The sequence below is a fragment of the Actinacidiphila yanglinensis genome, from assembly GCF_900107965.1.
Classification (GTDB): domain Bacteria; phylum Actinomycetota; class Actinomycetes; order Streptomycetales; family Streptomycetaceae; genus Actinacidiphila; species Actinacidiphila yanglinensis.
Window position 1 is genome coordinate 112,748 of the sequence record NZ_FNVU01000005.1, and the last position, 230,686, is coordinate 343,433.

General features: G+C 72.2%; 194 protein-coding genes, 7 tRNA genes and 1 pseudogene (2 of these 202 cut by a window edge). 85 read left to right on the plus strand and 117 right to left on the minus strand.

The annotated features are described in order from the left end of the window. Positions 1–975, minus strand: partial view of an FdhF/YdeP family oxidoreductase gene (locus C4U44_RS13110; RefSeq protein WP_103885940.1) — the 5' portion only. Its footprint begins 1,341 nt before the window's first position; the window shows 975 of its 2,316 coding nt (coding positions 1–975); its start codon is at positions 973–975; the stop codon falls past the left edge of the window. Between the two features lie 107 nt (positions 976–1,082). Beyond that, positions 1,083–1,595, minus strand: a complete 513-nt coding sequence (locus C4U44_RS13115; RefSeq protein ID WP_103885941.1) for an SRPBCC family protein — start codon at positions 1,593–1,595, stop codon at positions 1,083–1,085. 198 nt (positions 1,596–1,793) lie between these two features. Here C4U44_RS13115 and C4U44_RS13120 point away from each other — a divergent pair, with 198 nt between their 5' ends. Beyond that, on the plus strand, positions 1,794–2,378 hold the full coding sequence (locus C4U44_RS13120; RefSeq protein WP_103885942.1) for a hypothetical protein: 585 nt from the start codon (positions 1,794–1,796) through the stop codon (positions 2,376–2,378). Positions 2,379–2,482: 104 nt separating this feature from the next. Next, positions 2,483–2,722 (plus strand): DUF6458 family protein, encoded by a 240-nt coding sequence (locus C4U44_RS13125; protein WP_103885943.1) that lies wholly within the window; start codon positions 2,483–2,485, stop codon positions 2,720–2,722. Here the strand turns inward: C4U44_RS13125 and C4U44_RS13130 are convergent. Next, positions 2,716–4,590, minus strand: a complete 1,875-nt coding sequence (locus C4U44_RS13130) for an NHL domain-containing thioredoxin family protein (RefSeq protein WP_103885944.1) — start codon at positions 4,588–4,590, stop codon at positions 2,716–2,718. The genes C4U44_RS13125 and C4U44_RS13130 overlap by 7 nt on opposite strands. Positions 4,591–4,763: 173 nt before the next feature. Here C4U44_RS13130 and C4U44_RS13135 point away from each other — a divergent pair, with 173 nt between their 5' ends. Together C4U44_RS13135 and C4U44_RS13140 are read left to right on the plus strand one after the other, a co-directional pair. Next, positions 4,764–5,666, plus strand: coding sequence for a helix-turn-helix domain-containing protein (locus tag C4U44_RS13135; protein WP_103885945.1), 903 nt, complete (start codon positions 4,764–4,766; stop codon positions 5,664–5,666). A gap of 171 nt (positions 5,667–5,837) precedes the next feature. After that, entirely contained in the window at positions 5,838–6,665 is an 828-nt protein-coding gene (locus tag C4U44_RS13140) for an SDR family NAD(P)-dependent oxidoreductase (protein ID WP_103885946.1), read from the plus strand. Between the two features lie 74 nt (positions 6,666–6,739). Here C4U44_RS13140 and C4U44_RS13145 read toward each other — a convergent pair whose 3' ends face one another. Beyond that, the gene (locus tag C4U44_RS13145; RefSeq protein WP_103885947.1) at positions 6,740–7,138 is read right to left on the minus strand and encodes an ArsR/SmtB family transcription factor; all 399 of its coding nucleotides are present in this window, start codon (positions 7,136–7,138) and stop codon (positions 6,740–6,742) included. An 88-nt stretch (positions 7,139–7,226) separates the two neighbouring features. On the opposite strand from C4U44_RS13145, the gene C4U44_RS13150 reads away from it, so the two are divergent. Beyond that, entirely contained in the window at positions 7,227–8,729 is a 1,503-nt protein-coding gene (locus tag C4U44_RS13150; RefSeq protein WP_146088262.1) for an MFS transporter, read from the plus strand. A gap of 94 nt (positions 8,730–8,823) precedes the next feature. Beyond that, entirely contained in the window at positions 8,824–9,318 is a 495-nt protein-coding gene (locus C4U44_RS13155) for an LURP-one-related/scramblase family protein (protein ID WP_103885949.1), read from the plus strand. Between the two features lie 205 nt (positions 9,319–9,523). Here the strand turns inward: C4U44_RS13155 and C4U44_RS13160 are convergent, their stop codons facing one another. Then, a complete protein-coding gene (locus tag C4U44_RS13160; RefSeq protein ID WP_103885950.1) occupies positions 9,524–10,330 on the minus strand; it encodes a carbon-nitrogen family hydrolase in 807 nt (268 codons plus the stop codon). Between the two features lie 135 nt (positions 10,331–10,465). On the opposite strand from C4U44_RS13160, the gene C4U44_RS13165 reads away from it, so the two are divergent. The 5 genes from C4U44_RS13165 to C4U44_RS13185 all read left to right on the plus strand — a co-directional run bounded on the left by C4U44_RS13165 (position 10,466) and on the right by C4U44_RS13185 (position 15,710). After that, positions 10,466–11,293, plus strand: a complete 828-nt coding sequence (locus C4U44_RS13165; protein WP_103885951.1) for a maleylpyruvate isomerase family mycothiol-dependent enzyme — start codon at positions 10,466–10,468, stop codon at positions 11,291–11,293. 378 nt (positions 11,294–11,671) lie between these two features. Next, complete coding sequence (locus C4U44_RS13170; RefSeq protein ID WP_235032046.1) at positions 11,672–13,324, plus strand: ATP-binding protein; 1,653 nt, start codon at positions 11,672–11,674, stop codon at positions 13,322–13,324. Next, complete coding sequence (locus tag C4U44_RS13175) at positions 13,321–13,779, plus strand: roadblock/LC7 domain-containing protein (protein WP_103885953.1); 459 nt, start codon at positions 13,321–13,323, stop codon at positions 13,777–13,779. The genes C4U44_RS13170 and C4U44_RS13175 overlap by 4 nt, the downstream gene beginning before the upstream one ends. Further along, complete coding sequence (locus C4U44_RS13180; protein ID WP_103885954.1) at positions 13,776–14,129, plus strand: DUF742 domain-containing protein; 354 nt, start codon at positions 13,776–13,778, stop codon at positions 14,127–14,129. The genes C4U44_RS13175 and C4U44_RS13180 overlap by 4 nt, the downstream gene beginning before the upstream one ends. Positions 14,130–14,183: 54 nt before the next feature. Then, complete coding sequence (locus C4U44_RS13185; RefSeq protein ID WP_103885955.1) at positions 14,184–15,710, plus strand: cytochrome P450; 1,527 nt, start codon at positions 14,184–14,186, stop codon at positions 15,708–15,710. A 260-nt stretch (positions 15,711–15,970) separates the two neighbouring features. On the opposite strand, the gene C4U44_RS13190 is transcribed toward C4U44_RS13185, so the two are convergent. The 6 genes from C4U44_RS13190 to pdhA (C4U44_RS13215) all read right to left on the minus strand — a co-directional run bounded on the left by C4U44_RS13190 (position 15,971) and on the right by pdhA (C4U44_RS13215) (position 21,952). Next, a complete protein-coding gene (locus C4U44_RS13190) occupies positions 15,971–17,284 on the minus strand; it encodes an MFS transporter (protein WP_103885956.1) in 1,314 nt (437 codons plus the stop codon). Continuing rightward, on the minus strand, positions 17,281–17,925 hold the full coding sequence (locus C4U44_RS13195; protein WP_103885957.1) for a GntR family transcriptional regulator: 645 nt from the start codon (positions 17,923–17,925) through the stop codon (positions 17,281–17,283). Before C4U44_RS13195 ends, C4U44_RS13190 begins: the two co-directional genes overlap by 4 nt. A 129-nt stretch (positions 17,926–18,054) precedes the next feature. Further along, positions 18,055–18,249, minus strand: a complete 195-nt coding sequence (locus tag C4U44_RS13200; protein ID WP_103885958.1) for a hypothetical protein — start codon at positions 18,247–18,249, stop codon at positions 18,055–18,057. A gap of 119 nt (positions 18,250–18,368) precedes the next feature. Continuing rightward, on the minus strand, positions 18,369–19,790 hold the full coding sequence (locus C4U44_RS13205; RefSeq protein WP_103886267.1) for a dihydrolipoamide acetyltransferase family protein: 1,422 nt from the start codon (positions 19,788–19,790) through the stop codon (positions 18,369–18,371). A 19-nt stretch (positions 19,791–19,809) separates the two neighbouring features. After that, positions 19,810–20,784 carry an alpha-ketoacid dehydrogenase subunit beta gene (locus C4U44_RS13210; protein ID WP_103885959.1) on the minus strand — a complete coding sequence of 325 codons (975 nt, stop codon included), beginning with the start codon at positions 20,782–20,784 and terminating at the stop codon, positions 19,810–19,812. A gap of 1 nt (position 20,785) precedes the next feature. After that, positions 20,786–21,952 (minus strand): pyruvate dehydrogenase (acetyl-transferring) E1 component subunit alpha, encoded by a 1,167-nt coding sequence (pdhA, locus tag C4U44_RS13215; protein ID WP_103885960.1) that lies wholly within the window; start codon positions 21,950–21,952, stop codon positions 20,786–20,788. Between the two features lie 418 nt (positions 21,953–22,370). Here pdhA (C4U44_RS13215) and C4U44_RS13220 point away from each other — a divergent pair, with 418 nt between their 5' ends. Next, positions 22,371–23,387, plus strand: a complete 1,017-nt coding sequence (locus C4U44_RS13220; RefSeq protein WP_103885961.1) for a phosphotransferase — start codon at positions 22,371–22,373, stop codon at positions 23,385–23,387. Between the two features lie 43 nt (positions 23,388–23,430). On the opposite strand, the gene C4U44_RS13225 is transcribed toward C4U44_RS13220, so the two are convergent. Then, entirely contained in the window at positions 23,431–24,999 is a 1,569-nt protein-coding gene (locus tag C4U44_RS13225) for a protein kinase domain-containing protein (RefSeq protein ID WP_103885962.1), read from the minus strand. A 239-nt stretch (positions 25,000–25,238) separates the two neighbouring features. Here C4U44_RS13225 and C4U44_RS13230 point away from each other — a divergent pair, with 239 nt between their 5' ends. Continuing rightward, positions 25,239–26,918 carry a Stk1 family PASTA domain-containing Ser/Thr kinase gene (locus C4U44_RS13230; RefSeq protein WP_103885963.1) on the plus strand — a complete coding sequence of 560 codons (1,680 nt, stop codon included), beginning with the start codon at positions 25,239–25,241 and terminating at the stop codon, positions 26,916–26,918. A 106-nt stretch (positions 26,919–27,024) separates the two neighbouring features. On the opposite strand, the gene C4U44_RS13235 is transcribed toward C4U44_RS13230, so the two are convergent. The 3 genes from C4U44_RS13235 to C4U44_RS13240 all read right to left on the minus strand — a co-directional run bounded on the left by C4U44_RS13235 (position 27,025) and on the right by C4U44_RS13240 (position 29,763). Then, positions 27,025–27,582 (minus strand): bacterial proteasome activator family protein, encoded by a 558-nt coding sequence (locus tag C4U44_RS13235; RefSeq protein WP_103885964.1) that lies wholly within the window; start codon positions 27,580–27,582, stop codon positions 27,025–27,027. Between the two features lie 66 nt (positions 27,583–27,648). Beyond that, positions 27,649–28,569, minus strand: coding sequence for a hypothetical protein (locus C4U44_RS41510; protein ID WP_160145026.1), 921 nt, complete (start codon positions 28,567–28,569; stop codon positions 27,649–27,651). A 228-nt stretch (positions 28,570–28,797) separates the two neighbouring features. After that, complete coding sequence (locus C4U44_RS13240; protein ID WP_103885965.1) at positions 28,798–29,763, minus strand: NAD(P)H-quinone oxidoreductase; 966 nt, start codon at positions 29,761–29,763, stop codon at positions 28,798–28,800. 250 nt (positions 29,764–30,013) lie between these two features. Between C4U44_RS13240 and C4U44_RS13245 the strand changes: the two genes are divergently transcribed. After that, a complete protein-coding gene (locus tag C4U44_RS13245) occupies positions 30,014–31,582 on the plus strand; it encodes an MFS transporter (protein ID WP_200823236.1) in 1,569 nt (522 codons plus the stop codon). An 89-nt stretch (positions 31,583–31,671) separates the two neighbouring features. On the opposite strand, the gene C4U44_RS13250 is transcribed toward C4U44_RS13245, so the two are convergent. The 6 genes and pseudogenes from C4U44_RS13250 to pdhA (C4U44_RS13275) form a co-directional block, all read right to left on the minus strand. Further along, positions 31,672–32,658 (minus strand): potassium channel family protein, encoded by a 987-nt coding sequence (locus C4U44_RS13250; RefSeq protein WP_103885966.1) that lies wholly within the window; start codon positions 32,656–32,658, stop codon positions 31,672–31,674. Positions 32,659–32,682: 24 nt separating this feature from the next. After that, the gene (locus tag C4U44_RS13255; RefSeq protein WP_103885967.1) at positions 32,683–34,410 is read right to left on the minus strand and encodes a molybdopterin molybdotransferase MoeA; all 1,728 of its coding nucleotides are present in this window, start codon (positions 34,408–34,410) and stop codon (positions 32,683–32,685) included. Then, a pseudogene (locus C4U44_RS13260) lies at positions 34,407–35,401 on the minus strand (DUF6457 domain-containing protein). Before C4U44_RS13260 ends, C4U44_RS13255 begins: the two are co-directional and overlap by 4 nt. Before the next feature lie 17 nt (positions 35,402–35,418). Next, positions 35,419–36,786: a dihydrolipoamide acetyltransferase family protein gene (locus C4U44_RS13265; protein WP_103885968.1), complete on the minus strand. Its 1,368-nt coding sequence runs from the start codon at positions 36,784–36,786 to the stop codon at positions 35,419–35,421. Continuing rightward, a complete protein-coding gene (locus tag C4U44_RS13270; RefSeq protein ID WP_103885969.1) occupies positions 36,786–37,823 on the minus strand; it encodes an alpha-ketoacid dehydrogenase subunit beta in 1,038 nt (345 codons plus the stop codon). Before C4U44_RS13270 ends, C4U44_RS13265 begins: the two co-directional genes overlap by 1 nt. Then, positions 37,820–38,920: a pyruvate dehydrogenase (acetyl-transferring) E1 component subunit alpha gene (gene pdhA / locus C4U44_RS13275; RefSeq protein ID WP_103885970.1), complete on the minus strand. Its 1,101-nt coding sequence runs from the start codon at positions 38,918–38,920 to the stop codon at positions 37,820–37,822. Before pdhA (C4U44_RS13275) ends, C4U44_RS13270 begins: the two co-directional genes overlap by 4 nt. Positions 38,921–39,103: 183 nt before the next feature. Between pdhA (C4U44_RS13275) and C4U44_RS13280 the strand changes: the two genes are divergently transcribed. Continuing rightward, positions 39,104–39,628 (plus strand): Lrp/AsnC family transcriptional regulator, encoded by a 525-nt coding sequence (locus tag C4U44_RS13280; protein ID WP_322973608.1) that lies wholly within the window; start codon positions 39,104–39,106, stop codon positions 39,626–39,628. Between the two features lie 30 nt (positions 39,629–39,658). Here C4U44_RS13280 and C4U44_RS13285 read toward each other — a convergent pair whose 3' ends face one another. Then, entirely contained in the window at positions 39,659–40,264 is a 606-nt protein-coding gene (locus C4U44_RS13285) for a TetR/AcrR family transcriptional regulator (RefSeq protein ID WP_103885972.1), read from the minus strand. Next, a complete protein-coding gene (locus C4U44_RS13290; RefSeq protein ID WP_103885973.1) occupies positions 40,261–41,790 on the minus strand; it encodes a 3-hydroxyacyl-CoA dehydrogenase in 1,530 nt (509 codons plus the stop codon). The genes C4U44_RS13285 and C4U44_RS13290 overlap by 4 nt, the downstream gene beginning before the upstream one ends. 143 nt (positions 41,791–41,933) lie before the next feature. On the opposite strand from C4U44_RS13290, the gene paaN reads away from it, so the two are divergent. Further along, entirely contained in the window at positions 41,934–43,610 is a 1,677-nt protein-coding gene (paaN, locus tag C4U44_RS13295; protein ID WP_103885974.1) for a phenylacetic acid degradation protein PaaN, read from the plus strand. Positions 43,611–43,662: 52 nt separating this feature from the next. Here paaN and C4U44_RS13300 read toward each other — a convergent pair whose 3' ends face one another. The 5 genes from C4U44_RS13300 to C4U44_RS13330 form a co-directional block, all read right to left on the minus strand. Beyond that, the gene (locus C4U44_RS13300) at positions 43,663–44,463 is read right to left on the minus strand and encodes a TrmH family RNA methyltransferase (RefSeq protein ID WP_103885975.1); all 801 of its coding nucleotides are present in this window, start codon (positions 44,461–44,463) and stop codon (positions 43,663–43,665) included. 64 nt (positions 44,464–44,527) lie between these two features. Then, positions 44,528–45,979, minus strand: a complete 1,452-nt coding sequence (locus tag C4U44_RS42440) for an HTTM domain-containing protein (RefSeq protein WP_235032047.1) — start codon at positions 45,977–45,979, stop codon at positions 44,528–44,530. Next, positions 45,976–46,740 (minus strand): DUF5819 family protein, encoded by a 765-nt coding sequence (locus tag C4U44_RS13320; protein WP_146088263.1) that lies wholly within the window; start codon positions 46,738–46,740, stop codon positions 45,976–45,978. The genes C4U44_RS42440 and C4U44_RS13320 overlap by 4 nt, the downstream gene beginning before the upstream one ends. 145 nt (positions 46,741–46,885) lie before the next feature. Then, positions 46,886–47,218, minus strand: a complete 333-nt coding sequence (locus C4U44_RS13325) for a rhodanese-like domain-containing protein (protein WP_103885978.1) — start codon at positions 47,216–47,218, stop codon at positions 46,886–46,888. 135 nt (positions 47,219–47,353) lie between these two features. After that, positions 47,354–48,217 (minus strand): J domain-containing protein, encoded by an 864-nt coding sequence (locus C4U44_RS13330; RefSeq protein ID WP_235032048.1) that lies wholly within the window; start codon positions 48,215–48,217, stop codon positions 47,354–47,356. Positions 48,218–48,572: 355 nt separating this feature from the next. Between C4U44_RS13330 and C4U44_RS13335 the strand changes: the two genes are divergently transcribed. Further along, on the plus strand, positions 48,573–51,725 hold the full coding sequence (locus C4U44_RS13335; protein WP_235032049.1) for a SpoIIE family protein phosphatase: 3,153 nt from the start codon (positions 48,573–48,575) through the stop codon (positions 51,723–51,725). A gap of 66 nt (positions 51,726–51,791) precedes the next feature. Then, on the plus strand, positions 51,792–52,253 hold the full coding sequence (locus C4U44_RS13340; protein WP_103885979.1) for a MarR family winged helix-turn-helix transcriptional regulator: 462 nt from the start codon (positions 51,792–51,794) through the stop codon (positions 52,251–52,253). Between the two features lie 158 nt (positions 52,254–52,411). On the opposite strand, the gene C4U44_RS13345 is transcribed toward C4U44_RS13340, so the two are convergent. Both C4U44_RS13345 and C4U44_RS13350 read right to left on the minus strand, forming a co-directional pair. Further along, positions 52,412–52,987, minus strand: a complete 576-nt coding sequence (locus C4U44_RS13345) for a TerD family protein (RefSeq protein ID WP_103885980.1) — start codon at positions 52,985–52,987, stop codon at positions 52,412–52,414. 330 nt (positions 52,988–53,317) lie between these two features. Next, positions 53,318–53,401 (minus strand) — tRNA-Leu (locus tag C4U44_RS13350). Positions 53,402–53,806: 405 nt separating this feature from the next. Between C4U44_RS13350 and C4U44_RS13355 the strand changes: the two genes are divergently transcribed. From C4U44_RS13355 to pknB, 6 genes are all read left to right on the plus strand, one after another. Next, entirely contained in the window at positions 53,807–54,709 is a 903-nt protein-coding gene (locus tag C4U44_RS13355) for an FhaA domain-containing protein (RefSeq protein ID WP_103885981.1), read from the plus strand. A gap of 10 nt (positions 54,710–54,719) precedes the next feature. Further along, positions 54,720–55,238 carry an FHA domain-containing protein FhaB/FipA gene (locus C4U44_RS13360; protein ID WP_103885982.1) on the plus strand — a complete coding sequence of 173 codons (519 nt, stop codon included), beginning with the start codon at positions 54,720–54,722 and terminating at the stop codon, positions 55,236–55,238. Positions 55,239–55,325: 87 nt separating this feature from the next. Further along, on the plus strand, positions 55,326–56,837 hold the full coding sequence (locus C4U44_RS13365; RefSeq protein WP_235032050.1) for a PP2C family protein-serine/threonine phosphatase: 1,512 nt from the start codon (positions 55,326–55,328) through the stop codon (positions 56,835–56,837). A 16-nt stretch (positions 56,838–56,853) separates the two neighbouring features. Beyond that, positions 56,854–58,236 (plus strand): FtsW/RodA/SpoVE family cell cycle protein, encoded by a 1,383-nt coding sequence (locus C4U44_RS13370; RefSeq protein WP_103885984.1) that lies wholly within the window; start codon positions 56,854–56,856, stop codon positions 58,234–58,236. After that, complete coding sequence (locus C4U44_RS13375) at positions 58,233–59,696, plus strand: peptidoglycan D,D-transpeptidase FtsI family protein (RefSeq protein ID WP_103885985.1); 1,464 nt, start codon at positions 58,233–58,235, stop codon at positions 59,694–59,696. Before C4U44_RS13370 ends, C4U44_RS13375 begins: the two co-directional genes overlap by 4 nt. A gap of 182 nt (positions 59,697–59,878) precedes the next feature. Next, a complete protein-coding gene (pknB, locus tag C4U44_RS13380; RefSeq protein ID WP_103885986.1) occupies positions 59,879–61,876 on the plus strand; it encodes a Stk1 family PASTA domain-containing Ser/Thr kinase in 1,998 nt (665 codons plus the stop codon). 99 nt (positions 61,877–61,975) lie between these two features. On the opposite strand, the gene C4U44_RS13385 is transcribed toward pknB, so the two are convergent. The 5 genes from C4U44_RS13385 to C4U44_RS13405 form a co-directional block, all read right to left on the minus strand. Beyond that, positions 61,976–62,722 carry a class E sortase gene (locus C4U44_RS13385; protein ID WP_103885987.1) on the minus strand — a complete coding sequence of 249 codons (747 nt, stop codon included), beginning with the start codon at positions 62,720–62,722 and terminating at the stop codon, positions 61,976–61,978. Beyond that, positions 62,715–64,079 carry a class E sortase gene (locus C4U44_RS13390; RefSeq protein WP_322973609.1) on the minus strand — a complete coding sequence of 455 codons (1,365 nt, stop codon included), beginning with the start codon at positions 64,077–64,079 and terminating at the stop codon, positions 62,715–62,717. The genes C4U44_RS13385 and C4U44_RS13390 overlap by 8 nt, the downstream gene beginning before the upstream one ends. After that, positions 64,076–64,732 (minus strand): aminodeoxychorismate/anthranilate synthase component II, encoded by a 657-nt coding sequence (locus C4U44_RS13395; protein ID WP_103885988.1) that lies wholly within the window; start codon positions 64,730–64,732, stop codon positions 64,076–64,078. The genes C4U44_RS13390 and C4U44_RS13395 overlap by 4 nt, the downstream gene beginning before the upstream one ends. Beyond that, positions 64,729–64,926 (minus strand): hypothetical protein, encoded by a 198-nt coding sequence (locus C4U44_RS13400; RefSeq protein WP_103885989.1) that lies wholly within the window; start codon positions 64,924–64,926, stop codon positions 64,729–64,731. Before C4U44_RS13400 ends, C4U44_RS13395 begins: the two co-directional genes overlap by 4 nt. A gap of 130 nt (positions 64,927–65,056) precedes the next feature. Beyond that, the gene (locus C4U44_RS13405; RefSeq protein WP_200823237.1) at positions 65,057–65,839 is read right to left on the minus strand and encodes a DUF881 domain-containing protein; all 783 of its coding nucleotides are present in this window, start codon (positions 65,837–65,839) and stop codon (positions 65,057–65,059) included. A 141-nt stretch (positions 65,840–65,980) separates the two neighbouring features. Here C4U44_RS13405 and crgA point away from each other — a divergent pair, with 141 nt between their 5' ends. Continuing rightward, positions 65,981–66,235: a cell division protein CrgA gene (crgA, locus tag C4U44_RS13410; protein WP_103885991.1), complete on the plus strand. Its 255-nt coding sequence runs from the start codon at positions 65,981–65,983 to the stop codon at positions 66,233–66,235. A gap of 291 nt (positions 66,236–66,526) precedes the next feature. Here crgA and C4U44_RS13415 read toward each other — a convergent pair whose 3' ends face one another. Together C4U44_RS13415 and C4U44_RS13420 are read right to left on the minus strand one after the other, a co-directional pair. Next, the gene (locus tag C4U44_RS13415) at positions 66,527–67,405 is read right to left on the minus strand and encodes a rhomboid family intramembrane serine protease (RefSeq protein WP_103885992.1); all 879 of its coding nucleotides are present in this window, start codon (positions 67,403–67,405) and stop codon (positions 66,527–66,529) included. A 130-nt stretch (positions 67,406–67,535) separates the two neighbouring features. Further along, on the minus strand, positions 67,536–68,069 hold the full coding sequence (locus tag C4U44_RS13420; protein ID WP_103885993.1) for a peptidylprolyl isomerase: 534 nt from the start codon (positions 68,067–68,069) through the stop codon (positions 67,536–67,538). 223 nt (positions 68,070–68,292) lie between these two features. On the opposite strand from C4U44_RS13420, the gene C4U44_RS13425 reads away from it, so the two are divergent. Beyond that, positions 68,293–69,096, plus strand: coding sequence for a DUF5324 family protein (locus C4U44_RS13425; RefSeq protein WP_103885994.1), 804 nt, complete (start codon positions 68,293–68,295; stop codon positions 69,094–69,096). Between the two features lie 93 nt (positions 69,097–69,189). Here C4U44_RS13425 and C4U44_RS13430 read toward each other — a convergent pair whose 3' ends face one another. The 4 genes from C4U44_RS13430 to C4U44_RS13445 form a co-directional block, all read right to left on the minus strand. Beyond that, positions 69,190–70,869 (minus strand): MFS transporter, encoded by a 1,680-nt coding sequence (locus tag C4U44_RS13430; RefSeq protein ID WP_103885995.1) that lies wholly within the window; start codon positions 70,867–70,869, stop codon positions 69,190–69,192. A gap of 168 nt (positions 70,870–71,037) precedes the next feature. Next, positions 71,038–74,580 (minus strand): AfsR/SARP family transcriptional regulator, encoded by a 3,543-nt coding sequence (locus tag C4U44_RS41515; protein ID WP_235032087.1) that lies wholly within the window; start codon positions 74,578–74,580, stop codon positions 71,038–71,040. A gap of 86 nt (positions 74,581–74,666) precedes the next feature. Further along, positions 74,667–75,317, minus strand: a complete 651-nt coding sequence (locus tag C4U44_RS41115; protein WP_146088264.1) for a hypothetical protein — start codon at positions 75,315–75,317, stop codon at positions 74,667–74,669. A 356-nt stretch (positions 75,318–75,673) separates the two neighbouring features. Continuing rightward, positions 75,674–75,746, minus strand: a tRNA-Ala gene (locus C4U44_RS13445). 158 nt (positions 75,747–75,904) lie between these two features. Here C4U44_RS13445 and C4U44_RS13450 point away from each other — a divergent pair. Continuing rightward, positions 75,905–77,302: a serine/threonine-protein kinase gene (locus tag C4U44_RS13450; RefSeq protein WP_103885996.1), complete on the plus strand. Its 1,398-nt coding sequence runs from the start codon at positions 75,905–75,907 to the stop codon at positions 77,300–77,302. A gap of 79 nt (positions 77,303–77,381) precedes the next feature. Here the strand turns inward: C4U44_RS13450 and C4U44_RS13455 are convergent, their stop codons facing one another. The 11 genes from C4U44_RS13455 to dnaA form a co-directional block, all read right to left on the minus strand. Continuing rightward, positions 77,382–78,668, minus strand: coding sequence for a hypothetical protein (locus tag C4U44_RS13455; RefSeq protein ID WP_103885997.1), 1,287 nt, complete (start codon positions 78,666–78,668; stop codon positions 77,382–77,384). A 142-nt stretch (positions 78,669–78,810) separates the two neighbouring features. Then, complete coding sequence (locus C4U44_RS42445; protein ID WP_235032051.1) at positions 78,811–78,951, minus strand: DLW-39 family protein; 141 nt, start codon at positions 78,949–78,951, stop codon at positions 78,811–78,813. Positions 78,952–79,201: 250 nt separating this feature from the next. Then, a tRNA-Ile gene (locus C4U44_RS13465) sits at positions 79,202–79,275 on the minus strand. Between the two features lie 48 nt (positions 79,276–79,323). After that, positions 79,324–80,001, minus strand: a complete 678-nt coding sequence (locus tag C4U44_RS13470) for a DUF3566 domain-containing protein (protein ID WP_200823256.1) — start codon at positions 79,999–80,001, stop codon at positions 79,324–79,326. 15 nt (positions 80,002–80,016) lie between these two features. Beyond that, positions 80,017–82,671, minus strand: coding sequence for a DNA gyrase subunit A (gene gyrA, locus C4U44_RS13475; RefSeq protein WP_103885999.1), 2,655 nt, complete (start codon positions 82,669–82,671; stop codon positions 80,017–80,019). Positions 82,672–82,715: 44 nt separating this feature from the next. Then, positions 82,716–84,716, minus strand: coding sequence for a DNA topoisomerase (ATP-hydrolyzing) subunit B (gene gyrB, locus C4U44_RS13480; RefSeq protein ID WP_103886000.1), 2,001 nt, complete (start codon positions 84,714–84,716; stop codon positions 82,716–82,718). 301 nt (positions 84,717–85,017) lie between these two features. After that, entirely contained in the window at positions 85,018–85,620 is a 603-nt protein-coding gene (locus C4U44_RS13485) for a DUF721 domain-containing protein (protein ID WP_235032052.1), read from the minus strand. Further along, the gene (recF, locus tag C4U44_RS13490) at positions 85,617–86,780 is read right to left on the minus strand and encodes a DNA replication/repair protein RecF (RefSeq protein WP_103886001.1); all 1,164 of its coding nucleotides are present in this window, start codon (positions 86,778–86,780) and stop codon (positions 85,617–85,619) included. The genes C4U44_RS13485 and recF overlap by 4 nt, the downstream gene beginning before the upstream one ends. 67 nt (positions 86,781–86,847) lie before the next feature. Further along, positions 86,848–87,765: a phosphogluconate dehydrogenase (NAD(+)-dependent, decarboxylating) gene (gene gnd, locus C4U44_RS13495; RefSeq protein WP_107503986.1), complete on the minus strand. Its 918-nt coding sequence runs from the start codon at positions 87,763–87,765 to the stop codon at positions 86,848–86,850. Between the two features lie 82 nt (positions 87,766–87,847). After that, on the minus strand, positions 87,848–88,978 hold the full coding sequence (gene dnaN / locus C4U44_RS13500; RefSeq protein ID WP_103886003.1) for a DNA polymerase III subunit beta: 1,131 nt from the start codon (positions 88,976–88,978) through the stop codon (positions 87,848–87,850). Between the two features lie 792 nt (positions 88,979–89,770). Continuing rightward, complete coding sequence (gene dnaA / locus C4U44_RS13505; RefSeq protein ID WP_103886004.1) at positions 89,771–91,678, minus strand: chromosomal replication initiator protein DnaA; 1,908 nt, start codon at positions 91,676–91,678, stop codon at positions 89,771–89,773. 402 nt (positions 91,679–92,080) lie between these two features. Between dnaA and rpmH the strand changes: the two genes are divergently transcribed. From rpmH to C4U44_RS13550, 9 genes are all read left to right on the plus strand, one after another. Continuing rightward, positions 92,081–92,218, plus strand: a complete 138-nt coding sequence (rpmH, locus tag C4U44_RS13510) for a 50S ribosomal protein L34 (protein ID WP_103886005.1) — start codon at positions 92,081–92,083, stop codon at positions 92,216–92,218. 17 nt (positions 92,219–92,235) lie between these two features. Then, entirely contained in the window at positions 92,236–92,634 is a 399-nt protein-coding gene (gene rnpA, locus C4U44_RS13515; RefSeq protein ID WP_103886006.1) for a ribonuclease P protein component, read from the plus strand. Continuing rightward, a complete protein-coding gene (gene yidD / locus C4U44_RS13520; RefSeq protein WP_103886007.1) occupies positions 92,631–92,948 on the plus strand; it encodes a membrane protein insertion efficiency factor YidD in 318 nt (105 codons plus the stop codon). The genes rnpA and yidD overlap by 4 nt, the downstream gene beginning before the upstream one ends. A gap of 2 nt (positions 92,949–92,950) precedes the next feature. Next, positions 92,951–94,174 carry a membrane protein insertase YidC gene (yidC, locus tag C4U44_RS13525; RefSeq protein WP_235032053.1) on the plus strand — a complete coding sequence of 408 codons (1,224 nt, stop codon included), beginning with the start codon at positions 92,951–92,953 and terminating at the stop codon, positions 94,172–94,174. 15 nt (positions 94,175–94,189) lie between these two features. Next, positions 94,190–94,708, plus strand: coding sequence for a Jag family protein (locus C4U44_RS13530; protein ID WP_103886008.1), 519 nt, complete (start codon positions 94,190–94,192; stop codon positions 94,706–94,708). 157 nt (positions 94,709–94,865) lie between these two features. Next, a complete protein-coding gene (rsmG, locus tag C4U44_RS13535; protein ID WP_103886009.1) occupies positions 94,866–95,606 on the plus strand; it encodes a 16S rRNA (guanine(527)-N(7))-methyltransferase RsmG in 741 nt (246 codons plus the stop codon). A gap of 276 nt (positions 95,607–95,882) precedes the next feature. After that, positions 95,883–97,004 carry a ParA family protein gene (locus C4U44_RS13540; protein WP_103886010.1) on the plus strand — a complete coding sequence of 374 codons (1,122 nt, stop codon included), beginning with the start codon at positions 95,883–95,885 and terminating at the stop codon, positions 97,002–97,004. Next, positions 97,001–98,113 (plus strand): ParB/RepB/Spo0J family partition protein, encoded by a 1,113-nt coding sequence (locus C4U44_RS13545; protein WP_103886011.1) that lies wholly within the window; start codon positions 97,001–97,003, stop codon positions 98,111–98,113. Before C4U44_RS13540 ends, C4U44_RS13545 begins: the two co-directional genes overlap by 4 nt. Positions 98,114–98,191: 78 nt before the next feature. Continuing rightward, positions 98,192–98,809 carry a GNAT family N-acetyltransferase gene (locus tag C4U44_RS13550; protein WP_103886012.1) on the plus strand — a complete coding sequence of 206 codons (618 nt, stop codon included), beginning with the start codon at positions 98,192–98,194 and terminating at the stop codon, positions 98,807–98,809. A gap of 150 nt (positions 98,810–98,959) precedes the next feature. Here C4U44_RS13550 and trxA read toward each other — a convergent pair whose 3' ends face one another. The 7 genes from trxA to C4U44_RS13585 form a co-directional block, all read right to left on the minus strand. Then, a complete protein-coding gene (gene trxA / locus C4U44_RS13555) occupies positions 98,960–99,307 on the minus strand; it encodes a thioredoxin (RefSeq protein WP_235032054.1) in 348 nt (115 codons plus the stop codon). A 52-nt stretch (positions 99,308–99,359) separates the two neighbouring features. Next, positions 99,360–100,310 (minus strand): thioredoxin-disulfide reductase, encoded by a 951-nt coding sequence (trxB, locus tag C4U44_RS13560; protein ID WP_103886013.1) that lies wholly within the window; start codon positions 100,308–100,310, stop codon positions 99,360–99,362. A gap of 123 nt (positions 100,311–100,433) precedes the next feature. Continuing rightward, entirely contained in the window at positions 100,434–101,375 is a 942-nt protein-coding gene (locus C4U44_RS13565) for an anti-sigma factor family protein (protein ID WP_103886014.1), read from the minus strand. After that, positions 101,372–102,091 carry an RNA polymerase sigma factor SigM gene (gene sigM, locus C4U44_RS13570; protein ID WP_103886015.1) on the minus strand — a complete coding sequence of 240 codons (720 nt, stop codon included), beginning with the start codon at positions 102,089–102,091 and terminating at the stop codon, positions 101,372–101,374. Before sigM ends, C4U44_RS13565 begins: the two co-directional genes overlap by 4 nt. Before the next feature lie 42 nt (positions 102,092–102,133). After that, the gene (locus C4U44_RS13575; RefSeq protein ID WP_407642836.1) at positions 102,134–103,783 is read right to left on the minus strand and encodes a protein kinase family protein; all 1,650 of its coding nucleotides are present in this window, start codon (positions 103,781–103,783) and stop codon (positions 102,134–102,136) included. 406 nt (positions 103,784–104,189) lie between these two features. Next, a complete protein-coding gene (gene murJ / locus C4U44_RS13580; protein ID WP_103886017.1) occupies positions 104,190–106,697 on the minus strand; it encodes a murein biosynthesis integral membrane protein MurJ in 2,508 nt (835 codons plus the stop codon). 26 nt (positions 106,698–106,723) lie between these two features. Then, positions 106,724–109,069, minus strand: coding sequence for a DUF6049 family protein (locus tag C4U44_RS13585; protein WP_322973611.1), 2,346 nt, complete (start codon positions 109,067–109,069; stop codon positions 106,724–106,726). A 203-nt stretch (positions 109,070–109,272) separates the two neighbouring features. On the opposite strand from C4U44_RS13585, the gene C4U44_RS13590 reads away from it, so the two are divergent. Further along, positions 109,273–110,718 carry a CCA tRNA nucleotidyltransferase gene (locus tag C4U44_RS13590; protein ID WP_235032055.1) on the plus strand — a complete coding sequence of 482 codons (1,446 nt, stop codon included), beginning with the start codon at positions 109,273–109,275 and terminating at the stop codon, positions 110,716–110,718. Positions 110,719–110,770: 52 nt separating this feature from the next. Here C4U44_RS13590 and C4U44_RS13595 read toward each other — a convergent pair whose 3' ends face one another. The 3 genes from C4U44_RS13595 to C4U44_RS13605 all read right to left on the minus strand — a co-directional run bounded on the left by C4U44_RS13595 (position 110,771) and on the right by C4U44_RS13605 (position 113,989). Beyond that, a complete protein-coding gene (locus tag C4U44_RS13595; protein ID WP_107503987.1) occupies positions 110,771–112,102 on the minus strand; it encodes an MFS transporter in 1,332 nt (443 codons plus the stop codon). A gap of 141 nt (positions 112,103–112,243) precedes the next feature. Beyond that, complete coding sequence (locus C4U44_RS13600) at positions 112,244–113,326, minus strand: inositol-3-phosphate synthase (protein WP_103886019.1); 1,083 nt, start codon at positions 113,324–113,326, stop codon at positions 112,244–112,246. Between the two features lie 72 nt (positions 113,327–113,398). Beyond that, entirely contained in the window at positions 113,399–113,989 is a 591-nt protein-coding gene (locus C4U44_RS13605; RefSeq protein ID WP_103886020.1) for a PadR family transcriptional regulator, read from the minus strand. Positions 113,990–114,347: 358 nt separating this feature from the next. Between C4U44_RS13605 and C4U44_RS13610 the strand changes: the two genes are divergently transcribed. Beyond that, positions 114,348–117,140 carry a transglycosylase domain-containing protein gene (locus tag C4U44_RS13610; protein ID WP_103886021.1) on the plus strand — a complete coding sequence of 931 codons (2,793 nt, stop codon included), beginning with the start codon at positions 114,348–114,350 and terminating at the stop codon, positions 117,138–117,140. Between the two features lie 110 nt (positions 117,141–117,250). Further along, positions 117,251–118,729 carry a glycosyltransferase family 87 protein gene (locus C4U44_RS13615; protein WP_103886022.1) on the plus strand — a complete coding sequence of 493 codons (1,479 nt, stop codon included), beginning with the start codon at positions 117,251–117,253 and terminating at the stop codon, positions 118,727–118,729. On the opposite strand, the gene C4U44_RS13620 is transcribed toward C4U44_RS13615, so the two are convergent. From C4U44_RS13620 to C4U44_RS13630, 3 genes are all read right to left on the minus strand, one after another. Continuing rightward, the gene (locus C4U44_RS13620) at positions 118,717–119,796 is read right to left on the minus strand and encodes an alanine racemase (RefSeq protein ID WP_103886023.1); all 1,080 of its coding nucleotides are present in this window, start codon (positions 119,794–119,796) and stop codon (positions 118,717–118,719) included. The two genes, C4U44_RS13615 and C4U44_RS13620, sit on opposite strands and share 13 nt — an antisense overlap. 63 nt (positions 119,797–119,859) lie before the next feature. Beyond that, the gene (locus C4U44_RS13625) at positions 119,860–120,981 is read right to left on the minus strand and encodes a lipid II:glycine glycyltransferase FemX (protein ID WP_103886024.1); all 1,122 of its coding nucleotides are present in this window, start codon (positions 120,979–120,981) and stop codon (positions 119,860–119,862) included. Between the two features lie 129 nt (positions 120,982–121,110). Beyond that, the gene (locus tag C4U44_RS13630; protein WP_103886025.1) at positions 121,111–121,425 is read right to left on the minus strand and encodes a hypothetical protein; all 315 of its coding nucleotides are present in this window, start codon (positions 121,423–121,425) and stop codon (positions 121,111–121,113) included. A gap of 257 nt (positions 121,426–121,682) precedes the next feature. Between C4U44_RS13630 and rpsF the strand changes: the two genes are divergently transcribed. The 4 genes from rpsF to rplI all read left to right on the plus strand — a co-directional run bounded on the left by rpsF (position 121,683) and on the right by rplI (position 123,415). Further along, positions 121,683–121,973 carry a 30S ribosomal protein S6 gene (rpsF, locus tag C4U44_RS13635; protein WP_103886026.1) on the plus strand — a complete coding sequence of 97 codons (291 nt, stop codon included), beginning with the start codon at positions 121,683–121,685 and terminating at the stop codon, positions 121,971–121,973. 98 nt (positions 121,974–122,071) lie between these two features. Continuing rightward, positions 122,072–122,668 (plus strand): single-stranded DNA-binding protein, encoded by a 597-nt coding sequence (locus C4U44_RS13640; protein WP_103886027.1) that lies wholly within the window; start codon positions 122,072–122,074, stop codon positions 122,666–122,668. A gap of 43 nt (positions 122,669–122,711) precedes the next feature. After that, positions 122,712–122,948, plus strand: a complete 237-nt coding sequence (gene rpsR, locus C4U44_RS13645) for a 30S ribosomal protein S18 (RefSeq protein WP_031512678.1) — start codon at positions 122,712–122,714, stop codon at positions 122,946–122,948. Between the two features lie 17 nt (positions 122,949–122,965). Continuing rightward, positions 122,966–123,415: a 50S ribosomal protein L9 gene (rplI, locus tag C4U44_RS13650; RefSeq protein ID WP_103886028.1), complete on the plus strand. Its 450-nt coding sequence runs from the start codon at positions 122,966–122,968 to the stop codon at positions 123,413–123,415. A 90-nt stretch (positions 123,416–123,505) separates the two neighbouring features. Here the strand turns inward: rplI and C4U44_RS13655 are convergent, their stop codons facing one another. Beyond that, positions 123,506–124,894, minus strand: a complete 1,389-nt coding sequence (locus tag C4U44_RS13655; protein WP_407642831.1) for an MATE family efflux transporter — start codon at positions 124,892–124,894, stop codon at positions 123,506–123,508. Positions 124,895–125,349: 455 nt separating this feature from the next. Here C4U44_RS13655 and dnaB point away from each other — a divergent pair, with 455 nt between their 5' ends. Then, positions 125,350–126,804, plus strand: a complete 1,455-nt coding sequence (dnaB, locus tag C4U44_RS13660; protein ID WP_103886029.1) for a replicative DNA helicase — start codon at positions 125,350–125,352, stop codon at positions 126,802–126,804. A 21-nt stretch (positions 126,805–126,825) separates the two neighbouring features. On the opposite strand, the gene C4U44_RS13665 is transcribed toward dnaB, so the two are convergent. Continuing rightward, complete coding sequence (locus tag C4U44_RS13665; RefSeq protein WP_235032056.1) at positions 126,826–127,242, minus strand: ester cyclase; 417 nt, start codon at positions 127,240–127,242, stop codon at positions 126,826–126,828. A 235-nt stretch (positions 127,243–127,477) separates the two neighbouring features. Between C4U44_RS13665 and C4U44_RS13670 the strand changes: the two genes are divergently transcribed. Continuing rightward, the gene (locus C4U44_RS13670) at positions 127,478–128,314 is read left to right on the plus strand and encodes a helix-turn-helix transcriptional regulator (RefSeq protein ID WP_235032057.1); all 837 of its coding nucleotides are present in this window, start codon (positions 127,478–127,480) and stop codon (positions 128,312–128,314) included. Between the two features lie 137 nt (positions 128,315–128,451). On the opposite strand, the gene C4U44_RS13675 is transcribed toward C4U44_RS13670, so the two are convergent. Together C4U44_RS13675 and C4U44_RS13680 are read right to left on the minus strand one after the other, a co-directional pair. Continuing rightward, a complete protein-coding gene (locus tag C4U44_RS13675; protein ID WP_103886032.1) occupies positions 128,452–129,018 on the minus strand; it encodes a dihydrofolate reductase family protein in 567 nt (188 codons plus the stop codon). Positions 129,019–129,133: 115 nt separating this feature from the next. Further along, on the minus strand, positions 129,134–129,925 hold the full coding sequence (locus C4U44_RS13680; RefSeq protein WP_103886033.1) for an SAM-dependent methyltransferase: 792 nt from the start codon (positions 129,923–129,925) through the stop codon (positions 129,134–129,136). A 156-nt stretch (positions 129,926–130,081) separates the two neighbouring features. Between C4U44_RS13680 and C4U44_RS13685 the strand changes: the two genes are divergently transcribed. From C4U44_RS13685 to C4U44_RS13700, 4 genes are all read left to right on the plus strand, one after another. Beyond that, positions 130,082–130,720, plus strand: coding sequence for a winged helix-turn-helix transcriptional regulator (locus C4U44_RS13685; protein ID WP_103886034.1), 639 nt, complete (start codon positions 130,082–130,084; stop codon positions 130,718–130,720). A 159-nt stretch (positions 130,721–130,879) separates the two neighbouring features. After that, positions 130,880–131,290, plus strand: a complete 411-nt coding sequence (locus tag C4U44_RS13690) for a VOC family protein (protein ID WP_103886035.1) — start codon at positions 130,880–130,882, stop codon at positions 131,288–131,290. Positions 131,291–131,466: 176 nt separating this feature from the next. Next, positions 131,467–131,931 (plus strand): helix-turn-helix transcriptional regulator, encoded by a 465-nt coding sequence (locus C4U44_RS13695; RefSeq protein ID WP_103886036.1) that lies wholly within the window; start codon positions 131,467–131,469, stop codon positions 131,929–131,931. A 115-nt stretch (positions 131,932–132,046) separates the two neighbouring features. Further along, on the plus strand, positions 132,047–132,703 hold the full coding sequence (locus C4U44_RS13700) for a M15 family metallopeptidase (RefSeq protein ID WP_103886037.1): 657 nt from the start codon (positions 132,047–132,049) through the stop codon (positions 132,701–132,703). A 33-nt stretch (positions 132,704–132,736) separates the two neighbouring features. Here the strand turns inward: C4U44_RS13700 and C4U44_RS13705 are convergent, their stop codons facing one another. After that, positions 132,737–133,453: an SDR family NAD(P)-dependent oxidoreductase gene (locus C4U44_RS13705; protein WP_103886038.1), complete on the minus strand. Its 717-nt coding sequence runs from the start codon at positions 133,451–133,453 to the stop codon at positions 132,737–132,739. A 92-nt stretch (positions 133,454–133,545) separates the two neighbouring features. On the opposite strand from C4U44_RS13705, the gene C4U44_RS13710 reads away from it, so the two are divergent. Then, the gene (locus tag C4U44_RS13710; protein ID WP_103886039.1) at positions 133,546–134,154 is read left to right on the plus strand and encodes a MarR family winged helix-turn-helix transcriptional regulator; all 609 of its coding nucleotides are present in this window, start codon (positions 133,546–133,548) and stop codon (positions 134,152–134,154) included. A gap of 27 nt (positions 134,155–134,181) precedes the next feature. Here the strand turns inward: C4U44_RS13710 and C4U44_RS13715 are convergent, their stop codons facing one another. Both C4U44_RS13715 and C4U44_RS13720 read right to left on the minus strand, forming a co-directional pair. Further along, positions 134,182–134,937 carry a nucleotidyltransferase domain-containing protein gene (locus tag C4U44_RS13715; RefSeq protein ID WP_103886040.1) on the minus strand — a complete coding sequence of 252 codons (756 nt, stop codon included), beginning with the start codon at positions 134,935–134,937 and terminating at the stop codon, positions 134,182–134,184. Positions 134,938–135,035: 98 nt separating this feature from the next. After that, complete coding sequence (locus C4U44_RS13720) at positions 135,036–138,344, minus strand: discoidin domain-containing protein (protein WP_103886041.1); 3,309 nt, start codon at positions 138,342–138,344, stop codon at positions 135,036–135,038. A 221-nt stretch (positions 138,345–138,565) separates the two neighbouring features. Here C4U44_RS13720 and C4U44_RS13725 point away from each other — a divergent pair, with 221 nt between their 5' ends. Both C4U44_RS13725 and C4U44_RS13730 read left to right on the plus strand, forming a co-directional pair. Further along, positions 138,566–139,501, plus strand: coding sequence for a class I SAM-dependent methyltransferase (locus tag C4U44_RS13725; RefSeq protein WP_103886042.1), 936 nt, complete (start codon positions 138,566–138,568; stop codon positions 139,499–139,501). A 172-nt stretch (positions 139,502–139,673) separates the two neighbouring features. Next, positions 139,674–140,990 (plus strand): serine hydrolase domain-containing protein, encoded by a 1,317-nt coding sequence (locus C4U44_RS13730; RefSeq protein ID WP_103886276.1) that lies wholly within the window; start codon positions 139,674–139,676, stop codon positions 140,988–140,990. Here the strand turns inward: C4U44_RS13730 and C4U44_RS13735 are convergent. Beyond that, entirely contained in the window at positions 140,929–142,533 is a 1,605-nt protein-coding gene (locus C4U44_RS13735) for a DHA2 family efflux MFS transporter permease subunit (RefSeq protein WP_103886043.1), read from the minus strand. The genes C4U44_RS13730 and C4U44_RS13735 overlap by 62 nt on opposite strands. Positions 142,534–142,693: 160 nt before the next feature. Further along, a complete protein-coding gene (locus C4U44_RS13740) occupies positions 142,694–143,197 on the minus strand; it encodes a MarR family winged helix-turn-helix transcriptional regulator (protein WP_103886044.1) in 504 nt (167 codons plus the stop codon). 210 nt (positions 143,198–143,407) lie between these two features. On the opposite strand from C4U44_RS13740, the gene C4U44_RS13745 reads away from it, so the two are divergent. Continuing rightward, the gene (locus tag C4U44_RS13745) at positions 143,408–144,043 is read left to right on the plus strand and encodes an HAD family hydrolase (protein ID WP_103886045.1); all 636 of its coding nucleotides are present in this window, start codon (positions 143,408–143,410) and stop codon (positions 144,041–144,043) included. 27 nt (positions 144,044–144,070) lie between these two features. On the opposite strand, the gene C4U44_RS13750 is transcribed toward C4U44_RS13745, so the two are convergent. From C4U44_RS13750 to C4U44_RS13765, 4 genes are all read right to left on the minus strand, one after another. Further along, positions 144,071–144,574 (minus strand): NUDIX domain-containing protein, encoded by a 504-nt coding sequence (locus tag C4U44_RS13750; protein ID WP_103886046.1) that lies wholly within the window; start codon positions 144,572–144,574, stop codon positions 144,071–144,073. Between the two features lie 218 nt (positions 144,575–144,792). Then, positions 144,793–145,974, minus strand: coding sequence for a serine hydrolase domain-containing protein (locus tag C4U44_RS13755; protein ID WP_103886047.1), 1,182 nt, complete (start codon positions 145,972–145,974; stop codon positions 144,793–144,795). A 31-nt stretch (positions 145,975–146,005) separates the two neighbouring features. Then, positions 146,006–147,160, minus strand: coding sequence for a cystathionine gamma-lyase (locus C4U44_RS13760; RefSeq protein ID WP_103886277.1), 1,155 nt, complete (start codon positions 147,158–147,160; stop codon positions 146,006–146,008). A gap of 54 nt (positions 147,161–147,214) precedes the next feature. Next, complete coding sequence (locus C4U44_RS13765; protein WP_103886048.1) at positions 147,215–147,595, minus strand: phage holin family protein; 381 nt, start codon at positions 147,593–147,595, stop codon at positions 147,215–147,217. A 79-nt stretch (positions 147,596–147,674) separates the two neighbouring features. Between C4U44_RS13765 and C4U44_RS13770 the strand changes: the two genes are divergently transcribed. Then, positions 147,675–147,992, plus strand: coding sequence for a cupin domain-containing protein (locus C4U44_RS13770; RefSeq protein WP_103886049.1), 318 nt, complete (start codon positions 147,675–147,677; stop codon positions 147,990–147,992). 124 nt (positions 147,993–148,116) lie between these two features. After that, complete coding sequence (locus tag C4U44_RS13775; protein WP_103886050.1) at positions 148,117–148,332, plus strand: DUF5326 family protein; 216 nt, start codon at positions 148,117–148,119, stop codon at positions 148,330–148,332. A 106-nt stretch (positions 148,333–148,438) separates the two neighbouring features. On the opposite strand, the gene C4U44_RS13780 is transcribed toward C4U44_RS13775, so the two are convergent. Continuing rightward, a complete protein-coding gene (locus C4U44_RS13780) occupies positions 148,439–149,881 on the minus strand; it encodes a YibE/F family protein (protein WP_235032058.1) in 1,443 nt (480 codons plus the stop codon). Between the two features lie 182 nt (positions 149,882–150,063). On the opposite strand from C4U44_RS13780, the gene thiC reads away from it, so the two are divergent. Beyond that, positions 150,064–151,869 (plus strand): phosphomethylpyrimidine synthase ThiC, encoded by a 1,806-nt coding sequence (thiC, locus tag C4U44_RS13785; RefSeq protein ID WP_103886052.1) that lies wholly within the window; start codon positions 150,064–150,066, stop codon positions 151,867–151,869. 91 nt (positions 151,870–151,960) lie between these two features. Here thiC and C4U44_RS13790 read toward each other — a convergent pair whose 3' ends face one another. From C4U44_RS13790 to C4U44_RS13805, 4 genes are all read right to left on the minus strand, one after another. Beyond that, positions 151,961–152,347: a hypothetical protein gene (locus C4U44_RS13790; protein ID WP_103886053.1), complete on the minus strand. Its 387-nt coding sequence runs from the start codon at positions 152,345–152,347 to the stop codon at positions 151,961–151,963. 88 nt (positions 152,348–152,435) lie between these two features. Next, complete coding sequence (locus tag C4U44_RS13795) at positions 152,436–153,326, minus strand: hypothetical protein (protein ID WP_103886054.1); 891 nt, start codon at positions 153,324–153,326, stop codon at positions 152,436–152,438. A 151-nt stretch (positions 153,327–153,477) separates the two neighbouring features. Next, positions 153,478–154,578: a metallophosphoesterase gene (locus C4U44_RS13800; protein WP_103886055.1), complete on the minus strand. Its 1,101-nt coding sequence runs from the start codon at positions 154,576–154,578 to the stop codon at positions 153,478–153,480. A 271-nt stretch (positions 154,579–154,849) separates the two neighbouring features. Further along, positions 154,850–155,956 (minus strand): LacI family DNA-binding transcriptional regulator, encoded by a 1,107-nt coding sequence (locus tag C4U44_RS13805; RefSeq protein WP_103886056.1) that lies wholly within the window; start codon positions 155,954–155,956, stop codon positions 154,850–154,852. A gap of 286 nt (positions 155,957–156,242) precedes the next feature. Between C4U44_RS13805 and hisC the strand changes: the two genes are divergently transcribed. The 4 genes from hisC to cydD all read left to right on the plus strand — a co-directional run bounded on the left by hisC (position 156,243) and on the right by cydD (position 163,764). Beyond that, a complete protein-coding gene (hisC, locus tag C4U44_RS13810; RefSeq protein WP_103886057.1) occupies positions 156,243–157,334 on the plus strand; it encodes a histidinol-phosphate transaminase in 1,092 nt (363 codons plus the stop codon). Between the two features lie 234 nt (positions 157,335–157,568). Further along, positions 157,569–159,116 carry a cytochrome ubiquinol oxidase subunit I gene (locus C4U44_RS13815; protein ID WP_103886058.1) on the plus strand — a complete coding sequence of 516 codons (1,548 nt, stop codon included), beginning with the start codon at positions 157,569–157,571 and terminating at the stop codon, positions 159,114–159,116. 30 nt (positions 159,117–159,146) lie between these two features. Beyond that, positions 159,147–160,151, plus strand: a complete 1,005-nt coding sequence (gene cydB / locus C4U44_RS13820; RefSeq protein WP_103886059.1) for a cytochrome d ubiquinol oxidase subunit II — start codon at positions 159,147–159,149, stop codon at positions 160,149–160,151. 67 nt (positions 160,152–160,218) lie between these two features. Then, positions 160,219–163,764 (plus strand): thiol reductant ABC exporter subunit CydD, encoded by a 3,546-nt coding sequence (gene cydD, locus C4U44_RS13825; RefSeq protein ID WP_103886278.1) that lies wholly within the window; start codon positions 160,219–160,221, stop codon positions 163,762–163,764. 48 nt (positions 163,765–163,812) lie between these two features. Here the strand turns inward: cydD and C4U44_RS13830 are convergent, their stop codons facing one another. The 3 genes from C4U44_RS13830 to C4U44_RS13840 all read right to left on the minus strand — a co-directional run bounded on the left by C4U44_RS13830 (position 163,813) and on the right by C4U44_RS13840 (position 167,004). Then, positions 163,813–164,634, minus strand: a complete 822-nt coding sequence (locus tag C4U44_RS13830) for a Cof-type HAD-IIB family hydrolase (protein ID WP_103886279.1) — start codon at positions 164,632–164,634, stop codon at positions 163,813–163,815. A gap of 566 nt (positions 164,635–165,200) precedes the next feature. Further along, positions 165,201–165,773: a DUF6344 domain-containing protein gene (locus C4U44_RS13835; protein ID WP_200823239.1), complete on the minus strand. Its 573-nt coding sequence runs from the start codon at positions 165,771–165,773 to the stop codon at positions 165,201–165,203. 346 nt (positions 165,774–166,119) lie between these two features. Further along, positions 166,120–167,004, minus strand: coding sequence for an SLAC1 family transporter (locus C4U44_RS13840; RefSeq protein WP_407642832.1), 885 nt, complete (start codon positions 167,002–167,004; stop codon positions 166,120–166,122). Positions 167,005–167,240: 236 nt separating this feature from the next. On the opposite strand from C4U44_RS13840, the gene C4U44_RS13845 reads away from it, so the two are divergent. Genes C4U44_RS13845 through C4U44_RS13865 form a run of 5 tightly spaced genes read left to right on the plus strand, consistent with a single transcriptional unit; the run spans position 167,241 to position 175,046 of the window. Next, a complete protein-coding gene (locus C4U44_RS13845) occupies positions 167,241–171,047 on the plus strand; it encodes a nitrate reductase subunit alpha (protein ID WP_103886061.1) in 3,807 nt (1,268 codons plus the stop codon). Further along, positions 171,047–172,681 (plus strand): nitrate reductase subunit beta, encoded by a 1,635-nt coding sequence (narH, locus tag C4U44_RS13850; protein WP_103886062.1) that lies wholly within the window; start codon positions 171,047–171,049, stop codon positions 172,679–172,681. The genes C4U44_RS13845 and narH overlap by 1 nt, the downstream gene beginning before the upstream one ends. Further along, a complete protein-coding gene (narJ, locus tag C4U44_RS13855; protein WP_235032059.1) occupies positions 172,678–173,334 on the plus strand; it encodes a nitrate reductase molybdenum cofactor assembly chaperone in 657 nt (218 codons plus the stop codon). The genes narH and narJ overlap by 4 nt, the downstream gene beginning before the upstream one ends. A gap of 55 nt (positions 173,335–173,389) precedes the next feature. After that, positions 173,390–174,109, plus strand: a complete 720-nt coding sequence (gene narI / locus C4U44_RS13860) for a respiratory nitrate reductase subunit gamma (RefSeq protein WP_103886063.1) — start codon at positions 173,390–173,392, stop codon at positions 174,107–174,109. A 43-nt stretch (positions 174,110–174,152) separates the two neighbouring features. Beyond that, positions 174,153–175,046 carry an LLM class flavin-dependent oxidoreductase gene (locus C4U44_RS13865; protein ID WP_103886064.1) on the plus strand — a complete coding sequence of 298 codons (894 nt, stop codon included), beginning with the start codon at positions 174,153–174,155 and terminating at the stop codon, positions 175,044–175,046. Between the two features lie 86 nt (positions 175,047–175,132). Here C4U44_RS13865 and C4U44_RS13870 read toward each other — a convergent pair whose 3' ends face one another. The 3 genes from C4U44_RS13870 to C4U44_RS13880 form a co-directional block, all read right to left on the minus strand. After that, positions 175,133–176,179 carry a MerR family transcriptional regulator gene (locus tag C4U44_RS13870; RefSeq protein ID WP_103886065.1) on the minus strand — a complete coding sequence of 349 codons (1,047 nt, stop codon included), beginning with the start codon at positions 176,177–176,179 and terminating at the stop codon, positions 175,133–175,135. Between the two features lie 43 nt (positions 176,180–176,222). Next, positions 176,223–177,143: a metal-dependent hydrolase gene (locus C4U44_RS13875; protein ID WP_103886066.1), complete on the minus strand. Its 921-nt coding sequence runs from the start codon at positions 177,141–177,143 to the stop codon at positions 176,223–176,225. Positions 177,144–177,215: 72 nt separating this feature from the next. Then, entirely contained in the window at positions 177,216–179,168 is a 1,953-nt protein-coding gene (locus C4U44_RS13880; protein ID WP_103886067.1) for an SDR family oxidoreductase, read from the minus strand. Positions 179,169–179,379: 211 nt separating this feature from the next. Here C4U44_RS13880 and C4U44_RS13885 point away from each other — a divergent pair, with 211 nt between their 5' ends. The 4 genes from C4U44_RS13885 to C4U44_RS13900 are packed head-to-tail and all read left to right on the plus strand — an operon-like array spanning position 179,380 to position 182,986. Continuing rightward, entirely contained in the window at positions 179,380–180,372 is a 993-nt protein-coding gene (locus C4U44_RS13885; protein WP_103886068.1) for an ABC transporter ATP-binding protein, read from the plus strand. After that, a complete protein-coding gene (locus C4U44_RS13890; RefSeq protein ID WP_235032060.1) occupies positions 180,369–181,268 on the plus strand; it encodes an ABC transporter permease in 900 nt (299 codons plus the stop codon). Before C4U44_RS13885 ends, C4U44_RS13890 begins: the two co-directional genes overlap by 4 nt. Next, complete coding sequence (locus C4U44_RS13895; RefSeq protein ID WP_103886069.1) at positions 181,265–182,182, plus strand: ABC transporter ATP-binding protein; 918 nt, start codon at positions 181,265–181,267, stop codon at positions 182,180–182,182. Before C4U44_RS13890 ends, C4U44_RS13895 begins: the two co-directional genes overlap by 4 nt. Positions 182,183–182,194: 12 nt before the next feature. Beyond that, positions 182,195–182,986: an ABC transporter permease gene (locus C4U44_RS13900; protein ID WP_103886070.1), complete on the plus strand. Its 792-nt coding sequence runs from the start codon at positions 182,195–182,197 to the stop codon at positions 182,984–182,986. A 69-nt stretch (positions 182,987–183,055) separates the two neighbouring features. Here the strand turns inward: C4U44_RS13900 and C4U44_RS13905 are convergent, their stop codons facing one another. The 8 genes from C4U44_RS13905 to C4U44_RS13940 form a co-directional block, all read right to left on the minus strand. Beyond that, positions 183,056–183,901, minus strand: coding sequence for an HAD family hydrolase (locus tag C4U44_RS13905; protein ID WP_200823240.1), 846 nt, complete (start codon positions 183,899–183,901; stop codon positions 183,056–183,058). Then, a complete protein-coding gene (gene serS / locus C4U44_RS13910) occupies positions 183,898–185,196 on the minus strand; it encodes a serine--tRNA ligase (RefSeq protein WP_103886071.1) in 1,299 nt (432 codons plus the stop codon). Before serS ends, C4U44_RS13905 begins: the two co-directional genes overlap by 4 nt. Positions 185,197–185,887: 691 nt before the next feature. Next, positions 185,888–187,195, minus strand: coding sequence for an iron uptake transporter deferrochelatase/peroxidase subunit (gene efeB / locus C4U44_RS13915; RefSeq protein WP_103886072.1), 1,308 nt, complete (start codon positions 187,193–187,195; stop codon positions 185,888–185,890). Beyond that, positions 187,192–189,312 (minus strand): copper resistance protein CopC, encoded by a 2,121-nt coding sequence (locus C4U44_RS13920; RefSeq protein ID WP_103886073.1) that lies wholly within the window; start codon positions 189,310–189,312, stop codon positions 187,192–187,194. Before C4U44_RS13920 ends, efeB begins: the two co-directional genes overlap by 4 nt. Positions 189,313–189,319: 7 nt before the next feature. After that, positions 189,320–189,904 carry a copper chaperone PCu(A)C gene (locus C4U44_RS13925; RefSeq protein WP_235032061.1) on the minus strand — a complete coding sequence of 195 codons (585 nt, stop codon included), beginning with the start codon at positions 189,902–189,904 and terminating at the stop codon, positions 189,320–189,322. Further along, the gene (locus C4U44_RS13930; RefSeq protein WP_103886074.1) at positions 189,901–190,560 is read right to left on the minus strand and encodes an SCO family protein; all 660 of its coding nucleotides are present in this window, start codon (positions 190,558–190,560) and stop codon (positions 189,901–189,903) included. Before C4U44_RS13930 ends, C4U44_RS13925 begins: the two co-directional genes overlap by 4 nt. Before the next feature lie 86 nt (positions 190,561–190,646). Next, positions 190,647–191,465: a YcnI family copper-binding membrane protein gene (locus C4U44_RS13935; RefSeq protein ID WP_103886075.1), complete on the minus strand. Its 819-nt coding sequence runs from the start codon at positions 191,463–191,465 to the stop codon at positions 190,647–190,649. Between the two features lie 228 nt (positions 191,466–191,693). After that, a complete protein-coding gene (locus tag C4U44_RS13940; protein ID WP_235032062.1) occupies positions 191,694–192,605 on the minus strand; it encodes a hypothetical protein in 912 nt (303 codons plus the stop codon). Between the two features lie 226 nt (positions 192,606–192,831). Here C4U44_RS13940 and C4U44_RS13945 point away from each other — a divergent pair, with 226 nt between their 5' ends. After that, positions 192,832–193,275 carry an ATP-binding protein gene (locus C4U44_RS13945; RefSeq protein WP_103886077.1) on the plus strand — a complete coding sequence of 148 codons (444 nt, stop codon included), beginning with the start codon at positions 192,832–192,834 and terminating at the stop codon, positions 193,273–193,275. An 18-nt stretch (positions 193,276–193,293) separates the two neighbouring features. On the opposite strand, the gene C4U44_RS13950 is transcribed toward C4U44_RS13945, so the two are convergent. Both C4U44_RS13950 and C4U44_RS13955 read right to left on the minus strand, forming a co-directional pair. Next, positions 193,294–194,769, minus strand: a complete 1,476-nt coding sequence (locus C4U44_RS13950; RefSeq protein ID WP_235032091.1) for an aminopeptidase P family protein — start codon at positions 194,767–194,769, stop codon at positions 193,294–193,296. Positions 194,770–194,909: 140 nt separating this feature from the next. Next, on the minus strand, positions 194,910–196,616 hold the full coding sequence (locus C4U44_RS13955; protein WP_407642833.1) for a PP2C family protein-serine/threonine phosphatase: 1,707 nt from the start codon (positions 196,614–196,616) through the stop codon (positions 194,910–194,912). A 433-nt stretch (positions 196,617–197,049) separates the two neighbouring features. On the opposite strand from C4U44_RS13955, the gene C4U44_RS13960 reads away from it, so the two are divergent. Together C4U44_RS13960 and C4U44_RS13965 are read left to right on the plus strand one after the other, a co-directional pair. Next, complete coding sequence (locus tag C4U44_RS13960; RefSeq protein ID WP_103886079.1) at positions 197,050–197,736, plus strand: bifunctional DNA primase/polymerase; 687 nt, start codon at positions 197,050–197,052, stop codon at positions 197,734–197,736. A gap of 102 nt (positions 197,737–197,838) precedes the next feature. Next, on the plus strand, positions 197,839–198,075 hold the full coding sequence (locus tag C4U44_RS13965; protein WP_103886080.1) for a hypothetical protein: 237 nt from the start codon (positions 197,839–197,841) through the stop codon (positions 198,073–198,075). Positions 198,076–198,449: 374 nt separating this feature from the next. Here C4U44_RS13965 and C4U44_RS13970 read toward each other — a convergent pair whose 3' ends face one another. The 3 genes from C4U44_RS13970 to C4U44_RS13980 form a co-directional block, all read right to left on the minus strand. After that, positions 198,450–199,421, minus strand: a complete 972-nt coding sequence (locus C4U44_RS13970; RefSeq protein WP_103886081.1) for a DUF5926 family protein — start codon at positions 199,419–199,421, stop codon at positions 198,450–198,452. A 226-nt stretch (positions 199,422–199,647) separates the two neighbouring features. After that, positions 199,648–200,325: an ATP-binding protein gene (locus C4U44_RS13975; protein ID WP_103886082.1), complete on the minus strand. Its 678-nt coding sequence runs from the start codon at positions 200,323–200,325 to the stop codon at positions 199,648–199,650. Positions 200,326–200,748: 423 nt separating this feature from the next. After that, the gene (locus C4U44_RS13980; protein ID WP_103886083.1) at positions 200,749–201,657 is read right to left on the minus strand and encodes a glycerophosphodiester phosphodiesterase; all 909 of its coding nucleotides are present in this window, start codon (positions 201,655–201,657) and stop codon (positions 200,749–200,751) included. Positions 201,658–201,870: 213 nt separating this feature from the next. Between C4U44_RS13980 and C4U44_RS13985 the strand changes: the two genes are divergently transcribed. After that, complete coding sequence (locus tag C4U44_RS13985) at positions 201,871–203,703, plus strand: S1C family serine protease (protein WP_235032063.1); 1,833 nt, start codon at positions 201,871–201,873, stop codon at positions 203,701–203,703. A gap of 70 nt (positions 203,704–203,773) precedes the next feature. Then, positions 203,774–203,860 (plus strand) — tRNA-Ser (locus C4U44_RS13990). Positions 203,861–204,218: 358 nt separating this feature from the next. On the opposite strand, the gene C4U44_RS13995 is transcribed toward C4U44_RS13990, so the two are convergent. The 4 genes from C4U44_RS13995 to C4U44_RS14010 form a co-directional block, all read right to left on the minus strand. Continuing rightward, on the minus strand, positions 204,219–205,241 hold the full coding sequence (locus C4U44_RS13995) for an LLM class flavin-dependent oxidoreductase (protein WP_103886085.1): 1,023 nt from the start codon (positions 205,239–205,241) through the stop codon (positions 204,219–204,221). Between the two features lie 107 nt (positions 205,242–205,348). Next, on the minus strand, positions 205,349–206,056 hold the full coding sequence (locus C4U44_RS14000) for a hypothetical protein (protein WP_103886086.1): 708 nt from the start codon (positions 206,054–206,056) through the stop codon (positions 205,349–205,351). A gap of 139 nt (positions 206,057–206,195) precedes the next feature. Continuing rightward, entirely contained in the window at positions 206,196–207,749 is a 1,554-nt protein-coding gene (locus C4U44_RS14005) for a substrate-binding domain-containing protein (protein ID WP_235032064.1), read from the minus strand. Positions 207,750–207,835: 86 nt separating this feature from the next. Further along, entirely contained in the window at positions 207,836–208,048 is a 213-nt protein-coding gene (locus C4U44_RS14010) for a hypothetical protein (protein ID WP_103886087.1), read from the minus strand. A gap of 666 nt (positions 208,049–208,714) precedes the next feature. Between C4U44_RS14010 and C4U44_RS14015 the strand changes: the two genes are divergently transcribed. Both C4U44_RS14015 and C4U44_RS14020 read left to right on the plus strand, forming a co-directional pair. Then, a tRNA-OTHER gene (locus tag C4U44_RS14015) sits at positions 208,715–208,786 on the plus strand. 107 nt (positions 208,787–208,893) lie between these two features. Then, complete coding sequence (locus C4U44_RS14020; protein ID WP_146088265.1) at positions 208,894–209,841, plus strand: hypothetical protein; 948 nt, start codon at positions 208,894–208,896, stop codon at positions 209,839–209,841. 144 nt (positions 209,842–209,985) lie between these two features. On the opposite strand, the gene C4U44_RS14025 is transcribed toward C4U44_RS14020, so the two are convergent. Then, complete coding sequence (locus C4U44_RS14025) at positions 209,986–211,422, minus strand: hypothetical protein (protein ID WP_103886089.1); 1,437 nt, start codon at positions 211,420–211,422, stop codon at positions 209,986–209,988. 219 nt (positions 211,423–211,641) lie between these two features. Between C4U44_RS14025 and C4U44_RS14030 the strand changes: the two genes are divergently transcribed. The 7 genes from C4U44_RS14030 (at position 211,642) to C4U44_RS14060 (ending at position 218,009) form a co-directional block, all read left to right on the plus strand. After that, positions 211,642–212,184 carry an isochorismatase family protein gene (locus C4U44_RS14030; protein WP_235032065.1) on the plus strand — a complete coding sequence of 181 codons (543 nt, stop codon included), beginning with the start codon at positions 211,642–211,644 and terminating at the stop codon, positions 212,182–212,184. A 324-nt stretch (positions 212,185–212,508) separates the two neighbouring features. Beyond that, positions 212,509–212,817: a hypothetical protein gene (locus C4U44_RS14035; protein ID WP_103886091.1), complete on the plus strand. Its 309-nt coding sequence runs from the start codon at positions 212,509–212,511 to the stop codon at positions 212,815–212,817. Positions 212,818–212,877: 60 nt separating this feature from the next. Continuing rightward, positions 212,878–213,600 (plus strand): histidine phosphatase family protein, encoded by a 723-nt coding sequence (locus C4U44_RS14040; RefSeq protein WP_103886286.1) that lies wholly within the window; start codon positions 212,878–212,880, stop codon positions 213,598–213,600. Positions 213,601–213,813: 213 nt separating this feature from the next. Next, positions 213,814–214,119, plus strand: coding sequence for a hypothetical protein (locus C4U44_RS14045; protein ID WP_103886092.1), 306 nt, complete (start codon positions 213,814–213,816; stop codon positions 214,117–214,119). A gap of 570 nt (positions 214,120–214,689) precedes the next feature. Then, entirely contained in the window at positions 214,690–215,517 is an 828-nt protein-coding gene (locus C4U44_RS14050; RefSeq protein WP_103886093.1) for a DUF1906 domain-containing protein, read from the plus strand. 188 nt (positions 215,518–215,705) lie between these two features. Next, positions 215,706–216,227, plus strand: coding sequence for a SigE family RNA polymerase sigma factor (locus C4U44_RS14055; RefSeq protein ID WP_103886094.1), 522 nt, complete (start codon positions 215,706–215,708; stop codon positions 216,225–216,227). A 132-nt stretch (positions 216,228–216,359) separates the two neighbouring features. Beyond that, a complete protein-coding gene (locus tag C4U44_RS14060) occupies positions 216,360–218,009 on the plus strand; it encodes a long-chain fatty acid--CoA ligase (protein WP_103886095.1) in 1,650 nt (549 codons plus the stop codon). Between the two features lie 113 nt (positions 218,010–218,122). On the opposite strand, the gene metG is transcribed toward C4U44_RS14060, so the two are convergent. From metG to C4U44_RS41905, 3 genes are all read right to left on the minus strand, one after another. Further along, positions 218,123–219,685 (minus strand): methionine--tRNA ligase, encoded by a 1,563-nt coding sequence (metG, locus tag C4U44_RS14065; RefSeq protein ID WP_103886096.1) that lies wholly within the window; start codon positions 219,683–219,685, stop codon positions 218,123–218,125. 233 nt (positions 219,686–219,918) lie between these two features. Continuing rightward, complete coding sequence (locus C4U44_RS14070; RefSeq protein WP_103886097.1) at positions 219,919–223,833, minus strand: hybrid sensor histidine kinase/response regulator; 3,915 nt, start codon at positions 223,831–223,833, stop codon at positions 219,919–219,921. 392 nt (positions 223,834–224,225) lie between these two features. Continuing rightward, positions 224,226–224,843 (minus strand): SSI family serine proteinase inhibitor, encoded by a 618-nt coding sequence (locus C4U44_RS41905; RefSeq protein ID WP_200823242.1) that lies wholly within the window; start codon positions 224,841–224,843, stop codon positions 224,226–224,228. 194 nt (positions 224,844–225,037) lie between these two features. On the opposite strand from C4U44_RS41905, the gene C4U44_RS14080 reads away from it, so the two are divergent. Together C4U44_RS14080 and C4U44_RS14085 are read left to right on the plus strand one after the other, a co-directional pair. Further along, a tRNA-Ser gene (locus tag C4U44_RS14080) sits at positions 225,038–225,131 on the plus strand. Between the two features lie 191 nt (positions 225,132–225,322). After that, positions 225,323–225,395: transfer RNA gene (locus C4U44_RS14085), tRNA-Arg, on the plus strand. An 80-nt stretch (positions 225,396–225,475) separates the two neighbouring features. On the opposite strand, the gene C4U44_RS14090 is transcribed toward C4U44_RS14085, so the two are convergent. The 7 genes from C4U44_RS14090 to C4U44_RS14120 all read right to left on the minus strand — a co-directional run. Continuing rightward, entirely contained in the window at positions 225,476–226,759 is a 1,284-nt protein-coding gene (locus C4U44_RS14090; RefSeq protein ID WP_103886098.1) for a tyrosine-type recombinase/integrase, read from the minus strand. Positions 226,760–226,761: 2 nt separating this feature from the next. Beyond that, positions 226,762–226,950 carry a helix-turn-helix domain-containing protein gene (locus C4U44_RS14095; RefSeq protein ID WP_103886099.1) on the minus strand — a complete coding sequence of 63 codons (189 nt, stop codon included), beginning with the start codon at positions 226,948–226,950 and terminating at the stop codon, positions 226,762–226,764. 242 nt (positions 226,951–227,192) lie between these two features. Further along, a complete protein-coding gene (locus C4U44_RS14100) occupies positions 227,193–228,371 on the minus strand; it encodes a DUF3631 domain-containing protein (protein ID WP_103886100.1) in 1,179 nt (392 codons plus the stop codon). Continuing rightward, positions 228,368–228,727, minus strand: a complete 360-nt coding sequence (locus C4U44_RS42450) for a hypothetical protein (protein WP_103886101.1) — start codon at positions 228,725–228,727, stop codon at positions 228,368–228,370. The genes C4U44_RS14100 and C4U44_RS42450 overlap by 4 nt, the downstream gene beginning before the upstream one ends. After that, on the minus strand, positions 228,724–229,614 hold the full coding sequence (locus C4U44_RS14110; RefSeq protein ID WP_103886102.1) for a bifunctional DNA primase/polymerase: 891 nt from the start codon (positions 229,612–229,614) through the stop codon (positions 228,724–228,726). The genes C4U44_RS42450 and C4U44_RS14110 overlap by 4 nt, the downstream gene beginning before the upstream one ends. Next, positions 229,611–230,333, minus strand: coding sequence for a DNA cytosine methyltransferase (locus C4U44_RS14115; protein WP_103886103.1), 723 nt, complete (start codon positions 230,331–230,333; stop codon positions 229,611–229,613). The genes C4U44_RS14110 and C4U44_RS14115 overlap by 4 nt, the downstream gene beginning before the upstream one ends. Positions 230,334–230,416: 83 nt before the next feature. Then, positions 230,417–230,686, minus strand: partial view of an RRQRL motif-containing zinc-binding protein gene (locus tag C4U44_RS14120; protein ID WP_322973616.1) — the 3' portion only. Its footprint extends 60 nt past the window's final position; only the last 270 of its 330 coding nucleotides appear in the window; the start codon falls outside the window, past its right edge; it ends in the stop codon at positions 230,417–230,419.

Genomic DNA, 230,686 nt, shown 5'->3' on the forward strand with positions numbered 1-230,686 from the left:
CTCGCGGTCCAGCACGGTGCCGGGCGCGGTGTCCTCGGCCTCCAGCAGCAGCACGTTGAGCGCCTGGAAAAGGGCGAGATCGCCGCCGAGCCGGATCTGCAGGAAGTCGTCGGCGATCTGGACGCCCTGCCCGATCACCCCGCGCGGCTTCTGCGGGTTCTTGAACCGCAGCAGGCCGGCCTCGGGCAGCGGGTTGACCGCGACGATCCGCCCGCCCCTGCGCTTGTTCTCCTCCAGCGCCGACAGCATCCGCGGGTGGTTGGTGCCCGGGTTCTGCCCCAGGGTGATGATCAGGTCGGCGTGGTGGAGGTCGGCCAGGCTGACGTTGCCCTTGCCGGTGCCCAGCGACGCGTGCAGGGCCGCGCCGCTCGACTCGTGGCACATGTTGGAGCAGTCGGGGAGGTTGTTCGTGCCGAAGGCCCGCGCGAAGAGCTGGAGCACGAAGGCGGCCTCGTTCGACGCCCGGCCCGAGGTGTAGAAGGCGGCCTCGTCGGGCGTGTCCAGCGCCTGGAGCTCGGTGGCGATCAGGCCGAGGGCGTCGTGCCAGCTGATCGGCTCGTAGTGGTCGGCCCCGGGGCGCTTGACCATGGGCTCGGTCAGCCGGCCCTGCTGGTTGAGCCACTGGTCCGAGGCGGCGGCCAACTGGGCGACGGAGTGCCGCCGGAAGAAGTCGGCGGTGATCCGCCGCCCGGTCGCCTCGTCGTTGACGTGCTTGGCGCCGTTCTCGCAGTACTCGTTCTTCGTCCGGTGCCCGGGGTCGGGGTCCGGCCACGCGCAGCCGGGGCAGTCGATGCCACCGACCTGGTTCAGGTGGAGCAGCGTCTTCCCGGTGGTCTGCGGGGACGCCTCGGCCAGCGCGTAGGACAGCGCGTGGGTGACGGCGGGCACGCCCGCGGCCCAGGTCTTGGGCGGGGTCACCTCCGCACGGTCGCCGGTCGGCTCCTCGGCCAGGTCGTCGGTCGGTGGCCTCTTCACCCGTATCCGCCTCTTCCCGTAGGTCCGTCCGTGCACGCGCCCCCACCATATCTACGCATAGCAGGCATTCCGCCGCATCCATCCGGACGGGGCGCGGCCGTCCGGGGTCAGCCGCTCGGCCAGCTGGGAACGCGCGGGCATTCCTGGCCCGAGTCGGGGCGCACCCGGCTCTCGGTGATCTCGCCGCGCCATTCGCCGGTCTCCCTGCCGTGGCCCTCGATGAACTGCTTGAAGCACTCCAGGTTCCCGTGCACGCGGCGGCGCAGGACACCGGAGGAGGCGCCGGCCCAGTCCACGAGCCCGGCCGGCGAGAACTCCAGCCGCAGCGTCACCCGGGTCTCGCCTTCCCCCCGCGGGTGGAAGCGCACCTCACCCGAATGGGTAGGGCTGTCCAGGCTGCGCCAGGCGATGCGCTCGTCCGGCCGCTGCTCCACCACCTCGGCGTCGAACTCCCTGGTCACGCCGCCATGCCGGGTGACCCAGTGGATCAGCGTCGCCTGCGAGCGCTCCACGCGCACCACGCCGTGCATGAACCGGGGGAAACTCTCGAACTGCGTCCACTGGTTGTAGGCGGTCCGGACCGGAACCCGGACGTCGACGTAATCCTCGATCGTGCTCATGACTGACCTGTCTCTCCGCACCCGTAGCGCCGCTCAGGACTGTCCGACCCCCGAATTCCAGCCTAGTGACATCGGGAACGATCCGCCCATTCCCACCCACAAGATCAGATATAGGTACCATGCGGGCACATCTCACAGGAGGTGGCGGGTCCCGGGAGAGGACCGGGGGTCACGACGCACCAGAGGAGACATGACGGCATGCAGGTGACCTTCGCCCCCTCGGACTTCCCCCCACTGGCACTCGGCTTCTTCGGCCTCGGCACGGGCTATCTCATCTGGGGCCCGCAGGAGTTGGTGGGCTGGCCGAAACGTGACGAGCGGGTCGACCGGTCACTGGGCGTATGGGGGGTCTGGCTGCCCGGGTTCTGCCAGTTCGTCACCGGCGTCATCCTGTTCGTCGGGCTGACCTGGTTCCAGGTGTTCCAGGACCGCGCCCTCTACATGGCCGCGTTCGCCTTCTCGGCCTACGGCATCCACTGGTTCAGCATCGGCTGGAACCGCTACCGCGGAAACGATCCACGGCCCAACGCGGGCATGTCGGTGGCCTTCATGCTCATCTCCGCGATGGGCGCGACCGTGTTCTTCCGGGTCGGCGACTGGCCCGTGGGCCTGGTCTTCCTCGGCCTGTTCGCCGTCTACTTCTTCGAGTTCTTCGTCTCGGTCGGCCTCTCCGTGGCCGAACGCGCCCTCGGCCTGTTCCGGCTGGCCACGGGAATGTGGCTGATGTACGTGGCCTACGCGGTCGCCGTCGACTTCGCCCTCGGCTGGACCTGGCGCACCTGAGGAACCGCGCCGCGCCCACGGCGGCGGCAGATTGCGGCCAAGGCCGCCGGGTAGGCGACAGCCGTCACCACTCACCGTCAACTCGACAGATGGAGGCGGGTCCTGTGGGCATCGGAGGCTGCATCATCCTGATCGCGGTGGGCGCGATCGTCACGTTCGCGACCGACTGGCACATGAAGGGCGTCAACCTCGACCTGGTCGGCGTGATCATGATGGCCGTCGGGATCATCGGGCTCGCCGCGTACGTCAGCATCTTCAAACGCCGGCGCATCCCGCCCACCGCGGACGGCGACCTGCCGCCCGTCACGGAGGAGCGCTACTACCCGTCCGACCGGCGCTACTGAACCCCCGGGGCTCGCTCGGACGGCCCCTCCGCGACCTCCGGCTCGCCCTCGTCCATCCCCGCCAGGACGAGGGCGAGCCGGGCATCGCCACCCGGCACCAGCCGCACCGGGACGCCCCAGTCCTGCTGGTGCACATGGCAGGCCGGATACGGGTTGTCCGCGTCGTCGTCGCAGGACGCCGCCATCGCCGAGACGTGCAGGACACCCTCGGGCACCGACGGGTCCAGCTCCAGGTCCCGGAAGAGGTCGGTGCCCTTGCCGGTGCCCGCCTTCAGCAGCTCCGGCGGGGTCGCCTCGACCAGCAGCCGGGTGGACGGCCCGTAGCGGTCGTCCAGCTTCTGCCCGGGCGGCGCGCTGAACACCACGTCCAGCCGCAGCGGCCCCGGCGCCACGTCGGTCGCCGCCCGCTGGGTGCGGTGCGCGGCGCCCTCCACGCGGGTGGCCTCCTCCGGCAGCCGCATCCGGGTCAGCCGGTGCCCGGCCGACTCCACGACCACCACGTCACCGTCGACCACCGCCGCGTCCGACGGCTCGCGCAGCTCGGTCGCGAGCGTGGTCACCTCGCCGCTCACCGGGTCGTAGCGGCGCAGCGCGTTGTTGTACGTGTCGCTCACGGCGACCGAGCCGTCCGGCAGCCCGGTCACGCCCAGCGGGTGCTGGAGCAGCGCCTGCCCGGCCGGGCCGTCGCGGTGCCCGAAGTCGAACAGGCCGGTGCCGACCGCCGTACGGATCACGTACCCGTCGCCGTCGGCCGCCGGCTCCGCCCAGCGCAGCGCGGAGGTCTCGGAGTCGGCGATCCACAGCCGGTCGCCGGCCGCCGACAGCCCGGACGGCTGCGCGAACCAGGCGTCGCCCGCGTGGCCGTCGACCAGGCCCTCGTTGGTGGTGCCCGCCGCGACCTCGATCCGCTCGGCCGCGGGGTCGTAGGTCCACAGCTGGTGCACGCCGGCCATCGCGATCCACACCCGGTCCTGGTACCAGGCCACGTCCCACGGCGAGGACAGGTCGACCTCCCGGGCCGGCCCGGACGTGGGCGAGCCCTGCCACCACTGCCGGCCGGTGCCCGCGATCGTGGTGACCCGGCCGCTGTCGAGGTCGAGCCGGCGCAGCGCGTGGTTCACGGTGTCGGCCACGACCACGGAACCGTCCGGGAGCAGCGCCAGGCCCTGCGGCTCGCTGAAGCGCGCCGTGCCCGGGTCGCCGTCGGTCAGGCCGCGCTCGCCGGTGCCGATCCGCCGCACCACGGTCTCGCCGTCGGCGGCCAGCTCCACCAGCGCGTGCCGGGTCGAGTCCGACACCAGGTAGTGGCCGCTGCCGGGCAGCGCCAGCATCTTGCCGGGGAAGCGCAGGTCCGTCGAGACCGGCTCCGGCGGGACGTACGGCCCGTCACCCCGGCGCAGCGTCCCCTTGGCCGCGTGCTCCAGCTCCAGCCGGTTCACCAGCTTCTCCAGCGCGTGCGCGTGGCCCTCGCCCGCGTGCTGCGCCACCACGTACCCCTCGGGGTCGATCACCACCAGGGTCGGCCAGGCCCGCACCGCGTACTGCCGCCACGTGGACAGCTCGGGGTCGTCCAGCACCGGGTGGTGGACGCCGTACCGCTCCACCGCGTCGACCACGGCCTGGTGCTCCGCCTCGTGCACGAACTTGGGCGAGTGCACGCCCACGATGACCACGGTGTCGCGGTGCTGCTCCTCCAGCGCCCGCAGCTCGTCCAGGACGTGCAGGCAGTTCACGCAGCAGAACGTCCAGAAGTCGAGGATCACGATCGATCCGCGCAGGTCGGCGAGGGTGGGTCGGCGGTCACCTGTGTTCAGCCAGCCGCCCTTGCCGATCAGCTCGGGCGCCCTGACACGTGCACGTGCAGTCATATCCCCATCAAACAGCATCATGCGAGAAGACACCCAGCGCGGCCGATCCCCCGCCCCGGCGGAACCCGCCCGCCCCCTGCCGCACGGGCCCCGGACCCCGCACTCCTCGGCCTGGGACGCACAGGGCCACCTTCGCCCCGGCCCGCCGCCCCGGCCGGGAGGACCATGGAGCCATGGACCGCAACGAAGGGCTCAGCGAGTTCCTGCGGGCCCGGCGCGCGGCGATGGACCCGGAGCGCGCCGGTCTGCACGCCCTCGCGCCGCGCCGGGTCCCCGGGCTGCGCCGGGAGGAGCTGGCCGCGCTGGCCGGCGTCAGCGTGGACTACTACACGCGCCTGGAGCAGGGCCGGCCCATCACCCCTTCCGACTCCGTCCTGGACGCCCTGGCGAACGCGCTGGGACTCGACCCGGCGGAGCGCAGCTACCTGCACGCCGTGGCACGTCCCCCGGCCGCCGGGCGCCGCCGCCGCACCCCGCGTGCGGCGCAGAAGGTGCGCCCGGGAATCCACGCGCTGCTCGCCCGGCTGGAGGACACGCCGGCCGTGGTGCTCGGGCGCCGCAGCGACATCCTGGTGACCAACCGGATGGCCCGCGCCCTGCTGGCCGACTTCGACGCGATACCCGTCCGGGACCGCAACGCCACCCGCTGGATCGTCCTCGACGAGGCGGCGCGGTCGCTGTTCGGCGACGGCTGGGAGAACGTCGCCTCCGAGTTCGTGGGGACCCTGCGGATGGACGCCGCACGCCACCCCGACGACACCCGCACCGCCGAGCTGGTCGGCGAGCTGGCCATGAAGAGCGAACCCTTCCGCCGCTGGTGGGCCGGGCAGAAAGTGGTGCAGTTCAGCCACCACACCAAGCACCTCCACCACCCCGTCGTCGGCCGCCTCACCCTGCGTACCGAGACGCTGGCCTTCCCCGGCGACCCGGACCAGACGCTGCTGGCCTTCCTCGCCGACCCCGGCTCGCCCTCCGACGAGGCGCTGACCCTGCTGTCCGCGTGGGCGGCGGGGCACGAGGGCCAGGGCGCGGGCGGGGACGGCGGGAACCCGGCGCGGACCGCGCCCCGCCCGTGAGCGCCGTGCCGTAGCGGGGGGTGGCCCTCCCGATCCCAGGAAGCGGCGGGCCTGTTCCCCCACCCGCACCGGCGGTGCCCGGCGGTTGGCTGGAAGAGCGGGCGCCACCCGGATCCCGCGGTTACCCCTCCTCCGTGCGCTTGCCGCACCCCTGCCCCAGGGAGCTTCGCCATGCCCTCCACCTGGCTCGTCACCGGCGCGACCTCAGGCTTCGGCCGCCTCGTCGCCGAACGCGCGCTCGCCACCGGCGCCCACGTCATCGCGGTGGGCCGCCGCCGCGCCCTGCTCGACGCACTCGCCGCCACCGCCGCCCCCGGCCGCGTCACCGCGGTCCCGCTGGACGTGACCGCTCCCGACGCCGAGGAGGTGCTGGCCGCCGCCGTGCGGACGGCCGGCGGACTCGACGTCCTGGTGAACAACGCGGGCCACGGCCTGTTCGGCTCGGTCGAGGAGACCGGCGCCGCCGAGGCCCGCGCGCTCCTGGACACCCACGTGCTGGCCCACCTCGCCGTGCTGCGCGCGGCCCTCCCTGCGCTGCGCGCGTCCGGCGGCCGCATCGTGCAGATGTCCTCGCTCTTCGGGCAGTTCGCACCGCCGTCCGCGGGCCTGTACGCGGCCGCCAAGGGCGCGGTGGAACTGATCGGCGAGGCCCTCGCACACGAGCTGGCGCCCACGGGGGCGAAGGTCACCGTCGTCGAACCGGGCGTCTTCGCCACCGAGTTCGCCACCAGCCTCCGCGTGGTCCCGCCGGGTGCGGCCTACGCGCCCACGGTCGGGGCGTTCCTGAACGACTTCGCCGCGCGGCCGCCGGAGTCCTTCGGCTCACCCCGGGACGTCGCGGACGCGATCATGGCGGTCGTGGCGATGGCCGAACCCCCCTTGCGCCTGGCCGTCGGCCACGACGCCGTCGAGGGGATCCGGGCGTCGCTCCGCTCCCGGCTGGCCGAGCTGGACCGCTGGGAGTCCTTCTCGCGCGCCCCGCACCGCGCGGCGGTCTGAGAGCCGACCGGTCCGGGCCCGGCGGTCGCCAGGCGGTCGGACGGGCCGGACCGCCGGTCAGGCGGATCGGATGGTCAGGCGGAGCCCGCCTCCGGGTCCGCGTCGCGCGCGGGCGGCACGGAACGGTGCACCGGCTCCGGCAGCGACTCGGGGGCCTGCGCGGCGACCAGATCGAGCAGCCCCGGGAAGCGGGCGTCGAGGTCATCCCGCCGCAGGCGGTTCAGCCGCCGGGTCCCCTCGTCCCGCTGCCGGATCAGGCCCGCCTCGCGGAGCACCCGGAAGTGGCCGCTCTGGGTGGACTTGCTCACCGGGAGGGCGAAGCTCACGCACGCGGGCTCGCCGTTCCGCCCGAGTTCGGCGAGGCGGGCGACGATCGCCAGCCGGACGGGATCGCCGAGCGCGGCGAGCACGGTGGTGAAGTCCAGCTCGTCGCGCCCGGGGTGGACGAGTGCGTTCGCTCTGCGGCTGGCCATGCCTCCACCCTAAACCGACATGTTCGATATTCACGAACATCTGTTATGTTCGGGAAATCCGAACATAACTCCCGGGAGATGACCGATCGTGTCCCTGAAACCACGTACCGCCCCGCCCTGGGCACTCCTGGTGGCCTGCTGCACCGCGCAGTTCATGGTCATCCTGGACGTGACGATCGTGAACGTCGCGCTGCCCCAGATGCGGGACGCCCTGGGGCTGAGCACCAACGGGCTGCAATGGGTGGTCAACGCCTACACGCTGACCTTCGCCGGATTCCTGATGCTGGGCGGCCGGGCCGCCGACCTGTGGGGGCGCCGGCGGACCTTCCTGGCCGGCCTGGCCCTGTTCACCGCCTGCAGCCTGATGGGCGGACTGGCGCAGAGCGGGGCCTGGCTCGTCACGGCCCGCGCGGCCCAAGGCGTCGGCGGCGCCGTCCTCGCGCCGGCCACCCTCTCCCTCCTGACGAGCCGCTACACCGACCCGCACGAACGGCGCAGGGCGCTCGGCGCCTGGTCCGTCACCTCCGCCAGCGGCGCCGCCGTCGGCGTCCTGGCGGGCGGCGTGCTCACCGACCTGCTGGACTGGCGCTGGGTGCTGTTCGTCAACGTCCCGATCGGAGCCGCCGTGGCGGCCCTGATGCTGCTGACACCGGCCGACGCCCGACGGAAGGGGGCCGGGCCGCGACTCGACGTCGTGGGCGCCCTGACCGTCACCTCGGGCCTGGCCGTCCTCGTCTACGGGATCGTCGGCACCAACGGCCACCCCTGGGGCTCGGCACGGACGCTCGCCACCCTGGGCGCCGGGGTGGTCCTGCTCGCCGTGTTCGCGGTCACCGAGACCCGCTTCGCGACGAACCCGCTCGTCCCCTTCTCGGTCTTCCGGCGCCGCTCGCTCAGCGTCGCGAACGCGGTGACGGTCACCATCGGCGCGGCCAACTTCGGCGCCTACTACTTCCTCTCGCTCTACCTCCAGCAGGTGGAGCGGAACTCGCCGCTGCGCGCCGGACTGGACTTCCTGCCGATCGGCCTCAGCGCCTTCGCCGGCGCGCTGCTGGGCACCCGCCTGGTGACCCGCATCGGGGTCCGCAACCAGCTCGTCCTCGGCCCCGGCGTGGCCGCCGCCGGTCTCCTCTGGATGGCCACGACGCTCGCGCCGGGACAGTCCTACCCGGCGCACCTGCTCGTCCCGCTGATCCTGTTCGGCGGCGGGATCGGCCTGTCGTTCACCCCGATGGCCATGGGCGCGACGCACGGCGTACCGCCGGACCAGGCCGGCCTGGCCTCCGGACTGGTCAACGCCACCCGGCAGGTCGGCGGGGCGGTGGGCCTGGCGGTCATGGCCACCGCCGCGACGAGCCTGACGACCCGGCACGTACGCGCCGACGGCCTGCCGCGCGCGCTCACCGACGGATACGCGCTGGCCTTCCTCATCGCCGGCCTCGGGCTGGCCGCGGGGATGCTCCTCGCCCTCGCGCTCCCCTCCGCGACGGGACGGCCGCAGGAGACCGGCGCGACCGGGGGCAGCACCTCCCCGGCCTCCGCCTCCTCAGCGGCCGACGCGCCCGCACCGCTCGGCTCCTCCCGGGACTGAGCCGTTCGGGCCGTACGGCAGGACATCCGGCCGAATACGCCCCGCACCGCGTGGACATGCGGCTCCGCCGGCCGATGCGGGGTACACATCCCCCATGAAATACGTGGTGCGAGAGAAGATGTTCGCGATCGGCGACGACTACTGGGTGGAGGACGAGCACGGGCGCCGTGCCTTCTACGTCGACGGCAAGGTGATGCGGATCCGGGACACCCTCGAGATCCAGGACGCCGACGGCAACGAGGTCGCGGTCATCCACCAGAAGCTGCTCAGCCTGCGCGACGCGATGACGATCGAACGCGACGGCCGGACCCTGGTCACCGTCAAGAAGAAGCGGCTCGCCCTCCTGCGGGACGTCTTCCGCGCGGAACTCGCCTCCGGCGAGGAGCTGGAGATCCGCGGCGACCTCATCGACAAGGAGTACGACATCGAGTACGACGGGGAGCGGCTCGCCCGCATCTCCCGCCGCTGGTTCTCGCTGCGGGATTCCTATGCGATCGACGTGGAACGGGAGGACGCCGACGCGGGGATGCTCCTCGCGATCGCGGTCTGCGTCGACCACATCGTCGACAAGGAGCACGAATCGGATTGAGGGGACCCCCCGGGGTGGGTGGTGCCGCCGGTCGAGGGACCACCTTCCGGTGGGGGTTCGCCGCGCAGTTCTCCCCCAGCCTGGCGGCTGGGTGGTGCCCCCACGCGCCCCTGGATATGTGCGGCTCCTTCCGCGAAAAGAGCGTCACCACCAAGGGGCGCGGGGAACCGCGCGAGCGGCCACCGCGGACCGCGAGGTCCGCGCGCTACCGGGCGGGGCCGGAGGGGCGGGGGAGCCCGAGAAGACGATCGCGCAGAACCGGGAACTCCGCTCGGGTCGAGGCGACGAGCGACGGCTGGAGGTCCACCGTCAGGACCTCCTCCCCCGTCCCGCCCTCGCAGAGAATCGTCCCCCACGGGTCCACCACCATGCTGTGCCCCGCCTGCTCCACCCCCGCGTGGGTCCCCGCGGTCCCGCAGGCGAGAACGTACGCCTGGGACTCCACCGCCCGTGCCTGCACGAGCACGCGCCAGTGCGCGAGCCGCCGCGCGGGCCAGCCCGCGGGAACCACGAGGATCTCCGCGCCGTCGTCGACGAGCAGCCGGAACAACTCGGGGAAGCGAAGGTCGTAACACGTCGCGAGGCCGAGCACGGCCTCGGGATGCCGCACGCCGACGACCCGTTCACCGGGCGCCATCAGCGCCGCCTCACCCTGGTCGAAGCCGAACCGGTGGATCTTGCGGTAGGCGCCGCGGAGTTCGCCGTCGGGCCCGAAGACGAGCGAGGTGTTGAACAGCGACCCCTCGGGGTCGCGCTCGACCACGGAACCCGCGTGCAGCCACACCCCGGCGTCGCGCGCGGCGGCCGCCATCGCCTCGGCGGTGGGCCCGCCCTCGACCGGCTCCGCCTCGGCCGCGAACCGCTCCGCGGCGAACGCGCCGACCGGCCACAATTCGGGCAGGACGACAAGATCCGCACCGGCCTGCGCCCGTACCGTCGCGGCCACCCGGACCCGCCGTTCGGCGGGCTCCTCGGCAGGGTCCACGTCGATCTGGAGAAGCGTTGCGCGCATTCGGACACCGCCCCTACGTCGGGTCGTCAAAGTCGGGCCTACCATCGTCACTCGAAAGCACTGCGTGGGCGACCGCGCGAAGACTAACTTAGGCGCCAAACCACCACGACCGCGCACCGACCGTCGAGGGGTCCCGTGACCGTCCACAGCAAGATCCAGCCGTACATCGACGCCTGGACCCACTCCATAGAGTCCATCAACGAACTGGTCTCACCACTCACCGAGGGTGAGTGGAACCGCCCCACCGAGTGCCCGTACTGGTCCGTCCGCGACGTGGTCTCCCACGTCATAGGCTTCGAATGCGAACTCCTCGGCGACCCGCGGCCGATCCACAGCCTGCCCAGCGACCTGCGGCACATCACCAGCGAGACCGCCCGCTACACCGAGGTACCGGTCGACATCCGCCGCCACCACACCGCGCCGGAGATGACGTCCGAGCTGGAGTACACCATCATCCGCCGCTCGCGGCAGCTGCGGAACGAGTCGCGGGAGCCCGACTACGACGTGCGCGCGATCGGCGGCGGCGAGACCACCCTCGAAGAGCAGTTGTGGTCACGGGTGTTCGACGTGTGGGCGCACGAACAGGACCTGCGCCGGGCCCTGGACAAGCCCGGCAACCTCGCCTCCGCCGCGGCCGTGCTGGCCCGCGAGTACATCCTGCGGGCGCTGCCGAAGGTGGTCGCCCACGACGCGGGCGCCAAGCCCGGCTCCGCGGTCGTCTTCGACGTGCACGGCCCCCTGGAGTTCATGCGCACCGTCCGGGTCAACACCGAAGGCCGCGGCACCATCGACTCCGCCGTCTCGCTCGGCCCGGCCGTCACCTTCGTGGTCGACTGGGAGACCTTCCTGCGCCTGCTCACCGGCCGGGTGAAGGCGACGGCGGTGCCCGAGGACCGGCTGAAGATCGAGGGCGACCGCGATCTGGCCGACACGATCCTGGGGCAGATCGCGGTCACGCCGTAGCACCTTCCGGGACGGAGACGGGTGGCGGTCCGGGGACGGGAACGGGCCGCGATCCGGGGCGAGTTGCGCCAGATCACGCGGATCGGGGCGAATCGGTGACCGAAAGGGCCTCCTTGCACGGGCGGTGATGATCCAGTAACGGTCCGGCGACCAATCCCTGGCGTTTCGGGCGTTGAAGGGGAGTTTGGCGAGTAGGGTGAGGCGCACTCATCCTGTTGCCCGCCCGTACGTCGGCGTGACCCGGCACGGCGGTCGGCTTCCGGCTTGGCCATGGGGTATCGATTGATGTCAACTCAAGGCTCACCGTTACCGTTTCAGCCGCCGCGACGCTCCGGCGGTCTCCGTGCCGTCGCCCGGGCCGCCCCCATCCCTCTCGCGGTGACCGTCGCCGCCGCGGTCGCCTGCGCCGCGGCGGTGCGCCGCGTGAGCGGGCACCAGGACCGGCTGCTGGTGGCCGCGGCCGGCGGGCTGGCCGCGGTCCTGCTCGGCACCGTCGCCGCCCTCGCCGCCTCCCGCCGCCGGGCGCTCCGCCAGGTGCGGTCCGAGGCCGCGGAGTTACGGGAGGACACCGCCCGCACCCTCGCGCTGCACGCGGAGGCAACCCGGCAGGCCGCCGCCGAACTCGACGCGGCCCGGCGGTCGGCGCGCGAGGCGGAGGTGCGGCGGCGCGCCTGGGCCGAGACCGAGACCTCCCTGCGGGCCGCGCTGCGCGCCCAGACCGCACGCGCGGCCGAACTCGAGGACGAAGCGGCGCAGTTGGCCGAGGCAACGATTCCCCTCGCGGTCGAGCGGATGCGGGAGGGGGAGTCCACCGGCACCGTACTGGCCGAACTCCCCCGCCCGGCCGGGCAGGTGCTCCGGAAACTGCTCGACGTTACGGTCCGCGAGCTGGGTTCGAGCGAGCGCAACAGGGCCGCCGGGATGGCCGCCTGCGCCAGCGCCGCCGCCCGGGTGCAGGCCCTGACCACCACCATGCTCGCCGACCTGCGCGAGTTGGAGCAGCGGCACGACGAGAGCGTGCTGGACGACCTGCTGCGGCTGGACCACTGCGCGGCGCAGACCGGGCGGCTGGCCGACAGTGTCGCGGTGCTCAGCGGCTCCCGCTCCGGCCGCCGCTGGACCCGGCCGATCGCGATGGAGAGCGTGCTGCGCGGCGCGATGGGCCGGATCCACGCCTACCGCCGGGTGCGGCTGCACACCACCGGCGGTGCGGCCGTCGCCGGGCACGCCGCCGAGGGCGTGATGCACGTGCTGGCCGAACTCATGGACAACGCCTGCAATTTCTCGCCGCCCTCGGAGGAAGTCCACGTCTACGTCCAGGAATCGCACTCCGGCGTCGTCGTCACTATCGAGGACGCCGGGCACGCGATGCCCGAGGCCGACCTCACCCGGGCCGAACGCCTCGTGGCGGGCGACCCGTCGGAGGCGGCGGCCGACCTGCTGCCGGGCCTGTCCGGGACCCGGATCGGCCTCACCGTGGTCGGCCGGCTGGCCCGCAAGCACGGCCTGCGGATCTCCTTCCGCCCGTCCTCGCGCGGCGGCACCGGCGTGGTCGTCCTGATCCCGCCGAAGCTCGTCACCCGCGCCGCCGTGGAGTACGCACCCGGGTCCTACACGACGCCGCCCGCGGTCGGCGGGCGGTACGCCGGCCCGGCCGACACCGGCGCCGGGTACGACGGCTTCCCCGAACCCGCCCGGCCCGAGGAGATCGGGCACGCCGGCCCGGCCGACACCGGGCCGGGGCACGGCCCCGGCAGCGGGGTCCGGCCGCGGACGGCGGGACCCGGTACGACCCCGGGGGACCCGGCGTCCCCGGGAGCGGGCACGCCCGTCCCCGTACCGCTGCCACGGCGGACCCGGGGGCGCGGCATACCGGACACCCTGTCCGGGTACGACCCTTCTCCGGGGGCTCCGGCACGGGAGGTGCCCCCAGGCGGCGCGGACGCGGGCGACAGGTTCGGCGCCTTCCGCGACGCCGCGACGGGGCGGGACCGAGGCAGCGCCGACAGCGAAGGGGAGGGTGGCCGATGACGACGAACGGAAGCGGCGGAATCGGGGGCGGGGGCCCCAGCGGGAACCCGGGCGGGGTGGAGGTACTGCTGGAGCGGTTCGTCGCGGTGACGCCCGGCGCGCAGCACGCGCTGGTGCTCTCCGCCGACGGCCTGAAGGTGAGCTGGTCGCCCGGGCTGTCCGCGGACCGCGCCGACCAGCTCGCCGCGATCGCCTCCGGCATCCAGAGCCTCGTGCACGGCGCGTCCCTGGAGTTCGGCGACGGGAGCGGCGGCGTCCGCCAGTCGATGACCGACTTCCACGGCGGCGTGCTGTTCATCGTCGCCGCCGGCGCGGGGGCCCATCTGGCCGTGGTGGGGGAGGAGTCGGCCGACGCCAGGGCGATCGGCCGCGGCATGAACGACGTCGTCGAGGCGGTCCACGGCCGCCTCGGGGTCCGGCCCGCGACGGGCGCGCTCGGGAAGCTCCCGGCATGATACGCAGGCCGGTCGACAGCGGCTCCCCGGACCGGTTCTACACGCTCATCGGCGGCCGGAGCAGCACCGCGACCAAGGGCTTCGACCTCGCCACGGTCATCACCGCCCACGGCGAGCCGCTGCCGGGCATGCCGTCGGAGCACGTCCGCATCCTGCGGATGTGCCGCCGCCCCGTCGCCGTCCTCGAACTCGCCTCCCGCCTGGCCCTGCCGGTCGGCGTGCTCCGGGTGCTGCTCGCCGACCTGCTCTCCGCCCAGCGCATCACCGCCCACGCGCCCACCACGGCAGCGGAGCTCCTGCCTCCCTCCGACATGCTGAGGAAGGTCCTCCGTGCGCTGCACAACCTCTGACACCGGCCGCCGACGCCGCACTCCCGCACGGCCCTTCGCCGGGGAGCCGCGGAGATGACATCGCCTCAGGAACGGCAGCAGGAGCAGGCACAGGAACAGGAACGGGAGCAGGAACCCGAGGCGAGGCGCGCCCGCACGGACGCGGTCGTGCCGCCGCACGGGCTCGCTCCGGAGCGCCGGATGCCGCAGGTGGGAACGGCGGCGCGGACGTCGCTCACGGAGATACCCGGGCCGCAGCCGGTGCCGCCATGGGGCCCGGCCGCGGCGCAGGTACAGGCCCGCGGACCGGCCGGCGAGACAGGTCCGAGCGGTCAGAGCGGTCAGGGAACGGGAGTTCACGCCCCCGGGGGCCGGCCGGCGGCACCCCCCGCGTTCGACCACGCCGACCCGGGGGCCTACTACCGGGCGCTGCGGGAGACGTACGGACCGGTGGCGCCGGTGCTGCTGGACGGCGGGATGCCCGCGTGGCTGGTCCTCGGCTACCACGAGGTGCACTTCGTCGCGGGGAACCCGGAGTTGTTCGGTCGGGACCCGCGCCGCTGGCACGCCTGGGACCGGGTCCCGGCGGGCTGGCCGCTGCTGCCGCACGTGGCGCACACCCCGTCGGTGCGGTTCACCGAGGGGGAGGAGCACCTGCGGCGCGGCGGCGCGGTCGCCGATGTCCTTGCCGGGGTCGACCCGTTCGAGCTGCGGCAGCGCGCCGAGCGGGCCGCCGACGCGGCCGTGGACACCTTCGCCGGCGCGGGGCGGGCGGAGCTGGTGGCGCAGTACGCCGAGCAGGTGCCGCTGCACGTGATGGCCGGGCTGTTCGGGCTGCGCCCGGACGAGACGGCGGCGCTGGAGCGGGACCTGGCAGGGCAGTACGGGTACGGCACCGCGGCGCCCGGGCGGACCACCGACCCCCTCCACCCGTCCCGGCCCGCCGCGTCCGCCGCGCGGCTGCGGGACACGCTCGAGACGGTCCTCGCCCGGGCGCGGAGGTCACCCGCCCCCGGCGCCGACATCCCCTCCCGGCTGCTGGCCCATCCGGCCGGCCTCACCGACGAGGAGGTCGTGCAGGACCTGCTCACGATCATGGCCGCGGGGCGCCGCCCCACCGCGGACTGGATCGGCAACACCCTGCGGCTGATGCTCACCGACGAGCGCTTCGCGCTCACCCTCTCCGGTGGGCGGCGCAGCATCTCCCAGGCGCTGGCGGAGGTGCTGTGGGCCGACCCGCCCGTCCAGAACGTCATCGGGCGGTGGGCCACCCGCGACACGCAGCTCGGGGGGCGGCACATCCGGCGCGGGGACTGCCTCGTCCTCGGGCTCGCCGCGGCCAACGCGGATCCTCAGGTGTGCCCGGTGCAGCCCGGCTCCGCCGTGGGGAACCATGCGCATCTTGCGTTCAGTCACGGGGCGCACCGGTGTCCGTCGCCCGCGCCGCAGCTCGCGGAGGTGGTCGCGACGACCGCGGTGGAGATTCTGCTGGACCGGTTGCCCGATCTCACTCCCACCCTCCAGCCCTCCGAACTCCCCTGGCGGCCCTCCCTCTGGCAACGCGGCCCCGCCGCCCTCCCCGTCACCTTCACCCCCCTCTGATCCCGAATCCGCCCCCGGACCACCCGCCTGCCCGGTGCCGTGAGTACCCGGACCTTGCGGTCCGTGGGTGGCTTGTCGCGCAGTTCCCCGCGCCCCTGGACATGCGCGGGTCCTCCCGGGTCGAGCCAGGTGCAAGCTGCACTGACAAGGGCCGCGTGGGGGCACCTCCCGGCCGCCAGGCCGGGGGAGAACCGCGCGAGCAACCCGGGCGGACCGCAAGGTCCGGGTACGGACGCGAACGGGCAACCCGGGCGGACCGGTCAGTCCCGCACCGCGGTCTCCCGTCCCCGGTGCACGCTCTCCACCCGGCTCACCGCGATCCGCTCCCGCTCGAGCCGCTCCGTACGCCGCCGCAACCGCAGAATCTGCACGGTCCCCACCACCTGAAGCACGAACACGCTGCTCCACGCGACGCGGTAGTCCTGGTCGGTCGCGTCGAGCAGCACCCCGATCGCGAGCAGCATGATCATCGACGCGGTGAACCCGCCGATGTTGACGATCCCGGACGCCGTGCCGAACCGTTCCGGCGGATTGGCCGGGCGGGCGAAGTCGAACCCGATCATGGAGCCCGGGCCGCAGGCCCCCAGCACCACGCACAGCACGACCAGCAGCCAGAGCGGATCGTGCCCGCCCGGCCAGCCGAGGACCGCCGCCCACGCACCGGCGGTCGCCGCGATGACGCCGAGCGTCAACGGCATCCGGGCACCGCGGTGCCGCGCGATCAACTGCCCGAAGAGCATGCCGAACACCATGTTCGCGACGACCACGAGGGTGAGCAGCCCGCCCGCGCCGCCCCGCGACATCCCCTGGTCCTCGACGAGGAACGGCATCCCCCACAGCAGGAGGAACACCATCCCGGAGAACTGCGTGGTGAAGTGCGTCCACATGCCCAGCCGGGTGCCCGGTTCCCGCCAGGCATCGGTGATCTGCCGCCGTACGTAGGCGAGTCCGGCGTGCTCGGCCGGCGCGGGGACGTACCCGTCGGGGTGGTCCTTGAGGAAGAGGGCGACCAGGACGAGGACGAAGGCACCGCCGATCGCGGTGCCGAGGAAGGTGGGCGTCCAGCCGGCGGAGTGCAGCAGCCGGGAGAGCGCCACCGTGGACACGAGGTTGCCCGCGACGCCGAACAGGGCCGCGCCCTGCGCCACCATCGGCCCGCGCCGGGCGGGGAACCAGCGCGAGCCGAGCCGCAGCACGCTCACGAACGTCATCGCGTCGCCGCACCCGAGCACCGCGCGGGCGCCGAGCGCCATCCCGTAGGAGTGCGACAGCGCGAAGGCGCCCTGCCCGACGGTGAACAGCACCGCGCCGAGCATCAGCACCCTCTTCGTGCCGAGCGAGTCCACCATCAGGCCGACGGGTATCTGCATGCCCGCGTAGACCAGCACCTGGAGGATGGAGAACGACGAGAGCGCGGAGGCGCCGATGTGGAAGCGTGCCGCGGCGTCGATCCCGGCGACGCCGAGGCTGGTGCGATGGATGACGGCGACGAGGTAGACGAGGGTGCCCACGCCCCAGACGAGCGCGGCGCGCCGGCCGCCCGGTGGGTCCCCCGGCAGTGCCTTCGCGGTCACGACTCGCCCCGGGCCAGGGTGTTGACCCAGGACAGGTGTCGGCCCACGACCTCGGCGGCGGTCCGCTCGGCGCCGTCCCGCAGCGCCTGGAGGATCTCGGTGTGCTCGGCGATGTTCTTCGCGACCCGGCTCGGCTCGGCGTGCATCGTCGCCACGCCCATCCGCAACTGCCGGTCCCGGAGCTGGTCGTAGAGGTGCGCCAGGATGCGGTTGCCGGCCGCGCGGACGATCTCGGCGTGGAAGGTGCGGTCGGCGGCCGCGAACGCGGCCAGGTCACCGGCAGCCGCGTGCCGGTGCTGCTCGGCCAGCGACTCCTCCAGCCGCTCGATCAGCCGCACGGGCACCGCGTGCACCACCTTCGCGACCGCGTGCTGCTCCACCAGCAGCCGGGTCTCGACCACGTCGGCGATCTCCTGTGCGGAGACCGGCAGGACCAGCGCGCCCTTCTTCGGGTAGAGCTTGAGCAGCCCTTCCGCCTCCAGCTTCAGCAGCGCCTCCCGGACCGGGGTGCGCGAGACGCCGACCGCCTCGGCGAGGTCGCCCTCGGTGAGCAGCGTGCCGCCCTCGTAGCTGCGGTCCAGGACCCCGCTCTTCACGTGCAGGTAGACCCGCTCCGCGGCGGGGGGCGACTTGGTATCCATAATGTGCACATCATAGATACAACATATCGTCGGACGACAGACCGCCCAGGAGTTGCCGCGCTCACACCCCGGCGCCGGCCCCGGACGAGGCGCGGCCCGTCGGCGCGTTCGGCGAACGGACCTCGTCCGCTACGGGTGGATGGTGCTGACCAGGGACGCCGTGGAGGTGAGGGTGGACTGGATGGTGGGTGCCAGGCTGGAGGACGCCAGGCAGAAGCCGAGCAGCACGCAGGTGACGGCATGGCTCGGCTTGAGGGAGCGGTTGCGCATCTGCATCCCGGCAAGGACGATCAGCAGCAGGACGACGGAGACAGAGACGGCCATACGGTCGATGGCAGCATAAATCGGACGCGAAGTGCGGGAGACACGCACGACGGCGGGCCCGGGCGAACATCCGCCCGGGCCCGCCGTCTTCACCTCATCAGCGGGCGGTCAGCCGGTTGTCACGACCAGGTGAGCAGCCGCTTCGGCTCCGACAGGATCGCGGCCACGTCGCCGAGCACCTTGGAGCCGAGCTCGCCGTCGACCAGCCGGTGGTCGAAGGAGAGCGCCAGCGTGGTGACATGACGCGCCTTCACCTTGCCCTTGTGCACCCACGGCTGGAGCTTGACCGCGCCGAACGCGAGGATCGCGGACTCGCCCGGGTTGAGGATCGGGGTGCCGGTGTCGACGCCGAAGACGCCGACGTTGGTGATGGTGACGGTGCCGCCCTGCATCGCCGCCGGAGAGGTCTTCCCCTCCCGCGCGGTGCCGACCAACTCACCCAGTGCGGACGCCAGTTCGGGCAAGGTCTTGTCGTGGGCGTCCTTGATGTTGGGCACCACCAGGCCGCGCGGGGTGGCGGCGGCGATGCCCAGGTTGACGTACGACTTCCGCACGATCTGCTGGTTCGCCTCGTCCCAGGCCGAGTTGACCTCCGGATTGCGGCGGATCGCCACCAGCAGCGCCTTGGCCACCAGCAGCAGCGGGCTGACCCTGACGCCCGCGAACGCCGGGTCGGTCTTCAGCTCCTGCACCAGCTTCATCGACTTCGTGATGTCGAAGGTCACGAACTCCGTGACGTGCGGCGCGGTGAAGGCGCTGGTGACCATCGCCTGCGCGGTGGCCTTGCGGACGCCCTTGATCGGCACCCGCGTCTCGCGCTCGCCCGCCGAGGAGAAGCCCGCGGCCGGTACCGCCTCCTCGCCCTCCGGCAGCGGCAGCCGGGCCGGCGGCGCGGCGGCGGCCCGGATGTCCTCGCGGGTCACCTCGCCGTGCGACCCGGTCGGCACGACCGTGGCCAGATCGATGCCCAGTTCCTTGGCGAGCTTGCGCACCGGCGGCTTGGCCAGCGGCCGCTGCCCGCCCGGTTCGGGCGCCTCCGGGGGAGCGGCCGGCGCCGCGGGCGCCTCCGTGGCCTGCGCCTGCGGGGCCCTCGGCGCCGCGTGCCCGTTCAGCTGCCCGGCCTGCTGCTTGCGCGGCCGCCTGGTCGTCGACGAGGGCGCGACGCCGTACCCGACCAGGACCGCGGTCCGCTTCGCCGCGGCCTCCGGCGCGGGCTGCGCCGCCGGCTCGGCTCCGGCCGGCTCCGCGACCGCCGCGTCCGGGGCGTCGCCGCCCGCGTCGTCACCGCCCGCGTCCACCACGATGATCGGGGTGCCCACGTCCACGGTGCTGCCCTCGTCGAAGCGGATCTCGCTGACCACCCCGTCGAACGGGATCGGCAGCTCGACGGCCGCCTTCGCCGTCTCCACCTCGCAGATCACCTGCCCGTCGGTGACCGCGTCGCCCACACCCACGTACCACTTGAGGATCTCCGCCTCGGTCAGGCCCTCGCCGACATCCGGCATCCTGAACTCGCGAAAGCGCTGTGCCTGCACGGCCATGATCGTCACAACCCTCTCCTCAGTACGCCAGCACGCGGTCGACGGCGTCGAGCACGCGGTCCAGGCCGGGAAGGTACTCCTCCTCGAGCCTGGCCGGCGGGTACGGCGCGTGGAAACCGCCCACCCGCAGCACCGGGGCCTCCAGAGCGTAGAAGCTGCGCTCGGTGATCCGCGCGGCGATCTCCGCACCGGTACCGAAGAACACCGGGGCCTCGTGCACCACGACCAGCCGGCCGGTCTTCTCCACCGACGCCTGCACGGTGTCGAAGTCGAGCGGCGAGATCGAGCGCAGGTCCACCACCTCGATGCTGCGGCCCTCGTTCGCGGCCGCGGCCGCCACCTCCAGGCACACCTTCACCATCGGTCCGAAGGCCGCCAGCGTGACGTCGGTGCCGGCCTGGGCCACCACCGCCTTGTGCAGGTCGGCCGGCACGGACGAGACGGCCACCTCGCCCTTGTCCCAGTAGCGGCGCTTCGGCTCGAAGAAGATCACCGGGTCGTCGCACTCGATGGCCTGCTGCATCATCCAGTACGCGTCGGAGGCGTTCGACGGCGAGACCACCTTCAGCCCCGCGACGTGCGCGAAGAGCGTCTCCGGGGACTCGCTGTGGTGCTCGACCGCGCCGATGCCACCGCCGTAGGGGATGCGGATGACGATCGGCAGCTTGATCTTGCCGAGCGCCCGGGCGTGCATCTTCGCCAGCTGCGTGACGATCTGGTCGTAGGCGGGGAAGACGAAGCCGTCGAACTGGATCTCCACCACCGGGCGGTAGCCGCGCAGGGCCAGCCCGATCGCGGTGCCCACGATGCCGGACTCGGCGAGCGGGGTGTCGATCACCCGGCCCTCGCCGAAGTCCTTGAACAGGCCGTCGGTGATCCGGAAGACACCCCCGAGCCGGCCGACGTCCTCCCCCATCACCAGGACCTTCGGGTCGTTCTCCAGCGACGTGCGCAGCGACTCGTTGAGCGCCTTCGCGATGGCCATCTGCGTCATGTCAGTGCCCCTTTCCGGAGCCGGCCGCCCCATGGGATGCGGCGGGAGCGTCCTCGAAGGAGGCCAGGTACTCGGCGAACTGGGCGCGCTCCTCGTCGACCAGCGCGTGCCCGTCGGCGTAGACGTTCTCGAACATCGCCATCGGGTCGGGGTTGGGCATGCCGCGCACCCCGTCCCGGACCCGCTTCGCCAGCGCGTCGCTCTCGGCGTCCAGGCCCGCGTAGAAACCCTCGTCGGCCAGGCCCTGCTTGTCGAGGTGGGCGCGCAGCCGGGCGATCGGGTCCTTCGACGCCCACTCCTCGCGCTCCTCGTCGCTGCGGTAGCGGGTCGGGTCGTCGGTGGTGGTGTGCGCGCCCATCCGGTAGGTGAACGCCTCCACCAGCATCGGGCCCTGCCCGCTGCGGGCGTGCTCCAGGGCCGCCCGGGTGACCGCGAGCACCGCCAGCACGTCGTTGCCGTCCACCCGGACGCCCGGGAAGCCGTAGCCGGCCGCGCGCTGGTAGATCGGCACCCGGGACTGCTTCTCGGTCGGCTCGGAGATCGCCCACTGGTTGTTCTGGCAGAAGAACACCACGGGCGCGTTGTAGACCGCCGCGAAGGTGAAGGACTCCGCCACGTCGCCCTGGCTGGAGGCGCCGTCGCCGAAGTACGCGATCACCGCGGCGTCCGCGCCGTCCTTGGCCACCCCCATCGCGTAGCCGGTCGCGTGCAGCGTCTGCGAGCCGATGACGATCGTGTAGAGGTGGAAGTTGTTCTCGTTCGGGTCCCAGCCGCCGTTGTTGACCCCGCGGAACATGCCCAGCAGGTTCAGCGGGTCCACGTCGCGGGTCCAGGCCACCCCGTGCTCGCGGTAGGTCGGGAAGATGTAGTCGTCCGGGCGGGTGGCCCGCCCGGAACCGATCTGGGCGGCCTCCTGGCCGAGCAGCGAGGCCCACAGTCCCAGCTCGCCCTGCCGCTGCAAGGTGATCGCCTCGGCGTCGAAGCGGCGGGTCAGCACCATGTCCCGGTACAGGCCACGCAGCTCATCCGGGGTCACGTCGATGGAGTACTCACTGTGCTCGACGCGGTCGCCCTCGGGGGTCAGTAGCTGCACGAGCTCGGGCTCGCCCCCACGGCGCTTCGCGCCGCCGCGGGTGGTCCTCCGCGCGGCAGTGCTCTTCACGCTCACGTTCGCTCCTCCGTCTGTCCGGCCCCCGGGATCTGCCGGAGAGCCAGTGCGGCTCACCTGGTCCGGCATCGACGCACGGGGTATGTGCGGCATGGCCGGGCCAGGCGTGACAACGCCCCGGCGAATGGCCTGCAACGCAGACGTTACCTACAACCGGAAGCCTTCGCGTACACCGAGGGCACACTTTCTGACCTGCGGTTTTGCTTGGATTTCCTAGTAGTCCGCGTTACCGCAGGCCATGACCGGGACACGGGCACCGTATCCCGATCCGGAAAAGTCCGTAAGGGGTGAACGGCTCGGAGCGCCGCCCGGTTCCGGCGACTCGCCCGAACACGACCAGCCGGACATAGCAGACGTAGCCTCCCTTGCGCCACTCGGGCGAACCCCCGCCTCCAGTTGATCTACGCTGAAGCGCGTGATGGGCACGGCACCGCGGCCGCCCGCGCTGACCGCCCTGCTCCGCCGCTACGACTCCGTGGCGGCCCCGCTGAGCTGCGAACCCGTTGCGCGCGGGTTACTGAACCGGGGATGGCGGATCAGCACGGACAGCGGCCGCTACTTCCTCAAGCAGTACGTCGCCGCGGACACCGCGGAGCCGGCGGTGATCGCCCGGCAGCACCACGCCACGCGGCGGCTGGCCCGGCTGGGCCTGCCCGCCGCCGCGCCGCTGCCCGACCGGCGCGGCGGCACCGTCACCGTCCTCGGCGGCCGCCGCTACGCCCTGTTCCCGTGGATCGACGGCCGGCACCGGGAGGGCACCGAACTGTCCCGCGGCCAGTCCGGCCGGCTCGGCGCCCTGCTCGGCAGGGTGCACACCGCGCTGGCCGTCAGCCAGCCGCCGCCGCCCGCCGTGCCGCATCCCAGCGCCGATCCCGACCGCACCCACGAGCAGATCGACCACCTGCTCACCCTCGTACGCCGGCAGCGGCCCTTCGACTCCTTCGACGCACTCGCCGAGCACCGCCTGCTCGAACGCCGCGACCTGCTGCGCCGGCACGCGCACCGCCGGCCGCCCGCCGCCGACGACCGCGCCAGCGGCTGGGTGCACGGCGACTTCCACCCGCTCAACCTGCTCTACCGCGGCCAGGAGCCGGCCGCGATCATCGACTGGGACCGGCTGGGCGTCCACCCGCGCGCCGAGGAGGCGGTCCGTGCCGCCGCCATCTTCTTCGTGCACCCCGCCGACGGCCGCCTCGACCTCGGCAAGATCCGCGGCTACGCCCGCGCGTACCGGCGGGCCGCCGGCGTCGCGGCGTCCGAGGTGGGCGATGCCGTCCACCGCGTCTGGTGGGAGCGGCTCAACGACTTCTGGATGCTGAACTGGCGCTACCAGCACCGCGATCCGCGGTCCGATCCGCTGTTCCCGGCCGCGTCGGCGCTGGCGGTGTGGTGGACCGAGGAGTACGCGCGGGTGCTGGACGCCTTCACGACCTGAGCGCGCCCCGCCCCGGCGTCCGGGGCGGGGGGGACGGACTCCGTCAGCCGAGGCTGACGGGCCCGCCCGTGGAGCCGTCGGTGGACCCCTGGTCCCCGCCGTCGGGGGTCGTGGGCGGCGGCGTCGTCGGCTTCGTGGGCGGCGTCGTCGTGGGCGGCGGCTTCGTGGTGTGGGTCGCGGTCGTGGTCGGGGCGGTCGTGGGCGGCGTGGTGGCGGTCGTGGTGGACGGCGCCGTGGTCGGGGTGTCCGTGGGCGTGTCGGTGTCGCTGGAGTCGTCCGACGGCTGGTCGGACGAGTCGTCCGTCGGCTGGTCGGACGTCTCGTCGGTCGGCTGGCCCGTGGACTGCGTGCTGGCCGGGGGCGTCGTGTGGTCGTCGGTGTGGCCGCCGTTGCTGCCGCCGCTGTGGGTGGCGAGGTAGACGCCGAGCGCGATGGCGAGCACCGCCGCGATCACGAAGAGCACCGGCTTGAGCCAGGAGCTGCCGCCGGACGGCGGCTTCTCGCCGTAGCCGTGCACGTCGTCGTTGCCGCCGACCCCGGAGATCCCGCCGAGCAGCGGGCCGATCTCCGCGGTGTGGCCGCTCTGTCCGCCCTGCGCCACCACGGTGGGCGCCGTGCGGTTCGCGGGGGGCATGGCCGTAGGGACCGCCCCGGTGTTCCACATCCCCCCGGTCCAGCCGCCCTGCTGGGTGAGGGCGTGGTGGGCGTACCCGACCAGCGCCCGCATCTCCTCGGCGTTCTGGAACCGGTCGTCCGGCTGCTTGGCCAGCGAGCGCAGCACCAGGCCGTCCAGCTCGGGCGGCACCCGGTCGCTGACCTGCGACGGCACCCGCGGCTCGTCCTGCACGTGCTGGTAGACCACCGACAGCGGGGTCTCTCCGACGAAGGGCGGCCGCAGCGCCAGCAGTTCGTACAGCAGGCACCCGGTGGCGTACAGGTCGCTGCGGTGGTCGACGGTCTTGCCGAGCGCCTGCTCGGGCGAGAGGTACTGCGGCGTGCCCATCACCATGCCGGTCTGCGTCATGGTGCTGGCCGCGCCGTGCAGTGCGCGGGCGATGCCGAAGTCCATCACCTTGACCGCGCCCGTGGTGGTGATGATGACGTTCGCGGGCTTGATGTCGCGGTGCACGATGCCGTGCTGGTGGCTGTAGGCCAGCGCGTCCAGCACGCCCGAGACGATCAGCAGCGCCTGGTCGACCGGCGGCGGGGTCGGCCCGGTGAGCAGGTCCTTGATGGTGTGGCCCTCGACCAGCTCCATCACGATGTAGGGGACGGTGCCGCCGGGCGTCACGTCCTCGCCGGAGTCGTACACCGCGACCACCGCGTGGTGGTTCAGGCCGGCCACCGACTGTGCCTCGCGGGTGAAGCGGGCACGGGCCACCTGGTCCTCGGCGAGGTCGGTGCGCAGCAGCTTGACGGCGACGATCCGGCCGAGCCGGACGTCCTCCGCGGCGAAGACCTCGGCCATGCCGCCGCGGCCGAGCCGTCCGGTCAGCCGGTAGCGGCCGTCGCCGACCACGCCCCCGGGGCCCCACGGGCCGGCGGCCTCCGACGCTCCGGTGCCGGCGGCCGTCTCGTTCGGGTCGACCATCAGTCCTCGTCGTCCGTCCATGTCGTGCGAGCCATGAGGTCCCTCGCATCGCGTCTTGGTGCGCCACCGTACCGCTTTTCGGGTGGCGCGATCGGCCGCCGTCCGCCTGCCGTACGAAGGTCACCGCTTTGTGCGCGGACGATGCGTATCAGGTGACGAGATGGTCAACGAACTTGACGTGCACGTGCGATAAGCCAGACTTGGCGGGCAAGCTCGGGGACGGGTCTGTCCCGGTTCACCTTATGGGGGTAGCGGTACTGATGAGCGGGGACGCACCACAGGGCGGATTCACGGGGCGCTCGGTCGGCGGCGGACGGTACGTGCTGCGCGACCTGCTCGGTCAGGGCGGTATGGCATCGGTGCATCTGGCACATGACAACGTGCTGGACCGGCCGGTCGCCGTCAAGACCCTTCACACCAACCTGGGCAACGAAGCGTCGTTCCGGGAGCGTTTCCGCCGCGAGGCGCAGTCCGTGGCCAAACTCAACCACACCAACATCGTCTCGGTCTTCGACTCCGGCGAGGACATGATCGACGGCCAGATGGTGCCGTACATCGTGATGGAGTACGTCGAGGGCAAGCCGCTCGGCGACGTGCTGGCCGCGGACATCGCCCAGTTCGGCGCCATGCCGACCGACAAGGCGCTGAAGATCACCAATGACGTGCTGGCCGCGCTGGCCGTCAGCCACGAAATGGGCCTGGTGCACCGGGACATCAAGCCCGGCAACGTGATGATCACCCGGCGCGGCGTGGTCAAGGTGATGGACTTCGGCATCGCGCGGGCCATGCAGTCCGGCGTGACGTCGATGACGCAGACCGGCATGGTGGTCGGCACCCCGCAGTACCTCTCCCCCGAGCAGGCACTCGGCCGCGGTGTGGACGAGCGCTCCGACCTGTACTCGGTCGGCTGCATGCTCTTCGAACTCCTCACCGGGCGGCTGCCGTTCGACGCGGACTCGCCGCTGGCGATGGCCTACCAGCACGTGCAGGAGACCCCGCCGGCCCCGTCCTCGGTGAACCAGGCGCTCGGCCCCGCCGTCGACGCGCTGGTGGCCCGCGCGCTGCGCAAGAACCCGGCCGAGCGGTTCCCGACCGCCGACGCGATGCACGACGAGACCGAGCGGGTGCTCGCCGCCACGCAGAGCGGCGCGATGCCGTCGATCTCCGGCACCGGCGTCACCGGCAGCCGCGGCGAGGGGGTCGCGCAGTCGGTCTTCCCGTCCCAGCCCGCGCAGATGCAGACCCCGGCGCCGCAGATACAGACCCCGTACGCGCCGAACCAGCAGGGTTACGGCCCGTCCACCCCGCCGCCGTCGGCCTACGGCTACCCGCAGCAGGGCGCGCAGACCCCGCCGCCGACCCCGGCATACAACCTCGCGCCGTCCCAGGTGCCGCAGCAGCACCCGATGGGCCCGGGCGGGCCCGGCGGCACCGGCGGGCCGAACGGCTCGCGCGGCGGCAGGTCCAACACCCCGCTGGTCGTGGGGGTGGTGGTCGCCGTGGTCGCGATCGCGGTCATCGTCGGGGTGATCGTCGCCATGAGCAGCAGCGGTGGCGGCAGCCCCAGCGCGGACGACACCAAGTCGCCGACCGGCACCCCGACCAGCTCGGTGACGACCACCGCGTCCTCGAGCGGCATCGTGCAGGGCGACCAGACCCGCACCATCGAGACCAGCGAGTGCACGGACGCCCACAACGACTTCATCAACCCCGACAAGCCCGACGTCGCCACGATGCCGAACTTCCAGACGGACTACGTCGACTCGGTGGTCGCCTGCGTGAAGGCCGCCGGCTGGAAGTACACGATCAAGTACACCGACGAGCAGCTGTGGGGCAAGGGCTCGGTGACGAGCCAGTCGCCGTCCGCGGACGAGGACTACGACCCGAAGGCCGACGGGCCGATCACGATCTGGGTGTCGACGGGCAAGAGCGCGAGCTGACCCGTCCCGGCCGGCCCGCCACGCGCGGAAAAAGAGAAGGGGCCGGACCCCGCGGCGACCGCCGCCGGGTCCGGCCCCTTCCGCGTCGCCGCGGGCGCCGACTGCTCTACAGGTAGGGACCGCCCGAGCGGCCCGCCGGGCCCTGCTGCTCGTCGTCGTGGCCGGCCACGCCGGGCGGGAGCGCGCGCCGCATCTGCTCCAACTGGGCGCGCGCGGCCATCTGCTGGGCGAACAGCGCGGTCTGGATCCCGTGGAAGAGCCCTTCGAGCCAGCCCACCAGCTGGGCCTGGGCGATCCGCAGCTCGGCGTCGCTCGGCACGCTGTCATCGGTGAACGGCAGCGACAGCCGGTCCAGCTCCTCGACCAGCTCCGGGGCGAGCCCGGCCTCCAGCTCCTTGACGGAACTCGCGTGGATCTCCTTCAGCCGCACCCGGCTGGCCTCGTCGAGAGGAGCCGCCCGCACTTCCTCCAGGAGCTGCTTGATCATGCTGCCGATCCGCATCACCTTCGCCGGCTGCTCGACCATCTCCGTCACCGGGATCTCGCGGGACTCCTCGCCCTCGCCCGTCGTCCCGCCGCCGAGGGCCATTCCGTCCGGCCCGACGACCAGGACCTGCGGGTTCTGCGCGTTCTCCGGCGACCGTTCGTTCATCGGCATCTCCATGACCCCCATTGTCCCGCAGCGGCCCGGCGAGCCACGACACCGGGCGGCCGCCCCGCGCCGGACCGTTCATGACCGCCGCATCCGCAGCGCCAGGAACCCCAGCCCCAGCCCGACCAGCACCAGCCCGGCCCCCAGCGGCACCATCCGCGCCACCGGAAAGGACGGCGTGAACGGCGCCGACGCGCCCTGCTGCTCCTTCGTCCGGGTCGGGGCGTGCGAGGCGTCCGCCTCCAGCGACGGTCCGGCGGTCGGGACGTCCTGATCACCGTCGCCGTCGCCGTCGGGGAGCAGCGGAGCCGACCTGCCCGGCCGGTCGCCCCGGTGCCGGGACGGCGGGTACGGGTGCAGGGGCGCGTGCGGGCCACCGGCCGGAGCCTGCGCGGTGGGCGCGGTCGGGCGGGCGGGTCCGGCGCTGTGCTGCGGTCCGGTGCCGAGCTGGGGCTCGTCGCCGGCTTCGGGCCGCGGGCGGCCGGGCCCCGTCGCCGTCGGTGCGGGCGACGGGCGGGCGGAGGGCGCCGGACGTGCCGACGGCCCGGAGTGCGCGGGCGGCCCGGGTGCGGCGGGCGTGGGGGTCGGGCGGGACGGCCCGGCCGGACCGGGGCGGTCCGGCCCCGTGGGCCGGGGCGTCGCGGTGGGCGCCGCCGGGCGGCCCGGCTTCGCCGTACCCGGCGGCGGTACGACCGGCGGGAACCCCGGCAGCGCCAGACCGGGGTCGAGACCGGGCAGCGGCGGCAGCGGGGCGGGCGAGGGGGCGGTCGGCGACAGGCGCGTGCCCGGCGCCGCGACGGACGGCGCCGCGGTCTGCCGGGGCGCCTCGGGCACGGGTCCCTCTGCCGCCCGCGCTGGGGCGGCTGCCGCGAGCAGCGCCGCCGCGAGCAGTGCGGTACCGGTGGCCACGCCGGCCGCCGTCGCGAGGGCCGCGGCCGGTGTTCCGGAGGTGCTCCCGGGTGTTCCGGAGGTGCTCCCGGCCACGGCTCGTCGCGTCACGCCCTGCCTGCCCGCCGAAGCCCACCGCACGTCCGCGCCTCCCGCACCACCGTGTGTGGTTCAAGCGTCACATGAGGCGACAACTCCGGCATCCCGGACGCCCCAGGGCGATCATGACGCAGGGTGCGGACCGAACCGGTGCGCCGCGCCCAGGTGCGTGCGCCGGCGCGATGCGCGGGGGCGATCGGGAGCGCCCGGCACCGTGTCCGGACCGCCGGGCGCTGCGGGTCAGACGGTGAGCAGGATCTTGCCGATGTGGGTGCTGGACTCCATCAGCCGGTGGGCCTCGGCCGCCTCGGTCATCGGAAGCGGGCGGTCGACCACGGGCTTGACGCTTCCCGCCTCGATCAGCGGCCAGACGTGCTCGCGGACCGCGCCGACGATCGCCGCCTTCTCGGCCGGCGGGCGGGCGCGGAGCGTGGTGGCGGCGATGGCGCCGCGCTTGGCCATCAGCTTGGCGAGGTTGAGCTCCGCCTTCACCCCGCCCTGCATGCCGATCACCACGAGCCGCCCGTTGAGGGCGAGCGCGTCGACGTTGCGCGCCAGGTACTTCGCGCCGACGAGGTCGAGGATGACGTCCGCCCCGTCCGCCCCCAACTCCGCGACGAAGTCCTGCTCGCGGTAGTTGATCAGCACGTCCGCGCCCAGCTCCCGGCAGGCGGCGAGCTTCTCCGCGCTGCCCGCGGTGACCGCGACCCGGGCCCCGACCGCCTTGCCCAGCTGGACCGCCATGGTGCCGATCCCGCTGGACCCGCCGTGCACCAGCAGCGTCTCCGCGGGCCGCAGATGGGCGACCATGAAGACGTTCGACCAGACGGTGGCGGTGACTTCGGGCAGCGCGGCCGCCGTGACGAGGTCGACGCCCTTGGGCACGGGCAGGAGTTGGCCGGCCGGCACCGCCACCTTCTCCGCGTAGCCGCCGCCCGCCAGCAGCGCGCACACCTCGTCGCCGACGGCCCAGTCGGGCACCCCGGGCCCGACCTCCGTGATCCGGCCGGAGCACTCCAGGCCGGGGTACGGAACGGCGCCGGGTGGCGGGTTGTAGTTGCCCTGCCGCTGGAGGATGTCCGCGCGGTTGACCGCGCTGGCGGCGACCTCGACCACGACCTCGCCGTCACCGGCCACCGGATCGGGTACCTCCGCCCAGGTCAGCGTCTCCGGGCCGCCGGGCTGGGGAATCGTCATCGCGTACATGCGAAGGGAGGCTACTCCGCGGGCGTCGGTGGGCGTCGGGTACCGCGCCGTTCCGTGGGCGCCACCGCGGTGTTCGGCGGCCACGGCCGGGCGGAGTCGGGCGGGAGGGGCGCCTCACGGGTGCGTCGGTGCCGCGCCTTCCCGGCTGCCTCGGAGGTGGGTCGTGCGCGCCTCGCGGGCGGCTCGCGGCGGCGGTCATGTGATCACCCCGACCTTGTGATCAATCGTGGCCGGATTGCAGGCTGTTCACATGATCGACGCTCCGCAGCCCGGATCCGAGGGGCGGCCCCCGCGGTGGCCGGCGGCCGTACCCGCGCCCGCGGCCGCCACCGCGCCCGTGTCCGTCCACGGACCGGCTGACGAACACCTCGGTGGCGCACCCCCTCCCGTCCCCGCGCCCGGGGACCTCGGCCCGCGGCACGGGATCAGCTCCCGGCAGCGCGCCGTCGCCTTCCTCATGGCGGGCTGCCTGTTCATGGAGAACCTCGACGGCACCATCGTGTCCACCGCCGCCCCCCGGATCGGCGCGTCCCTCGGCGTCTCCGCCACCGCGATCGGCCTGGTCGTCACCGCGTACGTCCTCACCCTCGCGGTCCTGGTCCCGCTGAGCGGCTGGCTGACCGCCCGCTTCGGCGCCCGGCGGATCTTCCTCTCGGCGATCGTGCTGTTCACCCTCGCCTCGCTGGCCTGCGCCGGAGCGACCAGCCTCGGTGAACTCGTCGCGCTGCGTGTCCTGCAGGGCGCGGGCGGGGCGATGATGGTGCCCGTCGGACGGCTGCTCGCGCTCTCCGGGATCGCCAAGCCCGACATCCCGCGCCTCGTGGCGTACATCGTCTGGCCCGCCCTGATCGCCCCGGTCGCCGCGCCGCTGCTGGGCGGGGTGATCACCACCTACGCGAGCTGGCACTGGCTGTTCCTGATCAACATCCCGCTCGGGCTGGTCGCGTTCGCCGTCGCCTGGCGGCTCGTCGAGGGCGGCCCGGTAGCCGGAGTGGGCGCGCTGGACTGGCGCGGGCTGGCCTGGACCTCGCTGGGACTGGGCGCGCTCGCCTCCACCGGGCACCTGCTCTCCCAACCCGGCGCGTCATGGCCGCGGGCCGGCGCGCTCGGCGCGGTCTCCCTCGTGCTGCTCGCGCTCGCGCTGCGGCACCTGCGCCGGACCGACCACCCGCTGATCGACCTCGGCAGCCTGCGCACCCCCTCCTTCCGCGCCACCGTGTACGGCGGCTCGGTGTTCTGGATATCCGTCTCCGCGGTGCCCTTCCTGCTCCCGCTGCTCTTCCAGGAGGTCTTCGGCTGGAGCGCCGTACGCTCCGGCTCCCTGGTGCTCTTCGTCTTCGTCGGCAACATCGGCATCAAGCCCGCGACCGGCTTCCTCTTCGGCCGCTTCGGGTACCGCGCGGTGCTGGCCGGCGCGGGCGCCGTCCTCGCGGGGACCATGGTGGGCTGCGCGTTCCTCACCGCCGCCACCCCGCTGTGGGTGATCGGCATCCTCGTCACCATCAGCGGCGCCGCCCGCTCCACCGGGCTGACCGGCTACAACACCCTCGCGTTCGCCGACGTCCCGCCCGACCGGATGCGCGACGCGAACACCCTCAACTCGACCGCCACGCAGACCGCCGCCGGCCTCGGTGTGGCCGCCGCGCCCGTCGCCCTCCGCCTCGGCCACCCCCTCACCCAGCACCTGCTCGGCCACGCCTCCCCCGCGCTCTCCTACGCCGCGGCCTTCACCCTGCTGTCCCTGCCCGCCCTCGCCGCGACCACCGCGGCCAGCCGCCTCCCCCCGGGCACCGGCGACATCCTCCGCTCCCGGCGGTAGGCGGCGGACCGTGCGCGGTTCCTCCCGGACCACCCGGACGACGGGCCCGCGGAGGACGTGGAGCCCCGGACGACATGAATTGCCCGGGACTACGTGGCCCGGTGGATCGCGATCAGGCGGTCACCGTCGCGGAGCGCCCCCAACTCGCGGTCGTCGTGGTCGAGAAGCCGCTCCTCCCGCTTGACCGCCACCACCAGATCGCCCAGTTCCCTCGGCGTCCGCCCGACCTCCGAGGGCCCGACCGCGCGCTCGACCAGGTCCAGCCCGCTGCCGTACGTGAGGAGGTCGTCCATCACCTTCCCGGCGCTGGGACTGAGCATGGACATCCCGAGCATCCTGCCCGCCGCGCCGGAACTGGTGATCACCGCGTTCGCGCCGGACTGCCGCAGGAGCGGTACGTTCTCCGCCTCGCGCACGGACGCCACGATGCCGGCCGTGCTGTTGAGCTGGCGCGCGGTGAGGGTGACCAGCACCGCCGTGTCGTCGCGCTGCGCGGCGATCACGATCTGCCGGGCCCGGCCGACCTCGGCCCGCAGCAGCACGTCATTGCGGGTGGCGTCGCCGTCCACCGCCACGAACCCCTCGTCGGCCGCCGCCCGGACCACCGCCGGGTCCGGGTCGACCACCACGATCCGCTCGCGCGCCATGCCGTGCCCGATCAGCGTCTGCGCGGCCGACCGCCCCTTCGTCCCGAACCCGACGATCACCACGTGGTCGTGCAAGGAACTCCTCCAGCGCTTGATCCGGTACTGCTCGCGGGTGCGCTCGGCCAGCACCTCCAGGGTGGTGCCGATCAGGATGATCAGGAAGATCACCCGCAACGGCGTGACCAGCAGCGTATTCACCAGCCGCTCGGCGTTGCTGTACGGGACGATGTCGCCGTAGCCGGTGGTGGAGAGCGTCACCGTCGAGTAGTAGACCGCGTCGAGGAACGACAGCTTGCCGCCGGCGTTGTCGTGGTAGCCGTCGCGTCCGGCGTAGACGACGGCCACGGTGAGCGCGAGCACCAGCAGCGCGGCGGCCAGCCGGCGGGCCACCTGCCGGAGCGGTCCGGCCGCCGGGTGCGGGAAGAGCACCCGGTGGGCGGTGCCGGGGGAGCCTCACCCCGCACGTCCCGGCACCGGACCGGCCGGCCCAGCGGTCGGCCCGGTCATCGCGATCGGCCCGGCCATCGCCAGGTCCAGCACCTGCACTTCCTGGCCCGCCTTGACGCCGCCGGGCGGGATGACCGCCATCGCGTCGGCGGCGGCCAGCCCGCGCAGCATCGCCGAGCCGGTGTGCGGCAGCGGCCGGGCCGTCGCGCCCGCGTCGAGCACCACCGGCACCAGCCGGGTGTCCTCCCGGTGACCGCCGACGTCCTCGCCCAGCGGCACGCAGGACGGTGGAGCGGCGGGATGCCCGCCGAGCGTCCGCAGCAGGGGCGCGACGAGGGTCAGCACACCGGCGGCCGCGGCCAGCGGGTTGCCCGGAAGCCCGACGAAGTAGCTCCTCCTGGGCGGCCGTTCGGCCTCCGGTTGCGGCGGGCCGACGGGCTGTCCCGGGCGCGGGCGGCCGTCCGGCGTCACCGGCTCCGCCGGCCGCGGCACCTCGTACGGCCCGCAGCGGAACTCCGCCATCAGCATCGGGTGCCCGGGGCGCACCGCTACCCCGTCGACGCGCAGCCGTGCCCCGACGCGGACCAGCGCCCCGTGCACGTGGTCGCGCGGACCGCTGGCCGTCCCCCCGGTGGTGACCACCAGGTCGGCGCCACCGGTCGCGACAGCCGCCACGATCGCCGCCCGCAGGTCCTCCGCGTCGTCCGGCAGCGCCCGCACGGCCGTCACCTCGGCGCCCAGCGCCCGCAGCCACGGCGGGAGCATCGGCCCCAGCGCGTCCCTGGTCCGGCCCGGCCCCGGCCGCCCCGACGCCTGCAACTCGTCCCCCAGCACCAGCACTTCGACCCTCGGCCGGGCCACGACCGCCAGCTCGTCGTACCCGGACGCCGCCGCCAGGCCCAGCACCGCGGGGGTCACCGTCGAGCCGGCCGGCAGCAACTCCTCCCCGGCCCTGCACTCCTGGCCGCGCCTGCGGACCTCCTGACCGGGCACGGGAGCGGGGTAGGGCGCGGACACCCGCAACCACTCGCCGTCCGACCGTAGTTCGGCCGCACCGTGCTCGCTGCGCAGCACCGCCGTCGCACCCGGGGGCAGTTCGGCTCCCGTCGCGACCCGTACCGCGTGCCCGTCGGCCAGTTCGCGGACCGTCTGCTGCCCGGCGAGCACCTGACCCGCCACCCGCCACGGCCCGGCCCCGGCCAGCGCCCAGCCGTCCATGGCCGAACTGTCGAACGGCGGCAGGTCCGTCAGCGCCACCAGCCCGCGCGCGAGCACCGTGCCCAGCGCCTCCTCGCCCAACGGGACGTCCCGCGCCTCCAGTTGCCGGGCCGCGGTCATGGCCGTGCGGTGCGCTCCGAGCCAGGGGGTGTCCCGCCGGTGGAAGACGGGGCGGCCGGGGTCGTAGGGGAGCCGGTCGCTGCCGCCGGCCCCTGCGGTATCTCCGGGCGCTCCGGGCCCACCGTGTCCACCGCGCTCCCCGGTCCTCGCGTCCTCGGGAACGGCCGGGGCGGGGAGGGCGCGGCGGCGCGGCTGTTCCGCGAAGTCGAGGCCGAGGCCGTCGAGGTACGCCTTCGCGAACGGGTCGGCAGGCGGCGCGGCGAGGGCGCGGCCGGCCGGATCGGGAGCCGTGCGGCCGGTGTCCGCGGGATCGGTGTCCGCGAGGTCGAGGTCCGCGGCGCCGGGGGCGACCGATCCGCCCACGCCGGGATCGGGTTCGGGGCCCGGCTCGCTCATGGCGCGGTGCCCGCGGGGGCGGCGTCACCGTCGCCGTCCTTGCCCGCCACCGCGGCCTGCTCGGCCCAACGCCGCGCCAGCGCCGCGGCCTTCTCCGCCGCCGCGCGCACCGCGTCCGGTCCGCCGCCCGCCCGCCCCGCCGCGTACCCGACGAGGAACGTGGTCAGCGGAGCCGCCGGCCGCGCCACCCCGTGTGCCGCGTCGCGGGCGAGGTCGAGCAGGACGCGGGTGTCCACGTCCAGGTCGATGCCCAGTTCGGTCTTGGCTGCTGCGATCCATTCGTCCACCACAGGCCCATCGTCCCCGATCCCGGCCCGGTCGACACGCAGGCTCACCCCTCGGACCGGCGCTCCAGCCGGGCCCGGGCCACCGCCACGTCCTCCCAGGTGTCGCAGTCGAACGACGCATCGCCGGTCGGGTCGGCCATCCCGCGCAGCGCGAGCTCGCCGGTGAGCAGGCGCAACGGCAGCCCGCCCAGGCCGCCGTGCTCCCCCGCGAGCAGGGCGAGTTCGCGGCGCAGCGGCTCCACCAGGTACGCGGCGGCGAGCGGCTGGTCGCGCCCGTCCGGGTCGGTGAGCACCACCCCTTCGGGCACCCCGGCCGCGCCGGGGGCGCACGCGTCGGCCGCCTCCGCGAGGGCTCCGACCGTCGCCGCCGTCAGGAAGGGCAGATCGGCGGCGAGCACCACGACCACCCGCGGGGCACCCTGTCCCAGGGGTCCCCGCGCGCCCGGTCCGCCGGCCAGCGCGGCGAGTCCCGCGGCGAGCGCGGGCACCGGTCCGCCGCCGGCCGGCTCCTCCCGGGCCCAGCGCACCGGCCGTGCCGTCGGCCGGCGCGGCCCGACCACCACCGTCGTGCCCGCCGCCTCGCACGCCGCGAGCACCCGGTCCAGCAGCATCAGCCCGCCGACCGGCAGCGCGGGCTTGTCGGTGCCGCCGAGCCGCCGGGCCGCGCCGCCCGCCAGCACCACCGCGTCGTAGCGCGTCGTCATGCCCGCGAGTATGCCGCTCACACCGCGGCGAGCAGCACCGCCGGGTCCTGCACGCAGTCGGCCACGAACCGGAGGAAGCCGCCCGCCGTCCCGCCGTCGCACACCCGGTGGTCGAAGGTGAACGACAGCTGCACCACCTGCCGCACCGCCAACTCCCCCTGGCGCACCCACGGCTTGGCCGCGATCCGGCCCACCCCGAGCATGCCCGCCTCCGGGTGGTTGAGGATGGGCGTCGAGCCGTCCACCCCGAACACGCCGTAGTTGTTGAGCGTGAAGGTCCCGCCGGTCAGCTCGGCGGGCGTCAGCGTCCCGGTCCTGGCCGCCTCGGTCAGCCGGGCCATCTCCGCCGAGAGCTGGGCGGTGGTCCTGGCCTGCGCGTCCCGCACCACCGGTACGACAAGGCCGCGCTCGGTCTGCGCGGCGAAGCCGAGATGCACCGCGGGCAGCCGGACGATCTCGCCGCGGGCGGTGTCCACCGACGCGTTCAGCTCGGGGTGCCGGGCCAGCGCCGCGGTCACGATCCGGGCCATGAGCGCCAGGACCGAGATCCGGGTGCCGCCGTCTCCCGCCGCCGCGTTCATCGCCGCGCGGGCCGCGAGCAGTTCGGTGGCGTCCGCGTCGACCCAGCAGGTGGCGTCGGGGATCTCCCGCCGGCTGCGCGACAGCTTCTCCGCGACCGCGCCGAGGATCCCGCGCAACGGGACGCGCACCTCGCCCTCGGCGGCCGGCCGTGCCTCCGTCGTCGCGACTGCCGCGCGGGTGGTGCCCGCACCGGCACCCGCCGCGCGGTCCACGTCGGCCCGCATGATCAACCCGTCCGGGCCGCTGCCGGTCAGCGCCCGCAGATCCAGGCCCTTCTCCCGGGCCAGCCGGCGCACCAGCGGCGAGATGACCGCGACCGGTCCGCCGTCCGGGTGAGTGCCGCCGCGGACCGCGGCGGCTTCGCGCTCCGGCGGCACCGGCGGTGCGTGGTCGACCGCCGCGCTCACCGCCTTGATCCGGCTGCGCCGACGGGCGGTCGCCGCCCCGGTGCCGTAACCGACCAGTACGTTCCCCGAGCCCTCGGCCGAGCCGTCACCCTGGACGCTCTCCGCGCCCTCAGCGCTCCCGGCCGTGGCGGCGGCCGCCACGCCCGCGTCCGCACCCACCGCGACCGTCACCAGCGGGCGGCCGACCGAAAGGGTGTCGCCCTGCGCGCCGAAGCGGGCGGTGACCACCCCGCCGTAGGGACAGGGCACTTCCACCACGGCCTTGGCCGTCTCCACCTCGACCAACGGCTGGTCGACGGTGACGACCTCGCCGACCTCGACCAGCCAGCGCACGATCTCGGCCTCGGTCAGCCCCTCGCCGAGGTCGGGCAGCGTGAACTCCTTGACGGCGGCCATCACCCCTCCTCCCACTGCAGGCGCCCCACGGCGTCGAGGATGCGGTCGACTCCCGGCAGGTGATGCCGCTCCAGCATCGGCGGCGGGTAGGGGATGTCGAACCCGGCCACCCGCAGCACCGGCGCCTGGAGGTGGTGGAAGCAGCGCTCGGTGATCCGGGCGGCGATCTCCGCGCCCGCGCCGCCGAACCCGGCCGACTCGTGCACCACCACGGCCCGCCCGGTCCCCCGGACGACCGCCGCCACCGTCTCCTCGTCGAAGGGCACCAGGCTGCGCAGGTCCACCACGCCCAGGTCCCAGCCCTCTTCCTTCGCCGCTTCCGCGGCCTCCAGGCACACCGGCAGCGACGGACCGTAGGTGATCAGGGTGGCGCTGCGCCCGCTGCGCCGCACCACCGCGCGGCCGATCGGCGGGACCTCGCGCGGCTCCTGCGGCGACCAGTCGGCCTTCGACCAGTACAGCCGCTTGGGCTCCAGGAACACCACCGGGTCGTCGGAGGCGATGGACGCGCGCAGCAGCCCGTAGGCGTCCTCGACGGTCGCGGGCGTCACCACATGGAGCCCCGGGGTGTGCAGGTAGTACGCCTCGGAGGAGTCGCTGTGGTGCTCGACCCCGCCGATGCCGCCGCCGTAGGGGATGCGGATGGTGATCGGCAGCGGCAGCGCGCCCCGGGTGCGGTTGCGCATCCGGGACACGTGGCTGACCAGCTGCTCGAAGGACGGGTAGGCGAACGCGTCGAACTGCATCTCGACCACCGGCCGCAGCCCGTACATCGCCATGCCCACCGCGGTGCCGAGGATGCCCGCCTCGGCGAGCGGGGTGTCGGTGCAGCGGTCGTCGCCGAAGTCGCGGGCCAGGCCGTCGGTGATCCGGAAGACGCCGCCGAGGGTGCCGACGTCCTCGCCGAGCACGTGGACGGCCGGGTCGGCGACGAGCGCGTCGCGCAGCGCCTGGTTGAGGGCCTGCGCCATCGTCGCCGGCTTCTGCGCGACGGGCGCGGCCGCCGGGGCGGGCGCCGTGGAGGAGCTGGGGCTCATGACTGCTGCTCCGCTTCCAGCTCGGCCCGGAGCATGGCTTCCTGGTCGCGCAGTTGCTGGGTGGGTTCGGCGTAGACGTGCGCGAACAGCTCCATCGGGTCCAGCCGCGGTTCGTCGTGCATGCGCTCGCGCAGGGCGGCGGCCAGGGCCTCGGCCTCGTCGGCGGTGCGCTGCCGCAGCGCGTCGTCGAGCAGGCCGCGGCCGGTCAGCTCGCGCTCCATCAGGTCGACCGGGTCGTGGGCGCGCCAGGCCGCCACCTCGTCGTCGTCGCGGTAGCGGGTCGCGTCGTCGGCGTTGGTGTGCGCGTCGATCCGGTAGGTGACCGCCTCGACCAGGGTGGGGCCGCGGCCCGCGCGGGCCCGGTCCACCGCCTCGGTGAGCACCTGGTGGACGGCCGCCGCGTCGTTGCCGTCCACGAGGCGGCCGGGCATGCCGTAGCCGACGGCCTTGTGGGCGAAGCTCGGCGCGGCGCTCTGCTTGGCCAGCGGCACGGAGATCGCGAAGCCGTTGTTCTGCACCAGGAAGACCACCGGGGCCTGCCAGACCGCCGCGAAGTTCAGCGCCTCGTGGAAGTCGCCCTCGCTGGTGCCGCCGTCGCCGACCATCGCCAGCGCCGCCACGTCGTCACCGCTGAGCCGGGCGGCGTGCGCGAGGCCGACCGCATGGGGCAGCTGGGTGGCCAGCGGGGTGCTGAGCGGGGCCACCCGGGTCTCGCGCGGGTCGTAGCCGGTGTGCCAGTCGCCGCGCAGGAGCGTCAGGGCCTCGACCGGGTCCACCCCGCGCGCGACCACCGCGAGGGTGTCGCGGTAGCTGGGGAAGAGCCAGTCGCGCGGGCCGAGCGCGAGGGCGGCGGCGATCTCGCACGCCTCCTGACCGGTGCTCGACGGGTACACCGCGAGCCGGCCCTGCTTGGTCAGGGCGGTCGCCTGCCGGTTGAACCGGCGGCCCCGCACCAGCTGTCCGTACAGCTCCGTGAGCAGCGCGGGCGCCAGCCGGGCGGCCTCGGGGGTGCCGAGCAGCCGGAACGGCGCCGCGTCGGGCAGCAGGGGCCCGGCTTCGGTGCGCGGGCGCCAGGCGGGGGTGTCGAGGACGGTCATCGCGAGCACCTCCTTGCGAATCGGTGACCGGTGGCGGTCGGGGTGGCGAGCGGGTCCCGCTCTCCCAACCGATTGTTCGGTCGCCGGAGGCATTTTGGCTACGGGGTCGTTCGGCCTGTGGACAAACGGTTCTGCACAGCCTGAGATGGAGCCAGTACGTCCATGCTAGGGAGTCCCGGGGGGATGGCGAGAGAACAGATGGCCGAAGAAGATCAGGGGGTGCGACCTCTGGACCCGATCGACCGCGCGATCCTGCGCCTGTTGCAGGAGGACGGTCGGGCCTCGATACGCTCCGTGGCCGAACGCGTACACGTCTCCCGGGCCAACGCCTACGCCCGGATCAACCGTCTCGTCGAGGACGGAGTGATCCGGGGATTCAGCGCCCGGGTCGATCATGAGCGGGCCGGGCACGGCGCATCCGCGTACATCACGCTCAAGATCGTCCAGAACTCGTGGCGGACGGTACGGAAGGAACTCGTCACTCTTCCGGGTGTCGTCCACATCGCGCTGGTGAGCGGGGACTTCGACGTCCTGCTGCTGGTGCACACCGTCGACAACCGCAGCCTGCGCGAGCTGGTGCTGACCCGGATCCAGGCGATCAAGGAGGTCCTCAGCAGCCGCACCCTGCTGGTCTTCGAGGAGACCGACCTCGTGGTCGGGGACTGGCCCCTGGGGGAGGGCGGCGCCGACGAGGCCCCGACGCCCTGAGGAGCGGCGCCCCCGGCGTACGGGGCGGTCCTACGGGCGCGCGCCCGGCGGTATGCGCAGCCCGTCGAAGGCCAGCCGCACCACCGCGTCCGCGACCTGCTCGCCCTGAGCGGCGCCGCGGCCGTCGGGGCGGTACCACTCCACCACCGAGTTGATCATGCCGAACAGCAGCCGCGTGGCGAGCCGGGGCTCCACGTCCGCGCGCAGGTCGCCCTCGGCGACGGCGGCCTTGAGCAGCGCGGCCACCCGCTGGTCGAACTCCCGGCGCCGCTCCATCGCCCGCCGCTCGGTGCCGGTGTTGCCGCGCACCCGCAGCAGCAGGGTGACGTAGGGCAGTTCCTCGACCAGCACGTCGGTGCAGCGGCGGGTGACGTACTCCAGCCGGTCGACCGCACGGCCGGTGGTCGCGCCGGACTCGTCCAGGACGCCGAACAGACCCTCCAGGGCGCGGCCGACCGCCCGGCTCAGCAGTTCCTCCTTGCCGCGCACGTGGTGGTAGATCGACGACTTGGAGATGCCCGCGGCCTGCGAGAGGTGCTCCATGGACGTGCCGTCGTAACCGCGCTCGTTGAAGACCTCGACGGCCACGGCGAGCAGCGAGTCCGGCGTGTAGGTGTCGCGCTTGGGCATGGTCATGAGCAGATCACACCTTGCGCGGTCGCCGCACGCCGTCTCAGCTCCGGGCCGGGTGCGTACCTCCCGGTCGGATACCAGGCGTGCAGCCCGTCCAGCAGGTCCCGCACGTAGGGCAGCGAGATCCGCTCGCCCCACTCCAGCGGCCCGAGCGGGTAGTTCACGCCCAGCCGCATCGCGGTGTCCACGTCGTGCGGCGACGCCACCTCGCGGGCGACGGCGTCCAGCGCGAAGTCCACCAGCATCGCCACGGTGCGCGCCACCACCATGCCGGGCACGTCACGGATGACGCTGACCTCCTTGCCCATGGCCTGGAACAGCCCGGTCGCCTCCGCGACGGCGTCGGCGTGCACCCCGGCGGCCGGCGCGATCCCCACCCTGGTCGCGGCCCGGTAGTCCAGTGCAAGGTCGAACCGGATCGACGGCTCGCCCGGCAGTCGGCCGTCGGCCAGGTGGAGGCGGACACCGCCGGGCAGCACCAGCGTGCCGGGCCGGCCGGGCTCCGCCGGCTCCCGGCGCACCTCCACGCGGGACTCCTCGGCGAGCGCGGACAGCTCGGCCGCCGGCCCCAGTTCCCCGCGAACGGTCACGAACGGCGGTGCCAGGGCCGCCTCGGCGGTGTGCGGCGAGGTCGCCGCTGCCAGGTCGGCCGCGCTGTGCCCGGGGCCGTGCGGGAACCAGCCGCGCCCCGACTTGCGGCCCAGCCGCCCCGACTCCACCAGCCGGCGCTGCGCCAGCGACGGCCCGAACTTCGGATCGCGGCCGAACGCCTCCCACACCGAGCGCGTCACCGCCTCGTTGACGTCCTGGCCGATCAGGTCGGTCAGCTCGAACGCGCCCATCGCGAAGCCGCCGCTCTCGCGGAGCAGGGCGTCGATGGTGGCGGGATCGGCGGCGCGCTCCTCGTAGACCCGCAGCGCCTCGGCGTAGAAGGGGCGGGCCACGCGGTTGACGAGGAAGCCCGGGGTGTCCGTGCAGCGCACGGGGGTCTTGCCCCAGGCGGCGGCGAGCTCGTAGGCCGCGGTGACGGCGGCCGGGTCGCCGGCGGCGCCGGCGACCACCTCGACCAGCGGCAGCAACGGGGCCGGGTTGAAGAAGTGCATCCCGACCAGCCGTCCGGGCCGGCGCAGCCCGCTCGCGACGGCGGTCACCGACAGCGAGGAGGTGTTCGTCGCCAGCAGGCAGTCGTCACCGACCGCCCGCTCCACCTCGGCGAAGAGTCGCCGCTTGACGTCCAGGTCCTCCACGACGGCCTCCACCACGAGCCGGGCGGGCACCAGGTCCGCCACGCTCTCGGCCGCCGAGAGCCGGGCCAGGGCCGACACGCGCGCGTCGGTGCCGAGCCGGCCCTTCTCGACCAGCCGGTCCAGCCGCGCCGCGACCGCGTCCACGGCCGCGAGGGCCTGCCCCGGGGCGGCGTCGTGGAGCAGGACGCGGTGGCCGGCGAGGAGCGCCACCTGCGCGATCCCCTGGCCCATGGTGCCCGCGCCCACGACGGCGACGGTGCTGCTCAGGTCCGGTGCGCTCACGGTTGCACTCTCCTCGCCAGGTCCTCGACGTCGCACGGGGAAGTTGTCCACAGGCCGGGGACGGTCCTCTTGTCCCGACCGAACATTCGGTTAATCTAGCGGTGTCCCCGCCACTCAGCCCAGCTCGACGAGGAGTTGGTCCCATGTCCGCCGATCTGTCCACCGTGCTCCTGGTCGACCGCCACCGCGGCACCCTCGACCAGGCGCTGGAGGCCGTCAGGACCCGCGCGTTCTGGTCGCCGCACCCCGAGCACCCCAAGGCGTACCCCGACCCGGACGCGGGCCGCGCCGCCTTCGAGGCGCTCGCCGGCCGCCGCTTCGCGCTCGACCAGCCGGGCACCGACGGATGGACCGGCGACGAGCGCTCGCCGTTCGGCGTGGAGTTGGGCGTCCACTACCCGCACCCCGATCCCGACGTGCTGCTGCCCGCCATGCGCGCGGCGATGCCCGTCTGGCGCGCGGCGGGACCCGAGGCCCGCGCCCTGGTCTGCCTGGAGATCATCGCGCGGATCAATGAGCGGACCCACGAGTTCGCGCACGCCGTGATGCACACCAGCGGCCAGGCGTTCACCATGGCCTTCCAGGCGGGTGGGCCGCACGCGCAGGACCGCGCCGTCGAGGCGGTGACGTACGCGTACATCGAGCAGGTGCGCACCCCGGAGAGCGCGGAGTGGACCAAGCCGCAGGGCAAGCGGGACCCGATCGGGCTGCGGAAGACCTTCACCGCCGTGCCCCGCGGCATCGGCCTGGTCATCGGCTGCAACACCTTCCCGACGTGGAACGGCTATCCCGGCCTGTTCGCCTCGCTCGCCACGGGGAACGCGGTGCTCGTCAAGCCGCACCCGCGGGCGGTGCTGCCGCTCGCGCTGACCGTGGAGATCGCCCGCGAGGTGCTGGCGGAGGCGGGATACCCGCGGGATCTGGTCTGCCTCGCGGTGGACCACCCGGGTGAGGGGCTCGCCAAGACCCTGGCGCTGCGCCCCGAGATCCGCCTCATCGACTACACCGGGTCCACCGCCTTCGGCGACTGGCTGGAGGCCAACGCGCGGCAGGCGCAGGTCTTCACCGAGAAGGCCGGCGTCAACACCGTGGTGATCGACTCGACCGGCGACTACCGCGGCATGCTCGCCAACCTCGCCTTCTCGCTGTCCCTGTACAGCGGCCAGATGTGCACCACCCCGCAGAACCTGCTGATCCCCCGCGACGGCATCGCCACCGACCAGGGGGACAAGACCTTCGACGAGGTGGTCGCCGACCTCGCCGCGGCCGTCGACCACCTGCTGGGCGACGACGCCCGGGCCAACGCCCTGCTCGGCGCGCTGGTCAACCCGGACGTGAAGTCCCGCCTCGACGCCGCCCCCGGCATCGGCGACGTCGCGCTGGCCTCCCGCGCGGTCACCCACCCCGACTTCCCGGACGCGGTGGTCCGCACCCCCGCGATCGTCAAGCTCGACGGCGCGAAGACCGACGACGACTCCCCGTACCTGTCGGAGTGCTTCGGCCCGGTCTCCTTCGCCGTGGCCGTCGACTCCACCGCCGGCGCGCTGGAACTGCTGCGCCGCACCATCCGGGACAAGGGCGCCATGACCGTCGCCGGGTACACCACGTCCGCGCAGGTCGAGCAGGAGCTGGAGGAGGTCTGCTTCGAGGAGTGCGCCCAGCTCTCCCTGAACCTCACCGGCGGGGTGTACGTCAACCAGACCGCGGCGTTCTCCGACTTCCACGGCTCGGGCGGCAACCCGGCGGCGAACTCGGCGCTGTGCGACGGCGCCTTCGTCGCCAACCGCTTCCGCGTGGTGGAGGTGCGCCGCCCGGCGTGAGTGCGGGCCGGGCCCGCACCCATCGGGGCCCGGCGCACGCGCGACCGGACGCTCAGCCGGCGCTCGGCCCCGGGACCAGCGGCGAGCGTGAGGTGGCCGACCAGTGGTAGAGCGCCATGCCCACGCTGGTGGCCAGGTTGTAGCTGGAGACCTGCGCCCGCATCGGCAGCGACACCAACGCGTCGGCCTGGTCGCGCAGTTCGGCCGAGACCCCATGCCGCTCGGAGCCGAACACCACCAGCGCGTCGTCGGGCAGCCCGACGGCGCGGATGTCCTCGCCCTCGGGGTCCAGGACGTAACGCGGACCCGGCGGCAGCGCACCGGGGTCGGCGCGCTCGACCGCGGTCGCGTAGTGCAGCCCGGCGCCGGACCGTACGGCGTTGGGGTGCCAGGGGTCGAGGTCGCCGGTGGTCACGACCCCGGTGGCGGCGAAACCGGCGGCGAGGCGGATGACCGCGCCGACGTTGCCGAGGTTGCGCGGGGCGTCCAGCACGACCAGGGGAGCGAGCCGGGGGAGCCGGCGCAGCGCGGCCAGGTTCGCGGCGCGGTCCCGGCGGGCGGCGAGCGCGGCCACCCCGGTCGGATGCACTCGGGGCACCAGGTCGCGCAGCGCGGCGGTCGGCACTTCGACGACCCGCGCCGCCAGGTCCTCGGCGAGATCGGGTGCCAGCTCGGCGGCCAGCCGCAGCAACCCGGCCCGGTCCGCGGTCACGGCGGCGCGCACGTCGGCGCCGAAGCGCAGCGCGTGCTTGAGCGCGTGGAAGCCGTCGAGCAGCACGCACTCCGGGCCCGCGGCCTGCCAGCGGCGCACCGCGGCCGCGCCGTCCGGCGGCGCGGCCTCGTCCTCGGTCATGCGGTCAACCCTACGGTCCGGCCCCGGCGGGCCCGCCGCACGGGCTTGCCTTCCGGCGGGCGGCTCAGGTGACCGCGGTCGGCGGGGGCGGCCCCACCGCGGGAGCGGCCGGGCCGTCGGCGCGCTGGCCGGGGACGACGCCCGCCGCGGGCTCGAGGCGGGCCCGCCGGCGGCCGGTGATCTGCTGCTGCGCCCACAGCAGGAAGCCGGTCGGCAGGAAGACCGCGTCGGCAGCGATCATCGCGAGCGAGAAGAAGGGCAGCCCGAGGACCACCGCGATCGACGCGTGCTCGATGATCATGCCGACCAGCAGCACGTTCTTCACCCGGCGGTTGAAGAGGGTGAAGGGGAAGGCGACCTGGACGATCACCGTGCCGTAGGTGATCAGCATGACCAGGACGTCGTTGCCCGCCAGCGCGTGGGACAGCGCCGGCCAGGGCGTGAAGTCGTCCAGGTGCAGCGGGTAGTACAGCGCCGTGCCGTCCTGCCAGCGGCTGCCCTGGATCTTGTACCAGCCGGCGGTGGAGTAGATCAGGCACACCTCGACGATGATCACGAGCATCGCGCCGTTGTGGACGACGTTCGCGATGATGTCGAGCACCGTGCGCGGCTCGCCGGGCGCGTAGCGGCGTACCGCCCACCACACGGCCTGACCGATCCAGCAGGCCCAGAAGATCAGGCCCCAGCCGGTGCTGAGCTTGTCCGCGAACGTGGCGGCGATCAGGGCGACGCCCAGCACCGCCCACAGCACGATGCCGACCGGGTCGGCACCGGCCCGCGCCACCGCGGCCGCCCGCACCGGGCGTGCCTCCGGGCCGGCGCCGGCGGTCAGGTCCGCGGCCCCGCCCTCGGGCCGAGCGCCCGCGTCGGACGAGGCGCCGGACGCGGCTCGGGACAGTGCCTCGACCGTCGACGGTGCCGCTTCTCCGCGTGCCGCCTCTGCCTGCCCCGCTTCCGCCGCGGCCCGGCGCCGCGCGCGGCGGCTGTCGAGCGACCAGACCTGGCCGCAGCGCGTGAAGGCGAGGTAGATCGCGATGATGTGGACCACGTTGTCGCCGCCGTCGCCCATGAACACGCTGCGGTTCTGGAGCGACAGCACCCCGATCATGAACATCAGCGCCGACGTCCGGGTCCGCCACCCCAGCAGCAGCGACGCGCTCGCCAGGATCGCGAAGGCGTAGCCGATCTCGAACCAGGCGCGGCTGTCGCTCCACATCAGCACGCTGAACGCGTGGTTGCTCGCCAGCAGCCGCTGCGCCAGGTCGAACCCCCAGGCGCTGTGCGGCCCGTAGAGCGCGCCGCGGTGCGGGAACTCCCGCACCAGGTACAGCAGCCAGGTCAGCGACATGCCGATCCGGACCACCGCGCTCTGGTACGGGCCGATGATGCCGCCGGTGACGCGGGTCAGGCCGCGGGTGATGCCGCGGTCGAGCGCCGCGGTCACGCTCGCGTAGGTGGGGGTCGCGGGGACCCGCGCTCCGGCGGGCAGCTCGGCGTGGGAGCGGGGGGCGCTCATGAGGAGGTCTCCTGCCCGGACGGGTCGGCGGTCGGGCCGGTACCGCTCGCGGCGGCACTCGGGGTGGTACCGGGAGCGGTGCTCGGCGTGCTGCCCGGTGCGGCGGACGTGGTGTCCTCGGCGCCGGAGTCGACGCCCCACCACGGCAGCGTCCGGTACTGGGTCACGGGTGTCGGCGCCCCGGCGACCCAGGACGGCTGCTTGACGGGGGTGGTGGCCGCACGGGCCTCCACCTGTATGACCGGGCCACCGTCCAGCGTGGGGCCGAACCGGTCCTCGATGATCCGCAGCAGGTACGTACGGCTCAGGTCGCTGCCGTCACCGGCCGTCGGCTGCTCCTGGGTGTCGTGGGTGTCGGTGTAGTAGCCCCAGGCGCGGCGCAGTTCGTTCTGCTGCGTGTGGCTGGGCAGCGGGTCGTGCCGCATCGCCGCGATGTCCATGCCGGTCAGGTCCACCCAGCCGGTGGTCTGGGTGCCGCCGCCGGCCTTGCGCACCTGCGCCCGGGCCTCTATGTGGACGTTCTGCTGGAGCGGGTCGGGAGCGAACAGCTTCCAGTTCTGCTCGAACTCCGGGAAGATGTAGTCGTTGACGGCCTTCCCGTGCTCCTTGCTGAGCGTGTTCGACGGCGCCACGTAGAGGAACACCATCCCCAGGTGGAGCAGCGCGCCGACCGCGACCGCGCCGACCGTCACCGCCACGACTATCCGCCCGGGCAGCGACAGCGCCGCCACATCGGGCGACGGCCCCTCCATTGGCCCCATCCGTCTCTCCGCTCTCCGCTGCACCCGATGCATCCGACTGCCGCCCAGAACGCTAGCCACCCGGGGGCCCCGGCGGTGACCTTACCCAGTTATCAAGGGGTGCAGGAGTGGTCCTGCGGAACGGAGAGCCACGGAATGCGGCGGGCTAGAGGACGTAGCCCTCGGCACCGCTGTCGTCGACGACCGGACGCCCCGCGGACTCCCAGTCGAGCATGCCGCCGCTGACGTTCACCGCGTCCACGCCCTGCCCGATGAGGTACTGCGTCACTTGCGCCGATCGCCCGCCGACCCGGCAGACCACGTGCACCGTGCCGCCCTCGGGCAGCTCGCCGATCCGGGCGACGACCTCGCCCATCGGGATGTGCAGGGCGCCTTCGGCGTGCCCGGCGGCCCACTCGTCGCCCTCCCGGACGTCGAGGAGGGTCGCGTCGGCGGGGATCGCGGAGGCATCCACCGCGGGGAGCTGGGAGCGGAACATCGGACGTGGCCTCCTGGAACACGGAACTTCGGGGCGGCGGGAGCACCGGGCCGCCACGGCCACGGCATCCGCCGGCGTCGCGAGCGGCCCGCGCACCCGCACGGCCCCGCTCACCGGGAACGTGGCAAAGCTACCTCAGCCGCCGGAAGCGCCGTGGACCAGTTCGGCGAGCCGGGCCTCGCGCTGGGAGACCTGGGTGAGCAGTTGCTCGGCGATCTCGTTGAGCAGCGCGTCGGGGTCCTCCGGGGCGAGCCGCATCATCTGCCCGATGGCGCTCTCGTCGAGTTCGGCGGCCACCGCGGCCAGCTTCTCCTTGCGCTCGGCCAGCCACTCGAGCCGGGCGTAGAGCACCTCGGCCTCGCTCGGCAGGTCCTGCTCGGGCGCCGGACCGGCCTCCCACTCCGCGGACAGCTCGCGCAGCGCGTCCTCGTCGGCGTACGCGTACGCCTCGTTGACCCGGGCGATGAAGGTGCTGCGGCGCTCCTTCTCGGCGTCGTCCTGGGCGAGATCGGGGTGGACCTTGCGGACCAGCTCGCGGTAGAGCCGCTGGGCCTCCTTGCCCGGGCGCACCCGGCGCGGCGGGTTCGGGTCCTCGACCGGCCGCACCCCGTCGGCGCCCAGCAGGCCGCCGAAGAGTTCCTCGATGCCCGGCATCGGCATCACCAGCGCGCGCGCCTCCCAGGCGCGCTCGATGTCGGCCCGGTCGCCGCTGTGCGCCGCGACGGCCTCCGCGATCAGCGCGTCGAGCTCGTCCAGCCGCGCGTACATCGGGCCGAGCCGCTGGTGGTGCAGCCGGGAGAAGTTCTCCACCTCGACGCGGAAGGACTCGACCGCGATCTCGAACTCGATGAGCGCCTGCTCTGCCGCGCGTACGGCCTTCGCCAGCCGGTCCTGCCCTTCCGGGTCCGCAGGCGCCGCTGCGGAAGCGGCGCCCGCGGCAGCCGCGGAAGCGGCGGCGGACGGGGCGGCGGAAGGTCCGGGTCCGGAGCTGTTCGTCACCCGGACAGCCTAGGCCCTCCTCGGTCGATCTTCGTGGGAGCGCGAGCGCGTGACGCGCGGGGAACGGCCGGGAAACCGTCGTGCGGCGGTCGCGGGACGGGGTGCGGCGCCGTGCCCGAGGGCATCGCGGGGCGGTCCCGGTGGTCCACCGCACCGTCGCGATCGCCGCGCCGCACCCCGCCGGAAGCCGTCGCACCCGCCACCCTCGCAGCCCCCACACCGGACGAACCGTCACCATCCAGCGGAGGAAGGCCAATCCGGCCATTCGGCCGACCCGGTGGGCCGTTTCGTGCTTGCCTTGAAAGCCGACCCTACTCAGCGCGGAACCTCAGCGCCGGACCGCAGGTACACGACGTTGGACGAGATCACCGGGCATGTCGATGCCACAGAGCCGGACCACCACGCCGACCGTTCCGACCACCACGAGCCGTACGAGGGCCCTCCCCCGCACGGCCGGCGGGACGGCCGCGCGCAGCAGACCCGCGCGCCCTACGCGGAACCGGAAAGCGCCACCGCCGCGGTCCGGGACGCCGCGGTGACGGGCCGCGGCGAGTCCCGGCCGGCCCCCGGCACGGGCGGACCGGTCACGCCGCCCGCCGGCGAGCCCCTGGCCGCCCCCGGCGCGTTCGTGCCCGCGGTACGGCCCGTGGCGCTCCCCCACGTCCGCGGCGCCGGCGACGCCGTACCGGCCACCCCGCCGGCCGTCCCCGTGGCACCGGCCGTCACCGCATCACCCGCCTCCCCGGTGCCGCCGGGGTCCATGGCACCGGCCGCCTCCCCGCCGCCACCCGTACCCGGGCGCCCGCCCGCGCCGGGACTGGCCGCCCTGCTGCGGCTCGCCGTGCTCTGCGTGGACCCCGACGGCCGGATCTCGTACTGGAACCGCGGCGCCGAGGAGCTGTTCGGCCACCGCTGGGAGCACGTCTTCGGCCACCGCGCGACCGGCCTGCTGAGCACGACCAGCCCCTCCGCGGGGCGTACGGGGACGCGTGCCGCCGCCTCCCACCACGACACCCTGGAACTGCTGGACGACCTCACCGTCTCCTCCTGGGCCGGGGCGCTGGCCGCCACCGACCGCGACGGCACCCTGAAGGACGTCCTGTGGTGGACGTACCGGCTGGTCGAACCGACCGGGCGGAGCCTGCTGGCCATCGCCACTCACGCCAAGCCGCTGCGGACGGGCGGCCTGCGGATCGCGCTCGGCGGCCGGCTGCTGCCGTACAGCGCGGAGGGGCCGCAGCGGCAGGACATCGCGGTCGCCGCGGTGCTGATGCCGAGCGCCGACCCGTCCGCGGGCCAGGCCCTGGCCGGGCGGCTCGCCGACGTGCTGCCGGGGGCCAGCCCGGGGCGCCTGGACCGGATCGTCCGGCAGGTCGGCGCGCTCGGACACCCCGCGCTGGAGGTCGAGGACGGCGCCCGGCTGCCGGTCGTGCCGCACGAACGCGCCAGGCTCGCCGCGGCCGCCCGCGCCGAGACCGCGGTGCGCAGGGAACTGCTGTCGAGCAGCCTGGGCGGCGGCCGGGGCTCCGCCGGGGCCGCCCGAGGTGACGGGACCGGGCAGGCCGCCGACCTGTCCAGCGCGTCGGCCCTGACGGCCGTGCCGCTGCCGTCCCTCACCTCTCCTCCCGTCTCCACCGTCACGCCCTCCCAGGCCGGCGGCCCGGCGACCGGGTCGGCGGGAACCGCGGCAGGCGTCCAGGGCGCGCCGGGACCAGCCGCGCCGTCCCCGTACCGGCCGGGAGAGCCGCCCGACCATCCGGTCGCCGGAACACCCCGCGCCGACCTGGGACACGAGATCTGGATCGGCTCCGACACCGGTTTCCCCGGCTCCGACGTCCCGCGCCAGGTCGGCAACGCCCTCGACGAGCAGCTGGCCCTGCTGCGTGCGGCGGGCTCGATCGTCGGCTCCACCCTCGACCTCCACACCACCGCGCGCGAGCTGTGCTCCGTCACCGTGCCGCGCTTCGCCGACCTCGCCACCGTGCTCGTCGTCGACCAGCTCTTCTCCGACGCCGAACCGCCCAAGGACGACCGCCCGTCCGACACCGTCCTCGTCCGCCGGGTCGCCAGCGCCCTGCCGGGCCTGAGCGGCGGCTGGGATGCGGCGCTTCCCGAGGGCGAGCTGCTGGCCCTGACCGCCGGGGGCGTGCCGACCCGGCTCGGCGAGCCCGTCCTGGTGCCCGTGGTCGACCCGGCGCTCGCCCCGGACATCGCCGTCGACCTGGGCGTCCCCCTGCTTGCCCCGCTGCTGGCCGGCCACTCGCTCATCGTCGCGCCGCTCACCGCCCGCGGCACCGTGCTCGGCCAGGTCTGCTTCCTGCGCGGCCCGGGCCGCCGCCCCTTCGACGTCCGGGACGCGGCCACCGCGGCCGAGGTGGTGGCGCGCGGCGCCGTGCACATAGACAACGCCCGGCTGCACCGCCAGGAGTCGCGCGCCGCCGCGACCTTGCAGCGGTCGATGATGCCGACCCGGCCGCCCCGCATCCCCGGTGTCCGCATCGCGCACCACTACATGCCGGGCGACCGGCAGGCCCAGGTCGGCGGCGACTGGTTCGACGCGATCCAGCTGCCCGGCGGCCGGGTGGCCCTGATCGTCGGCGACGTGATGGGCCACGGGCTGCAGGCGGCCGCCGTGATGGGCCAGTTCCGCACCTCCGTGATCACCATGGCCGCCCTCGACCTGCCGCCCGCGCAGCTGCTGCGCCACCTCGACAACCTCGCCCACCGCCTGGGCACCGAGCACCTGGCCACCTGCGTCTACGCGGTGTACGACCCGATCCACCGCACCCTCACCCTTGCCAACGCCGGGCACATCCCGCCGGTACTGGCCGGCTCCGACGGCCGCGGCGAGCTGCTCCGGATCCCCGGCGGCGCGCCCATCGGGGTGGGCGGGGTGCCCTTCGAGACGGTGGAGGTCCCCGCACCGGACGGCAGCTGGCTGGTGCTGTGCACGGACGGGCTGGTCGAGGTGCGCGGCCAGGGCATCGACGCGGGACTGGCCGCCCTGTGCGCCAACGTGATCGAGCCGCAGCAGACCCCCGAGGACGTCTGCGCGCAGATACTCGCCCGGGTGCACTCCGAGGACCGCCGGGACGACGTGGCGCTGCTCGTCGCCCGCTTCGAGGGGGTCGCCCCGCAGGACGTGATCCGCTGGACCCTGCTGATCGACTACGCCGAAGTGGCCAGGGCCCGCGAGCTCACCCGCCGCCAACTCGCGGCCTGGGGCCTGGAACACCTCAGCGACGTCGCGGAGCTCTTGGTCAGCGAGCTGGTGACCAACGCGATCAAGGCCGCCTCCTACGAGGTCGAGCTGCGCCTGATGCGGGTCGGCAAGCTGCTGGTCGAGGTGAGCGACGACAACCACAACCTGCCGCAGTTGCAGCGGGCCGAGGCGGACGACGTCTGCGGGCGCGGCCTCGCGCTGGTCTCGCACCTGTCGCGGCGCTGGGGGACCAGCCGGAAGGCGGTCGGAAAGGTCGTCTGGTTCGAGCTGCCGATCCCCTCCTGATATCGTTGCACTCTACAACCCTCCTGGTCGCGGGTCGCGGCCGTACGAGGCAGGAGCGTGACCGCGATGGCATCAGCAGCCTCCCCGACCCGGCCGGCCGAATCCGCCACGTCACTGGAGACCATCCAGCGCGAGCTGACCGCGTTCGCCCGCCGCGCACGTGCCACCGCCGCGCGCATGCACCCCGAGCTGTCCCTGGTGGCGTACACGATCCTCGCGCACCTGGAGGAGCAGCAGGGCTGCCGCGCGACCGACCTCGCCGCGCACTACCTGCTGGACAAGTCGACGGTCAGCCGCCAGGTCGCCGCGCTGGAACGGGACGGCTTCCTCGAACGCCGCACCGACCCCACCGACCACCGCGTCCAGGTGCTGCATCTCGCGCCGCGCGGCGTGCGGAGCCTGGCGGCGGCGCGCGTGCGGCGGCAGGAGACGTTCAAGGAGCGGCTGGCGGCGTGGGACCCCGCGGACCTGGCACGGTTCGCCGACTACCTGGTGCGCTACAACGCGGACGCGGCGGCGCACCCGTAGCGACCCGCGTACGGCCGGGCGTGCGACCCCGGGGCCCGCACGGCGGCGGGGCCGCGACCGCCGGTTGTGGGCAACCGGTGGCCGCGGCCCCGCGATCCGGCGTCATCGGACGCCGGCAGGCCTTGCCTGGCTTCTTCTCCGCCTCGTCAGAGGTCGTGTCAGAGGTTCACGCCGAAGTCCTGGGCGATGCCGCGCAGGCCCGAGGCGTACCCTTGGCCGACGGCGCGGAACTTCCACTCCGCGCCATTGCGGTACAGCTCGCCGAAGACCATGGCGGTCTCGGTGGAGGCGTCCTCGGTGAGGTCGTAGCGGGCGATCTCGGTGCCGCCCGCCTGGTTGACCACGCGGATGAACGCGTTGCGCACCTGTCCGAAGCTCTGCTGGCGGGTCTCGCCCTCGTAGATCGAGACCGGGAAGACGATCTTGTCCACCTCGGCCGGAACGCCGGCCAGGTTGACCTTGATCGCCTCGTCGTCGCCCTCGCCCTCACCGGTGAGGTTGTCGCCCGTGTGCTCGACAGAGCCGTCGGGGCTCTTGAGGTTGTTGAAGAAGATGAAGTGCTTGTCCGACACGACCTTGCCGCCGGCGTCGAGCAGCAGTGCGCTCGCGTCGAGGTCGAAGTCGCTGCCGGTGGTCGTACGCACGTCCCAGCCCAGGCCGACGGTGACCGCCGTGAGACCGGGGGCCTCCTTCGTCAGCGAGACATTGCCGCCCTTGGAGAGGCTGACACCCATGATGGATCTCCCTGTTCTGTTCGGCGCGGGCCGCGCCGCTTGACGGTTCCTTTGCCCAGTTGGTCCAACGGACACCACACTGCCCGGGTTCCCGCTCCGGTGCCACCGATGACCCCGCAGCGTGTCGCCGAGCCGCCCCGAAGGACCACAGCCGGACCACGGCCGGACCGCACCGCCGCCGTCCCCTCCAGGACCGCCCCCGCGCCCGCATCCCTCGCGCGCCGACCTTCCACGAGTGACAGGTCCGGACATGCGAAAGCGGGCGGCACCGTGATCACGATGCCGCCCGCTTCGTCGAGCCGTGCGAAGCACTTTGGGGTGCTCCACGAGTGCGCGAGGGGGGAGTTGAACCCCCACGCCCTTTCGGGCACTGGAACCTGAATCCAGCGCGTCTGCCTATTCCGCCACCCGCGCATGGGTGTTGCCGTTGTGATTCTCACACTGCCCTGGACCGGTAGGTCTTGGTGGTGGGAACCCCGTCCGACATGCAGAAGATTAGCACGGCGCAAGCGGTGGAATCACATCCGTTTCGACCCTCCCCCCGGTGGCACACGCCCAGGAGGGGACGCGGCGCGGTGCGGCGTGCCGGTGCGGGACACTGGGGACACTGGTGGGTGGACCGTTGGCGCGGAGACCGCGTACCGGGGCCGCATCTACCATCGCAGTGGGCAGGAGGAGCGCAGGCGCGGCGTGGTGTGAGGGTTGACACTGCCCGTCCGCGCAGGATCAGGGAACCACGGGTTTTTCCCACGCGTGGATACGATCAGTAAGCAGTATCGGAAACGAGCCGACGGACGATCCGGAGGAGGGAGGTGCCCGGTGGGTGTGCTGAAGCGTTTCGAGCAGCGGCTTGAGGGCATGGTGAACGGCACCTTTGCCAAGGTCTTCAAGAGCGAGGTGCAGCCCGTGGAGATCGCGGGTGCGCTGCAGCGTGAGTGCGACAACAACGCAACGATCTGGAACCGCGACCGCACCGTGGTGCCGAACGACTTCATCGTCGAGTTGAGCGCCCCCGACTACGAGCGGCTGAGCCCGTACGCGGTCCAACTCGGCGACGAACTGGCCGGGATGGTCAAGGACTACGCCAAGCAGCAGCGCTACACGTTCATGGGCACCATCAAGGTGCACCTGGAGCGGGCCGACGACCTGGACACCGGGCTGTACCGGGTGCGCAGCCGCACCCTGGCCGCGAGCGAGTCCCAGCCGCAGGCCCCGCAGGGCCACCAGCAGCCGGGCCGCGGCCAGCAGCCGTCGTACCAGCAGCCGGCCCAGCCCGCGCCGCAGGCGTACCCGTCGCGCCCGGCCCGGCCGGCACCCGACCGGCACGCGGCCCCGCCCCGCCCCGCAGGCATGCCCCCGATGCCCGCCGCACCGCCCCCCGGCGGCGCGGCGGTGACGCGGCTGCCCGGCACCGGCGTCCCGGCCGGCTCCCCTGCGGCGAACACCAGGCGCTGGGTGGAGATCAACGGCACCCGCCACCAGATCTCCCGTGCGACCCTCGTACTCGGCCGTTCCACCGAGGCCGATGTGCGGGTGGACGACCCGGGCGTATCGCGCAAGCACTGCGAAATCCGGGTCGGCACGCCCTCGGTCGTCCAGGATCTCGGGTCGACAAACGGCATCGTGGTAGACGGGCAGCACACCACGCGCGCTACGCTCCGCGACGGCTCCCGCATTGTCGTGGGGAGCACCACCATCGTGTACAGGCAAGCCGAAGGGTGAAGCGGGGGCAATGTCAGAGCTGACCCTGACGGTCATGCGGTTGGGTTTCCTCGCCGTGCTGTGGCTGTTCGTCATCGTCGCGGTCCAGGTCATCCGCAGTGACCTGTTCGGGACCCGGGTGACCCAGCGCGGCGCGCGCCGCGCCGACGACCGGTCCCGCCCGCCGCAGCAGCGCCAGCAGCAGGTTCAGCAGCCTCCCCGGCCGCAGCCGCAGAACAACCGGCAGCGGCGCGGCGCCCCCACCAAACTGGTGGTCGCCGAGGGTTCGTTGGCCGGCACCACGGTGGCACTCCAGGGTCAGACCATCACCCTGGGCCGAGCGCATGACTCGACGATTGTGCTCGATGACGACTACGCGTCCAGCAGGCATGCCAGGATCTACCCGGACACCGACGGCCAGTGGATCGTCGAGGACCTGGGTTCGACCAACGGCACCTATCTGGACCGCAACCGGTTGACCACGCCCACGCCGGTCCCGCTGGGTGCGCCGATCCGCATCGGCAAGACCGTCATCGAGCTGCGGAAGTAGTCGCACAATGGGGCAGCGAAGCCACGACGCGCGAGCGAGAGGGTGGGCAGCGTGCGGATGTACCCGGAACCGACGGGGGAGGTACGCATGTCATTGAGCCTGCGTTTCGCCGCCGGTTCACACAAGGGCATGATCCGCGAGGGGAACGAGGACTCCGGCTATGCCGGCCCCCGTCTGCTCGCGATCGCGGACGGCATGGGCGGCCAGGCCGCCGGCGAGGTCGCGTCGTCCGAGGTGATCTCCACCATCGTCACGCTGGACGACGACATCCCCGGCTCCGACATCCTCACCTCCCTGGGCACCGCCGTACAGCGGGCCAACGACCAGTTGCTGCACATGGTCGAGGAGGACGCGCAGCTGGAGGGCATGGGCACCACGCTCACCGCCCTGCTGTGGACCGGGCAGCGGCTCGGCCTGGTGCACGTCGGCGACTCCCGCGCGTACCTGCTGCGGGACGGCGTCCTCACCCAGATCACCCAGGACCACACCTGGGTGCAGCGGCTGGTGGACGAGGGCCGGATCACCGAGGAAGAGGCCACCACCCACCCGCAGCGCTCGCTGCTGATGCGGGCGCTGGGCAGCGGTGAGCGGGTCGAGCCCGACCTGTCCATCCGCGAGGTGCGGGTCGGTGACCGCTACCTGATCTGCTCCGACGGCCTGTCGGGCGTGGTCAGCCACCAGACCCTCGAGGACACCCTCGGCGGCTACCAGGCCCCGCACGAGACCGTGCAGGAGCTGATCCAGCTCGCCCTGCGCGGCGGCGGCCCCGACAACATCACCTGCATCGTCGCGGACGTGCTGGACACCGACGACGGCGACGCCCAGGCCGCGCGGTTCAACGACACGCCCGTGGTCGTCGGCGCGGTCGCCGAACACCAGTCGCAGCCGCACGACCCGCGGCACCTGGACACCCCGGCCGGCCGCGCCTCCGAACTCGGCCGCACCCCGCACCAGGCCGGCCCCTCCGGCGCCTTCGGGCCGCCCGGCAGCGGCGACCCGGTGCCCGGCGGCCCGCCGCTCGGCTCCTTCGGCGCCTACGACGACGCCGACCTCGACAAGCCCGGCACGCGCAAGTGGCCCAAGCGCACCCTGATCACGCTGGTGGTGCTGGCCGTGGTCGCCGGCGGCCTGTACGGCGCCTATGCCTGGACCCAGACGCAGTACTACGTCGGTTCCAAGGGTGACCACGTCGCCGTCTACCAGGGCATCGACCAGAAGCTGGTCGGGGTCAGCCTCTCCAAGGTGCACCACGACCGCACGGACATCCCGCTGAAGTACCTGCCGTCGTACCAGCGCAAGCAGGTGCAGGACACCATTGCGACCAGCAGCCTGGGGCAGGCGAACGACAAGGCCGACGAACTCGCCCAGCAGGCGGGCGTCTGCGCGAAGGTCGCCCAGGCCAAGAGCGTCGCCGACAAGGCCAAGGCCGCGGCGAAGAACGCCGAGGACAAGGTCGGCACCGGCGGCGCCGCCACCGGCAGCGCCGAGGGGAAGGCCGGAACGAAGAAGACCACCACCACGCCGCCCACCGCGCCCGGTCCGTCCCTGACGCCCGACGAGAAGAAGCTGGCCGGGCAGTGCAGCACAGACCAGCAGTAGGAGGGTTCGGCTCGACATGAGCGCCAGCAACACCACGACGATCACGTCGATCGGCGCGCCCAACCGCCGCAACACCGAGTTGGCCATGCTGGTATTCGCCGTGGCCATCCCGGTCTTCGCGTTCGCCAACGCGGGCCTGGCCAAGCACGGCACGGTACCGGCCGGCCTGGCGGAGTACGGCCTGGGCATGGGTCTGCTGGCGGGCATCGCGCACCTGATCGTGCGGAAGTTCGCGCCGTACTCCGATCCGCTGATGCTGCCCATCGCCACGCTGCTCAACGGGCTCGGCCTGGTGCTGATCTGGCGGCTCGACCAGGAGCCGGTGCTCGGCAAGGCGATGGCACCCGGCCAGCTCGAGTGGTCGACGATGGGCATCGTGCTGTTCGTGGTGGTGCTCATATTCCTGAAGGACCACCGCATCCTCCAGCGCTACACCTACATCTCGATGGTCCTGGCGCTGTGCCTGCTGATCGCCCCGGTCTTCTTCCCGCCGGTCTACGGCGCCCGGATCTGGATCACGCTGCCCGGCCTCGGCTCGCTCCAGCCGGGCGAGTTCGCCAAGATCATCATCGCCATCTTCTTCGCGGGCTACCTGATGGTGAAGCGGGACGCCCTCGCGCTCGCCTCCCGCCGCTTCATGGGCCTGTACCTGCCCCGCGGCCGCGACCTCGGCCCGATCCTGGTGATCTGGGCGCTGAGCCTGCTGATCCTGGTCTTCGAGACCGACCTCGGCACCTCGCTGCTCTTCTTCGGCCTCTTCGTCATCATGCTGTACGTCGCCACCGAGCGGACCAGCTGGATCGTCTTCGGCCTGCTGCTCAGCGCGGCCGGCGCGGTCGCGGTCGGCTCCACCGAGGCGCACGTCAAGGTCCGCGTGCAGGACTGGCTGCACCCGCTCGCCCTGCAGAACGGCGGCGTCACCGAGACCGCCCAGTCCCGCTACGCCTTCGGCTCCGGCGGCCTGTTCGGCTCCGGCCTCGGCGAGGGCTACAGCCGGCTGATCGGCGGCATCGCGTCCAAGAGCGACTACATCCTGGCCACCGTCGGCGAGGAGCTCGGCCTGGCCGGCGTGATGGCCATCCTGCTGCTGTACGGGCTGCTGATCGAGCGGGGCCTGCGCACCGCGCTGGCCGCCCGCGACCCGTTCGGCAAGCTCCTCGCGGTCGGCCTGTCCGGCGGTCTCGCGCTCCAGGTCTTCGTGGTGGCCGGCGGTGTCACCGGGCTCATCCCGCTGACCGGTATGACCATGCCCTTCCTCGCCCAGGGCGGCTCCTCCGTGATCGCCAACTGGGCGCTGGTCGCGATCCTGCTGCGGATCAGCGACACCGCGCGGCGGCCGGCCCCGAGCCCCGCCCCCTCACCCGACGCCGAAGCGACCCAGGTGGTGCGCAGCCAGTGAACAAGCCCCTGCGACGGGTCGCGGTCTTCTGCGGTCTGCTCGTCCTCGCCCTGCTCGTGCGCGTGAACTACGTGCAGTTCGTCCAGGCCGACCAGCTCTCCAACGACCCGCACAACCGCCGGGTGGCGATCAACCAGTACGCCCAGCCCCGCGGCGACATCATCGTCGACGGCAAGGCCGTCACCGGGCACACCACGACCTCCGACAGCGACTTCAAGTACAAGCGCACCTACACCGACGGTCCGATGTGGGCCCCGGTGACCGGGTTCGCGTCGCAGGCGTACAGCACGTCGATGCTGGAGGGCGTCGAGGACAAGTTCCTCACCGGCGACGACGACCGGCTGTTCTTCAACCGCACCGTCGACCTGCTCACCGGCAAGCAGAAGCAGGGCGGCAACGTGGTGACCACGCTGAACGCCAAGGCGCAGGCCGCTGCCTACAACGGGCTGGGCAAGAAGAAGGGCGCCGTGGTCGCGCTCGACCCGCGCACCGGCGCGATCCTCGCGATGGCCAGCACCCCGTCGTACGACCCCGGGTCCTTCGCCGGCGACTCGCTCAGCACCGACCAGAAGAACTGGAACGCGGTCCAGAAGAAGAACGACCCCGACGACCCGACGCTGAACCGGGCGCTGCGCCAGACCTACCCGCCGGGCTCGACGTTCAAGCTCGTCACGGCCGCCGCCGCGCTCCAGGACGGCAAGGTCACGAACGTCAACCAGAAGACCAACTCACCGGACCCGTACATCCTGCCGGGGACCACCACACCGCTGGTCAACGAGGGGAACATCCCCTGCAAGGACGCGACGCTGACCGTCGCGCTCCAGTACTCGTGCAACACGGTGTTCGGCAAGCTCGGCGCCGAGGTCGGCCTGGACAAGATGGTCGACGAGGCCCAGCAGTTCGGCTTCAACAAGGAGCAGTTCGTCCCGGTCCGCTCCGCCGCCAGCAACTTCGACACCAAGATGTCGCCGGACCAGGTCGCGCAGTCGTCGATCGGCCAGTTCGACACCGCGGCCACCCCGCTGCAGATGGCGATGGTCGCCTCCGCGATCGCCAACAACGGCAAGCTGATGCAGCCCTACGAGGTGGACAAGCTGGTCGCGCCGAACCTGAGCACCATCTCGCAGACGAACCCGAAGCAGATGAGCCAGCCGCTGTCGGCGGAGAACGCCCAGAAGCTCCAGGCGATGATGGAGAACGTGGTCAACAAGGGGACCGGCACCAACGCGCAGATCCCCGGCGTGACCGTCGGCGGCAAGACCGGTACCGCGCAGCACGGCATCGACAACAAGGGCCTTCCCTACGCGTGGTTCGTCTCGTACGCCAAGACCGACCAGGGTTCGCCGGTCGCGGTGGCGGTCGTGGTCGAGGACGCCGCGGCCAACCACGACGACATCTCCGGTGGCGGCTTCGCCGCGCCGATCGCGAAGAGCGTGATGGAGGCGGTCCTCAACAAGTGAGAGACACGTCACGTCCGGATTGGGTCGCAGCCAGATACCGGTCGGATATCGGCCGACCGCGGAGCGGATGTTGCGTCCTGCACGCCCGGTAGCGTAGCTCCGAGCAGGCATAGGGCACGGGTTCACCTGTCGGGTTGTCGGGGATGGGCTCAGGACAACGGGATTGAGGAAAGGGCAGAGCTATGGAAGAGCCGCGTCGCCTCGGCGGCCGGTACGAGCTGGGCTCGGTGCTCGGCCGTGGTGGTATGGCCGAGGTGTACCTCGCCCATGACACACGCCTCGGCCGTACCGTTGCCGTGAAGACGCTCCGGGTGGACCTCGCCCGCGATCCGTCGTTCCAAGCCCGGTTCCGGCGTGAGGCCCAGTCGGCCGCCTCTCTGAACCACCCCTCGATCGTCGCCGTCTACGACACCGGCGAGGACTACGTCGACGGGGTCTCCATCCCGTACATCGTGATGGAGTACGTCGACGGCTCCACCCTGCGCGAGCTGCTGCACTCCGGGCGCAAGCTGCTGCCGGAGCGCTCGCTGGAGATGACCGTCGGCATCCTCCAGGCCCTGGAGTACAGCCACCGGGCCGGCATCGTGCACCGCGACATCAAGCCCGCGAACGTGATGCTGACCCGCACCGGCCAGGTCAAGGTCATGGACTTCGGCATCGCCCGCGCGATGGGCGAGTCCGGGATGACCATGACCCAGACCGCCGCGGTGATCGGCACCGCGCAGTACCTCTCGCCCGAGCAGGCCAAGGGCGAGCAGGTCGACGCGCGCTCCGACCTGTACTCGACGGGCTGCCTGCTCTACGAGCTGCTGACGGTGCGGCCGCCGTTCGTCGGCGACTCACCGGTGGCCGTCGCCTACCAGCACGTGCGCGAGGAGCCGCAGCCGCCGTCGGTGTACGACCCCGAGGTCACGCCGGCGATGGACGCGATCGTGCTGAAGGCGCTGACCAAGGACCCGGACTACCGCTACCAGTCGGCCGACGAGATGCGGGCCGACGTCGAGGCGGCGCTGGACGGCCAGCCGGTCGGCGCCACCGCCATGATGGGCGCGGCCGGCTACGGCTACCCGCACCAGTACGGCGAGACCGCGGCCACTACCGCGATGCCGCCGCAGACCGACCAGCAGACCTCGATGCTGCCGCCGGCCCGCGACGACGACGGCGGCTACGGCTACGAGGACCGCCCCGACCGGCGGCGCCAGAAGAAGTCCGGCAACACCTCCACGGTGCTGCTGGTCATCGCCGGCGTCCTGGTGCTGGTGGGCGCGATCTTCCTCGGCAAGGCGCTGTTCTCCGGGCACTCGCCGTCCGGCGGCAGCGTGCCGGACTTCACGAACTCCTCGTACAGCAGCGCCCAGGCCAAGGCGGACAACGTCGGCATAAAGCTGGTCAAGGGCCCGGCGGTGTTCTGCGGCGACGTCGACAAGAACCTGGTCTGCAAGCAGGACCCGCAGCCGAACGCGTCGATCCCGTCGGACAAGACGGTCACCGTCAACCTGTCGAAGGGCGCCGCGCCGGTCGACGTGCCGGACGTGACCAACGACAAGTTCGACGACGCCAACAAGGAGCTGACCGACAAGGGCTTCCAGGTGGCGCAGAAGACGCAGACCTCCACCACCGAGGACCCCGGCACCGTGCTGAGCCAGAACCCGAAGGGCGGCACCAAGCAGCCCAAGGGCTCGACGATCACGCTGACGGTCGCGGAGCAGCCGAAGAAGGTCGTCCCGGACAACGTGATCGGCGAGCCGGTCGACCAGGCGATGCAGGAGCTCAAGGCCCAGGGCTTCACCAACGTCACGCAGGGGCCGGACCAGCCGTCCGCCTCCACCGTGAAGGGCGACGTGCTCACCCAGTCCCCGGGCCACAGTGACGGCGAGCAGTCGCTCGACACCGCGATCACGCTGGTGGCGTCCTCGGGACCGCCGCCGAGCACCACGCCCCAGCAGACGATGCCGAACTGGAGCGGGCAGAAGCTCAGCGACGTCTACGGCCAGCTGCAGGGCATGAACCTGAACCTCCAGATCCAGGTGAACGGCCCGCAGGACGGCAACGCGCGGATCATCAACTCCAGCGTCCCGGCCGGCCAGCCGCTGACGGAGGGTGAGCCGATCCAGCTGACCACCATGGACATCGGTGGCGGGGGCAACGGCGGCGGGGGCAACGGCGGCCTCGGCGGCTGACCCGCACCCGCACCACGACGGAGGGCCCGCAGGCTTCGCAGCCTGCGGGCCCTCCGTCGTATACAGCCCCCTACCGGTGACCGGCCGGTCACCGTCGCGCTAGCGCAGCTCCGCCGGCGGTGTGCGCTGCGCGTCGACCTTCTGCGTGCGGACCAGCTGGCCCCACACCACGTAGCGGTACAGCGAGGTGTAGACGGGCGTGCAGGTGGTGAGCGTGATGTAGCGGCCCGGCTTCTTCTTGCCGGACTCCTTGGGGACCTGGTCGGTCACCGCCACGTCGTACTTCGAGGTCTGGTCGAGGACCTTGTAGACCTTGTAGATGTACCAGGTGTCCTTGGACTCGAAGACGACCGGGTCGCCCTTGTGGATCTTGTCGATGTTGTGGAACTTCGCCCCGTGGCCGTCGCGGTGCGCGGCGACGGTGAAGTTGCCGGTGCTGTCCCAGGGCATCGCCGACGCGGTGGGCTTGGTGTAGTAGCCGGCGACGCCCTCGTTGAGCACCTTGGTGGAGGTGCCCTTCTTCACCAGGACCTCGTAGTCCTTGCCCATCGCGGGCACGTGCAGGAAGCCGATGCCGTCCTTGGTGTCCAGCGCGCCCGGCCCGGTGTTCTTGCCCCCGGGCGAGGACTGCGACCACTCCTTGCGGACCTTGTCGGCCTCTTTCCGCGCGTGCCGGTCCGCGATGACGTTCGTCCACCACAGCGAGTAGACGACGAACAGCGCGAGGATCAGCCCGAGGGTGATGAGGACCTCGCCGATGACACTGATGGTCGCCGCGACACGGCCCCGCCCGCTGCGCTTCTGGGTGGTCACGCTGTTCCGTTCTGTCGTGGCGCCCTCAGCCATTGACGAGGGCGTCGGGCTTGCCCTTGCTGCGTGCCCGCTCCTCCGTGAGCTTGCCCCAGACGATCAGCCGGTTGGTGCTGGTGAACTCGGGGGTGCAGGTGGTGAGTGTCAGGTAGCGACCCGGCTGGGTGAAGCCGGACCCGGGCGGTATCGGCTGGAGCACGCTGACGTTGCTCGGCGGGGTGGACGCCAGCGCGCTGGTGATCGTGTACGTGTAGTACGTGGTGGCCGTCTCGACCACCACCTTGTCACCGGGGACGAGCCGGTTGATGTACCGGAAGGGCTCGCCGTGGGTGTTGCGGTGGGCGGCGACCGCGAAGTTGCCGGTCTTGTCCCACGGCATCGCGGTGTTGGTGGGGGCGCCGTCGTAGTGGCCGATCATGCCCTTGTTGAGCACCTGCGTGGTGCTGACGCCCTGGGCGATCGGGGCCTTGACGTCCAGCTTCGGGATGTACATGATCGCGAAGCCCTGGCCGGGGGAGAAGGTGCCCGGCGCCCGGTTCGGATCGCCCTGGGCGGTGTCCCACTGGTGCTCGAGGTTGTTCGACGCGCTGTTGGCCTGGGCGTGCGCCCGGACGTTGGTCCACCACAGCTGGTAGGTGACGAACAGCAGCATCACGACGCCGACGGTGATGAACAGCTCACCGACGACGCGGCTGATCACGACCGCGGGGCTGTCCTTGGCAGCCTTCGCGGCGCGGCGGGCCTCCACCCGGCTCAGCGGCACGGCCGGCTCCTGCGCGGCGCCGGACCCGGCTGCCCCGGCCGCCGCGGCGGCGTTGCGGCCACGGGCCCGGTGGCCACCGCGGGCCGCGGCCTTGCGCCTGGCGGCGCGACCGCCGTCCACGGGAGCCGCGGCCGTCTCGGCGGCCGGCCGGTCCGGTCCCGGGGCGGAGTCGGACCCGTCGGGCGACGGCGCCAGGGTGGGCGTGGCCACCGTGGGCGCGGGATCGGCGGGGAGGTCCGGCTCCGCGACGAGCGGGAGCTGTGCGGTGCGGTCCGGTTCCGGAACGGGGATGGGGGCCGGAGCGGGGGCGGGGGCCATCGGCTGCGGCGGCGCCATGGACGGGTGAGCCATGGGCTGCGGCGCCATCGGCTGGGCTGCCATCGGCTGGTGTGCCACCGGGGGGAGCGGCTGCTGCGCCATCTGCGGCGGCATCTCCCGCGGCGCGCTGCGCGCCGTCTCGGGCGCGCTGAACCAGGGCGAGCCGTTCGGCCGCTCGTCGACCGCCGGGGACCGGCCGGGCAGCGGGTCGTTGAGCGGGTCGGCGAGCTGTCCGACCGCAACCTCGAACTGCCCGGTGTCCTCATAGGACATCGGGCTGTCGGCGGGACGCTCCGGTCGGAGCGTGGTCACGCCCCGGCCCTCCCGGCCGGCGCACCCGTCCCGACCACCGGGGCCAGACCGTGCGACCGCTCCACCGCCCCCGGGTCCCCGCACTCGGCGAGCCAGTTGGCCAGCATGCGATGCCCCCATTCGGTCAGCACCGACTCCGGATGGAACTGCACGCCCTCGACGGCGGCGTCGCGGTGCCGAAGCCCCATGATGATCCCGTTCTCCGTCCAGGCGGTCACCCGCAACTCGTCGGGGAGCGAGTCCCGTTCGACCGCGAGCGAGTGGTAGCGGGTGGCGGTGAAGGGCGTGGGCAACCCGGCGAAGACCCCGGCGCCCTCGTGCACCACCGGCGAGGTCTTCCCGTGCAGCAGTTCCGGCGCCCGGTCCACCACGCCGCCGTACGCCACCGCCATGGACTGCACACCAAGGCAGACGCCGAAGACGGGGACCGCGGTTTCCGCGCAGTGCCGGACCATGTCCACGCACACCCCGGCCTCTTCGGGGGTGCCGGGACCGGGGGAGAGCAGCACCCCGTCGAATCCGTCGCCCGCGTGCGAGAGTTGCACCTCGTCGTTGCGCAGCACCTCGCACTCGGCGCCGAGTTGGTAGAGGTACTGGACCAGGTTGAAGACGAAGGAGTCGTAGTTGTCGACCACGAGGATGCGTGCGCTCATCGGACGGCGGCCACCCCGTGATGGGCGGCGGCCGCCCCGTTGTCGACGGTCACGTTGTTGAACGGCAGCAGCGGCTCCGCCCACGGGAACACGTACTGGAAGAGGATGTAGACGACCGCGAGCACCATCACGAGTGAGATCCCCGCCCTCACCCACGCGTTGCCCGGCAGATGCCGCCAGATCCAGCCGTACATGCGGTGCCTTCCTTCCACGTCCCCGCAGCAGGATAAAGGGAGATCGGCGACCAAGGGGGGTCCACGGGACAAAGCTTCGGCATGAGATCACCCCGTACACGTGTCCGCGCACCGCCCTGAGCGGGGGCGTTCACGGATGGTCCACAGGTGTCGCATAGCGGAGGTCCACCGATCCGGTGTAGCCCGGCAGCGTGGTCCGGCCCTTCGACGCCACCTTCCACCCGAGGCCGTACGCCTGCACGTACTCCAGGTAGTTGCGGATCGCCGGGCTGGCGTCGAGCGCCTTGCGCAGCTCGGTCTGGTCGCCGATCGCGGTGATGCGGTAGGGCGGGGAGTACACCCGGCCCTGGAGGATGAGGGTGTTGCCGACGCAGCGTACCGCGCTGGTGGCGATCAGCCGCTGGTCCATGACCCGGATGCCCCGGGCGCCGCCCTGCCACAGCGCGTTGACCACCGCCTGGAGGTCCTGCTGGTGGATGACCAGGTCGTTCGGCTGCGGGTCGGGCACGCCGGGCACCAGCGGAGTGGCGTTCGGCGGGGCGTCGTCGAGCGTGACGTCGAGCGCCTGGCCGGTCAGCGGCGCGGTACCGGCCGCCTTGCCGAGGGCGTCGATCCGGGCCCGCTCAGCGGGGCTGAGGCCGCCGCCCTGCCGGGCCAGGTCGTCGACGTCCGAGCGGACGCCGGCGACCTGCCGGTCCAGCTTCTCGTTCTGCGCGTTCTTGGCCCGGATGTTGTCCGACAGCTTCGGCAGCGGGTCGTCGCTGCGGATGTCGACGCCCTTCGCGGTGTCGAAACTCGTCCAGAAGATGAGTCCGGCCAGCGCGAAGACTCCCGCGCTGAGTACCCGCAGCGCTACGGTGCGGGGTACGGCACGAGATGTAGGGGTGGGGGAGGTGCCACCGGCTCCGGTCACCAAATACCCTGCTCCTTACAACCCGAAGGAAGCACTACGCTAACGGACGCCCCGAAGCGGCAGTGCCTCCCACCGTCCTCACCCGCCAGGCTGACCCCACAGACCCGCGCGGTCACGCAGCGCATCGACAGGAGCTCCCTCGTGCCGAAGTCACGGATCCGCAAGAAGGCGGACTTCACCCCGCCGCCCAGCAAGACCGCCACCGCGATAAAGCTCGGCAACCGCGGCTGGGTCGCGCCGCTGATGCTGGCGTTCTTCGTCGTCGGTCTGGCATGGATCGTGCTGTTCTATGTGACGCGCGGCGACCTCCCGGTGGACGCCTTCGGCAACTGGAACATCGTGGTCGGCTTCGGCTTCATCGCGGGTGGCTTCGTCGTCTCCACGCAGTGGAAGTAGCACGTCGAACCCGCGCTCGCGCGGTTGTCCACACGGTTATCCACAGTGGGGAAAAGGTCAGAAGATCTGTGGATAACCTCTACGGAGTTGACGCCGGTACGACCGGTGGTCGCTGCGGCGGCCACCGGTCTTTCGTTGATCTTGCAGGTGAAACCGGGCGCCAGGCGGCCTGGTGACCCTCCGCGCAGCCCTTCCCACCAGTTGTGCACAACGGGGTGAGCTGCCCCCGGTCGTCCCGTCCCGCTGTGGATAACGTCTGATCAACGCCAGGGACACGGGCCCGGCCAGCGGTCAGGAAGTGACCTGCGACACAGCGACTCCCATGAGGGCGAGCGAGGCCACCAGCACCGCCGCGGTGGTCCCCCACTGCACCAGCGACCGCCGCTCCCGCGGGGCGTAGAGCATCCCTATGGCCACCAGGGTGCCCGCCACCAGACCGCCCACGTGCGCCTGCCAGCTCACCCCGCTCCAGGTGAAACTGAACAGGATGTTCAGGCCGAGCAGGATCAGGATCGGCCGCATGTCGTACCGCGCCCGCCGCATGTAGACCGCGGTCGCCCCGAACAGCCCGAAGATCGCCCCGGAGGCGCCGATGGTGAGGGTGTCCGGCGCGAGCAGCAGCACGGCGGCGCTCGCCCCGAGCGCGGAGACGAAGTACAGCGCGATGTAGTGCGCCCGGCCGATCCGCTGCTCCAGCGGAGCGCCGATCCACCACAGCGTCAGCATGTTGAAGCCGATGTGCAGCGGGTTGGTGCGCTCGTGCAGGAAGGCCGAGGTGATCACCCGGTACCACTCCCCGTCGGCGGCGCCACCGCACACCTGGTTGCCGAACGGGTCGTGCCCGCAGGCGGCGAACAGCCCGTACTTGTCGACCACCGTGCCGTTGCCCCCACCGCCGACGGCCAGCTCCACCAGCCACAGCGCGACGTTGACGGCGATGAGGATCTTCGTGACCAGGAACGGGTCGCCCGCGCTGACCCGGCCGCCGGAGACCGTGCGCGGCTGGGTGACGCGGTGCGAGGAGTCGTTGGCCCGGGCCACGCACTGCGGGCACTGGAACCCGACCGACGCGCTGACCATGCACGCCGTGCAGATCGGCCGCTCACACCGGGTGCACCGGATGCCGGTCTCCCGGTCCGGATGCCGATAGCAGCAGACCGCCTGGTCCATGAGCCCACTCCCCTGACGACACCTGATGACAGCACCTGTGCACACACCCTGGACCGGCTGTGCACTCGTGCGCCCCGCCCACTTGTACGTGCGGGCGGGGCGCGATGTTCCCGAAGACTACGGGATCAGCTCACGAGCTCCGCTTCTCGATCACCACGGTCTCCAGCACCACGTCCTCCAGCGGGCGGTCCGTCCGCGGGTTGGTCGGGGTGCCGACGATGCCGTCCACCACCTTCTTGCTGGCGTCGTCGGCGACCTCGCCGAAGATGGTGTGCTTGCGGGTCAGCCAGGTGGTGGGGGCCACGGTGACGAAGAACTGCGAGCCGTTGGTGTGCGGGCCCGCGTTCGCCATCGCCAGCAGGTAGGGCCGGTCGAAGGCCAGGTCGGGGTGGAACTCGTCGGCGAACTCGTAGCCGGGGCCGCCGGTGCCGTTCCCCAGCGGGTCACCGCCCTGGATCATGAAGCCCGAGAGAACCCGGTGGAAGACGGTGCCGTCGTAGAGCTTCGCGTGCGACGGCTCGCCGGTTCGCGGATCGGTCCACTCCCGGCTGCCCTCGGCAAGCCCGACGAAGTTCGCGACCGTCTTCGGGGCGTGGTTCGGCAGCAGCCGGATCACGATGTCCCCGTGGTTGGTCCGCAAGGTGGCGTAGAGCTGCTCGGCCACGTTCTACCTTCCATGAGTCTGCGCTGACAGGGGCAAATCCTCGCACGGTCCGCCCGGCCGCGTGCGGCTCCCCCGGAAGCCGTCGTCGCGGCACCACGGGAATGGGGCCCACTGACCCGTATGGCTTGCCGCACATGCCGTACCCGAGGTGGCCGGGCATGATTTCAAACCGGGTGGACAGGCGAAAACCGTACGCCACCGAACCACCGAGGAGGAGGTTCCTGTGACCCGCATCGACAGCGTGCGCCACGCGGCCGACGTGACGAAGGACAGCGTGCGGCACGCCGCGGAGGTGGCGGCACCGTACGCGAGCACGGCCAAGGAGAACGCCGTGCTCTACGGCAGGCAGTACGGCAGGCAGGCCGGTGCCTACGGGCGCCAGGCGGGCATCCTGGCCAGGCAGCAGTACGACGCCCGGCTCGCCTCCCGGGTCGACCAGGCCCGTGAGCAGGCGTGGGCGGCCGTGCCGCCGAAGGCCGCGACCGCCGTGGAGACCGCTGCCCGCCGCACCGCGGAGGGTGCGAAGACCGCCGCCGACTACACGGTGCCGAAGGTGGAGACCGCGGTCGCCGCGACCCGTTCCGTGGCCGTCCCGGCCAAGGACGAGGTCGTGCTGCGCGGCGGGGCCGCCCTCCAGGCCCTGCGCGGCCAGGTGTCCGCCACCGACATCGACCGGCTGGTCCGGCGCAAGATGTTCCGCGCGAAGGCCGGACGCACCGCCCGCGACCTGGCGCTCGCCGCCGTGTGCTGCGGCGCCGCGTTCGCCGCCTGGAAGTGGTGGAACAAGCAGAACAACCCGGAGTGGCTGGTCGAGCCCTCCGAGGCCACCGAGATGGACAGCCGGGGGTCGATGAACGGCAGCGCCACCCTCACGGTGGTCGACCCGCTGGAGGGCGGCTCCGTCAACGGCTCCAAGCCCTCCACCATCGACCGGGTCGACGGCTCGGCCGACGCCTCCGACCTCGACGCCGAGGTGCGGGCCAAGCAGGACGAGGCGGACCGCAAGCGCAAGCGGGGCAACCAGTAGGACCCGGCCGCGCCACCCCACCTCCGAGGCCGCAGGGTGCGGCCGCCCGACCGTCGTGGCCGGGCGGCCGCACCCTGCGGCTTGCCGTGCGGCTCAGAGCTCCGCGGTGCGGCCTGTGGCGGCGCGGCCTGCCGCGGGGGAGGCGGGGTCGGCGGAGCCGGTGGAGCCGGTGGAGCCGGTGGAGCCAGTGGGGTCGGCGCCGGCCGTGGGGTCGGCGGGGAGCATGTCCTCGGGGTGCGGGTCGAGGACGGTGGGCACGCCCCTGAGGGTGCGCAGCGCGGCCACCGCGCCCAGCAGCATGACCGCCGCGGCGGCCAGCATGGTGGTGTGCATGCTGTCCGTGAACGCCTGCTGGGCGGCGGCCACCACGTGCTGCCCGGTCGCCCCGGCGAGCCGGCCGCCGGTCTGCACGCCGCCTGCCACCGATTCGCGGGCGGCCGACCGGTCCGCCGCGCTCAGCCGCCCGGGCAGCCGCAGGTCGTCCCGGTAGAGCGTGGTGAGCACCGAGCCGAGGATCGCGATGCCGAGCGCGCCGCCCAACTCCATCCCCGTCTCGGAGATCGCCGCCGCCGCGCCGACCCGCTTCCTGGGCACGCTCGCCAGCATCGTGTCGGAGGTGACGGCGAAGGTGAAGATCACACCGAGCCCGTTGACCACCACGATCGGCAGCAGGTGCCAGTACGTGGTGTGCGGCGTCACCCACGCGAACCCCGCGGTGCTCACCGACATCAGCAGCAGGCCGAAGGCGACGGTGCGTGCCCGCCCGAGGCGCTGGACGAGCACGGTGGACAGCGGCGCCCCGACCCCGGCCGCCAGCGGGCCGGGAAGCAGCGCCAGGCCCGCCATGAGCGGCGACCACCCGTGCACCACCTGGAAGTAGAGCGAGCAGGAGAGCGAGAGGGTGGACGAGGTGAACATCGTGACCACGTTCGAGGACAGGGCGCCTGAGAAAGCCGGGCTGCGGAAGAGCTTGAGGTCCAGCAGGGGCTCGGCGAGCCGTCCCTGGCGGCGCAGGAAGGCGGTCAGCGCGGCCGCGCCGACCAGCGCGCTGATCCACACGGCGGGCTCGTCGACCCCGTCACGGGCCGCGGTCTTGATCGCGTAGATGATGCCGAGCATGCCGGCGATCGACAGGGGGACGCTGGTCCAGTCGAGCCGCCCCGGGTTCTGGTTCCTCGACTCCGGCAGGATGACCGCGCCCGTCACCAGCACCAGCGCCATCAGCGGAACGTTGATCAGGAAGACCGAGCCCCACCAGAAGTGGTCGAGCAGCAGCCCGCCGACGACCGGGCCGAGCGCGAAACTGGCCGCTCCGACGCCGCTGCTGACACCGACCGCGGTGGTGCGCTCCCGGGGATCGGGGAAGGCGTTGCGCACCAGGGAGAGCGTGGAGGGCATGATCGTCGCCCCCGCGACGCCGAGCAGCGCACGGGCGGCGATCAGCATCTCCGGGCTGGTCGCGTAGGCGGTGACCGCGGAGGCAACGCCGAATCCGGCGACACCCATCAGCAGGATCCGCTTGCGGCCGATCCGGTCGCCCAGGCTGCCCGCGAAGATCAGCAGCCCGCCGAGGACGAAGCCGTACACGTCCACGATCCACAGCAACTGCGTCGAGGAGGGGTGGAGTTGTGCCGAGAGGCTCGGCAGCGCGTAGTTCAGCACGCTGTTGTCGATGCCGAGAAGGGCGGCGGCCAGGCAGCAGATGGCCAGGACGGCCCAGCGGCGCGGGTCGGCCGCGGTGATGGTCGCCGGGGTGGCTGATGTCGTCGTCATGGCCCGAGCGTGGGCGTCGCGGCGCACCGCACGCTGACCGGCGGCGCACCGCGCGCTGACAGCCGGGTGTCAGGGCAGGTCAGGGGGTGTTGGCGGATGGGGTGCGGGGTCGGGGCGGTACGTCCCCGGGTGCGCGGCGTCCGTGCGGCGGTGGCACCCGGGGGCGGCTCACTCCCCGACGATGGAGGCCGTCGCCCGCTCCAGGGCCTGCGCCCGGTCCAGCTCGGCCGTGCTCGTCCATGCCTCCCGATAACGTTCCTCGCCCAGTGCCGTGCGAGCCGCCTGCTGTGTGGCCCTCGCGTCGGGTCCGTCCAGGGAGCCGCCGCGCAGCGCCTTCGCGGCTCCGAGCAGGAGCGCGGCCCGCCGCGGTTCGCCGGTCAGCATGGCGAGCGCGGCGGCGGCCTCGGAGGCGAGGGAGGCGGTCATCGGGAACTGCAGGGACATCCCGCCGTTGGTCGCCGCGGCCCGGAAGTGCTCCTGGGCGCCGGCCGCGTCGCCCTCGGCGACCGCGATCCGTCCCAGGGCGACCAGCACCGAGGAGCGGGCGCTGTCGCTGGAGAACCAGCCGCTCGGGCACTCCGCGAGCGCCTGCTCGCACAGCGACCGGGCCGCCTCCAGATCGCCGCTCAGCCGGGCGGCCTCGGCCAGTCCGAGGTGGGCCAGCGCCAGGGACTCCGGCGAACCGGCCCGGCGGGAGAGCTCCACGGCCCGCTCGCAATAGGCGGCCGCCGCCTCGTACTCCTCCGCCCGACGGCTGTACGCCGCGCGGTTGCAGAGCAGGTCGGCCATGTCGAGGGCGGAGTCCAGCTCCTCGGCCAGCTCCAGCGCGCGGCCGAGCAACGCGACCGCCTCCTGGAGCTCGCCGCGGTAGTCGGCGATGTCGGCCAGCACGTTGAGGCAGGTGATCATGCCCCAGCGGTCGCCCACCTGCCGGAAGCCCTCCAGGGCGCGGGTGCAGTCGTGCTGGGCCGGGACCGCGTCGGCGAAGGACATCCAGGACTGGAAGCCGGCACCGAGGTGACCCAGCGCGCGGTACCAGGGGTCCTCCCACTCGGCGAGGAAGCCCTCCAGCACGGCCAGGGTGTCGACGCTCTCGTCCGGCACCCCCGCGAACGGCGCCCACAGCACGGTGAGGACGGGGAAGCGGCGGGAGACCCGGTTCATCCCGTCCACGATGCGGGTGGCGGCCGCCACGTGCTCGACGTACCGGCCGGCATCGGAGATGGAGCCGACCACGGCCATGACGCACAGGACGTACTCCTCGTCCATGCCGTCGGGCGGATGCGGCCCGAGCGCCCCGAGCACCTGCCGCGCGGCCGCCGCACCCTCGTACCGCAGCCCGCGCAGCAGCCAGTACGACGAGAGGGCCGCGATGAGCCGCATCGTGGTGGGCAGGTCGCCAGCCGCGGCGCTGCGGTGCAGCGCGGCCTGGAAGTTGTCGCGGTCCTCGGTGAACAGCCGCAGCCAGGCGACCTGTTCGGCACGGCGCAGATGCGGATCCGCGTCGAGCGCGAACTCCAGGAAGTAGGTGATGTGGGCGTGCTGCGTGCTGTCGGCCTCTCCGGCCTCGACCAGCCGCTCGGCGCCGTAGGCGCGGATCGACTCCAGCATCCGGTAGCGGACCCGGCCCGCCGCGTCCGGCTGCTGGGCCACCACCAGGGACTTCTCGACAAGCGCGGCGACCAGGTCGAGGACGTCGTCGGGCCCGATGCGAGGTGCCCCGGCGACGGGCGTCCCCCCATGGCCCGCCGTGCCCGGCGGGTCCGCGCAGACCGCTTCCGCCGCGGCCAGCGTCCATCCTCCGGCGAAGACCGAGGCGCGGCGCAGCACCGCCCGCTCGTCCGCCGGCAGCAACTCCCAGCTCCAGTCGACCACCCCGCGCAGGGTGCGCTGGCGCGGCTGGGCGGTGCGGCTGCCGCGGGACAGCAGCCGGAAGAGCGCGTCCGGCCGCACCGCGAGGCTGTACGGCACCTCGTCGGCGTCGACCGCCGGCAGCGCGCCGAGCCGGGCGGCGATCTCGGGGACCGACAAGGAACGCACCCGGGCCGCGGCCAACTCGATCGCCAACGGGAGGCCGTCGAGTACGGCGCACAGCCGCAACACGGCGTCCAGGGTGGCCGGATCGGTGGTCGGGTCGAAGTCCGGGCGGACGGCCGCGGCCCTCTCCACGAAGAGGCGGACGGCGGGGGAGGCGAGCACCAGGGAGCGGTCGGCGCCGGGCGCCGGCAACGGCAGGGTGGGTACCGGGCACAGCGCCTCACCGTTGATGCCGAGCGCCTCTCGGCTGGTCGCGAGGATGCGCAGCAGCGGCAGCGCGCCGAGCAACTGCTCGGCGAGATACGCGGCCTCGGCGACCACGTGCTCGCAGTTGTCGAGGACGAGCAGCAGCGGGCGGTCGGCCAGCGCGGCGGCGATCCGGGCCATCGGGTCGAGTCCGGTGCCGCCGCCCGTACCGCCGCCGGTGGTGCTGCCGCTTCCGGTGCCGGCTGCCGAGCTGGTCGCGGCGCCCGGGCCCCCCGCGGGCAGCAGCCCGCCTTCCCGCAGCCCGAGCGCGCGGAGCACGGTCTGCGGCACCGCGGCACCGTCGTCCAGAGCCGCCAGCTCCACGAACGCCGCATCGTCCGGGTGTCGTCCGGCCACCTCCAGGGCGAGCCTGGTCTTGCCCGCGCCGCCGGGTCCGATCAGGGTGATCAGCCGCCGCTGCGCCAACTGCTCCCCGATCGCGCCGATTTCCGCCTCGCGGCCGACGAAGCTGGTGAGGTGCACGGGAAGTTCGCGCGCAGGCGGGAGCGATGTTCCACGTGGAACATGAGCGTCCGACGATGTTTCACGTGGAACATCCGGGGTTGTCCGGTGGGGTGCGTCGCCGGACGTCACAGCGGGGGAGGTCGGGGGTTCCGTTGCTCGCGGCAGGACGTCGGGCGCGGTGGCAGGGGCCATGACCGGTGCCGATGCGTGTGCCGGCGCGGGTGCCGGGATCAGCGAGGGGTCGCCGCGCAGCACGGCGAGGTGGACCGCGGCCAACTCCCGTCCCGGATCGGCCCCCAGCGACTCGGCCAGCTCCCGCCGCGCCGCGTCGTAAGCCGCCAGGGCCTCGGACTGCCGCCCGCTGCCGTACAGCGCCCGCATCAACTGCCCGCGCAACCGTTCCCGGAGCGGATGCAGGGCGACCAACTCCCCCAGTTCCGCGACCGTCTCGCGGTTCCGCCCCAGCGCCAGGTCCGCCTCGACCCGGTCCTCGACCGCCGCGAGCCTCAGTTCCTCCCACCGCACCGCCTGCGCCACCGCGAAAGGCGCGTCCCCCACGTCCGCCAGCGCGGGGCCCCGCCACAGGCCGAGCGCCTCGCGCAGCCACCCGGCCGCCGACTCGCTCCGCCCGGCCGCCAGCGCCTCCCGGCCGCGGACCGCCAGCCGCTCGAACCGGTGCGCGTCGACCTGATCCGGCTCCACGGCGAGCCGGTACCCCGCCGGGTGCCCCTCCACGGCGACCGGCAGCACCTGCCGCAGCCGCGAGATCTGCGACTGCACCGCGTTCGCCGCCCCGGCCGGCACCTCCGGCCCGTACAGACCCCCGATCAGCCGGTCCACCCCGACCACGCGCCCGGCGTCCAGCGCGAGCAGCGCCAGCACCGCCCGCCGCCGCGGCCCGCCCAACGCGACGTCGGCGCCGTCCGCACCGACGACCCGCGTCGCCCCCAGAATTCCGAACATCACCACACAGCCGATTGTGTCGCACCCGCAACCCGCCGCCCAGGCACGATCAGCACCGGCGGGCGGACCCGGTGGTGCGGGCCGGCTCAGCCCTGATCCGGGTCCGCACCCCCGACACGCAGGTCGGCGTCGAGCTTGGCGACCAGCGACGCCGCGAGCCCCGGCGCGTTCCGGGCGGCCCACTCCGCGGTCCGGTCGAGGAACCCGGCCAGATCCTCCCGCACCCCGCATAGCAACCCGGACAGCTCGGTGACCACGAAGTCCACCGGCGGCCCGTTCGGCGACCGGGTCGGCGCCGCCCGCGTCAGGGGTCCGTCCGGCCACAACCGGAGCAGCCCGCCGTCCCGCTCGAACCACGGCGCCGGATCGTGCCCGAGCCACGGCCCGTCGTCCCCGCCGGCGAGACCGGACCACTCCCGCCAGTCCTCCAGCCCCGCGCAGCACCCCGGCACCACCACGGCCCCGGTCCGCTCGTCCCGGGCCCGCAGCCCACCCGGCGCGATGATCTTCTCCGCCGCCACCAACCCGGCCACCACCTCGCGGGCGTCGACCGGCGCGCCCTCCTCGTCCCCGAGCAGCCCCGCGTACACCGCCATGGTCGCCAGCACCGTCCCGACCCCGGCCGGCGTCATCCGCCCGGACACCACCACCCACCCGAACGCGGGCACCTCGGCCACCGACCAGGGCGCCGCACCCACGGCCCCCGCGCTCTCCACCACCACATCCAGCACCGCCACGCCGCCCAGCCTCCCACCCCCCGCGGGTCCCCGACGCACTCCCGACCCTGCGCCAATCTGCGTATGGCCGTCGACCGGTGCAAGGGTGCATGGTGGCTCCACCCTCGAGGGCAGCGGCCCCGCCGATGTCCCCCGTCACGGCGGGGCGTTGCCATCTCGAGCCCCTTCGCCGCCGCATGCCTCCCCCATGCGGCGCCCACCCCACCGCTCCAGCGGTCGCCGGCCGTCCCACCGCGGCGTCCGACGGGAGCGGGGAGCCGACCGCCGGCGCCCGACGTGTGCCGTGGACGTGTCGAACGGCAGCGGCCCCCTCACCCGGAGCGGGTGAGGGGGCCGGCGGCCTTCATGAACATCTGTGGAGCCTAGGAGATTCGAACTCCTGACATCTGCCTTGCAAAGGCAGCGCTCTACCAACTGAGCTAAGGCCCCGTGTCGCAGACAGCGTACCCGTTTCGGGGGGTCGAGCCGAAACGGGTTGAGGGGCGGGTCCGGGGTGGGGTGGCCATGACACCCTCGCGCCCGGGTACGGGGACTGGCAGAGTTCGGGTCTGACGGGATCGGGTGGCTGAGGGGGCGGACGGCAGGCCATGGGCGAGGTCTTCGCGGGTCGGTACGAGCTGGTGGACCCGATCGGGCACGGCGGGGTCGGGGCGGTGTGGCGGGCGTGGGACCGGCGCAGGCGCCGGTACGTGGCCGCGAAGGTGCTGCAGCAGAGCGACGCCCACGCGCTGCTGCGCTTCGTGCGGGAGCAGGCGATGCGCATCGACCACCCGCACGTGCTCGCCCCCGCCAGTTGGGCCGCGGACGACGACAAGGTGCTGTTCACCATGGACCTGGTCCGCGGCGGCTCGCTGTCGAACCTGGTCGGCGACTACGGCCCCCTCCCGCCGCGCCTGGTGTGCGTCCTGCTCGACCAGTTGCTGGCCGGGCTGACCGCGGTGCACGCCGAGGGCGTCGTACACCGGGACATCAAGCCCGCCAACGTCCTGCTGGAGGCGACCGGCACGCGCACCCCGCACGTACGGCTCTCGGACTTCGGGATCGCCATGCGCAAGGGCGACGCCCGGCTGACCGAGACCAACTACGTGGTCGGAACGCCCGGCTACTTCGCCCCGGAGCAACTGGTCGGCGCCGAGCCCGACTTCGCCGCGGACCTGTACGCGACCGGCCTGGTCGCGCTGTATCTGCTGGGCGGCCGGAAACCCGACGCGCAGGCCGTGCAGGATCGCTTCCTGGAGATGGGCATGCCCCCGGCCCCGATGGGGGTGCCCGGTCCGCTGTGGCAGGTGGTCGGCACCCTGCTCCAGCCGGACCCGTACGCGCGGTTCCGGACGGCGACCGGTGCGCGCAAGGCGCTGGCCGCCGCGATGGAGCTGCTGCCCGAGGCGGCGCCGGGCGAGGAGCCGGTGGAGGTCCACGACCAGATCGGGCCGCTGCCGCCGGGCTTCGGGCCGGAGGGGCCCGCCGTAGCGGACCGGGTGCCCTCGAACCCGGTGACCATCGACCTGTCGGGCCCGCCCGCGGAGTCCGCCGCGGCGTCGTCCGCCCAGCTTCCGGGCCCGCCGTCCTTCCCGCATCCGGCGGCCGCCCACCCGTCGACCCAGGACCCGCGGCGGACCGCCTCAGCAGCGGCTCCGGAATCGCCGCCCGCCCCGCAGTCGCCACACCCGCGCGGCGAGCGCCGGCCCCGCCACGCCGCCCCCGCGGTTCCCTCCCCGGCCCCGGGGACGGCTCCCGCGGCATCTCCCCTGCCGGAGGAGCCCCCCACCCACGCCCCGACCCGCCCGGACAGCCCGGCACTTCCGCTCCCCGCGCCCGTGTCCGCCGCCCTGAACGGCGCCTCGCCGTCCTCCGCGGACACCGCCTCCACCGGGGTCCCCGCGCGCCGGACCCGTCCGGGCCCACCCGCCAAAGTGGCGATCCCGATGCTGGCGCTCGCGCTGCTGTGCTTCGCGGTCGGCGTCGCGGCCCTCCTCGCGTCCTGATCCCGCGTCCGGACACGGGTCGACCCCGGGCCGGGCCGCGCGCCCGTACTCCCGTGCGTGACGCCCCGGTTCGCCGGGCTCAGCCCCGCACCGGCCGCCGCCGTGCCGCGGCGAACCACGCCGCCAGGACGAGCAGCAGCAGCGTCCCCACCCCGAATGCCCCGTACGCCACCGCGCGCAGCGCCGAGGAGGACGATCCGCCGCCGGTCGCGGTGCCGTCGGCCGCCGCCACGTCGTGCGCGGTGACGCCGATCCCGGCGGCCGCCGGGTTCCCCGCGTACGCCGGAGCGGGCTGCGCGGCGCCCTTGACCTGGACTCGCAGCGTGACCGGCACCGCGCCGCCGACCTGCTTGGCGACGTCCGGGTGCACGGACACCGCGAAGTAGTACCACCCCGCGTACCGCACCCGCTGCACCGTGTCGTCGTCCGAGGAGCGGTTCGCATAGGACGCCGGCGGCAACTGCTCGGCGAGGGAGGTGGGCGAGCCCGAGTAGTCGCCGTCGGCGCCGTCGACGTACTGCCGGACCGGGCTGTAGGCCGTCAGCCGCACGCCGGCACCGACGAAGTCGAGGCCGCTGCCGATCTGGCGCGCGCTGGAGAAGTCCGCGAAGACCGTGGCCTGCTGGCCCCAGTCCACCGGGACCTTGTAGAAGCGGGTCTCGCCCGGCAGCAGCCGGTCCTTCCAGATGCCGGTCCTGATCGCCGCCGCGGTCTCGAAGGACGTGCCGCCCGCCGCCCGCCGGGTGCCGCCGGTGAGCAGCGGGGTGGGAGAGGCGCTGGCGAAGGGGGGAGCGGGCGGCGGCACCGTGCCGGACCTCAGCGGCGGTTCGAGCACGTAGCGCAGCTCCAGCGGCCAGACGGCCTGGTCGGAGCCGGCGTCGGAGGTCCGGTGCACCTGGAGGGTGTACTGGTTCGCACCCTGGCAGGAGTCGTCCTCGTCGCCGATGGTGCGCTCCACCGCGGTGCCGACCGGCCGGGCGTCCCCGTCGTCGTCGAAGTGCTCCTCGCGACTGTCGCACTCCGTGCCGTCGGCGCTGACCAGCTTCAGCTCGATGCCGTCGTCGTAGGTCACCTTCGCACCGGGCGGCGGCAGTGCGAACGCCGAGGCGTACGCGGACGACTTCGCGTCCAGGGCGATCCCGTACATCCGGGTCTGGCCCGGCCTGATGGTGTCCCGGTAGGTGGTGCCGGCCTTCATCGCGGGGGCGTCGGCGGTGGTCGCCGCACCGCCGAGCACGCTGCCGCGCGGCTGCCAGGTGGCCGGGGCGGTCGGGGCCGGGGCCGCGCCTCCGTCCGCGAACGCCGGGCCCTGGCACGCGGCCAGCAGCAGTAAGGCCGCGGCCGCCGTGAACGTCGTGCGCTTCATCCCCTGCTCCTGTCCCCACCGATCAGAGCGCGATGCCACCGCACGGTACCGAAGCCCGCGGGGACGGCGAAGGCCCCGGTCGCACCTGCGACCGGGGCCCTGAGACCGCCCCCACGCCTCGCGGCGTCCTGCTACCGGAGTCTCACACGTTCGAGCTGGAACCACCCGGGACCGTGTCAGTGGCTTCCGTCCACAGGTCCTGCTCGGCGCGGTCCGCCTGAATCTGCCGGTACACGAACAGCCCGGCGACGGCGGCCAGGGCGATCAGGAGAATCTTCTTCATCGCCTGACCCTCCTCCTTCTAGCGTGAGACGAGCTTCTGACTCGCCCGACTATACACAGCGGCCGATACCGAACGGTTATCTGGCACCGAAAACGGGTAGAGAGTCACGCTCCGCGACAGCCGGCCCGAGCCGCGGAGCGGAAGCGGCCGCAGCGGGGGAAGCGCCCGCCGCCGGAAACGACGGACCGGGGAACGGCGGAAACGACGAAGGCGACCCGGTCCGTCAGGACCGAGCCGCCTTCGCTGCGAGTGGGGCTACCAGGACTTGAACCTGGGGCCTCTTCCTTATCAGGGAAGCGCTCTAACCGTCTGAGCTATAGCCCCGCGCTGCACCGAAAGATTAGCGCACCAGGGGCCGTGCCCCAAAATCGGTTACTCGTCCTCGGCGAGCGTCAGCTCGATGCCGCCCACGAAGCCCGACGAGAGGTTGTAGATGAAGGCGCCCAGCGTGGCCAGCGCGGTGGCGAGCACCACGTCGATGACCGCGATCACCGTGGTGAACAGCATGACCCGGGACAGCGACAGGAAGCTGACCAGATCGAAGCCGCCCTTGCCGCCCTCGGTCGAGGTCGCGTCGTTGATCGTGGAGCCCACGGTGCTGAAGACGCCGATGGTGTCGAGCACCATCCACAGCACGGCGACAGCGATGATCGTGCAGATCCCCAGCGCGATGGAGAGCAGGAAGCTCACCTTCATCACCGACCACGGATCGGCCTTGGCCACCCGCAGCCGCGCCTTGCGGGTGCGCGGCACCGTCCGGGCCGCGGGCCTCGGTCTGCGGACGCCTGCCGCCGCGGCCGAGCCCTTGGACATGGACATCCCGGGCGGAGCACCCGGGGGCTGCGGCGGCGCGTAGGCGGCCGGCGGCTGGTGCGGTGACTGACGGGTGTCGGTCACGGTGTATCCCCCCTCCTGCGGACCCTGCTGGTCCGCCGGGCCGGCCGGGCCGGCCCCTCCTGCGCCGGCCCCCCCGGCCGAACCATGGGCGCCGCCCGTCCTGCCGGCGCCGTGCGCACCGCCCGGCCTTCCGGACCCGCCCGCGGCGCCCATGGCTCCACTCACGGCTTACTCCTCCGGTTCACCGGCCGCGGGCGTGGCGCCCGGGGCCGCAGTGTCATGCCCTGTCGTGCTCGTGTCGTCCTGCTCCGCGCCGTCCAACTCCGCGTCGTCCGGATCATCCTCTGCTTCGGCGTTTCGCGCGATACCGACGACCGCGTCCCGCTTGCCGAGGTTGATGAGCTGAACGCCCATGGTGTCACGACCGGTCTCCCTGACCTCGTTGACCCGTGTCCGGATCACACCGCCGCTCAGGGTGATGGCAAGGATCTCATCGGTCTCCTCGACCACCAGCGCACCGACCAGCGAGCCGCGGTCCTCCACGATCTTCGCCGCCTTGATGCCGAGTCCGCCGCGCCCCTGCACCCGGTACTCGTCGACCCGTGTGCGCTTGGCGTACCCGCCATCGGTGGCGGTGAACACGAACGTACCGGGCCGGACGACATTCATGGAGAGAAGTTCGTCACCCTCGCGGAAACTCATGCCCTTGACGCCCGACGTGGCCCGCCCCATCGGCCGCAGCGCATCGTCCGTCGCGGTGAAGCGGATGCACTGCGCCTTACGGCTGACCAGCAACAAGTCGTCCTCGGCGGAGACCAGCTCGGCGCCGATCAGCTCGTCGGACTCCGCCGCGCCGCCCTCTTCCGCCGCTGCCGCGTCCCGCAGGTTGATCGCGATCACGCCGCCGGACCGCGGGGAGTCGTAGTCCTTCAGCGCGGTCTTCTTCACCAGGCCGGACTTGGTGGCGAGCACCAGGTACGGCGCCGCTTCGTAGTCCTTGATGGCCAGGATCTCGGCGATCCGCTCGTCCGGCTGGAAGGCCAGCAGGTTGGCCACGTGCTGGCCGCGGGCGTCGCGTCCGGCGTCCGGGAGCTCGTACGCCTTGGCGCGGTAGACCCGTCCCTTGTTCGTGAAGAACAGCAGCCATTGGTGCGTGGTTGTGACAAAGAAGTGGTCGACGATGTCGTCCTGCTTCAGCTTGGTCCCGCGCACGCCCTTGCCGCCGCGCTTCTGCGAGCGGTAGTCCTCGGTCTTGGTGCGCTTGACGTAGCCGCCGCGGGTGATCGTGACGACGATGTCCTCCTCGGCGATCAGGTCCTCGATGGACATGTCGCCGTCGAAGGGCACCAGCTTGCTGCGCCGGTCGTCGCCGAACTTGTCGACGATCGCCTGGAGCTCCTCGCTGATGATCTGCCGCTGCCGCTCGGGGGAGGCCAGGATCGCGTTGTACTCGTTGATCTTCGCCTGCAGCTCGTCGTGCTCGGCGATGATCTTCTGCCGCTCCAGGGCGGCCAGCCGGCGCAGCTGCATCTCCAGGATCGCGTTCGCCTGGATCTCGTCGATCGTCAGCAGGCCCATCAGGCCCTCGCGCGCGATCTCGACGGTGTCGCTGCGCCGGATCAGCGCGATGACCTCGTCGATCGCGTCCAGCGCCTTGAGCAGACCGCGCAGGATGTGGGCGCGCTCCTCGGCCTTGCGCAGCCGGAAGCGGGTGCGCCGCACGATGACCTCGACCTGGTGGTTCACCCAGTTGCGGATGAACGCGTCCAGCGACAGCGTGCGCGGCACCCCGTCGACCAGCGCCAGCATGTTGGCGCCGAAGTTCGACTGGAGGTCGGTGTGCTTGTAGAGGTTGTTCAGGACCACCTTGGCGACGGCGTCGCGCTTGAGCACGATCACCAGGCGCTGGCCGGTTCGCGACGAGGTCTCGTCGCGGACGTCCGCGATGCCGCCGATCTTGCCGTCCTTCACCAGGTCGGCGATCTTCTGCGCGAGGTTGTCCGGGTTGGTCTGGTACGGCAGCTCGGTGACGACCAGGCACTGGCGGTTCTGGATCTCCTCGACCTCGACGACCGCGCGCATGGTGATCGAGCCGCGGCCGGTGCGGTAGGCCTCCTCGATGCCCCGGCGGCCCACCACCAGGGCGCCGGTCGGGAAGTCCGGGCCCTTGATCCGCTCGATCAGGGCGTCGAGCAGCTCCTCGGAGCTCGCCTCCGGGTTGGCCAGGAACCACTGGGCGCCGTCGGCGACCTCCCGCAGGTTGTGCGGCGGGATGTTGGTGGCCATACCGACCGCGATGCCGGCCGAGCCGTTGATCAGCAGGTTCGGGAAGCGCGCCGGCAGGACCGTCGGCTCCTGGTTGCGGCCGTCGTAGTTGTCCGTGAAATCGACGGTCTCCTCGTCGATGTCCCGGACCATCTCCATGGCCAGCGGCGCCATCTTGCACTCGGTGTACCGCATGGCGGCGGCCGGGTCGTTGCCCGGGGAGCCGAAGTTGCCGTTGGAGTCCACCAGCGGCATCCGCATCGACCATGGCTGCGCGAGGCGGACCAGCGCGTCGTAGATCGAGGAGTCGCCGTGCGGGTGGTAGGTGCCCATCACGTCGCCGACGACGCGGGCACACTTGTAGAAGCCCTTCTCGGGCCGGTAGCCGCCGTCGTACATCGCGTAGAGCACCCGGCGGTGCACCGGCTTGAGGCCGTCACGCACGTCCGGCAGGGCGCGCGAGACGATGACGGACATCGCGTAGTCGAGGTAGCTGCGCTGCATCTCCGTCTCGAGCCCGACGGGCTCGATGCGCAGCCCGCCGGATTCGTTCCGCTCGTCCATCTCGGACGCGGGGAGATCGGGCACGGGAGGGGTGTTGGGGGTCTCGTCGGCCATCGCTGTCTGATAGTCCTTTCACACGGCCGGAAGTCGGGGCCGACTCAGATGTCCAGGAACCGGACGTCCTTGGCGTTGCGCTGGATGAAGGTGCGGCGCGCCTCCACGTCCTCGCCCATCAGGACCGAGAACAGGTCGTCGGCCTGCGCCGCGTCGTCCAGGGTCACCTTGCCGAGCACGCGGTGGTCGATGTCCATGGTGGTGACGCGCAGCTCCTCGGCGTTCATCTCGCCGAGGCCCTTGAAGCGCTGGATCGAGTCCTCGCGGATCCGCTTGCCGCTCTGCTTGCCCAGTTCCACCAGCGCGTCGCGCTCGCGGTCGGAGTAGGCGTACTCCCAGTCGTCCCGGCCCCACTTCACCTTGAACAGCGGCGGGCGGGAGAGGTACACGTGCCCGGCCTCCACCAGCGGCCGCATGAAGCGGAAGAGGAAGGTCAGCAGCAGCGTGTTGATGTGCTGGCCGTCGACGTCGGCGTCCGCCATGAGGATGATCTTGTGATAGCGGAGCTTGTCGATGTCGAAGTCCTCGTGCACACCGGTGCCGAAGGCCGAGATCAGCGCCTGGATCTCCTGGTTCTGCAGGATCTTGTCGATCCTGGCCTTCTCCACGTTGAGGATCTTGCCGCGGATCGGGAGGATCGCCTGGTACTGCGGGTTGCGGCCGGACTTGGCCGAGCCGCCGGCCGAGTCACCCTCGACGATGAAGATCTCGCACTTGGTCGGGTCGTTCGACTGGCAGTCGCTGAGCTTGCCGGGCAGCGACGCGGACTCCAGCAGCCCCTTGCGGCGGGTGAGGTCCCGCGCCTTGCGGGCCGCGACCCGGGCGGTGGCCGCCTGGATCGACTTGCGGATGATGTCCGTGGCCTCGTTCGGATTGCGGTCCAGCCAGTCGGTGAGGTGCTCGTGCACGACCTTCTGGACGTACGTCTTCGCCTCGGTGTTGCCCAGCTTCGTCTTCGTCTGGCCCTCGAACTGCGGCTCGCCGAGCTTGACCGAGATGATCGCGGTCAGGCCCTCGCGGATGTCCTCGCCGGTGAGGTTGTCGTCCTTCTCACGCAGCAGCTTCTTCTCCCGCGCGTAGCGGTTGACCAGGCCGGTCAGCGCCGCGCGGAAGCCCTCCTCGTGGGTGCCGCCCTCGTGGGTGTGGATGGTGTTGGCGAAGCTGTAGACACCCTCGCTGTACTGGGTGTTCCACTGCATCGCGACCTCGACCGACAGCAGCCGCTCCTTGTCCTCCGCCTCGATGTCGATCACCGTGGGGTGGACCATCTCGCCCTTGCGCGAGTTGAGGTAGCGCACGTAGTCGACGATGCCGCCCTCGTAGTAGTACGACGCGGCGAGCGGCTTGCCCTCCTCGTCGACGTGGTCGGGACGCTCGTCGGTCAGCGCGATCCGCAGGCCCTTGTTGAGGAACGCCATCTCCTGCAGGCGCCGCGAGAGCGTCTCGAAGGAGTAGTCGGTGGTCTCGAAGATGTCCGGGTCGGCCCAGAAGGTGACCGAGGTGCCGGTCTCCCCGGTCGCCTCGTGCTTGGCCAGCGGCGCGGTCGGCACGCCCAGCTTGTAGTCCTGCGTCCAGCGGTACCCGTCGGTGCGGACCTCGACGGCGACGCGCGTCGACAGCGCGTTGACCACGGAGACGCCGACGCCGTGCAGACCACCGGAGACGGCGTAGCCGCCGCCGCCGAACTTGCCGCCGGCGTGCAGCACGGTCAGTACGACCTCGACGGCCGGCTTGCCCTCCGAGGGGACCACACCGACCGGGATGCCACGGCCGTTGTCCACCACGCGCACGCCGCCGTCGGCGAGGATCGTGACGTCGATGGTGTCCGCGTGGCCGGCCATCGCCTCGTCGACCGAGTTGTCGACCACCTCCTGCACGAGGTGGTGCAGTCCTCGCTCACCGGTCGAGCCGATGTACATGCCGGGGCGCTTGCGCACCGCCTCGAGCCCTTCCAGCACGGTGATCGCACTGGCGTCGTAGGACTTGTTGGACTTCTCGTTGGGGTTGCCGGAATCGGCCACGAAGCGCCCTTTCTGGCACAGCACGAGCCTGATCCCACCGCGGTGGGATCGGCTGCGATGTTCTGACTCTGGTTCGACGGTTCCGCTGGGGTACCCCTGCCGGACTCGCCGGACTGCCAGGGGAGGGCGGTCTCGTATCAGTCTACCGGTAGCGCCGACATGAGTGGGGCTTTGCCGGTACCTGAGTTCCCATGTGCCGACCGAACCCCGGCTCGCCCGACTCCCTACACGCGGACCAGGTGCCAAAACCGCTCACGGCGGCGTCCAGGGCTTCCGGCTGTCAACCCTTCGCTACGCTCAGCAGGGGCATCCATGCGCCACCCGCTCATCCGTACGTGTCACCCGGACCGCGGCTGCCGGGCGCCCGGAGCCGGCCGTAGGAACGGCTCGGTCCGGCCGGCGCCAGCACCTTGATGATCTTCACCGTGCCGTGCCCGAGGTCGGCGTTCAGCCGGGCCACCAGGGTCGGCGCGAGCAGCCGCAGTTGCGTCGCCCACGCGGTGGAGTCGCACTGGACGGTCAGCACCCGCTCGTCCTCGTCGTACCGGTCCGGCGCGCAGTGCTGCGCGACCTCGGGACCCACGAGCTGCGGCCAGCGGCCCATCACCCCGCCGACCGCGGCCGGCGCCTCCCAGCCGCGCTCGGTGATCAGCCGGTTGATCGCCGCGCCCAGCGGCAGCGGATCGCGGCCGTCCGCCCGGGCACCGCTGCGCAGCCCGCCCCGGCGGGCCTGCTTCTTCTGCACCGCGGCCGCGCCCCGGGCCCGCGCCTGCTCCTTCGCCGCCCGCAGGGCCACCCGCGCGAGGTCCACCCCCGACGCGCCCGGTGTGCCGGCCGCCCCGTCCGCCGTCGCCGAACCCCCGCCGTCCTGCCGGGGCAAAGCCCCGCTCCCCGCGTCCTCACGCCGCGCCCGCTCCCGGTCGCTCATGCCCGCTCCACCGTCCCGTCCTGCACCGCGAACCGCGTCCCCACCAGCACGCCCGGCACGTCGTCGTCGACCGCGGCCGTGACGAGCACCTGCTCGCCGGGCGCGACGAGTTCGGCCAGCCGCTCCCGGCGCCGGCTGTCCAGCTCGGCGAACACGTCGTCCAGCACCAGCACCGGCTCCCGGCCGTCGGAGCAGAGCAGTTCGTACGACGCCAGCCGCAACGCCAGGGCGTACGACCAGGATTCGCCGTGGCTGGCGTAGCCCTTCGCCGGCAGCGGGCCGAGCTTCAGCACCAGGTCATCGCGGTGCGGCCCCACCAGCGTCACGCCGCGCTCGATCTCCTGCTTCCGCGCCTCGCCCAGCGCCTCCAGCAGCCGTCCGTACAGATCCTCGCGGCCGGTCGCGCCCGCCATCCGCTCGTCGCCGATCGACCCGCGGTACTCGAGGCCCACCGGGCCGCCGCCGGGTGCGAGTTGGTCGTACGCCTTGTCGGCCATCGGCTGGAGCGCGGCGACCAGGTCGAGTCGCTGGGCGAGCAGTTCGGCGCCGGCACGAGCCAGGTGCTGGTCCCACACGTCGAGGGTGGACAGGTCGGCGCCGCCGGTCCTGCCGCCGGGGCCCGCGGCCGCCCGGCTGCCGTGCCGGCGGGCCAACGCGGCGGATTTCAGCAGGGTGTTGCGCTGCTTGAGCACCCGCTCGTAGTCCGCGCGCACCCCGGCCAGGCGCGGCGTGCGGGCGGTGGCCAGGTCGTCGAGGAAGCGGCGGCGCTCGCCGGGGTCGCCCTTGACCAGGGCGAGGTCCTCCGGTGCGAACAGCACGCTGCGCAGGATGCCCAGCACGTCCCGCGGGCGGACCTGCGAGGAGCGGTTGATCCGGGCGCGGTTGGCCCTGCCCGGGTTGATCTCCAGCTCGACCAGCTGCTGCCGGTCGCCGTGCACCACCTGGGCGCGCACCACCGAGCGCTCCGCGCCGAGGCGTACCAGCGGCGCGTCCGAGGCGACCCGGTGGCTGCCGAGGGTGGCCAGGTAGCCGACCGCCTCGACCAGGTTGGTCTTGCCGTGCCCGTTGGGCCCGACGAAAACCGTGACGCCCGGGTCGAGGGGGACCTCGGCCCGGGCGTAGGAGCGGAAGTCGGCAAGCGAAAGGTGCGCTACGTGCATCTCGTGCTGTGGCGCTGAGCGCGCCGACCTCCCTGCTGTGACGTGCGGTGCGGTACCGCCTGCCGGCCTACTCGGCCGCGGTGACCGCGTGGCCGCCGAACTCGTTGCGGAGCGCGGCGATCATCTTCATCTGCGGCGAGTCGTCCTGGCGGGACGAGAAGCGGGCGAAGAGGGAGGCGGTGATCGCGGGCATCGGCACCGCGTTGTCGATCGCGGCCTCCACGGTCCAGCGGCCCTCACCCGAGTCGTCCGCGTAACCGCGGAGGTTCTCCAGGTGCTCGCTCTTGTCGAGCGCGTCCACGGCCAGGTCGAGCAGCCAGGAACGGATGACCGTACCGGACTTCCAGGAGCGGAAGACCTCGCGGACGTCGGTGACCGAGCCGACCGCCTCCAGCAGCTCCCAGCCCTCGGCGTAGGCCTGCATCATCGCGTACTCGATGCCGTTGTGGACCATCTTGGCGAAGTGGCCGGCGCCGACCTTGCCGGCGTGCACCGCGCCCGAGTCGCCCTCGGGCTTGAGGGCGTCGAAGATCGGCTGCGCCTTGGCGACGTCCTCGTCCTTGCCGCCGTACATCAGCGCGTAGCCGTTGGCGAGGCCCCACACACCGCCGGAGACGCCGCAGTCGACGAAGCCGATGCCCTTGGCGGCCAGCTCGTCGGCGTGCTTCTCGTCGTCGGTCCAGCGGGAGTTGCCGCCGTCGACCACGAGGTCACCGGGGGAGAGCAGCTCGCCCAGCTCGTCGACGGTGGACTGGGTGGCCGGGCCGGCCGGGACCATCACCCACACCACGCGCGGCGCGGGGAGCGAGTCCACCAACTCCTTGAGGGTGTGGACATCGGCGAGATCCGGGTTCCGGTCGTACCCGATGACGGTGTGGCCGGCGCGGCGGATGCGCTCGCGCATGTTGCCGCCCATCTTGCCGAGACCGATGAGACCGAGCTCCATCACTGACCCTTCGTTCGAAGCATTCGACGCGTAACGCATGGCGCGTGACCGCGGTACCTGGCAGGACTGCCAGACCTGACCTGATCCGACCCCGAGCCTACGTCGGCCCGGTCCGCCGCCTTCAGCCGGACAGGCGGACCGGCATGATCAGGTACTTGTACGCTTCGTCGGCCTCGGCATCCACGGCGGGCCGGCCGCTCAGCAGAGCCGGCTTGGTGGAGGTCGTGAAGGACAGCTGGGCGGCCGGCGAGTCGATCGCGCTCAGGCCGTCGAGCAGGAACGTCGGGTTGAAGGCAATCGAGATGTCATCGCCGTCGAGCTTGGCGTCGACCCTTTCCACAGCCTGTGCGTCGTCGCTGGAGCCGGCCTCCAGGGTGAGCACGCCCTGCTCGAAGCTCAGCCGCACCGGGGTGTTGCGCTCGGCCACCAGGGCCACGCGCTTGACCGCCTCGACCAGGGGCGCGGTCTCGATCACCGCGACCGACGCGAACTCGGTGGGGAACAGCGTGCGGTACTTGGGCAGGTCGCCCTCGAGCAGGCGGGTGGTGGTGCGGCGGCCCGCGCCCTCGAACCCGATCAGGCCCTCGCCGTCGCCCGCGCCGGCCAGCGCGATGGAGACCGTGTCGCCACTGGTGAGCGCCTTGGCGGTGTCCTGGAGGGTCTTGGCGGGCACCAGCGCGACCGCGGAGATGTCGGCCTGCTCGGGCTTCCACAGGAACTCGCGGACCGCGAAGCGGTACCGGTCGGTGGCGGCCAGCGTGACGGTGTCGCCCTCGATCTCGATCCGCACGCCGGTGAGCACCGGGAGCGTGTCGTCGCGCCCGGCGGCGATGGCGACCTGCGCGGCGGCGGCGGCGAAGACCTCACCGGGGACGGTGCCCGAGGCGGTGGGCATCGCGGGCAGCGCGGGGTACTCCTCGACGGGGAGGGTGTGGAGGGTGAAGCGGGAGCTTCCACAGACCACGGTCACGCGTACACCGTCTGTGGAAATCTCCACCGGGCGGTTCGGCAGCGCCCGGGAGATGTCGGCGAGCAGCCGGCCCGAGACCAGGACCGTGCCCTCCTCGTCGACCTCGGCCTCGACCGACACCCGCGCCGAGACCTCGTAGTCGAAGCCGGAGAGGCTGAGCTTGCCCTCCTCGGCCTTGAGCAGCAGTCCGGCGAGCACGGGCACCGGGGGACGGGCCGGGAGGCTGCGGGCTGCCCAAGCCACTGCCTCGGCGAGTACGTCGCGCTCCACCCGGATCTTCACCGGAACCGCCTCCTGCTTGTTGCTGGCTGTCGGGGACCAGTCTGACGCACAGGACTGACAGTAGGTGCGGGTTGGCGTCAAGCCGTGCCCCGAGCCGCAGAGCGGTGCCGGGCCGAGTTGTGCACACCCCCCGCTTCGAAGCGAGTTCCCAGCTATCTATGTGTAGTCGTAGTAGTAGGGGGTGTGGATACCGTGGATAACCGGTTCCCTCGCAGGTCAGGCCCGGTTTTTTATCCACCGCGCCTGTGGGTGACGCCGGTGGACAACCGGGGCCTGCTGTGGACGGCGGAAAGTTGTGCACACCCGATGCACAGGGCACAGCCACTTGTCCCCAGCTCCGTCCCCAGAAATACCCAGGTTCTCCCCAGCCCAACCCACCTCCTTGGTGTGACGGCTTTCACTCGTTCGGGCGACGCATCGTGTTTCGTTGCCGAACAGTGGACAGGGATGTGGAGAAGCGGCCCGAAGCTGTGCACAACCCAGGGCATCCTGTGGGCGGGCGGTGGACAACTCCTCGTGCGGCCTTACGGGTTGCCTGGTTCGTCCACAGTCTGTGGATGCGGGTTACCCACATTTCCCCACCGCGCTGAGCTGGACGGACAGCCCCCGGAGGACCGGGCCTGTGGAGACGATTCTGGACAACTCCGGTGTCCCCAGGGTGTGGACGGCGCTTCCGCGCCACTTCTGTGGAGAAACGGATCTTCCCCGGGGGTAATCGAACAGCCGGAAACGGCGCGTGCCCCGGGAGCGGGGCTCCCGGGGCACGCGTGCGGTGGCTGTGGGCCGCCGCGGTCAGCTCTTGATGCGGTTCGTCAGCTCCGTCACCTGGTTGTAGATGGAGCGCCGCTCGGCCATCAGCGAGCGGATCTTCCGGTCGGCGTGCATGACCGTCGTGTGGTCGCGGCCACCGAAGAGCGCACCGATCTTCGGCAGTGACAGGTCGGTCAGCTCGCGGCACAGGTACATGGCGATCTGCCGGGCGGTGACCAGCACCCGGCTGCGGGAGGAGCCCGACAGGTCGTCCACGGCCAGCCCGAAGTACGCGGCCGTCTCCGCCATGATCGCCGTACCGCTGATCTCCGGGACCGAGTCGTCGCCGCCCGGGATCAGGTCCTTCAGCACGACCTCGGTGAGCTGGAGGTCGACCGGCTGCCGGTTGAGACTGGCGAAGGCGGTGACCCGGATCAGCGCGCCCTCCAGCTCGCGGATGTTGCGGGAGATCCGGGAGGCGATGAACTCCAGCACCTCCGGCGGCGCGTTGAGCTGCTCCTGCACCGCCTTCTTCCGCAGGATCGCGATCCGCGTCTCCAGCTCGGGCGGCTGGACGTCGGTGATCAGCCCCCACTCGAAGCGGTTGCGCAGCCGGTCCTCCAGGGTGACCAGCTGCTTGGGCGGCCGGTCGGAGGAGAGCACGATCTGCTTGTTCGCGTTGTGCAGGGTGTTGAAGGTGTGGAAGAACTCCTCCTGCGTCGACTCCTTCTGGGCCAGGAACTGGATGTCGTCGACGAGCAGGATGTCCATGTCCCGGTACCGCTTGCGGAACGCGTCCGCCTTGCCGTCGCGGATGGAGTTGATGAACTCGTTGGTGAACTCCTCCGAGCTCACGTACCGCACCCGGGTGCCCGGGTAGAGGCTGCGCGCGTAGTGGCCGATGGCGTGCAGCAGGTGAGTCTTTCCCAGGCCGGACTCGCCGTAGATGAAGAGCGGGTTGTACGCCTTGGCCGGTGCCTCGGCGACGGCCACCGCGGCGGCGTGCGCGAAGCGGTTGGACGCGCCGATGACGAAGGTGTCGAAGAGGTACTTCGGGTTCAGCCGCGCGGTCGGCTCCACCGCGCCGCCGCCACTGCCGTTCCCGCTGCCCGGCTGCTCACCGCGCGCGGCCGGCACCCCGCCGCCCGGCTGCTGGTAGGCGGCCGGCGACGGCCCGTACGACGGCGGGCCGCTCTGGTGCGGCCCCCCGGGGCGGCCCGGCTGCTGCGGGTGGCCCTGGTGCGGCACGTTCGGGTAGGCGTCGCGCGGCTCGGGCCGGTAGCGCCGGTCGTCGTAGGACTCCGGTCGGCTGTCGTACGCCTCGGACCTGCCGCCGTCGTAGGAGTCCCGGGGGCCGCGCCGGTCGTCGTACGCGTCGCGGCGCACCTCGTACGGCTCACGCTCCGGGAAGTCGACCGGGGCGGGCACGCCCCAGCTGCCGAGCTTGGGCTGCTGCCAGTCCTGGCGGTCGTCGGGGTAGGCGGGGCGCATCCGGGGGTCGTGGGAGTCGCGGACGTCACGCGTGTCGCGCACGTCACGGGCGTCGTGCTGGTCGCGGCCGTCCCGAAGATCCCGCAGATCGTGGGAGTCGCGGACGTCGCGTGTGTCGCGGATCTCGTGCAGGTCCCGCTGACCGCGGTCGTCGGACGGGTCCGCGGGCGGCGCGGGCGGCTGTTCCTGGTCGCCGCCCGAGGCGACGGCGATCGCGATGCCGACCTGGTGACCGAACTCACTGCTGAGCACCTTGGTGATCAGCGGCAGCAGACGGCCCTCCAGCACGTTCTTGGCGAACTCGTTGGGCGCGGAGAGCACCGCGGTGCCGGCCACCAGGGCCAGCGGCTGGGTGCGCTGGAGCCACTCGGTGTCCTTGGGCTTGAGTTCGCTGTCCACCAGGAGCTTCTGCAGGACCCGTGGCCACACTGCGGCAAGATCGGCAGTCACGTCGGCCACAGTTGCACGCTCTCTCGGGTCGCTGGCAGGTGCACAGAACTCCCGCGAAAGTGTGAATCTCCGGAGAGGCGGGGAGTCTACGAAGTTCGGTACCTCGATGCGCCCGGAGTCCAGCCACGGTAGTCAGGCCAGTGTGCGCGCTTCAAGTCGTTGTCCACAGGGTGTGTACAAACCTCGGGGTGTCGCGGCCGGGTTTGACCGGATGGCCTAGCCGCACGTACCGTATCGAGGTCGAGTTGTCGATGGCTGCTGCCGCCTGCCTACCGATGGGCGAAGATCCTCCGGGTGCCTCCGGGCGGTCGTCAAAGCGGTACACCCGATCAGTCCGCGAGGTTCCTCGTGGGCGCACGGTGACAGCCAGACGACGCACCGCTGTCATTCCGATCCCCCTGGAGCCCCCGAGTGAGCAAGCGCACCTTCCAGCCGAACAACCGTCGCCGCGCGAAGACCCACGGCTTCCGTCTGCGTATGCGCACGCGCGCCGGTCGTGCCATCCTCTCGACCCGCCGTGGCAAGGGTCGCGCCCGCCTGTCCGCCTGATAGCCAGGTCTCATGCCGTGCTGCCCACCGAGAATCGGCTGAGGCGGCGCCAGGACTTCGGCGAAGCGGTTCGCCGTGGACGCCGGGCGGGTCGCCCGCTGCTGGTCGTCCATCTGCGCCGCGACGCCACGGACCCGCATGCGCCAGGGGGAGGCAGTCCCCCGGCGCGTGCGGGTTTCGTCGTGAGCAAGGCGGTCGGCAATGCCGTGCAGCGCAACCTGGTGCGGCGTCGACTGCGTCATCTGGTCCGGGAGCGTCTGCCACTGCTGCCCCCCGGTAGCCTTGTGGTAGTACGCGCGCTACCCGAAGCGGGCAGCGCGGACCATGCACAGCTGGCCCTCGACCTGGACACCGCGCTCCAGAGGCTGCTGGGACGTGACACCCGTGGCGACGCCGAGGGGAGGGTGGCTCGATGAAATACCCGCTACTGGCACTGATCAAGCTCTATCAGTGGACGATCAGTCCACTGCTCGGGCCGGTCTGCCGGTACTACCCCTCCTGCTCGCACTACGGGTACACGGCCATCGACCGGCACGGTGCGATCAAGGGAACCGCCCTGACCGTGTGGCGCATCCTGCGATGCAACCCATGGTCGCCGGGTGGTGTGGACCATGTCCCGCCGCGTAAGCGGCCGCGATGGCACGAACTGCTGCGCCGCTACCTGCGGGGCGGCTCCGACGGGCCCGTCACGCCCGAGCCCACCGGACCCTCTCACGCCCAAGGAGCCTGACCGTGGGGATCTTGAACCCCCTCTATGACGCCGTCTCGTGGATCATCGTCCAGTTCCACTCGCTGTACGGCCTCGTTTTCAACCCGGACAGCGGTTGGGCGTGGGGTCTGTCCATCGTTTCCCTGGTGGTCCTGATCCGGACGGCCTTGATCCCGCTCTTCGTGAAGCAGATCAAGTCCACCCGGAACATGCAGGTGCTCCAGCCGAAGATGAAGGCGATCCAGGAGCGCTACAAGAACGACCGGCAGAAGCAGTCCGAGGAAATGATGAAGCTGTACAAGGAGACGGGTACCAACCCGCTCTCCTCGTGCCTGCCGATTCTGGTCCAGTCGCCGTTCTTCTTCGCCCTCTACCACGTGCTGAGCAACGTGGCGAAGGGCAACGAGGTCGGCGTGATCCACCACAACCTCGTGGACAGCGCGAGCAAGGCGCACATCTTCGGCGCCCCGCTGCCGGCGAAGTTCCTGGACAGCACCGCCACGCTGGCGCGTCTGCACACCAGCGTTGCCGAGGTGCGCACCGTCACGATCATCATGATCGTGTTGATGTCGTTCTCGCAGTTCTACACGCAGCGCCAGCTGATGACGAAGAACGTGGACATGTCGGTGAACACGCCGTTCATGCAGCAGCAGAAGATGCTGATGTACGTGTTCCCGCTGGTCTTCGCGGGCTTCGGCATCATCGCCCCGGTCGGTGTGCTGCTGTACTGGCTGACCACCAACGTCTGGACCATGTGCCAGCAGCTCGTCGTCATCCGGCGCAACCCCACCCCGGGCAGCCTCGCCTTCAAGCAGCGCCAGGAGCGGCTGCGGGCCAAGGGCAAGCTGGTGGAGCCGCCGGAGGAGGTCAAGGCCAAGGAAGCCGTCGAGCAGGCGCGGGCCAACCGCACCCAGCCGAAGCGGCAGAGCAAGTCCCAGCGCACCTCCGGTGGGACCGCGACCAGCACGCATACCGGCGGCGGCGCCGGCGGACAGAAGGTCGACGACGAGAAGCCGTCGTCCACTTCCGGGCAGCAGCCGTCCCGCGGCGGCGCCAAGTCCTCCGGGTCCACTCCGTCCGGGAAGTCGTCCGGCGGTTCGGGCGCCTCGAAGTCGTCCGGCGGCGGGAAGGGTGCGCCGAGGGCCGGTGCTCCCCGCGCGGGCGGCTCCAAGCAGGGCGGCGGTGCCTCGGGCAAGCAGTCCGGCAGCTCCAAATCCAAGCCGGGCAACCTGTCGAAGAAGAAGTAAGAGGAGAGTCCAGGCGTGAGCGACGTCAACACGACCACGGCCCCCGACAGCGGCTCGCCCGCCGGCCTGACCCGGCTGGAGCAGGAGGGCGAGATCGCTGCGGACTACCTCGAGGGTCTGCTCGACATCGCCGACCTCGACGGCGACATCGACATGGACGTCGAGGGCGAGCGGGCGTCGGTGTCGATCATCGGCGACGGCGGCAGCCGCGACCTGACCAAGCTGGTCGGGCGGGACGGTGAGGTCCTGGAGGCGCTTCAGGAGCTGACCCGCCTCGCGGTGCACCGGGAGACCGGCGAGCGCAGCCGGCTGATGCTCGACATCGCCGGTTTCCGCGCCCAGAAGCGCGCCGAGCTGGCGAAGCTCGGTGCGAGCGCGGCGGCGGAGGTCAAGCAGACCGGCGAGCCGGTGAAGCTGGACCCGATGACGCCCTTCGAGCGCAAGGTCGTGCACGACGCGGTCGCCGCGGCCGGTCTGCGCAGCGAGTCCGAGGGCGAGGAGCCGCAGCGCAGGGTGGTCGTCCTGCCGGCGTAGTGCCGCGACCGACCCGCTCGCGCCCGCGCATTACTGTTCCGTCGGCCCCGTCTGTTCGCAGACGGGGCCGAACCTTGTAACCCTGATGGTGTACGTCTGACTTTCCCAGCGCCGTGGGCAAACCGAGGCGCGGACGTCCGAGGAAAGGACCGCCCCCGTGACCGAGGCAGCAGCGGAGCTTCCCGCGCCGCCCGAGCAGGCCAGAACGGTCTTCGGCGACAGGTTCGCCGACGCACTGCGCTATGCCGGGCTGCTCGCCGACGTGGGGGTCCAGCGTGGGCTGATCGGCCCACGGGAAGTGCCCCGGCTGTGGGAGCGGCACCTGCTGAACTGCGCCGTGCTCTCCGAGGTGATCGACCAGGACGTCTCGGTCTGCGATGTCGGCTCGGGCGCCGGGCTGCCCGGGATTCCCCTGGCCCTGGTCCGGCCGGACCTGAAGATCACCCTGCTGGAGCCGCTGCTGCGCCGGACCACCTTCCTCGAGGAAGTGGTCAAGCTGCTCGGCCTGGCGAACGTCACGGTCGTGCGCGGCCGGGCCGAGGAGATGGTCGGCCTGCTGGCGCCGGTCGACGTGGTGACCGCGCGCGCCGTCGCACCGCTGGAGCGGCTCGCGGGCTGGGGCCTGCCCCTGCTGCGTCCGCACGGCGAGATGGCCGTGCTCAAGGGCGACACCGCCGAGGAGGAGCTGAAGACGGCTCGCGCCGCACTCGGCCGGCTCGGCGCGGTGGGCGCCACGGTGGTCCACGTCGGTGAGGGCATCGTCGACCCGCTCTCCACGGTGGTCCGTGTCCAGGTCGGCGAGAGCCCCGGCGGCGTGCGTGCGGCCACCAGGCGGGCCAAGGCGGCCCGTGCCCACCGTGCCGCGCGCAAGGGCGGTGCCGGGCGGCGTCGACGCTGAGGCTGCCTGCCAGGAGCCGCCTCCAGCGAGGCCGGCGTTCTACGCCATACAACCGGCCGAAACGCCACAATTCGGAGTGTCTACGGAGATAGCGACGCGCCGCTGTGCATCGTGTTCCACGTGAAACGTCGCTCACTGCTCCCCGGAGTTCTCAACCGTGGCCGTGCCGCGGCCGAAGCGCGTGCCGCCAAACCCGCCAAGATGACGTCGCCTGTGGATAGTTCTCGGGATTTATCCACAGGCAGCCGGGGCTCGCTGGTTCAGCACCCCTCAGGCATGGCAGGCTCTTCTCATAGCGAGCCTGAAGTCGAGGAGAGTGAGTCCTTGCGGTCCGACGCCAACATCGCGGGACCGATGGCCGATCCGGTCCCCGGTCCCCGCTCAGCTGAAACCGCCGGAGGACCCCTGTCCGGGCCCCCGGGGTACGGGAGCGATGTTTCACGTGAAACATTGCCTCCCATGGATGACACCCCTATTGGCCGCGCCGCCCAGTTGGCCGTCGAGGCACTGGGTCGTGCCGGTGAGGGGCTGCCCAGACCTGCCCAGACCCGGGTCATGGTGGTCGCCAACCAGAAGGGCGGCGTGGGGAAGACCACCACCACCGTCAATCTGGCGGCGTCTCTGGCCCTGCACGGAAGCCGGGTCCTGGTGATCGACCTCGATCCGCAGGGCAACGCCTCCACCGCGTTGGGTATCGACCACCACGCCGAAGTCCCCTCGATCTACGACGTCTTGGTGGAGAGCAAGCCACTCTCCGATGTCGTGCTTCCGGTCCCGGATGTCGAAGGGCTCTTCTGTGCCCCCGCCACCATCGACCTGGCGGGCGCCGAGATCGAGCTCGTCTCCCTGGTCGCCCGGGAGAGCCGGCTGCAGCGGGCGATCGAGGGCTATGAACAGCCGCTGGACTACGTGCTGATCGACTGCCCGCCCTCGCTCGGCCTGCTCACGGTCAACGCCCTGGTGGCCGGCGCCGAGGTGGTCATCCCGATCCAGTGCGAGTACTACGCGCTGGAGGGGTTGGGGCAACTCCTCAAGAACGTCGACCTGGTGAGGGCTCACCTCAACCCGAGGCTGCACGTCTCCACGATCCTGCTGACGATGTACGACGGCCGCACCCGGCTGGCCGCCCAGGTCGCGGAGGAGGTGCGCACCCACTTCGGCAAGGAGGTGCTGCGCACCAGCATCCCCCGGTCGGTTCGTATCTCGGAGGCACCCAGCTACGGCCAGACCGTACTCACCTACGACCCGGGCTCCAGCGGTGCGCTCTCCTACCTGGAGGCGGCCCGGGAGATGGCCCTGCGCGGCCTGCCCGCCGAAGTCGCGGTCGAGTACGACCCGGAGTTCGCCGAACAGCACCAAGAGCACAACCCGCACAGCATGTCGGAGGGGAATCAGTGAGTGATCGACGCAGAGGGCTCGGCCGTGGTCTGGGCGCGCTGATCCCGGCGGCGCCGCAGCCGGCCGGCACCGCAGTGGCCAACCAGCCCGCCCTGGTGCCGGAGCGCGGTGTCGCCGCGGCGAAGGTGGCCGGTCTGACGGACCGCCGGGCAACGGAGTCCGGCCCGGCAATGGTGGACATCCCTGTTTCACGTGGAACCGAGCCGGACCTGTCCGGAGCGGAGGCGCCGGTTGCCGGTGCTTACTTCGCGGAACTCGCGCTGGACGTCATCACCCCGAACCCGCGCCAGCCGCGTGAGGTCTTCGACGAGGATGCCCTGAGCGAACTCATCACCTCCATCAAGGAGGTGGGCCTGCTCCAGCCGGTGGTGGTCCGGCAGATCGACACCGATCGCTACGAACTGATCATGGGCGAGCGCCGGTGGCGCGCGTGCCGGGAAGCCGGGCTCGAGCGCATCCCGGCGATCGTCCGTGCCACCGACGACGAGAAGCTGTTGCTGGACGCCCTGCTGGAGAACCTGCACCGGGCTCAGCTCAACCCGCTGGAAGAGGCCGCTGCCTACGACCAGTTGCTGCGGGACTTCGCCTGCACCCATGAGCAGCTGGCCGACCGGATCGGGCGCTCCCGCTCCCAGGTCTCCAACACGCTGCGGTTGCTGAAACTGCCGGCGCCGGTACAGCGCCGGGTCGCCGCCGGAGTGATCTCGTTCGGCCACGCCCGGGCGCTGCTCTCGCTGGACGATGCCGAGGAGCAGGACCGACTGGCGCTCCGGATCGTCGCTGAAGGGCTGTCGGTGCGCGCGGTCGAGGAGATCGTGACGCTGATGAACAGCGAGCCCACGACGAACCGGAAGGCAGCCGCACCGCGGGCCGGCCGTCGCGTGTCACCGGCCCTGACCCATCTGGCTACCCGGCTCTCCGACCGCTTCGACACCCGGGTGAAGGTCGACCTGGGTCAAAAGCGCGGAAAGATCGTCGTGGAGTTCGCGTCGATAGAGGATCTGGAGCGCATCCTGGGAGCCATGGCTCCCGGCGAGGGCAAGGTCCTGGAGAAGCGGTTGGAGACCGACTCCGAAGACGGCGACGACGCCGAGGACAGCGCCGAGTGACCTGTCGGCACCCCGGCCGGATGAGCCGGGGTGCCGACAGGATGGTTGGTTGGCTGACAGAAACGGGGTCTTCGCCAGATGGGACGTCGGCTCGCACCGCTCACCCTCGACAATCTCACCGACCTTCCCAAACCCTGCCGGCGCTGCGTCTTCTGGGAACTCGACCCGGTGAGCGGCGATGCGGCCGTCCAGGCAGGACGCCCTGAGCTGGAGAAGGAATCCTGGATCTCCGCAGTCCTGCTGGAGTGGGGTTCCTGCGGCCGCCTGGTCTACGTCGACGAGATCCCGGCCGGTTTCGTGCTCTACGCCCCGGCCGCCTACGTGCCCCGGTCCACGGCCTTCCCCACCAGCCCGGTGTCGTCCGATGCGGTCCAGTTGATGACCGCCCGGGTGCTCCCCGGATATCAGGGACAGGGGCTCGGCAGGGTACTCGTACAGACGGTTGCCAAGGATCTGGTGCGCAGAGGCTTCCGTGCGATCGAGGCATTCGGTGACGCCAAGTGGGAAGGGCCCGACTGCGTCCTGCCCGCCGATCACCTGACGGCGGTGGGCTTCAAGACGGTGCGACAGCATCCACGGTTCCCGCGGCTGCGACTCGAGCTTCGCAGCGCGATCTCCTGGCGGGAGGACGTCGAGATGGCGATCGACCGGCTGCTGGGCGCGGTCCAGAAGGAGCCCGCCCTGCGGCCCCTCTAGCGGGTCGGCCGCACCAGTCGGTCGCCATTGCCTCCGTCCCTCCGGTCATCGCCCTGCGGGCGGTATCCCGCGACGCAAACGGCGAGGGTCGTGTTCCACGTGGAACACGACCCTCGCCGTTTTACTCTGTGCGCCTCGCCCAGGGCAGGGTCAGCCGATGAAGTCCGCGAGGTCCTTCACGAGGGCCCCCTTGGGCTTCGCGCCGACGATGGTCTTCACGACCTCGCCGCCCTTGTAGACGTTCAGCGTCGGGATCGACATGACGCCGTACTTCGCGGCCGTCACCGGGTTCTCGTCGATGTTGAGCTTGACGATGGTGATCTCGTCCGGGTGCTCCGCGGCGATCGCCTCAAGAGACGGGGCGATCATGCGGCACGGGCCGCACCACTCGGCCCAGAAGTCGACCAGGACAGGCTTGTCGCTGGCAAGGACTTCGTCGGCGAAGGTTGCGTCCGTCACGTGCTTGGGCTTGGTGTCGCCCGTGGTGTTCTCGGCCACGGCGGGCCTCCTCAGGTTTCGGTGCGTGTGGGAGGGGAGTACTGACGCGAGGTCAGGCGGTCTTCTCGGCGTCGGTGAGCGCCGCGAGGTAGCGCTCGGCGTCCAGCGCGGCCGAGCAACCGGTGCCGGCTGCCGTGATCGCCTGCCGGTAGGTGTGGTCCACCACGTCTCCGGCGGCGAACACCCCGGGGACGTTGGTGCGGGTGCTCGGCGCCTGCACAGTGAGGTAGCCCTCGGCGTCCAGGTCGAGCACGCCCTTGAACAGTTCGGTCCGCGGGTCATGGCCGATCGCGATGAACAGCCCGGTGACGGGCAGCTCCGAGGTCTCACCTGTCTTGGTGTTCCGCAGCGTCAGGCCGGCGAGCTTGCCGTCGCCCTTGACCTCGGCCACCTCGCTGTCCCAGACGAAGGAGATCTTCGGATCGGCGAACGCGCGCTCCTGCATCGCCTTGGACGCCCGCAGGCTGTCCCGGCGGTGCACGATCTTCACCGACTTGGCGAACCGGGACAGGAAGGTCGCCTCTTCCATCGCGGTGTCGCCACCACCGATCACGGCGATGTCGTGCTCGCGGAAGAAGAAGCCGTCACAGGTGGCACACCAGGAGACACCGCGGCCGGAGAGCTGATCCTCGTTGGGCAGGTTGAGCTTCCGGTGCTGGGATCCGGTGGTGACGATGATCGCCCGGGCCTGGTGCACGGTTCCCGACGAGTCGGTGACGGTCTTGATGTCACCGCTGAAGTCGACCGCGGTCACGTCGTCCGGCACCAGCTCGGCACCGAACCGCTCGGCCTGGGCCCGCATGTTGTCCATCAGATCCGGGCCCAGGATGCCGTCCCGGAACCCGGGGAAGTTCTCTACCTCGGTGGTGTTCATCAGCGCGCCACCCGCGGTCACGGAGCCTTCGAAGACCAGCGGGTTGAGCGAGGCACGCGCCGTGTAGAGCGCTGCGGTGTAGCCCGCAGGCCCTGAGCCGATGATGATCACGTTACGGACGTCGGTCACGGATGTTTTCCTCGTCTCTGCGAACTGCTGCGGGCCCTGGCTGGACTCACGTCCTGCCTAACGGATACTACGGGCCCGGCATTCCCTTGTCGGTACGCCGCCCGTGTGCTCGTCCGGAGCGGGTCAGCGACGGGGATAGATGCTCTGGAAGAGCACGGTTCCCGGGGTCCCGGCCGAGCATGAGGCGTCGACGACGAACGCGTCGACCAGGCTGCTGTCCCCCGGGTGCGGCAGGACCACGAGGTACGCGTCAGTGCCCTGATACGGGTCCCGCCCCACCGCGAGCGGCGCCTGCGTCCGGTGCGTGGCCTGGAGTACACACGTGGGGGTGCCGGCGACACCGTGCCCTTGGCCCTGGCCGGGCACGGGGGTGGAGCTCGTGCCGTCGCCGTGCAGCATCGGTGTGTTGCTGTGATTGGGAGCCTCGGTCGCATCGCCGCCGGGCTGGGCCGGGGAGTACGACTCATCGAGCAGTTGCCGTACGTCGTCCGCGACCGAACCCGTCACCCGCGCGGAGTCCGCTTGCTTGGCGGCGGAGCTGGCATCGCCGCCCGTCGAGCTGCCGCCCACGACCGACGCCAACCCGTAGAGCGCGCCACCGAGTGCCAGAGCGCCCGCGACCCAGCACCCCGTAAGGACGGCGACCCGGCGTCGGCGCCGGCGTCGATCGGCCGAAGACGCCTGGCTCGGCCGCGTACTCGGGTCGGTGCGGTGAGCGGGGGCCGACGATGTTTCACGTGGAACACTGCCCCCGGCACTCGGCGATGTTTCACGTGGAACATCCCCCCGTGGAACGTCGAGCGGGCTGTTTCCCCTGGAGGTGTTCTCGACGGCGAGTGCGGCGTCGATCCGGTCGGCCACGTCGGCAGGCATCGGCTCAGGTGCGGCCAGCTCGCCGAGCAGTCCGCTGATCTCGCTGAGCGAGGCCAGCACGTCGGTGCAGAGCGGGCACTCCGCCAGGTGCAGGCGGACTTCCGCGGCCCGCTCCGAGGTGAGCAGATCCTCGGTCAGGTCGGAGATCTCGGTGATCTCGGGATGCGGGTCGCCGCCCCGTGTCGACGTCATCGGTGTCCACCTCCGTCCTGCGTCGATCCTGTCGGTGGGACGGGTGTCCCCTCCGTCCGGTTCCTTCCGCTCTCGGCGGCAGAGCGCTGCGCTGGTGGCCGGTCGGTGACCGGCGCCGGTGGAGCGGCCGCAGCGGGTGGAGCATCGCTCGCGCCGGTCCGGAGGTGGCGGAGCAGCGGCAGCAGCCTGGCCCGGCCCCGGGCGCAGCGGCTCTTCACGGTGCCGACCGGCACATCGAGAACGCTGGCGGCCTCGGCGACCGGGTAGCCCTGCATGTCGACCAGCACCAGCGCCGCCCGCTGTTCGACCGGGAGCGTGGCGAGCGCCGCCAGCAGTTCGCGGTGCAGTTCGCCGCGCTCGGCGGGTGCCTCGGCGGACTCGTGCGGCTCCATGAGTGAGTCGAGGTTCTGCTCGTCGGTGACCGGCGAGGTGCGACGGATGGAGGCCCGGCGTACCCGGTCGAGGCAGGCGTTCACCGTGATGCGGTGGAGCCACGTGGTGACGGCCGACTGGCCGCGGAAGGTATGGGCGGAGCGGAAGGCGGACACGAGGGCGTCCTGGACGGCGTCAGCGGCTTCCTCGCGGTCCCCCAGCGTCCGGAGGGCGACTGCCCAGAGCCGGTCCCGGTGGCGCCGCACGATTTCGGCGAAGGCGTCGGGGTCGCCGGCGACATGACGGGCGAGAAGCTCGGTGTCGCCGAGCGCGCTTCCCTCCACAGCAGGCCCCCTCGACCGCTCTCCTGGATGTCCGCCGCGTGCTCAGCCCGTGACGTGGATCTCGGACACCTTGCCACGGAAGTGGCCGTCAGAGGTAGGTGGCAGCGTGGTGAGCCAGACCAGCAGGTAGCGGGAGGTCACCTTCGCGCTCGGGGTGAGTGGTACCTCGGTGCCCTGGCCGCTGGCGACCTTGGTGAAGTCGTCGAACGAGGTCGGCATCGTGGCGGCCGACGCGGGCGCCGCCAGCAGGTTCACCGACGTCTGGCCGAGGAAGTCGACCTTGACGCTGCTGATGTGCTTGGCGCTGCCCAGGTCCAGGATCAGCCCGACGCCCGGCTTGAGGTTGCCGAAGTGGGCGTCGTTGTACCAGCTGGTCTCCCAGTACGTGGACGCGTCCCCGTCGTACGCCAGCTTCACCTTGGTGGGGTTCTCGCCGTCCTCACCGAACGGGTCGAAGTCCTTGGCGGTGACGATGGAGATCGGCCCGCTTGCCGCGTGCGTGGGCTCCTGGCCGCCCTTCTGTCCCGTGGGTGTCGGGGTGGCGGTGTGGCCGCCGCGGGACTGGAGGGTGTCCGCGAGCTGCCAGCTCCCCAAGCCGATCGCGACGATCACCAGGGCCGCCACGGCCCACTTGAGCACCTGGCCGGTGCGCCCCGGGAGCGCCGGCGGCGGCCCGGGAATCGCGGCCGTCTGCCGGGGGGCACCCGCGCTGCCCGGCGGCGCCGGCGGCTGCTGGAAGAAGGGCGGCCGGTAGGCCGGCTGCGGCTGCTCCGGCGGACGGATCCGCGGGATGGCCGCGACGGTCTTGGCCAGCTCCTCCGGCGTGGTGCAGGGCGGCTCCTCGCGGGAAGCGGTCGCGCCGTCGTTCGCCAGGGCGCGCATCGCGACCTCGGAGAGCCCACGGTGGATGCCCGCCCGTACCTGGTCGGGGGCGATCAGCCCGACGCCCTTGGGCAGGCCGGTCAGGCCGTGGGCGTCGTCCTCGTACGGCCAGCGCTGGGTCAGGGACGCGTACAGCAGGGCGCCGATCGCCTCGGTGTCCTGCCGGCGCGGCCGGTCCGACTTCAGGCCGCGCAGCGCCGCGGCGACCGCGAGTCCGCGGATGCGGTACTGGCCGGAGACGGTGCGCAGCACGGCGCCGGGATCGAGGCGCAGGTGCGAAAGGCCCTCACGGTGCGCAGCGGCCATGCCCTGGGCGACCTGGCTGACCATCTGGTAGGCCTCGTGGGGCTCCAGGGGACCGTTCCTGAGGAGGTCGGCGAGCGAGGTGGCGTCGGGCAGCCACTCATGGATCACGTAGACGAGGTCGTTGTCCTCGACGGCATCAAGGACCTGGACGAAGCGGGGGTCGCCGAGCAGCGCGGCAGAGCGGGCGGCGGCCATCACCGGGCGGGCCTGCGGGTGGTCGGCCGGCAGCACGTGGACACCGACCGCGCGGCGCAGCTTCTCGTCGACCGCGCGCCAGCTGCTGAAGCCGTCGACGCGGGTCACACACTCGGCGAGCTGGTAGCGCCGCGCGAGCTTGTGGCCGCTGTGCAGGTCGGGAGCGGTGATCCGGGGCCTCGCCGGTGCGGGGGCGGGAGCCGGAGGAGCGGCGGCCGTCTTCGTGGCGGTCTTGCCGGTTGCGGCGGACCGCGCGGGGGCGACGGGTTCGAGAGGTTCGGTCGATTCGGTGGAGGGGACGGCGTCCAGGGGCTCGGTCGCCTCGCTGGTGTCACGGTCGTCGTCGGGCCCGGTGGTCTGCACGGTGTCCTGAGCCGGGTCCTCGCTCGGTTCGGCGGTCGGTTCGACGGCCGGATCGGTGTCGGGCTGCTCCTGAGCTGTGGTGTCCTCGGCGGTGCCGCTGGTCTGCTCGTCCGTCGTGGTGCCGTCGGGAGTGTCGCCGCCCTGCCGGGCGGAGGGCGTGCCCTCGCCGCCCTCGTTGGCCACTCCGACGGCGGCCGTGCTCCGATCCGCCACCGTCGTCCCTGCCTCCCCATCCGTTGCACACTTCACGTCACGCCGATGACAATTGTGCCCGCACTCCGGCTCTATGCACGACACACATCAGACCATGATGGTTGTGCGACAGGGGGCGCGAAAACCGGAGTTTTGACGATCAGCGACCGAGCCGACCCCGGACCATACCGATCATCGCGGTCATCTCCTCGATTCTCATCCGCTTGGCCGCGACCACGAAGATCCCCAGCAGCAGTCCGCCCCCGACCACCAAGGCGGCCAGCGAGCCGACCGCCCCGCTGCCCAGTTCCTTGAGGATGACGACCACGGCGATCCCGGCGATGCCGGCAGCGGGCACGCAGGCCCCCGTCAGCCGGGCGTACGTGCGCATCACCCGCTTGCCGTCCAGGTCGCCCTGCAGCCGCCCGCGCAGCCGCTTGGCGGCCACCCCGACGCCGACCGCGTAGGCCAGGCCGTAGGAGAAGGCCATGCCGACCACGGCCCAGCGCGACGGCAGGATGAGGAAGGAGACGACGGAGGCGATCCCGTTCACCGCGGCCACCACCACCGTGTTGTAGAAGGGGGTGCGGGTGTCCTCGAAGGCGTAGAAGCCGCGCAGGATCACGTACTGGGCGGAGAACGGGATCAGCCCGACCCCGAAGGCCATCACGATGAAGCCGATGTTGCGGGCGGACTCCGCGCCGGTGCTGGCGTACAGCAGGCCGCACATGGGCACGCCCAGGGCCAGGAACGCGAACCCGGCCGGCACGATCGCCACCGCCGAGGTGCGCAGGCCGTAGGAGATGTCGTCGCGGACCGAGGTGATGTCGCCGTCGGCGGCCGCCCTGGAGATCCGTGGCAGCACCGCCGCCATCACCGAGACGGTGATGATGGCCTGCGGCATCTGCCAGATCAGCAGGGCGTTGTTGTACGCCGTGATGCCCGTGCCCTGGTAGCCCGCCTTGTCGGCGTCGGCGCCCGCCCAGGTGGCGAGCTGCGTGACGACGATCAGGCCGGCCTGGTTGGCCAGCACGAAGAAGAACGTCCACTTCGCCAGCTTGGCGGTGTGGCCCAGTCCGTGGCCGCGCCAGTCGAAGCGCGGCCGGAACTTGAATCCCGCGTCCCGTAGGTACGGCAGCATCGACAGCGACTGCACCACCAGGCCGAGCAGGGTGCCGATGCCCAGCAGCCTGGTGCCCTCCGGGGTGATCGTGCTGGCGTCCATCCGCGTGCTGCTGAAGGGGCCGTAGACCCAGATGAACATCAGGAAGGTGAAGATCACCACGATGTTGTTCAGCACCGGCGTCCACATCATGGCGCCGAACCTGCCGCGGGCGTTGAGCACCTGGCCCATCACGACGTGCACGCCCATGAAGAAGATCGTCGGCAGGCAGTAGCGGGCGAAGGAGATCGCCACGTCGTACGAGTCCGGGTTCTGCGCGATCTTCGGGGACATCAGCTTGACCAGCAGCGGCGCTCCGGCCACGGTGATCGCCACGATGCCGCCCAGCACCACCATGACGACGGTCAGCAGCCGGTTGGCGTACGCCGAGCCGCCGTCCTCGTCGTTCTTCATGGCGCGGGCGAGCTGCGGGACGAAGACGGAGTTCAGGCCGCCGCCGATGGTGAGGATGTAGATCATCGTGGGCAGCACGTTGGCGACGGCGTAGGAGTCGCCGAGCGTGGCCACACCGATCGCGGCGGCGATGACCAGGGTGCGCACGAAGCCGGTCACCCGGGAGACCAGGGTGCCCGCGGCCATGAGCGCGCTGGACTTGAGGATGTTGCCGGCCTTGCCGCCGGCGGCCGGCGGCGCGACGACCGGGATCTGCCCGGTGGCGTCACGCGGCGGCAGGCCGGTGCCGGTCGCCGGTCCGGCGCCCGGGCCCTGTTGCCCGGGCTGCGGGTAGGCCGGCGCGTAGCGCGGGTCGGCGTACCGCGGGTCCACGTAGCCGGCGCCCGCCACGGCGCCTTGGCCGTACTGCTGGGGGTCCGCCTGCTGCGGGTCCGCGTAGCCCTGCTCCATGTACTGGTGGTCGCCCTGGTACGTCGTCGGCTGCCCGTAGGGCGTCTCCCCGTACGACGGATCCGCGTAGCCGGTGCCTTCGGGGCCCTGCGGATAGCCGTAGGGCTGCTGGTAGCCCGGCTGAGGCTGGTAGTAGCCCTGCTGTGGGTCCTGGGGCTGCTGGTACGGCTGCTGGTACTGCTGCGGGTAGCCGTAGGCCTGCTGCTGCGGATCCTGCTGGGGCGCGGGGTAGCCGCCCTGCTGTTGCTGTTGTTGCTGCTGGTCGCGGAAGAGGTGCTCGTACGAATCGAAGACCGGCAGGGCGCCGGTCTGGCCGAGGTCGTCCACGTAGAGCGAGGCGGGGTTGTCGCCGTACGTCATCTGCTGGTAGCTCGCGGGGGGCTGCTGCTGCTGCCATTGCTGCCCGCCGCCGTACTGCTGCGCCTGAGGCGGGTACGGCGCCTGGGGGTGCGCCGACTGGTCGTAGAACTGGCCGCCGGACGAGCCGGGCCCTTCCGGGCCCGGCTGGGGGTACTGCTGCGGGTACGGCTGCGGGTAGGCGTAGCCGTCCTGCGGATAGGGGTTGGGTGGCGCGTTGTGCTGCTCGGGCGAGGGAGGCATCTGGCCCGCAGCGTCGCGATCACCGTCGTACGGCGCGTTCATCAGTGCCCCACCTTATTGTCCGCTGGCTATCCGTCCACTTTCTCACCTGCCGGGGACGGCTCTGTGCTGTCCTGGCCGGTGCGAGCGGCAGGGTCACCCGGGTGCTCGGGGCCGTCGCCGTCGTCGTCTCCGCTGCTCTCGCCGTCCGCTCCGCCGTTGCTGCCGCCCTCCGAGGCGGCATGGCGCTTTCGCTGTCGGTAGATGCGTACCCCGGCGAGCACCAGAAGCAGCAGTCCGGCCGCGATGATCAGCATCACCAGGTCGGTGACGTTGGTGAGCTGGACCTTGAAGGCCACGGTGCTGCCGTACACCGCCCCGCTCTGGGTGTAGAGCTGCGCGGAGATCTGCGCCGGACCGTTGGCGGCCGCCGTGGTCTGGAACTTCAGGGTACGGGTATGGCCGCCGTCGATCGCGATCTGCTGCTCGGGGTTCTTGATCTTGAGCCGGATGTTGGAGTTGGAGCTGAGCCGCAGCATCAGGCCGGTGATGGGCTGGCCGAGCTCGTTCTTCACGGTGACCGGGATGGTGCCGCTGCGGCCGGAGAGCGTCAGATCGGACTTGGGCAGGATGTGGACCGCTTCGATCAGGTCGGTGAGGTAGGTGCCGATGGAATTGCGGTACGCCTTCTCCCCGCTGTCGTCGCCGCGCCACCCGGTGGACGTCGCCCGCAGCATCGCGTTGCGGAACGGCACCGTCACCCGGTCCTTGATGGTGAGGATCACCACAAAGTCGTTGAGGCTCAGCTGCACCTGGTGCAGCTGCTGGAGGGCGTCGGCGGGCAGCTCCTGCTTGCGCAGCGACTTCGGGTAGGAGCTCGACGACGGGACCTTGCGGTTGGCCAGCGGGTCGGCCTTCGCCTTCGCCGCCGTGCCGTAGTCGACCGGCTCCACCCACTGGCTCGCGTCCGCCGCGCTGATCGCGCGGGCCATCGCCTTCGCCTGCGAGACGGTCGGGGTCCGCTGGGGCGCCACCACGATGGTGCGTTGCGTGTCGGGCGCCTGAAGGGTGATCAACAGGGTCTGCGCGAGATAGCTCTGGACGGCGAGGTTGGCGCCCTGCGGCTTGCTCATGTCGCCGTCGAAGGCCGTGGACAGCGTGGCGTCGGTGTTCACGGCGGTGGTGCCGTCGCCGATCGGGCGGGCCGAGGTCGGGGTGTAGTCGAGCGCCGCGTGCTCCTTGAGGGAGTCGTTGCGGGTGATGATCTGGTTCGCGCCGGAGGCCCGGGCCACCGACACCACGGACGAGTCGACGGCGCCGTCCGCCGGCCAGGCGACTCCGGTGGTGGACTGGACGCCGAGAATGAGGTCGACCGTGGTCTTGCCGAGCGCGGCGCCGGTCTTCACCAGGCTGACGTCGCTGGACAGTCCCTTGGCGTTGTGGGCGATCGAGGCGATGTCCGGGTCACCGAACGGCAGCGCCACCACCTGGTTCCCGCTGACCGCGGACTTGAGCGAGTTCAGCCACTGCTCGGCGACCGCCGATCCGGTGCCCTGCTTGGGGTGGTCGACGTCACCGCCGGGTCCGGCCACCCGGTAGGGCTTCGTCATCGCCTCGACGGTGGCCAGCAGGTCGGGGTCGATGACCCACGTGATCGGGAGGTTGCGGCCGAGCTCGACCATCTGGGAGAGCCGGCCGCCGGGCTTGAGCTCCTTGACCAGATCGTCGTCGGTGAAGATCGGGCTCTGCTGGGAGGTGGTGTCGCCCCGCGGGTCGATGTGCGGGCGGTCGGTGATCGGCCAGAGGTTGCTGATCCGGGTCGCCTTCGCGGACTGGCCGTCGCCGTACCACGGCAGGAAGGTCCGCTTGATGCCGAGGACGTGGTCGGCCGTCTCCTGCGCGTTCTCGCCGTCCAGGGCGATGCCGAGCACGTACACACCCGGGGCGCCCAGGTAGAGGGCGCTCACCGGGATCTTTATGCTGAACGGCGCGCTGCTGCCGGGGGCGAGCGTCGGGATGTCGACCGGTTGGCCGCCGTTGAGGTCGCTGCCGTCGAGGGCGGGGTCGAAGTCGGTGCGCGTGGCCTCGCTCTCCATCGCGCTGCGGGTGCGCACCGCTCCGCTGGGCGGCACGTGGACGGCGATCCGTGCGTGGGTGATCTTCGACTTGCCGTTGTTCACCACGCTGCCGGTCACCGTGATCGTGCCGCCGGCGGTCGGGATGCGGGGTGAGAGGTCGTTGAGGGTCACCGCGGCCGTGTGCGACCCGGTGGCGGCCGTTGCGGCGAGTCCGGGGGCCGCCTGCGAGCTGGTGGCTCCCGTGGCCTGTAGCAGGCCCGTGAGGAGCGCAGCCCCGGCAAGGAGTGCTGTGCCCCGCAGCAGCCGTCGGCGCGGTGCCGTCGGAGCCCTACCGGCTGCCTGTGCCGCCTCGCCCACGCGCTCGCCCGTCCCTCGTTCGTCGTCTGCCGGTGGTGCGCCACCGGTCGGTCGTCCGTTGCCTTGTGCGTCCTGCGGAAGTGCGTGCTGGCATGTTAACGATCGTCGCTGTAGTGAAGTGCTGCGCGTCCGCCACAGGTACGCCACAGCTGCCGCGAAACCTGTGCGCCAAGCCCCGCCCGCGCCCCGTACCCTTTGACGTTGTGCCGAACGCCAGCAATGCCGCCCAGACCCCGCAGGCCCACCACCGGATCGAGCCGGTGGCCGAAGACCTCGGTCGGCTGTTCAGTGCCGCCGGATTCAAGCTTGCCCTGGTCGGCGGCTCGGTCCGGGACACCCTGCTCGGCAGGCTCGGGCACGACCTGGACTTCACCACCGACGCCCGGCCCGAGCAGGTCCTGAAGATCCTGCGGCCGTGGGCGGACGCGGTATGGGAGGTCGGCATCGCCTTCGGTACGGTCGGCGCCCGCAAGGACGTGCCCGGCACCGGCGAGGAGGGGGCCAGGAGCTTCCAGGTCGAGGTGACCACTTACCGGTCCGAGGTCTACGACAGGACCTCGCGCAAGCCGGAGGTGTCCTACGGCGACACCATCGAGGAGGACCTGGTCCGCCGGGACTTCACGGTGAACGCGATGGCCGTGGCCCTGCCCGAGTCGGAGTTCGTGGACCCCTACGGCGGCCTGGACGACCTGGCCGCCCGGGTGCTGCGCACTCCCGGCACCCCCGAGTCGTCGTTCTCCGACGACCCGCTGCGGATGATGCGGGCGGCCCGGTTCGCCGCGCAGCTCGAATTCGAGGTGGCGCCCGAAGTGGTCGCCGCGATGACGGCGATGGCCGACCGGATCACGATCGTGTCCGCCGAGCGGGTCCGGGACGAGGTGAACAAGCTGCTGCTGTCCGACCATCCCCGCAAGGGCCTGCGCCTGCTGGTGGAGACCGGGCTCGCGGACCAGGTGCTGCCGGAGCTGTCGGCGCTGCGCCTGGAGCGGGATGAGCACTTCCGGCACAAGGACGTGTACGAGCACACCCTGACCGTGCTGGAGCAGGCGATCGACCTGGAGACGGACGGGCCCGACCTCGTACTGCGGCTGGCCGCGCTGCTGCACGACATCGGCAAGCCGCGCACCCGCCGGTTCGAGCCGGACGGCCGGGTCTCCTTCCACCATCACGAAGTGGTGGGCGCGAAGATGACCAAGAGCCGGATGGCGAAGCTCAAGTACTCCAACGACCTGGTGAAGGACGTCTCCCGGCTGGTCGAGCTGCATCTGCGCTTTCACGGCTACGGCAGTGGGGAGTGGACCGACTCGGCGGTCCGCCGCTATGTACGCGACGCCGGTCCGTTGCTGGAGCAGCTGCACAAGCTGACCCGTTCCGACTGCACGACCCGCAACAAGCGCAAGGCGGCAGCGCTGTCCCGCACCTACGACAACCTCGAGACACGGATCGCCGAGCTCCAGGAGCAGGAGGAGCTGGACGCGATCCGCCCGGATCTGGACGGCAACCAGATCATGACGATCCTGGGAGTCCCGCCGGGGCCGGTGGTCGGGAAGGCTTACCAGCACCTGCTGGAGCTGCGGTTGGAGCACGGCCCGCTCGGCGAGGACGCGGCCGTCGCCGCGCTCAAGGAGTGGTGGGCGGCGCAGAACTGACCCGGGCGGTCGATGTTCCACGTGGAACATCGACCCTCGATCACTGCCGGGTTCAGCCGTTCTCCCCGACTTCCTGTACGTCCCGCGCCTCATGTTCCACGTGGAACATTGGCCGGCGATGTTCCACGTGGAACATCGCGTAGGCCACCATCGCGTAGATCAGCGCGAGGGCGATCACCAGGCTCGACGAGCGGCCGTCCGACGGAAGGATCGCGGCGGCGACCGCAGCGGCGCCGACGAAGGCGACATTGAACGTCACGTCGTAGAGGGCGAACACCCGGCCGCGGTAGGTGTCGTCGACGTGGGTCTGGACGACCGTGTCGGTGGCGATCTTGGCGCCCTGGGTGGTGATTCCGAGGGCGAAGGCCGCCACCATCATCGGTGTCCTGGCGAACGGCAGCGCCAGGGGCGGCAGCAGCAGCGCGGATCCGGCCGAGCAACGGGTGATCCATCCGGTGGTGCCGAACCGGGTGGTGGCCCATGGCGTGATCATCGCGGCGATCAGGAAGCCGGCGGCCGACAGTCCCAGCGCGAGGCCGAGCAGGGCGAGTCCGGCGTTGCTGTCGGACGGGTCGGACCAGGCGTAGCGGCACAGCATCAGCAGGGTGACGGTCAGGGCGCCGTAGCAGAAGCGCATCGCCGTCATCGCGGACAGCGCGTGTCGGGCGGCCGGCCGCTGCCCGAGGTGGCGCAGGCCGTCGGCGAGTCCGCGGGCGGTGCCGAGGAGTTCGGCGCGGACCTGGGCCCGTCCCGGACGGAGGTCCGGGCCGAGCAGGTCGCGGCCGAGGGTCAGCGCCGACAGGCCGGCGCACAGGTAGAGCCCGGCGGCGAGCAGTACGGTGGCCGCGTCCGCGCCGGCGCCCGCGGTGTGGAAGAGGTGCACGACGAACGCGGCGCCGCCGCCCACCGTCGCGGCCAGCGTGCCCGCGGTCGGGGACAGGGAGTTCGCCGTCACCAGCCGCTCGCCGTCCACCACCCGAGGCAGCGCCGCGGACAGCCCGGCGAGCACGAACCGGTTGACGCCGGTCACCGACAGCGCGGAGAGGTAGAAGAGCCAGTCCGGCACGTGCAGCAGGATCAGCCCGGCCGTGCCGCAGGAGAGCACCGCCCGCAGCACGTTGCAGGAGACCAGCACCTGGCGCCGGCGCCAGCGGTCGAGGAGTACTCCGGTGAACGGGCCGAGCAACGAGTAGGGCAGCAGCAGCACGGCCATCGCCGAGGCGACCGCCCCGGGTGATGCCTGCTTCTCCGGCGAGAACACCACGTACGCGGCGAGGGCGACCTGGAAGACGCCGTCGGAGAGTTGCGACAGCAGCCGTACCGTCAGCAGCCGCCGGAAGTCCGGCAGTCGCAGCAGCACCCGGAGGTCACGCAGAACACCCATGTGCACACCCTCACACGACGAACAGGGCCCCGGGCATGCGCCCCGGGGCCCTGCTCAGTCGATCGGGTCCGTCGACCGACGGTCACATCGTCGGTCCGCCGGCCGCCGCGCTCACTGCTCGGCGGCCGCCGTGCGGAGGGATCAGCGCTCGACGTCGCCGCGGATGAACTTCTCGACGTTCTCGCGGGCCTGGTCGTCGAAGTACTGCACCGGCGGGGACTTCATGAAGTACGAGGACGCCGACAGGATCGGGCCACCGATCCCGCGGTCCTTGGCGATCTTCGCCGCTCGCACCGCGTCGATGATGACGCCGGCCGAGTTCGGGGAGTCCCAGACCTCGAGCTTGTACTCCAGGTTCAGCGGGACGTCGCCGAACGCGCGGCCCTCAAGGCGGACGTACGCCCACTTGCGGTCGTCGAGCCACTGGACGTAGTCGGACGGGCCGATGTGGACGTTCTTGGCGCCGAGGTCACGGTCGGGGATCTGCGAGGTGACGGCCTGCGTCTTGGAGATCTTCTTGGACTCCAGCCGCTCCCGCTCCAGCATGTTCTTGAAGTCCATGTTGCCGCCGACGTTGAGCTGCATGGTGCGCTCCAGCACCACACCGCGGTCCTCGAAGAGCTTCGCCAGCACGCGGTGCGTGATGGTGGCGCCCACCTGGGACTTGATGTCGTCACCGACGATCGGCACGCCGGCCTCGGTGAACTTGTCCGCCCACTCCTTGGTGCCCGCGATGAAGACCGGCAGCGCGTTGACGAAGGCGACCTTGGCGTCGATGGCGCACTGGGCGTAGAACTTCGCGGCGTTCTCGGAGCCGACCGGCAGGTAGCAGACCAGAACGTCGATCTTGCGGTCCTTGAGGATCTGGACGACGTCGACCGGGGCCTCGTCGGACTCCTCGATGGTCTCGCGGTAGTACTTGCCGAGGCCGTCCAGGGTGTGGCCGCGCTGGACCGTCACACCGGTCTGCGGGACGTCGGTGATCTTGATGGTGTTGTTCTCGCTGGCCCCGATGGCGTCGGCGAGGTCGAGACCGACCTTCTTCGCGTCGACATCGAAGGCGGCCACGAACTCGACGTCGCGCACGTGGTACTCACCGAACTGCACGTGCATGAGACCAGGCACCTTGCTGTCCGGGTCGGCGTCCTTGTAGTACTCGACACCCTGCACCAGCGACGTGGCGCAGTTGCCCACGCCAACGATGGCTACGCGGACCGAACCCATACCGGTTGCTCCTTGTGAAATAGTCACGCGGTTCCCCGATCCCGGGTCGGCCGCCGTTCTCTTGGTTGTTGTCTAGTCGTCCCGCTCGGCGGTCGGACGCTCCACGCGTCCGGCCCGCTCGGTCTCGATCAGCTCGTTGAGCCACCGGACCTCGCGCTCCACCGATTCCATGCCGTGCCGCTGCAACTCGAGCGTGTAGTCGTCGAGCCGCTCGCGGGTGCGCGCCAGTGACCCGCGCATCTTCTCCAGTCGCTCCTCCAGGCGGCTGCGCCGCCCTTCGAGAACGCGCATCCGGACGTCCTTCGACGTCTGACCGAAGAAGGCGAAGCGGGCGGCGAAGTGCTCGTCCTCCCAGGCGTCGGGGCCGGAGTGGGCGAGCAGCTCCTCGAAGTGCTCCTTGCCCGCAGCCGTCAGCCGGTAGACGATCTTCGCCCGGCGGCCGGCGAGGGGCGTGGCCAGCGGGTCGCTGTCCAGCGCCGATTCCTCGATCAACCACCCCTGGGTGACCAGCGTCTTCAGGCACGGGTACAACGTGCCGTAACTGAAGGCGCGGAACACCCCGAGCGAGGTGTTGAGCCGCTTGCGCAGCTCGTAGCCGTGCATCGGGGACTCACGCAGCAGACCGAGAACCGCGAACTCGAGGATTCCGGAGCGCTTGCTCAATCCCTCGTCCCCTCGTATCCCGTCGTCTGTGCCGCGTGTGTGTCAGCCCGATGTATCGAGCCGATACATCGTGACGATAGAACGGCCCGAGACATCATGCAAGGCGGGTTACGGTGACCGGCATCACATCGGCAAACCTGTGAGCCACCAACTGACCGATATGTGTGGATCATTCGGGCCGCGGGGCATTTGACCGTGCGTACTCTGTTCGCCATGCGGAGCACCGGGAACCCTGCGGCGTTGGGGTGCGTCATGATCCTTGGTGCGGTGCGGCCTGACCCGGCCGCGCCCTGGGGGAACCGACCGGAATGTCATCGATGCCTTCAGGCGAACCCGCCTGTCGAGGAGTAGCTGTTCAATGAGCGAGCACCGTCGCAAGCCGCCGCAGTCGCCCTCCGGCGGCCGTGCTGCCGCCCGGCGCGGGGGACAGCAGCCGACACCCCCTCCCTCCGGTGGCAGGCGCGCCGTCGGCGGTCCCCCCGCCGGAGGTCCCCCGCCGGGAGAGGCCCCGTCGAGCACGTCGAACGGCGGCTCGCACGCGGGCGGCGGTCCGCCCTCGGCCGGCTCGCCGTCCGAGGGCCCGGCCACCACGATCGGGCGGGAGCAGCCCTACGAGGGCCGTGCCGCCGCCCGCCGGGCCGCCCAGGGACGCGGTGGAGGCGGTGGAGGCGGCAGGCGCCGCGCCGCCAACGCCTCCGCGGCCGGCGGCTCCGCCGGTCCCGAAGGCCGTGGCGGGCGCCGCCCCGGCAAGAAGCGCTTCATCGACTACCCCCGGTACGGCAAGGAGGGCTGGCAGCACTGGATGCCCTCCTGGCGCCAGGTCACCACGCTGTGCATCGGCTTCCTCGGCGCCCTGGTCGGCCTGATCGGGATCGCCTACGCGATGGTGAGCGTGCCGAACGTCAACCTCGCCGCCCGGGCCCAGAACAACGTCTACTACTGGGCCGACGGCAGCCAGATGATCGCCTACGGCGGTGACGTGAACCGCCAGATCGTCACCATCGACGAGATCCCCAAGGCGATGCAGGACGCGGTGATCGCGGGTGAGAACAAGACCTTCGAGACCGACAGGGGCATCGACCCCAAGGGCATCGCCCGCGCGATGCTCAACATGGCCAAGGGCGGCGAGACCCAGGGTGGTTCGACCATCACCCAGCAGTACGTGAAGAACACGTACCTCAACCAGGACCAGACGGTCGGCCGGAAGGTCAAGGAACTCTTCATCTCCATCAAGGTCGGCGAGACGATGAAGAAGTCCGACATCATGGCGGGCTACCTCAACACGTCGTACTTCGGCCGGAACGCCTACGGCATCCAGGCCGCCGCCCGCACCTACTACGGCGTGGACGCGATCAATCTCAACCCGAGCCAGTGCGCGGTCCTTGCCGCGCTGCTCAAGGGCCCGACGTACTACGACCCGGCCGGCAACCCCGACATCGACCCGATCGCCACCGCGGCGAGCAACAAGCGGAACTCGGAGATCCGCTGGAAGGACATCCTGGACCTGGAGGTCAAGGACGGTCTGCTGACGGCCTCCGAGCGGGCGCACTACACCGCGTACCCCATGCCGGATCCGCCGAAGAAGAACGCGCAGCTGGCCGGCCAGATCGGCTACATGGTGGACCTCGCCAAGAACTACGTGATCAACAACACGAAGATCACCGCGGACCAGCTGGCCCTGGGTGGCTACCAGATCCACACCACCTTCCAGAAGCCGCAGGTGGCGGCCATGGAGGCGGCGGTCAAGAAGGTCCAGAAGCAGTCGATCAAACCCGGTACCGGCGCCCACGTGGTGAACGGCGAGGACATGGACAAGTACGTCCAGTTCGGCGGGGCCTCGGTGAACCCCCAGAACGGCGCGATCGAGGCCATCTACGGCGGTACCGACGCCACCAAGCACTTCACCGACAACGCGGACGCCACCGGTGCCCAGGTCGGATCGACCTTCAAGCCGTTCGTGCTGGCCGCCGCACTCACCCACGGTGCCCGCAGTGCCGACGGCGGGGAGACGCAGAGCGACGCGGAACGCACGCTGGTCTCGCCGGACAGCGTCTTCAGCGGCAAGAACAAGCAAGAGATCATGTCGTACACCGGCAAACCCTGGGTCGGCTACGACAAGAACAACAAGCCGTTCAACTGGTTCCAGCCCAACGACGACGGTGAGAACTTCGGCCGGGTCACGCTGCGCAAGGCCCTGGACGAATCGCTGAACTCGCCCTTCGTCCAGCTCGGTGAGGACGTGGGCACCGACAAGGTGCACGACGCCGCCCTCTCCGCGGGCCTGGTCGAGGTCCCCGGGAACGGCCTGAGCGACTACAAGAACAGCGTCACCTACTCCATCGGTACCTCCTCGCCCAGCGCGATCCGGATGGCCGACGCGTACGCCACCTTCGACAACCACGGCCGCCAGAACGACCCCTACTCGGTCACCAGCGTCACCCACAACGGCAAGCAGGCCTTCAAGCACGAGACGAAGACCAAGGTGGCCTTCTCCCCGACGGTCTCGGACACCATCACCGGCATGCTCACCGACGTGATCAAGAAGGGCACCGGTACTCCCGCGCAGCTCCCCGGCGGCCGTCCCGCGGCCGGCAAGACCGGTACCACCGACGACAACAAGTCGGCGTGGTTCGACGGGTACACCCCGCAGCTGTCCACCTCGATCGTGATGTTCCGCCGCGACGACAGCGACAAGCCCGGCGGCAACGCGTTCCTGAAGATGTACGGCACGGGTGGCGCCGAGGCGGTGACCGGTAACTCCTTCCCCGCGCGGATCTGGAAGGACTACATGAGCACGGCGATGGACGGTAAGCCGCAGGAGAGCTTCGAGAAGCCCAGCGAGGAGATCGGCAAGGTCATCTACGGCAACGTGCCGAGCCCGACGCCGACGCCGACGATGACCACGCCGCCCACCACGGCCGCGACGACCCCGCCGACGACTCCCCCGACCACCCCGGCCACGCCGACGACCCCGCCGACGACACCCCCGACCACCCCGCCGTGCACGTCGATCTTCGGCTGCCCGACGACGACCGCCACGCCCACCGGCCCAGGCACCGGCAACGGGGGCGGCAAGAACGGCGGCGGTGGCAACGGCGGGCAGACCGGCGCCCCAGGAACGCAGGAGAACACGGAAAGTACCCGGCAATGACCCGACGGTGATCCGGTACGACCTGCCGGTGAGCCCGATGCGAGAGCCCCCGGAGCCACGACGGCGCCGGGGGCTCTCGCATCCACAGTCCGGTACGGCAGGATGGCGCCATGACGAGCGTGCGTTACCGAGCAAAGGGCGATCGGCGCGAGTTCCCCGTGCGCCCCACGGACGACGACCCGGTCGCCGCGGCGGGCAGCGAGTTCATCGGCGGCCCGGCCGGCCGCCGGGCGCTGTCCGGGCACCGCTGGTGGAACCCGCTGCGGGTGATGGTCCTCGTCGTCATCGGCATGTTCGCGCTCGGCATGGTGCAGAAGACGTCCTGCTACTCCGGGGGCTGGTTCCAGCCGCCGCCCAGCGACCAGCAGTACGCCCACGCCTGCTACTCCGACATCCCGCACATGTACACCCAGCGCGGTTTCGCGAGCGACCTGGTGCCGTACTTCGACCACATCCCCTTCTCGCTCAGCGGCTCGGCCGACATCCACTACCTCGAGTACCCGGTGCTGACCGGGCTGTTCATGGAGGTGGCGTCCTGGCTGACCCCGCACGGATCGGGGCAGCACAACGCGCAGATGTTCTGGATCGTCAACTCCGGGATGCTGATGATCTGCGCGGTCGCGCTGGTGGTGTGTGTCGCGCGCACCAACCGGCGGCGGCCCTGGGACGGCCTGTTCGTGGCGCTGTCCCCCGCGCTCGCCCTGACCGCCACCATCAACTGGGACCTGTTCGCGGTCGCACTGGCGGCCGGCGGCCTGCTGCTGTGGTCGCGGGGCCGCCCTGGCTGGGCCGGGGTGCTGATCGGGCTCGCGGCGGCCGCCAAGCTCTACCCGGTCCTGCTGCTCGGCGCGCTCTTCCTGCTCTGCCTGCGGGCGGGCCGGCTACGGCAGTTCGGCCGGACGCTGGGCGCCGCGGTCGGGGCCTGGCTGGTGGTGAACCTGCCGGTGATCGCCTTCGCGCCGCACGGCTGGGCGCAGTTCTACACCTTCAGCAAGAGCCGCGGCACGGACTACGGTTCGGTGTGGATGATCATCAAGGACCGCAGCGGCAACCCGCTCGACGGGGTCAACGAGTACGGTATCGCCGTCATGCTGCTGCTGTGCGTGGGCATCGCGGCCCTCGCCCTGTACTCCCCGCGCCGGCCGCGGCTGGGCCAGATGGCCTTCCTCGTGGTGGCGGCACTGCTGATCAGCAACAAGGTCTACTCGCCGCAGTACGTGCTCTGGCTGCTGCCGCTGGCGGTACTCGCCCGGCCGCGCTGGCGTGACCTGCTGATCTGGCAGGGCGCCGAGGTGCTGTACTTCCTCGGCATCTGGTACCGGCTGGCGTATCTCAACAGCGCCAAGCACCACGGCCTGACCGCCGACGCCTACCACCTCGCGATCGGCGTGCACGTGCTCGGCGTGCTGTACCTGTGCGCCCTGGTGGTGCGGGACATCCTGATGCCGCAGCACGACGTGCTGCGGCAGGACGGTTCGGACGACCCGGCGGGCGGCGTCCTGGACGGTGCCGAGGACGCCTTCGTCCTCGGCACGCCGGCACACGAGCCCAAGCACGCGTCGGCGGCGCCGGTCCCCTACGCGGACTGAGGGCCCGTTGCGCGGACCGGGAGTCCCCACGCGGACTGACGGTCCACGACGCGGTCGAACTGGGTGGTGGTGTGCCGCAGGTGTGCCACCAGCTCGTCGCCGACCGCGGGCGGTGCCACGTCGCTGGGCAGGTACAGGATCGACACCTGCATGTGCGGCGGCTCGGCGAACCACCGCTGCTTGCCCGCCCAGACGAACGGCGACAGGTTGCGGTTGACCGTGGCCAGGCCGGCCCGGGCCACGCCCTTGGCACGCGGCATCAGGCCGTGCAGCGCCTTGGGCGCCTCCAGTCCGACGCCGTGCGAGGTGCCGCCGGCCACGACCACGAGGTGTCCGTCGGCGGCGGACTTCTCCTGCCGGTAGCCGTACCGCTCGCCCTTGGCGATCCGGGTGACGTCCAGGACCGCGCCGCGGTACTCCGTGGCGTCGTGGTCGCCCAGCCACATCAGCGTGCCGATCCGGGCCCGGAACCGGGTCTGCGGGAACTGCTGCTGGAGGGTGGCCAGTTCGGTCGCGGAGAGGTGGCTGACGAACATCGTGTGCAGCGGCAGCCGGGCTGCCCGCAGCCGTTCCATCCAGCTGAAGACCTCCTCCACCGCGTCGCTGCCGTCGGCGCGGTCCAGCGGCAGGTGGATGGCGAAGCCCTCCAAGCGCACGTCGTCGATCGCGGTGTGCAGCTTGACCAGGTCGTCCTCGGCGACGCCGTGCCGCCGCATGGAGCTCATCACCTCGATCACCACGCGCGCGCCGACCAGCCCGCGTACCCCCTCGACCGAGGAGACCGAGCGGATCGCCCGGTCCGGCAGCGGCACCGGCTCCTCGCCCAGCCGGTAGGGAGTCAGCACCAGCAGGTCGCCGCCGAAGTAGTCCTTGATCCGGGCCGCCTCGTACGTGGTGCCGACCGCGAGCATGTCCGCGCGCAGCCGGGTCGCCTCGTCGGCGAGCCGTTCGTGGCCGAAGCCGTAGCCGTTTCCCTTGCAGACGGGCACGATGCCGGGGAACTGGTCGACCACGGACTGCTGGTGCGCACGCCAGCGCGCGGTGTCGACGTAGAGGGTGAGCGCCATCGCGTGGTCAGGACCTTTCTTCGGTGCTCCCCACGGACCGGGTCCGGGGGGAGAGTCGGCCGGTCAGCGGCGCGACATGTAGATGTCGAGTGCCTTGTGGAGCAGCTTGTTGAGCGGGAAGTCCCACTCGCCCAAGTATTCGGCAGCCTGGCCGCCGGTGCCCACCTTGAACTGGATCAGGCCGAACAGATGGTCCTTGTCGTCCAGGGAGTCGCTGATGCCGCGCAGGTCGTAGACGCTGGCGCCCATCGCGTACGCGTCGCGCAGCATTCGCCACTGCATCGCGTTGGACGGGCGCACCTCGCGCTTGTGGTTGGCAGAGGCTCCGTAGGAGTACCACACATGCTGTCCGACGGTCAGCATGGTCGCCGCCGCGACCGCCTCGCCCTCGTGCATGGCGAGGTACAGCCGCATCCGGTTGGGCTCCTCGCCGTTGAGCGTGGTCCACATCCGCTGGAAGTAGCCCAGCGGGCGGGGCCGGAAGTGATCGCGGGTGGCGGTGATCTCGTACAGGTTCTGCCACACCGGCAGGTCGTCGTAGCCGCCCTGGATCACCTGGACGCCGGCCTTCTCGGCCTTCTTGATGTTGCGGCGCCACAGCTGGTTGAAGCCCTTGAGGATGTCGTCCAGCGAGCGGTTCTCCAGCGGGACCTGGTAGACGTAGCGCGGCTGGACGTCACCGAATCCCGCGCCGCCGTCCTCGCCCTGCTGCCAGCCCATCCGGCGCAGCCGGTCGGCGACTTCGAACGCGCGCGGCTCGACGTACGTGGCCTCGACGTCGCGCAGCCGCTTCACGTCGGGATCGGCGATGCCGGCCTTGACCGCGCCCGCGTCCCAGCGGCGGATGATCACCGGCGGGCCCATCTTCACGGTGAACGCGCCCTGCTGCTTGAGGTGCTTGAGCATCGGCTGGAGCCACTCGTCGAGGTTCGGCGCGTACCAGTTGATCACCGGCCCCTCGGGCAGGTACGCGAGATACCTCTTGACCTTGGGCAACTGGCGGTAGAGCACCAGGCCGACCCCGACCAGCTGGCCGGTGCTGTCGTCGAACCAGCCGAGGTTCTCCGAGCGCCACTCGTTCTTCACGTCGGCCCATGCCGGGACCTGGCAGTGGCTCGCCGAGGGCAGGCTCTGGATGTATCCCAGGTGCTGCTCGCGACTGATGGTCCTCAGGGACAGGCTCATACGGGGCGCTCCCCATGCTCCGACTGCGGGCTTTTGCTGGCCCGAAGCCTACTGCGGGAGGGGAGCGCCGCCGCTACTGCCCGTCAGCCGCTCGATCCGGCTCGGGGCTCCACGGGGAGCCCGGCCGTTCTACGAGAAGCCGCCGTGGGCCATGCCCAGGTAGAAGCCGAGTGCGGCCATGCCCAGGCCGATGATCAGCGCGAAGCGCTCGGCGGTGGTGGCGGAGATGTACTGGCCCCAGGCACCGGTGAGGATGCCGGCCAGCCCGGTCGCCGAGCTGACCACGTGCAGGCTGTGGAACCCGGCCGTGGTGACCGCGACGATGCCGAGCACGAGGGTGACCACGAGGAGCGAGTTCTCCAGTGGATGGCGCTGGCCGTCGGTGTTGAAGGTGAGGTGGTGGGTCCGAGCCGTGGTGGTCCGAGCTGCGTGCTGCTGTGCCATGGGGCACCTCCGTGGTGGAGAGGTGGCGCAAGGTGACGCCCGCCACACCCGATGTCTACAGATTGAGGGCATAACCGGGCGGATTTCAACCCGGGGGACCGACACGGGTACGCTGAGCGGTCTGCACCGGTTCTTTCGCCGGGGAACGGCAGCGCGCCAAGCGCTGTCAGAGCCCCGCGTTACCGTTGCGACGCAAGACAAACCCTCCTGCCACGGAAACGCCGTGGCCGCTGAGTCCAAAGGAGGTGGGTTCCCCTATGCGTCACTACGAGCTCATGCTCATTCTCGACCCCGATCTTGAGGAGCGCGCTGTCTCCCCGCTGATCGAGTCCTTCCTGTCCGTCGTCCGCAGTGGCGGCGGCAGTGTGGAGAAGGTCGACACCTGGGGCCGTCGTCGTCTCGCCTACGAGATCAACAAGAAGCCCGAGGGCATCTACTCGGTCGTCGACCTGAAGGCCACGCCTGACGTCGTCAAGGAGCTGGACCGCCAGCTCAACCTGAACGAGTCGGTGCTGCGGACCAAGGTCCTGCGTCCGGAACTCCACTGATCCGGGTCTCCCGGACCACCGAGAACCGAACCACCGCGTAACCGAGTAGCAGCCACCACCACTGCACCGCCCACCAAGCCAGTCGAGAGGTCATCCCAATGGCAGGCGAGACCGTCATCACGGTCGTCGGCAATCTCGTCGACGACCCCGAACTGCGCTTCACCCCCTCCGGTGCGGCGGTCGCGAAGTTCCGCGTCGCGTCCACCCCCCGCACCTTCGACCGGCAGACCAACGAGTGGAAGGACGGCGAGAGCCTCTTCCTCACCTGCTCGGTCTGGCGGCAGGCGGCGGAGAACGTCGCCGAGTCGCTCCAGCGCGGCATGCGCGTCATCGTGCAGGGCCGGCTGAAGCAGCGGTCGTACGAGGACCGTGAAGGCGTCAAGCGGACGGTCTACGAGCTGGACGTCGACGAGGTCGGCGCCAGCCTGCGCAGCGCCACCGCCAAGGTCACCAAGACCAGCGGCGGCGGCGGTCGCAGCGGCCAGCAGGGCGGCTACGGCGGCGGTGGCGGCGGTGGCCAGGGCGCCGGCGGAGGCAACTGGGGCGGCCAGCAGGGCGGCGGCGGTGCTCCCGCCGACGACCCCTGGGCGACCAGTGCTCCGGCCGGCGGCCAGAGCGGCGGAGGTAGCTGGGGCGGCGGCTCCGGTTCCTCCGGCGGTTCCGGTGGCGGCTACTCGGACGAGCCGCCCTTCTGAGGGCGGACCCTCACACACTTCTTGATTTCACAGGAGAGACACCATGGCGAAGCCGCCCCCGCGCAAGCCGAAGAAGAAGGTCTGCGCGTTCTGCAAGGACAAGACCGTGTACGTGGACTACAAGGACACGAACATGCTGCGGAAGTTCATTTCCGACCGCGGCAAGATCCGTGCCCGCCGCGTCACCGGCAACTGCACGCAGCACCAGCGTGACGTCGCCACCGCGGTGAAGAACAGCCGCGAGATGGCGCTGCTGCCGTACACCTCGACGGCGCGATAAGGAGAGGGTGACCCAGTATGTCGAAGATCATCCTCACCAACGAAGTCAGCGGCCTCGGTGCCGCCGGCGACATCGTGGACGTCAAGCCGGGCTATGCCCGCAACTACCTGATCCCGCGTGGCTTCGCCATCGCGTGGACCAAGGGTGGCGAGAAGGACGTCGAGCAGATCCGCCGCGCCCGGCGGATCCGCGAGATCCACTCGCTGGACGACGCGAACACCGTCAAGGCCCAGCTGCAGGCCGTCAAGGTCAAGCTGAGCACGCGTGCCGGTGACACCGGTCGCCTCTTCGGGTCCATCACCCCGGCCGACATCGCTGCGGCGATCAAGGACGCGGGTGGCCCGCAGGTCGACAAGCGCCGGGTGGAGGTGGCCGCGCCCATCAAGACGCTGGGCGCGCACCGCATCTCGGTGCGGCTGCACCCCGAGGTCGAGGCTGTCCTCGATCTGGAGGTCGTGGCCGCGTAACGCGGCATTTGTTCCACGTGGAACATCGCGAACATGTGGAACAGCGAGGGCCGGCTCCCGTCAGGGGGCCGGCCCTTCGCGTGCCGTCGGTCAGCGACTGGCCCCCGTCACCGCCCAGCGGCCGGACCGGGACCGCAGCCACAGACCCGCGAACCGGGTGAGCATCATCAGTCCCATCGCCCACCACAACGCGGTCAGTCCGCCGCCGACCACCGGCACCACGAAGGCGACCGGTGCGAAGACCACCAGCGTCACCAGCATCGACCAGGCCAGATAGGGACCGTCACCGGCGCCCGTCAGCACGCCGTCGAGTACGAAGACCACCCCGCAGACCGGCTGCGCCAGCGCCACCACCAGCAGCGCGGAGTCGAGTGCCTGCCGCACCGCGGGGTCGGAGGTGAACAGCGGCCCGACCACCGGCCGGGCCAGCACCACCAGCACGCCCAGCACGATCCCGCAGACCAGACCCCACTGGATCATCCGCTGGCAGGCGGCCCGCGCCCCCGCCGCGTCGCCGGCGCCCAGGAAGCGGCCGATGATGGCCTGCCCGGCGATCGCGATGGCGTCCAGCGCGAAGGCGAGCAGCGACCAGACGGTGAGGGTGATCTGGTGGGCGGCGATCGAGGTGTCGCCGAGCCCGGCGGCGACCGCGGTGGCGATCATCAGGACCGCCCGCAGGCTGAGGGTACGGACCAGCAGCGGCACCCCGGCGCGGGCGCACGCGCGGATCCCGGCGAGGTCCGGGCGCAGCACCGAGCGCCACGCGTCAGGGGCCTGCCGCCGGGCGCCGCGGACCACCACGGTGAGGTAGACCGCCGCCATGCCGTTCTGCGCGATGACCGTGCCCCAGGCGGAGCCGGCGATCCCCAGGCCGGCGCCGTAGACGAGGGCCGCGTTGAGCCCGGCGTTGACGGTGAAGCCGGCCACCGCGACGTACAGCGGGGTCCGGGTGTCCTGCAGGCCGCGCAGCACTCCGGTGGCGGCGAGCACCATCAGCATCGCGGGGATGCCGAGTGCGCTGATCCGCAGATAGCTGCTCGCGTACGGGGCCGCCGTGGGGGAGGCGCCGAAGAGGTCGACCAGCCCGGGCGCGGTGGGCAGGACGGCGGCGACGACCAGGGCGCCGATCAGGAGGGCCAGCCAGACGCCGTCCACGCCCTGGCGCAGGGCCGCCGGCAGGTCGCCGGCGCCGACCCGGCGGGAGACCGCGGCAGTGGTGGCGTAGGCGAGGAAGACGAAGACGTTGACCGCGGTGGTGAGCAGTGCCGCGGCGACGCCGAGCCCGGCGAGTTGGGCGGTGCCGAGATGGCCGACAACCGCACTGTCCACCATCACGAAGAGCGGTTCGGCGACGAGGGCGCCGAAGGCGGGCAGCGCGAGTGCCACGATCTCCCGGTCGTGGCGGCGGCGCACGGAGCGGGGCGGCCGGGCGGGGTCGCGTGACGTGGCGGCGTCGATGGCCGGGGGCACTGGACTCACAGCCGAATATCCTAACCGTCCACAGGTAAGAGGTGAAATTACCGTGCACTCATTACGGGCGACTGCGTAGAGTGATCTCCTCCGCGTCGTTTGTCATGATCTTGGTCCGCGAGCAGAAATTTTTCTCCTGCACAGGCTATGGATGAAGAAAGTGCAGGTCAGACGGTGTTTCGCAAGGTGTCCGACAGCTTGTCCACAGCGCTGTCCCAAGGGCTGTACACAGGTTGGGGGCAGTTCTCCACAGCTATGTCGCCGTCGTCCACACCCCCTGTGGATAACCGGCTTGGTGTGGACCGCCGGTGGGCCTAGCGTGGGGCGTCCCCGACCCCGCGAAGTGCGCGCGCCGGGTGGCTCGCTGGACGGATGTGCTGCGGTGAAAACCGGAGCGCCGCCGTGAAAGAGTGGCACGCACGCGGGATCCGGTCGAACCGGCCGGACAGGAGGAGGTGGGGGGAATGAGCCAACCCGAACCCGCCGACGAGCACTGGGCGGACCACCCCCCCGACGAGCGTCCCGCGGTCAGCCAGTTCCGCAAGCGCGGCTCCGGCGGCGCGGACGACAGCCGTTTCTCCGAGGGCGGTGGCGGCTTCGAGCGCGTCCCCCCGCAGGACCTGGACGCGGAGCAGTCCGTCCTCGGCGGCATGCTGCTGTCCAAGGACGCGATCGCCGACGTCGTCGAGGTGCTCAAGGGCGCCGACTTCTACCGGCCCGCCCACGAGACGATCTACAACGCGATCCTCGACCTCTACGCCCGCGGCGAGCCGGCCGACCCCATCACCACCTCCGCCGAACTCACCAAGCGCGGCGAGATCGCCCGCATCGGCGGGGCGCCCTACCTGCACACCCTCGTCAACGCGGTGCCCACCGCGGCGAACGCCGAGTTCTACGCCGAGATCGTGCACGAACGCGCCGTGCTGCGCCGCCTGGTGGAGGCCGGCACCCGCATCACGCAGATGGGATACGCCGCCGACGGGGACGTCGACGAGATCGTCAACAACGCGCAGGCCGAGATCTACGCGGTCACCGAGCAGCGGACCTCGGAGGACTACCTGCCGCTCGGCGACATCATGGAGGGCGCCCTCGACGAGATCGAGGCGATCGGCTCCCGCAGCGGGCAGATGTCCGGCGTCCCCACCGGCTTCACCGATCTCGACTCCCTCACCAACGGCCTGCACCCCGGTCAGATGATCGTGATCGCGGCCCGCCCGGCGATGGGCAAGTCGACGCTCGCGCTGGACTTCGCCCGCACCTGCTCCATCGCGAACAAGATGCCCAGCGTGATCTTCTCCCTGGAGATGGGGCGCAACGAGATCGCGATGCGCCTGCTGTCGGCGGAGGCCCGGGTCGCCCTGCACCACATGCGCTCGGGCACCATGACCGACGACGACTGGACCAAGGTCGCCCGCCGGATGTCCGACGTCACCGAGGCGCCGCTCTACATCGACGACTCCCCGAACCTGTCGATGATGGAGATCCGGGCCAAGTGCCGCCGCCTGAAGCAGCGCAACGACCTGCGGCTGGTGGTCATCGACTACCTCCAGCTCATGCAGTCCGGCGGCTCCCGCCGCCCCGAGAGCCGCCAGCAGGAGGTCTCGGACATGTCCCGTAACCTCAAGCTCCTCGCGAAGGAGCTCGAGGTCCCGGTGATCGCCCTCTCCCAGCTCAACCGCGGTCCCGAACAGCGCACCGACAAGAAGCCGATGGTCTCCGACCTGCGTGAGTCCGGCTCCATCGAGCAGGACGCCGACATGGTGATCCTGCTGCACCGCGAGGACGCCTACGAGAAGGAGTCCCCCCGCGCGGGCGAGGCCGACCTCATCGTCGCCAAGCACCGCAACGGCCCCACCGCCACCATCACCGTGGCCTTCCAGGGCCACTACTCCCGCTTCGTGGACATGGCCCAGACCTGAGCAGTACTCGCCTTGTCGTCCCTACTTGCTGAGCTGCGCGCGCAGCGAGTCGGCGTCCATCATGTACCACATGTGCTTGAATCGGCCGTCCTCGACCTCGTAGAACGCGGTCTCGGCGAAGGAAACGGTGGCCCCGGTGGGAGCCAGGCCGTTCCACTCCCGCTGCGGTGTTCCGGTGTCGATGAGGCGGGCAGCGACATGACCACCGTCGACGAGGAGCTCCTGGATCTCCCATGACAGGTCCGGGACGGCGTCGGTGTGCCGGCGGAACTCGGCCACCATGTCGTCCCGCGCGACCGGAGTGCCGTTCATGATGACCTCGTCGTGCGCGAACTCATCCATGCGATCGAAGTCACGGTTGTTCGCCAGTTCCACATACCGTCGGTAGAAGTCGCGCAGTTCCTCCGGCGTCATCCCCGCGCTCACGTGATTGTTCATTGCGATTTCCCATTCTTTCTTGTGTGACATCACTGTTCACATGGACCGCCCTGCCAGAAGGGCCGCTGACCAGCCGTGCCATGAGACCGACCGATTTCGCTGCCTTGAGGGCCGGAGCAGTTCCACGCCTTGAGTCTCGCTCTGCGCCGGCCGAAGTAAAATGGCCCTGTCCAGCCTCGTACTGGCAGGGCGACCCTCCGATCCCAGGCCTTGTGTGACGACTGGAGACGTGGTCTTGAACTCGCATGAACTTGCCAGCAGCCTGCGTGCGTGGCGTGACCGGGTCTCGCCGGGTGAAGCGGGCCTGCCCGAGGGGGGCCGACGGCGGGTGCTCGGCCTGCGCCGGCAGGAGGTCGCCCAGCTCGCGGGATTGTCGGTCGAGTACCTCGCCCGTCTGGAACAGGGGCGTGCCGGACACCCCTCGGCGCCCGTGCTGATGTCACTGGCCCGCGTCCTGCGGCTGTCCGACCAGGAGCGCGCGCATCTGTTCCGACTCGCGGATCAGGCCGAGCCGCTGTCCGGACAGATCAAGCGCCACATCACGCCCAGCGTGCAGCGCATCCTGGACCGCCTCACCGACACCCCCGTCACCGTCGTCGACGCGTCATGGCAGTGCGTCACCTCCAACGCCCTCGCCAATGCCTTGACCGGGGATTCCTCAGCCCTGCCGCCGCGGGAGCGGAACCTGGTGTGGACCACGTTCACCCACGTGCCCACCCGATATCTGCGCACTGACGACGAGGAGCGTCTCCTGCGCTTGGAAGTGGTCGCTGATCTGCGGGAGGCGTGGGTCCGATATCCGAAGGACACCCTGCTTCGCGGGCTCATCACGGAACTTCGGACGGTCAGTCCCGACTTTGCGGAACTGTGGGAGCAACGCGTTCCTCCTCAGCCCATACCGAGCAGCAGGACGTTCGTGCATCCGGAAATCGGCCCGATCACCCTCGACTGCGACTTCCTCACCGTCCGCGACAGCGATCTCCGTCTCATCGTCTACACCGCAGCGCCCGGCAGTAAAGCCGCCGGGCAACTCGACCTCCTCGCAACAATCGGCCTTCAACAGTTCGGCTGACGCCAGCGCGGAAGCAACGAGAGCAGCGAGGGCCTCAGTGCATGGCACCGGAGTGGAGAACCTACAACTCTCACGGGCCCTGCCGTACTGATGTCGCTGACGACGTCAGCGTGAGACCAGCGCGTGGGGGCTGCTGCTCAGCGACTCGTCTCGTACCTGGTCAGGACCACGCCGCCGGTGAACGTCCGCGTCTCCACCAGGTTCAGCTTCACCCAGCTGTCCAGCTCGGCGAAGAACGGCGTGCCGCCGCCCACCAGGACCGGATGGGTGGCGACCACGTACTCGTCGATCAGCCCGGCGCGCATTGCCGCACCGGCGAGCGTCGCGCCGCCGATGTTCATGGGGCCGCCGTCCCCGGCCTTGAGCCGGGTGATCTCGGCGATCGCGTCGCCGGTGACCAGGCGGGTGTTCCAGTCGACCTTGTCGATGGTCGAGGAGAACAGCACCTTCGGGGTGTCCCGCCAGTTCCGCGCGAACGCGATCTCCGCCGGGGTGGCGTCGGGCTGCTGGTCGCCGGTCGGCCAGTAGGAGCTCATCGTCTCCCACAACTTGCGCCCGTACAGCGACAGTCCACTCGCCTGCTCATGGTCGAGCCAGTACTGGAACAGCTCGTCGCTCGGCGGTCCGCTCCAGCCGATGTCGTCTCCGGCCGCGGCGATGTAGCCGTCCAGGGTCAGGTTCATGGCGTAGATCAGTTTCCGCATGGCCCAGCCTTCCGTCCGTGGGTGTCCGGCGGGTAGACCGGCGCGGCGCGGGAAACTCATCGCTGCGCGACCCGCGCCCTCCGGAGCCCTCGCGGGTGCCGGAGGGGCGCGGGGATCAGGCGGACTTCCTGGTGAAGGTGCCGCGCCAGACCTCGAGGGTGCCGTCGGTGAGTGCGGAGGCGTAGTTGAGGACGCGGGTGTAGCCGTCGTCGAGGAGCATCGGGAGGGCGGGGCCGGGGGGCAGGCCGTGGGCGAAGGTGGTGTCGAGCCACTCCTTCACCCAGGCCGACTCGTTGGCCCATTCGACCGGGGTGAATCCCGCGTCCTGGAGGGAGGCGAGCAGTTCCTCGGGCGGGACGACGAAGCTGTCGGTGCCGTCCAGGGACCAGGGCATCGGCCAGGGCAGGTCGGCGGGGTGCGGTCGGCAGACCTCCCAGACGGCCAGGCGCGCGCCGGGGGCGAGGCGTTCGGCGATGTGGCGGAACCACGCGGTCTTGTCGGGCACGTTCATCTGGACGTGCAGCGTGAGCGCGGCGGCGAAGGGGGCGTCCGGGTGGAAGCTCGCGATGTCCCCGGTGTGGAACCGGACGGAGTCGGAGAGCCCCGCGCGGGCGGTCAGCTCGCGGGCTGCCTCGACGTAGGCGGCAGTGATGTCGACGCCGACGACGTGGTTGCCGGTGCGCCGGGCGATCTGGCGCGCGGGTCCGCCGAATCCGGAACCGACGTCCAGGATGACATCGCCTTCCGCCAGGGCGAGGCCGGGGATGAGCAGGTCGACGGCCTCGGCGCCGCCGATGTGGAACTGGTCGAGGTTGTCCAGGGCTCCGCCGGCCGCGGCGTCGACCTCCGGGTGAGCGCTCAGCAGCCGGTCGATCGCCTGGTCGACGTCGGGTTCTCCGTAGGTCATGGCAACCGGGTCCTTGGGTTCGGGGCGGGTACGGCCGCGCCGGGGTGGGACACGGAGGCCCCGGGCACCCGGCACGGTTGAAGGGTACGCAGAGTCGGTTGATTTTTTCTACCACTCGATAGGGGAAATCAACCCACCAGGTCCTACGCTGGACCCATGCGGAGCTATGGCCAGTACTGCTCGATCGCCCGGGCCCTCGACATCGTGGGAGACCGCTGGACGCTCCTGGTCGTACGGGAGCTGATGCTGCAGGGCCCCTGCCGGTTCACCGACCTGAAGAAGGGGTTGCCGGGCGTCGCGGCCAACCTGCTGTCGGCGCGCCTCAAGGAGCTCGAGGCCGCCGGACTGCTCACGCGCGAGGACGCTCCGCCGCCCGTCGCCACCGCGCTGTACGCCCTGACCGAGGACGGCCGCGCGCTGGAGCCGGTGCTCAGGGCGCTCGGACTGTGGGGCCTGCGGTTCATGACCGAGGAACGGCCGGACGACTCGTTCCGGGCGCGCTGGCTGGCGTACGCCCCGGCGTGGTTCACCACCGACGCCGACCCCGGCGCCCCGCCCGCGGTCATCCAGGTCGTCGCGTCGGGAGAGCCGGCCGTCATCGAGGTACGGGACGGCCGGATCCACAGCCGGACCGGCCGTGTCACGGACCCGGATCTCCTGCTGGAGGGCCCGCCCCGCGCCGTGCTCGGACTGCTCACCGGCGTGATCGATCTCGAACTCGCCCAGGGGCTCGGCCTGTCCGTCCGCGGCCGGCGTGAGCTGCTGGCCAGGCTCCGCCCGGTCCCGCGCGACTGACCCGGTCCCGCGCGACCGGCCCGAGCCCGACCCCCGGCCCGGGCCCGCACCGCGATCAGCGCTGAGCCCGAGCGGCCGGCGGGAGCGTCGGAGGACTGCCGGGCGGATCGGTCAGGATTCGAGAAGCGCCGCCCGTGGGCCGTGCCTAGCATCGTCGGCATGGACCTCACGATTCACACCAGCTTCCTTCCGCACGACGACCCGGACGCGTCCGTGGCCTTCTACCGCGACGTCCTCGGCTTCGAGGTCCGCAGTGACGTCGGGCAGGGCAAGATGCGCTGGATCACGGTCGGCCCCGTCGGCCAGCCCAGCACCTCCCTCCTCCTCGCACCGCCGGTCACCGATCCCGGGGTCACCGAGGACGAGCGCCGCACCATCCAGGAGATGATGGCCAAGGGCACCTACGGCTGGATCCTGCTCGCCACCCGGGACCTCGACGCGACGTTCGAGAAGGTGCAGGCCGGCGACGCGGAGGTCGTCCAGGAGCCGACCCGGCAGCCGTACGGCATCCGGGACTGCGCCTTCCGCGACCCCGCGGGCAACCTCGTCCGTATCCAGGAACTCGGCTGAGCCGACGTGCGGCGCCGGGGGGACGTCCTCCCGCGGGTCCGCCCCTGCCCGCGCACAGCTCACGTGTCCTGCGGGGCGGACCGTCGTACGGGGGCGTCGTACGCAGGACCGTCGCACGGAGAACCGTCGGCCCGAGGACGGTCGTACCGCTCACCTCGACAGAAAGGCCTCCTGCCATGTGCCACCCCTCGTGGGGGCGCGCGCGGACCGAGGCGCAGCGCCTGAGCGACCTCGCCCGCCTGCGCCGGGTCCGGGACCGCATCGACCGGGACTACGCGCAGCCCCTCGACGTCGAGGCGCTCGCCCGGGGCGTGCACATGTCCGCCGGACACCTCAGCCGCCAGTTCCGGCTGGCGTACGGCGAGTCGCCGTACGCGTACCTGATGACGCGTCGCATCGAGCGCGCGGCGGCGCTGCTGCGGCGCGGCGACCTCAGCGTCACCGAGGTCTGCTTCGCGGTCGGCTGCTCCTCGCTCGGCACCTTCAGCACCCGCTTCGCCGAATTGGTTGGTGTGCCGCCGAGCACCTACCGGCGGAGCGCGGCGGGCGCCGCGGCGGGGATGCCGCCGTGCGTGGCGAAGCAGGTGACCCGGCCCACCAGGACGCGGCAGGCGCCCTTCGCCGAGCCGCAGCCGGCCTGAGGCGAACCACCGGCTGACCGTGTGCGGGCCGGAACCCCACCCGCCTCAGAGGCACCCGTCCCGTCGTCCTGACCTGCCACGGAACGCCCCGCCCGGCCCGCGAGATGATCGCGTCATGACTGAGATCGTCTTGATGTCGGACCCGAAGGTCGCCGCCATACCCGTCCGGGAGTGCGGCGAGCGGCTCGTGGACGTGCGCACGGACAGCCCCCTGCTGGTCGATCGGCGCAAGTGGCAGGACTCCGCGGGTGCCTTCGGTCACCTGAGGGAAGGCGTGCTCGACCGCCTCCTCGACGCGGAGTCCCGACTGCCGCAGGGCATACGGCTGCTGTTCGTCGAGGGCTACCGCCCGCCGTCCCTGCAGCTCCGCTACTTCGACACGTACGCGGCCACGCTGCGCGCCGATCACCCGGAGTGGTCCGCCGAGCAGGTCCGCTCGGCGGCCAGCCGCTACGTGTCCCCTCCCGAGATCGCGCCGCACAGTGCCGGAGCGGCCGTCGACCTGACGCTCGCCGACGCCGACGGGCGTGAACTCGACCTGGGCACCCGCATGAACGCGACTCCCGAGGAGAGCGCGGGCGCGTGCTACACGCACGCCGACGGCATCGGCGAGGACGCCCGCGCCCACCGCGACCTCCTGGGCACCGTCCTCACCGCTGCCGGCCTCGTCAACTACCCGACGGAGTGGTGGCACTGGTCCTACGGGGACCGCTACTGGGCCCTGCAGACCGGAGCGGACGCCGCCCCCTACGGTCCCCGGGAACTCGACTGAGCTCGGCCGCACCCGGCTTCCCGACGATGCCACTCAACGGGTGGTGAAGGCACCGCCGTTGACGTGCAGGGTCTGGCCGGTGATGTGGCGGGCGCCCGGGGAGGCGAGGAAGAAGGCGGTCTCGGCGATGTCGCCCGGGGTGCCGGGCCGCCCGTTGTGGGTTTCCTGGATCAGGGCCGCGTGGCGGGCGTCGGTCATGCCGCCGCGGAAGAACTCGGTGCCGGTGACGTAGCCGGGGGAGATGACGTTGCTGGTCAAGCCGTGCGGGGCGAGTTCCGCGGACAGCGACGTGCTCCACGCGCCGAGGGCCGCCTTCGCCGCGCCGTAGGACCCGCCGCGCCGCTCGGCGCCGATCGAGCCGATGCTGATCACGGCGCCGCCGTCGGCGAGGCTGTCCCGCACGGCGGCGGTGGTCAGCACCGCGCTGAGCAGGTTGCGGCCGAGGCTGGAACTCCACTGGGCGAGCAGGGCCTCCAGCGGCGGGAGACCGTCAGGGGACGGTGCGGGGAGCCCTCCGGCCGCGTTGACCAGCACGTCGACGGTGGGGAGTTGAGCGGCGAGGGCCGCGGTCGGGCCGGGGTCGGTGGCGTCGCAGACGATGCCGCGCGCGCCGAGATCCTTCGCGGTGCGTTCCACGGTGTCGGCGTGCCGCCCGGTCAGGACGACCTGGGCGCCGTCGGCGGCGAAGCGTGCGGCGATGGCACGGCCGATGCCGCCGCTTCCTCCGGTGACGAGCACGGTTCGGGTCAAGGGATCGCTCCTCATGCTGCCTGGTGGTACCTCCACCTGCTACGTTTAGAGCTAAACATAGTGCGCGGTGCGCAGACAAGGGGGATTCCGCCATGGCCCACGGCTCGCCGGACGCGCACCCGGAGGTGCCGCCTGACGCTTCGCGGGACGCACCGCCGGACGACCGGCCGGCCTCCTCCGAGGACTCCCCGCCGCTCTACCCCGCGGCCGCGATCGCCGCCGCCTGGCAGCGGGAACGCCCGGGCACCCCGACCGCGTCGATCGAGGTCGTCACGCCCATCCGGCGGCTGGCCAAACTCTTCGCCGACGACCGCAACCGGGTGCTGCGCGCCGCCGGCATCGACGCGGCCACCCTCGACCTGCTGTCCGTGATCCGCCGCTCGGGCCCGCCCTACGCCCTGTCCACCCGCGAGATCGCCCGCCGCACCCTGGTCACGGCCGGCGCCGTCTCCCAGCGGGTGGCGCGCGCGGAGGACGGCGGCCTGGTCCGCCGCGGCCCGGCACCGACCGGCGGCCGTACGGTGCTGGTCGCGCTGACGGCCGACGGCCACGCCCTGATCGAGCGCTCCGTCGACGCGGTGCTCGGGCGCGAGGCGACGCTCGTGGCGGGCCTGTCCCCGGAGGAACGCGCCCTCCTCGTGGGGCTGCTGGACAAGCTGTCCACCGACGTCCGGGCGCGGACGGCCGAGCCCATGCGCTGAGAGGATCCGCCGAGCCGATGCCAGGACCTACGCTCCGGGAGTGCCCTCCAGCGTCTGCGCGATCGCCGCCCGCAGGAAGGCCCGGGCGCGGCGGCCGCGCCGGATCCGGCCCGGGAGGGACAGCGGTACGGGGGTGCCGTAGCGGCGCGCGCGGATACCGGCGAGGAGGTCGGCCGGGGCGCCCAGACCGGCGAGGGCGTCGAGCGCCTGACCCTTGGTGAGCAGGCGGCCGTCGGCGAGGGTGGTGCGCGCGCGGGCGAGCGTCAGCAGGCCGTGGTCCACCCAGATGTCCTGGAGCCAGCGCTTCCGCGCGGCGGTCGCCGGCAGCCAGTAGTCCCTGAGGTCGGCACGGACGAACGCCGCCAGCTCCGCGTCACTGACGGCCGGGAGGAGCGCGCTGGGGGCGGGACCGTGCAGTGCCAGGTCGCCGTTGTGCAGTTCGCGGCGGGTCACCTCGGTGACGGGCCGGCGGAACAGCTCCTGGTGGGCCCAGGTCAGATGGTCCAGTCCGGGGTCGGCGAGCCGGTCGCGCACCATGTACGAGCAGTGCAGCTTCTCCGCGAGCGGGAACCGTTCGGCCAGCTCCTCGTGCAGCCGGGCGAGCCCGCGTTCCTCGGCCTCGCCCGGGGCCGACTCGACCACCGCGATCAGGTCGAGGTCACTGCGGCCGGGCTGGAAGTCGCCGAGCGCGAGCGAGCCGTGCACCCACAGCGCGGTCAGTGGCAGCGTCTCGCGCAGCCCGGCGAGGAACCGGCTCGTCAGTGGCGCCACCTCTTCGTGCATCCCGTCACTCTTGCATCCGGGCCGGCGGCCGGAAAGGGGGCACCCCCGCGGCCCGTTCGGACCGCGGGGGCGCTCTGCCGGCAGGTGCGGGGCTGCCGTCAGGTGGCCGTCCAGACGAACGTCGCGGAGCCCTGCGAGCCCGCCGCGTTCCGGCCGGTGACCGTCACCGTCCAGGTGCCGGCCTTCTCCGCCGCGCCGGTGAACGTGCCGTCCGCCGAGAGCGAGATACCCGGCGGCAGGCCGGTCGCGGTGTAGCCGACGCCCGTGGAGTTCTTGCCGTACGCCCAGCTGACCTGCCGGTGCACCGGGCTGCTCATGCCGTACGGGTCGGGTACGGAGAGCGGCGCGGCGGTCGCGGCCGGACCCGAGGCCGCGGCCTTCGGGCTGACGACCGCGGCCAGGTTGCCGTTGACGGTGGTCGGCACGGTGAGCGTGCCGGTCAGCGGCAGGTTCCGCGAGGAGTCGCCGACCAGGATCTGGTAGCTGCCCGCCGCGGTCGTCCAGTTGCTGCCGGAGGTGTTCCAGTAGGCCAGGTCGTGCGTGCTGACCGTGAACGTCAACGTCTGCGACTGGCCCGGGTTGAGCGTGACGCGCTGGTAGCCGCGCAGCTGGTGCACGGGCTCACCGGTCGATGCCGGGTCCCCCACGTAGAGCTGTGCGACCTCGGTGCCGGCCCGCGATCCGGTGTTGGTGACCGTGGCGTGCACGGTCGCCGTCCCGCCGGACAGCGCGCCGACCTGGAGGTTGCCGAACCCGAAGGTGGTGTACGACAGTCCGTAGCCGAACGGGAAGAGCGGGGTGATGTTCTTCGCGTCGTACCAGCGGTAGCCGACGTCCAGGCCCTCGCTGTACTGCACCTGCCCGTTGGTGCCCGGCCACTGCGCCGGGGTGCTCGCGGGCACGTCGGCCAGCGACTTGGGGAAGGTCACCGGCAGCTTCCCGGACGGGTTGACGTCGCCGAAGATCAGCGCCGCCATCGCCGTGCCGATCTCCTGGCCCGGGTAGAAGCCCTCGAAGACGCCGGCGACCTGGTTCAGCCATGGCATGTTGATCGCCGAGTTGTTGTTGAGCACCACGATGGTGTGCGGGTTGGCCGCGGCCACCTGGGCGATCATGTCGTTGTCGCTGACCGAGCTGCCACCGTTGTTCGGCAGGTCCAGCGTGGTGCTGTCGTGCTCCTCGTTCCCGTAGTTGTCGGACGCGTAGACGACCGCCACGTCCGAGTTGCGGGCCAGCGTGACCGCCGCGTTGAGGTCGGTCGCGTCGTTGTACTGCACGGTGGTGCCGGTGCCCGCGACCCGGTTCTGCATGCCGGTGATCGGCCAGACCGTGCCGGAGCTGGTGGTGGTGGCACTGCCGCCGCCGATGGTCTGCACGCCGGCGCCGCCGTCCCAGCCGATCACGGCGATCGACTTGGTGGTGGCGGTGGACAACGGCAGGATGCCGTTGTTCTTCAGCAGCACCGCGCCCTCCTCGGCGCCCTGGAGCGCGACCTGCTGGTGGGCGGTCGTGGTGACCGTCGCCCCGGTCGACCCGCTGGGCGCCTTGTCGAACAGGCCGAAGGCGAAGTACTGGGTGAGCAGCCGGCTGGTCATGGTGTCCAGCGTGGCCTGGCTGACGGTGCCGTTGGCCACCGCCTGGGCGAGGAAGTCGGCGTAGAAGTACCCGTTGGGCATCTCCACCGTCAGACCCGCGTTGGCGGACTCCTGCGTCGAGTGCGTGCCGCCCCAGTCGCTGGTGATGAAGCCGCCGAAGTTCGCCTGCTGGTAGAGGCCGACGTTCATCAGCGCCGGGTTCTGGCAGGCGGGCACGTTGTTGACCACGCTGTAGGCGCACATGGCCGCCGCCGGCGAACCCTGCTGGACCGCCGCCTGGAAGGCGGGCAGGTACAGCTCCTGGAGCGTGCGGTTGTCCACGATGACCGTGCCGGCCGGGTTCTCGATGTTGTAGACGGCCACGTGCTTCATCTCGGCCATCACGCCCTGGCTCTGGATGCCCTTGATGTCGGCCGTCGCCATCTGCCCGTTGAGGTACGGATCCTCGCCGAACGTCTCGAACGCCCGGCCCCAGCGCGGGTCGCGGACGATGTTCAGCGTCGGGCCGAGCGCCACCTGCGCGCCCTTGCCGGCGAACTCCGCGCCGATCGCGGCACCGTACTGCTGCTCGAGCGTGGTGTCCCAGGTGGCCGCCGAGGCGTTCGCGGACGGCATCTGGGTGACACCGCCGAGCCCGTCGCCCACGCCGTGCGGACCGTCCTGCAGCCCGATGGCGGGGATGCACAGTGACGCGATGCCGTTGATGTTGCCGATGTACGGCGAGGAGTTGTTGTTGCCGTGCAGGATCGACACCTTCTCGGCGTTGGTCATCTCCGCCATCACCTGCGCGACCCGGTCGGACACCGGCGCGGTCGAACCGACCCACGGGCAGTCGCCGTTGCCACCGGTCGGCGGGGTGCCGGTGCCGCCCGGGGTGAGGACGGTGAACTCCCAGAGCGAGTAGCCGTACTGCGTCGCGCGCTGGGTGCCGTACATCCGCACGTAGCGCCCGGTGCCCGTGAAGGACAGGTTCTCCGTCCCCCCTGCGCCGGTCGTGGTGGAGTACACGGTGTTCCACGTGGAACCGTTGTCCGAGACCTGGATCTGGTACGCCTTCGCGTACGCGGTCTCCCAGGTCAACTGGGCGCCGCAGATGCTCTGCGACGAGCCGAGGTCGACCTGGACCCACTGCGGGTCGGAGGCCGCACTCGACCACCGGGTGCCCGCGTTGCCGTCGAAGGCCGCTGCCGCGGGCGTGCCGTCGTTCTCGGTGGAGGACGCGCTGGACGGCTTGCCGAGCGCGGCGTTGGTGTCGCCGCACGACGCGGGCGGGGTGCTCCCGCCTCCGGAGCCGCCGTAGACCTGGAACTCCCAGAGCGAGTAGCCCCACTGGGTGCCGCGCTGGGTGCCGTACATCCGCACGTAGCGGCCGTTGCCCGTCACGTTCAGGGTCTGGGTGCCGCCGGTGCCGGTGGTGGTGGAGTAGATCGTCGTCCAGTTGGAGCCGTTGTCCGAGGTCTGGATCGTGAACGCTTTGCCGTACGCCGTCTCCCAGTTGAGCACCACCTGGGTGATGGGCTGGCTGGAGCCGAGGTCGACCTGGATCCACTGCGGGTCGGACGCGGCGCTCGACCAGCGGGTGCCGGTGTCCCCGTCGACCGCGGCGTTGGCGGTGAAGGCGTCCTGGACGGAGGAGGCGGTGGCCGGCTTGCCCTGCGAGAGCAGTTGCGGCGCGGCGGCGTGGGAGGAGGTCGGGTTCAGCGAGAGGTACGCCGAGGCGATGAGGACCAGGGCGAGCAGGAGGATTCCCTGCGGTGATCGTCGGAAACGTTTACGGCCCGGGTAAGAGAGCCCGCGTGGGGTGACCCTCATGTGTGTACTCCTGAATGTCGGGTTGCTACCTGCGAGTTGGGGGGACCGACAGATGGTGCGGAGCCGGAGAGCGAAATGCTGAGAGCGCTCTCTGGCCGTCGCGATGGTCACGCCCATCCATGGGGGGTGTCAACCTTTCTGACAAGGCCGGCCGGGGGAAACCGCTTGCTCCTCCTGGTAGTTGACCGGGAAGCGCGTAGGCGTGGTGAGAGGCTGGGGTCATGGACGACACGCACGAGGCACCCGGCGGCGCGGCCGGCGATCCACCCGAGGACGGGGCGGACCGCGGCCGGGCGGAGCGGATCAAGGTCGAACTGGAGGGCGTCCCGGCCACGCTGCTGTGGAACCTGGCCAACCGAGCGGCCGAGGCGCGGCGCCCGCCCGGGAACCGGCTGCTGGACGACCCGCACGCCGTGGACCTGGTGGACCGGATCGACTACCCCTTCGAGCGCTTCGGCAGCGGCATCATGGCGCAGTGGCATGCCCTGCGGGTGCGCGCCTTCGACGACGAGGTGAGCCGGTTCCTCGCCGAGTACCCCGGCGGCACCGTCGTCGCACTGGGCGAGGGCCTGGAGACGCAGTTCTGGCGGGTGGACGACGGCCGCGTGCGCTGGCTGACCGTCGATCTGCCCGAGACGGTCGCGGTGCGCTCCACCCTGCTGCCCGACGACCCGCCGCGCCGCCGCACCGTGGCCCGCTCGGCGCTCGACCTGGAGTGGATGGACGAGATCACCGAGGACGACGTGGCCAAGGGCGTCCTCGTCACCGCGCAGGGGCTGTTGATGTACCTGCCCGAGCGCGAGGCCAAGGGACTGATCGCCGCGTGCGCGGAGCGCTTCCCCGGCGGCTGGTTCCTGTTCGACGCGCTGCCGCGCGCGCAGGTCGCGCAGAACCAGGCGGGCCGGATGGACGCGCGCGACGGCAGCTACCGTGCGCCGCGCTGGCAGTGGGGGATGGACTACCGGGAATACCCCAAGGTCGCGTCCGCGTCGCCGCTGATCACCTCGGTCCGCAGCCTGCCGCTGGCGCGCGGCCGGGGCCTGTACGCGATCGCGCCGGTCTCCCACCGCATTCCCGGGGTACGGTCGATGCGGATGTCGATCATCTCGGTCCGCTTCGGCGCGGCCGGCCAACGCAGGCAGGACGCGGACGGGTAGCGGCGCCGCGCCGGCGTACCGCCCATGGCGGTACCTCCGGTGGCGCCGCCGGCCGTGCGCACGGTGCCGGGTCCGCGGACCCGGGAGAAGGGCAGGGGGGCGCGTGACCATCGCAACCGACTCTCCGCAGGAGTACGACGGCGGGCTGCTGCCCGCCACGGCCCGGGCACTCATGCACCGCCTGGCGGTGGAGCAGTCCCGGGGGCGGGCCCCGTCGGTGGTCGGCGGGGTGGTCCGGGACGGGGCGCTGGTGTGGAGCGGTTCGCGCAGCATGATCGACGGTCATGCTCCGGACACCGACATCCAGTACCGGATCGGTTCGCTGACCAAGTCCTTCGTGGCCGTGCTGGTGATGAGGCTGCGCGACGAGGGTCGGCTGGCGCTCACCGACCCGTTGGAGCAGCACCTGCCGGGCACCTCGGTGGGCGGGGTGACGATCGGTCAACTCCTCGCGCACACCTCGGGGATCGCCTCCGAGACGCCCAGCCCCTGGTGGGAGCGCACTCCGGGCGATCTGCGACCCGAAGTGGCCGATGTACTCGGTGCCGCGCCGGTGAAGCACCCGGCGGGGCGCCGGCACCACTACTCCAACCCCGGCTTCGCCCTGCTGGGCGCCGTGGTGGCGCGGCTGCGCGGCAAGCCGTGGGACGTGGTGCTCCAGGAGGAGGTGCTGGACCCGCTGGGGATGTCCCGGACCAGCCTCCAGCCGCGGCCGCCGGCCGCGGGCGGGTTCGCCGTGCACCCGTGGGCGGACGTGATGGTGCCGGAGGCCGTCCAGCAGACCGGTGTGATGGCGCCGGCCGGTGAACTCTGGTCGACGGTGGCCGATCTGGCCCGCTGGGCGGCGTTCCTGGCCCGCGGCCAGGAGGGAGTGCTGGCCGCGGCGACGGTGGCGGACATGCGCGAGCCGGCCGCGCCCGGCGACGCGAGCGCCCCGGACGCGGGGTACGGCCTCGGAATCCAGATCCTGCGGCACCGCGGGCGCACCCTGATCGGCCACACCGGTTCCATGCCGGGCTTCCTGGCGACGGTGTGGGTCAGCATCGAGGACCGGCTGGGCGCGATCACGCTGGCGAACTGCACGTCCGGGCCTTCGGTGAGCACCCTCGCGGCCGAACTCCTGGCGATCACCGCCGACGCCGAACCCGTCTTCCCGGAACCATGGCGGCCGGCCGACTCCCTCGACCCGGCCCTGCTCGAGCTGGCGGGGCCCTGGTACTGGGGCACCAACTCCTACGGGCTGCGGGTGCGCGCCTCGGGCGACCTGGACCTGGGGCCGCTGACCGGCCAGGGCCGTGGGACACGGTTCCACGTGGAACCGGACGGCACCTGGACCGGCCGCGAGGGGTACTACGCGGGCGAGACGCTCCGGGTGGTGCGCCGGCCGGACGGCACGCTCAGCCATCTGGACCTGGGCTCCTTCGTCTTCACACGCGCGCCGTACGACCCGAACGCCCCGGTGCCGGGCGGGTTCCCGGGCTGGAGCTGACGGCCGGGCCGTCCGCGTCCTGCTCGCCCGCCGTCGTGAGGTCCCCCGCCGTGCGTCCCGCCGGGGTGCGCAACAGCACCCCGGCGAGGAGGGCCGCGGCGACGAGCAGCCCTGCGGCGACCACGAAGGCCAGGTGGTAGCCGTCGGCGAGCGCCGCGGTCGCGGACCGGCCGGCGGCGAGCCGGTGGTCGGTGCGGGTGCCGGCGATGGACGCCAGCGTCGCCAGCCCCAGCGCGCCGCCGATCTGCTGCGCGGTGTTGAACACCCCTGAGATCAGGCCGGAGTCGGCCGGACCGGCCTCCGCCATGCCGAGCGTCAGCAGCGACGGCATGGTCAGCCCGAACGCCACCCCCATCAGCACGATCGGCGGCAGGATGTCGGCCACGTACGAGGCATGGCCGCCCGAGGGGGTGCGAGCCAGCAGCAGGAAGCCGCCCGCGAAGAGCACCAGGCTCGGCAGGAGCACGGCGCGCTGTCCGAAGCGGGCGCCGAGGCGGGCGGACAGACCCAGCGACATCACGCCGATCACCACCCCGGTGGGCGCCAGCGACAGCCCGATCTCCAGCGGGTCGTAGCCGAGTACGTGCTGGAGGTACAGCGAGGTCATGAACTGGAAGCCGAACCCGCCGGCAATCACCAGCACCTGGACGGCGTTCGCGCCCGCCACGATCCGGGACCGGAAGATCCGCAGCGGCATCAGCGGCTGAGCGGCCCGGGCCTGGCGAATCAGGAAGGCGGCGAGCAGCACGAGGGCCGCGGCGCCGAACCCGGCGGTGGAGCCCGAAGTCCAGCCGCGATCGGTGGTCTTGACGATGGTGTAGACCCCGAGCATCAGGGCGGCGGTGACCAGCACCGCACCGGACACGTCGACCCCGCGCAGCCCGCGGTCGGGCTCGGCCTGGTGGGAACCGGCGGCCCCGGCCGGGCGGTCATCCGGCAGCAGTCGCAGGCTCAGCACCGTGGCGGCCAGGCCGATCGGCAGGTTGACGAAGAAGATCCAGTGCCAGTTGATCGCCTGGGTGAGGATGCCGCCGGCCAGCAGGCCGAGGACCCCGCCCGCGGACTGGGTGAAGCTGTAGATGCCCATCGCCCGGGCCCGGCCGTGCGGGTCGGGGTAGAGGGCGAGGACCATGCCGAGCGCGACCGCCGAGACCATCGCCCCGGCGGCGCCCTGCACGAAGCGGGCGGCGATCAGGAGGCCGGCGGAGTCCGCGATCCCGCACAGGAACGAGGCGAGAGTGAAGGCGGCGAGCCCTCCGACCAGGACGCGACGCCGGCCGAGCAGGTCGCCGAGCCGGCCGGAGAGCAGCAGCAGGCCGGCGAAGGCGATCAGGTAGGCGTTCACCACCCAGGCGAGGTTGGCCTGGGAGAAGCCGAGGTCACGCTGGATGGACGGCAGCGCCACGTTCACGATGGTGCCGTCGAGGATGATCATCAGGGTGCCGGCGCTGAGGACGGCGAGCGCCGCTCCCCGCGATCTGACGGCCGACGAGCCCGGGGAGCCCGGGGATGCGGAGCGGTCCGGGGAATCGAGGACTGGCATGGGGTCGCCTCCTGGCGGATGGGTGAGCCAGGAACGACCGTAGCAGATAGTTTTGTTGAGGACTATCTTTTACGGGCCTACTTGGTGTGAGGGCCTCCGTGCCGCCGAAACCCCTTGCTTCCAGGGCTCCTTGCTTCCGGTGCTGCGGCCCGGCCGGGGTTCACTTGCGGGACTGTCGCGGACGCCGCACCCCCTGGCTTCCGTCCGGGCAGTCGACGGGATCGGCGAGGTGTCCGGTGGCCAGCCGGTTCAGCGCGGCGACGAAGGTGGCCCGCTCCTGCTCGGGCAGCGCGCCGAGCACGTCCGCGTGCACGCGGTCGACGATGCCCTGGCCGGTGGACGCGACCTGCTCACCCTTCGGCGTGACCTTGATGATCCGGGCGCGCCGGTCGTGCGCCGAGGGCACGCGCGCGGCCAGTCCGTCCCGTTCCAGCTGGTCGACGGTGACCACCATCGTGGTCTTGTCCAGGTCGGACAGCTCCGCGATCTGGGCCTGGGTCCGCTCGGCCTGGGCGGCGTGGGCGAGTACGCAGTGTGCGCGCGGTGACATCCCGATCTCCGCGAGGGCGGCCGTCATCCGCGTGGCCAGCACGTGGGCGGTGTGCTGGAGCAGGAAGGAGACGTCCGTGGTCATCGTGGGTGTGGGCGCGGTCTCGACGGTCATGTGTCGAGGGTAGCAAAATAGGTCAGCTACGGGATTGTTTGGTGGTGGACCTATATTCGGCCGATGGGCGGTCACGGCGAGTGTTCCACGTGGAACACTGGGCCTGTCCGTCGCGCTGACTGGAAGGCGTGCCCGCGGGCGGGGGAGGGCCCGGCGCGGGGATCGGAACGAACCGGACCCGGTCGGGGCCGCGAGCGAGGAGGGACCAGGATGGCGCGACTGCACATCTTCGACATGGATGGCACGCTGTTGCCCGGCACGTCCGCCAGCATGGAGATCGCCCGCCGGATCGACAGGGTTAGCGAGTTCCGGGAACTGGATGCGGCACTCGTCCACGGCGAGATCGACTCGTACGACTACGCGCGGCGGGCCTACCGGATGTGGTCCGCGCTCACCGAGCACCATGTGGCCGGTGCCTTCGCGGAGGCGCCCTGGCTGACCGGCATACGTGAGGTCTGGGCCGACATCACCGCACGCGGTGACCACTGCGCGGTGATCTCGCTCTCCCCCGACTTCTTCGTGACCCGGCTGCGCACCTGGGGCGTGCACCACGCCCGCGCCTCGGTCTTCCCCGCCTTCCCCTTCGCACCAGGTGCCGTCCTCGACCCGTCCGGGGTCCTGATGCCCGAGTCGAAGGTGGCGATCGCCGACGAGCTCTGCGCCCACTACGGGGTCGGCCGCGCCGACTGCGTGGCCTACGGCGACTCGCTGTCGGACACGAAGCTGTTCGGAGTGGTGCCCGTCTCCGTCGCGGTCAACGGCGACGACCATGTGAGCGGCCTGGCCACCCACGCGTACACCGGCGGCGACCTGCGCGAGGCGTACGCCCTGGTCACCGACTCCTGATCGACTGGTGTCCCCAAGCCGGAGGGGTCAGCCGAGGTCGGGGCCGAGCAGGCCGAGCACGCCCTCGATGTTCGCGTCCAGATAGTGCCGCAGGGTCAACGGCACGATCTCCACGGAGGCGAGTCCCATCCGTGTGAAGGGCACCCGCACCACCTCGTAGGTGCCGCACGGCTCGTCGATCTCCGGGCCGTGCCGCCGGTCGAGGTCCATCGAGTCCAGCCGGCAGGCGAAGAAGTACTGCACCTTCACGCCGTGCGCGCCGTCGTCCGTGATGTGCTCGACGGTGTCGACGAAGGCGGGCACCGCATCGGTGATCTTGCCACCCAACTCCTCGTCGATCTCCCGGTGCAGGGCGGCGAGGATCCCGGCGTCGTCGTCCTCGACCCCGCCACCGGGGGTGAGCCAGTACGGAGCGAGGCCGGGCTTGGTCCGCTTGATCAGCACGAGCCGGTCACCGTCGAGGATGATCCCGCGGGCAGTGCGCTTGACCACCGGTCGGGTGGAGGGACTGGGAGACGAGTCCGGAGGCATGCCTGACATCTGCCGCGAGGGACCCCCGGGCAAACGTGCCCGGGTCCGGGAAATCGTCGCCGGTCGCCGCTGTCACCGCTGCGATGCCGGCGGCGAACGGCCGTGCGAGCCGCGGGTGCTCCTGACCTTCCCCGCGTCGCCCTCCCCCGCCTCGTCCTTCCGCTGTCGCGCGCGCCGTTCGCCGGTTCTGCCTCCGCCGGTTCGCGCCCGGCCGCGGCTCACACGCCTGCCGCGTACCGCCAGAAGTCCTGCACCTGCGGCGTGGGCACCGGACTGGCCACGCCGACCTGGGTGAAGAGGAGGTGGACCGAGCCGGTCGACGGCACGACGTGGGCCGACGTGCCGGTCCCGCCGACCCAGCCGTAGCGGCCCGGGACGTTCCACGGTTCGACGGCCTCGACGTCCACGCTGCCGCCGTAGCCCCAGCTCTGGCCCTCCAGGAACAGCGGGCTCGCCTCGCGCTGGGCCGGGGTGAGCCGGTCGGTCGTCATCAGCCGCACCGACCGGGTCGACAGCAGGCGCCGCCCGTCGGCGGTGGCGCCCTCGGCGAGCAGCATCCGGCCGAACGCGAGCCAGTCGTCGACCGTCGAGACCAGGCCGCCGGCACCGGACGCGAAGGGCGGCATGGTGCTCCACTGGCCGTCCGGCCCGTCGACCAGCTCCAGACCACCGGAGTCATCGGCCCGGTAGTAGCTGGTGAGGCGGTCCCGTTTGGCGGCCGGGACGGTGAAACCGGTGTCGGGCATGCCCAGCCGCTCGAAGACCCGCTCGGCCAGGAAGTCGGGCAGCGACTGGCCGCTGACCCGCTCGATCAGCAGGCCCTGGAGGTCGGAGGACGTGTTGTACAGCCATGCCTCGCCCGGCTGGTAGAGCAGCGGGATACCGGCCAGCGTCTCGATCCACTCGTCGGTGGGCAGGAACCGCTGCGGCTCACGGCCGTCGCGCTGCACGCCCTCGGCGAGGAGCGGCTGCACCGCGGGCAGCGTGAAGTCCGACGGGAAGCCGTACCCGGTCAGCGAGCTGAGCAGGTCCTCGACGGTGATCGCGCGGACGGCCGGCACCACGTCGTCGACCGCGGCCGCCGGGCTGCGCACCACGCTCGGCGCGGCCAGCTCCGGCAGCCACCGCGCCACCGGGTCCGCGAGGTCGAGCCGGCCGTCGTCGATGAGCACCATCACCGCGGCGGCCGTGATCGGCTTGGTGATCGAGGCGATCCGGAAGATCGAGTCCCTGGCCATCGGCGTGCGCCCCTCGGCGTCGGTGGACCCGACCGCCGCGAACTGGACGTCGCCGCCGCGGCACACCAGCGCCACCGCGCCGGGCAGGGTGTCGTCCTCGACATACGGCCGCAGGACCTCTCCGAGGTTCGCTGCGCTCGGCACGTGCGCTGACTTCGTCATGCGCACACGCTAGCCGCGGGTGTGCGGGGCCCTACAGCTGGCGCGCGGCCTCGTCCAGCGCACGGACCACGTCGGCCACGATGTCGTCCGGGTCCTCCACACCGACCGAGAAGCGTACGAAGCCCGGCGCCACCGCGTCCCCGCCCCAGCGGGCCCGCCGCTCGGCGGTGCACTGCACGCTGCCGAAGCTCGTCGCCTCGGAGGTCATCCGCAGCGCACCGAGGAACCGCTCCGCGTGCGCCTGGTCGGGCAGCGTGAAGGACACCACGCTGCCGAAGCGGCGCATCTGCTTGCTCGCGATCTCGTGCGAGGGGTCGGTGGGCAGCCCCGGGTGCCGTACGGCCGTCACCTCGGGCCGCTCCAGCAGGGCGCGGGCGAGGGCCAGCGCGTTCGTCGCCTGGCGGTCCACCCGCAGGGACAGCGTGGCCAGCGAACGGTGGGCCAGCCAGGTCTCCATCGGCCCGGGGATGGCGCCCACCGTCTTGCGCCACTTCCGTACGGAGTCGGCCAGTTCGGGGCTGCGGGTCGTGACGTACCCCATCAGCAGGTCGCCGTGGCCGTTGAGCGCCTTCGTGCCGCTGGCCACGGAGAAGTCCGCACCCAGTGCGAGGGGGCGCTGGCCCAGCGGCGTGGCCAGGGTGTTGTCCACGGCGACCAGCGCGCCGGCCGCGTGGGCGGCGTCGGTCAGCCGGCGGATGTCGCACACGTCGAGCTCGGGGTTGGACGGGCTCTCCACCCACACCAGCCGCGCCCCGTCCACCAGCGGGAGTTGGGCGTCGCCCGCGGTCGGCGCCATCCGCACCTCGACGCCGTACGACTCCAGGCGCTCGATGAGGGCGCGCGTCGTCTGGTAGCAGTCCGAGGGAAGCACGACCGCGTCGCCGGAGCGCACCTGCGACAGCAGCACCGCGGAGATCGCGCCCATCCCGGAGGCGAACGCGAGCGTGCCGGCGGCCGGGTCGCCCGGCGCCTCGAGCTCCGCGATCGCCTGTTCCAGCAGGTCCCAGGTGGGGTTGTCGTCCCGGCCGTAGACGTACGGTCCGGTGGGCTCGCCGGGCAGGTGGTAGTGCGAGACGAAGACCGGGCCGGGCAGCGACGGTTCGTACGGGCGCGCCTCGGGGCGTCCGGCGTGCACGCTGCGGGTGCTGTCGCCGATCGGCTCTCCTGCCGTGCGGTCCTGCGTCATGCGGTTCTCATCCTTCGTGTCCTCGGTGCTCACTGGTCGTGCCGGCCCGGTCGCTCAGTCGTCCTCGTCCGGCAGGACGACGTGCAGGGCCCACGCGACGATGCTGACGATCAGGCCGCCGAGCACCGCCGTCCAGAAGCCGTGCACGTGGAACTTCAGGCTGAGCTGGCCGGCCAGCCACGACGTCAGCAGCAGCATCAGGGCGTTCACCACGAGGGTGATCAGACCCAGGGTGAGGATGAACAGCGGAAACGACAGGACCTTGACGACCGGCTTCACCAGCCAGTTCACCACGCCGAAGACGAGAGCCACGAGTATGAGCGTGAGCGCTTCCCGCGCCTTGGAGCTTCCGGTCAGCGTGATGTTCTTGAGCAGCCACACGGCCACGCCCAGGGCCCCGGCATTGGCCAGGGTCTTGACCACGAAATTCTTCATGGTGAGATCGTCGCAGGTCTGATCACCGGGACAAGAGACGGAGCAGAACCGTGGCCGTACCGCAGTGGAGGAGTGAGCGATGAAGGTGTTCCGGCTGGATGACCTGGACGCGGAGCGCGCGGCGAACCAGGGTGCGTATCTCCGGTTCCTGCGGGAACGCACCATGTCGGCGGGTCTCTACGCCCTCAAGGCCGGCGAGAGCGACCCGCAGAAGCCGCACGCGCAGGACGAGATCTACCTCGTGGTCAGCGGCCGGGCCTCGATCACCGTGGGAGAGGAGACCACCACCGTCGCGCGCGGCAGCGTGGTGTACGTGCCGGCCGGGACGCCGCACCGCTTCCACCACATCAGCGAGGACCTCAGGGTCATGGTGGTCTTCTCGCCACCGGAGCCCTAGGGGCCGGATCAGGGTCGGATGGGGTCTTCCCGGCCTTCGTCCCCGGGCCGGGTGGCCCTACAGTCGAAGTACGGCACCGTCGGAGTACGCGCCACGCGTAGCGACCAAGGAGCGAAAGAGCGTTATGGACAAGCTGCTGAAGAGCCTGCCCTGGTGGGTCAAGTGGATCGGCATCCCGGTCATCGCGCTGATCGTTTTCGGCACGCTGATCGCGAGCCTCGTCAGCATCGTGATCGGCCTGCTGTTCAAGCTGGTCGTCTTCGTGGTCCTGGTCGGCGCGCTGGTCTTCGTCGTGAAGCGCGTCACATCCGGTGGCTCCGGCAAGAAGCGCGACTGGTGACGGTGGCGTCCCGGCCGAGGCCGGGACCCCGCACTCCGCCCCGCAGTACCCGCAGTACCCGCGCCGCCCGGACCGGCGAACGGCTCAGACCGTTCGCCGGTCCGACTCATTTCGCCCGGCGGTGGCTGTGCCCCGCACCCGGCGGCCGACCCGGACCGGGGACCGTCGCGGGGACCCGCTGACCGCCCTGCGCGTCCACGGGGGCCGCCGCGCCCCGGTCGCCGCGGTCCGCGCTCACCACCAGCGCGGCCAGCGCCGTGGTCAGCGGCACCGACGCCACCAGCCCGATACTGCCGACCAGCGTCCGGACGATCTCCTCGGCCACCAGCTCGCTGCTCGCCACCTGGAGCACGCCGCTGCGGGCGATCGAGAAGAGCAGCAGCAGCGGCAGGGCGGCGCCCGCGTAGGCCATCACCAGGGTGTTGACGACCGAGGCGATGTGGTCGCGGCCGATCCGCATCCCGGCGCCGTAGAGCTTGCGCCGGCTCGCGGTCGGGTCGGCGTCCTTCAGCTCCCACACCGCGGCGACCTGGGTCACCGTCACGTCGTCCAGCACGCCGAGCGAGCCGATGATCACCCCGGCCAGCAGCACACCCTTGATCTGGATGTCCGGGTAGAGGGTGTGGATCAGGCCGGTCTCGTCCGAGGTGTTCCCGGTCAGCCGGGCCCAGCTGATGAAGACCGAGCCCAGCGCGCCGATCAGGAACAGCGAGCACAGCGTGCCGAGCACCGCCACGGACGTGCGCGCGCTGACCCCGTGGCACAGGTACAGCGCGATGAGCATGATCGCGCTGCCGCCCACCACCGCGACGAGCAGCGGATTGTCGCCGCGCAGGATCGCCGGGAGGATGAAGAGGGTCAGGATGCCGAACGAGATCGCCAGCGCGACCAGCGCCATGATCCCGCGCAGCCGGCCGACGAGTACCACCAGCAGCGCGAAGATCCCCGCGAGGAGCGCGACCGGCACGCCGCGGTCCACGTCGGTCACCGAGTAGCGCAGGTTCTTGGGTGCGTTGGGGGCGTAGGCGAGCACGACGCCCTCGCCCTTGGTGTAGCGGCGGGTCTGGTCCGGCTGGACGATCTCGGTGAACTTCGTGCCCTTGTCCGGCCCCTTCATCACCTCGATCGTCGCCTTCTGGCAGTCGTCGCCGGCGGTGCCCGTCCCCGCCGCGGACGAGCCGCCCGCGTCCCCGCCGGCCGAACTCCCGTCAGACCCGTCGGTGTTGGGCAGCGCGCCGGCCGCCTTGCAGGACACGTGCACGAGTTGCACCACTTTGCCCGGTCGGGTCTGCTGGTCGAACCCGACCCCGCTGCGCGCGTGCCCGGGCGCGCCGCCGGGCCAGAGCAGCACCAGACCGGCGAGCACCGCGGCCGCGAACGGCACGAGGACGGCAGCGATCACCTTCCGCAGATGCCGGGAGACCGGCGGCACCGGCCCGTGCGCGTGCCCATGGCTGTGCCCGTGGCCGTGACCGGAGTCGAAGCCGGAGCCGGAGCCGCCGGCCGCGGAGGGGTGCGGGCCGTGCGCGCCGGCCTGGGGGGAGTCCACGCCCGCATCATCGCAAGGGCCCTGGTGAATGTCCGTACCCAGCCGCTACCGTTGGCAGCACCTTTGCAAACGCGGGAGCTCGGAGCACCGGGCTGAGAGGGCGCTGACATCGCTTCAGGCGAGCGCTGCGTCGACCGCTGAACCTGTTACCGGGTAATGCCGGCGTAGGGAGTGGGTCTCACATGACCATGCAGGATGCGCGCACGCGTGGAATCGGCTGGCACAAGTCGTACCTCACCGGTCCCACCGGATCAGCACGACCGGACCTGCGGGTACCGGTCCGCCAGGTGCATCTCACCAACGGCCGCGACGTGACGCTGTACGACACGTCCGGCCCGTACACCGACCCGTCGGTCGACACCGACGTCCGGCGGGGCCTCGCGCCCCTCCGGGAGAACTGGATCATCGCCCGCGGCGACACCGCGGAGTACCCGGGACGGCCGGTCCGGCCGGAGGACGACGGGCTCAGGCACACCGCGCCCCGGGGCGGCCTGCGCAACCTCGACGCGGTCTTCCCCGGCCGGCCCCGGCTCCCCCGCCGCGGCCGGCCCGGGCAGCCGGTCACGCAACTCGCCTACGCCCGGCGCGGCGAGACCACCCCGGAGATGGAGTTCGTCGCGCTGCGCGAGAACGTCCCGGTCGAGATCGTGCGCGAGGAGATCGCCGCGGGCCGGGCCGTGCTGCCGGCGAACGTCAACCACCCGGAGATCGAGCCGATGATCATCGGCAAGCGGTTCCTGGTGAAGGTCAACGCGAACATCGGCAACTCCGCGGTCACCTCCTCCATTGAGGAGGAGGTCGAGAAGATGACCTGGGCGACCCGCTGGGGCGCCGACACCGTGATGGACCTGTCCACCGGGCGCAACATCCACACCACCCGCGAGTGGGTGCTGCGCAACTCCCCCGTCCCCATCGGCACCGTGCCCCTCTACCAGGCCCTGGAGAAGGTCGACGGCCGCGCCGAGGAACTGACGTGGGACGTCTACCGGGACACCGTGGTCGAGCAGGCGGAACAGGGCGTCGACTACATGACGGTGCACGCCGGGGTACTGCTGCGCCACGTCCCGCTGACCGCCCGCCGCAAGACCGGCATCGTCTCGCGCGGCGGCTCGATCATGGCCGCCTGGTGCCTGGCCCACCACCGCGAGAACTTCCTGTACGAGAACTTCGACGAGCTGTGCGACATCCTCGCCGGCTACGACGTCACGTTCTCGCTCGGCGACGGCCTGCGGCCCGGCTCGATCGCCGACGCCAACGACGCGGCCCAGTTCGCCGAGCTCCGCACCCTCGGCGAGCTCAACACGGTGGCCAAACGGCACCACGTGCAGACGATGATCGAGGGCCCGGGCCACGTGCCCATGCACAAGATCAAGGAGAACATCGACCTCCAGCAGGAGATCTGCGAGGAGGCGCCGTTCTACACGCTCGGCCCGCTCACTACCGACATCGCGCCCGCCTACGACCACATCACCTCGGGCATCGGCGCCGCGATGATCGCCTGGTGGGGCACCGCGATGCTCTGCTACGTCACCCCCAAGGAGCACCTGGGCCTGCCGGACCGCGACGACGTCAAGACCGGTGTGATCACCTACAAGATCGCCGCGCACGCCGCCGACCTCGCCAAGGGGCACCCGGGCGCCCAGGAATGGGACGACGCGCTGTCCGACGCCCGCTTCGAGTTCCGCTGGGAGGACCAGTTCAACCTGGCCCTCGACCCGGACACCGCGCGCGCCTTCCACGACGAGACGCTGCCGGCCGAGCCGGCGAAGACCGCGCACTTCTGCTCCATGTGCGGCCCGAAGTTCTGCTCGATGAAGATCTCGCACGACATCCGTCGCACCCATGGCGGTGCGGACCTGGAGTCCGGCCCTGCGGCCGGGACCGGGGAGCGGGAGGGGACCGAGGAGGAGATCCGGGCCGGACTGGAGGCCAAGTCCGCCGAGTTCGCCGCCGCCGGCAACCGCGTCTACCTGCCGATCGCGGACTGAGCCGGGTCCGCTCCCGGTACAGAGGGTCCGGTGCGGAGGGTCCGGTGGGTGCCGGACCCTCCGTGCTGCCCCGTGCTGCCGCGGCTCCCGGTCAGTCCGTGTTGGCGTTCGCGTGGGGAGCCACGGGCGGCGGCCAGCCGACGGTGGAGAAGCTGTGCCACAGGCCCGGGGTGTCGGCGGTGTTCGCGGTGAAGGTGGTGGGCAGGTAGGTGCTGGGGCGGCCCACCGGGTCGTTGCAGTTCAGGCCCTTGTGCAGCCAGATGTCGACGCCGGTGTTGTTGCTCACGCGGTTGACGCCCAGGGGAGCGAAACGGTGGCAGGCGCCGTTGCCCTGCGCGGGGTTGGAGATGGTCTGGCTGAAGGCGAGGCCCCGGGTGCCCGTCACCTGGCCGGCCGAGGAGTCGGAGCAGGCCGTCGCCGCCAGGGCGAGCGGGATGGTCGTGCACAGAGCAGCGAGCGTACGGCGGCGGACGCGCATGGGCCTCTCCCGTTCTGACCAGGTACGGAAGAAGTCAAGCAACGGTCGTCAGGTGCCGCGACCGAGGGAGGTCCATCCGTGCGCGGCGCTAGTCGGGACGGTGGTCCGGGCCGCCGAAGTCCGGGCTGCTGAAGTCGGGCGACGCGAACCGGGGCGCGGTGGACTGCGGGTCCTGGGGTGAGGAGAAGTCGGGGCGCGAGTAGCCGAGCCGCGGCATGCGCGGGCCGGAGGCCGGCGCCGCGGGCGGCTGCGGTACGGCGACCCGTCCGGCCACCACGTCGTCGAGGAACGGCAGCATCCCTCGGTCGAGCAGCGCGCGGCGCCAGACCTCGCGGGCGTGCGCGACCTCGGGCGGCAGCGACGTGGGCCCGTCGTGGACCGCCGTGGAGCCGGCCCGCAGCGCGGTCAGCAGCAGGCCGATACCGCCGAGCACGATCGCCGCCGCGGCCACGGCGGCGAAGAACCAGCCCGCGGTGCGCAGCGGTGAGGCGATCCCCGGCTCCGGGGACACCGCCTGCAGGGCGTAGCCGATCAGTAGGAATATCAGCGCGGCGGCGCCGGCGAGCAGCGGCGTGAGGACCGCCATCACCGCGAAGAGGCCCGCGCCGGATCCGGCGCTGTCCGCGACCCCCATCGCGGCGTAGCTGAACGCCCGGTTGTCGCGGGCCTGGGCGGACTCGCGGGCCGCGTCCCGGCTCTCCGCGCGGACCTGGCGGTACGCGTCGTACTCCTCGGCGACCCGCGCCCCGATCGACTCGGCCGCGGCCAGGGCAATGGTGCGCAACTGCTCGATGTTCAGCGGGGAACCGGCCGCGCCGTCCCCGCCGGAACCACGGGACGCGCCGGCCCTGCCATCCCCGCCGGCCTCGTCGGCCCCGCCGTCGATACCGTCCACGACGATACGCAGCGCCTCGTCGAGGACGTGCTCGAAGTCCGGGCGGTCCTCGGTGAGCAGGTGTGGAGCGCTGGTCATGTGCATCCCCCGATGCTCCGACTCTCCGTGTACGGCCGGTGTTCCACGTGGAACAGGCTCTGCCTGCCGGAAGCCCGGAGAGCGGTGGGACTACGGATACAGCGATGGTAGGGCCGTCCGGGGGGCCGTGACAGGGCGCAACCAGGAAATGTGGAAGCTAGCCCACCAGCGGGAGTTGGGCAACGAGCAGCCGCCCGTCCATGGTCACTCCGCCGTCCATCGCCACCGCGAGACTGTCCGCGTAGACCATCGGGCCCTGGACCGTGGATGCCACCGCCTCGCTGTCCGCGGGGGAATCTCCGCCGACCTCGCCGAGCAGGTACGGGATCGGGCTGTGGCCGTGCACGACCCGGTTGCCCCCGTAGGTGCCCAGCAGTTCGCGGGCCGCCTCGGCGCCGCCGTCCCCGCGAAAGGCGAACCGCTTGGTGAACTTGCGGAACAGGTCCCAGCATTCGTCGGCGTCGGCGCGCTGCAGGACGCTGGTGACCGCGTCGTTCATCTCCTCGATGCTGCTGCCGTAGTCGAGATACGCGGTGGTGTCGGAGTGCACGAGCAGGTGGCCATCGGTGAGGTGCGCGGCGTCCAGCCGGGAGATCCAGGTCAGATGCCGGTCCTCCAGGCGCTCCATGTCGGAGGGCTGGCCGCCGTTCAGCCGCCAGGCGGCGAGGAACGACGCGGTGCCGCCGGTGGAGTTGACCGGGATGTCACCGAAGCGGTGCGCGCCCAGCAGCAGAAGTTCGTGGTTGCCCATCAGGGCGCGGCAGTAACCGCCGGCCGCCGCGGCCTCCGCGGAGAGCTGCATCACCAGCTCGATCACGCCGATGCCGTCCGGGCCGCGGTCGGTGAAGTCACCCAGGAACCACAGCCGGGCACTGCCTGCGGACCAGTGGCCTTCCTCGTCGACCAGCCCCGACTCGTGCAGCGCGGCGAGCAGTTCGTCCAGGTAGCCGTGCACGTCGCCGACCACGTAGAGCGGGCCGGGTCGCTTCTCGGTCGTTGCCACGTCGGTGATCACCGGAAGGTCGTGGGCGGTGGGGGTGTAGTCCGGCGGGACCAGCGGAGTGTCGGGGCGGGTCGGCTCGTAGCCGGGTGGTGCCGGAGGTGCCGCCGGTGGCGTGCCGCCGTCGAAAGCGGGCGGGGCCGGTGGATAGCCGGGTTCGTACCCGGCAGCCGGCGTGAAGTCGGGTGCCGTCCCGTAGCCGGGCGCGGGCTCGTAACCGGTGTCGGGCTCATACCCCTGACCTGCCCCCTGAGTCATCGACCCCTCCACGCTCGCGCCGCCATCCGCCCATCATAGGAATGCGGCTGGCGCGTTGTGACATACCCAGGCACCTCGTTTTCATGGGCCCTGGACAAAACGGCACGTAGTCACCCGGCAGTTCGCCGCCGACCGTCAGGATGACACGTGTCGGCCCGCATCCGGCCGGCCCGCCGCATCGGTCGGCTGCCCGGCCGGCCGACCGCCGCCGGGGTCACCCTGCCGCCCGGTCCGTCGGCCCGGCGCGGCTCGCCCTTCCTCCTGCGGCCGCTCACACCTCCCCGCGGGCCGGACCGCGCGGCGGGCTCACCGTGGTGCGGTGTGCCCGCCGCTGCGAGGACGCGCGGACGATCAGCTCGGTCGGCATCACCTGCTGCACCGGGTGGTTCGGGCCGATGCCCTCGATCGCGTCGATCAGCAACTGCACGACGGCGGTGCCGATCCGCCGCGGTTGCAGCGACAGCGTGGTGATCGGCGGGTCGGTGCCCGCGTAGCCGCCGCTCTCGCTGCAGCACACCAGCAACAGGTCGTCCGGAACGCGCAGGCCGTAGCGGCGGGCGGCGGCGAGCAGGTCGGTGCCGTTGGGGTCGAAGAGTCCGTGCACGGCGTCCGGGCGGTCCGGACGGGCCAGTAACCGGTCCGCGGCCACCGCGCCCGCGCAGGGGTCGTTCGCGGGGTACGCCTCGTACACCGGTTCCTGGCCGACGCGTTCGCACCACTCCAGGTAGGCCGTGGTGGACAGCCGCGTGTACGTGTCGGTGCTGGTGCCGGTGAGTAGTCCGATCCGGCGGGCGCCGGCCGCGGCGAGGTGGTCGAGGATACCGAGCACGGCCTCCTCGTGGTCGTTGTCGACCCAGGCGTGCACCGGCAGGCTGCCGACCGGGCGGCCGTCGCTGACCACCGGCACGCCCTGCCGGACCAACTCGCCGACCAGCGGGTCCTGGTCGGACGGGTCGACCACCACGGTGCCGTCCAGCGCCACGTTGCCCCACACGTCGTGCCGGGAGGACGCGGGCAGGATGACCAGGGCGTATCCGCGGGCGAGCGCGGCGGAGGTGGCGGCTCTGGCCATCTCCGCGAAGTAGGCGAACTCGGTGAAGGTGAACGGTTCTTCGCCATAGGTCGTCACCGTCAGACCGATCAGGCCCGATCTGCCGGTGCGCAGGGTGCGGGCGGCGGCCGACGGTCGGTATCCCAACCGGTCGGCGACCTCGCGCACATGGCGTCGTGTGGTGTCCGGCAATCGACCCTTGCCGTTGAGCGCGTCGGAGACAGTCGTGATCGACACGCCGGCGGCGGCGGCGACATCCCTGATCCCCGCGCGCTCCAGCCGGCGTCCGATGGGCCGGCTCGCCTGGTGATTCCCTGCTGCTGTCATGGCGAGCCGATAGTAGGGCGGCACTGGTCCGTACGGCTTCCGGCCGGGTACCCCCTGAGAAGAACGGTTTCTGCAAGATCCAAGACCGTATGCCAGGTGGAATATGCAGGCGGCAGCGCGGCAGGCAGGGCTGTTACGGGCGCGGGGGCGGAGTTCGCCCGGCCATTGGTCTGCCGAGATGAATGTCAGCAACTCACTCCTACGGGGGACGCGCGCCAGGGCGCGCGCTACCGGCGCACCCGATGACGTCGCGCACCTCCCCCACCAGCGGTGGCGCTCGTAGTGTGTGGCCATGACCACCCCCAAGCTGCGAGCGGAACTGGACGGCATCCCGACGTACAAGCCCGGGCGACCCCCGGCCACGGCGGAGGACGGCACCTCGGGGCCGGCCTACAAGCTGTCCTCGAACGAGAACCCGTATCCCCCGCTGCCCGGCGTACTGGAGGCGGCGGCCGCCGCCGCGGCCTCCTTCAACCGTTATCCCGACCTGTCCTGCGGCGCGCTGAGCGCCGAGCTGGCGACGCGGTTCGACGTACCAGTCGGACACATCGCCACCGGCACCGGCTCGGTCGGCGTGGCCCAGCAACTGATCCAGGTGACCTCGGGCCCCGGCGACGAGGTGATCTACGCCTGGCGCTCGTTCGAGGCCTATCCGATCATCACCAGGATCAGCGGCGCCCGGCCGGTCCAGGTGCCGCTGGACGCGGGCGAGACGCACGACCTGGACGCGATGGCGGCCGCGATCACCGAACGGACCCGGCTGATCTTCGTCTGCAACCCCAACAACCCGACCGGCACCGTGGTGCGCCGGGCGGCGCTGGAGCGCTTCTTGGCCCAGGTGCCGCCGGACGTGCTGGTGGTTCTCGACGAGGCGTACCGGGAGTTCATCACCGATCCCGAGGTGCCCGACGGCGTCGACATCTACCGCGACCGACCCAACGTCGCGGTGCTGCGCACCTTCTCCAAGGCGTACGGCCTGGCGGGGCTGCGGATCGGCTTCGCGATCGCCCACGAACCGGTGGCCGAGGCGCTGCGCAAGACCGCGGTCCCGTTCGGGGTGAGCCAGCTCGCCCAGGACGCGGCCATCGCCAGCCTGCGGGCGGAGCCGGCGTTGCTGGAGCGGGTCGCCGGACTGGTCACCGAGCGGGCCCGGGTCGCCAGGGCGCTGGCCGACCAGGGCTGGACAGTGCCGGAGACGCAGGCGAACTTCGTCTGGTTGCGGCTGGGGGAGCGCACCGCGGACTTCGCGGGGGCCTGCGAGCGGGCGGGCGTCACGGTCCGGCCGTTCGCGGGCGAGGGGGTACGGATCACGGTCGGTGAGACCGAGGCGAACGACATCCTGCTGCGCGCCGCAGAGGAGTTCCGCAAGGAGTTGTAGCCCGCCCGATCGCCTGGGTGGCCCTCGGCTGCCGATCGTGTCGCCGGTGGGCCGCCCGGGTGACATCGATCCGCTCCCGTTGGGCCGCTCCGCGCTCCTTGAAGCGGCTCTGACCTGCTGATTTCGCCCCCTGCCACCCCCCGGTGGGAGGGGGCGAACGCATGTGCGCGATACTGCTTGTGAATGAGTTCACGTTCACAAGCGGAACGCGTATGGCAGCAAAGGAGACGTATCGTGCAGCTCGCATTGGAGCCACTGAACGTCGCCCGGTGGCAGTTCGGCGTGACGACCGTCTACCACTTCCTCTTCGTCCCCCTGACGATCTCGCTCTCCGCGCTGACCGCGGGACTGCAGACCGCCTGGGTGCGCACCGGCAAGGAGAAGTACCTCAAGGCCACCAAGTTCTGGGGCAAGCTCTTCCTGATCAACATCGCCATGGGCGTGGTGACCGGGATCGTGCAGGAGTTCCAGTTCGGCATGAACTGGTCGGACTACTCGCGCTTCGTCGGTGACGTGTTCGGCGCGCCGCTGGCTTTCGAGGCGCTCATCGCCTTCTTCTTCGAGTCGACCTTCATCGGGCTGTGGATCTTCGGCTGGGACAAGCTGCCCCAGCGTCTCCACCTCGCCTGCATATGGATGGTCTCGATCGGCACCATCCTGTCCGCGTACTTCATCCTCGCCGCCAACTCCTGGATGCAGCATCCGGTCGGGTACCACTACAACCCGAAGACCAAGCGGGCCGAACTCACCGACTTCTGGGCGGTGCTCACCCAGAACACCGCGCTCGCCCAGTTCTTCCACATCATGTCCGCGGCCTTCCTCACCGGCGCCGCCTTCGTGATCGGCATCGCCGCCTACCACCTGGCCCGCAAGCGGCACATCGCGGTGATGCGCTCCTCGCTGCGGATGGCGCTGGTCGTCGCGGTGGTCGCCGGCGCGCTCACCGCGATCAGTGGCGACACCCTCGGCAAGGTGATGTTCAAGCAGCAGCCGATGAAGATGGCCGCCGCCGAGGCGCTCTGGGACGGCCAGAAGGGCGCGCCGTTCTCGATCTTCGCGGTCGGCGACGTCAACAAGGGCCACAACGAGGTCGCCATCGACGTGCCCAACCTGCTCTCCTTCCTGGCCACGGACGACTTCACCAGCTACGTCGGCGGCATCAACGACGTGAACAAGGCCGAGCAGCAGAAGTACGGCCCCGGCGACTACCGGCCGAACATCCCGGTCGAGTACTGGGGCTTCCGCTGGATGATCGGCTTCGGCGTGGTCTCCATCGGTGTGGGCGCGGCCGGACTGTGGCTGACCCGGCGCCGCTTCTGGCTCGCCCCGGACCGGCGTACCGGCGAGGACGAGGTGCCGCACCTGATGCTGACCCGCTCGATCGGGCTCGGTGAACGGCTGTCCCCCTGGTACTGGCGGATCGCCCTGGGAACCATGGTCTTCCCGTTGATCGCCAACTCCTGGGGCTGGATCTTCACCGAGACCGGCCGTCAGCCCTGGGTGGTCTACGGGGTGCTGCGCACCAAGGACGCCGTCTCCCCCGGAGTGTCGGTGGGCGACGTGCTGACCTCGCTGATCGTCTTCACCCTGCTCTACGCGGTGCTCGCCGTGGTCGAGGTCCGGCTGCTGGTGAAGTACGCCAAGGCCGGCCCGCCCGAGCTCACCGACGACGACCTGAACCCCCCGACCAGGATCGGCGGCGGACCCGGCGGGACCGGCACCCCAGGCGACGGAGCGGAGCCGTCCGCCGACTCCGACCGGCCGATGGCCTTCTCGTACTGACGGACTGACGGAACGGAAGGGATACGGGACATGCATCTGCACGACGTCTGGTTCGTCATCATCGCCGTCCTCTGGACCGGCTACTTCTTCCTGGAGGGCTTCGACTTCGGGATCGGCGTGCTCACCAAGCTGCTCGCGCGGGATCGCGCCGAGCGACGGGTACTGATCAACACCATAGGTCCGGTCTGGGACGGCAACGAGGTGTGGCTGCTCAGCGCGGCCGGCGCGACCTTCGCCGCCTTCCCGGACTGGTACGCGACCCTCTTCTCCGGCTTCTACCTGCCGCTGCTGCTGATCCTGGTCTGCCTGATCGTGCGCGGGGTCGCCTTCGAGTACCGCGCCAAGCGGCCCGAGGAGCGCTGGCAGCGGAACTGGGAGCACGCGATCTTCTGGACCTCGCTGCTGCCCGCCGTGCTGTGGGGGGTGGCCTTCGCCAACATCGTGCGGGGCGTGAAGATCGACGCGAACAAGGAGTACGTGGGCGGGCTGGGCGACCTGCTGGGCGGCTATGCGCTGCTCGGCGGCCTGGTCACCCTGGCCCTGTTCACCTTCCACGGTGCGGTGTTCGCCGCGCTGAAGACCGTCGGGCCGATCCGGGAGCGGGCACGCGCCCTGGCCGTCAGGGTCGGACTGGTCGCCATGGTGCTCGCGGCGGTGTTCCTGATCTGGACCCAGGTGCACAGCGGCGACGGTCGCAGCCTGCCCGCCCTGGTGGTCGCGCTCGCGGCGCTGACCGCCGCGCTCGGCGCGAACCTGGCCGGCCGGGAGGGCTGGGCGTTCGCCTTCTCCGGCGTGACCATCGCCGCCACCATGGCGATGTTCTTCCTCGCGCTCTTCCCCGACGTGATGCCGTCCTCGCTGGACAGCGCGTGGAGCCTGACCGTGGGCAACGCCTCCGCGACCCCGTACACGCTGCGGATCATGACGTGGTGTGCGGCGGTCGCCACTCCGCTGGTGGTGCTCTACCAGGGCTGGACGTACTGGGTGTTCCGCAAGCGGATCGGGACCCAGCACATCGCGGAAGCGGCGCACTGATCATGCCGTATCCGTTGATGTCCGATGTGCTCCTGTTCCACGTGAAACACGAGAGGGGATGTTCCACGTGAAACCGGTCGATCCCCGACTGCTGCGGTACGCGCGGACCACGCGGGTCTTCCTTGCCGGCTCGGTGCTGCTGGGCCTGGCGGGGGCCGGGCTGGTGGTCGCCCAGGCAGTGCTGATCGCCGACGTGGTGGTCGGCGGCTTCCAGCACGGCGAGGGGCCGGGCGTGCTGCGCGGCGACCTGATCGCCCTGGCCGCGGTCGCGGTCGGGCGGGCGCTGGTGGCCTGGCTCACCGAGCTGTGCGCATACCGGGCCGGTGCGGCGGTGAAGTCGCAGCTCCGGCAGCGGTTGCTCGCTCACGCCACCGCGCTGGGGCCCAACTGGCTGACCGGGCGGCGCAGTGGTGAGCTGACCACGCTCGCCACCCGCGGAGTGGACGCGCTCGACGACTACTTCGCCCGCTACCTGCCCCAACTCGGCCTCGCCGCGGTCGTCCCCGTGGTGGTGCTGGCCCGGATCGCCACGGCGGACTGGATCTCCGCGCTGACCATCGTGGTGACCCTCCCGCTGGTGCCCCTGTTCATGGTGCTGGTCGGATGGGCGACCCGGGACCGGATGGACCGCCAGTGGCGGCTGCTGGCACGGCTGTCCGGGCACTTCCTCGACGTGGTCGCCGGACTGCCCACGCTGAAGGTCTTCGGCCGGGCGAAGGTGCAGGCCGACAACATCCGCAAGATCACCGACGAGTACCGCCAGGCCACCTTGCGGACGCTGCGAATCGCCTTCCTCTCCTCCTTCGTGCTGGAGTTGCTCGCCACCATTTCGGTCGCCCTGGTCGCCGTCGGTATCGGCATGCGGCTGGTGCACGGCGAACTCGACCTGCGCACCGGGCTGCTGGTGCTGGTGCTCGCCCCGGAGGCGTATCTGCCGCTGCGGCAGGTGGGCGCGCAGTATCACGCCGCAGCCGAGGGGCTCGCGGCGGCGGAGGAGGTCTTCGAGGTGTTGGAGACCGCGCTGCCGGGTGCCGTCGCGGCGGACGGCACGAGCGGAGTTCGCGCGCCCGACCTGCGGACGGCGACGGTGCGGGTCGAGGGCGTCGAGGTGGCGCGGGACGGACGGCTGGCCCGGACCACGCTGGAGCTGCTGCCCGGCCGGACGCTCGCGATCACCGGTCCCAGCGGCGGTGGCAAGTCCACGCTGCTGCGGGCGCTGCTGGGCTTCGTCCAGCCGTCCGCCGGGCGCATCCTCGTCGACGGGGTGGACCTCGCTGACCTCGACCGGGCCTCCTGGCACCGGCAGATCGCCTGGGTGCCGCAGCGGCCGCACCTGTTCGCCGGGACCGTCGCCGAGAACGTGCGGCTGGCCCGGCCGGACGCGAGCGAGGCGGAAGTGGCCTCCGCGCTGGCCGCCGCCGGGGTGGCCGGGTTCGCCGCCCCCGAGGACGTCATCGGTGAGGACGGCGCCGGACTGTCGGCCGGCCAGCGCCAACGGCTGGCCCTCGCCCGTGCCTTCCTCGCCGACCGGCCGCTGCTCCTGCTCGACGAGCCGACGGCCAACCTCGACGGCGACACCGAGGCCGAGGTCATCGCGGCGCTGCGGAAGTTGTGTGCCACCCGCACGGTCCTGCTCACCGCCCACCGCCCCGCCCTCCTCCCGCTGGCGGACCGGGTGCACCCGCTCGACATGGAAACGTCCGAGCGGGCCGCGGTCCTGGTGAGCCCGGAGGCGGCGAACGGGCCGGAGCCCGCCCCTGCGCAGGTGGAGGCGAACCCGCCCACCGGGCCGAGCGAACCGGTTCCGTCCCACGTGGCCGCCTCGACGCCGCGCGGCAGCCGCCGCCCGGGCCGGCGCGTCGGGGGCATCGCCGGCTTCGTCGAGACCCGCGGGTTCCGGTCCCGGTTCGCCGGTGCCTGCGCCCTCGGGGTGCTCGCGCTCGGCTGCGCGGTCGGCCTGATGGGTACATCGGGATGGCTGATCAGCCGGGCCGCCCAGCAGCCGCCGGTGCTCTACCTGATGGTCGCCGTCACCGCCACCCGCACCTTCGGCATCGGCCGCGCCGCGTTCCGGTACGGCGAGCGGCTGGTCGGCCACGACGCGGTCTTCCGCGCCCTGGGCGGTGTGCGGGTGGCCGTCTTCCGCCGGCTGGAGCGGCTGGCGCCCGCCGGGCTCGGCCGTACCGGTCGGGGTGACCTTCTCTCACGACTGGTCGCCGACGTGGACGGCGTTCAGGACCACTACCTGCGCTGGCTGTTGCCCGCCGTGACGGCCGCGGCGACCGGGATCGGCGCCGCCGCCTTCACCGGGTGGCTGCTGCCGGCCGCCGGGGTCGTGCTCGGCACGGGACTGCTCGTGGCCGGCGTCGCGGTGCCCGCGCTGTCCGTGGCCGTGGCCCGCCGCACCGAGGACCGGCTGGCGCCGGCCAGGGGCGAGCTGTCCGCCCGGGTGCTCGGCCTGTTCACCGGCACCGCGGAACTGACCGTCGCGGGCGCGCTGCCCCGGCGGCGCGCGCGGGCCGCGGCCGCGGACCTGGAACTGCGGCGGATCACCGCCCGTTCGGCCGCCGCCACGGCGCTGGGCGCCGGGCTCACCGCGCTGGCCACCGGCCTGACGGTCACCGGCTGCGCCTGGGTGGGGGTGCGGGCGGTCGCCGACCACCAGATCCACGGCGTGCTGCTCGCGGTCCTGGTGCTCCTGCCCCTCGCCGCCTTCGAGGCCGTCAACGGGCTGCCCGCGGCCGCCCAGCAGCGGCAGCGCAGCCGCCGGGCCGCGCAGCGGGTACGGGACGTCCTCGACGCTCCCGTGCCGGTGCGGGAGCCCGAGCAACCGCTGGAGGCACCGGCCTCGCCGTACCCGCTGGTGCTGCGCGGCCTGACCGCACGGCACCCCGGGCAGGGACGGCCCGCGCTGGACGGGGTGGACCTGACGTTGACGCCCGGCCGCCGGATCGCGGTGGTGGGCGCTTCCGGTGCGGGCAAGACCACGCTGGCGCATGTGCTGCTGCGGTTCCTGGACGCGGAACGGGGCACGTACACGCTGGCCGGCCGGGATGCCGCGGCACTCGACGGCGACGACGTACGGCGGCTGGTCGGGCTGTGCGCGCAGGACGCCCATGTCTTCGCCAGCACCGTGCGGGAGAACCTGCGGCTGGCCAGGCCGGGAGCGACGGACGGCGCGCTGCGCGAGGCGCTGGCCGCAGCCCGGCTCGACCTGGACCTCGACACGGAGGTCGGTGAGCACGGTGCCCGGCTGTCCGGCGGGATGCGGCAGCGGCTCGCGCTGGCCCGCGCCCTGCTGGCCGACTTCCCCGTCCTGGTCCTCGACGAGCCCGCCGAGCACCTGGACCTGCCCACCGCGGACGCCCTCACCGCCGACCTGCTGGCGGCCACCCGCGGGCGTACGACCGTACTGATCACGCACCGCCTGGCCGGGCTCGCCGGCGGGGCCGTGGACGAGATCGTCGTCCTGTCCGCAGGGCGGGTCGTGCAGCGCGGCGGGTACGACGAACTGGCCGCGGCCGACGGGCCGTTCCGGCGGACCCTGGAACGGGAGCGGAGCGTCGAGCCGGCCCGTACGGCGGTGGAGCCGAGGGAACCGCTCCACGTGTAGGGGGCTGCCGGGTGCCCGCGGACTCGTGAGGATCCGCGGGCACGGCGCCTAACGGCCGGCGTCGCGGGCCGCACGCTCCGCGCGGGCCGCGAGGATGCGCTCGATGACCAGAGCCACGCCGTCGTCCTCGTTGGACTCGGTGCGGTACGTGGTGGCCGCCCGCACGTGCGGGTGGGCGTTGGCGACGGCGTAGGACGTGCCGGCCCATTCCAGCATCGCCAGGTCGTTCGGCATGTCCCCGAAGGCGACCACCTCGGAGGCGGTCACCCCGCGCTCGGCGCAGCACTTCGCCAGCGTGGTGGCCTTGCTGACGCCGACTCCGCTGATCTCCAGCAGCGCGGACTCGCTGGAGCGGGTGATCTCGCCGTGTTCCCCGGCCACCGTCGAGGCGAGGGCGAGGAACTCGTCCGGATCGAGCGAGGGGTGCTTGGCCAGAAGTTTCAGCAGCGGCTGCGCGCGATGGGCGGCCAGGAGTTCCTCGATGCCCGCGCGCGGCGCGGAACTGTCGGGTTCGATCGCCGGATAGGCGGGCTCGTGCCAGAACCCGAAGGTGCGCTCGACCGCGAAGGTCGTACCGGGAACCGCCGCACGCAGCGCGTGCGCGATCGTCAGCGCGTCGTCCTCGGGCAACGGGAACGCCTCGATCAGCGTGCCGGCCCGCAGGTCGTAGACCGCGGCACCGTTCGCGACGATGGCCATGCCGTGCCCGGCAAGGTGCTGTGCGACCACGCCCATCCAGCGCAGGGGGCGGCCCGTGACGAAGAAGACCTCGACGCCTGCGTCCTCGGCGGCGGCCAGGGCGGCGATCGTCCGCTGCGAGATCGTCTTGTCGTCCCGCAGCAGCGTTCCGTCCAGATCGGTGGCGATCAGCCGCGGTCCGGGGTCGGCGAAGGTCTTTCCGTAAGTCTGTCGGTGGTGACTGCTGTGTTCCTGCTGTCCGTGCTTGTCGTCGTGTCCGTCGTGTCCGTGGTGCTCGGGGTGTTCGTCGGGAGCGTCGGGCCGGCTGCGCTCGTCCGGCTCGTCGTGTCCGTCGGGTCCGTCACCGTCCTCGTGCCGACGGTTCGGGCTCTGCTGATCGTGGCGCGCGTTCTGCTGGTGGTGCTCGGGCCCGGTCCTGGGGTCCGTGTGGGCCTCGGGCCGGTAGCGGGGGTCGGAAGACTCGGCAGGCTCGCTGGCTGGGGTCACTGCCCCATCCTTCCCCACCGCAATCTTGTCCCGCTCGGTGGTGCACGGATCCGCTCAGCGGAGCCGCTGTTTCCAGCCGTGGTCTGCGGTCAACCGCCGTGCCACGAAGGGGTCTTGCGCCTGCATCACTGGGGCCGCGCCATCACGTTGTCGCCTTGGTCACGTCGAACGCGGGGAGCGCGTGCAGCGAGCTGAATGAGGGGAATGGGATGAATCGGGAGGGTTGGGGGAATGCCGCGAATTCCGCCGGGTCACGCAGCACGGGTGAAGCGCTCGCGGGTGGCGCGTGCGGTGCGGGCGCGCTTCGGGCCGTACTCGCGGTGCTGCGGGGCGGTGCGGTCGACGTCGGCGGATGCGCCGGATGTAGCGGGAGCGCCGGTCGCGGCCGTGAGAGCGCCGAGGTCACCGGACTCGTCCGGCGCGTCGCCGGTCCGCAGGCTGCGGGCGCTGGGGGAGGTGCCGTGCGCCTCGGCGCCGATCCGCTGCTTCATCGTGGGCGGCAGTGTCCGGCCCCGACTCCTGCGCACGAGGCGCGACTCGGCGGCGCGCGGTGCCGGGATGCGGGCGCCGGCTCCTCGGCGGCTCGGCTGTGCCGGCGGCCCGACCGGGGCCGGCACGGAACTCACCCGTGTCGCCGCGGCCTCCGCTCCGGACGCCACCGCGACCTGCGCGGCGGGCTCGACGGTGGTGGTGGCGCCGGCGCCGGTGGCGACGGCCTGGTGGCGGGCGGCGGCCCGGTCGGCGGGGGCGAATCCCAATGCGGCGATGCACTTGAGCAGCACGCTGAGCAGCGCGCCCCAGAACGTCTTGATGTCGGCAGCCATCGACCTCTCGCTTCCTGTCTCGTCATGCGGTGAACTGACTAATCCGATGATGCGGAAACGAGCACACAATCCACGGAGCCGCACCTCGAAGTCGGCGATATTCACATCAACGCCACTCGGGTGGGTCAACCCAGACATTCTGGATGTCTGCCGCAGAGGAGCCCCCCGGCCGCCGCAGCCCTTGATTCCCGGCCGTCGCGGCGGCCTCACGCGGTGATCGCGCCCTGCCCGCGGTGACGTTCACCCGCCCGGCATGCCGACTCCGCCGGCCCGCCCGGCACGCCCGTTCGGTGACCGGCCCGACCCCGCGTTCCACCCGACCCCGTACCGCCGCCGCGCCGTCGACTCACGCGGGCGGATTGCGGCGGGCGGTCGCGGCCAGCCAGCCGGCCGCGACGAGCAGCCAGGCCGCCAGGGCGATCCACAGCAGGACGCTGCCGAGGCCGTGCAGCCGGTGGACCTTCGCGGCCTGGGACGTGGAGAGCGTGGCGACGGCGGTCATGCCGAGCGGGAAGACGGTGGACCAGCGGCGCAGGTCGTAGCCGAGGCGGGGCCGGACGAACTCGGCGCCGGCCAGCACCACGTACCAGGCGAAGTCGAGGGCGAGCAGGACGAGGCAGGCGATGCGCAGGGCCTGGTGGGCGCTGCCGGACCACAGCGGTGAGGCGGTGAGCTTGGACGCGGCCAGCGCGGAGATGGCCAGCGCCCCCGCGGCCACCCAGTGGTCGCCCAGGCCGTGCAGGACCTGGCGGAAGTCGAACCGGGCAAGCGCCTCCGCGTAGAGGAGCAGGCCCAGGCAGCCGGCGGCCAGCGCCGCGCTCGCCAGCCAGTCCCCGCAGCCCGCGAGCGCCAGCGTCCCGGCGAGCACCGCGAGGGACTCGGTGGAGACGCAGACGAGGAAGGCCGAACCCGGTGCCGGCCGCTTCCAGTGCCGCAGCACCGACACCAGCAGCCAGGGCCAGGCCGCGAACGCCAGGGCGAGCAGCGCCAGCGCGAGGGACTGCCGGCCGGCCAGCGAGAAACGCGTGCCGAGCACGCCGGTCGCCGCGACGGCCATGAGCGCCGGCGGGTTCGCGGAGGCCGCCTGCCACCCGGGGCGGTCGACGGCGAACCGGACGGCGAAGGCCACGGCCAGCGTCACCCACAGCACGCAGGCGAGCGCCAGCAGGATCGCGGACAGGACGTCGTGCCCGATCAGGTGCAGCCCCACCGACAGGATGCCGGTCGCCATGACCGTGGCTCCGGCGCCGGGCGGCACGGTCCGCAGGGCGTCGCGTGCCCGTGCGGCGGCGGACCCGCGGCTGGCTCCGCCCGCACGTGTGATCACCGTTCGATCGCACCGCATGCCGGGGTGCGGCGCCACCTCGCGGGACCGAAGGGAGGAACCGCCGCGCGTCGCGCCCGCCCGGCGAGCCGCCATCGGACAGGTTGGGAGGCGTCCGAACGATCCACTGCGGAAGAGGCCGAATGCGGGAGAGTACGGACGCCAGCGGCCGCCACGGGGACGGTGAGCCGGGGCGCGGCGCCGCGGGCGGGCCCGGTGCGCTCCTGCTCAGGGCCGGGCGCTACTTCCGCCGCGGCGAGACGGCCGCGGACCTGCACAGCGAGCACCTCGAGGGCGGCCGGCAGGGCGACCGCTTCTACCGCGAGCGCTGGAGCCACGACAAGGTCGTCAACTCCACCCACGGCGTGAACTGCACGGGATCCTGCCGCTGGAAGGTGTACGTCAAGGACGGCATCATCACCTGGGAGACCCAGGGCACCGACTACCCCACCGTCGGCCCCGACCGTCCCGAGTACGAGCCGCGCGGCTGCCCCCGGGGCGCAGCGTTCTCCTGGTACACCTACTCGCCGACCCGGGTGCGCTACCCCTACGTCCGCGGCGTGCTGCTGGAGATGTACCGCGAGGCGAAGGACCGGCTCGGCGATCCGGTGCTCGCCTGGGCCGACATCCAGGCCGATCCCGGACGTCGCCGCCGCTACCAGCAGGCGCGGGGCAAGGGCGGCCTGGTGCGGGCGCGCTGGGACGAGGCCGTCGAGATCGTGGCCGCCGCCCATGTGCACACCATCAGGACGTACGGCCCGGACCGGGTGGCCGGCTTCTCGCCGATCCCGGCGATGTCGATGGTCTCGCACGCGGCGGGCGCCCGCTTCATGTCGCTGATCGGCGCCCCGATGCTGTCCTTCTACGACTGGTACGCGGACCTGCCGGTCGCCTCTCCGCAGGTGTTCGGCGACCAGACGGACGTCCCGGAGTCCGGGGACTGGTGGGACGCGGCCTACCTGATGATGTGGGGCTCCAACGTCCCGGTCACCCGGACCCCCGACGCGCACTGGATGGCGGAGGCCCGCTACCGGGGCCAGAAGGTGGTGGTGGTCGCACCGGACTACGCCGACAACGCCAAGTTCGCCGACGAGTGGCTGCATCCGCATCCGGGTACGGACGGCGCGCTGGCGATCGGCATGGGACACGTCATCCTGAAGGAGTTCTTCGTCGACCGGCAGGTGCCGTTCTTCACGGACTACGTGAGCCGCTACACCGATCTGCCGTTCCTCGTCACGCTGGCGGAGCGGGACGGCGCCTGGGTGCCGGACAAGTTCCTCCGGGCGGCGGACCTCGATGCGGGAGAGGCGGGGGCGGCGGCACCGGGGGAACCGGGGGCACCCGGAGACTCGGGCGACTCGGGCGAATCCGGGGAAGAGGGCCCCGACGCCGAGCGGTGGAAGACGGTCGTGTGGGACGAGACCACCGGCCGCCCCGCCGTCCCCGGCGGCTCCATCGGCTTCCGCTGGTCGGAGTCCGGGCAGGGCCGCTGGAACCTGGATCTCGGCGCGATCCGCCCGGCACTCGGCCTGATCGGCGTCGCGGACGCCGTCCCGGCCGAGGTGCTGCTGCCCCGGTTCGACACCGACGGCGGCCCGCACGGGCAGGGCAGGGGCGGCGTCGTCCGCCGCGGGGTGCCCGCGGTCCGGCTGCCCGGCGGACAGACGTTCACCACCGTCCACGACCTGTTGCTGGCCCAGTACGGCGTCGGCCGCGAGGGCCTGCCGGGCGACTGGCCGGGCTCGTACGAGGACGCGGAGAGCCCCGGGACCCCCGGTTGGCAGCAGATCCACACCTCGGTGCCGGCCGCCGCGTGCGTCCGGATCGCGCGCGAGTTCGCGGCCACCGCGGAGCGGTCGAAGGGCCGCTGCATGATCCTCATGGGCGCGGGCACCAACCACTGGTTCCACTCCGAGACGATCTACCGCGCGTTCCTCGCGCTGCTCCAGCTCACCGGCTGCCAGGGCCGCAACGGCGGCGGCTGGGCGCATTACGTCGGGCAGGAGAAGACCCGGCCGTCGACCGGCTGGGCGACGCTGGCCGGCGCGGCCGACTGGTCCCGCCCGCCCCGGCAGGCGATCGGCACCGCCTACTGGTTCCTGCACACCGACCAGTGGCGCTACGACCGCTTCCCCGCGGACGTGCTCGCCTCGCCGCTCGGGCAGGGCCGGTTCGCCGGCATGACCGTCGCGGACTGCCTGGCGCAGGCGACCCGGGCCGGCTGGATGCCGTCCTACCCGACCTTCGACCGGAACCCGCTCGAACTCGGGGAGGGCGCCGACCCGGTGAAGGCGGCCGTCGACGAACTCAAGGCGGGCACGCTGAAGTTCGCGGGCGAGGATCCGGACGCACCGGCCAACTGGCCCCGGGTGCTGACCCTCTGGCGTGCCAACCTGCTGGGCTCCTCCGCGAAGGGCGCCGAGTACTTCACGAAGCACCTGCTCGGCACCCACTCCTCCCTGCGCGCCGAGGAGGCCGGTCCTGACGTCCGGCCGCGCGACGTCGTCTGGCACGACCGCGCGCCCGAGGGCAAGCTCGACCTGCTGCTGTCGCTGGACTTCCGGATGACGTCCTCCACGCTGCTGTCCGACATCACGCTGCCGGCGGCCACCTGGTACGAGAAGCACGACCTGTCGAGCACCGACATGCACCCCTACGTGCACGCCTTCTCGCCGGCCATCGACCCGCCGTGGCAGGCCCGTACCGACTTCGACGCCTTCCACGCGATCGCGGAGCGCTTCAGCGAGCTGGCGGCCGGCCATCTCGGCACCCGGCGCGACCTGGTGGCGACCGCGCTCCAGCACGACACACCCGGCGAGATCGCCCAGCCCGGCGGGCACGCGCGCGACTGGCGGCGCGGGGAGTGCGAGCCGGTGCCCGGCGTCACCATGCCGGGGCTGACCGTGGTGGAGCGCGACTACACCGCGGTCGCCGCGAAGATGGCCTCGCTCGGGCCGCTCGCGGAGGGACTCGGCCTGCCCGCGAAGGGCATCGCGCTGCGCCCCGACGCCGAGATCGAGGTGCTGCGCGCCCTCAACGGCGCCGTCGCCGACGGCGGGCCCGCGCACGGCCGGCCGCTGCTGGACACGGCGGCCAAGGCGGCCAACGCCATCCTCGCGCTGTCCGGCACCACCAACGGCCGCCTCGCGGTCCAGGGTTTCCGCACCCTGGAGCGGAAGACCGGCCAGCCCATGGCACACCTCGCCGAGGAGAACGAGGCCCGCCGGATCACCTACACCGACACGCAGGCCGCACCGGTCCCGGTGGTCGCCTCCCCGGAGTGGTCCGGAAGCGAGGCCGGCGGCCGGCGCTACAGCCCTTTCACCCAGAACCTCGAACAGCTCAAGCCGTGGCACACCCTCACCGGCCGCCAGCAGCTCTTCCTCGACCACGACTGGATGCACGAGGTCGGCGAGGCGCTGCCCGTCTACCGGCCGCCGCTGGACATGCACCGGCTGTTCGGCGAACCCGTGCTCGGCCCGGACGGGCAGCGCGAGGTCACGGTCCGCTACCTCACCCCGCACAACAAGTGGTCCATCCACTCCGAGTACCAGGACAACCTGTTCATGCTGTCGCTGTCCCGCGGCGGCCAGGTCATCTGGATGGCCCCGCAGGACGCCGAGGCGATCGGGGTGCGCGACAACGACTGGATCGAGGCGGTCAACCGCAACGGCGTCGTCGCCGCCCGGGCCGTCGTCTCCCACCGGATGCCGGCCGGCACCGTGTACATGCACCACGCCCAGGAGCGCACCGTCGCCGTGCCCAGGACCCAGACCACCGGCCGCCGCGGCGGCGTCCACAACTCGCTGACCCGGCTGCTCCTCAAACCGAGCCATCTCATCGGCGGCTACGCCCAGTTGAGCTGGGCCTTCAACTACCTCGGCCCGACCGGGAACCAGCGGGACGAGGTCACCGTGATCCGCCGCCGCACCCAGGAGGTGACGTACTGATGCGGGTGCTGGCCCAGGTCGCGATGGTGATGAACCTCGACAAGTGCATCGGCTGCCACACGTGTTCGGTGACCTGCAAGCAGACGTGGACCAACCGGAGCGGCATGGAGTACGCCTGGTTCAACAACGTGGAGACCCGTCCCGGGCAGGGCTACCCGCGGCGCTGGCAGGACCAGGAGAAGTGGCGCGGCGGGTGGCGGCTCAACCGCCGCGGCCGGCTCACCCTGCGGGCCGGCAGCCGGGTGGCCCGGCTGGCGAACATCTTCGCCAACCCGGTGCTGCCGGGCATCAAGGACTACTACGAGCCCTGGACATACGACTACCGGAACCTCGTCAACGCGCCGCTGGGCGAGGACTATCCGGTGGCCGAGCCGCGCTCGCTCCTCACCGGCAAGCCGATGAAGATCGAGTGGAGCGCCAACTGGGACGACGACCTCGGCGGCTCCGTCGAGCACGGTGACGCCGACCCGCTGGTGGTCAGGGCGCGCGCGCAGGGCGAGCAGGCCGCGGAGAAGGTGAGGGCCGCGTTCGAGCAGACCTTCATGTTCTACCTGCCGCGGATCTGCGAGCACTGCCTGAACCCGTCGTGCGTCGCCTCCTGCCCGTCCGGCGCGATCTACAAGCGCGAGGAGGACGGCATCGTCCTGGTCGACCAGGACCACTGCCGCGGCTGGCGGCAGTGCGTGACCGGCTGCCCGTACAAGAAGATCTACTTCAACCACCGCACCGGCAAGGCCGAGAAGTGCACCTTCTGCTATCCGCGGATCGAGGTCGGGCTGCCCACGGTGTGCTCGGAGACCTGCGTCGGGCGGCTGCGCTACCTCGGCGTCGTGCTCTACGACGCGGACGCGGTGACCGCCGCCGCCTCGGTGCCCGAGGACCGGGACCTGTACGAGGCCCAGCTCGGGGTGTTCCTCGACCCGGAGGACCCGGAGGTGCGGCGCGCCGCGGAGCGGGACGGCGTCGCGCACGACTGGATCGAGGCGGCCCGACGCTCACCGGTCCACGCGCTGGTCAGCCGGTACCGGGTCGCGCTGCCGCTGCATCCGGAGTACCGGACGATGCCGATGGTCTGGTACATCCCGCCGCTGTCCCCGGTGGTGGAGGCGCTCACCGAGACCGGCTTCGACGGGGAGGACGCCGGCAACCTGTTCGGCGCGATCGACACCCTGCGGATCCCGGTGGAGTACCTGGCCGGACTGTTCACGGCCGGCGATCCGGCCCCGGTCCGGGCGTCGCTGGAGAAGCTGGCCGCCATGCGCGCCCACATGCGGGCGGTCAACCTCGGCGAGGCGGAGTCCGGTTCGCCGTCGGAGGCGGCCGACGCGGTCGGCATGACCGGCCGCGGGATCGAGGAGATGTACCGGCTGCTGGCGGTCGCCAAGTACGAGGAGCGCTACGTGATCCCGACCGCGGCCATGGGCGAGGCCCGGCGGCTGGAGGAGTCGGCGCTCCCCGCCGAGTGCTCCCTCGACCACGACGGCGGGCCCGGCATGGGCGGTGAGGGGATCGGAACCGGCGGCCCGGGCCCCTTCGGCGAGGACTCGGGGCGGCGCCGCCTCCCGCTGGTCAGCCTGGAGAACTTCCACGCGCTGCGCCGCCGCCAGACCGGCGACGACGAGGCGCAGCGGTGAGCGCGTTCTCCCGGGGCGGCCGGGCGGCGCCCCCGCCGGTGACGTATCCGACCGCCGTGCTCCACCAGGCTGCCGCCCGGCTGCTGGCCTACCCCGACGCCGAACTGGCCGGACAACTCCCGCTGCTCCGGGCCGCGCTGGTGTCCGCGGGCACCGACCCGGCCGCCCTGCTGCTCCCGGTGGTCGACCACCTCGCCGGCGCGGAGCCGCCCGGGCCGGCCGCCGAGTACGTCCGCACCTTCGACTTCACCAGCCGGCACTGCCTGCACCTGACCTGGTGGACCGACGGGGACACCCGGCGCCGGGGCGCCGCCCTGCTCCGTTTCAAGGAGCACTACCGCGCGCACGGCATGGAGCCCGGCGACGACGAACTGCCCGACTTCCTGCCGGTCGTCCTGGAGTTCAGCGCCGCCACCCGCACCGACGGGCTGCTGCGCGAGCACCGCCCCGCCCTGGAACTGCTGCGGTTGGCCCTCACCGAGAGCGGCACGCCCTACGCCCGGGTGCTCGAGGCGGTGTGCGCCACGCTGCCCGGCGCGTCTCCCGCGGATCGGGCGCAGGCGAGGGCGATGGCCCGTGGCGGCCCGCCCAGCGAGGCGGTGGGCCTGATGCCGTACGGACACCTCGACCTGCTGCCGGTGCTGACCGAGTGAGCCGGTCGCCTGCCTCCCGACTGCCCCCGCCGGCCGACCGATCGGAGACCCGCTGATGAACACCCTGCTGTGGGGCGCCCTGCCATACGTCGCGTTCGCGCTCCTCGTCACCGGCCTGGTCTGGCGGCACCGCTACGACACCTTCGGCTGGACCACCCGCTCCTCGGAGATCTACGAGTCGCGGTTGCTGTCCCTCGCGTCACCGGTCTTCCACTACGGCATCCTCTTCGTGCTCGCCGGCCACCTCCTGGGCCTGTTCGTGCCCGCCTCCTGGACCGACGCGATCGGCGTCGACGAGCACGTCTACCACCTGTTCTCGCTGATCGGCGGCACGCTCGCGGGGCTGCTGGCGATCACCGGGATCGCGCTGCTGGTGTACCGGCGCCGCACCAACGCCCCGGTCCTGCTGGCCACCACCCGCAACGACAAGTTCATGTACGTGCTGCTGGTCGGCGAGATCGCGATGGGCATGTACGCCAAGGTCACCAACTCGTCGTTCAGCAGCGGCTACGACTACCGCACCACCATCGCGCCCTGGGCCCGCAGCCTGTTCACCCTCGATCCCAGGACCGACCTCATGACGGGGGCCCCGCTCACCTATCGCATCCACGCCGTCCTGGGGATGATCCTGATCGCGGTGGTGCCGTACACCCGTCTGGTCCACATGTTCAGCGCACCCGTGCAGTACCTCTTCCGGCCCTACATCGTCTACCGCAGCCGCGGTCCGCTGACCGAGCAGCCGCGACCGCGCGGCTGGGAGCGGCTCGACGCCTGACGGCCGGCGTCTTTTCGGGGCCCGCTCGCGTAGTGTCACCGTCATGCGACTGAGCACTGTGATTCTGCCGATCTACCCCTGGACCGAGGGGCGGAAGGTGTGGGAGGGCGCGGAGGAGCTGGGGTTCCACGCGGCCTACACGTATGACCACCTGTCGTGGCGGACGTTCCGGGACGGGCCGTGGTTCGGGGCGGTGCCGACGCTGACCGCGGCGGCGGTCGTGACCTCGCGGATCCGGCTGGGGACGATGGTGACCTCGCCGAATTTCCGGCACCCGGTGACGCTCGCGAAGGAGCTGATGACCCTCGACGACGTCAGCGGCGGGCGGGTGACGCTGGGCATCGGGTCCGGCGGGACCGGGTTCGACGCGGTGGTGCTGGGGCAGGAGCCGTGGTCGCCGCGGGAACGGGCCGACCGCTTCGCCGAGTTCGTCGAGCTGCTCGACCGGCTGCTCACCCAGGGCGACATCACCTTCGGCGGCAGCCACTACTCGGCCTTCGAGGCGCGGAACATCCCCGGCTGCGTGCAGACGCCGCGGCTGCCGTTCGCGGTGGCGGCCACCGGGCCGCGTGGCATGCGGCTGGCCGCGAAGTACGGTCAGGAGTGGGTGACCACCGGCGACCCCGACCTGTACGAGACGGGGACGCCCGAGCAGTCGCTGGCCGCGATCCGCGGGCAGATCGAACGGCTGGGCTCGGCGCTGGAGGACGCGGCGCGCGAGCCGGCCGGGGTGCCCAAGGTGCTGCTGACCGGGTTCACCCCCGACCGCGCCACCCCGTTCAGCTCGCTGGACGCCTTTGTCGACTTCGCCGGACGGCACGCCGAGGCCGGCATCGACGAGATCGTCCTGCACTGGCCCATCCCGGACTCGGACTTCGGCTACGACCACGCCGTCTTCGAGCAGATCGCGATCGAGGCGCCGGGCCAGCTCGGCTGAGCGTCCGGGAGGTGCACGGGGCCCGGGCGGGTACGGTGCCCGGGCCTCTACGGTGCCGCCGCCCCGCGGTCACGGGCGTCACGGCGTCATGGCCGGTCCGGCCGCTCGGCGAGCGCGTCCATCCGGCGAGCGGCCACCTCGCGGTCGGCGGCCGCGGCCACGAACTCCGGGACCCGATCGGCCCCGACCAGGTCCCGCACCGCGGCGACCGTGGGCGCCGGAAGCGGCACCGCTACGGGCGGGGTCGCGCCGTCGGCACGGGGGCCGGTGACCTCGGCTGCGATGGCCTCGGGTGCGGCGGCCTCCGGGCGGCCCGGCCTCGCGGGTGCGGGTGCGGGCGTCGACGCAGGCGCGGCCGGACCGGGGCCGGCCGCCGGCGGAAGGGCCGCGGCCTCGCCCAGGTGGCGCCGGATGTGCTCGGTGGCCCGCAACCGCATCGCGCGGGCGAGTTCGGCGTCGACGGCCTGCTGGGCCAGCGGGCGCAGCCGCCGGATCAGGTCGGTGGCCTCGGCGGCCTCCTCGTCGGTCGGCGGGTGCTGGAGGAACCGCTGGAAGACGTACTCCGTGGTGAACTCCAGGAACCGCTCCGAGATGTGCTCGACACGTCCGCGCAGCTCGCGCAGGTGCCCGGTGATCGCGGCCAGCGGTACCCCGGCCCGGTGCAGCTCGGCGGCGACGGCGAGTTCGCTGGGGCTCGGGGCCAGGAACTCGTCCTCGTGTCCGGGCACCGCCTCCAGGACGCCCAGCCGCAGCGCCTCCTCCACGGCCGTCAGGTCCATCACCCCGCCGAACGTCTCGGTCAGCTCGTCGACCCCTATCCGGGCCGGCGCCTCGTCCGACCACGGCCGGTCCACCTCGCCCACCAGTCCGAGGACGCCGCCGAGTCCGGTGCCCGCGTCCCAGGCAGCCAGCAACTCCTTGATGCTCGCCAGCGTGTAGCCGCGCTCCAGCAGGTCGGCGATCTGCCGCAGCCGGGCCAGGTGGGTGTCGTCGTAGACGTTCGCCCGTCCCTGGCGCACCGGCTTGGGCAGCAGGCCGCGGTCGGTGTACGCCCGGATGGTGCGGACCGTGGTGCCGCTGAGGTGGGACAGGTCCTCGATCCGGTAGGCACGCTGCTCTTCCGCGGTGGTCACGGCCTTGCTCCTTGCTGGTCTGCGCCGGTCTGCCGTACGGGGGTCAGGAGGCCGCGGCGGGTCCTGCCACCCGTCCTCCGCCGGTGTCGGGCCGCTCGGCCCCGACGGCCTGTGCGGCCGGGGACACGGCCAGGTACTCCACCGCCTTGCTCATCGAGCCCTCCTGCGACGGATGGTACGACCGCCGCAGGTAGCGGGGCATCGAGGCGTGCAGCGAGGCCCACGAGGGCAGCAGGCCACGGCGGGCGGCGGCACGGTGGTCCTTGAACCGGTAGTGGCCGCCGTCGAGTTGCGGGTCGTGCCGCATCAGGTAGCGGGCGCCGGACAGCCACAGGTAGAACAGCGCGGGCCAGGCCAGCGCCATGCCTTCGGCCCGGCGCAGGTAGCGCACCGCGCCCTTGCCGCCGGCGTGCTGGTACATGTCGAAGGCGACCGACCGGTGTTCGACCTCCTCGGCGCCGTGCCAGCGCAGCAGGTCGAGCATCACCTCGTCGGTACCCGCGCCGTCCAGCGCGTCGGCGTCCAGGATCCAGTCGCCGAGCACCGCGGTGAAGTGCTCTATGGCCGCGATCAGCGACAGCCGGAACCGCAGCCACTCGCGGCGCGGCACCGGCAGGCCGAACGGCGGGCGCTCACCCAGCAGGACGTCGAACATCCACTCCACGTGGCGGGTGTAGGCGGCGGTGTCGAGTTCCTGCTCGGCCAGGTGCTCCAGGACGTACGCGTGCTGCACGCTGTGTGTGGCCTCCTGGCCCATGAAGCCCTTCACGTCCTTGAGCAGTCGCTCGTCCGTGATGAGCGGCAGCGCCTCCTTGAACACCTTCACGAACCACCGCTCGCCCGCGGGCAGCAGCAGGTGCAGCACGTTCATGACGTGCGTCGACGTCGGCTCACCCGGAATCCAGTGCAGCGGGGTCCGCTTCCAGTCGAAGGTGACCCGGCGGGGTTTGATCGCGTGGCTCACGGGTGGGGCCTCCTTACGGTTCTGCGGGGTTCCTCGGGTGAGGGGTGAGGTTCCTCGGGTGGGGCGGGCGGGCTACAACGGGGGATCGACGCGGGCCAGCGCCCGCAGGGCGCCCGGGGACAGGCGCGACAGCAGGCGGGCGCCGCGCGCCTCGGGCGTGACCGGGACGACCGCGGTGTCCCGGCGCACCGCGCGCAGCACGGCCCGGGCGACCTTCTCCGGCGGGTAGTTGCGCAGCGAGTAGAGCTGGGAGCTCCTGGCGCGGCGCCGCTCCTGCTCCTCGTCGCTGACGCCCGCGTGCCGGGCGCTGCCGGTGATCGCGGTGTTGACCAGGCCGGGGCAGATCGCGCTCACCCCGATGCCGTGCGGCGCGAGTTCGGCCCGCAGGCACTCGCTCAGCATGAGCACGGCTGCCTTCGAGGTGCTGTACGCGGGCAGCGCGCGGGACGGCTGGAAGGCCGCGGCCGAGGCGGTGTTGACGATGTGGCCGCCCTGGCCGCGCTCGGCCATCTGGCGGCCGAAGAGCCGGCAGCCGTGGATGACGCCCCACAGGTTGACGTCGAGCACCTGCTTCCAGTCCTCGGGGGTGGTGTCGAGGAAGGAGCCGGCCAGGCCGATCCCCGCGTTGTTCACCACCACGTCGGGCACGCCGCGCAGGTCGGCGGTGCGGGCGGCGAACTTCTCCATCGCGTCCGCGTCCGCGACGTCGACCACCTCCGGCCAGGCGTCGGCCGCACCGGCCCGGCGGGCGGCCGCCGCGGTCGAGCCGGCGCCCTCCGCGTCCCGGTCCACCGCCACCACCCGCGCACCGGCCTCCGCGAAGGCGAGCGCGGTGGCCTTCCCGATGCCGCTGGCCGCACCGGTGACCACCACCAACTGCCCGGCGAACCGCTCGCGCGCGGCCGGCAGTCCCCGGCCGAGCACGGTCCGCACCGCGTCGGGATCGGGCTCCGCGGTGTCCCCGCCCTCCGTGGCCCCGACGAAGTCCGCTATCCAGCGGACCAGTTGGTCGGGGCGGGAGCGCGGCACCCAGTGCTTGGCCGGCAGGGTGCGCCGGGTCAGCCGGGGCACCCAGCGGTCGAGGTCGTCGTAGAGCCGCTCGGAGAGGAAGGCGTCGCGGGTGGGAGTGATCAGCAGCACCGGGACGTGGGAGGTGGGGTCGGGCCGGGGGTGGCCGAGCCGCTGCCGGACGTTGTCCCGGTAGAGCCAGGCGCCGTGGGCGGCGTCCTGCGGCAGGGACGCGGTCGGATAGCCGTCGGAGGGGACCTTCTCGGCGCGGGCGAGCATCTTCGGCCACTGCCGGCCGAGCGGGCCGCGCCACGCCAACTCGGGCAGCACCGGGGTGTGCAGCGCGTAGACGTACCACGACTTGGCGCCCTGGCCGAGGAGCTGGGCGGCGCGGCGCGGGGTGGGGCGGCGGACCCGGCGGTTGATCCAGTGGCCGAAGTGGTCGAGGCTCGGGCCGGAGATCGAGGTGAAGGAGGCGATCCGGCCCTCGGTCGACGGCTGCGTGGCGAACTCCCAGCCCTGCACGGATCCCCAGTCGTGGCCCACCAGGTGCACCGGGCGGTCCGGGCTGACCGCGTCGGCGACCGCGAGGAAGTCCTGGGTCAGCTTCTCCAGGGTGAAGCCGCCCCTGAGCGGCTGCGGCGCGTCGGAGCGGCCATGGCCCCGCACGTCGTAACTCACCACGTGGAAGCGGTCGGAGAGCTGCTCGGCGACGGCCGACCAGACCTCCTTGCTGTCCGGGTAGCCGTGCACCAGCACGAGGGTCGGCGCGCTGCCGGGCAGGTCTGGCACGCCGTGCTCGGCCACGCACAGCCGCACGCCGCCGGCACCGGTCACGAAGCGCTCCCGCACCCGCGCCCGGCCGGTGCGGTCGGCGGGAACTCCTCCGCCGTCCCCGCCGGTCGCCTCGCCACCCGCGGCGCCATGTGCCCCGCCGGCAGGCGCGCCGTTCGCCCGGCCCGCGCCCTCCGGACCGCTCCCGCCGACCGTCGAGTCCGTCCCGTCCGTCTCGTCCATGCCGTCACCCGCCCCAGCACCCGAACACCGAAAACACTGTCAGTGATGAATGTGACATCGGTTGATGGCAGCGTCAAGACCCTGACGGCACCCGGGGAGAACATCACCCGTTCGGGGCCCGACCCCTACGGGTGGTCCGCCGTGAGTCGTACACGAAGCCCCGCCGCACGGGCGACGCGCGGGGGCGGCGGATACCACTACGGTCTGTCGCGTGACTGTGATCGCTACCGAGAGCCTGAGCAAGCGGTACCCGAGGGTGACCGCGCTCGACCGGCTGACCGTGGACATCACGCCCGGTGTGACCGGGCTGGTGGGTGCCAACGGGGCCGGCAAGTCGACCCTGATCAAGATCCTGCTGGGACTCGCCCCGGCCACCGAGGGCCGTGCCACCGTGCTCGGCCGCGACGTGGCCACGGACGGCGCCGGGATCCGGGCCCTGGTCGGCTACATGCCCGAGCACGACTGCCTCCCGCCGGACGTCTCGGCGACGGAGTTCGTCGTGCACATGGCCCGCATGTCGGGCCTGCCGCCGACCGCGGCCCGCGAGCGCACCGCCGACACGCTGCGTCATGTCGGCCTGTACGAGGAGCGCTACCGCCCGATGGGCGGCTACTCCACGGGCATGAAACAGCGCGTCAAGCTCGCCCAGGCACTGGTCCACGACCCCCAGCTGGTGCTGCTCGACGAGCCGACCAACGGCCTCGACCCGGCCGGCCGCGACGACATGCTCGGCCTGATCCGCCGCGTGCACACGGACTTCGGCATCTCGGTCCTGGTCACCTCGCACCTGCTCGGCGAGCTCGAGCGCACCAGCGACCACATCGTCGTCATCGACGGCGGCAAGTTGCTGCGGGCCTCGTCCACCAGCGACTTCACCCAGACCACCGGGTCCCTCGCGGTCGAGGTCACCGACCGCGAGAGCGAGTTGCTCGCCACCCTGACCGCGGCGGGGCTGACCGCGCAGCGCACCGGCCACCTGCTGATGGTCGACATCGGCGACGACGAGACGTACGACACCGTCCGCGACGCGGTGGCCGGCCTCGGTGTCGGCCTGGTCCGCATGGAGCAGCGCCGCCACCGGATCGCCGAACTCTTCGCGGACCCGGACGACACCGGCGCCGACGCCACCGCGGCCGCGCATCCCACCCCCGACACCGCCGTCGCCGCCCCCGGCGCCATGGGCACAGGAAGGAGCGTCCGGTGACGCAGCCCGACCTGGCCCCCACCGACGTCATCCACGACATCGGCTACCGGTCCTACGACGGTCCCCGCCTCGGCCGCCGCTACGCCCGCAAGTCGCTCTACGTGCAGAGCCTGCGCGGAGCCTACGGACTCGGCCGCAGCGCCAAGTCCAAGGTGCTGCCGATGATCCTGTTCGCCGTGATGTGCCTGCCGGCGCTGATCATCGTCGCGCTGACGATCTTCACCGACCGCAAGGACCTGCCGCTGCAGTACACCCGCTACGCGGTCGTGCTCCAGGCGGTCATCACGCTCTTCGTCGCCTCCCAGGCGCCGCAGGCCGTCTCGCGCGACCTGCGCTTCAAGACCACCCCGCTGTACTTCTCCCGGCCGATCGAGGCCGTCGACTACGTGGTCGCCAAGTTCGCCGCGCTCGCCTCGGCGCTGTTCCTGCTGACCGCGGCCCCCCTGCTGATCCTCTACATCGGCGCGCTGCTGGCGAAGCTGAGCTTCGGCCACCAGACCGCCGGGTTTGCGAAGGGCCTGGTGTCCATAGCACTGCTGTCCCTGCTGTTCGCCGGCATCGGTCTGGTCATCGCGGCCGTCACCCCGCGCCGGGGCTTCGGCGTCGCCGCGGTGATCACACTGTTCGTGATCAGCTACGGTGCCGTCTCCGCAGTGCAGGGCGTCGCGGACAACCAGGAGAAGTGGCACGTCATCGGGTGGCTCGGGCTGTTCTCGCCGATCACCCTGATCGACGGCTTCCAGACCTGGTTCCTCGACGCCACCTCGGCCTTCCCGGACGCGGCCGGACCGCCGAACGCCGCAGCCGGCACCGCGTACCTGCTGGTCATCCTGGCGATCCTGGCAGGCAGCTTCGGCCTGCTGATGCGCCGCTACCGTAAGGCGGGACTCTCGTGACCACCATCGGCATCAACGCGGTCTCCCGCTGGTTCGGCAACGTGGTGGCGGTCAACGACATCACCATGTCCATCGGCCCCGGCGTGACCGGACTCCTCGGCCCCAACGGCGCGGGCAAGTCGACCCTCATCAACATGATGGCCGGCTTCCTCGCCCCCTCCGGCGGCAGCGTCACCCTCGACGGGACCGTCATCTGGCGCAACGAGCAGGCGTACCGCGAGATCGGCATCGTGCCCGAACGGGAGTCGATGTACGACTTCCTGACCGCGCGCGAGTTCGTCGTCGCCAACGCCGAACTGCACGGCCTGGCCGACCCCGGCGCCGCCGCGCAGCGCGCGCTGGCCACCGTGGAGATGGAGTACGCGCAGGACCGGCAGATCGAGACCTACAGCAAGGGCATGCGGCAGCGCGCCAAGATGGCGTCGGCGCTGGTGCACGACCCGTCGGTGCTGCTGCTCGACGAACCGTTCAACGGGATGGACCCGCGCCAGCGGCTGCACCTGATGGACCTGCTGCGCGCCATGGGCGCGGACGGCCGGACCGTCCTGTTCTCCTCGCACATCCTGGAGGAGGTGGAGCAACTCGCCCACCACATCGAGGTCGTGGTGGCCGGGCGGCACGCGGCCTCCGGCGACTTCCGCAAGATCCGCCGGCTGATGACCGACCGCCCGCACCGCTACCTCGTCCGCTCCAGCGACGACCGCGCGCTCGCCTCCGCGCTCATCGCGCACGGCTCCACCGCCGGCATCGAGCTGGACAAGACCGAGCGGGCGCTGCGCATCCAGGCGATCGACTTCGCCGGTTTCACCGCGTACCTGCCGCAGATCGCCCGCGACCACGGCATCCGGCTCTACGCGGTCTCGCCGTCCGACGAATCGCTGGAAAGCGTGTTTTCCTACCTGGTCACGGCGTAAGGAGCGACCGACATGTCCACCACCTCAACGCTCCCCGACGCGCCCCCGGCCAAGCCGGCGGCCCCCCGCGGCGGCCGCCCGGCGCTCTACCACCCCACGGTGGCCCGGCTCACCTGGCGCGCGCTGCTCGGCCGCCGCCGTGCCCTGATGCTGTTCGGGCTGCCGGTCCTGATGCTGGTCATCTGCGCCGCGGTGCGCGGCCTGGCCGGCGCGGACGACAGCACCGCCAACGACATACTCCAGGGCTTCGCGCTCAGCTCGATGCTGCCGCTGCTCGGCGTGATCGCCGGCACCGGCGCGATCGGCCCGGAGATCGACGACGGCGCCATCGTCTACCTGCTGGCGAAGCCGATCAGGCGCTCCACGATCATCTGCACCAAGCTGCTGGTCTCCATCGGGATCACCATCGCCTTCTCCGCGATCCCGACCCTGCTCGCGGGCTACCTGCTCAACGCCAACGGGCAGAACATCGCGGTCGCCTACGCCATCGCCACGGCGGTCGCCTCCGTCACCTACTCGGCGATCTTCCTGCTGCTCGGGGTGATCACCCGGCACGCCGTCATCGTCGGCCTGGTCTACGCGCTGGTCTGGGAGACGGTGATCGGCAACCTCGTGCCGGGCGCGCAGACACTCAGCGTCCAGCAGTGGGCGCTGGCCGTCGGGGCGAAGGCCGCGCACGGCGACCTGGTCAGCTCCGCGGTGTCCCTGCCGACCGGGATCGTGCTGCTGGTCGCGGTCACGGTGCTGGCCACCTGGTACGCCACCCGCCGGCTGCGCACGCTGAAGCCGGTGGGCGACGAGTAGCGCCCTTCGGGGTACTGCGTCGGGCACGTCCGCGACCAGGGCGGCGGGGGGTTTCTCCCGCCGCCCGCCTCAGGACGCGGCGTCCATGAGCCGCTCCAGGACCACCGCGATGCCGTCCTCGTCGTTGGACAGCGTGATCTCGTCGGCCACGGCCTTGAGTTCGGGGTGGGCGTTGGCCATCGCCACGCCGTGCCCGGCCCACCGGAACATGGGCACGTCGTTGGGCATGTCGCCGAACGCGATGGTCTGCGCGGCGGTGACGCCCAGCCGCCTGGCGGCCAGGGACAGCCCGGTCGCCTTGGTGAGGCCGAGCGGCAGCAGCTCCACGATGCCCTCGCCTGCCATGATCACGCCCACCATGTCGCCGACGACCGCGCGGGCCGCCTCGGCAAGCGCGTCGTCGTCGAGGTCGCGGTGCTGGATGTACAGCTTGTTGACGGGTTCGGCCCACAGCTCGTCGGTGCCGTTCATCCGGACGACCGGCAACTCGGGGCGGTAGACGTACCCGTCGCCGATGAGCACCTCGCCGGCGATCCCGTCCCGGCTGGCGGCCAGGGCCACCGGCCCGACCTCCGCCTCGATCTTGGCCAGGACCGTCGCGGCCAGCCGGCGGTCGAGGGTCACGGAGGTCAGCAGCCGGCCCGCGCCGGCGTCGTAGACCTGCGCGCCCTGGCCGCAGACGGCCAGCCCCTGGTAGCCCAGGTCCTCCAGGATGTGCCGGGTCCAGGGCACGGAGCGGCCGGTGACGATGATGTGCGCCGCGCCCGCGGCGGTCACCGCCTCGAGTGCGGCGCGGGACCGCCGGGAGACGGTGTTGTCCTCGCGCAGCAGGGTGCCGTCGAGGTCGGTGGCGATCAGCCGGTACGGCAGCGGCCCGGGCGGGGCGCCGGCCGGGCCCGGCCCGGAGGAGCTCACTTGGCGGCGGCCGACGTCGCGGACCCGAGGGGCTCCAGCACGTCCCGCCCGCCGAGGTACGGCCGCAGGACCTCGGGCACCCGGACCGATCCGTCGGCCTGCTGGTGGTTCTCCAGCAGGGCGACGATGGTGCGGGTCACCGCGCACAGCGTGCCGTTGAGGGTGGCCAGCGGCCGGGTGCCGCCGGCGTCGCGCATCCGGATGTTGAGCCGCCGGGCCTGGAACTCCAGGGTGTTGGAGGTGGAGGTCAGCTCGCGGTACTTGCCCTGGGTGGGGATCCACGCCTCGCAGTCGAACTTCCGCGACGCCGAGGAGCCGAGGTCGCCGGAGGCCAGCTCGATCACCTGGAACGGCAGCTCCAGCGACGACAGCCACTGCTTCTCCCACGCCAGCAGCCGCTGGTGCTCGGACTCGGCCTCCTCCGGCGTGGTGTAGACGAACATCTCGACCTTGTCGAACTGGTGCACCCGGAAGATGCCGCGGGTGTCCTTGCCGTACGAACCCGCCTCGCGCCGGTAGCACGCGGAGAAGCCCGCGTAGCGCAGCGGCAGCCGGGGAGCCTCGATGATCTCGTCCATGTGGTAGGCGGCGAGGGGTACTTCGGAGGTGCCGACCAGGTAGAGGTCGTCCTTCTCCAGGTAGTACACGTCGTCCTCGACCTGGCCGAGGTAACCGGTGCCCGCCATGGCGGCGGGCCTTACCAGGTTCGGGGTGAGCACCGGGGTGAAGCCCGCCGCGGTGGCCTGCGCGATGGCGGCGTTGACCAGGGCCAGCTCCAGCAGGGCCCCGACGCCGGTGAGGTAGTAGAAGCGCGAGCCGGACACCTTGGCACCGCGGTCGGTGTCGATCGCGCCCAGCAACTCGCCCAGTTCCAGGTGGTCCTTGGGGGTGAAGCCCTCGGCGCCGAAGTCCCGCGGCGTGCCGATGGTCTCGACGACGACGAAGTCCTCCTCGCCGCCGATCGGGGCGTCGGGATGCACCACGTTGCCCAGGCGCAGCAGGAGTTGCTGCGCCTGCTCGGCGGCCTCCTGCTGGTCGGCGTCCGCCGCCTTGACGGCCTCGGCCAGATCCTTGGTGCGCTTGAGCAGGTCGGCCTTCTCCTCGCCCTGCGCCTTGGGGATCAGCCGCCCCAGCTGCTTCTGCTCGGCGCGCAGCTCGTCGAAGCGGGTACTGGAGGACCTGCGCCGCTCGTCGGCGGAGAGGAGCGCGTCGACGAGGGCGACGTCCTCTCCTCGGGCGCGCTGCGAGGCGCGCACACGGTCGGGGTCCTCACGAAGCAGACGAAGGTCAATCACGGTCCCAGGCTACCGGGCTGCGGTCGCCCGCCGCGACAACTTAAAGGCGGCAATGCGCGCAATGTCCGATTCGGTGGAAAAGCGAGAGATGGGGAAGAAGGTGGTGATAAAGCCGCTCGTCAACGCTATTCCGGCTTTCCCTCTCCGGAGTCAGCCTGCCTGTGGAGAACCGGAGTTGATCCACAACGCCGGGCGTCCCCGGAGCGGTCCGCGACCCCTTCCCGGCCGAGTTATCCACAGGGGGCGGGGAAATCCCGGCCGGTTGTCCACAGGTTGTGGGGAAGATCTGTGGAGAACTGCAAAGATCATTTCCCCAGGCCGGTGTTCGGCTATGGATTCCCCACGCAAACCCGTTCCACACTCCCTTTCGGGTGAGATGCGTTCCCTCGGGAGGATGGTGAGGGGGATTTGGGGTGACGCGTGCCGAGCTGTCGCACTCCGGAGGCCCCTGGTGTCTGTGTACCCATTTGTCGACTTGGTCGGCTTCCTCTGTCGACTTGTCCCCAGTTACCCACAGGCCGTGCACGCAGCCTGTGGATAACTCGGTGGACAACTCGCAACATGGCTGGTGGGCAGATGGAAGGCGAACACCAGGCTACCTGCCCGGCGGTCACTCGCCGTCATGCCCAGGTCTCCGGTCCGGCCCGCAGCGGCACGGGTTCAGCCGTGGCGAAGGGCGCCGCCCGCACCCTCAGCCCTCCAGCAGCCGCTGCCCCACGTACTCGCCCTTCCCCACGCCGCCCGGCACCGCGAAGAGCCCGCTGGCCTCGTGGCGAAGAAAACGGGAGAGGCCGTCGGCGCCGTCGAGCTTGCGCTGGACCGGCACGAACCCCGTCATCGGGTCAGCCTGCCAGGCCACGAAGAGGAGCCCGGCATCGGGGGTGCCGTCGGTCCCGATGCCGTCGTGGTAGGAGAACGCGCGGCGCAGCATGGCCGCACCGCTGTTGGAGGCCGGCGCGGCCAGCCGGATGTGCGCGTCGCCCGCGATCGCCAGCGACCGGTCGGGGTTGACCTTGTCCAGCTGCACCGGCGTGGTCTCGACGCCCCCGGACAGCGGGGCCCCGTCGGACTTGCGGCGCCCCACCACCCGCTCCTGCTCGGCCACCGACAGGTGGTCCCAGGAGTCCAGCAGCATCCTGATCCGCCGGACCACCGCGTACGAACCGCCCGCCATCCAGTCGGGGGAGCCGCTCGCCGGTACGAAGATCCGCCGGTCGAAGTCCGCGTCGGACGGCTTGGGGTTGTTGGTGCCGTCGATCTGGCCCATCAGGTTGCGGGCGGTGCGCGGCCGGTCGGTGGCACCCGGGGTGCGGTTGAAGCCGTTCATCTGCCAGCGCACGGTCGCCGCGCCGGCAGCCGCCTTCTGCAGCACCCGCAGCGCGTGGAAGGCGACCAGCGCGTCGTCCGCGCCGACCTGCACCCACAGGTCCCCGTTGCTGCGCTTGGGGTCGAGGTGGTCCGACGGGAAGTCGGGCAGCGGCGCGAGCGCGGCCGGGAGCTCGGCGTTCAGCCCGGTACGGCCGAAGAAGCTGCGCCCGAACCCGAAGGTGACGGTCAGCGAGGACGGCCCCGCGTCGTCCGCCACCTGGTCGTCGTACGCCGCCGGGGTGCTCGGGCGGCCGGACGCGGTCATCTCGCGTACCGCGTCCGACCAGCGCCGCAGGAGCGCCGCGGCGCTCCTGCGGTCCGCACCGGCCACCAGGTCGAACGCGGCCAAGTGGCCGCACGCCTGGGCGGGTTGGACGATCCCGGCCTGCCGGGCGCCCTCGAACGGCACGTGCGCCGACCCGACGGTGGTGAGCGCGGCCGGGTCGTCACGGGTGCCGGCCGCCACCGCCGCACCCGCGCCGCCGCCGGCCACGAGCCCGACCGCCCCGGCCGCGCCCGCGGTACCCAGCAGCCTCCTGCGCGTGACCCCTGCCGTGGGCGTCGGCGCGTCCTCCTGCCGGGGGCCGGGAGCGGACGCGCCGCGGCCGGCCGCCTTGTCCGTGGTGCTCACGACGTGACCTCCACCTTCCTCGTCTCCGTCACTTCGTCGATGTCCGAGGTGCGGACGGTGACCGACATCTGCCAGGTGCCCGCCAGCGGCAACTGCACCGCGCTCGCCGTCCACTGCCCCGTCCCCGTGTGCCGGAGCGTGACCGGGATCGGGCCGAGGTGCTGCGCGGGCAGCGTGAAGGCCAGCCGCACCTCGGGGACGTCGACCGGCGTGCCGCCGGCGCCGTCGATCACGAGCCGCACCTCGTTCGGCGTCGCGGCCCGACCCGGCGTCAGCGTGACCGCCGCGGTGCCCTTCCCCTTCGGGCCCCCGGTGTCGTACGGCACCTTGACCGCGATCGGCCCCTGCGCGGGCGAGGCGCCCGTACCGGCGGACGGCGCGGGAGCCAGTTTCTTCTGCTCCTCCGCGGCCCGCCCCGGCTGCGAGCCGGACAGCACCGTGGTCACCCCGAGCAGCACTACGGCGACCGCGGCCTCGGCGAGCACCGAGCGGCGCAGCGCGCCGCGGAACGGGTCGGCGGCCAGCACCTTCCTGGCCCGCGCGGCACTGCGGGCGGCCTGCTGCCGGCGCAGCTGCGCGGCCCTGGCCCCGTCGGCCCCGCCCGCGCCGTTGCCGCCCGCGCCGTTGCCGGTGCCGGCCGGGTTCGCCCCAGGGGTGCCCGCGCCGGCGCCGTCCGTGCGGTCCGCGGCCGCCGCGACCGGCTCCCGGACGTCCGCAGCCGTACCCGGGGAAGCCGATGCCGGCGAGGCGACTGCCGCAGAAGCGGCGGCCGGTGCCGTGGCCGGTGCCTGCCCGAGCCGGGCGGTCCAGCGGCGGGAGAACCAGGCGAGCGCCACCAGCGCGCACACCAGCCCGATCTTGATCAGCAGCAACCGCCCGTAGGACGTGTCGGTGAAGGCCCGCCAGCTGCCCATCTGGCGCCATGCCTGGTAGACCCCGGTTCCGACGAGCAGGGTGATCGCGGTGAGCCCGAGCAGCGAGAAGCGGCGCACGGCGTACGGCTCGATCGGGCGGCTCGCGAGGGACGGCGCCCACAGCGCGGTGAGCAGGGCGATCAGGCCCCCGAGCCAGACCGCCATCGACAGCAGGTGCACCACGTCGACAGGCATCGCGATCCGGTGCTGGATGCCCACCGACGCGTGCTCGGCCATCGCCCAGGTCGCCGCGATGCCGGCCGCGATCACGGTGCCGCCGATGCCCAGCCCCCAGGCGAGGTCCGCACGTTCCTCCGGGTCCTCCCGTCTGGCGTACGGCCCGAACAGCACCGCGAGGAACACCGCGGCCGCCGCGAGCAGCAGCAGCCGGGACAGCAGCGCGGCCCCGGGCCGGGTCTGCAACTGGTCCCGCATCACGCCGAGGTCGAGGGCCTGGCCGAGCCCCTTGCCGTTGACGTACGGGCCGCGCAGCAGCAGCAGCGCGATGGTCGAGGCGGCCATCGCCACCCACCCGGTCGCCGCGAGCCGCTGGAGCGGTCGCAGCAGCGCGCCGCGCGGCCAGCACGCCGACAGGAACACCGAGGCGCCCACCAGCAGCGCGAACCCGGCGTAGGCGACGTAGCGGCCGACGCCGTACAGCGTGCCGGCCGCGCCTCCGCCGCGTGCCGCGACACCCGACAGGTCGACGCTGGTCCGCGAGGGGGCACCGACGGAGAAGGTGAAGGCGCCCGCAACGGGGTGGCTGTCCTGGGAGATCGCGCGCCAGGCCACGGTGTAGGTTCCGTTGCCCAGGCCGGACTTGAGGGCGACCGTCGAGGTGGCGCCGGAGTCCTTGCCCTGGGCGTGCCCGGCCACCCCGGCGGCCACGTTGGTGCCGTGCGGGTCGAGCACCCGCAGCGAGTCGTCGGACAGCAGCACCCCCTCGGAGAAGGTGAGCACCACCCGCTGCGGCGCGGTCGCGACCACGGACCCGTCGGCCGGGTCGGTGCGGATCAGCGCCGCGTGCGCGGACGCGGGCACCGCGGTGCCGAGCAGCAGCCCGACCAGGGCGCCGAGCCCGACCAGCAGCGCCGCCGCGCGCCGCGGCCACGACCGCGCGGCGCGCCGCGGCCCCGCCGCGCGTGTTCGGGGCGGGTGCGGCTGCCGCGCGCGGGCGCGGTGTACGTACGACCGTGTGTCCATCGGGTGTTCAGCCTCCGGGGTGGTACGTCGTCGGACGCACCGGCACGGTGACGGTCATCGCGGCCGGCGTGGCGTGGGCGAAGTGCAGGGTGAGCGTCACCTTGTCGCCGACGGCCGGCTTGTGCGTGAGGGTCTCCAGCATCACGTGGTCGCCGCCGGTGCTCAGCGTGAGCCTGCCGCCGGGGGGCACGGTCAGCGACGTCACCTGGCGCATGGTGTCGTCCGTCGTGGTGTGCAGGGTGCCGTGCGCGGCCAGACTGCTGCTCACCGAGGTGAGCTGGGCCGCGCTGCCGCCGGAGTTGGTGACCGTGAAGTACGCGGCGGCCTCGTCGGTCAGCAGCGGCCGGGGTATGTAGGCGCCGGTCACCGCGAGCTTGGCGGGGCCGCCGGAGGCCGGCGCATCAGAGGACGACGAGCAGCCGGTGAGCGCGATGGTGCCGCCGGTCGCGACCGCGGCGAGCACCACCAGCGCCGCCGCGCCCACGCGGGTGCGCCGCCCGACGCCGCCGGGACGGTTGCCGGTCCCGCTGCCGCTCGCGCGGTCGTTCGGGCCGGCGTTCGCACCGTCGTTCCCGCTGCCGTTCCCGGTCACGACTTCTCGCTCCGGATGATCTTCGGCAGCTCGCGCGCGTACTGGTCCGCGGTGGTGCCCGCCATGTACAGCACGTGCGCCTTGTTGTCCTTGGGCCAGAAGCCCAGCACCTCGGCGCCGTGCGTCACGGTCACGCTGCCGTCCTTCTCCTTGACCGGCGGGTCGATGCCCACGCCGAGGGAGCGCGCGGCGGCCTGGATCGTGCTGAACTTCCCGGTCAGGCCGATGAAGCTCTTGTCGATCGCGCCGAGCCAGGCGTTCAGCCGGGCCGGGGTGTCGCGGTCGGGGTCGGAGCTGATGAAGACGACCTGGAGCCTGGCCTGCTCGGCCGCGGGCAGCTTCGACTTGGCCAGCGCGATGTCGCTCATGGTGGTCGGGCACACGTCGGGGCAGTGGGTGTAGCCGAAGTAGATCAGCACCGGGTGCCCGGCGGTCTGCTTGACCAGGTCGAAGGACTTGCCGTGGTTGTCGGTCAGCACGAGGCCGGGCTTGGCGAACGGCGTGTCCAGCACGACGCCCGGTCCCTGCGAGGCCTCGGTCGACACGACGGCCGCCGCGTTCGAGCCCGAGCCGGAGGACGAACCCCCGCAGCCGGTGAGCAGGAGGGCGGCGGACGCGGTCAGGGCGGCGGCGCCGAGTGTGACGGTGGTGCGCATGAGGTGATCCTGTTCGCGAGTGCTCGAAGGGGCCGGGCGGCCGCGGTCCGTGGGGTGGTGCACCACGGCCGCCCGGCGGGGGACGGTCAGGCCGAGGGAGCGGAGGGGCCCTCGGACGGTCCGTCCGGGGAACCGCCGGTGGAGGTGGCGGGGGAGGCCGCGGCCGGAGCCGTGCGCCGGCGGCCGCCGTACACGCCGAAGCCGACGCCGATCACGCCGACCACGATGCCGGCGACGCCCAGCGCGCGGGCGGTGCCGTCACTGCTGTCCACCGAGGCCGACGTGGTGCCCGACGCACCCTTGCCGTCGGCCGGCGGGGCCGCCGCGGGACTTCCGGCCGCGGCGGGTGCCGCGTCGGAACCGGCGCCGGCCGCGGTCAGCTTGAGCGTCGGCGCGGGGTTCTGCGGTTCGGGCTGCCCCGCCTGCGGGATCTCGATCCAGCGCACGACGGTGCCGTCGCTGTAGGTCTGCAGCGCCTTGAACGTCAGCGAGGCGGCGTCGTCGGGCAGCGGGCCGAGCGAGACCGGGAACTGCTGGAACTGCCCCGGCGCGATCTTGCCGCCGGTCCAGGTGATCTTGCTGACGGCCGTGGTGACGGTGCCGTCGTCGGTCTTCAGCGGCGTGGTCAGCTTGGCCGTGGTGACCTTCGCGGTCCAGCCCGGGACCGGCTGGATCGACACCGAGGCGATCGGATGGTCGGTGGGGAAGTTCACCTCCACCTGGGAGGTGTACGCGTTGTCCTCCTCGCACGGCACCTTGAACGACACGGTGCTGTAGCTGCCCTTGGCGGCCGAGTCCGGCTGCACCGTGACATGGGCGAAGGCGGGTACCGCGGCCAGCAGGACGGCGGAGCCGGCGAGCGCGGCGACGGTGGCGGCACGGCCGCGCATACGGGAACTGCTCATGGCAGGGGTTCTCCACGTGGAAGTGGTGCGCTGACGGTGGACCGCGCACGATGGCGTGCGCGGAAGGGCACGGGCGGCCCGCCCGGGACCCCGGCCCGTACCCGGACCCCGCCGCGCGCGTACGGGTACGCGGGCACGTCGGGGTCGAGCGGGTACGAGGGGTGCTCGTGGCAGGCGGCCGGGCGACCGCGCGTCCGCCGGCGCTCCTCGTGAGGAGCCGACGCCGCGTCAGGCCGCCAGTGCGACCACCGGGGGACCGCGCCCGGCCAGGCAGTGCCGCAGCCAGACGGTACGGTGCCGGTCCACCGCCTCCCACGCGCCGCCGCGTATCGGCCGGCGCGCGCAGGGCACGGCGCCGGCGAGCGCGGCCATCAGCGCCCAGGCGCGGCGCAGCGCGGCGGGCAGCAGCGCGGTCAGCCCCGCGCTGCTCCGCATCGACAGCCGGATCAGCCGCCACAGCGCGGCCTCGCCCCGCCGCAGCAGCAGTCCCGCGATCACGGCAGCCACCAGGTGGCCCAGCAGCATGGGCAGCGAGAGCATCGACGCCAGCATGCAGGCCAGGGAGGCGGGGGAGCCGTGCGCGGCACCGGAGTTGGCGAGCGTCGGCATGCCCGCCATCGGCACCCCCGGCAGGTGCGCGGCGCCGCCGGCGGTGGCGGGATCGAGCCCGGCCCGCAGCACGATCTGCCGCGCGGCCCCCGGAGTGAGGGTCGCCGCATGACCGCCGCACACCAGCCGGGCGGCGACGGCGAGCAGGCCGCCCGAGGAGCCGTGCCCGGCGGAGGCGGCGGATGCCGGGGCCGCCGAGGACACTGCGGCCACCGAGGACGCTGCGGCACCGGCGCACATCTGCCCGGTGCTGAAGACCACGTGCAGGGCGAGCTGCCCGAGGGCGAGCAGCGCGGTGATGCCCGGCAGCCTCCGCTCCCGGCCCGCCAGCGGCGCGACGACGGCGAAGACCCCGAGCCAGCCCAGCGCCAGCGAACCGGCCGGAACGGACGTGCCCGACGCCATGGTGTGCCCTGCCGCCGCGAGCAGCACGCAGACCGCGGTGAACACCGCGGTCCGCAGCAGTCGCACCCCGGCGCCCGCGCGCACGGCGGGCGCGGGTCGGCGAAGGGCGGGGGAAGGCGCAGCCATGACGGCCGTCATCATCTCACTGCCGCGCGGACGCGCCTACGGCGCCCTTCCCTCCCCGCGCACCGGCGCCCACCGGCGTGAACACCCCGCCACTCACGCCCCCTACACCGCCGCATGCCGCTCCCGCATCCGCCGAATGAGCGGCATCACGTCAACATCGCGCTTACGCCAGGCTTTTCGCGGCAATACGTAACCGTATGTCGAGCCGCAGCCAGGAGGCTGGAGCATGAGCATCTGGTGGTCACTCCATTTGCGGCGCGAGGCTGCGAGCGTTCCGCTCGCCAGGAAACTGCTGCTGGGCACCATGGAGACCGCCGGGGTCGACCCCGACATCTCCTTCGACCTCTCGGTGGCCCTTTCCGAGGCGTGTGCGAACGCCGTGGAACACGCCGGTTCGGCCACGGGCTACAGCGTCACCGCGCAGATCGACGGTGACCGCTGCCGCATCGAGGTGGCCGACTCAGGGCCGGGCCTTCCCCGCGACCGCGTCCGCCTGCCGGCCCGGCCGCTGACCCTGCGGGGCCAGCACGCCGAGCACGGCCGCGGACTGTTCCTGATCGAAGCACTCATGGACCATGTGCAGTTCCACGACCGGCCGGGGCACGGCACGGTCGTCGCGTTCGACAAGGTCCTCAAGTGGCGGGAGGACACCCTGCTCAAGGCGTCCTGACCCGCCGTCCCGAAGGGCTCAGGCGGTCAGCCCGGCCATCCACTCCTCGACCTCGTCGGAGCGGCGCGGAAGCCCCGCCGACAGGTTCCGGTTGCCGCTCTCGGTGACCAGGATGTCGTCCTCGATCCGCACCCCGATGCCGCGGTACTCCTCCGGCACCGTCAGGTCGTCCGCCTGGAAGTACAGTCCGGGCTCCACGGTGAGGACCATGCCGGGCTCCAGCGTGCAGTCGACGTACGCCTCGGTGCGCGCCTGGGCGCAGTCGTGGACGTCGATGCCGAGCATGTGCCCGGTGCCGTGCAGCGTCCAGCGCCGCTGGAGGGCGAGTTCGAGGACCCGCTCCGCCGGACCCTCCAGCAGGCCCCATTCGACCAGCCGCTCGGCGAGCACCCGCTGCGCGGCCTCGTGGAAGTCGCGGTAGGCCGCACCGGGCTTGACCGCGTCGATGCCGGCCTGCTGGGCGTCGTACACCGCGTCGTAGATCTTCTTCTGCAGCGGCGAGAACCGGCCGTCGACCGGGAGGGTGCGGGTGACGTCGGCGGTGTAGAGGGAGCGGGTCTCCACGCCGGCGTCGAGCAGCAGCAGTTCGCCGGCCCGGACCGGGCCGTCGTTGCGCACCCAGTGCAGCGTGGTGGCGTGCGGGCCGGACGCGCAGATCGAGCCGTAGCCGACGTCGTTGCCCTCGACACGGGCGCGCAGGAAGAAGGTGCCCTCGATGTAGCGCTCGGAGGTGGCCTGCGCGCGGTCCAGGACCCTGACGACGTCCTCGAAGCCGCGGGCGGTGGAGTCGCACGCCTGCTGCAGCTCGCCGATCTCGAACTCGTCCTTGACCAGCCGGAGCTCCGACAGGAACACCTTCAGCTCGCCGTCCCGCTCGCCGGTGGTCTTGTCGGTGAGGGCCGCCTCGATCCCCCCGTCGTGGCCGCGCACGACCCGGACCGGGCCGGTGGCCTCGCGCAGCACGTCGGCGACGGTGCGGACGTCCTTGCACGGCAGGCCGAGCAGCTGCTCGCCCTCGGCCGGGCTGTTGCGGCGCCCGACCCACAGCTCGCCCTGGCCGTCCAGCCAGAACTCGCCGTTCTCCCGGTCGGAGCGCGGCAGCAGGTAGGCGGTGGCGTCGTGGCCGCCCGCCTCGCGCGGCTCCAGGACGAGGACCGCGTCCTGGGTCTGGTCGCCGGTGAGGTGGACGTACTCCGTCGAGGCGCGGAAGGGGTACTCCGTGTCGTTGGACCGGGTCCGCAGGTTGCCCGCGGGCACCACGATGCGCTCGCCCGGGAAACGCGCCGACAGCGCGGCACGGCGGGCGGCGGCATAGGGCGCCTGCGCTATCGGCTCCAGGCCGCGCCGCTCGGTGTCGGCCCAGCCCGACTTCATGCTCGCGGCGAGCTCGTCGGACACCATCGGGTAGAGCCCGTTCTTGCGCTGCTTGATCGGGCGGTCCTGCCCGTCGGCCGCCGCGGTGCCGTCCGCCGCCTCAGCGGCCTCCTGCGCCACGCCGGCTTCCTCCCCGCTGCCCCCTGCGGTGTCCTGCCTGTCCCCGGCCTTCGCCACGTCCCGCCTCCTCAGAAATGAACCTTTCGTCCATCGTATGGGCGCGCCGCGGCGGCGGGGGGAGCGCCTCCCGGCCGCGGGGGTCAGTCGCCGAAGCGCACGGCCAGCAGCACCAGGTCCTCCACGTGCTCGGCACGGTCCCGTCCGTCCGGGAAAAGGGTGCGCAGCACATGGTCGGCCAGCACCTCGGGATCGGCCCGCACGCTCCTGGGCGCGGCCTGCGCCGCGGAGTGCAGCCGGGCCAGCGCGCGGTCCGCGGGCTCACCGGTGCGGTGCAGCAGCCCGTCGGTGTAGAGCAGGACGCTCTCGCCCGGCCGGAGCACCAGCTCGGCGCAGGGCGCCTCCCAGCAGCTCAGCATGTTCAGCGGCGCGGACAGCGAGGTCTCCAGGTACTCGCAGCGCCGGTCGCCGACCACCAGCGGCGGGCAGTGCCCGGCCCCGGCCATGACCAGCTTGTGGCCGCCGCCCTGCAGCGCGGTGACGTACGCGAACAGCGCGGTGGCCGAGCGGGTCGGCTCGGCCAGCCGCATCAGCAACTCGAGGTCGGAGAGGACCGCTACCGGGTCCTCGCCCTCCATCACCGCGTACGCCCGCAGGGACGCGCGCAGCCGCCCCATCGCGGCGACGGCTCCGGGGCCGGCGCCGGTCACCCCGCCGACGGACAGCCCGAGCGCGCCTTCGGGCAGCGGCAGCGCGTCGTACCAGTCGCCGCCGCCGCGCGGGCCCGTGGTGTGGCGGACGGCCATCCGCAGACCGGGCACCCGCGGCAGCCGGGCCGGCAGCAGTTCCTCCGTCAGCGCCCGGGCCGCGGCACGGGCCCGGCCCAGTGCCAGGCAGCGCGCCACGTGCTCGACGGCGAACCGCAGGTAGAGGGTGACCAGCCGGTGCTGGCGGTCGGCGGGTTCTGCGGGCTCGTCGTAGAACCAGACGGCCGTGCCGAGGCGCCCGCCGGAAGGGTGCCCGAGCGCGGCGGGGTGCGGCCCGGCGGCGTGTCCGGGGCCGGCGCTCTCCGCGACCAGCGGCACCGCGAAGCTCGCGGCCAGCCCGAGCTGCGCGGCGACCTCGCGGTACCGGGTGGTCGGGCCGGGGCCGTGCATCAGATCGCGCAGGACCCTTTCGGCGGAACCCGCGCCGAGCGGGACCGTCTCCAGGGAGCCGAGCTCGCTGCGGCCCAGGCCGAGGCCGACGCTGGTGCCCGGGCCGAAGCCGTCCGCCGGGTCCAGGGCGATCAGGCCGCGCCGGGCGCCCACCAGGGTCGCGCCCGCCCGCAGCACCTCGTGCAACGCGTCGTCGAGCTCGGCGGTGCGCGCGAGCCGCTCGGTCAGCTCGTGCAGCAGCGACAGGTCGCACACCCAGGCGGCGAGCCGGTCCTGGACGGCGAGGGAGCGGTCGGGAGTGCCGCGGGGCGGCATCGTGCCGGCGCCCAGGTTCGGTGCGGGGGGCACCGGGATCGGGGCGACCGGTGGTGTGGTGGAGGCGACGGAGGCGACGGGGAGGGAGGTCGTGGCGGTGGAGGCCGTGGTGGTCGTGGTGGCGCCACTGGGCGCGGCGGGCGCGGGGACAGGGGCGTCAGTGTCCGCCTGGACAGGAGTGGACGGCTCGCTTCCGGCCACTTTTCTGACGCGTGCGGGGCTCACGGCCGGAGGCTTCCGGCCGGTTGCCGGCGGGCGGGGCAACCAGCATTTTTCGTCCGCAATGCGCGGAGCATCTGCATGAATAGCATCGCAAACCCCCATGTCGTTCTGCGCTGCTGTCAAGGACCCCACTTCTACACGCACGATCGTGGGCATGTCCAGGATTGTCCCGGTACAGGGAGTGGTGTCGGAAGCGTGCCCCGGACGGCCGTATGGCGGTGATGTTGGCCGGAAACAGCCACCCCCGGTATATGCGCACGGTCGACTGGGCCCAGCCAACAGCGCGTCATTTTGCGGGTGATGGGTAGGAACCCGAAGTCCGGCTCAAGCGTCGTAGTACGTATACAGTTGACGGCCGACCCAACCCCGGGTGGCGAGGGGTGCTGGGTCCGACGCGGACCATGACACATGGACCGCGACCAGGGCACAGCGAGATCACAGCAGTTCGAAAGCGCCGGTTGTGCGCCACCCTTCGCCACGTTCCACGCTCGGCTGGCAGTGCGATGTGCTGCCTCAAATGCGGTGTGCTCGACAGTTACGTTGTGCAGTGGGCAGATCCCTGGGCGTTAACGGAAAGGAACGAGCGCTGATGCGCGAGATCCTCGGAAGGCGACGCAAGATCTCTCTTCGGCGGAAGGAGCGGACCGCGTTCCTCGACGCGGCGCTGACCTACGCCGAGCAGTGGCAGTGGCGCGTGGTACCCGGTGTCGGACTCGACGGGAGAGCCGCGCGGCGTGCCGCCGGCACTCCTGCCTGCGGCTGCGGGCGGCCCAACTGCCCGGTCCCCGGCGCTCACCCGGTCGAACCCGGACTTCTCGCCGCGACCCGCGACCCGCGCATGGTCCGCTGGTGGTGGACCTCCCGGCCGGACGCGCCGGTGGTGCTGGCCACCGGCGACCGCGTCTCCGCGGCGAGCCTGCCCGCGACGGCGGGCGCGCGCGCCCTGGGCGCGATGGAGACGCTGGGCTGCCGGCTCGGCCCGGTCGTGGCCACCCCGACCCGCTACGTCTTCCTCGTCGCCCCCTACTCGCTCGCCGAACTCGGCGAACTCCTCGACAGCCAGGACTGGGTTCCGACCTCGCTGCGCTATCACGGCGACGGCGGATACGTGGCGCTGCCGCCGGCCGGCGGCGCGTCCGGACCGCTGGCGTGGGTCCGCCCCCCGGTCGTCCCGGCCGGTGAACGCACGCCGTGGCTGCCGCGGATCGACGCGCTCGTCGACGCGCTGGTCCGTGCCGGTCGCACCGCCCCCGACGGGGACCGACTGCGCTACTGAGCGGCCTCTGACGGGGTACAAGCCGGGGTGTCGCCGGATCCGCCACCGGTGGCCCGGCGTTATGTTCGGCCGGACCCCAGATGTCGAGTGCAGGTGAGTCCTTTGAAGTCACAGCAGCCGTCTGACGCTTCGGACCAGCGGGGGCACGACCGGGACCGGCACCAGGAGCAGGAGCGGGTCCGGGCGGACGGCCTCCGCAAGGTCGCGGTGGCGAGCGCCGCCGCGCTCGCCGCCGTCCTCGCGTTCGCGGTGGCGACCGCCGGCTCCGAGCACGGCGTCACGCACCGGGGCAACGCCGGCCACAGCACGACGTCGAACCGCGCGTCGTCCGACGAATGAGATGACCGTGCCCGACCGCGTCGGCGGCCGGGTCCTTGCGGTGCGGCCCCTGTGCGGGTGGCTGCCGCGGGCCGCTGCCGGGGCGCCTCCGGGCGCGCGACGGGATCGGTGCCCGTGAGCGCGCCGCACGACGGAATACGTCGGTCCAGGACGGGCCGGGGCATGGAAAGGCCCGGTCGCTGGCGACGGGGGATGCACCAGCGACCGGGCTGTTCAAACGGTAACAAGACTTCGTCCGTTAGCAAATTCCCCGATCGGGGGAGAGCCCCACGACCCGGTGTTTCCAGGGAAGTTGTGATCGGAATCACTGAGCGACCGCTTGGTCGGGACCAATCCGGGGGCCTCGCCGGGGAGACCCCCGATCCCGACGCCGGTCAGCTCAGGGTGATCTGACGGTTGGTGAAGCCGCTGCGCGCCCTGCGCTCCTCCGCAGTCAGCGGTCCGGTGCGGGCGAGCGTCTCGGTCAGCCGCTCCTCGAAGGCCGCCGCCGGCTTCTCCACGTCCTCCGCCGACATCCCGACCGGCAGGTCCCACACCGGCACCACCAGGCCGTGCGCGCGGAAGGACCCGACCAGCCGGGTGCCGTCGCCGAGCCCCGAGGCCCCGGCGGCGTGCAGCCGGGCGAGAGCGTCGAGCAGCGCCTCCTCCGGGTGCGGCATCACCCAGCGCAGGTGGTTCTTCTCCGGCGTCTCGCACCAGTACGCGGCCGCCACACCCGTCAGCCGGACCGTGGGGATCGCCGCCTCGTTCGCCCGCTCCAGGGACGCCGCCACCTCGCCGGTGGCCGCGTTCGCGTCCTCCAGCCAGAACTCGAAACCGCTGTGGACCTCCGGCTCGAACGGCGCGGACAGGTCGAGCAGATCCTGCAGCCGCGGCCCGTCCGGTGCCGGGCGGCGGCCCTCCACCGGGTTGCCGGGCTCCGCCTCCAGGGCGCGCGTCAGGGTGTCGGCCAGGTCGCGGCTGATGTCACCGCTGGACGCGTCGTTCTGCAGGCCGAGCAGCACCGCGCCGGTGTCGCGGCGCAGCCCCGGCCAGGCCATCGGCAGCACGGTGCCGAGCGTCACCGAGGGCACGCCCGCGGGCAGTTCGGCCTTGAGGGTGAGGGGCACGGTCGCGGCCGGCACCAGCTCGCGCAGCGCGACCCAGTCGCACTCCCCCGGCAGCCCCTCGAACGGGCGGCGCACCAGCTCGGTGACGGCGTGCGCCGCCTCCCGGCCGTGGCACGCCTTGTACCGCCGCCCCGAACCGCACGGGCACGGCTCGCGCGCGCCGACGACGGGTACGGCATCGCCTGCCGCCGTCTGCCGGCTCCTGGATGTGGTCGCGGTCGCGCGCTTCTTGGCCATGCTCGGTGTCTCCCGGTCTCTCCCGGTACGGCGTTCCTCGGGCCTGCGAGCCTAGCGCTCACCGGCCCCCGCTCCTGCCCGCGACGGGCGTGGTGCGCCGTGAAGCGAGGGTGACGGGGCGGGAATCGGCCACGGAGGCGGGGCTCGACGCGTGCGGGTCCGGCGCATGAGGGCCCGACGCATGCGGGCGCGCGGGCCGGCCGACACCTGGGTCGAGGCCGGGGCTCTAGCCCAGGTCGTCCAGCGACTCGGCGAGGTCGAGCGGGAGGCCGAGGGGGACGCCCAGCGGAAGGCCGATGCCGGTGCCCACGGAGTCGTCGCGGCGCGCGTGCCTGCCGCGGATCGGCAGCAGCGCCCACACCGTCACCTCGCCCGGCGCGTCGCGTACACCCCAGCGCAGGGCGAGGCTGCCGACTATGCCCAGGCCACGACCGCCGTGCGCGCTCAGCGACGGGCTCGACGGGCGGGGCCGGGTCGGGCCGCCGCCGTCGGTGACCTCCAGGACCAGCAGCCCGCCGTCGTCCACCGACCAGGCCGCGCGTATGCCGCGGTCGTCCTCCGCGGGGTCCGCACGGTCGGGGCGGACCGGATGGCGCGCGGGCGTCTGCACGCCCGCCCGCTCCTCCGGTCTCCGCACGTCGCCGCCGGTCCGGCCGCTCCGAAGGGTCGCTCCGCTGCGGCCCGGGCCTTCGTACGCCCCGTCGCTCAGCGGGCGGGCGTGCCGGCACGAGTTGCTGATCAGCTCCGAAAGGATCAGGACCGCGTCATCGGTCACCGGATCCGGAACCTCCCGCGCGCGCAGATCCGCGCGCAGCCTGCGTCTTGCTTCCGCGACGCCCCTCGGACCATGGGGTAGGGCCATGGTCGTGGACGTCGGCACCTCCTGCGCCACCATCGACGACACCCCCGAGACCTCCCTATTCACCCCACGCCACAGGGTGGATGCCCCTTGGGGCCTGAGCGGAAACAGGCCAAGCCCGATCCTTTACGGCACACTGACGGCTGAAATGGGACACGCGGTCGCCCGGGGCACGATCCGGCGCGACGCGTGACGATCCGGCGGGCGGGGTGTACGCCTCGCGCGCGACCGTGGCGGCAACGCCCCGGACGGCGTCGAAGGCGGTGACGGGCGACGAGAGCGACGGCGAGGGCGGCAGCGACGGCGACGGGGGCCATGCGTCCGGGCGGGCCCCTGACCAGGCGCGTACGCCGTCCCGGAACTGCTCCCGGGCCCCGCTTCGCGGGTGCGGCTGTCCCGCTCCCGGCACATGTCCCGCTTCCCGCGCGCGTCCCGCTCCCGGCTGCCGTCCCGCTTCGTGCGCTCGGGTCAGCGGCCGAGCTGGGCCAGGACGTGGCGCGGCCTGTTGGTGATGATCGCGTCGACGCCGAGCCGCGCGCACAGCTCGACGTCCTCCGGGCGGTCCACCGTCCAGACGTGGACGCGGTGCCCCGCGCGGTGCAGGCGCGCCACGTACCCGGGATTCGCGCGGACGATCCGCATGCTCGGCCCGGCGATCCCGACGCCCGCCGGCAGCCGCCCGTCGCGGTAGCGCGGCGAGACGTACTGCATCAGGTAGACCGTCGGCAGCCCGGGCGCGGCGAGGCGGACCCGGCGCAGCGAGCGGGCGGAGAAGCTCATCACCCGCACCTGGGAGGACGTACCGGGCGCGGGGCGATCCAGCCCGTACCGTCCCAGCAACTCCAGCAGCCGTTCTTCCACCTGTCCGGCCCAGCGGGTCGGGTGCTTCGTCTCGATCGCGAGCTCGACCCTGCGGTCGGTGTCCGCCACCAGTTCGAGCAGCCGCCGGAGGGTGAGCACCCGGCTGCGCTCGCCCGGGTCGCCCGGACCGCCCCGGCCACTGCCGCGCAGGCCCCGGTCGGCGTCCTCGTCGAACTCCCGATCGAATTCCCCGTCGAACCGCTCCGGCGCCTCGTGGTCGGCGTTCTGCCCCTTCCAGGAGCCGAAGTCCAGCGCCGCCAGATCGGCCAGTTCCATGGACGACACGGCACCACGGCCGTTGGACGTACGGTTGACGCGCCAGTCGTGCACGCACACCAGTTCGCCGTCCGCCGTCAGCCGGACATCGCATTCGAGCGCGTCCGCCCCGTCCTCGATAGCCTTCCGGTACGCGGCGAGCGTATGTTCTGGTACGTCCTCGGAAGCGCCCCTGTGGGCGACGACCTGGACCGGCCGTCCCTCCGGGTACGGCTCAGGGGCCACGCGCGCAAACGTCACCGGGCCATGGTGCCACCGTGCGGCCGGCGGCCACGTACCGCGCGACCGGCGGCTGTGCCGTCCGGGGCACGGGCGAGGGCGCCGTGCGGTGCGGCCGCGCGCGGCACACAGCTACCCCTTACGGCGGTCCGACACGCCGTAGGAAATGCTGTGTCCACGACGTGATCGGTCCCCTGTCTTCTGTCGTTCGTCATGACCCTGAGGAGAAACGCTGTGAGCACCGAGAACGAGGCCGGGTCGTCCGTACCGGCTGCGGAGTCGGCGGCTGCGCCCGACGGTGCCCCGGCTGCGCAGGTCCCGGCGGCCCCCGCGGCGCCGCCTGCTCCTGCCCCCGCGGACCACGTGCCGGCGCAGGCGCAGGACCGCGACGCCGAGCCGGCCCCGGCGCCCCGCGCCGATGCCGCTCCCGGCTCCTCCGCCCCTGCCGCCCCCGGGTCGCAGGGCTTCTCCGGTTCCGGCGAGCAGCGCACCGAGGTGCTGCCGACCCAGGCGCCCCCGCCGGTCGGCCCGCCGTCGCCGTACGGCCCGCCGCCGAGCGAGCTGGCCGGAGGTGCCCCGGGCAGCTCCTCGCCGTTCGACCGGAAGGCCGGTGCGCCGTCGTACGAAGCGCCGCAGCACCAGCCGCAGCCTCCTCAGCCGCCGTACTACCAGCAGCAGCCGCCCGCGGCGCCCGCACCCGGCTACGGGGTTCCCACGCCGTCGCCCTACGGCGCGCCCCAGGCCGGCCACCCGGGCCAGCCCGGCGCGCAGGGACCCGAGCACCAGGGCCAGGGCGGCCAGGAGGGCCAGCCCACCCCGGTGAACGACCCGTACGCGGTCCCGTCGACCCCCTCCTACGCCACCCCGCAGCCCGGCCCCGGCGGCCCCGGCTCGCCCGGCGGCCCGGTGTGGGGCACCCCGATGCCCCCGAGCTCGCCGTCCGGCGACGGGCGCGGCCGGCGCCGCATCGGCAGCATGGTCGCCGCGGTCCTGGTCGCGGCCCTGGTGGCCGGCGGCGTCGGCGGCGGCATCGGCTACTACGCCGCGAAGCACAACGACGACTCGGGCTCCACCACCGTCTCCGCCGCGAGCAGCAGCAAGGCGCTCAACCGCGCGCCCACCTCCGTGGCGGGCATCGCCAACAAGGTGCTGCCCAGCGTCGTCACCATCAAGGCGCAGAACAGCCAGGAGAGCGACACCGGCACCGGCTTCGTCTTCGACAAGCAGGGCCACATCCTCACCAACAACCACGTGGTCGCCCCGGGCGCCGACAGCGGCAAGCTCACCGTCACCTTCTCCAACGGCAAGACCTACGACGCCTCGATCGTCGGCCGCGCCCAGGGGTACGACGTCGCCGTCATCAAGCTGAAGAACCCGGGCAGCGTCAAGCTCAGCCCGCTGCCGCTGGGCAACTCCGACCAGGCCGCCGTCGGCGACGCCACCATCGCGGTCGGCGCGCCGTACGGTCTGTCCGGCACCGTCACCACCGGCATCGTCTCGGCCGTCCACCGTCCGGTCGCCTCCAGCGACGGCGAGGGCAGCAGCGCCTCCTACATGAGCGCCATCCAGACCGACGCCTCCATCAACCCGGGCAACTCCGGCGGCCCGCTGCTCAACGCCGCGGGCGCTGTGATCGGCATCAACTCCGCGATCCAGCCCGGCGGCACCTCCTCCCCCGGCAGCCAGGGCGGCAGCGTCGGCCTCGGCTTCGCCATCCCGATCAACCAGGCCAAGCGGGTCGCCGACCAGCTCATCCAGACCGGCCAGCCGGTCTACCCGGTGATCGGCGTGAGCCTCAACACGCAGTACGAGGGCGACGGCGCCGAGATCTCCACGGACTCCAGTTCGGCGATCTCCGCCAACGGTCCCGGTGAGAAGGCGGGCCTCAAGCCCGGCGACGTCATCACCAAGTTCGACGGCACCCTGGTCGACAGCGGCGAGACCCTGATCGGTGAGATCTGGCAGCACAAGCCGGGCGACCAGGTCACCCTGACCTACACCCGCGACGGCTCCACCCACACCACCACCGTCACCCTCGGCAGCCGCAAGGGCGACAGCGACAGCTGACCCCCCTCACCCCCGCCCGGCAACCCGATACGCTGTCCCCCACGGTGTCCCCCTTCCCGGGGCCACCCGGGGAGGCTTGCCCGAGCGGCCGAAGGGAACGGTCTTGAAAACCGTCGTGGCAGCGATGTCACCGTGGGTTCAAATCCCACAGCCTCCGCAGAGGTAGTTCTTGGCAGGACCTGATGGGGCGCCCCACCTGATGGGGCGCCCCATCGGCGTGTTCGGGGTCATCTTGGACCGCCCGTGTTCCGCCCTCGACCCGTGCGCGTGGACCAGGTGTGGACCGAGTCGGGACGCTCGGCGGAAGCGCTGGAAGGTTGTTTGGCGTCCTTCGATGAGTCGACCTCCCCAACGGGGACGAGGGCAGGACCCCACGTTCGACCGCGTGGCGGAGCACGTTGCCGGACACCGTGGACTTCCGGTGGACGGTCGTGACCGCTGCTTGTCTCCCAGCCAAGGTGAGCGGCAGGGGGTCGAGAGCGGTACGTAGGTGGGGCCGTGCGGGCGGCTCAGGCTCAGCGCCAGCCGAGCTGGGGTGCCACGTGGGTGAGGATGCTCTCCAGCACGTGGGTGTTGTATGCGACCCCGAGCTGGTTGGGGACGGTCAGCAGCAGGGTGTCCGCGGCCTGGACGGCCTCGTCCTCCCGGAGCAGCTTCACCAGCGTGTCCGGCTCGGCGGCGTACGACCGACCGAAGATCGCCCTGGTGGTGTCGTCGATCATGCCGACCTGGTCGCGCGACTCGCGGTCGTGGCCGAAGTAGGCCCGGTCCAGGTCGTTGGTCAGGGCGAAGATGCTGCGGCTGACCGACACCCGCGGTGTGCGGGCATGGCCGGCCGCCCGGTACGCCTCACGGTACGTCTCGATCTGCTTGCGCTGCTGGACGTGCAGCGGCTCGCCCGTCTCGTCGTCCTTCAGCGTGGAGCTCTGGAGGTTCATCCCCAGCTTCGCGGCCCACACGGCCGTCGCGTTCGAGCCGGAGCCCCACCAGATCCGGTCGCTCAGCCCCTCAGAGTGCGGCTCGACGCGCAGCAGCCCCGGCGGGTTCGCGAACATGGGGCGCGGGTTCGGCTGGGCAAAACCCTCGCCCTCGATCACCTTGAGGAAGGTTTCGGTGCGGCGGCGCGCCATGTCCGCGGCGTTCTCGCCCTCGGCGGGGGCGTAGCCGAAGTACCGCCAGCCGTCGATCACCTGCTCCGGGGACCCGCGGCTGATGCCGAGTTGCAGCCGGCCACCGGAGATGAGGTCGGCGGCCCCGGCCTCCTCAGCCATGTACAGCGGGTTTTCGTACCTCATGTCGATCACGCCGGTGCCGATCTCGATCTTCGAGGTCCGCGCGCCGATGGCCGACAGCAGCGGGAACGGGCTGCCCGCCTGCCGCGCGAAGTGGTGTACCCGGAAGTACGCGCCGTCCACGCCGAGCTCTTCCGCAGCGACCGCCAGATCCATCGACTGGTGCAGGAAGTCGGCTGCGGTACGGGTGCCGGAGTGCGGGTTCGGCGACCAGTGTCCGAAGGAGAGGAATCCGATCTTCTTCACACTCCGCACAGCGTCCGGCGGCCCTGTTTGATTCCCCGGGCGGATCGAACACACAGGTCACGGTGGCGGTGGGCCGCCGGAAGGGCTCCCACCGCCCGAGCCCGCGGTCAGGCGTGCGCGCTGATGATGCCGCCGTTGCTGAGCACGATGGAGATGCCGTTGGCGTCGAGGCCGACGTCTTGCTGGTCGGTCTCCACCGTGGCGTCGACCTCGCCCTCGTTGCCGAGGATCTGCGCGCGGTACCGCAGTTCCCCGATCTTCGTGACCTTGGCCGTCCAGCCGCCCGCGAGCTTGAAGGTGCCCGGGCCCTGATGCCCGCCGCCCATCCAGGAGTGGATGGTGCCGTCCAGCGACAGCTCGATGAACATGTCGTTGGCATCGAGCCCCGCGTCGTGTCCGTGGGTCTCCAGCGTGACGAAGAGTTCGCCCTTGTCGTCGACGACCTTGGCGCGGTAGTGCTCGTCGCCCAGCCGGTAGATCTCGGCCTTGCTGCCGTCCACCAGGGTCTGGGTGCGGATCGGCTTCGCCGTCTTGGTCGAGGCTGCCGGTGCCGCGGGGGGTGTGGCCGGTGCGGCGGCGGGCGGGGCGGTGGGAGCAGTCCCGTTCGGGGCGGGCGCGTTGCCGGAGCCGGCCAGGTTGCCCGAGGGCTGCGGCGTGCTGGACGGATCGGCGGCGCCGCTGGAGGAACCGGCGGCGCTGGATGCCTTGGCGCTGTTGGCCGGCGTGCTCGCAGCCGAGTGGGACGAGCCGCACGCGGTGAGGAGCAGGGCGGCGGAGCCGAGGGCGACACTGGCGAGCGCGGTACGGCGGATCATGATTTCCCCTAGCGATGAGCTGGTCACTTGCATCGGCTGACACGAATGAGGACCGTGAGTTCTCTGAGGGGGTTTCCGCTGTGGGCCGCCTGTGACGGGACGGTGACCGCTGTCACAGGACGAGGAGAAACGGACGGCGCTACTTCGACGCACCCGCGGTGGGCTCCTGGCAGCGCTGCAGCCCTTCCGGCGTGTAGCAGGGGAGATGGCCGCCAGCGGTCAACAGGTCCTGGCCAACGCCGCGGAGGGTGAAGTTCAGGAAGCTGGCGGCGAGGGAATCCGCGGGTGGGAGGCCGGAGGTGTAGGCGTACTCGATCTCGGTGAACGGGTAGTTGGCATCGGCCACGGCCTGCGGCGCGGGTGCCTGCCCGTCGATGGTCAGAGTGCGCACCCCCGCGGACGAGGCGGCGGCGCGCACCTCGCTGTAGCCGATGGCTCCCGGCAGCCGGGCGACGGTCCCGAGGACCTCGGCGGTGCTGTCCAGCTCGCAGCGAATCACCCGGTCGGACGGGGAGTTCTTGTGCCGGCAGTCGCGCGAGGTGAAGGCCGGCTCGCCCCGGCCACCGAGTATCCGGCGGCGGAAGATGTCGCGGGTGCCCGAGTCGGCGGTGCGGCTGACGAGGAGGATGGGCAGGTCGGGGCCGCCAAGCCGGTCCCAGTTGGCGATGTCCCCCCGGTAGATCGCCCGTATCTGACCCGTCGTCAGGTTCGTGACCGGCACGTCGTTGTTGGCCACGAGCGCGAAGGCGATGACGGCGACGCGGTGGTCCCGCAGGTTCGGGTAACTGCCGTCCGGCTTGGGGCCGTCGGACATGGCGATCACCGCCGGCGCGGTGCCTTTGCCGGTCTCCGCGCCCGCGTCCGCGAGTTGCCGCACGCCCTGCTCGCTGCCCTGGGCGGCCACCGTGACCGTGGAGCGCGGGCACTGGGACTCGTACTTCCGCGCGATCTGCTGCATGACCGGGGCGAACGCCGTGGAGCCGGTGACCTTGAGCCGCCCGGTGGCGCAGTCCATCGGCGGCGGGGTGTCCTTGCCCACGATGATGATGCCCGCAAGCACCGTGACGCAGACGGTCAGCATGACGGTGATCAGCCGGCTGGGCCGGCTGAACAGCGGCGGCTTCTCGTCCATCGGGACCGAGCGGTTGGGCTTCACCCGGCCGCCCGCGATCCCGCCGGTGATCTCGACCCGGGAGCGGACCGGACCGCCGGTGAGCCGGATCAGCAGCTTGTAGTGCTCGCCCGGGTTGAGCGGCACGCGCGGCAGGAAGACCTTGTTGTCCCGGTGGCGTACGCCCGTCGCGTCCGCCGACAGCCTGAAGTGCTCGATCAGGCCGCTGGGATCGGGCTGGGTGACGGCGGCGCTCTGCACGTGCCGACCGCTGAACTGGACGGTGAGGCCCCGCTGTTCGTCGCGGTCGGTGTAGTCGCCGTGCCGGATGTCCTCCGCGCCGTCGTTCTCGATGCGCAGCAGGACCAGCGTGGCCTCGGGCATCCGGGGCAGCGCGCTGAACAGTTCGTTGTCGCTGTCGACGGCGATGTCCATCTGCACGCGGTAGCCGATGCTCTTGCCGCGGACGAGGCGTTCGTACCAGACGACGCCGATCGACACCCCGACGCCGATCAGCGCGGTGACCAGGGCCACGATGTTGTCGGCGCTCAAGTAGTCGCCCATGATCGGCTCGTCCCCCATGACGGCGCTCGTGCTGCGGTGCGCGGGTGTGCGGCGCGCGGTGTGCGCCCGCACCGGCGGTCGGCCCGTTCGGGCGTGCGGCGAGGTCAGCCCGCCGGCTGGGAGTGCTGGAGGTGGCGGAAAGTCGACTTCCAGCCGGATCCCACGTTCAGGACGTGCAGTTGGCTGCCGCTCGGGCCGAGGTCCAGCGCGGCGATCCCCTCCACCTCGTCGTCGGGCTGGACGTCCTGCGCGAAGGTGCGGTTGACCGCCTCCAACTCGACCGGTGGCACGTCCTGTTGTTCGTGGACGGCATCCATTGCAGCAGTGCGTGGGCGAGCGGCACACCGGCCGCAGATGAACTCTGGCCGACGGGAGCGGGGCGGCGGTGGCAGAGGTTCATCCGCCGGGTTGAGCACGGAAAATGATTGATCATCCCGTATGTCCCTCGCCTCACGTGCGGGGTTGACGCGTGTAGCTGTGAACCAGAGTGACCAGCGGGTATCAAAGAGGTTGAATTTTCTCTAAAAGTATCTTGACGAACCGTCACCACCGGGGCAATCTGGCCGATCTGGATACCGATTCTTTGCCTCCAGGGGGTAGGGGGATTCGAGAGGCTGGGATCGGTTTCCCGATGGTTCGGCGGACGGAACGGGCTTCACGCGGCGTGAAGTCAGCCGAGCGGAATCGGCCCGAGGTGTGGGGGCGCACCCGGGATTGATGGGGGTCGTGCGTGCTGGAAGGTCCGGGAGGAGAGCCACCCGGATTCCTCGCAACCATCGGCGCCCGCCGATGTCCCGATCCGGTGCAACGCGTCGCATCCGCACGCGAGTTCCGGGTGGGGCGCGCGACGGATCAGGAACGAAAACATTCGATCACGTCAGGGCTTCCGGCCGTTCCGGGAGCCGCAGGGCAATATCTTCTGGCCGTGGGGGAAGCGCGTTGCTGCGCCATTGAAGAACGTCACGTCGAAAGACGTGTGTCGCGGTCCGGTAGCTCAGTTGGCAGAGCGGGGGACGTCGGTCCCTTGGTGGTGGGTTCGAGCCTCACCCGGATCACGCGGGGATGCGCATGGTGCATACGTGCGCAGCTCCAGCAAGGGGGGTGGGGGCGCCGAGTTGCGCCCCGCCAGAACTGAAGGGGAAAACACACCATGCGAAAGATCATGGCTTTCGGTGCCGCGAGTGCCGCTCTGGTCGCGATGGTCGGCGTCACCGCCGCCTCCGCCGACTCCAGTGGCGGCAGCGGTGCGAACTACCATGCGCTCAACCCGTCGAGGATCGCCGACACGCGTACGACCGTCGCCCTGGGGGCCGGCAAGGTGCTGCGCGTCAAGGTGGCAGGCGTCGGTGGGGTTCCGACGTCCGGTGCGACCTCGGCCGAGCTCGACGTGACCGCGACCGGCGCGACGGGCAAGGGGTACCTCGCCGCGTACCCGGACGGCACGACCCGGTCCAGCGCGAGCACCCTCAACTTCACCAAGGGGGTGTCGATCTCCAACACGGGCGCGGTCACCATCGGTACGTCGGGGTACGTCGACATCTACGCGTCCGCGACCACCCAGGTCGTGGTGGACGTGGAGGGGTACTACGCGGCCGCCGCGGCCCAGACCGTCTCCCTCACCACCGCGAACGCGCTCAACGGCGGCCAGACGGTCCTGACGCACGTGGGCGGCAAGGTCGGCGACCCGGGGTTCGCCACGCCCCTCACCAGCGAGGTGACGCTCCCGGCGGGTACGTACCAGTACACGCTCTACGCGGACTTCAGCCGCAAGGCCGGCACCGGTTCCGACAACCCGGACGGGAACAACACGTACGGGACGGCGTTCCTGTGGGCCGACGTGAACGGCGACAACGCGTACGACTGGAAGTCCGGTGAGGCGCTGGGCGGGACCGTCCAGACGGGTCCGGTGCCGGTCGACCCCACGGGCAGCATCGAGCAGCCGGCGAACGGCACCGGGGTCTTCACCCTCACCGCCCCGACCAAGGTGCAGGTCGGTGGCTTCGCCTACAACACCAACACGGGTTCGTACGGGACCGTGGGCCAGCCCGGTGAGGGGGACTTCTCCTTCCTCGGCTCGACCGCGAGCTTCATCAAGCTCAACGTCGGCTGACAACCGGCCCTTGATGGACGTCGGTTGGCAGCTGATGGCTGACAGCTGACGAGTGACCGGTCGTCGGGGCGGCGGTGTCGAAATCGGCACCGCCGCCCCGATCCCGCGTGGGAGCCCCCCGACGGAGCCCCGCACGGATCGCGCTCAGGCGTCCTCGACCGCGTCGTAGCGTGCCAGCATCGGGCGAAGGGGCTGCTCCCCGCTGTCCGGCAGGAACGCGCGCACCGCGCCGGCTGCGAGCACCGTACGGGTGCCGGGGACCAGGCAGGTGGCGACGCAGTCCATGGACTGGCCGGAGTTCTTCTTCGAAGGTGAGGGCGAGGGCGAAGTCGACGACGGTGCGGCCGACTTCGCCGCCGAGGAAGAGGGTTGCTCGGGCGGACCCGGCACATCCGCGGGGAAGCCCAGGCGGACGATCCTCCCGTCGCCGGTGAGCCGGGTCTGCGAGTCCAGGAGCAGGCTGCCGGTCCCGTCGGGGACCGTGGTGGACGTGCCCACCCCGCGCCCTGTGTACGGGAGTTGGCGCTTCGTCCAGCTGCCTCCGGCGCCGGTCAGCACGATGGTCTGCGGGACGGGCTCGTCGTCGACCTCGCCCTGGGCGAAGTCGTTGGTCCCGAGGGTCCACAGGCGGGCGCGCTCCGCGTCGTGGACGACGGTGTCGAGCTGGGCGCTCGCCTCCGGAGGCACGGGATCGGGGAAGCGGTACGTGGGAGTGTCCAGCCGCTGCCAGCCGCTGGAAGTCCAACGGGCACTCGCCGGCTGCGGATAGCAGGGATCGGCTCCGCAGTTGTCCGCCACCGACCCCTCGTTTCCCACCACCCAGGCCTGCGGGGTGCCGTCCGGGGTCGCGGGCCGGAAGGCGGTGATCGACCGCGCGTTGAAGGGGAGTTCGGGCAGGTGCCAGCTCTCCCCGTTCCAGTGGAGCGTCTTCCCGTCGACGCAGAGCCACAGGTGGCGTGGGCCCGCCGCGGCGAGCCAGGGTCCGTCGACACCGCCGCCCCAGGACAACTGGCCTTTCGCCACCGGTGGAGTGGGCAGGGCCCGCCACTTCTCGCCGTTCCAGTGGTACGCGGACGGAACGGAGGCGTCCGCCGGGCGACTTGCGAGCCAGATGTCGTCGGGACCGCCCGCGGCGAGCGCCCAGGGCATGCCCTCCGGGGTGACCTCGTCCGGCAACGGGTGGCTGTTCCACCGGTTGCCGTCCCAGTGGTCGAGGAACAGCGCGGTCGGGCGCTTGCCGTCCTTCAGACCGCCCTTGGCACCAAGGGCCCACACGTCGTCCGGGGAGGTGACGGCGAGTGCTTGGTACGAGCCGTTCCACGTGTTCGCGAGGTGGGTGTAGCGCCACGCCTTAGGAGTCGAGCGGGCGGAGGCCGCCGTGTCGGCGGGCGGGCCGTCCTCGAGCGGGTCCCGGCCGGTGCTGCCCGGGGCGCCGGTGCCGGAACGGGAAGCCGAAGTCGACGCCCTGCCAGCGGAGTTCGGCGAGCCCGAACCACTTCGCGCGCAGGAGGTGAGTGCTGCGGCTCCGGCGAGGGCGGCCGCACTGAGCAGCGTGCGCCGGGAGGGGACGGCTGCGTTCATGCGGGCCGACTGTACTACGACCGTACGGACACCCTGGGCTGCAGACCGTCTGCGGACGACCCGCACCGCGCCATCAAGGGCACGGATGGCGGGGGTTGCGGGGGCCTGCGTACGAGGGCACACCTCGGCCTGCGTACGAGAGGGACCCTCGGCATTCCGATGCACCGTGCCGCCGAATCGTGGCGGCGCTCCGAAGGAGGATGCGGCTACCGTGAGCCCGTGCCGCACACCTCCGCGCTCCTCGTCATCGACATGCAGAACGACCCGATGGGCATCGCCCACCGGCCCGTCGAGACCATCGCCGTGATCGCCGGGCTGCGCGAGCGGGCCAAGGCCGCCGGCGTACCGGTCGTGACGGTCCAGGACCACGGATCCGGCATGGAAGCGGGCACCGAGGGCTGGCAGGTCGTCACCCAACTCGCGCCCACCGCGGGCGAGTCTGTCGTCCACAAGACCAGTCCCGACAGCTTTCTCGACACCGACCTCGACCGCACCTTGCGGGAGTTGGGGGTCACCGAGGTGGTCGTCACCGGGTTCGCGACGGAGATCTGCGTGGACACCACGGCGCGCCGGGCGCTGGGTCACGGATACGACCTGGTGCTGGTCGCCGACGGGCATACGACGTCCGTCCGGCCCGACGGCAGCCCGTACGCCTCGCCGGACGCGTCCATCGCTCACCACAATGAGATCTTCCGGCACCTCCGCTTCCCCGGTCGGCACGTCCGCGTGCTGCCCGCGTCCGGCGTGGAGTTCCGGGTCTGACCGCCGCGTCGCCGGGCTGTCACTCAGCGTGTCCGCCGCACGGGAACGGCGCTGTCCGGCGCACGGGGTCCTTCCGAAGGTGCAGATGCCGGGAGCGCGTCGGAGAATGGTGAGCAGTACGGCTTCGGACGCGTGGCCGGGGGTCGAGGCCGGACGGGACCGGCGTGCCGGGGGCCCTGGAGACGCCTGCGCGGTGCCCGGTCCTCGAGCGCGCGCCGCCGACACGGGACCGCCCGCGCCACTCCACCGCTCACCGCCGACCCCTCGCGAAGCACCCGTTGCCACCCGAACCAGCTGGACTACCCGGATTCCTGGAGGTCCTCCATGAACGCGTTGAGCCATCACCAAGCGGTCCGGCCCGCGAGCCCACTGGTGCGCGCCCGGGCCGCGCGGACCCGGCGGCTTCGCCACGCGGCGGTCTGGGCGGGCGTGTTCTTCGTCCTGACGGGGCTTCTCGCCTGGGGCGCGGCGGAGACGGACACGGGCGACACCCAGAACGTGATCGCCGTGATGGCGACGGCCTGCTTCGTCTTCTTCTGCATGGCGCTGGCGGAGGCCGTACGGCTGGCCCTCCGGGTCCGGCGCGAGGCGAACGCACCCCAACGCGAGGGGAACTCGCTCTCCTCGGCCTGAGATTCGCCCGCCCGCAAAACAAGAGGTCGGACGGCGCGGTGGCCGAGGAGGGACCCGGTGATGGACGGATCGGTGCCGTACGGCTGCGGGTTGGCGCGGCTGGCGGTGGTGCGGCACGGGGAGAGCACGGCGAACGAGGTGTTCGCGCGGGCTGTGGCGGCGGGTGACCCCGAGTTGGCGGTGGGGGAGGCGGTCGACGCGCGGGTCCCGTTGTCGGAGCGAGGGGTGCGGCAGGCGGAGGTGCTGGGGCAGTGGCTGGCCGGGCTGGGGGCGGGCGAGCGGCCGGAGTTGGTGGTGTGCTCGCCCTACCTGCGGGCACTGCGGACGTGGGAGGTGATGGCGGCGGTCGCGGGGGAGGCGGGGGTGCCGTACGGGTCCGCGCTGGTGGACGAGCGGTTGCGGGACCGGGAGATGGGCGTGCTGGAGCTGATGACGCCGCCGGCGATCCGTGCGCACGCGCCCGCGGAGGCGGACCGGCGGGAGCGGGTGGGCGAGTGGTTCTACCGGCCGCCGGGCGGCGAGTCGTTGGCGGACGTGGTGCTGCGGGTCAGGGGCCTGCTGACGGAGTTGGGTACGGGGGCGGCGGGCCGGCGGGTGCTGTTCGTGGCGCACGACGCGGTGGTACCGGCGGTCGAGGCGGTGCTCGCGGGCATCGGCGGGAGGCGGCCCGGGACGATCCCGGCGCAGGTGCCGAACGGTTCGGTGAGCTGGTGGGAGCATGACGGGGTGGGGCTGCGGCCGGTGGCGATCGGGGCGACGGCCCCTCTCGGGCCGGGGTGGTGATCCGTCTGCACCGCACGCGCCAAGTGCCCCCAAAAAGGACGGTCGATGGGTTTATCGACAGATCGTCACGCGTGCGAGGGAAACGGATCATGGTGGTGCATCACGGACGGTCGGGTGGGCAAATCTGCTGATGGCGACGCCGAACGAACCGGCGGAGCGGTCGGCCGGCCGCTTCCCGAACGTCAGAGAGTATGTCCCCTTGGAGGGAACACCATGGCAAGCATCCGTACCGTCCGTGTCCTGGCCGCCGTCGCGGCACTGCCCCTTGCGGGAGTGCTGTTCGCCGGCACCGCCGCGGCCGACAACGGTTCCATTGCGGGTGGCAACTCGAACGCGACGGTGGTGAGCAACTCCGGTGGCAACGTGATCGGCGGCAACTCCGGCAACGTGACGACGACCCAGCAGGCCGCCACCGGTGCCGGCGCCTCGAACCAGAACAACACGGCCAGCGTGGCGAACTCGGCCTTCACCAACATCGAGCAGAACACGGTGGCCGTGCACTTCTCGCCGCTGTGGTGAGCCGTGGGCCGTGCGCGCCCGCCGCGCCGGTCCGCTGACGAGGGGCCTGGTCACATGGACGCGCGGCGGCACGCGAGTGCCGCCGCGCGCTCCTGGCCCCCGGGGGAGGTCGAGGAAGGCGAAGGGGGTCGGTGGACGGGCGGGGGAGGACGGCCGGCGCGGCGACGTCACGCGGGGGGGAGGGAGCGCGGCGGTCGGGCGGACGCGGTGGCGGATCGCGAGAGGAGAGCGGGGCGGTGGGCGGCGTGCCGGGCGATGAGAGGGGGATTGCCCTGACGCTGCCAGGGTGCTTCGGGGGAGGAGCGGGGAGCTGGCCGCGCCGAATTGTCCACAGCCTGTGGAAAACTTTCGGCACCGCGATCCCCGCCGATGCCGACCCTCCTTCCGCCCCGCCCTGCGCCGTACTCCGCTGCGCCCTGCCCCCGTGCGCCGTACCCCCTTGCGCCGTGCCTGTTCCCGGCGCCGCATCCGCCCGCCGGGCGCGCTCGCGGGTCGCGCAGATGGGTGCGTGGGGGTGCTGCACCCGCGTGTCGTCACGGTGTGGCGCCGTGATCATCGTTGACTCGCCAAATGAACCAAAGAAGTGCTTTTATCCGCTATTTCCTCGCGGGCGCTCTCGCGCTGGCCGGGATGCTGCTCCAGGTGGTACCCGCGAACGCCGCCGCCCTCGACGCCCGTCGCAACTTCAGCGGCCAGGGCTTCGACACCTGCCAGGCCCCTGACCTGGCCACCATGGACGCGTGGATCGCGCACTCCGACTACCGCGCGGCGGGGATCTACTTCGGCGGCCGGGCCCGGGCCTGCAAGTCGCAGACCTACCTGACCACGGACTGGGTGCGGCAGACCACCCGGGCCGGCTGGCGGCTGCTGCCGATCTACGTCGGTTCGCAGAGCCCCTGCGTGTCGGGCTCGAACAAGAACCCGTACCGGATCGACACCAAGCAGCCCACCACCCAGGGCGCGAGCGAGGGTGCCGACGCGGTGCAGCGGGCGCAGGACCTCGGCCTCGACCCGGGCAGCGCGCTCTACCTGGACATGGAGGCGTACGACATCGGGAACGCGTCGTGCGCGACCGCGACCCTGAAGTACATCCAGGCCTGGGACCGGGCGGTGGCCGCGGCAGGGTACGTCTCCGGGTTCTACAGCAGCGCCGACTCGGGCATCAGGCACATGGCGAAGGCCCGGCTGGCCGGCTCGCCCGACCTGCCCAAGGTGCTGTGGTACGCCCGCTGGGGCGTGACCCCGACGCTGACCGACGAGCCGTCGCTCGGGTCCGGCGCGTGGACCCCGCACGCGCGCATCCACCAATACCACGGCTCCGTCACCGAGTCGCACGGCGGAAAGAAGCTGACCGTCGACCGCGACCTGATCGACGCCCCGGTCGCCGTCGTCGGCTGAAAACCGGCCGCCGGCGGGGCGCTGCCCCCCGCGACCCCTACTCCCCCGGGGCAATCCCCTGCGGGACGGCCACCTCCGGCTCCACCCCCGGGGGGTGGGGACAGCCCCCGGCCTACGACCTGAGGGTGATCCCGTTTCGGCACCTGCGGCCGATCCGCCGACCGGGCCCGGGCTCCTAGTTTGGAGTCATGACCACGCCAGTGTGCACCAGCGCCAACGCGACGCAGTTCACGGCCTACGTCCGGAGCAAGGGTCCGACGCTGCTGCGCACCGCGCGCTCCCTGACCCCCAACCCGGCCGACGCGGAAGACCTGCTGCAGACCGCCCTGACCAAGACCTACCTGGCCTGGGACCGGATCGACGACCACCGCGCGGTCGACGGCTACGTCCGCCGCACCTTGGTCAACACCCGTACCTCGCAGTGGCGCAAGCGCCGGGTCGACGAGTTCAGTACGGACGAGCTGCCGGAGGCGCCCGTCATCGGCCCCGACCCCGTCGAACAGCAGGCCCAGCGCGACGCGCTGCTGCGCGCGATAGCCCGGCTGCCGCCGCGGCAGCGCGCCATGGTGGTGCTGCGCTACTACGAGGACATGAGCGAGGTGCAGACCGCGGAGGCGCTCGGCGTCTCGGTCGGCACCGTCAAGAGCGCGGTGTCGCGGGCGCTCGGCAAGCTCCGTGACGACCCCGAGCTGGAACTCAGCGTCGCCTGACCGTTCTCGGCGGGGTCCCGACCGTTCTCGGCGCCGGTGCATCTCGCGGGATCGCCCGCGGGGTAGTGACATACCCCGCGGTATGGAAGCAGAATCACGGGCAAAACCCTCGTCGTCGCCCGGGAGGCCCGCGTGCTCAGCACCATGCAGGATGTTCCGCTGACCGTCACCCGCATCCTCGCGCACGGCGTGCTGGTGCACGGCCGGTCCACCATCACCACCTGGACCGGCGGGGAGGAGCCGCAGCGGCGCACCTTCCGGGAGACCGGCCTGCGCGCCGTCCAACTCGCCCACGCCCTGCGCGACGAGCTCGGCGTCGACCGCGGCGACCGGATCGCGACCCTCATGTGGAACAACGCGGAGCACATGGAGGCCTATCTCGCGATCCCGTCGATGGGATCGGTGCTGCACACCCTCAACCTGCGGCTGCCCGCCGACCAGCTCAGCTGGATCGTCAACCACGCCGCCGACCGCGTCATCCTCGTCAACGGCACCCTGCTGCCGCTGCTCGCCCCGCTGCTGCCGGGCCTCGACTCCGTCGAGCACGTGGTCGTCGTCGGCCCGGGCGACCTGTCGCTGCTGGAGGGCGCCCGCCCCGCGGTGCACCGCTACGAGGAGTTGATCGCGGACCGCCCGCAGCGCTTCGACTGGCCCGAGCTGGACGAGCGCGAGGCCGCCGCCATGTGCTACACCTCCGGGACCACCGGGGACCCCAAGGGCGTGGTGTTCTCGCACCGTTCGGTGTATCTGCACTCCATGCAGGTGCTGTCCGCCGAGTCGATGGGTCTGACCAGCCACGACACTTCACTGCCGGTCGTCCCGATGTTCCACGTCAACGCGTGGGGCCTGCCGCACGCGGCGTTCATGTCCGGGATCAACCTGCTGATGCCCGACCGGTTCCTCCAGCCCGGGCCGCTCGCCGAGATGATCGAGAGCGAGCGGCCCACCCACGCGGCCGCCGTTCCGACCATCTGGCAGGGCCTGCTGGGTGAGTTGACCGCCAAGCCGCGCGACGTGAGCTCGCTCAAGCAGGTCACCATCGGCGGTTCGGCCTGCCCGCCGGCGCTGATGAAGGCGTTCGACGAGCAGTTGGGGGTGCGGCTGTGCCACGCGTGGGGCATGACCGAGACGTCCCCGCTCGGCACCATCGCGCACCCGCCGGGCGGGGTCACGCCCGAGGAGGAGTGGGGGTACCGCCTCACGCAGGGCCGCTTCCCCGCCTCGGTCGAGGCGCGGCTCGTCGGCCCGGACGGCACGGTGATGCCCTGGGACGGCGCGTCCGCAGGCGAGTTGGAGGTGCGCGGCCCCTGGATCGCCGCCGCGTACTACGGCGGGGCGGGTGAGGAACCGCTGCGCCCGGACGACAAGTTCAGCCCCGACGGCTGGCTGCGCACCGGCGACGTCGGGGTGATCTCCGACGACGGCTACCTCACCCTCACCGACCGGGCCAAGGACGTCATCAAGTCGGGCGGCGAGTGGATCTCCTCGGTCGACCTGGAGAACCACCTCATGGCCCACCCCGACATCGCCGAGGCGGCGGTCGTCGCCGTCCCCGACGACCGCTGGGGCGAACGCCCGCTCGCCACCGTCGTCCTGCGCGAGGGCGCCACCGCCGACTACGCCGAGCTGCGCGCGTTCCTCGCCGCCCGGATCGCCCGCTGGCAGGTGCCGGAGCGGTGGGCGGTGGTGCCGGCCGTGCCGAAGACCAGCGTCGGCAAGTTCGACAAGAAGGTCATCCGGAAGTCCTACGCGGACGGTGAGTTGGACGTCACCAGCCTCTAGCCCGGCGCCGCGGCGCCCTCCACCGGCAGGGCGCCCTCACCCGGCAGCGCGCCCTCGGCAACCCGCACTCTCGGCGCACCGCCCGCACCAGTGGCGGCCCCGCGCCCGCCCGCCTACCCCCCGATCCTCGGGAACAGCGGGCGGGCCGGGGGCAGCACCCCGTCGACCGGCGTGACCTGGGCGGCGATGCGGGCCGCCGCCCCCGGCAGGAACGGCTCGGCCGCCTCCGCCAGCGCCACGCAGCCGCGGTGCAGCGCGGCCAGCACGGCGTCCAGCCGTACGCCCGCCGCCGCGTCACCGCCGCGTTCCGCCGTGGCCGACTCCCAGGGACGGGTCGCCTCCACCGCGCGGTTCGCCTCCTCCACGATCGACCAGACCGCCGCGGAGGCCCGCCGGAAGTCGAACGCCTCCAGCGCCGCGTCGATCCGCCCGGGCGCCGCCTCGACCGCCTCGGCCAGCGCCTCCGTGCCCGCGGGCGGTTCGGCGGCGAGTTCCGGGACCCGGCCGTCCCGGTAGGAGTGCACCATGGTGACGATCCGGTTCACCACGTTGCCCAGGCCGCCCGCGAGGTCGCTGTCCGCCCGCTCCACCAGCCGGGTCCGGGTGTAGTCCGCGTCCCCGATCCGGGGCACGTCGCGCAGCAGCCACCACCGCACCGCGTCGGTGCCGACCTCCGCGGCCAGCTCCGCCGGATCCACCGCGGTGCCCTCGGACTTGCTGATCTTCCGCCCGTCGACGGTCAGGTAGTCGTGCACCAGGATGTCCGTGGGCAGTGCCAGCCCCGCCGACAGCAGCATCGCGGGCCAGTACACGGCGTGGAAGCGCAGCACGCCCTTGCCCGCGAGGTGCACCCGCCGGCGTGCGTCGCGATCGGCGCTCCCGGCCGCCCCCTCGGCGGTGTCTTCCGCGCCCTCGCCCCACCACGTGTCGAAGTCCGCGGCGCCGGTGCCGTACCCGAGGCTGGTGACGTAGTTGCCGAGCGCGTCCCACCAGACGTAGACCACCTGGTCGGGGTCGCCGGGCACCGGAATGCCCCAGCCCCGGGCGCGGCGCTGCGAGCGGGAGACGGAGAAGTCGCGCAGCCCGGAGTCGATCAGGGCCAGCACCTCGTTGCGGCGCGCGGCCGGCTCGATCCGCAGGGTGCCGTCGGTGATCAGCGCGCGCAACCGGTCGCCGTAGCGGGACAGCCGGAAGAACCAGTTCTCCTCGGAGACGAGTTGCGGCCGGGTGAGGTGCTCCGGACACAGGCCGTCCTCGGTGAGCTCGTCCGGCGTGTAGAACTGCTCGCTGCCGACGCAGTACAGCCCCTCGTAGTGCGTACGGTACAGGTCGCCGGACGCGGCCACCCGCTCCCACAGCCGCTCGACGCCCACCCGGTGCCGGGGGTCGCTGCTGGTGCGGATGAAGTCGTCGAAGGACAGCGCCAGCGGCCCGCGCAGCCCGGCGAAGGCGGCCGCGTTGCGGTCCACCAGGTCCTGCACCGGGACGCCCTCGGCCTCCGCGGCGAGCACGTTCTTCAGCGAGTTGTCGTCGGTGCCGGTCAGGAAGCGGACCTCCCGGCCGGCCTGCCGGGCACGTCTGGCCAGCACGTCGGCCTGCACCAGCTCCAAAGCGAAGCCGAGGTGGGGACGGGCGTTGACGTAAGGGATCGTGGTCGTGACGTAGAAACGCGACATCGGAACCTCCTGCGATCGGAGAGGCGGGGCTCCGGCCCGCGACGCGGAAGAGGCCCCGACTCGGGGCCTCGGATGCGTCGCACGTTCGCGCGTCAGCGGCCCCTGCGGGGCATCATCGCGACGGTGAACGGCGTCATGATCCGACCGTAGCAAACACCCCGGGGCCGGCCCAACGGATTACCCCCGCCGGGTATTCCGCCCGCCGACGAGGCGCTCCATCCGGCCGGCACCGGCTACGCGCCGATCTTGCCCAGCAGGTCCACGATCCTGGACTGCACGTCCGTGCTCGTCGACCGCTCGGCGAGGAACAGCACGGTCTCGCCCGACGCCAGCCGCGGCAGTTCCGCCGGGTCGATGTCCGCGGAGGTGTAGACGACCAGCGGGGTGCTGTTGAGCCGCGAGTGGCCGCGCAGCCAGTCGACGATGCCCTGGCGGCGCCGCCGGATGAGCATGAGGTCCATCACCACCAGGTTCGGGTGGATCTGGGCGGCCTTGGTCATCGCGTCGGCCTCGGAGTCGGCGTGCGTGACCTGCATGCCGCGCCGCTCCAGGGTGGCCGCGAACGCCATCGCGATCGGGTCGTGGCCCTCCACCAGCAGCACCCGCGGCGGGTGCTGCTCGCTGTCGCGCGGCGCGAGCGCCTTGAGCAGCACCGCCGGGTCGGCGCCGTACGCCGCCTCGCGGGTGGCCTGGCCCAGGCCCGCGGTGACCAGGACCGGTACCTCGGCCGCGGCGGCCGCCTGCCGCAGCGCCTGCAGCGCGGTCCGCGTGATCGGCCCGGTCAGCGGGTCCACGAACAGCGCCGCGGGCGGCTCGGCGACCTGCGCGTCGACCTCCTCGCGCGAGCGCACGATCACCGGGCGGTAGCCGCGGTCGGTGAGTGCCTGCCGGGTCGAGACATCGGGCTCGGGCCACACCAGCAGGCGGCGCGGCTCCTCCAGCGGCTCCTCGTGCCGGTCGTCGGCGCCCTCGGGCCCGGTCACGTCGGTGACGTCCACCGCGCCGTTCGGGCCGTCCAGCGGTTCCGGGCCCTCGGCGGCGCCGGCGGCCGGCGCCCCGATCGCGTACGACCGCCCGGGCGGCTGCTGGCGCGGGTCCTCCAGCGGCGGCACCGGCCGCAGCAGCGCGGTCTCGCGGTCCCCGCCGGACGGCCGGTGGCCGCGCGGGTCCGGCTTGCGCACCGGGAGCTGGCCGCTGTCGGGGTCGGCCTGCGGGTGCTGCCGTGCCTGGTGTTCCCCGCCCGGGCCCGGCTGCTGGTTCGGCACCAACGGCTGCGGGCCCTGGGGGTTCTCCGGGTTCTGCTGCGGGGGTGCCGCGAGCCTGCGCCGGCGCCCGGAGCCGCCCGCCGCGACCTGCGCGGGCAGCCCCTGCGGGTTCTGCGCCTGTACGGCCTGGGTCGGGGTCTGCTCGCGCGGGTCGGCCCCGAACGGCATGCCCTGCCCGAGGGTGCGCACGCTTATGGCCCGGCCGTGCGCCTGCTGCGCGGGGTCCTGGTGCGGGCCGCCCCGGGTCGCGGGCAGGTGGTGGGGGCCCTGCGGCTCCTGGTGCGGGGCGCCCTGCGCGCCGGCCGCCGGCCAGGGCGTCGCCGCGGGCCCGGGCTGGTCCGTCGCCGAGGGCATCGGTCGCCCGGGGTCGGGCCAGGACCGGGGGGACGGCTGCTGCGGGGGTGCTGCGGGCGCGCCGGGCTCGGGGGCCGGTTCGCCGTGGGACTCCGCCCGGGCGCCGGGGTCGGCGTGCGGGGGGTCGGGTACGGGCTGCGGCCACCCTTCGGCTCCGGCGCGCGGCTGACCCGCGTCCGGCGGGTCCTCCCGGTAGGGCATGCCGGGCACGGGCGGCGGCGGTGCGGCCTCCAGGGCGCGGCGGCCCCGCCGGCCGGTGCCGGGGGCCGGGTCCTGGCCGCCCTGCGGGTTCGCGGCGGCCGGTCCTCCGTTGCCGGCGCCGTTGGCCGGGGGAAGCGCGTTCGGGATGCGGGGCGCGGGAAGCTGCCGCAGCTCGCCGCCACTCTCCGGGCCCTGCTCCTCCACCGCCGGGCGTCCCCTGCGGGCCCGGCGCCCGGTCGGCGGCACGTCCTGAGCCGGTGCGCCCTGCGCGGGCGCGCCGTGCTCGGCTCCGCCCGGCACGTTCGACGGCTGCGGCGGGGACGGCAGCTGCGCGTGCGGCTCCATCCGCGGCTGCGACGGCGGCTGTTCCTGCCGCTGGGGCGGCTCGGGACGCCCGATGGGCCGGCGCAGCGCGCGCCGCCGCCCGGTCGGCGCCTCGCTCTGGTCCGCGGCCGGCGGGATCGCCCACGGCGCCACGACCGTACCGGTGTCGTCGATGTGCCGGCGCTGCCTCGACGGGCCCGGCTCGGCCGATCCGCCCTGGTCGTCCTGGTGTTGGCCGTCGTCCGCCGGGCCCCGACCGTCCGCGCCCGGGTAGCCCTCGGCGGACGGTCCGCCCCGCGCCGGTTCGGCGGCGCCGCCGCGTGCCGCGTGCGAACGGCGCCCGCCGCGCCCGCCGGAGGCCGGGGTGCCCGTCGCGCCGGCGTCCGTCCCGCTCGCTGCCGCGTCGCCGTTCCCGCCGGAGTGGGCGCCGCCGCGCGCAGCCGCACCGGGCCCGGCGTGCCCGCCCTGCCCGGCGGGTGCGCCGTCGTCGCCGCCGTCCGCGTCCGCGTCCCCGTCCACCGCCCGTACCCGCCTCGAACCCTCCGGGCCCAGGCCGAGCGGCACTTCAAGGACGTACGCGCTGCCCTGGCCGGGCACTTCGTGGGTCTGGAGCACGCCGCCGTGCCGCTCGATGACGCCCCGGGCGAGCGGCACGTGCACCGGGTCGCCGCCCGCGCTCGGGCCGCGCACGTCGATGCGGACGGCGTCGCCGCGCTGGGCCACCGCGACCACGATGGTGGAGTCCCCGCTGAAGGCGATCGTGTTGCCCGCGGCGTCCACCCCCGCCACGTCGGCGACGAGGTGGGCGAGCGCGTGCGCCATCCGCGCGCCGTCCACCGACGCCTCGATCGGCGCGGCGTGCACCGCGAACTGGGCCCGGCCCGGCCCGATCAGCTCGACCGCGCCCTCGACCGCGGCGGCCACCACCTCGTCCAGGCCGATCAGCGAACGGTGCAGCTTGTCGTCGCCCCGGTCCAGCCGCTGGAAGTCCAGCACGTTGTCGATCAGGGTGGTGATCCGGGCGTACCCGGCGGCGAGGTGGTGCAGGATCTGGTTCGCCTCGGGCCAGAGCTGCCCGGCCGGATCGCCGGCCAGCCCGTCGAGTTCGGTGCGCAGTTCGGCCAGCGGCGCGCGCAGCGAGGTGTCCAGCAGCGCCCGCAGCTGCCCGGTGCGGGCGGCCAAGGCGTCGTACTGGCTCCGGTCGGTGAAGGTCATCACCGCGCCGACCAGCTGGTCGCCGTCGCGGACCGGCGCCGTGGTCAGGTCGACCGGCACCGCCTTGCCGTCCTTGCGCCACAGCACCTGCCCGCGCACCCGGTGCTTGCGGCCCGAGCGCAGGGTGTCGGCGAGCGGGGTCTCCTCGTACGGCAGCGGGGAGCCGTCGTGGCGGGAATGGTGCACCAGCGGGTGCAGCTCCTTGCCGCCGAGGTCGGTCGCCCGGTAGCCGAGGATCTGCGCGGCCGACGGGTTGACCAGCACGATCTTGCCCGCGGTGTCCACGCCGACCACGCCTTCGGCCGCCGCCCGCAGGATCATCTCGGTCTGCCGTTGCTGGCGGGCGAGTTCGGCCTCGGTGTCCACGGTGCCGGACAGGTCGCGCACCACCAGCATCAGCAACTCGTCGCCGGTGTAGTGCGGCGTGCCGTCGCCGAAGTCCGCGTACGCGGTGCGGCTGTCGTCGAGGTTCGCGGAGGTCACCTGGGCGGGGAACTCCGCGCCGTCGGTGCGCCGCGCCTGCATCCGGGTCGGCTTGGTCCGCGTGTCGTCGGCCGCCGCCTCCTTCGGGCTGCGCATCGAGCCCGGGATCCGCTTCGGGTCGAAGGTCGGCAGCAGGTCCAGCAGCCCGCGCCCGACCAGCGCGGTGCCCGGCGCCTCGAAGGTCTCCAGCGCTATGGCGTTGGCGTTGACCACCGTGCCGTTGGCGTTGACCAGCAGCAACGCGTCCGGGAGAGCGTCGAGTATCGAGGCGAGGCGAGCAGCGCCTCTGGATGGCCTGCTGCTCACGAGACGCGTCCTCCCTGTTACCGCATATGCCTTACGCGTGGCGCAGCGCCCGGTGCGGTGCGCAGTTCCGGAAGCCGGTCCGGACGAACTCGGCTGAGTCGTACGGCGGTACCGGCTGTCGTCACGGGCGGCCCATCTTGCCGCCGCCCCCGGGCCATGTCACTAGACCGAGTGTACGGGTCGGGGTTGCTCCTGGGGTGGTGGACGCTCATGTGCCGTCACGCGGTGGGGGGTTGGGGGTTGTGCGGTGAAGGTGTGGTGTGCGTCACGGGAGGAGGGCCGTGACTTTTCGGGCGCCGGACCGTTGTGCGGGTACTTGTGCGGGACGTGTGTCCTGCTTGTGGGGATGCGCGCGTCGGGCCCGGTCCGGGGTCCCGTGCCGGGTCGGTGCGTCAGCCGCGAACGGGGGCCGTTCGCGAGGCGTCGGCCACCGGGTTGGGCAGCGCCGGGACCATGCGGTTCCAGCGGGTCACCTCACAGCCGTTCGTCCTGCGGTACGACTCCTGCACGGTGCGGCCCTGCCAGGTTCCGGTCACCCGGGCCGTCTGCGGGCCGCCGTAGATCATCGAGCACGCCTGACCCGCGGGTACGGCGGGGGCCGGGCCCCCGATCGTGTCCAGCTGCGCGCAGGCGTCCGCCGTGGCCGCACGGCCCGCGCCGCGCCTCGTGGCCGCGCCGCAGCTGAGCCGGTAGCTGCGGGTGTGGCCGGCGCCGTCGTCGTAGGCCACGTCCAGCAGGCCGCCGACCCGCTGGGACCCCCGCGCGGCCGGGGCCGTCCGGTACGGGGCGCCGTTCGGCGAGGAGGCCGTGGCGGTGTGCGTGGCGGTGCCCATGGCGGTGTGCGTCTGCGCGGACGCGTGTGTCGCCGAGCCGTACGCCGCGTCGATCGCCGATCCGTTCGCCGCGTCCTGCGCCGCGCCGTAGGCGACCCCGGTGATTACCGCCGTGCCGATCAGGGCGACGGCGCCGCCGCGGGCGAGGCGGAGCAGGGCGAGCTGGGAAGTGTGCATGCCCTTCTCCTACCGCCCACCCGCCCCTTCCCCTGGGCTACCACTCCTTCGTGGGCGCGTCCGCCGCCACCGCCACCGGGGCAACCCCTTTGCCCTGCCCAGCCCCCGCCTTGTACCGTATTCTCGGATTGGCCGCAGCCCTCCAGGCTGTGCCATCATTCCCCCACGCGCCCGCTCACCCGGGCACGTAGCCAGGAGGCGTCGCCTAGTCCGGTCTATGGCGCCGCACTGCTAATGCGGTTTGGGCTTTACCGTCCATCGAGGGTTCAAATCCCTCCGCCTCCGCCATCTCACCCGGAGCCCCGCCGTCCCGCCACGGCCGGGGCTCCACCCGTTTCCGGCCCCGGGTCCCGCACCCCTCCGCCACCCCGTTCTCCCAGCTCAGCAGCCCTCCCCCTTATCGATTTCGCCTCCCGCTCCCCCTCATGTAATGTTGTTCCCGCGACGCCGACCGGCCCACCAGAGCCGCGAAGCCACCCGCACTCGTAGCTCAACGGATAGAGCATCTGACTACGGATCAGAAGGTTGCAGGTTCGAATCCTGCCGAGTGCACACAGCTCAAAGGCCCCCTGGACATCGTCCAGGGGGCCTTTGACATCACCGGCTGACATCAACGCGGTCCGAGAGCTCCGTCAGGCGGCGGCTTCGGGGCCTGCCTCGTCCGTCTCGGCTTCCTCCGGATCGTCCTCTCCGAGCGCGTCGTCCATGCGGTCGGCTGCGGCCCGCGGGGTCGTGTGCATCACGTGCGCGTAGGTGTCCAGGGTCATGGTGATGGTGCTGTGTCCCAGCGTCTCCATGATGGTCCGGGCGTCGACCCCCTGCGCGAGCAGCAGCGAGGCGCAGGTGTGCCGGAGGTCGTGCACGCGGACCCGGCGGATCTTGGCGTCCCGGCACAGCACGGTCAGCATCCGGTTCAGGCTGCGCGGGTCGGTCGCCCTGCCGGTGGCGGTGGTGAACACCAGGCCGCTCGGCTGACTCGGGACCGGCTTCCACTTCTCGCCGGCCACCTTCCGTTCCCGCTCCTGCACCTCGCGGTGCTCGTTGAGGGCCCGCACGCACCGCTTGGGGAGGGAGATGGTGCGGAGCGAACGCGCGGTCTTCGGGGTGCCGAAGATCAGCTCTCGCCTGATGCGCTGGAGATTGCGTCGCACCCTGAGTTGGCCGTTCGTGAGGTCGATGTCCGACCACGTGAGGCCCAGGACTTCCCCCCTCCGCAACCCCGTCGAGACCAGCAGCAGCCACAGGGCGTAGAGACGGTGAGGGCGGGCGGTCTTGAGCAGCATTCGGGCTTCCGCAGCGTCCAACGGGCGGACCTCCTGGCGTTCGACGGTGGGGGTTTCCACGATGCGCGCGACGTTGCGCACGATCAGCTCTTCCCGGACCGCCTGTTGCAGCGCGGACCGCAGCACAGCGTGCGCGTACTGGACGGTCCGGGCGGACGGTCGGCGCTCGCAGCACCGGCCGACCGCGCAGCAGTTCCGTTCCTCCTGCGGGCGCGCCTTATCCACCCCGCGCAGGCAGCACAGGCAGCCGTTCTTGAACTGCGCGAGGAACAGCCGGATGTCGGCTGGCGAGAGGCGGTTGAGCTTCTTCTTGGCGAGCGCTGGCCGGATGTAGAGGCGGGTCAGTCCCTCGTAGCTGTTGAGCGTCGCCGGCTTGAGCCGGGTGGGCGCGATGGTGGCCAGCCAGTAGGTCAGGTAGTCGCCGAACGCCATGGCGGAGGTCGCGGCGGGGATTCCCTGCCGAGTCTTCTCCTGGAGTTCCGTGAGCTTGCCGGCCACGTCTTCGCGGGTCCGTCCGTAGACGAACTTCCGTACCCGGGTCCTGTCCGGGCGGTACACGTATGCGGCGGCCTGGTAGCGACCGTCCGTCCGTTTGGTGATGGTGCCTTCACCGTTGGCGCGGCGCTTTGCCATGGTCAGTCCTCGTCTTCGGTGCGGGTGCGGATGTAGGCGGCGAGCGCGTCCACAGAGATGCGGCGGGCGCGGCCGATGGTGAAGCTCGGCAGGTCGCGGGAGCGGATGAGGTCGTAGACCTTGAAGCGGCTGATGCGGAGTGCGGTCATGACTTCGGGGACGGTCAGGGCTTGCGGTGGGGCGGTGGTCACCGTGTCCTCCTGGTCCGGACATGGGCCGTGCCCCGCAGCGGTGGTGCTGCGGGGCACGGTGAGGAAGTGACGGGGGGAGGGGCACCCCTCCCCCTGGAAGTCCGCTACATCCGCTACATCCGCTACATCGCAGGTCAGGGCGGTGATCGATGTAGCGGATTTCGAGGGTGTAGCGGACGCATCCGCTACACGGGGCGAGGCGTGTAGCGGATAGGTGGCCCCTGTAGCGGGGATGTAGCGGCTCAGCCGCCTGCTTCCGCTACACCGTTTTCGCTGCTCAGGGGCAGTTTCTCGGGGTGTGTAGCGGATGTAGCGGACTTTCCGGGGGGAGGGGGGCAGTAGCGGGCCCACGCGTCGGTGAGGTCGGCGGCGTAGTAGCCCTTGGCCACTCCCTCGCCGATGCGCATGTTGCGGGCCTTGATCGGCTGGTTGTCGGCGGTGACGTACTCGGCGAGGTACTTGGACAACTGCCGGGAGCCCAGGGGGTTGCCGTTTAGGTCGGCCCAGGGCGCTTCGTCCAGAGCGTTGAGCGCTGCGACGATCTGCGTGGAAGGCATGCGCTCGGCGCCGCAGAACACGTTGTCGCGCAGGTCGGTCAGGAGCCGGATTCCCAGCGACGCCTTGTCTCCGGCGGCTGCTGCGGTGACGAGTTCCACGCACGCTTCCCGGGCCCGGATCGGCCAGGCGCCGCCGGCAGCGTCGGCGACGGCGAGCAGGGGTTCCCACACGTCCGCCGGGCGGTCGTTGACGCCGTCCGGCATCGTGGGGAACGCGCCGTTGACGCGGTCCCGCACGCTGTCGGCCCATGCGGCGAGGCGGTCCCGCAGCGCGTGGCCTTCCGGTTCGTGGATGCGGGAGCGGAAGGATTCCACGTGCTCGTTCGGGGCCCTTCGGCGCATGCGGATGACGACCGAGCGGTGCAGGATTGTGTCCGGCAACCAGCCGAGTCCCGCGACGGCTACGGCGGCATAGACGGGGAAGGGCTGGACGGTCTGCTGATCGCCGACCGCAACGCACCGGTAGGACACCCCGATACGGCGGTGACCTGCGTTGATCAGGCCGCGCAGTTCCTCGTTGTCCCCCGCCTTGGGACCGAACACCGTGTCGATCTCGTCAAACAGGATCGTCGGGCGCCCGGAGTCCATCGACACCGCCCGGAACAGGGCGGCGGCGGACGCGTTCACGGCCGCCATGGGGTGGGGGACGAGGGTTCCGCAGATCTCCAGTCCGCGCGTCTTGCCCGATCCCGGTTCCGGGGACAGGAACGCCAGGCGCGGGGTGGAGTCGAAGCAGTCCAGCAGGTGCGCGTGCGCGTCCCACAACGCCACGGCGACGTAGGCGGCTTCGGTCGGGAAGGCGTTGAACCGGCGGTGGAACGCTTCGACCTGGTCCAGCAGGTCAGCGCCGTTGTCAATGCTCATGCGGCGTGCCTCCGTTCGGGAGCGTTGCGCAGCGGGCAGGCAGCGCGGTGTTCGGCGTGGTCGGCGACCAGGGCCAGCACGTCGGCACGGCCGTGTGCGGTGAGGTGGCGACCGCACGCGCAGTGCGAGGTGGCCGACACCCGGGCCCGCCAGTCCGGCGGGGCCACGATGTGGAGCCACCCGATCAACCGCTGTTGCGTGATGCGGCGCTGGTCAGGGAGAACAGCAGAAGGGACGCCTTCGGCGGCGACCTTCGGCGCCCTACGGCTGGTGGGAGGGGCGGCCGGTTCGGCGAGGCAGGGCCCGGTGGCGGGTGCGGTGAGGCTTTTCAGGCCGGGGCGGCCCTGGTCGGTCATGCCGCCTCCCGGGGGCGAGCCGTGCGGATCGACCAGTCCAGGGCGGATCGGATGGTGGCGCGGCACTCGGCAGCCGGGAGCCCCGCCGACTCGCCCCCCGCCTGAAAAGCCGCTTCCACGGAGGCGCGGTCGAGATCCCCCCACGCCACGAACCGGCCCACCGCCCGCACCGCGCGCAGCAGTTCAGCGTTCCGCCCGCCCTCACCCGTGCTGGCCACGGTGGACACCTCGCGGTCCAGCACGACATCGGCGAGGCGCCCCGCATGGCGGGTGGGGGTGGGCCGGATTGGTGCCGTGCGGGTCCTCTGAGGGGCTGTCAGGGCGGTTTGAAGCCATTCGGGTAGCTTTGTAACCGGGGAGTCGTCCAGGACCGCATACGGGCCCTGAGGCGTCGCGGAGCCGGGGGCGACGACTTGTCCGCCCCATGCGCGGGTGTCGACCTTCCTCGCGAGGGTGCTCGCGGTGTTGGTCAGCCGTGTGCCAGGCGGGGCAGTGAAGTACAGGTGCCGGCCGCCGCTGGGGGTCCGGATCGTGCGGGTGGTGGGCATCACCTGTCCGGCGCGCTCGCAGAGCGCCAGGAAGTTGGCCGCGCCGTCAGGCGTGCCCTTCTCGTCTGTCGGCTTGCACGTGTCCAGATCGACCACGAGCAGGCCGGCGGGCCCGGTGGCGATACCGACGTTGAACGGGCCCGCCGTCCAGCAGCGTTCGATGCGGGCGGGGTCGGTGGTGGCGCGCTGCTCGAACGTGCGGTGCCCATCCGTGCAGTCGCCGGTGCCGGGGCACCGGCGCTCGCCGTGCAGCGCGGGGACCTTCCCGCCGGGACGCAGCGGGATGACGGGCCAGCCGCGTTGGGCGGCGTCCTGGGCGGCTTTCAGCAGATGGTTCATGCCGCTGCCTCCATGGTGCATGCGAGGAAAGAGCGGCCGAGCCATTCGCCGAAGGCGGGCGGGACAGCTTCGGTCAGTTCCTCGCGCACGTCGGTCCACGTGATGCCCATCGCGGCCTGCAACTCCGACACGGTGGGCTTGCCACCGCCGTTGCCGTATGCGGCGACGTACGGGCCGTCGTGGAACTCGCCGTGCCGCCATCCCCGTACGCGACCACGGTGGGCCTTGTGTCGGGGCCGGTCGGCAGACCAGTGGCCCAGCTCGAAGTTGCGGTGCCGGATCACTCCGAGACCGAACATCTCGCCGCACAGGGTGATGTCCTTGCGGATCTCCGCGCGTCCGTTGGGCTGCTCGATCACGTAAGGCAGTCCCGTCCGTTCGAGCAAGGCTCGGGTCGGAGCCACCAGGTCGGTATGGGTGCCGCCCCATCCTCGGGAGCGATTGGTGCCCACGGTCAGGGCGCACTTGTCCTGGCACGGCGGGGAGGCGTGCACGAACGCGTACCGCCCGATCTCCCCGGTGTCGATGAGGCTGGCGAGGTGGTCCAGAGCGTCTGCGACGGTCAGGCGGAAGGGGTTGTTGGGTCGGTTCACGATGTCGACGCCGTGCACGTCGAACCCTGCACGGTGATAGCCGGTGCCGATCGCGCCGGCGCAGGCGAACAGGTCCAGCAGTAACGGCCGGTTCGGCCGTCGCCGGATCACGGTGGAATGGGTCATGCTGGTCGTTCTCCTGTCCCTACGGGGATGGATGGAGGACCGTGGCGGCGGATGTCCTTGGTCGGGAGCCGCCGCCACGGGAACTACGCGCCAGCGCAGGGCCAGCAGCAGCCCAGCGAGGTCGGGATGACGTAGGGCTGTACGGCCTTGCAGTCCGGGCAGGTGCGGCGGGCGCGCATCATCGCCGCGTGCGAGCGCCAGCGTCCGGCCGTCATCGGGCGGACGGGCCGGGCGGTGGCGGGGTCGTAGAGGTAGGCGACGCGGTAGCCGCCGTAGTGGCGGGCCTTGCGGGAGCGCCAGCGCAGTTCGCCGACGACTTCCGCACGGGCGGCGCTCAGGCCGGCGGCGCGGAG

What these genes read in the sequence shown, in the direction of transcription:
- C4U44_RS13745 (WP_103886045.1), top strand. Translation starts at nt 143,408, where the DNA reads ATGGCGCGACTGCACATCTTCGACATGGATGGCACGCTGTTGCCCGGC.
- C4U44_RS13730 (WP_103886276.1), top strand. Translation starts at nt 139,674, where the DNA reads ATGCACCGCCTGGCGGTGGAGCAGTCCCGGGGGCGGGCCCCGTCGGTG.
- C4U44_RS13800 (WP_103886055.1), bottom strand. Translation starts at nt 154,578, where the DNA reads ATGACTCAGGGGGCAGGTCAGGGGTATGAGCCCGACACCGGTTACGAG.
- C4U44_RS13610 (WP_103886021.1), top strand. Translation starts at nt 114,348, where the DNA reads ATGAGCGAGCACCGTCGCAAGCCGCCGCAGTCGCCCTCCGGCGGCCGT.
- C4U44_RS13145 (WP_103885947.1), bottom strand. Translation starts at nt 7,138, where the DNA reads ATGGCCAGCCGCAGAGCGAACGCACTCGTCCACCCCGGGCGCGACGAG.
- C4U44_RS13385 (WP_103885987.1), bottom strand. Translation starts at nt 62,722, where the DNA reads ATGGCTGAGGGCGCCACGACAGAACGGAACAGCGTGACCACCCAGAAG.
- C4U44_RS13265 (WP_103885968.1), bottom strand. Translation starts at nt 36,786, where the DNA reads ATGGCCGCCGTCAAGGAGTTCACGCTGCCCGACCTCGGCGAGGGGCTG.
- C4U44_RS13485 (WP_235032052.1), bottom strand. Translation starts at nt 85,620, where the DNA reads ATGAGCGACCGGGAGCGGGCGCGGCGTGAGGACGCGGGGAGCGGGGCT.
- C4U44_RS13620 (WP_103886023.1), bottom strand. Translation starts at nt 119,796, where the DNA reads ATGGCGCTCACCCTCTACGTCGACACCGCGCGCTGGCGTGCGCACCAG.
- C4U44_RS13700 (WP_103886037.1), top strand. Translation starts at nt 132,047, where the DNA reads ATGACTGAGATCGTCTTGATGTCGGACCCGAAGGTCGCCGCCATACCC.
- rplI (WP_103886028.1), top strand. Translation starts at nt 122,966, where the DNA reads ATGTCGAAGATCATCCTCACCAACGAAGTCAGCGGCCTCGGTGCCGCC.
- C4U44_RS13195 (WP_103885957.1), bottom strand. Translation starts at nt 17,925, where the DNA reads ATGGATACCAAGTCGCCCCCCGCCGCGGAGCGGGTCTACCTGCACGTG.
- narI (WP_103886063.1), top strand. Translation starts at nt 173,390, where the DNA reads ATGAACACCCTGCTGTGGGGCGCCCTGCCATACGTCGCGTTCGCGCTC.
- C4U44_RS13455 (WP_103885997.1), bottom strand. Translation starts at nt 78,668, where the DNA reads ATGAAGCGCACGACGTTCACGGCGGCCGCGGCCTTACTGCTGCTGGCC.
- C4U44_RS13750 (WP_103886046.1), bottom strand. Translation starts at nt 144,574, where the DNA reads ATGCCTCCGGACTCGTCTCCCAGTCCCTCCACCCGACCGGTGGTCAAG.
- C4U44_RS14115 (WP_103886103.1), bottom strand. Translation starts at nt 230,333, where the DNA reads ATGACCCATTCCACCGTGATCCGGCGACGGCCGAACCGGCCGTTACTG.
- C4U44_RS13280 (WP_322973608.1), top strand. Translation starts at nt 39,104, where the DNA reads ATGGCGAGAGAACAGATGGCCGAAGAAGATCAGGGGGTGCGACCTCTG.
- thiC (WP_103886052.1), top strand. Translation starts at nt 150,064, where the DNA reads ATGACCATGCAGGATGCGCGCACGCGTGGAATCGGCTGGCACAAGTCG.
- C4U44_RS13340 (WP_103885979.1), top strand. Translation starts at nt 51,792, where the DNA reads ATGGCATCAGCAGCCTCCCCGACCCGGCCGGCCGAATCCGCCACGTCA.
- C4U44_RS14000 (WP_103886086.1), bottom strand. Translation starts at nt 206,056, where the DNA reads ATGATCCGCCGTACCGCGCTCGCCAGTGTCGCCCTCGGCTCCGCCGCC.
- C4U44_RS42450 (WP_103886101.1), bottom strand. Translation starts at nt 228,727, where the DNA reads ATGACCGACCAGGGCCGCCCCGGCCTGAAAAGCCTCACCGCACCCGCC.
- C4U44_RS13270 (WP_103885969.1), bottom strand. Translation starts at nt 37,823, where the DNA reads ATGAGCCCCAGCTCCTCCACGGCGCCCGCCCCGGCGGCCGCGCCCGTC.
- C4U44_RS13370 (WP_103885984.1), top strand. Translation starts at nt 56,854, where the DNA reads ATGAGCGCCAGCAACACCACGACGATCACGTCGATCGGCGCGCCCAAC.
- C4U44_RS13740 (WP_103886044.1), bottom strand. Translation starts at nt 143,197, where the DNA reads ATGACCGTCGAGACCGCGCCCACACCCACGATGACCACGGACGTCTCC.
- C4U44_RS13665 (WP_235032056.1), bottom strand. Translation starts at nt 127,242, where the DNA reads ATGAACAATCACGTGAGCGCGGGGATGACGCCGGAGGAACTGCGCGAC.
- dnaB (WP_103886029.1), top strand. Translation starts at nt 125,350, where the DNA reads ATGAGCCAACCCGAACCCGCCGACGAGCACTGGGCGGACCACCCCCCC.
- paaN (WP_103885974.1), top strand. Translation starts at nt 41,934, where the DNA reads ATGTCCGCCGATCTGTCCACCGTGCTCCTGGTCGACCGCCACCGCGGC.
- C4U44_RS13970 (WP_103886081.1), bottom strand. Translation starts at nt 199,421, where the DNA reads ATGGCCAAGAAGCGCGCGACCGCGACCACATCCAGGAGCCGGCAGACG.
- C4U44_RS42440 (WP_235032047.1), bottom strand. Translation starts at nt 45,979, where the DNA reads ATGAGCGCCCCCCGCTCCCACGCCGAGCTGCCCGCCGGAGCGCGGGTC.
- C4U44_RS14040 (WP_103886286.1), top strand. Translation starts at nt 212,878, where the DNA reads ATGGACGGATCGGTGCCGTACGGCTGCGGGTTGGCGCGGCTGGCGGTG.
- C4U44_RS13765 (WP_103886048.1), bottom strand. Translation starts at nt 147,595, where the DNA reads ATGAAGAATTTCGTGGTCAAGACCCTGGCCAATGCCGGGGCCCTGGGC.
- C4U44_RS13685 (WP_103886034.1), top strand. Translation starts at nt 130,082, where the DNA reads ATGCGGAGCTATGGCCAGTACTGCTCGATCGCCCGGGCCCTCGACATC.
- C4U44_RS14090 (WP_103886098.1), bottom strand. Translation starts at nt 226,759, where the DNA reads ATGGCAAAGCGCCGCGCCAACGGTGAAGGCACCATCACCAAACGGACG.
- C4U44_RS13180 (WP_103885954.1), top strand. Translation starts at nt 13,776, where the DNA reads ATGATACGCAGGCCGGTCGACAGCGGCTCCCCGGACCGGTTCTACACG.
- C4U44_RS13735 (WP_103886043.1), bottom strand. Translation starts at nt 142,533, where the DNA reads ATGCCAGTCCTCGATTCCCCGGACCGCTCCGCATCCCCGGGCTCCCCG.
- C4U44_RS14045 (WP_103886092.1), top strand. Translation starts at nt 213,814, where the DNA reads ATGGCAAGCATCCGTACCGTCCGTGTCCTGGCCGCCGTCGCGGCACTG.
- pknB (WP_103885986.1), top strand. Translation starts at nt 59,879, where the DNA reads ATGGAAGAGCCGCGTCGCCTCGGCGGCCGGTACGAGCTGGGCTCGGTG.
- C4U44_RS13840 (WP_407642832.1), bottom strand. Translation starts at nt 167,004, where the DNA reads ATGGCGACCGGCATCCTGTCGGTGGGGCTGCACCTGATCGGGCACGAC.
- C4U44_RS13865 (WP_103886064.1), top strand. Translation starts at nt 174,153, where the DNA reads ATGCGACTGAGCACTGTGATTCTGCCGATCTACCCCTGGACCGAGGGG.
- C4U44_RS13155 (WP_103885949.1), top strand. Translation starts at nt 8,824, where the DNA reads ATGAAATACGTGGTGCGAGAGAAGATGTTCGCGATCGGCGACGACTAC.
- C4U44_RS13140 (WP_103885946.1), top strand. Translation starts at nt 5,838, where the DNA reads ATGCCCTCCACCTGGCTCGTCACCGGCGCGACCTCAGGCTTCGGCCGC.
- murJ (WP_103886017.1), bottom strand. Translation starts at nt 106,697, where the DNA reads ATGAACGCGCCGTACGACGGTGATCGCGACGCTGCGGGCCAGATGCCT.
- narH (WP_103886062.1), top strand. Translation starts at nt 171,047, where the DNA reads ATGCGGGTGCTGGCCCAGGTCGCGATGGTGATGAACCTCGACAAGTGC.
- gyrA (WP_103885999.1), bottom strand. Translation starts at nt 82,671, where the DNA reads ATGGCCGACGAGACCCCCAACACCCCTCCCGTGCCCGATCTCCCCGCG.
- C4U44_RS13430 (WP_103885995.1), bottom strand. Translation starts at nt 70,869, where the DNA reads ATGACGACGACATCAGCCACCCCGGCGACCATCACCGCGGCCGACCCG.
- C4U44_RS13835 (WP_200823239.1), bottom strand. Translation starts at nt 165,773, where the DNA reads ATGGCTGCCGACATCAAGACGTTCTGGGGCGCGCTGCTCAGCGTGCTG.
- C4U44_RS13240 (WP_103885965.1), bottom strand. Translation starts at nt 29,763, where the DNA reads ATGTACGCGATGACGATTCCCCAGCCCGGCGGCCCGGAGACGCTGACC.
- C4U44_RS13615 (WP_103886022.1), top strand. Translation starts at nt 117,251, where the DNA reads ATGACGAGCGTGCGTTACCGAGCAAAGGGCGATCGGCGCGAGTTCCCC.
- C4U44_RS13415 (WP_103885992.1), bottom strand. Translation starts at nt 67,405, where the DNA reads ATGGACCAGGCGGTCTGCTGCTATCGGCATCCGGACCGGGAGACCGGC.
- C4U44_RS13640 (WP_103886027.1), top strand. Translation starts at nt 122,072, where the DNA reads ATGGCAGGCGAGACCGTCATCACGGTCGTCGGCAATCTCGTCGACGAC.
- yidD (WP_103886007.1), top strand. Translation starts at nt 92,631, where the DNA reads ATGAAATACCCGCTACTGGCACTGATCAAGCTCTATCAGTGGACGATC.
- C4U44_RS13450 (WP_103885996.1), top strand. Translation starts at nt 75,905, where the DNA reads ATGGGCGAGGTCTTCGCGGGTCGGTACGAGCTGGTGGACCCGATCGGG.
- C4U44_RS13930 (WP_103886074.1), bottom strand. Translation starts at nt 190,560, where the DNA reads ATGCGCACCACCGTCACACTCGGCGCCGCCGCCCTGACCGCGTCCGCC.
- C4U44_RS14110 (WP_103886102.1), bottom strand. Translation starts at nt 229,614, where the DNA reads ATGAACCATCTGCTGAAAGCCGCCCAGGACGCCGCCCAACGCGGCTGG.
- C4U44_RS13790 (WP_103886053.1), bottom strand. Translation starts at nt 152,347, where the DNA reads ATGCGCGTCCGCCGCCGTACGCTCGCTGCTCTGTGCACGACCATCCCG.
- C4U44_RS13320 (WP_146088263.1), bottom strand. Translation starts at nt 46,740, where the DNA reads ATGGGGCCAATGGAGGGGCCGTCGCCCGATGTGGCGGCGCTGTCGCTG.
- C4U44_RS13130 (WP_103885944.1), bottom strand. Translation starts at nt 4,590, where the DNA reads ATGACTGCACGTGCACGTGTCAGGGCGCCCGAGCTGATCGGCAAGGGC.
- C4U44_RS13400 (WP_103885989.1), bottom strand. Translation starts at nt 64,926, where the DNA reads ATGTACGGCTGGATCTGGCGGCATCTGCCGGGCAACGCGTGGGTGAGG.
- C4U44_RS13360 (WP_103885982.1), top strand. Translation starts at nt 54,720, where the DNA reads ATGTCAGAGCTGACCCTGACGGTCATGCGGTTGGGTTTCCTCGCCGTG.
- C4U44_RS42445 (WP_235032051.1), bottom strand. Translation starts at nt 78,951, where the DNA reads ATGAAGAAGATTCTCCTGATCGCCCTGGCCGCCGTCGCCGGGCTGTTC.
- C4U44_RS13960 (WP_103886079.1), top strand. Translation starts at nt 197,050, where the DNA reads ATGCGCGAGATCCTCGGAAGGCGACGCAAGATCTCTCTTCGGCGGAAG.
- recF (WP_103886001.1), bottom strand. Translation starts at nt 86,780, where the DNA reads ATGCACGTAGCGCACCTTTCGCTTGCCGACTTCCGCTCCTACGCCCGG.
- C4U44_RS14035 (WP_103886091.1), top strand. Translation starts at nt 212,509, where the DNA reads ATGAACGCGTTGAGCCATCACCAAGCGGTCCGGCCCGCGAGCCCACTG.
- C4U44_RS13695 (WP_103886036.1), top strand. Translation starts at nt 131,467, where the DNA reads ATGTGCCACCCCTCGTGGGGGCGCGCGCGGACCGAGGCGCAGCGCCTG.
- C4U44_RS13755 (WP_103886047.1), bottom strand. Translation starts at nt 145,974, where the DNA reads ATGACGAAGTCAGCGCACGTGCCGAGCGCAGCGAACCTCGGAGAGGTC.
- C4U44_RS13365 (WP_235032050.1), top strand. Translation starts at nt 55,326, where the DNA reads ATGTCATTGAGCCTGCGTTTCGCCGCCGGTTCACACAAGGGCATGATC.
- C4U44_RS13900 (WP_103886070.1), top strand. Translation starts at nt 182,195, where the DNA reads ATGTCCACCACCTCAACGCTCCCCGACGCGCCCCCGGCCAAGCCGGCG.
- C4U44_RS13135 (WP_103885945.1), top strand. Translation starts at nt 4,764, where the DNA reads ATGGACCGCAACGAAGGGCTCAGCGAGTTCCTGCGGGCCCGGCGCGCG.
- C4U44_RS13680 (WP_103886033.1), bottom strand. Translation starts at nt 129,925, where the DNA reads ATGACCTACGGAGAACCCGACGTCGACCAGGCGATCGACCGGCTGCTG.
- C4U44_RS13220 (WP_103885961.1), top strand. Translation starts at nt 22,371, where the DNA reads ATGGGCACGGCACCGCGGCCGCCCGCGCTGACCGCCCTGCTCCGCCGC.
- C4U44_RS13935 (WP_103886075.1), bottom strand. Translation starts at nt 191,465, where the DNA reads ATGAGCAGTTCCCGTATGCGCGGCCGTGCCGCCACCGTCGCCGCGCTC.
- rpsF (WP_103886026.1), top strand. Translation starts at nt 121,683, where the DNA reads ATGCGTCACTACGAGCTCATGCTCATTCTCGACCCCGATCTTGAGGAG.
- C4U44_RS13345 (WP_103885980.1), bottom strand. Translation starts at nt 52,987, where the DNA reads ATGGGTGTCAGCCTCTCCAAGGGCGGCAATGTCTCGCTGACGAAGGAG.
- C4U44_RS13720 (WP_103886041.1), bottom strand. Translation starts at nt 138,344, where the DNA reads ATGAGGGTCACCCCACGCGGGCTCTCTTACCCGGGCCGTAAACGTTTC.
- C4U44_RS13225 (WP_103885962.1), bottom strand. Translation starts at nt 24,999, where the DNA reads ATGGACGGACGACGAGGACTGATGGTCGACCCGAACGAGACGGCCGCC.
- C4U44_RS13675 (WP_103886032.1), bottom strand. Translation starts at nt 129,018, where the DNA reads ATGCGGAAACTGATCTACGCCATGAACCTGACCCTGGACGGCTACATC.
- C4U44_RS14010 (WP_103886087.1), bottom strand. Translation starts at nt 208,048, where the DNA reads ATGGATGCCGTCCACGAACAACAGGACGTGCCACCGGTCGAGTTGGAG.
- C4U44_RS13285 (WP_103885972.1), bottom strand. Translation starts at nt 40,264, where the DNA reads ATGACCATGCCCAAGCGCGACACCTACACGCCGGACTCGCTGCTCGCC.
- C4U44_RS13230 (WP_103885963.1), top strand. Translation starts at nt 25,239, where the DNA reads ATGAGCGGGGACGCACCACAGGGCGGATTCACGGGGCGCTCGGTCGGC.
- C4U44_RS13630 (WP_103886025.1), bottom strand. Translation starts at nt 121,425, where the DNA reads ATGGCACAGCAGCACGCAGCTCGGACCACCACGGCTCGGACCCACCAC.
- C4U44_RS13945 (WP_103886077.1), top strand. Translation starts at nt 192,832, where the DNA reads ATGAGCATCTGGTGGTCACTCCATTTGCGGCGCGAGGCTGCGAGCGTT.
- metG (WP_103886096.1), bottom strand. Translation starts at nt 219,685, where the DNA reads ATGTCGCGTTTCTACGTCACGACCACGATCCCTTACGTCAACGCCCGT.
- C4U44_RS13300 (WP_103885975.1), bottom strand. Translation starts at nt 44,463, where the DNA reads ATGACCGAGGACGAGGCCGCGCCGCCGGACGGCGCGGCCGCGGTGCGC.
- C4U44_RS13715 (WP_103886040.1), bottom strand. Translation starts at nt 134,937, where the DNA reads ATGCACGAAGAGGTGGCGCCACTGACGAGCCGGTTCCTCGCCGGGCTG.
- C4U44_RS13325 (WP_103885978.1), bottom strand. Translation starts at nt 47,218, where the DNA reads ATGTTCCGCTCCCAGCTCCCCGCGGTGGATGCCTCCGCGATCCCCGCC.
- C4U44_RS13775 (WP_103886050.1), top strand. Translation starts at nt 148,117, where the DNA reads ATGGACAAGCTGCTGAAGAGCCTGCCCTGGTGGGTCAAGTGGATCGGC.
- C4U44_RS13255 (WP_103885967.1), bottom strand. Translation starts at nt 34,410, where the DNA reads ATGAGCGAGCCGGGCCCCGAACCCGATCCCGGCGTGGGCGGATCGGTC.
- C4U44_RS13200 (WP_103885958.1), bottom strand. Translation starts at nt 18,249, where the DNA reads ATGGCCGTCTCTGTCTCCGTCGTCCTGCTGCTGATCGTCCTTGCCGGG.
- C4U44_RS13845 (WP_103886061.1), top strand. Translation starts at nt 167,241, where the DNA reads ATGCGGGAGAGTACGGACGCCAGCGGCCGCCACGGGGACGGTGAGCCG.
- C4U44_RS13725 (WP_103886042.1), top strand. Translation starts at nt 138,566, where the DNA reads ATGGACGACACGCACGAGGCACCCGGCGGCGCGGCCGGCGATCCACCC.
- C4U44_RS13185 (WP_103885955.1), top strand. Translation starts at nt 14,184, where the DNA reads ATGACATCGCCTCAGGAACGGCAGCAGGAGCAGGCACAGGAACAGGAA.
- C4U44_RS13795 (WP_103886054.1), bottom strand. Translation starts at nt 153,326, where the DNA reads ATGCACATGACCAGCGCTCCACACCTGCTCACCGAGGACCGCCCGGAC.
- cydB (WP_103886059.1), top strand. Translation starts at nt 159,147, where the DNA reads ATGCATCTGCACGACGTCTGGTTCGTCATCATCGCCGTCCTCTGGACC.
- C4U44_RS13940 (WP_235032062.1), bottom strand. Translation starts at nt 192,605, where the DNA reads ATGGCTGCGCCTTCCCCCGCCCTTCGCCGACCCGCGCCCGCCGTGCGC.
- C4U44_RS13115 (WP_103885941.1), bottom strand. Translation starts at nt 1,595, where the DNA reads ATGAGCACGATCGAGGATTACGTCGACGTCCGGGTTCCGGTCCGGACC.
- pdhA (WP_103885970.1), bottom strand. Translation starts at nt 38,920, where the DNA reads ATGACCGTCCTCGACACCCCCGCCTGGCGCCCGCGCACCGAAGCCGGG.
- C4U44_RS13245 (WP_200823236.1), top strand. Translation starts at nt 30,014, where the DNA reads ATGATCGACGCTCCGCAGCCCGGATCCGAGGGGCGGCCCCCGCGGTGG.
- C4U44_RS13120 (WP_103885942.1), top strand. Translation starts at nt 1,794, where the DNA reads ATGCAGGTGACCTTCGCCCCCTCGGACTTCCCCCCACTGGCACTCGGC.
- C4U44_RS13770 (WP_103886049.1), top strand. Translation starts at nt 147,675, where the DNA reads ATGAAGGTGTTCCGGCTGGATGACCTGGACGCGGAGCGCGCGGCGAAC.
- C4U44_RS41515 (WP_235032087.1), bottom strand. Translation starts at nt 74,580, where the DNA reads ATGTTCGGAATTCTGGGGGCGACGCGGGTCGTCGGTGCGGACGGCGCC.
- C4U44_RS13565 (WP_103886014.1), bottom strand. Translation starts at nt 101,375, where the DNA reads ATGACGTCGACACGGGGCGGCGACCCGCATCCCGAGATCACCGAGATC.
- C4U44_RS13955 (WP_407642833.1), bottom strand. Translation starts at nt 196,616, where the DNA reads ATGCCCACGATCGTGCGTGTAGAAGTGGGGTCCTTGACAGCAGCGCAG.
- C4U44_RS13625 (WP_103886024.1), bottom strand. Translation starts at nt 120,981, where the DNA reads ATGAGCCTGTCCCTGAGGACCATCAGTCGCGAGCAGCACCTGGGATAC.
- C4U44_RS13760 (WP_103886277.1), bottom strand. Translation starts at nt 147,160, where the DNA reads ATGACGCAGGACCGCACGGCAGGAGAGCCGATCGGCGACAGCACCCGC.
- C4U44_RS13550 (WP_103886012.1), top strand. Translation starts at nt 98,192, where the DNA reads ATGGGACGTCGGCTCGCACCGCTCACCCTCGACAATCTCACCGACCTT.
- C4U44_RS13175 (WP_103885953.1), top strand. Translation starts at nt 13,321, where the DNA reads ATGACGACGAACGGAAGCGGCGGAATCGGGGGCGGGGGCCCCAGCGGG.
- C4U44_RS14055 (WP_103886094.1), top strand. Translation starts at nt 215,706, where the DNA reads ATGACCACGCCAGTGTGCACCAGCGCCAACGCGACGCAGTTCACGGCC.
- C4U44_RS13805 (WP_103886056.1), bottom strand. Translation starts at nt 155,956, where the DNA reads ATGACAGCAGCAGGGAATCACCAGGCGAGCCGGCCCATCGGACGCCGG.
- C4U44_RS13160 (WP_103885950.1), bottom strand. Translation starts at nt 10,330, where the DNA reads ATGCGCGCAACGCTTCTCCAGATCGACGTGGACCCTGCCGAGGAGCCC.
- C4U44_RS13210 (WP_103885959.1), bottom strand. Translation starts at nt 20,784, where the DNA reads ATGACGCAGATGGCCATCGCGAAGGCGCTCAACGAGTCGCTGCGCACG.
- C4U44_RS13710 (WP_103886039.1), top strand. Translation starts at nt 133,546, where the DNA reads ATGGCCCACGGCTCGCCGGACGCGCACCCGGAGGTGCCGCCTGACGCT.
- C4U44_RS14100 (WP_103886100.1), bottom strand. Translation starts at nt 228,371, where the DNA reads ATGAGCATTGACAACGGCGCTGACCTGCTGGACCAGGTCGAAGCGTTC.
- gnd (WP_107503986.1), bottom strand. Translation starts at nt 87,765, where the DNA reads ATGCGTTACGCGTCGAATGCTTCGAACGAAGGGTCAGTGATGGAGCTC.
- C4U44_RS13205 (WP_103886267.1), bottom strand. Translation starts at nt 19,790, where the DNA reads ATGGCCGTGCAGGCACAGCGCTTTCGCGAGTTCAGGATGCCGGATGTC.
- C4U44_RS14020 (WP_146088265.1), top strand. Translation starts at nt 208,894, where the DNA reads ATGGCTTTCGGTGCCGCGAGTGCCGCTCTGGTCGCGATGGTCGGCGTC.
- C4U44_RS41905 (WP_200823242.1), bottom strand. Translation starts at nt 224,843, where the DNA reads ATGCACACTTCCCAGCTCGCCCTGCTCCGCCTCGCCCGCGGCGGCGCC.
- C4U44_RS13880 (WP_103886067.1), bottom strand. Translation starts at nt 179,168, where the DNA reads ATGGACGAGACGGACGGGACGGACTCGACGGTCGGCGGGAGCGGTCCG.
- rpsR (WP_031512678.1), top strand. Translation starts at nt 122,712, where the DNA reads ATGGCGAAGCCGCCCCCGCGCAAGCCGAAGAAGAAGGTCTGCGCGTTC.
- C4U44_RS13235 (WP_103885964.1), bottom strand. Translation starts at nt 27,582, where the DNA reads ATGGAGATGCCGATGAACGAACGGTCGCCGGAGAACGCGCAGAACCCG.
- C4U44_RS13595 (WP_107503987.1), bottom strand. Translation starts at nt 112,102, where the DNA reads ATGGGTGTTCTGCGTGACCTCCGGGTGCTGCTGCGACTGCCGGACTTC.
- C4U44_RS14005 (WP_235032064.1), bottom strand. Translation starts at nt 207,749, where the DNA reads ATGGGGGACGAGCCGATCATGGGCGACTACTTGAGCGCCGACAACATC.
- C4U44_RS13470 (WP_200823256.1), bottom strand. Translation starts at nt 80,001, where the DNA reads ATGGGCGCCGCGGGCGGGTCCGGAAGGCCGGGCGGTGCGCACGGCGCC.
- C4U44_RS14025 (WP_103886089.1), bottom strand. Translation starts at nt 211,422, where the DNA reads ATGAACGCAGCCGTCCCCTCCCGGCGCACGCTGCTCAGTGCGGCCGCC.
- C4U44_RS14050 (WP_103886093.1), top strand. Translation starts at nt 214,690, where the DNA reads ATGAACCAAAGAAGTGCTTTTATCCGCTATTTCCTCGCGGGCGCTCTC.
- C4U44_RS13540 (WP_103886010.1), top strand. Translation starts at nt 95,883, where the DNA reads ATGGCAGGCTCTTCTCATAGCGAGCCTGAAGTCGAGGAGAGTGAGTCC.
- C4U44_RS13600 (WP_103886019.1), bottom strand. Translation starts at nt 113,326, where the DNA reads ATGGGTTCGGTCCGCGTAGCCATCGTTGGCGTGGGCAACTGCGCCACG.
- C4U44_RS13920 (WP_103886073.1), bottom strand. Translation starts at nt 189,312, where the DNA reads ATGGACACACGGTCGTACGTACACCGCGCCCGCGCGCGGCAGCCGCAC.
- C4U44_RS13395 (WP_103885988.1), bottom strand. Translation starts at nt 64,732, where the DNA reads ATGAGCGCACGCATCCTCGTGGTCGACAACTACGACTCCTTCGTCTTC.
- C4U44_RS13690 (WP_103886035.1), top strand. Translation starts at nt 130,880, where the DNA reads ATGGACCTCACGATTCACACCAGCTTCCTTCCGCACGACGACCCGGAC.